We start from the raw sequence: 230,686 nt of genomic DNA on the forward strand, positions 1-230,686 counted from the left end.
AGGTAACAACAAGTGTCGTGTCGCCTCCTGTTATTTCCCCCGTTTTAAGCGAAAGGTTGAAAGCCGCAAAGCCGTCATTGTTGTCGTCGCAGACTTCCAGCGCGGTAGGCGTGACTGCATCGGGAGAACTAACAACACCTAATTGTAACGTTGTAAGAGAGAAACAATTGGTGGTATTATCCTTAACGTTTACATAAATTGTTTGAGGATTATTTCCGTCACTTGTATATAATAATGGTAACGCAGTAAGCGGATCAGCAGCAATAGCTTCCGCTGCTGTATAATAATAAGTAACTGTAACGTTTGTAGCGTTTCCGGAAATATCATCACTTTGAGTTGAAAGATCGAATTCTCCTACGTTTTGATCTGATGGAATACTACAAACAAAATAAGTTTCTACCGGAGCGATCGTAGGTAAAGGGTTAACTACCAAATTAAATGAACTTACAGAAAAACATTCTGTTGCAGTATCAGTTACTCTAATCCAAATTGTTTCTTGTGGACCAGCTGAGTAAGCGTTAGCTGGAGCAATTGGTGAATCACCTGCAATTGCAAGTGCTTCTGTAGTATAAAAACTTATATCTAAACCTGTCTGATCAGCAACTATTTCATCATATTTCGTAGTTAAATCAAATATTTCGGTTTGATCTCCCGGAGTATTTTCATCGCATAACACATAATCAGGAATATCAGAAAGAATTTCTGGTTTTGGATCTACAACAAGAGTAAGCGTTCCTAAAGTGTAACAATCAGTATTTGGATCATCTGAAGCATTTTGAACTCTAACATATATAATTTGAGTATTTGCAACGGTATTTTGAAAAGGAACCGAAGTAATTTCATTATCAGAATTTTCTGCGTCTGCCTGAGTCAAATAATAAGTAACTGCATAAGTTGCATTGCCTCCTGTGATTTCATCATTTTTTTCAGAAAGAATAAATTCTGCAAAACCATCGAAGTTGTCATCACAAACATGGAAATCTGAAGGAGTTACAGTTGCCGGAGGATCAGAAATTGTAATTTGAAAGCTATTTTCTGCGGAACAATTTGAATTAGGCGCTTGAACAAAAATATACATTAAGATACTTTCGTCAATAACATCATTTGCAAAATAAGGTGTTCCGGTACCATTTGGACCAGAGAAATAATTTCCAGAATTTAACGCAGGTAATACATAACTACCACATTCCGATACATCATCTGGACTATCAGGAACTGGGATTACGCTAGTAATAGTAAAAGGTTTAACTCTCACACAACTATTTGGATCAATAATCGTCATATATATTGTTTGAGTCTGACCAACAATATTATATGCTTGCGGAGTCGTTATAGGTGAAACTTGATTTTGTGCATCAATTGCATTTGAGTAATAACTGATATAAAACTCACTTGCATCTGGAAGACCTGCTAAAACAGTAGCAGTGTTTTGAGTTAAGTCAAATGGAGCATTGTTACAATTTAACAAGTTTTCTGGTTCAAGTGAACGATCTTCGAATACTTCGATTGTTACAGCTTTTGTTGTTACGACTGAAGTATTAGCACAAGTTTGGTAAACTGCTTGAGCTGTATAGGTAGTGGTTTGCGTAGGCGCAACCGTTATATTTGTATTGTTACTGATTACTGCACCATTTTCATCTAACCATGAAAAATTCACAATTGATGTTCCGCTTGGAGTAAATCTCCAAGCTTCATTAGTTGCAGTCCACGCGCCAGTATTTCTTCCTGGAGGAACCGATGCTAGCGTTCCTGCTGCATTTTGAATACCAATAAGTCCACGACCACTTTCCCATCCCATACAAGGAGTTCGTTTTTGCACGTAAACGTCAATGATATTTGAAATTTCATACATAACTATTTGGCTGGTGGTTCTGTATTGTGGGTCAGTACATGCACCTCCATAAGCAGGTACTTCGTTAAAAGATACCACAAATGCTCGACAAGGATAAGACCCTAAAACCTGATAGTTTATAACAGTATTCGGACCAGGATTGTTTGTCGTTTCCATATCTGTAAAAATACCGTAAATAGCGTTCCTTATATTAAACCCGGTATTTGGAACAGTTCCATTCAAAATATAAGGGCAATTCGCACCATACACAGTTGTATAAGGCAATCCAAAAGTAATCACTCCATTATCTCCCACCCTTACAAAGTCATAAGATTGTCCATAAAAACAAAAATCAAATGGCAAATCAAAACTTGCTGTATAATCATCGTCAGATGTAATTGGCATTTGAATACCACCTGTAAATGGAAACGGAGGACAATATGGGATTGAAGCTACCGTATATTGAGTTGTAGCTCCAATTTCTTGATAAGATGCGCTTAAGTCTCTTGTGTCACCAACATTACAAATTGCGGCAACATCAGATAAGTTAACATCCCCAGCTAAAACCGAAGCACATCCTGTTCTATTTACTGTAAAAGTAACTGTTCCAGAAATCTCGCTTGAACAACCCGCTGGATTACTATTGACTAAAACTAACGTATAAACTGTGGTTACTGCTACTGTTGGCGGTGTAAAAGTTGCTGTTCCATTAGCTCCAATAACAACGGTAAAAAATGAACCATCACTAGACTTGAAGATCACAGTTGCTCCAGGCGTTCCTGTAAAAGATAAGATTGAAGTTGTATTTGGACAGATACTCGCGTTTCCTGTAAAGGCTGCTGTTGCACGAGCGATTACTGTAATTGTCGCACTTCCGGTTGCAGCTTGACTACAATTTGGGTTTGAACTATCAGATATATTAACTAAATTATATACAAATGTTCCAGGCGCTGTAGTATTTACTGGTACGGTAACACTGCTACTTCCAGGTAAACTTGCTACTGTTTGTGTAGCTCCGCCATTAATATTATAAGAAAACGTGTATGGTGGTGTACCATTTGCACCAACAAATGTTACGACTGGGCTATTTCCTGCGTCAACACACATTTTTGCCGTTCCAGAAATTGTAGCTGTTGGAGCAGGATTAACCGAAATGGTTGACGAAGCAGTCAATGAACAAGATGAATTTCCTATAAAAGAAATATCATCGATTGCAAAGTCGCCTCCTCCATTTTCAATAATTTGAATATTTGCAAGCGTGTTAGCCACTGAATTCCATGTGTATGTGTATTGTGTCCAACCACATGCTGTGGCTGTTGGGCTTGCAACACCTTGTAAAACTCCATTTATAAATACACTTACAACGGATGGTGATGCTGCGCTAACTGATTGTAACCAATAGCTAAAAGTATAATTTTGCGCCGCACCAACGGCAATATGTTGTTCCCAAATTGTGTTATTTGTAGCACTTGTCAAACTTCCGTTAACTACTAATTGTGAACCAGTTCCTGTTGTATGATCAACGCAGTTGGTAAAACCTGTAAACCATGTATTTGGATTTGTAACAACACCATAGTCTCCGGTCGCCAAAGAGCCACTCGTTGGATTTGCATATGTATAATTCGAAATGAAGCCTAAATTACCTAAAGAAAAATCTCCATTAAAAACTAAATTTGTCGCGGGAACCGTTGAAGTTGCCGTATAAACAGTTTGTTGTGTTGGACTAACAGATTGAACTGCTCCAACATTACTCGTATTTAACGACGGATCAACTGGAACCGAAGACCAGTTGTAAGTTGAAGCTCCAGAAGCAGTCAAAAGAGTACTTGAGCCTAAACAAACATTTCCTGTTACAGGAGAAATCGCAATATTTGGAATTTCTGAAATTACAATTCCTGTTCTGGTCGCCACATCACCATTGCTATCTGTCACCGAAACATCATAAGTCCCTGGCGCCAAAGAAGTAAAAACTCCTGTCGTGTTGGTTTGAGTTGCAGAACCTGCTATTGAGTAAGAAACATAAGGTGTTATGCCTCCCTCTCCATAAACAATCACTGATCCGTTATTTGCAGACGGACAAGAGCTATTTACGGCAGAGTAATCAGCAGAAAGTACTGCCAATATACCCCTTCCTGCAGAACCTACAGGCTTTTTAGAATTATTCTTAACTGCTACATTTTGGGCACTTAACGTACTTAAAAATAGCAAGTTTAATAATAAGAGTAAAATTTTAGATCTCATTTAGGTATAATTTTAGGAGCGAAATTTACATAAATTTAAGAAACAATTATCTTAAAATTTCGATTTTTTTAATTTTAACAGCTATAGAAAATGTTTGCTTTTAATTAATTATCTTTGCTGTCTTAAAATACTTATTATAATTACATATAATTTTCGATGATAAATAACGAGGAATTTCTAGACGAAATTGGAGATAATCATATCGCGACAAATGCACAAAACCCTGTTAGAAGTGATGCTTTTGATATTAGTGATGACCAAAAAATTGAATTGATAAAAAAAGATGTTGAGAGCATCCTCCTTACTTTGGGAATGGACTTGACAGACGACAGCATGAAAGGCACGCCAAATCGCGTGGCTAAGATGTTTGTTAAAGAATTATTTGGAGGTTTAAATCCAGAGAAAAAGCCAAAAGCTTCTACTTTTGAAAACAATTACAAGTATGGAGAAATGTTGGTGGAGAAAAACATCACCTTATACTCTACTTGCGAACATCACTTACTTCCTATTATTGGTAGAGCTCACGTAGCTTATATTTCAAACGGAACTGTGGTTGGTCTTTCAAAAATGAATAGAATTGTAGAATATTTTGCAAAACGCCCGCAAGTTCAGGAACGTTTGACCATGCAGATTGTTCAAGAATTGCAGAAAGTTTTGAATACTGAGGATGTGGCTTGCGTTATTGATGCAAAACATCTTTGCGTAAATTCAAGAGGAATTAAAGATATCGAGAGCAGTACCGTTACTTCTGAATTTGGAGGTAAATTTAAAGAGGAAGCTACTCGTCGTGAATTCCTGGATTATATTAAATTTGATACGAAGTTTTAAATTGGTTAAATCGTAAATTTGTTTATTCGTTAATTTGAAAAACTGTGTCATCAGTACTCGTTATTGAATTAAGATAGAACCAAGTAACGATTTTCTAAAATAAACAATTAAAAGCCGAGTACCTATGTATGTATTTTCTTTTGAAAAATTAGAAGTCTGGCAAAATTCAAGATCGCTCCTTGCTGACATTTATAAATTAGCGAATACTTTTCCGAATTGCGAAATATATGGTATTTCTTCTCAAATTAAAAGAAGCACTGCTTCAATAGCTACTAATATTGCCGAAGGAACAGCTCGAAATACAAACAAAGACAAAGCGCATTTTTTAACAATTTCCTATTCTTCTGCTATGGAAACTTTAAATCACTTGATAATTTGCAATGATTTAAAATATATTTCGGATGAAGAATACAATTTATGCAGAGAAAAGCTTGAAAAAATTTTCAACCAAATTAATAGCTTAAAAAAATATTACTTAGAAAAAGGCTAATTTTAGTTGAATCGTAAATTCGGTTAATTATTTTATTTTGAATAAATCGGATAAACAATTTACAAATCAACGAATAAACAGTCCAACGATTAAACAATTTATGAAAAATCAATCTCTAAAAATATACAATTCCCTTTCGGGAGAAAAAGAAATTTTCAAGCCTTTGCACGAAGGAAATGTGGGAATGTATGTTTGCGGGCCAACGGTTTACAGCAATGTGCATCTTGGAAATGTGAGAACTTTTATGTCTTTTGACGTGGTTTTCAGGTATTTGCAACACATTGGCTACAAAGTTCGTTATGTTCGAAATATTACCGATGTGGGCCATGTGGTAGATGATGAAGATGAAGGCGAGGATAAAATTGCCAAGAAAGCGCGTGTCGAAAAATTGGAACCCATGGAAATAGTGCAACGTTATACTGTTGATTTTCACGAAATCTTAAAGGAATTTAATTTTTTACCGCCAAGTATTGAACCGACCGCAACTGGGCATATTATTGAGCAGATTGAAATAATAAAGAAAATTGTTGAAAACGGAATTGGATATGAATCTAACGGTTCTATTTATTTTGACGTAAGAAAGTTCAACGAAACACATAATTACGGAAAATTAAGCGGTCGAAATATCGAAGATATGATTGCCAATACTCGTGAATTGGACGGACAATCTGACAAGAGAAATCCGCAGGATTTTGCTTTATGGAAACGTGCGGAGCCAGAACATATCATGCGTTGGCCTTCCCCGTGGAGCGATGGTTTTCCGGGTTGGCACTTAGAATGTACTGCGATGAGCACCAAATATCTTGGCAATCATTTTGACATTCACGGTGGCGGAATGGATTTGAAATTTCCGCATCACGAATGCGAAATTGCACAAAACGAAGCTTGCACTGGCGAATCTCCGGTAAATTATTGGATGCACGCTAACATGCTTACATTGAACGGAAAGAAAATGGCAAAATCTACCGGAAACAATATTCTTCCGAGAGAAATTTATACTGGCGGAAGTCCGTTTTTAAGCAAAGCGTATTCGCCGTCTGTTGCTCGATTTTTTATGCTTCAGGCGCACTACAGAAGTAATTTAGATTTTACCGATGATGCAATCGCTGCTGCAGAAAAAGGTTTTGTACGTTTGATGGAAGCTTATGATACGATTTCAGAAATTACGCCTTCGAGCAGTTCTTCGATTGACCTTCACGCTTGGATTTCATTGTGCTATGATGCAATGAACGACGATTTTAATACACCGATTTTGATTGCACAGCTTTTTGAAGCCGTTCGTTATATCAATTTATTGAAAGAAAATAAAGAAACGATTACCACGGAAGATTTGGCTTTACTGACCAAAACAATGGAGTCTTTCTTGTTTGATGTTTTAGGTTTGACAAGCGAAAAATCCGTTGGAAATACTGAAAAATTAGACAGCGTTGTCAATATGTTAATCGGGATGCGAAACGAAGCGAGAGCCAATAAAGATTTTGCTCTTTCGGATAAAATTCGTGACCAATTAACCACCCTTGGAATCAATTTAAAAGATGGAAAAGACGGAACCACGTTTTCTATAAATTAAGACAAAATGATGAAGCTAATCAGTTTCATCATTTTTGTTTAAAGCAATTTTTGCCTTGAATTTAAAAAAAATCCTTATATCGCCTTTTGTATTGCTGATTCGGTTTTACCAAGTTGGCATTTCCCCTTTTCTACCTTCGGCTTGCCGATATGAACCCACTTGTTCTCAATACACATTGGAAGCTTTGCAAAAACACGGTTTATTTAAGGGAGGATTTTTAGGAGCAAAACGCATCTTGAGTTGTAATCCTTGGGGCGGAAAAGGTTATGATCCAGTTCCAGAAAAAGGGTGCAAACACAAACATTAACTCGTTTTTTTGAATACGATTAAATTCAAATCTTTATTTTTACGCATAATTAAGAAATAAAAAATATGACTACAGCTCTAAACATTGTTTGGAATCCATCAGAAGGTATTGATTTAGGTTTTTTTGTAATTCGTTTTTACAGCCTAATGTTCGTTGTTGCCTTTGTTTTAGGATGGTATTTGATGAAAAAAATCTTCGAACGCGAAAATGAAACAATTGAAAAATTAGATACCTTATTTATCTATACTTTTTTCGCCACGTTAATTGGAGCGAGATTGGGTCATGTTATTTTTTATCAATCTGAATTGTTTAGAGAAGATTTTTGGGCTGTTTTTCTACCAATCAGAACGAAACCAGAATTTGAATTCACCGGATTTTCTGGATTAGCGAGCCACGGCGCTGCCATTGCAATCATCATTATGATGTATTTTTACAGCAAAAAAGTGATTCACAGACCTTTGCTTTGGATTTTAGATCGAATCGTAATTCCGGTGGCGAGCGGTGCTATTTTCGTGAGATTAGGAAACTTTTTTAATTCGGAAATTGTAGGTCATGAAACAAATTCTGCTTTTGGAATCAAATTTTTGAGAGATAGCATCAAGCCAAACGTCGCACTGGCTGAAACAAAGGCAAATAATATAAATGTTGCTTATAATGAAATTGCTACAAATCCACAATATGAAGCAATTTTACAGCAAGTTCCAGCGAAACATCCAGCACAATTGTATGAAGCAATCGGATACGTAATTGTATTTGCTGTTGTATTTTATTTGTATTGGAAAACTGAAGCAAGAGAAAAATCTGGATACCTACTAGGAGTATTTTTAGTATTGCTTTGGACAGTACGATTTATAGTCGAATATGTAAAAGAATCGCAAGGCGGCATTGAAAAAGAACTCGGCGATTACTTAGGAATTCACCTTTCAACCGGACAATGGCTAAGTATTCCTTTCATAATCATCGGATTGTTTTTAATGTTCAATGCTAAAAAGAAAGTGAATTCACTTTAAGATATATTTTCCACTTATTAGAAAGAGAGCGTCATGCTCTCTTTTTTTATGCTTATTGCTCTAATTAATAAGAGTTGCCAAAACAATACAGCTTGTCATTTAAATGATTACGGAATCTCTTTATATCAAGCCAAAAGGAGCTCTTTTAAAGGATTAATTTACGCATAAATGCAATTGATCCTCTTCTTACGTGATTAAGTCTAAACAAGTAGAAAATCTACTGAAAATTTAAAAAAAGAATAAGCAATAATCGTTGATTCCAAAGAGAAAGATTCACAAGCGAATTAGATAATCCAACTTAGTGTAAACAAAAAAAAGACCCAATCACTTGGGTCTTTTTTATATAGAATAATAAAATATTAAACTGTTTCTTCTTTTGCATTGTTGTGCAAGTCTTCAATTCTTTTGTGCTCAGCATCTGAGATAGAATCCACAAGAACCGGAGTTGCGATGAACAATGAAGAGTAAGTACCAACAACGATACCGATCAACATTGCGAAGATAAATCCTCTGATTGATTCTCCGCCGAAGATAAACATGATCAATAATACCATTACCATTGTCAAAGAAGTATTGATTGTTCTTGACATTGTTGTATTAATCGATCTGTTTACAATTTCATTGAAACTTCCTTTAGTTTTACCGGCAAGATACTCACGGATTCTATCAAATACAATTACAGTATCATTCATAGAGTAACCGATAACCGTTAAGATTGCCGCGATGAAGTGTTGATCCATTTCCATGTGGAAAGGCATGAATTTGTAACATAATGAGTAGATACCCAAAACGAAGATAACATCATGCGCTACCGCCGCGATTGCACCTAAACTATATTGCCATTTTCTGAAACTTACCATCAAATAAAGGAATACAACTGCCATTGCTCCAAGAACTGCCCAGATTGAGTTTGTCTTGATGTCTTTTGCAACTGCAGGACCAACTTTTGAAGTAGAAACAACTCCGATAGTTTTTCCATCATAAGCATTTACAAATTTTTCGTAAGTCAAATCACCGCTGTAGTATTTTTTCAAACTATTGAAAAGAATTTTATTCGCTTCAACGTCCGCTTCAGAACTTGGATCTTCAATTTTATATTTTGTAACAATTTTCAACTGCTCTTTGTCTCCAAGAACCTTTGCTTGCACCCCGCTTCCAAAAGCAGCAGCGTCAGAAAGCTCGTCAGCAACTTGCGAAGCTTCAACTGGTTTTTCAAAACGTACTTGGTACGTTCTTCCTCCAACGAAATCGACACCTTCATCAAGACCATTGATAAACAATGAAGCAATACTGATGATTACTACACAGCTAGAGAAAATATATGTAATTTTCTTTTTACCTAAGAAATCGTAGTGGAAGTTTGTGAACCAGTTTTTAGACATTGAAGTAACAAACGTCAAGTTGTTTTTTCTTGCAATACTCCACTCTAGTAAAATTCTAGTGATGAAGATTGAAGTAAACAATGAGGTAAAAATACCGATCAACAAAGTTGTTGCAAAACCTTTAATTGGTCCTGTACCAAAAATGAAAAGAACGGCTCCAGTCAAAACGTGCGTTACGTTCGCATCCGTAATAGATGACATTGCACCTCTCCAGCTGAATGAAACTTTTACAGCTTCTTCAAGCGTTTTTCCTAATCGTAATTCTTCTTTTGCTCTTTCATAAATAATGATATTGGCATCGACCGCAGTACCCATTGTTAAAACGATACCAGCAATACCAGGCAATGTTAAGATCGCTCCAATACTTGCAAGAATACCAAACAGGAAAAGTAAGTTAACAATCAGAGCGATATTTGCATACCAACCTGATTTACCATAATAAACGATCATCCAAAGAGATACCAATAACAATCCAACTAAAGCTGAATTAATACCATTATCAATAGCTTCTTGACCCAACGATGGACCAACAGCATCAAACTGAACGATGTCAGCAGAAGCAGGCAATTTACCAGCTCTTAAGATGTTCGCTAAATCTTTTGTTTCAGAGATATCAAAGTTTCCTGTAATTTGAGAAATACCACCAGTGATTGCACCGCTTGTAACTCCAGGAGCTGAGTAAACTACATTATCAAGAACAATTGCAATTGAGCTTTGCTCAGCGTACGCTTTTCCTGTTAATGCTTCCCAGTCTTTTGCACCTCTACTGTTCATTACCATCTCAACAGATGGTTTACCCATTTGGTCAAATTTATCACTTGCATCAGTTACAACGCCGCCACTCATTGCTGGTTGGTTTTGTCTGTTTCCTTTTAAAGCGTATAATTCAAGAACTTCAACTTTTTTAGAATTTGGAGTTTTTGCAGGATCAACAATTTGTTTTTCTAAAACATTAATTGTAGTTGGCTTGCTCCAAACAAATTTTGCGTAACGTTGTTCACCACCAAGTAAAGATTTTACTTCAGGTTTTCTGAAATATCCCGCAACAGTTGCAGTATCTTTTGATGAAAAATATCCAAGGATTGGACCACGACCATAAGCAACCATTTTGTCAATTAACGGACTGTTTCCAGCAGCAGTTGCAGTTGAATCTGCAGATGCGTCAGTTAACAATTTTCCAAGTGTATCATTTACTGCTTTTGCAGTTTCAGCAGGCTTTACAGCAACTTCTGTTTTTTTCAAAACTTCGTTTGCTTGCATTAAGAAATTACCCATCTCAGAAGATTTGTAAGTTTCCCAAAACTCTAACTGAGCAGTACTTTGTAATAATTTTTTGATACGATCCACATCTTTAGCACCTGGAAGCTCCACTAAGATTCTTCCTGATTCACCTAATTTTTGGATGTTTGGTTGAACTACACCAAATTTATCAATACGCTCTGTCAATACTCTAAAAGCACTATCAACAGATTCGCTTACTTTTCTTTTAACGATCGTTTTAACTTGAGCATCTGTCATGTTAAACGTCACCTCTTCAAGGTTTCTGTGTGCAAAAATTTCAGCAAGTTTTACAGTACCTTTTGACTCTTGATCAAACGCAGCAAAAAATGCATCAATCGGATCTTGATTTCCAGCTCTCATATCATCAGCTTCTGCTAATGCTTTGTTGAAAATTGGATTTTTTGAATCATTTGACAATGTTTTCAAAACGTCTTTTACAGAGATTTGTAAAATTACGTTGATACCACCTTCAAGATCCAGACCTTTATTGATCTGTTTGTCTGCAACTTCTTTGTAAGTAAACTTTGTAAATCCAAGATTGTAAACAATCTCTTTTTCTTTTGAAGTTAGGTAGTCTAATTCTTTCTGTTCATCTCCGTTAGCAAAAGCTTTTGCATCACTCTTAACGCCATCGGCTACGAACGTGAAAGAAAGTTGGTAAATACTTACCAATGCAAATAAAATTGCAAAAAATTTAACGAGTCCTCTATTCTGCATTATTACTAAAAATTAATTAAATTTCTTATTATGGTGTTTTAAATAAATAAAACGAGCTAAATCAAGTAGTTACCTTAATCAGATACTACAACTTGAGTTATCCCCTTTTTTTAAAACGAGCAAATATATAATTAACCAAAAGATTAACCAATTATTTTGCTAATTATATCATAAAAAAAAGACTGCACGAAGCAGTCTTTTAATTTATAAGTTAAAAATTATGCCAAAACCGACTTTAAATCGGCATTCATATTTCTAACTGCATCTGCACTTTTTGAAAGCAATGCTTTTTCATTTTCATCTAAATTGATTGTAAGAATTTCTTCAATTCCATTTTTTCCGATGATACAAGGAACACCTAAACAAATATCGTTCTGCCCATATTCCCCTTCTAAAAATACCGAACAAGCAATCATTTTTTTTTGGTCGTTCAAGATGCTATCCACCAAATAAGCCACAGAAGCTCCCGGCGCATACCAAGCTGAAGTTCCTAATAATCCAGTTAAAGTTGCACCACCAACCATTGTATCAGCAGCCACTTTTTCTAATTCTTCCTTAGAAAGAAATTCAGATACCGGAATACCGTTATAAGAAGCCAATCTTGTCAACGGAATCATTGTCGTGTCTCCATGACCTCCGATTACCATTGCAGAAACGTCATTTGATGGTTTATCCAATGCTTTTGACAAATAATATCTAAAACGGGAACTATCCAAAGCGCCACCCATTCCGATAATTCTGTTTTTTGGAAGCCCAGTCGCTTTTAAAGTCAAATAAGTCATCGTATCCATTGGATTTGAAACAACCACGATAATCGCTTCTGGAGAAAATTTCAAGATATTTTCTGCAACTGATTTCACAATTCCAGCATTGATTCCGATTAATTCTTCTCTTGTCATCCCCGGTTTTCTAGGAATTCCAGAAGTAATCACCACAACGTCGCTGTTTGCAGTTTTAGAATAATCATTGGTAACACCTGTAATTTGTGTATTAAAACCTGTGTTTGTAGCACATTGCATCAAATCCATAGCTTTACCTTCAGCAAAACCTTCTTTGATATCTAATAAAACCACTTCGCTTGCAATTCCTCTGTATGAAATAACGTCTGCACAACTCGCGCCCACGTTACCGGCACCCACTACTGTAACTTTCATATTTATTTGTTTAATCGTTTGTTTGTTTTTTGGTTGAGTTCGGTTAATCGTTAAATGAATAATCGTTTAACTGTTGCATCAAATCAACAATTAAACGATTAATCAATAAACCTTTATGCATCAATCTTAGCGTAAACTGCGTTCTTCTCAATGAATTCACGACGAGGCGGTACCTCATCACCCATCAGCATTGAGAAAACTCTATCCGCTTCTGCAAGACTATCGATTGTAACTTGACGCAAAGTCCTGAAACCTGGATTTAAAGTAGTTTCCCACAATTGCTCCGCGTTCATTTCTCCAAGACCTTTATAACGCTGAATGTTGAAACCTGTTCCAAAACCAGAACTGATTTCATCACGCTGTGCATCTGTCCAAGCATATTCTTTTTTGTTTCCTTTTTTTACCAAATATAATGGCGGAGTTGCGATATAAACGTGACCGTTTTCAATCAACTCTTTCATAAATCTGAAGAAGAAGGTTAATATTAAGGTAGAAATATGAGAACCATCGACATCGGCATCACACATAATCACCACTTTATGGTATCTTAATTTTTCTAAGTTCAGGGCTTTTGAATCTTCCGCAGTTCCAATTGTTACACCAAGAGCCGTGAAGATATTTCTAATCTCCTCGTTCTCAAAAACCTTGTGGTGCATCGCTTTTTCTACGTTCAAAATCTTACCACGCAAAGGCAAAATCGCTTGAAACATTCTATCACGACCTTGTTTTGCAGTTCCACCCGCAGAATCTCCCTCAACAAGGAACACTTCACATTTTGCAGGGTCTTGCTCAGAGCAGTCAGATAATTTTCCTGGCAATCCGCCACCGCCCATAACGGTTTTTCTTTGCACCATTTCACGCGCTTTTTTCGCAGCGTGACGCGCTTGAGCCGCCAAGATTACTTTTTGAACGATAATTCTAGCATCATTCGGGTTTTCTTCCAAATAAGCTTCCACCATGTCACCAACAGCTTGACTTACCGGAGAAACAACTTCTCTGTTTCCAAGTTTTGTTTTTGTCTGGCCTTCGAATTGCGGTTCTGCCACTTTTACAGAAATAATAGCCGTTAAACCTTCACGGAAATCATCTCCTGTAATCTCGAATTTCAATTTTTCAAGCATTCCAGAAGCATCTGCATATTTCTTCAAAGAACGAGTCAGACCAGTTCTAAAACCTTGCAAGTGCGTTCCACCTTCGTGGGTATTAATATTATTTACGTAAGAAAAAATATTTTCAGAATAACTTGTATTGTAAATCAAAGCAACCTCAACAGGAATTTCTCCTTTTTCACTTTCCATGCTGATAACGTGCGAAATAATCGGCTCGCGGTTACCATCAAGGAAACGAATGTATTCTTTCAAACCTTCTGTCGAATGAAAAACTTCGCTTACAAATTCGCCCTTATCGTCTTTTTCTCTTTTATCTGTAAAAGTAATCGTGATTCCTTTGTTCAAATAAGAAAGCTCACGCATACGCGCTGACAAAGTATCGTATGAGAACTCTGTAGTCTGCGTAAAAATAGTGTCATCTGGATAAAAAGTCTGTCTTGTACCACGTTTTTCAGTCTCGCCAACTTGCTTAACCGGATACATCGCTTTTCCTTTTTCATACTCTTGCTCATAGATTTTTCCATCACGAAAAACCGTAGATTTCATGTGGTTTGACAATGCGTTTACCACAGAAACTCCCACCCCGTGAAGACCTCCTGAAACTTTGTATGAATCTTTATCGAATTTACCTCCGGCACCAATTTTGGTCATTACAACCTCAAGTGCAGAAACGCCTTCTTTTTTATGTAAATCAACTGGAATACCACGTCCGTTATCTTCAACAGTGATTGAATTATCTTCATTAATGGCAACTGAAATAGTGTCGCAATGGCCACCCATCGCCTCATCGATAGAGTTATCGACAACTTCATAAACTAAGTGGTGCAAACCTCTCACACCCACATCTCCAATATACATCGACGGACGCATTCTCACGTGCTCCATCCCTTCTAATGCTTGAATACTATCGGCTGAATAATTGTTCTTCTTGATTTCTTCGCTCATATAAATTTGTCTAAAAAAGGTAATTTTATGTTTAACGAACAAATATATAAAAACGGGAGCGATTTTCCTCTTAAAAAGCCATCTTTAGCACTTAAGTTATCAACATTTTGTTAGTTATAAGTTATGAATTATGAGTTATAAATTACACGATTTCCATACTGGTCATTGCGATGAATATCTTTCCCCGAAACATCGAGAAAGCGGCATTTAAAAAAAAGTTTATTGCTATTTTCAGAAGCGAATCATTCCGCATTCTTGAAATCGATTTTCCCGCTGGTTGGCATTATCTTTAATTTTTTAAAGAAAAAAATGAAAGGATAATTGCCACCATCGGGGCTATTTGAGAAGCTTTCTCGCATTTTTGGACACATTCACACCTCGACGCAATCGGAACGTATAATAATGCCACCCAGTCGGGGTTCATTTGCGACAATCCTTTTTTTCTACACTAATTTTAACCCTACGGGTTTGACAATTAAAATTGTTGATAATTTATTTCTATCAAAAAGAACACAAAAACTTAAAGAGGTGAAACTATAACAAATCCAATTTGACAGCAATACAAAACCTAAAAGGTGAAATTATTATAGAACTTAATTTGCAAAAAAATAAAATCCCAGCGGGATGATATTTTATTCACAACAATTTTCACACAATCATTCAAAAGTTTAAAAAAGTGCCTGTAGTTTCTCAAATAGCCCCGATGGTGCGATTGTTTGAACTCTTGCTTTTGCGCTAGAAAAAGCAAAGTGAGTCGCTCCAGCGGGAAAATGGATTACTGATAAATAACCGGTTTTTCGCTTCAAAAAAACAAAAAATTGTTCTTGCTTGACTTTTTTTAAACACAAAAAGCGTCACTTTTCAGCGACGCTTTTTAACAAACAAACTAAACTTCCTAATTTGAAATTTATGCGATAACATTTGGCTTTGCAATTGCAGTGTCCGCTTGCACGTGCGCTGCGTTTGCACGACCGCTTGGGTCTTGGTTTTCTTGCCATTTTGGAATCCATTTTCTCACCGTTTGCGCCGCGCTCACTTGCGGGAAATGTTTGTGAAAAATGTCTCTGTAAAAGTAAGCTTCCTTCGTTGTCGGCGTGTTGTATGTAAATCTTTCACCAGCGTGTTCTAGTTGGTAATCTGTGATTTGCGACGAGCAATAGTCAATCAATTGGTCAATCCAGTTGTAACCTACTCCGTCAGAAAATTGTTCTTTTTGTCTCCACAAAACTTCTTGTGGCAAATATGGGTCTTCTGGTGTGTCGAACGCTTTTCTCAAGATATATTTTTCTACGCCGTCGAATGTTTTTGGCTGTTTTTCTTCTGGCTTGATTTTGATTGATAAATCCAAAAATGCTTTGTCTAAAAACGGAACGCGAGCTTCTAAACCGTGCGCCATTGTTGACTTGTCAGCACGAAGTAAATCGGCCGTAAATAATTTTTGGACTCTTTCAATCGTTTCTTTTTGGAAATCTTCTGTCGATGGCGCGTTTCTGAAATACAGATAGCCTCCAAAGATTTCGTCGGCTCCTTCTCCAGACAGCACGACTTTCACGCCCATGTCTGTGATGGCTTTTGACAAGAAATACATTGGCGTGCTTGCTCTCACTGAAGTCACGTCATAGGTTTCTAAATGCCAAATCAATTTATCTAAAATGGCAATTCCTTGCTCGATTGTAAAGTGGATTTCGTGGTGTTCTGTCCCTAAAAATTCTGCCACTTTTCTTGCCGCTTTTGCATCTGGAGCTTCTGCATCTAATCCAATTGAAAAAGAGTGCAATGTTTTTCCTTTTTCTTTCAGCAAGCGCGCTGCAATTGATGATGTTAAAGAAGAATCTAAACCTCCAGAAAGCAATACGCCGATTGGCACATCGCTCATTAATCTTTTGCGTGTTGCTTCTGTCAAAGATTCACGGATTGCCGTCAAATCTAAAGCTTCGGTTGCTTTTGTGTAATCTTCATATTCTGGCTTGTAATATTTCACAAAACCAGTTTTTGGTGTATAATAATGTCCTGGAGGGAAAGTTGCGAATGTTTTGCATTGGTCTGCAATAGGTTTCATTTCTGAAGAGAAATAAACACGACCTCTTTCGTCAAGTCCATAATATAACGGTTTTACTCCGATTGCGTCTCTTCCAGCGATGAAATCGTCTCCGTCAATTACTACGAAAGCGAAATCTCCGTCAAGCATATTTAAAAAGTCATAACCAAATTCTTCATACAAATGCACAATTACTTCTGAGTCAGATTTTGTACGGAAAGTGTGCGATTTCAAAACAGTTTCTCTCAATTCTTGGTGGTTGTAGATTTCTCCGTTGTGAACCATGTAGGCAGTTTTTGTTCCTTTTATCGGTTGTTTACCAGAATGCAAATCGATAATCGACAAACGTTCGTGGCTCAAGATGTGGCCGTTTTCAGTAACATGCAAATCGCTTTCGTCTGGTCCACGATGTGACATTCTTTTAGAAAGTTGCTTTACTAATTCCTCATCTTTTCCTTTTCCTATAATTGCTAAAATTCCGCACATAACTTTATATTTTTAATCTTGATTATTTAATTGGTTATTTTGTTGAAGCAAATTTGGGTTATTTGTTTCATTTAATAAAGCTTAATTTGAATTTTAGTTATAATTTAAAACTTAAAAAAGTGTTTTGAGTGCTTTATGAAAGAATTTCTGCTTTAAACTGTAATGTTTGGTTTGAATTTATAAAAAAGAACCGCAGATTCAAAGATTAAAATATAATCTGCGAATCTGCGGTAAAAAATTAGTTTCTGAAACCTTACTCCACGCTTTCTATCAAATATTTTGTTCCGTTGATTTCGAAGGTGTAATCCACTTGCTGACCCAGAAGTTTGCTTCCTAATGGTGATTGTGGCGAAAGCGCAATAATGTTTTTGTCATCGATTTTTATTTTTGGCAACGCCGAAGACATAAATAATAAAATTCCGTTGGCTTTTATCAAGCTTCCGACGGCTATTATTTTGTTTTGTTTTGAGGCATCGATTTTGTCTAAAATATCTTTTTGTTCCAAATATTCTTTAATCTTATGATTCAGTTTTTCTTGTTCCAAATGCATCATGGACAAAGCGGTTTCGTGTTTGTCTCCTGCGGAACCTTTGGCGTCGTTTTTGGCGTCTTCGGTTAAATTTGAAATCATATCGTGAAAGACATCGATTTTATCTTGAACCAATTGCTTGTAATAGTGAAGTACTTTTTCTTTGAGAGTCATTTTTAGATTTTTTGTAAACAAAACCGCAGATTCTCAGATTTTAATTCATCCGTGAATCTGCGGTAAAAGTATAAATTATTTGGGTTTAGAAATCAAATTTATAGCTAGCTCCTAACAAAACTTGAATTCCTTGAACTGGATAATTCAACCATTTTTGGTAGTCTTGGCTCGCCAAATTATTTCCTTTTAAGAACATCGTCCATCTTTCGTTGTATTTGTAACCAACGTGTGCGTTTAAGTCGAAATAGCTATCTAAAGTTGTAACCTCTTTTTCTTCTCTCAATAATGATTTATATTCAAAAACGTCTTTTCTTTCTCCAACGAAAAATACGCTTGTTCCTGCATACCATTTATCTGTGATGTTGAAATCAAGATTTGCATTGACCTGCAATCCTGGTAAATTCCAAGCTTCTTCTTCAACGTCTGTCGTGTAACTGCTGAACGTTCCGCTAACTCCAAAAGATACATTTTTAGAAAAATCTGCTTTTAATTCTCCAAAGAAACTGATTGTTTTTACGTTGTCATAAACCACGTCGAAAGAATTTCCGAAAGCATAACCTTCTTTGTTCACATTTTCATTATTGTAAGGATTATTCAAAAACATCGCTTTTTGGTCTTCATTTTTATAAGAACCTCTGATGTTGAAACCAACATTGTTTGCGATTTTCCCTTTCATACCCACATAAATATCATATTTCTGGTCAGTTGGATTGATTCCGAACGTTGGAGTTGGCGATATAAAGAAATTTTCTTGTACCAAATCTCTATACGTATTTTGTTTCAAGCCTCCTTCAGCTCCAGCATACGCAATCATTACATCTCCCACGATTCTGTACGTTGCAGTGATTTGTGGATAGATAAAAAACTTGTTATCGCTGTTTTCATTATCCATGCTATAAAAAAGTCCAGCGCCCAAATTTACTGTCAAATCATCTTGTTGATATGTAAAACTTGGCTGAACACCAACATTTGTAAAACCATAACTTAATCCTTCACCTCCTTGATAATCTTTTTCAAAAGAACCTCCTAAATAATCCACGATAAAAGTCGCGTTAACTTTCTGTCCCGAAACTTCAAATCCAACTGTTGGTTTTACATAAAATCTGTTTTCTGAGGAACCAAAAGCATCTGAAAAGTGATTGAATTTTAACGTAGCATCTTTAAAAATACTTTCTTTTGCAGCAAATCTTCCTCCTACGTAAATATTCTGATACGTTTGTTGTGGGTCAATACTATTGATTAAATTAATTCTGTCGTTTGGATCAGCTAAATCTGTAGCAAAATCGTTTCTTAAACCATACCAATTGTAAATTTGGTGTTGATAACCGGCGTCAACGTTCCAAGAAAACTCTTTTTGTTGGTTTCCGTAAGTCAAATCTAAAGTGGTATTGTAAAATTTATCGTCAAGCAAAATATCGTCGATTCCTCCTTGTGAAGATAGATGACGAAGCATTCCGCCGATATATTCGTTTTTATTCAAGTTCTCGGTAACGAACAATTCTGCGTTTAAAGTTCCGTAGTTTCCAACGCCCAAAGTCGCATAATTACTGAACAATTTTTCTTGTTTTGATTTATCAACAGCCGCCGCTCTACCTTTTGAAGGCGTGAAAGTCGAAGCTACCGGAAATGAAAAGATATTGTACTTAATTTCTTCTTTTTTCGTATTGTCATCGTCTTCTAAAGCTGGCGTTTCCTTTACTTTAAAAGCATCAGAAATTGTTGGCGTATAAGGTTTTACAACGTTCACAACTTCCGTACCGATATTTTCGTCTTTTTTCTGTGCAAAAGTGGTTTGAAGTCCTGCAAAAACGAACAGTACCGCAATTTTATATTGAATTTTATTTGTCATAATACAAGTATTGAAATTTAGAATAAGATGAAATTAGTTTTGAATTGATGAGTTGCGTTTTGCCTCTTCTCCTTTAATAATATCCAATTCTTTTTGTGCCTCTTCGATAACATCTGGGTAATCTTTAAAATTTTTCAGAACGCTTTCCAAGATATAATTCGCTTGGAAACTGTCTTTTAATCCGTAGAAATTCTTGGCCATTACCACCAATCCTTTCGCTCCGAAATATTTATATCCAGAATAATCTTTTGCTAATTTTTGAACAGCCGTGTTTGAAGCCTCAAATTTTCCGTCTTTGTTTTTGAAATAAGCGTCATAATACAAAGCTTCTGCCGCCAATTCTCCTTTGGCAATCGTCAATAATTTTGCATAAGCTGTTTTTGCTTTCGCTTCGTCATTGATTTTTATAGCAGAACGAGCGACGATAACTTGCGCATCACTTTTCACAGCATTATCCGTTTTTGGATTATTCAATACTTTTTCTGCATAAACCACTGAATTATCATAATCTTTTTGGTCGTAATATGATTTCATCAAATTTGACTGTGCGAACGTAATATTCTGCGGATAATCAGCTTCTGTCTCCAACCTTTTCAATACCGGAACCGCTTTTGCATAATCTGCTTTTTTCAAGTGAATTTGCGATAAACGCGCCAATGATTGCTCCGTAAATTCATTTCTTGGTTTTGAAATTACAAATTCATAATTCGGGATGGCGTTGTCTGGCAAATTGTCTGTGAAGTAAGATTGTGCCAAATAAAAATTCGCTTTCAAAGAATTCACACCATTTGGAAACTTCGCCACATAACCGCTCAACGCAGAAATTGCTGGTTTCACGTTTCCTTGCAAATATTGTTTTTCTGCAGCTTCATAGGTATCATTATCCAATTCAGCATCAGAAACTTCCACGAAATCTAAAGTTCTAACCCAAGTTGCGTATTCGTCCACTTTTCCATTATCCAAATAAATCAATCTGGCTGTTGAAACGGCTTCTAAAGCTTCTGGCGTATTTGGAAATTCTGAAACTACTTTTTTCAATTTGGCCAAAGCCAACTCATCTTTTTCAGCGTTGTAATACACCAAACCTTGACGAAGAATTGCTTTTGAAGCGTATGAACTTCCTTTATATTCGGCGATTAATTTATCATAAGTTTGAACCGCCAATTCTGTTTTTTTCTCTGAAACGTACGTATTTCCAAGCTCATACAAAGCATCATCACGCAATTGCGATTTTGGGAAATTCTTCACGAAGTTGTTCAAGTCGTCAATTTTCTTGTCATTTCTAGACACAAATCCATAGCTGATTGCTTTTTGGTACCCTGCATAATCTGCGTCAATTCCTTTGATTTCAATCGCTTTATTGTAAGCATCCATCGCCGGCCAATATTTTGCAGACACATAATAACTGTCTCCCAAACGAAGATAAGCGTCATTCAAACGAACTTTATCGTCTTTTGAGCTCGTAATGTAAGTTTGGAAATTTGTTGCCGCCTGGTCGTATTCTTTCAGCTTGAAATACGTATAACCAATATTATAATTGATATTTTTAAATTCTGGCGTAGTTGCAGCTTCAGCATTTCCTGAAAATTGTTTGTAAGTCAACAAAGCTTCGTTGAAATTATCCAAAACATATTCTGTTTCTGCTTTCCAGAAGGTCGCGCGTGCCGTGAATTTGGCATTGCTTCTTTCTCCCAAAGATTTTTTGAACATCGCCAAGGCTTCTTGATAACTTCCGTCAGTGTACAATTCTAAACCTCTATAAAAAGTCACTTTTTGATACGCTTCTCTATTTGAAGTTTTATTTTTTTCTAATAAAACCAACGCTTCTTTGTAGTTTTTTGAAGTGATATACGAATTAATAAGCAAAGTTTCTACTTCTGCTCTACTCGGATTATTTGGATATTTTTCAATAAATCCATTCAAAACTGCCGGAATACTTTGGTATGAATTTCCGATTTCATAACTCAATTTCGCATAATTCAAATAAGCATCTTCTTGGATTTTAGCATCAAATTCCATTTCAGAAGCATTTTTGAACGCGTTTAAAGCTTGTTGTTTTTTATCAGATTTCAAATAACTTTCTCCTAAATGGTAATATGCATTTTGTGCTACAGAGTCTTTTCCGTCGATGATTTTATTGAATTGCGCGATGGCATTTTCAAAATCGCCTTGCTTGTAATATGCATAACCCAATTGGTAAAAATCGGTGTTGCTCCACTTTCCTTTTTTTCCTTTGTATTCATTTAAATACGGAATCGCTTTGTCATATTGCTTCAAATTAAAGTAGCTTTCGCCGATAATTTTATTCAATTCTGATTTTTCCAAAGCATTTGATTTGGCCATTGCCGCTTTTCCAAGTTCGATAGCTTTGTCAAATTTTCCAAGCTTGAAATTCATATCCGCTTGAAAATAAGACATTTTGTCCTGGTATTTTTCTTCGCCCGAAACTTCATCGAATAACTTCGTAGCTTTTGTATAATCGTCTGATTCATAAGCCATAAATCCTAAATAATATTTGGCTTGAGAACCATATTCTTTAGAATTAACCACTTGGTTGAAATAATTTGACGCCTCTTTTTTATTTCCAGAAGTAAAAAACGTGTATCCTTTTTGGAAATTATATTTGTCGCGGTCGTCTTGACTTAGCGTACTTTCGTCCACTTTATCAAACCATTTCATCGACTGCGGATATTTTCCTTGCTCAAAATAGTAATGCGCCACTTCAATGTACGCTTGGTTTTGCTTGGTGCTCGTTGGATAATTTTCCACAAAACTTTCCATCAATTGATCGGCATTGGCTTGGTTTAAACGAATGGCACAATTGGCGATGTAGTAAGCACAATCTGCTTCAACATCAGAGTTTTTATTTTCGTTTTCGGCTTTCACTTTCTCGAAAATAATCTGTGCTGCTTGATATTGCTTGTCTTTGTAAAGCGAAACGGCCTTATTGTATTCCCTTAAATCGTTTGTGTAAATTGCTGACTGCTGTGCAAAAACCGGAGCGGTTGTGGCAAATGAGAACAGCAGAAATAATCTTGAAACTTTATGCATTTTGAGATTGGTTTTGTTTAAAATTCAAATATATCAAATTCTTGAGTTTATAACGGTAGCGGGTTTCGGTTTATTGTAAACAAAATTTTTAACAATTTTTGGTTGATGGTTTGGAGTTTGGGGTTTAGTGGATTAGCGATTTAAAATTGCACTAAAATTTAAAGTTTAGGTGGATTATCTTATTAAATTACCATATAAGGCATTTAAGGGATTGTGTTTTGGTTGAATATTGTCATTCCGACGAAGGAGGAATCTTAGCAAAGTGAGCAAATAAAGGAGATCCCTCCTTCGTCGGAATGACAAGTTTGTAGAAGATAATTGTGGATGCCGACGTCGACACTGTTTATCGACAACGATTGGGACAGCGTTTACAAAAATTCAAATGGTTTTTCTGATAGCCCCGATTGGCGACAGTAGCTTTTTCTCCCGATTTTTCTTCGGGGAAAAACTACTGCAGAAAGCGGGAAAATGGATGGCTGAAAATGCCTGAACTTTCGCTTCTGAAAATTTTCAACCAATGAATTGCAATTAAATTTTGATACCGAACGTTAACTTATTACTTTTACGTCATAAACAAAATTACTATGTCGCAACCTGTGCTTTTTTTAAGAAACGTGAACATTTACCAAGAAAAAACGGCTGTTTTGTCGAACGTGAATATTGAGGTGAATCACGGCGAATTTATTTATATTATTGGAAAAACGGGTTCTGGGAAAAGTAGTTTTATGAAAACGTTGTATGCCGATTTGCCTTTAACTGAAGGTCAAGGAAGCATTGCAGAATATGATTTGGCGGCGTTGAAAGAGAAAAATATTCCGTATTTGAGACGAAAAATTGGAATTGTTTTTCAGGATTTTAAATTGCTTCCGGACAGAAATATTAACGAAAATATGGTTTTTGTCTTGAGAGCGACCGGCTGGACAGACAAGACTGAAATGCAGGCAAAAATTGAGGAAGTGCTTGAAAAAGTGGGCATGAAACATTTTTCGAATAAGATGCCTCACCAACTTTCGGGCGGTGAACAACAGCGTATTGCGATTGCGAGAGCGCTTTTAAACGACCCCGAAATTATTCTTGCCGATGAACCGACGGGAAATCTTGACCCGCAAACGAGCGTGGAAGTGATGGAAGTTTTGCGAAAAATTAACGCAAACGGAAAGACAATTATCATGGCGACGCACGATTATGCGCTATTGATGAAATATCCGGCAAAGACGTTGAAATGCGACAGCGGTTCTGTTTTTGAGGTAGTTCAGAGAACGGTTTAATGATTTCGGTACTGATTCCGATATATAATTATGATGTATTTCCGCTGGTTTCAATTTTATTTGAACAGCTTGAAAAACAGAATATTGATTTTGAAATTATTTGTCTGGATGACGGTTCTACCAAATTTCAAGCGGAAAACAATCCCATTAATACTTTAAAAAATTGCTCTTATTCTATTTTAGAGCAAAATATTGGCCGAAGTTCCATCAGGAATTTACTGGCTCAAAAAGCACATTTTGAAAATCTGCTTTTTCTGGATGCAGATGTGATTCCGGTTCACGAAAATTTTATTTCAAAATATATTCCCTATCTAAATGCTGAGGAAAAAGTGGTTTATGGTGGCATTCAATATCAGGAAGAAAAGCCTGAGAAAAGCCATATTTTACGCTGGTTTTATGGAAATTCCCGTGAAGCGCTTTCGGTTGAAAAACGCAACGATAATGTGTATTTGTCTTTTTTGACTTTGAACTTTTTAATCAGCAAATCGGTTTTTAGAAATGTTAGTTTTAATGAAGAAATTCCGAATTTGCGACATGAAGACACCTTGTTTTCTTATGATTTGAAAAAGGCAAATATAAAAGTGATTCACATTGAAAACCCAACAATTCATAATGGTTTGGAAAGCAGTAAAGTGTTTTTAAGAAAATCAGAAGAAGCGTTGCAAGGTTTGGATTATCTGATTAAAAACAAGCTGATTTCTGCCGATTATGTTCGCCTTTCTGGTAAATTTGATACTTTGAAAAAATATTATTTGAACGGTTTATTTTTACTTTTTTATAAAACCTTCAGAAATTCATTTTTGAGGAATTTACTCGGAAAAAAGCCGTCAATGTTGGTTTTTGACTTATATCGTTTGGGCTATTTTTGTAATTTAAAAGAATAAATTATGCCTTTATTTTCGGTAATCATTCCATTGTATAACAAAGAAAATTTCATTGAAGCGACTTTAAAAAGTGCTTTGAATCAGACTTTTACTGATTTTGAAATTATCATTATCAATGATGGTTCTACAGATAAAAGCGAAGAGAAAGTTTTGCAATTCAACGACGAACGAATTCAACTTTTCACTACGAAAAATCAAGGTGTTTCGCAAGCGCGGAATTTTGGGATTGAAAAAGCTTCGGGAAAAATGATTGCTTTTTTAGATGCGGATGATTTTTGGTATCCTACATTTTTAGAAAATATGGCATCGCTGTTTGCAAAATTTCCTGAGGAAAAAGTTTTTTCTTCAGCGATTGAAATTGAAACCAAAAATAAAATTTTTAAGGCAACCTACTCTATCTCAAATCATCAAGAAATTATAAAAATTAATTTCTTTGAAGGAAGCCAAGACCAAGGCGCGATTTTTACGTCAAGTGCCATTTTCGAAAAATCAGTTTTTGACGCCGTTGGAAATTTTGATAGGAGTTTGAAAACCGATGAAGATACTGATTTGTGGATTCGAATTGGATTACAATATCCTATAATTTTTAGTTGGAAAATTGGTGCAAAATATAATTTCGACAAAAGAGGCTTATCAAAATCTGAAACTGATTATTCTAAAAAAACTGATTTCTGCAATTATTTAGAACAGGAAAAATCAAATAGCAAACTGCGAAAATTTTTGGCAATTCACAGATTTTCTATGGCCTTAAAAAGTAAAATTTTAGGGCAAAAAAACGAATTTGAACGATTTTATCGATTAATTAATCTAAAAGATTTAAGTGCAAAACAACGATTTTTGATACAGCTTCCTGCTTTTATATTGCGTTTTATTTTTAACACAAAGTCTATTTTAGAAGTTTTTAATATTCGATTAAGTGCTTTTAAAAACTAAAAATTCGTCATATTCCCTGATGTAATCTTCTTCTTTGTAAACATCTGAAGCCACCACCAAACATACGGAACCCGAAGAAAAATTCTCTAATTCACGCCAAATTCCAGATTTGATTAAAAGTCCTTGATTTGGCTTATTCAGCGTAATTTTTATCTCTTTTTGCCCATCTTTTATCACAACATCAAAACTGCCACTCAGTGCGATCAAAAATTGCTGCAAATTTTTATGAGCGTGTCCTCCTCTCTCCGCACCGCTCGGCACGTCGTAAAGGTAATAGACTCGTTTCATCTCAAACGGAATCACGTCTTTTTCAATGACAGAAAGATTGCCACGAGGTTCAGCAATCTTTGGGATTTCGATAATCTGGATGTTTTTTTCGTTACTCATACAAGTTTTCTGATTTGCTTTTTAAAAGTGCTTTATAATCTTGAATACCTTTTAAACCAACTTTTGTTTTGTGCCTAATTTCTGTGAAAGATATAAACTTTTTCCGCAAAAGAAAGAAGACGAGTTTAAAAAGAAAAAAATAAGAAAATTTTTGAAACCGTTTGTACAAATTCGCGCCCCTTGCATACAGCCATCGATCTGAATTTAGCTCATCGCTCGACGAATATTTTTTATGCTTTACAATATATTTTGGAACAAATAAAACCTTCAAATTGTTATGAATAACTCGTCGCAAAAAAAACAACGATTCTGAATCTTCAAATTTTGCACCGAGGCCGAAATACTCATTAAAAACAACATTTTTCTTTTTAATTTCATCGCTTTTAAGAGCAATTTCAATTGATAAAACCCAAAAAACTTGCTTTTTGTTCATCAATAAATTTTCGTTTTTATAATTGCTGTACGGCTTATTTTCAGTTGTTTTTGTTTGAAAACAAATTACAGAAGCTTCCTTATTTTGATGGAAAGAATCAATTATTTTTTGGTCAAAATCGGGAAAGTAAATTACATCATCGTCAGCTATTAAAAGTATCTTTCCTGTTGCATTTTTCAAGGCAATATTTCGACTTGATGACAAACCTTTTTTGAAAGAATTAATAACTTTTACATTGGAAAATTCTGATACTAAATTTTTTTTTTCAGAAGTCTGATTGACAATCAGAATATTAAAATCAGAAAATGACGCAAATGGAAACATCGGAATTAAAAAATCCAGATTGCTTCTGTTCATGGTTGAAACCAAAATTTCTAAATCTGTTTTTTTAAATTCGTCTGCCAATTTGTTTATATATTTACACAAATATAAAAATTTCTATCCCGTTAATGAAAATACTTTTGGTAGGCGAATTCAGCAGGCTCCATAATTCCTTGAAAGAAGGACTTTTGGTCTTGGGACATGATGTTTTTATTGTGGGAACAGGTGATTTTTTTAAAAAATATCCGGTTGATTTTTCAACTCATCCCAAGTATTTTTCTGATTTTTGGTTCTTGAGAAAATGCAACAGTTTGTTTTATAGAATCTTTAAAATTGACCTCCAGAAAACCGAAAAAGGAATCCGTTTTTATTTTTTATTGAAAAAATTAAAAGATTTTGACCATATTCAGTTAGTTAATTCTGATGCTATTGAAACCCATCCAAAATTTGGGATTTTACTTTTGAAAAAACTCTTTGACCAAAACAAAACGGCAACAAAAAGCCTTTTAGTTTGTGGTGATGAAACTCCAGTTGTAGATTATTTACTAAAAAAAGAGTTTGAATATTCAATTTTGACTCCTTACTTTGAAGATAATTCTTTAAAGCATAAATTTGATTATACTTTAAAATATGTTCATAAAAATTACCAAAAACAATTTGAATTTGTACTAAAGAATAGCAATTCTCTGATAGTTTCCGACATTGATTACAAACTTCCGATGGAGCGAATGGGATTCACTCCCGTGTTCATTCCAAATCCTATAAACTCTACAAAAATTGAATTTTCTCCGATAGAAATTTCTGAAAAAGTGGTGATTTTTTTAGGCATCAATCGAGTTAATTATGCCAAAAAAGGAATTCGATATTTTGAAGAAGCTTTAGAGATAATCAAGCAAAAATATCCAAAAAAAGTAGAAATTATTATTTCGGAAGATGTTCCTTATTTTAAATATATTAAGTCGTATGACAAAGCGCATATTGTTTTGGATATGGTTTATGCGTTTGACCAAGGTTACAATGCTTTAGAAGCGATGGCAAAAGGAAAAGTCGTATTCACCGGAGCTTCAATTGAATTTGAGGAACACTATAATTTGACTGAAAAAGTGGCTTTAAATGCTGTTCCAAATTCTGAAGAAATCGCTTTAGAAATAGAAAAATTGGTTTTAAATCCTATAAAAATTATCGACATTGGAAAGCGCGCCAGAAAATTTATTGAAAGTAAACACGATTATATTTTTATTTCAAAAAAATATTTAAACGTTTGGAAAAACGAACGTAATTTTTGACAAAAAGCAAGACTAAAATTATCATCAAAAATTCAAAAGGAAACGCATATTTTGAATTAGTTCCGTAAGTAACGAGACCTTGCAACAATGAAGTTGCAAAAACTATGGCAACTATAATAATTTCCATTGTCACTTTTCTGTCTCTCAAAAATTTGAAAATATAAAATGGAGTCAATAACAGGAATGAAAATTTAAAAAACAAGAGGATTATATGTTGGACAAACCAAATTCCGTCCATTGCTTTATTAAAAAATGTCACCCTAAATGGCGTAAATTCTTTTTTTCCGAAAACTAACCAAAAATCAAACCATGATCGTGTGAAAACTTGTTGTAAATAATCTTCTGGATTTTTCATGATTGTAGCTTTGCCATATTTTCCTAATTCATTAGATAAATCGGCAAAGTTCCAACACTTGAAATCAAAATCACCGCTTCCATACGACCTCCAAATAGTCATCGCTACATCTTCATTTTTCTTTATAGACAGTTCTCGGTGTTTTACATATGACTTATTAATCCAATTATACTCTTTTGGGCCTTTTTCAGCAAAATAAACACAATTCTGAGCAATATTTAAGCCATAATAAGTTGTTGAAACAAAATATCCTGTATTCAATTTATTGACATAAGACCAACCAAAATAGCTTATTAATGGCAAGACTAGAATTATCAATTTTTGACTTATAAAATTTGAAAACCGGAAATTTTTTAACACAGAAAAGCCATAAATTATAAACGGAATGTAAGCAAAAAAGGGTTTTACGATGACCAAATATCCCATCAAAAAACTCATTAACAATTCTAGTTTCAATGACTTTTTTTCGAAGTAGGCATTGCTTAAAAAATAAAAAATGACACTGATTAAAAACAAGGCTATAGTTTCTATCAAAAAAGAACTTTCGTAAAGAAAAACGGTTAAAAAGCTTTGTAAAAATAAGGTAATCCAAAAACTATTTTTTTTATTAAAATTCAAATTCAGCAACGTCTTATACCAAAAAATGGTGGTTATAACACCAATTCCAAATTGTAAAATAACAGTTATTCTTGTTGACTGAAAAGTAAGAACATATAGCAAGGGATAACCTGGGCTTCTTTCGCCACCGTAACCTGTAAGATCTAATTTGCTCATCCTATCTCCAAGTTCGACGAAACCTCCACTATCTGGAAAAATATTTGAATGCAGATAAAAACCAAACATCAAAACGCGATACACCAATCCGATGAGTAATAATAACTTAATTTCTCTGCTATTTGTAAACCAGAATACTTTTGAGTTAAGAATTTTATCTAACATTTTCTATCTTTTGTAAGCTATTAAAGCCGGAATTTTCAATGATAACCTTATTCAATATTTTAGAACATTTTTCAGCTCCTTTTTCATTCAAATGGTCGGTGTCATAAAAATCATCGTTTTGAAAATTCTTATTTTGAAAAAGATTCAAATAGATGCAATTTTTCTGCTCGGATGCTATTCTCTTACAGTCAGTATAAATTTTCCTCAACTTATTTTGATTCACAAGCCTCGCATAATGCGTTGTAACTGGCATTGTAACCAGCAAAACCTTTACGTTTTGTTTTGAACACAATTTAATAATTCTATTTAAGCGATCTAAATTTACTTGAAAATCTGATAACCCATCTTCGTTTTTTGCAACTACATCCACCGCGGTTTCATAATTATTGAACTGCGGATTTGTGCCAATTTTCATCGCCCAACCTTTAGAATTTCCTTCCACTAAAGTTTTTTCTTTTGAATAACTTTTCATCAAGTCGATATTCATTTCTAAATTTCTTGTCAAAGTAAGACTATAACTTTTTGGGTCAAATCTTGATATCAAAGGAACATTTATGTCCATATATTGCTCATAATAATATTTACGATAAATATCTTCTGAAGAATTATCAACTTGGCTCAATGAAAAATAATCGACAGTTAATATAATGTATTTTAAATTCTTAAAACTTTTCAAGTGCTTTTCAATTAGTAATTCATCAAAATATAACGACTGACTTATATTCGAAAAATTATATGTCTTCGCATTGAAATAGTCTGGATTGATTCCATAAAATGCGTGGGAATTTCCAAGCACAAGAATTTTTGAATCATAATTATTTTGAATTTCCGTAGCTTTTTGAGTGTAATTATTTGGAACAAATCGATAAAAAATTTCAATACAAATCCACACCACTAAAAGCGGAATTAAGAATATAAAAATCTTTTTTAGAAACGTTTTTATCAAAATTGGAAATAAATAAATTGTTGATCTTCACCAGAAAAATAAAATATCATAAAAAGTAACACATAATAAAACGCGATTCGAAATGGCTTTGGCCAATTTAAACCAAATTTTTCTAAACCATGATTTGAATTCCTTCCAAACCATTCAATCACCATCAAAATAAAGATGACTAAAAAAACTTTTTTAGGAAAATATTCGGGAAAAGTAAATAGTGAACTGGAAAATATTCCTGAAATATAATTAAAGGCGTGGCTTAAATTTTCTGCTCTAAAAAATATCCAAGCAAATGTCACCAAACCAAAAGTCAGCAAAATATTTAAAAAATCTCTAAAACTTGGCAAAATTTTGACGTCAGAAAGTGTGTCTAAATTATTTCGATTTTTTTGCAATAACAACAGCGGAAGAAAATAAATGGCGTGGAGAAATCCCCAAACGATGAATGTCCAATTTGCGCCGTGCCAAAAGCCACTTAGCAAAAAAATAACGAAAACATTTCGAACTTGCTTTAATTTTGAAACCCGCGAACCGCCCATTGGAATGTAAACATAATCTCTAAACCAAGACGATAATGAAATGTGCCATCTTCGCCAAAATTCGGCAATATCCCTTGAAAAATATGGAAAGGAGAAGTTTTTAAGCAAATCAAAACCCAATATTCTCGCCGTTCCCAATGCAATATCAGAATATCCTGAAAAATCGCAATAAATTTGAAAAGTAAAGAAAATAGCTCCAAAAAATAATGTGCTTCCAGAAAATTCATCTGATTGATTGAATATAATATTGGCATATTTTGCGCAATTATCAGCAACAACCACCTTTTTAAATAATCCCCAAAGAATTTGTCGCAGCCCATCCATCGCTGTTTCGTAATTAAAAAATCTAGACTTTTTAATTTGAGGTAATAAATGCGTCGCCCTTTCAATGGGGCCAGCGACTAACAAAGGAAAAAAGCTCACAAATAATCCATAATCTATGAAACTTTTTTCGGGCTTTATACGCTCTTTATAAACATCGATTATATAGGAAAGTCCATGAAATGTATAAAAGGAAATACCGACGGGCAAGATAATTTGCAAAGACCAAATGTGTGGCTTTAATCCAAAATTTGATAGCAATTCTGCAAATGAACCAATAAAGAAATTGTAATATTTAAAGAATCCGAGGAAGCCCAAATTCAAAATTATGCTCAACCAAAGCCAATATTTTTTAGTAGCCTTTTGCGATGAATTATAAATTTTATGCGCTGAAAAATAATCTAAAACAGTGGAAAACAAGAGAAGCGATAAAAATCTATAATCCCAAAAAGAATAAAAAAGGTAACTTGAAATTAGTAAAAATGCATTCTGTGCCTTTAATTTTTTTCCAAGGAAAACCCAATAGATTAAAAAAACTACTGGAAAAAAAAGAAAGAATTCTACTGAATTAAATAGCATCTTTTAAATATATCTTCGTCAATTGAAATGGAAAATTGACAAATTCCTTAAACTTAATTTTCGTATTTCCTTTTTCAATCCAAGTTGTAAGTGGCAATTCTGCAACGTAATTTTCTAAATTTCCTTTAGCGTTTTTTAAACGTAAGAGCATTTCTACATCAAAAAGCCAGCGCGTTTGGAATTTATCCTCAAAAAGAAAATGTGCTACTTCAGATTTAATTATTTTGGCGCCACATTGCGTATCATAAACAGGCGTTTTCAAAATAAAGTTGCTGATTATCGTTGCAAAAATTCGACCTAAATAATGTCGCTTTGAGGAACGCACGACGCTATTTCCCAGCAGTTTGATTCGGGTTCCCATTGTAATATCTAAGTTTGGGTTTGCTTTCGAAAACGCTAACAACCGAATCATTTCTGAAATTGGTGTTGACAAATCGGCATCCAGATAACCCAAATATTGATACTCAAATTGTTTAGAAAACAAGATTCCGGCTCTGATTGCTTCCGCTTTTCCTTGGTTTATTTTTAAATCTAATGTTTTTACATTTGAAAAATTAATGGCAAAATCGTCTAAAATAATCCGCGTTTGATCTGAACTTCCATCGTTTACCAACAAAAAATCGATTTCAGGAAATGTTTCAAATGCCCGCAAAAATTCGCCCAGTGGCATTCTTTTTTCTTCATTGAAAAACGGAACTATAAAAAGCGATTCGTTCATTTTTTTATCCAATTTTTTATAATCGGTTTCTGTCAAAAATAATCTTTTTAAATTAAAACAAACTTCTCCTAAAATAAATACTTAGCACCAGCAAATAAATTCCGTAAGTAAAAGCGTGGGCAATTACAATTCCTTCGATTTGAAAAATATTTACAAAATAAATGCTGGAAAAATATAATGTCGTAAGCGAAAAAATCTCTGTAATAACAAATGCTTTGGTCATTTTTTTGGCGAAGAATTGATACCCTAAAATTATAGAAGACGCTTTAAAAACATCTCCAACCAACTGCCAAAAAAACAAGTTGGAAACGGGCAACATATCTTCTGTAAAAAGAATTTTGACAATAATATTTCTGAAAATATAAACAAAACTTAGGCACAAAATAAAAACAGGAAGAATGGTTTTATAATAGCTCCAAAACACTTTTTTTGTTTCTAAATTATTTTGCGCCAGAACCAATTTTGGAAGAAAATAAACGCTTAATAATGTGGATATAAACAGTAAGTAATTCGATGAAATTCGTTCCATCGCAGACCAATATCCAGCTTGATCGATTCCCAAATTTTCGATGATATAATTTCTAATTGCCAAATAAACCAAAGGCCCGATGAAGCCATAAACCAACGCCATAATTGAATAGGACGAGAGGTTTTTTATGATTGAAAAATTAAAAGACGATAAGCTGATATTCTTCGTTAACGAAAATTCTTTAGAACTATAAAAAAGCGAAAGAAAGAACAATAATGCCGGAGTTATTGCAATTGAAATCAACGCTCCTGCGACATTATATCTGTAAATCAGAAAGATAGAAACTAAAAGTCCGATTAAATTTCCAAAGATATTTATAAAAATCACCGCTTTAAATTTCCCGAAACCATTGATAACACTAATCAAAAAAAGGTTAATCACATAAAACGGTAACGTTAAGGCCAAAATTTTAAATACAAAACCATACGAAAAATCAGAACCAAAAACTTCATCATTCCAGTTTGTTGCAAAAAGAAAAAGTATTAAGCCAAAAATTATTGAAGCGCCAATCAAACTGAAAAAAATTGTAGAAATCACTTTCTTTAATTCCGATTCATTTTCTTGATTTTCAGCACTATATTTTACAATTCCGTTTTGAAAACCTAACGTGGAAATCGTTTCCATAGAAGTAAAGAAATTACGCATATTTCCGACAAGAGCCATTCCGGGCGCGCCTAAAAAAACTGCAATAATTTTTGAAGAAATTAGTCCCGTAATTATTTTTAAAACAACGCTGACACTGTTCAAAGAAGTAACTTTAAACAACGAGCTTTTAAATATTTCTCTGTTGAAATTCAATCAATATTTATTTAAAATTTCTATTACACAATCAACTTCATCCTTTGTCATCACTGGACTTATAGGCAAACTTAAAACTTCATTATGGATCTTTTCCGTGATGGGAAATGACAAATTTTCTAAGAAAGAAAGTGCCTTTTGTTTGTGTGGCGGAATCGGATAATGAATCAATGTTTGAATGTTATTTGCCAATAAAAATTCTTGCAATTCATCTCGATTTTTTGTTCTGATTACAAAAACGTGAAACACATGATTTTCGGAATTATCATAAAAAGGCAACGTAATCTTATCGTTTTTAATTTCAGAAATATAACGTTTTGCAATCTCTTTTCGAAAACGATTTTCGTTGTCTAAATTTGGTAATTTTATATTCAAGAATCCGGCTTGTAATTCATCCAAACGAGAATTTACGCCGATAAAATCGTTTACATATTTTTTTTCAGATCCATAATTCCGTAACGAAAACAGCATTTTTACCAATTCGTCATCATTGGTTGTAATTGCTCCAGCATCGCCTAACGCACCCAAATTTTTCCCAGGGTAAAAGCTAAAACCTGAAGCATTTCCCAAATTTCCGGCTTTTTTATTTTCTAAAATCGCTCCGTGAGATTGCGCCGAATCTTCGATTACCAAAAGATTATTTTTTACTGCGATTTCATTTATCGAATTCATATCAGACAATTGTCCATAAAGATGAACTGCCAAAATCGCTTTTGTCTTTGGCGTAATTTTTTCTTGAATTTCTCTTGGATCTAAGTTATAAGTTTCCAAAATTGGCTCCACCAAAACCGGAACTAAATCAGCTTCTAAAATCGCCAAAATACTCGCGATGTAAGTATTTGCTGGAACAATAATTTCATCGCCCTTTTTGATTTTGCCAAGTTGAATGTAGGCTTTAAAAATCAAAACCAAAGCGTCGAGCCCATTCCCCACTCCAATGCAATATTTTGTACCACAATAATTCGCAAAATTAGTTTCAAAAGCTTTCACTTCATCGCCTAAAATGTACCAGCCTTTTTGCATAAACGCTTTCAGTTTCTCTTCGAAAGCTACTTCATATTGCTGGTTTATTTTCTGTAAATCGAGGAATTTTATCATATCAAGATATTTTCAAGTTTAATAAAATTCTTAGTTTCCACCTCATAAAAATCTTGAATTATCGTTCTCGCGCCAAAGCTTTCCTTCCAAAAAGAAAGTCCGTTATTTAATTTTTTTCCTTGATTTTCATTTGAAATTCCGAAGTCAAAAAACGTTTTTTCTTTGAAGATTTCGGTAATCAAATAATGATGCAAAAAGTCTAAACTTCCTATTCCATTTTTGTCTTCATTTGCCGAAATATATTGTGAATGCACTACATTTTTACTTTCAAAAATAGTCGTTCCGGCCACAATTTTATCTTCCTTGTAAACATTAAATTGACGTATATTTTTTGGAAATTTTGAATGCAAGAATTTTATTTCTTCCAAACTATGAACAGGTTTTGCATTGTGCTTTCTTTCTAAACTCGGGATTAAAATCTCGTTCCAAAAATCTTCAAAATCTGTTTTTTCAATAACTTTTAAATCTGATTTTATGCCTTTTACAACGCCTTCCATTCTTCCTTTTGAAATATGAAATCCTTTTTGCAAATCAATCACCGAAAGACTGTCTCGTCTAACCAATTTAGCTTCCGATAAAAACAGCGAATAAAGTAATTCGTCTGCAGGAAAATCAGCATAAATTGATGGAACGCATTTAATTGTGAGCTTGGAAATTTGATTTTTTTCTAAAAAAGAAAGTGTCGTTTTTAAAGCAGAAATCACTGAAAATTGTTTTAATTTATTGGTGTAAATCAATCCGCCATAAGTCAGACCTTGATGCGAAAAAATCTCGTTTCCAACCACATTTGCAGGCAAAACCGCCACCCAATTTTCTCCGTCTAAAACAATCAATGAATAATCCTCAAAACGATCTTTATGATATTCCATAAAATCTCGGTGGAATAAAAAAGTAGCGTTTTTGGCATTGCCGATAAAAGCATTCCATTTTGAATAATCTTCTGGTTGGTATTTTCTGACGGTATAGTTTTTCACATCTGGGTTTTCTACTTGGGAAAAGTACTAATTTTTTGGCTAACATTTCAAATTACAAATAGGCTTATTTCAATACGTTAACATATTCTTTGACAGCGATGTACTATCTTTAAGGCTCAAAACTCGAAAAAATTAAGTGTGAATATAAAATTACGATTCAAAAATCTCGTATTTTTTCTGCTGTTTTCCTGCGTAACTTTTGCACAGGATGTGAGTTTGTATGAGCAATTTAACGGTCGTTTTGATTTTATCTTTATCGGAAACACGATGAATAATTCAGAGAATAATCTGAATACTTTGTGCAATATCACAGGCACTTCTTCGTCTGCGAATTTGAATCTTTTGCCAAATGATGAAATTCAGAAAGCCTATCTTTATTGGGCAGGTTCTGGAACTGGCGATTTTGAGGTAAAACTCAACGGAACATCCGTAAATTCTCAAAGAAATTTTCCACTTTTTCAGAATGGTTTTGATTATTTTTGCGCGTTTGCAGACGTCACAGATCAGATTTTAGCTTCCGGAAACGGAAATTACACGCTTTCAGATTTAGATGTCACTCCGTTTTTAGATGCGACACATTATTGCAGTAATCGCACGAATTTTGCCGGCTGGGCAATTGTAATTGTATATAAAAACAACAATCTTCCGTTGAATCAGCTCAATGTTTATGATGGTTTGCAAGGCGTTTCTCAGACCCAACAAAATCTTACTTTAAATTTAAATAGCTTAAATGTAATTGATAATATTGGCGCAAAAATTGGTTTTGTAGCTTGGGAAGGCGATAAAAATTTGGCCGTAAACGAAACGCTTCGGTTTAACGGAAATATCTTGAGCAATCCTTTAAATCCGGCGAATAATGCGTTTAACGGAACCAATAGTTTTACAGGTTCGACGACTTTGTACAATATGGATTTGGATGTTTATGATATCCAAAATTACCTGCAAATTGGAGTTCCAACAGCGGAAATAAAACTGACTTCGGGACAAGATTTTGTGATGATCAGTACCGTGGTGACCAAGTTGAACAGTCAGCTTCCGGATGCGACAATTGTTATCGATAACGTAAATTTAGAATGTAATTCGAGAGAAATTTTGGTCGATTACACGGTTTATAATTTGAATAGTACAAATCCGCTTCCGGCCGGAACTCCGATTGCGATTTATGCCGACGGATATTTGATCGAAACGACCGAAACCAATGCAATTTTACCTTTGGAAGGAAGTTTAAGCGATTCAATTTTATTGACGATTCCTGATGCAATTCTCGATAATTTTACGCTGGAATTTGTTGTGGATGACATTGGAAATGGAACCGGAATTGTAACCGAAATCAACGAAAATAACAATAGTTTTTCTGTGGAAGTTTCGCTTTTATTTTCTCCCGAATTTAATCCTTTGGAAAACTTACTTTCTTGTAATTTAGGATTGAAAAAAGGAACTTTTGACTTTTCGGCTTACGAAGAAATCGTGAAGGTAGATCCAAATTGTGTGGTGCAGTTTTTTGGGACAAATTCAGATGCAAATTCAAACACAAATCCAATTTTAAATCCGCATAATTATACGACAACCACAACTCCGAAGGAAATTTTTGTTCGAATTCAAGACGAAAATTGCTACAGCATTACTTCCTTTTTATTGGAGACAAAAAACTGTCCGCCAAAACCTTACAACGCTGTGACTCCGAATAATGACGGTTTGAATGACTATTTATTTTTTGAAGGATTGCGTGATATTTTCACCAATTTCAAGTTGTATATTTACAGCCGTTGGGGAAGATTGGTTTGGGAAGGCGACAATAATTCTGAAAATTGGTTTGGGCAATCGTCAAAAGGCGTTGAAGTGCAAATTGGCGATGTTCCAGACGGAACTTATTTCTATATTTTAAATCTAAATGATCCAGATTATCCTAATCCTTTGACGGGATTTGTGTATTTGACCCGATAATTATTTTGGTTCCAACGCCGGAAGATACCACTTAAATTTCACGGCCATCAATCGAATCGTGATCATTACGCTCGAAACAATCAGGTAAAGCACGTTGTTGTCCAAATTCCATCGCTTTAAAATGAAGAACAAAATACCGCCGATAATACAAATCGTGGCATAAATTTCTTTTCTGAAAACCACCGGAATTTCGTTGCACAAAATATCTCTGGTTACGCCTCCAAAACAAGCGGTCATTGTTCCTAAAGCGATGCAAATTACCGGATGAAGATTTGTGTCAAGCCCGCGTTCTAAACCGATTAACGTGAAAACTCCGAGTCCGATTGTATCAAATAAAAATAAGGAAGTTCGTAATCTGTCTAATTTTTTTCGAAAAATAATTGCCAAGAAATAGCCCAAGATAATCAAGTAAACGTAATTCAAATCACGCATCCAGCCAACCGGAGTTCGTCCTATTAAAATATCGCGCAACGTTCCGCCACCAACTGCTGTTACAAAAGCAATGATAAAAACGCCAAACGGATCGAGTTTTTTGTTCATCGCCGTTAAAGCGCCAGAAACCGCGAACGCACACGTTCCGATTATATCTAAAAGGTAAAAGATTTTCAATTTGCAATTATTAATTTCGGGCTACAAAAGTACTCCGTAATTACATATTTTGAGTATAAAAATTGTAATCTTTTAAGATCGTTCGCAAAAAATCTTCGTCGTTCCCAGATTGGTTTTTGATTCCGGTCACTTCTTCCACTTTCGCTCGCAATTTATAGATGACTTGATAATCCTTATTTCGGCTTGCGGCGTGAAAAGTTTCCTTTATAATTCGGGCGTCATTATCGCTTAATTTTATAACCAAAGGATACGTTGGAACATAGCTTTCGCCGATTTCTTCCAAAATAGTATGATTGATATTGATGTTATTTTTCAAAGAAATTACAGAAGTTCCCGCAGTCATATCGCCCAAACGCTGTGATTTTTTGCTGGTTACGATCGAAACCAATCCCACGATTCCAAAACTGAAATTCACGTCGATAATTCTAAAAACCCAGCGCATCAGATAATCTCCAAACGAAGCTTGATAACCGTCAATTTTTACAACTTTCATCTTTAAAAGACGTTTTCCGATGGTTTGTCCTTCAAAAAAACTTTCTAGCAAAAGCGAATAAAACATCACCGGGAAATAAAAGAAAATTTGAATCGACGCCGCAGACCAGCGATCCATCGTGGAGATTAATTTATTTATCCCTAAAAAATAAAAAAAGATGTAATAAATCACGATGATGTAAGCGATCTTGACCAAATTATCGAGGAAAAACGCAAGTATTCTTTCTCCTACAGAAGCGGCTTCAAAATTTATATTGACATTTTGCGTCGTATTGATTGATAATTGTGTCATATTTTATATTTTAGCAACAAATGAGAGAAGTTGCATTCATAAAGCAAAATAAAGAAAAATGGCTTGACTTTGAACAAGCAATTTTTGGTAAAGCTAAAAAAAATCCTGATGAAATGGCCAGTTTATATGTTCATTTGGTCAATGATTTGTCATACGCACAAACTTATTACCCTAGAAGTAAGACAGTTGTCTATTTAAATTATTTAGCTTCACAGATTTATCAGAAAATTTACAAGACAAAAAGAACGGAAACAAATCAATTTGTTCAATTTTTTGCGATCGATGTTCCGCTGTTGCTTTTTCAATACAGAAGATATCTTTTGTACTCTTTTTTGCTGTTTTTTATATTTATTGCAATCGGAACTATTTCTGCAAGATATGACGCTGATTTTGTTCGACTGATTTTAGGCGATCAATATGTGAACATGACTTTAGAAAATATCAAAGACGGAAATCCGGTGGCTGTTTATAAAAGCGGTGGCAATTGGGGTTCTGCTTTTGGGATTACTTTGAATAATTTATTTGTAGGCCTAAGATGTTTCCTTTACGGACTTTTTGCCGGTGTTGGAACACTTTGGATTTACATACAAAACTGCATTATGCTGGGCGCTTTTCAATATTTTTTCTATGAACAAGGCGTTTTTTGGGAAAGTGTTCGAGGCATTTGGATTCACGGTTCGATGGAAATTTTTGCAATTGTAATTGAAGCTGCAGCCGGATTAATTTTGGGAGCTTCCATATTATTTCCAAAAACATATTCGCGAATGGCGTCTTTAAAAATTGGTTTTAAAGCCGGTTTTAAAATTTTTATCGCCACAATGCCTTTCACAATTGCCGCTGGTTTATTAGAAGGTTTTGTCACAAGATATGCTTTGGAAATGCCAAATTGGTTGAACGTGTTTATTATTTTGTCCACCTTATTTATGATTTCATTTTACTTTTTAATATTTCCGTTTATTGTCCACAAAAAAATGAAATTAGCGCAATGATAGCATTATTTAAAAAACGCAGATTTAACGATTATCTAAACGATACTTTTGATTTTTTCAAGAAAGATGGCAAACATTTTTTTGGAGCTTATTTTACCATAAACGGAGTTTTCCTGCTTCTTTTGACGGTTTTCATTTACTTTATTTCAAAAGTTTATTTCGAAGTTATTTTTTCAGAAATTAATAATAACGGAAACTCAAGTTACAATTATGCCGAGACTTTTCTATCAGAAAATTTTGCGCTCATCATTTTTGGAGGTTTCTTTTTTGTCTTGTTAACCTTACTTTTCACGCTGATAAACTTTGCATTTCCCGTTATTTATTTATCCGAATACGAGAAAAATAATGGCGCAAATTTTTCTTCCAAAGAGATTTTTAAAAGATTAAAAGCAAAAGCCGGACGTTTATTTTTGTTTTTTATACTTTCTTTATTCATAATCGCGCCAATTTTGATGATTATTTTTGCAATATTGATTTTGCTCTGTTTCATCATCATCGGAATTCCGTTGTTGATGATCGCGATTCCGTTACTTTTCAGTTTGATGAGCTTGACACTTTATCATTATTTAAACAACGAAGACGGATTTTTCAGCTCAATCGGCAAAGCTTTTGGTTATATTTTCAATCAATTTTGGCCAATAGTTGGTTCCACAATGATTATGTATATGATAATTCAAGTGACTTTGACGATACTTTCTATGATTCCTTATGTGATTGCGATGGTTATAATTTTCACGTCGGCAAATACGTCTGGCTCCTCTGATACCGAAGCTTTATCAAGCCTTGGCATCACAATGACAATACTTTTTGTGTTCACAACCATCTTAAATTATGTTTTCAACAATCTCTTGATGATTAACCAAGGAATGATGTATTACAGCCGAAGAGAACACATTGAAAACAAATCTTCTTTTTACGAAATAGATAGCATCGGAAACCATTTTGAATAAATTTTTATACATACTTTTTCTTTTTTTAAGTCTAAATTCTTTTGGGCAAGACACGTTGACTTATGTGCCGCCAATTATTGACACGACTGCCGTTGCTCAAAAATTTATGGAAAAAGACCTTTTAATTGATAGTTCAGATGTCAAGGCAAAAACGCTTCCAAAAGATTTTAAGGAAAAATATGCTGACTCTGATTTTCAATACGAGAAAAAAGTAAAAGAGAAAAATTCTTGGGACAGATTTGTAGAATGGCTTGGCTTTTGGCTCGGCAAAATCTTCAGTTTTAGTTCTGACGGATCGTCAGTTTCGTTTGTGGAAATTGTATTAAAAGTTTTGGCCGTAGGCGTAATTTTATTCGTAATTTATCTGATCGTAAAAGCAATTATGAACGGTGAAGGTCGCTGGGTTTTCGGAAAATCTTCGGATAAAAAAATAATCAATTATGATGAAATTGAGAAAAACTTACATCTGGTTGATTTCGAAAAATTAATCAAGGAAGCCACAAAATCTGGAGAAAATCGATTGCTGATTCGTTACTATTATTTATGGCTTTTGAAAAAATTAGCCGAAAAAGAAATTATCGATTGGGATGTTGAAAAAACCAATTCAGATTATCTTTATGAAATCAAAAGCGATAAATTAAGAGGAGAATTTTCTTATCTTTCTTATTTATACAATTACATTTGGTATGGAGAATTTATTTTGGAAGAAGAAACGCTCGCAAGATCAGTGAAATCATTTGAAAAAACCATAAAAAGCTTATAATGAACAGAACTATAAAAATATATATTGTTTTTCTGGTACTGCTTTTGGTAGGCATAATTTATGTCGATGCAACGCGCCCAAAACCAATCAACTGGACGCCAACCTTTGATATCAATGACAAAATTCCGTTTGGACTTTATGTTTTCAATCAAGAAAGCAAGGAAATTTTTAAGAACCAAAAAGTAAATCGAATTCGCGAAACCGCTTATGAATATTTTGAGCCAAAATACAATTATGATTCTTTGGTCAACACGTATGACGTTAAAGGAACCGTACTTTCGGTTTCAAAAGAGTATTTGATTGACGACGAATCGACTCAGGAAATCTTATATTTTGCTGACCACGGAAACAAAGTTTTCATCAGTTCTTCGAGCTTTCCGCAGAAATTAATGGACAGCTTGAAGTTTGAATATTCGTCTAAATTCTTGAATTCTGATACGATTTCCACCTGGCTTGCAAATCCGAAATTAAATCCGAAAAAATACAATATTGCCATTGGCGCCAGCAATTCTTATTTCAATAAAATTGACACGCTGACCACGACCGTTCTTGGCTATCAAGGTTATAAAAAAGACAAACAGGTCAATTTCATAAAAATTCCATACGGAAGCGGGGAAATTTTTCTTCACACGCAACCCAATGTTTTCACGAATTATCATCTTTTAAAAAATAAAAATGCCGATTATGCGACAAGTTTATTGGGTTACACCGACGGAGATATTTTCTGGCTTTTAAAAAATCAATCGGGTGAAGTGATTTCAAATTCGCAAATGCGTTATATTTTGAGCCAGCCTGCGTTAAAAGCCGCGTGGTATATTTTACTTTTTGGACTGGTTATTTTTGCGATTTTTAATGCGAAACGAAAGCAACGAATTGTTCCTATTATAAAACCGCTTGAAAATACAACTGTCGATTTCACCAAAACCATCGGGAATTTATATTTTCAAGAGGGAAATCACGATAATATTATTGAAAAGAAAATCATTTATTTCTTAGAAAAAGTCAGAAATGAGTATCTTTTGGACACCAATGTTTTGGACGAAAATTTCGAGAAAAAATTACAGCAAAAAACGGGCAAGAAAATCGAAGATATTCATCGTGCGATTTATTTGATCAACCAATATAAAAAGAGTTATCATCAAAGCATTGAAGCTGATCTGATAGCTTTAAATACGGCAATCGAGAAGATTTTTGCCAAAGAAAACGACACTAAAGAATCTTAATCCAATTTAATAAAATGGAAGAAAATATAGAAAATAGCCCAAACGAAATTACTTCTGAAAACGTAAATTTTACCGCAAGAATTGACTTGAGTCCGTTGCAAGAAAGCATCGAAAAAATCAGGGCAGAAATCGGAAGCGTAATCGTTGGCCAGCACAAAATGATTGATCAGCTTTTAGTTGCAATTCTTTCAAACGGCCACGTTTTATTGGAAGGAGTTCCTGGAGTTGCCAAAACAATCACGGCAAAATTATTGGCAAAAACGTTGAATATCAATTTCAGCAGAATCCAATTTACGCCAGATTTAATGCCTTCAGATATTTTAGGAACTTCAGTTTATGACTTGAAAAAGTCGGAATTTGAGTTTAAAAAAGGTCCGATTTTCTCGAATTTGGTTTTGATTGACGAGATAAATCGCGCGCCAGCAAAAACGCAAGCCGCTTTGTTTGAAGTTATGGAAGAGCGCCAAATCACGATGGACGGAACGCGTTATGTTTTAGATGCGCCATTTTTGGTCATTGCCACGCAAAACCCAATTGAGCAAGAAGGAACGTATCGTTTGCCAGAAGCGCAATTAGACCGTTTCTTGTTCAAAATTAATATCGATTATCCAAAGTTAGCCGAAGAAATTTTGATTATCCAAAAAGAGCATTCGTTGCAAAACCACGGAAAATTAGACAATATCAAAACGGTTTTAACTTCCGAAGAAATCCAGAAATACCAGGCGTTGGTGAAGCAAATTATTGTGGAACCGCAACTTTTAGAATACATCGCTAAATTGGTCGTGAACACAAGAGAAAATGCGTTTTTATATCTTGGAGCTTCACCTCGTGCGTCGATTGCCATTTTAAATGCCGCAAAAGGTTACGCCGCAATTCGCGGACGCGATTTTGTGACTCCAGAAGATATTAAAGAAGCAGCAATTCCGGTTTTACAACATAGAGTTATTGTAACTCCAGAGCGCGAAATGGAAGGAATTACGAGCGTTGAGATCATTAAACAGGTTATTGAAGCAATCGAAATCCCAAGGTAATTTGAAATTTTTTAGAAGCTTATATATCAACAATTTCTTTTTTTTCATGCTGATTAGCGTGGGAATTCTCTATTGTATTGCCTTTATTTTTCCGGCTTTATTGGGCGCTGCGGGTTATTTGCTGCTGATTCTGATTGCTTTTGTGCTGATGGATATTTTGATTTTATTTTTGGCCAAAAACGGAATCGAAGGAACACGAATTGCTCCAGAAAAATTGTCGAATGGAGATGAAAATGCCATCGGAATCAATATCAAAAATTATTACACCTTTCCTATTGGCGTAAAAATTATTGATGAAATTCCGGAACAGTTTCAACTAAGAAATTTTGAAATCAAGAGACAAATCAAAGCTTCTTCTCAAGACGATATTCAATATTATCTTCGTCCGACAGAACGTGGCGAATATACTTTTGGGAATTTAAATATTTACGTGATTTCTCCTTTAAAATTGATTTCAAGAAGATTTACGTTCAATAACAACCAAATGGTTCCCACCTATCCATCTTATATTCAACTACGAAAATATGATTTGATGGCTTTTTCGAACAATTTATTTCAATATGGTGTAAAGAAAATCAGAAGAATCGGCCACACAATGGAATTTGAACAAATCAAGGAATATGTGCAAGGCGACGACATTCGAACCTTAAATTGGAAAGCTACGGCAAAGAAAAATTCGCTGATGGTAAATCAGTTTCAAGACGAAAAATCACAGTCGATTTATATGGCGATTGACAAAGGTCGTGTCATGAAAATGCCTTTCAACGGTTTGAGTTTATTGGATTATGCGATAAATGCAACGTTAGTTTTGTCAAATGTAATTCTTAAAAAACAAGACAAAGCAGGGATGTTTGCGTTCTCTAAAAAAGTAGAAAATCGTGTGGTTGCTGAAAAACGCTCGTCACAGATGCAACAGATTTTAGAAAGTTTGTACAATATTAAAACCGACTTTTTTGAAAGCGATTACAGCCGATTGTATGCTGACGTAAAGAAAAATATCAACCAAAGAAGCTTAATAATTTTATATACAAATTTCGAAACTTTAGATAGTTTACACAGACAACTTCCTTATTTAAAAGGAATTGCGAAAAGTCATTTATTGGTTGTGGTTTTCTTCCAAAACACAGAATTAAACGAAATCATCAATTCAAAAGCAGTCACGATTCAAGAGGTTTATGACAAAGTAATCGCCGAAAAATTTGCCTTCGAAAAAAGATTAATTGTCAACGAATTAAAGAAATACGGAATTTATTCTGTCTTGACACAGCCTGAAAATCTGACTTTAGACACGATTAATAAATATTTGGAGATTAAAGCGAGAGGAATTCTTTAAGAAAAACTTGTAATTCCAAAAAACGAGTTATCAGTCATTTGTAAAACAACCTGAAAATGAGAAACTTGATTATTTTAATTCTGGGCTTTTTACTGTTAAGCGTTGGGAAATCGGAAGAAAATCTTGAGCTAAGAATTTTTAATAACAGTAAATTCAGAATTGAGAAACTAAAAATTTCTTTTGCCGGTCAAGAATCTACATTTAAAAACATCGCACCCAAAAGTTATTCCGAAGTAAAAAAAGTGAAAGGTCTTTGGAAAGATAATTGCTATGACTTAACAGTATTCAAAAAAAAGCTTTTGGCTGAAAATTTTTGGTCTCATCAAATTTGCATTCCAGTTGACCACATTGGAAATAACGTAATAGAAAAAGGAAAGTATACTATAATTTTGAAAATCAGGCAAATTAATGCAAAACAATTTGAAGTCGAATCTGAATATATTAAAGAAAAGAAAAACGAGTGGTAACAGCGGTTACATGCAATTGCACGTTTGCGGTAAACGAATCGAAATTTTTTCATAACTTCTTTTTCTGGTCACAAACAAAATTATTAGTTCCAAATTCCGCAACTGACGTTTAACCCCGAAACGGAATCTCCATCAGCAACGTTACTATTGCAGAGATTCCTCCTTCGTCGGAATGACAAAATTGAGAGGAAACCTATTTGTTACTGACATTTAAAACCAAACGTCTCTACCCACCTTTCACAGAAACTAAAATCTTAGTACCTTAGCGACTTAGAAACTCAGATACTAAAATTTTGAAACAAATCACTTCTGTCCAAAATCCTTTTATAAAATCGCTGGTTTTACTTCAGGAAAAATCGAAAGCCAGAAAACAAACCGGAACTTTTTTAATCGAAGGCCAACGTGAAATTGAGCTGGCGCAAAAAGGCGGTTATGAAATCGAAACCATTTTATTTTTGCCAGAAATTAGTTCAGAAAACGAAGCCAAAAAACTTTCACGTTCAGCAGAATTTATCGAAATCAGCAAAGAAGTCTATCAAAAATTAGCGTATCGCGATACAACCGAAGGAATTCTTGCCATTGCAAAATCTAAAAACCTTTCTTTAGCAGAATTGAATTTGGGTGAAAACCCATTAATTCTCGTGGCAGAAGCTCCAGAAAAACCAGGAAACATTGGTGCGATTTTGAGAACCGCTGACGCTGCAAACTTAGACGCGGTGATTATAGCCAACCCAAAAAGTGATTTATACAGCCCAAATATCGTCCGTTCCAGCGTTGGCTGCTTGTTTACAAATAATATCGCAACCGGAACTACGGAGGAAATTATTGCGTTTTTAAAATCTAAAAACATCAGCATTTATTGTGCGACTTTGCAGAATTCTACGGGTTATCACACACAAGATTACACTACGCCAACAGCGTTGGTCGTTGGAACAGAAGCCACCGGTTTGACCCATGAATGGCGTGATAATGCTACTCAAAATATCATTATTCCGATGCAAGGTGCGATTGATTCCATGAATGTTTCGGTTGCCGCCGCGATTTTGATTTTTGAAGCAAAACGCCAACGAGGATTTTAATTTTTTACCGCAGATTCGCAGATTTTCTTTTAATCTGTGGTTATACTTTTTTATTATGAGAAACAAACTTTTACTATTGGCATTATTATTTACACTAAATAATTTTGCCCAAATCACTTCTCCACAAATCGACGAAGTTGTCGAAAGAACACTGAAAACTTTCGACGTTCCTGGAATTGCCGTTGCCGTTGTGAAAGATGGAAAAATAATTCATTCCAAAGGTTATGGCGTGAAATCAATTATTACGAATGAAAAAGTAAACGAAAATACTTTGTTCGGAATTGCTTCAAACAGCAAGGCTTTTACAAGCGCTTCATTGGCGATATTGGTTGATGAAGGCAAAATAAATTGGGACGATAAAGTCATCAAATATCTGCCAAATTTTAAAATGTATAACGATTATGTGACCAACGAATTCACAATCAGAGATTTATTGACACATCGAAGCGGACTTGGTCTTGGCGCCGGAGATTTAATGCTTTGGCCCGACGGCTCTGACTTTCAGCCAAAAGATATTATTGAAAACATTCAATATTTAAAACCAGTTTCTGGTTTTAGAACGAAATATGATTATGACAATTTATTGTACATTATTGCGGGCGAAGTTGTGCACAAAGTAAGCGGTCAGACTTGGAACGAATTTGTAGAAACCCGATTTTTCACGCCTTTAAATATGAAGAATTCAGCGACTGCGTGGGTTCGGTTAAAGGATACTTCAAATGTAATTGTGTCGCACGTTCCAATCGATGGAAAATTACAGGCAATATCTCGCTACAAAAACACCACTTTTGCCGCCGCCGCCGGAATTTATTCTAGCGTAAACGACATGAGTAATTGGGCAATTATGCAATTGAACAAAGGAAAATTTGGCGAGAAAATATTGATTTCAGAAAAACAGCACGCAGAAATGTGGACGCCTCAAACTTTGATGCCAAATAAAACCATCGCGCCTTACAATTCGTTGTTTAAATCCTATGGTTTAGGTTGGCAGATTACCGACGTGAAAGGAAAATTGCAAGTTTCGCACACTGGCGGTTTGGAGGGAATTGTAACGCAAGTGACTTTAATTCCAGAGTTAAATTTGGGAATTATCGTTTTCACGAACCAACAATCTGGCGCGGCTTTTAGTGCGATTACAAACACGATTAAAGACAGTTATTTGGAAATCGCTCCGATTGATTGGGTTGCTGATTTTAGCCAGAAAGCAAAAGCTTCCGAAGAAAAAGCCGATAAAGTAACTGAAGAAGTTTGGGCAACCGTAACCAAAAATAAAAAGCAAAAAGTTGATTTCAAGAAATATGTTGGAACGTATAAAGACAATTGGCTTGGCGAAGTCGTGATTTCTGAGAAGAAAGGAAAATTGTATTTTGCTTCAAAACGTTCGCCTCAATTATCGGGAGAAATATTTTTTCACAAAGACAATAGTTTCGTGGTAAAATGGAACAATCGTTATTTCCATGCTGATGCGCATATTTTGTTTGAAAATGACAACTCAGAATTTAAAATGAAACCAATTTCTCCGGCAACCGATTTCAGTTATGATTTTCAAGATTTGCATTTTTCGAAAGTGAAATAACAGCTGAAAAATAGTATAATCTGTAACAAAAAACCGCCCAGTTTGGAGCGGTTTTTGCTTTTTAAGAATTTAACATAAATATTGCACAATCCAAAACTTTATTTTACTTTAGGCAGTAACAAACAAACACGCAAACGCCATGGTCGAGATCGATATTGAACAGGAAAACAAAGCAATCGCAAGGGAATACAAAGAACTTTTGCGCATTAGTTATCAAACGCTTACGGAAGACGACAAAAAGTTGATCCGAAAGGCTTTTGACGTGGCCGTCGATGCTCACAAAGACCAGCGCAGAAAATCGGGCGAAGCTTATATTTTTCATCCCATTGCTGTGGCGAAAATTGTGGCTTCAGAAATTGGTTTGGGCGCCACTTCCATCGCGGCGGCTTTAATGCACGATGTCGTGGAAGACACTGATATTACGGTAGAAGACATTGAAAAAATGTTTAATCCAAAGATTGCAAAGATTGTGGAAGGCTTGACCAAAATCGCACAAGTTAAGACCGATAATGAGATTTCGATGCAGGCGGAAAATTTCCGTAAAATGTTATTGACTTTGAACGACGATGTTCGTGTAATTTTGATCAAAATTGCCGACCGTTTGCACAATATGCAGACGATGGAATCGATGGTGGATTACAAACAGGCCAAAATTGCTTCGGAAACACTTTATATTTATGCACCACTCGCCCACCGTTTGGGACTTTACAATATAAAAAACCAGCTTGAAGATTTAGGTTTAAAATATACAGAACCGCATGTTTACAACGATATTGTCAGCAAAATTAAGGAAACAAAAGAACAGCAAGACGAATATATCAAATCGATTTCTGATGTCTTAAAAGGCTCTTTAGATGCTGAAGGCGTTGAATATACGATCAAAGGAAGACCAAAATCTATATTTTCTATCCGTAAAAAAATGCTGGCGCAAGGTGTGACTTTTGATGAAGTGTATGACAAATTTGCCCTGAGAATTATTTATAAAGCAGAACCGAGCGAGGAAAAATTCTTTGCTTGGAAAATATATTCGATCGTGACAGATCATTATCGTCCGAGCCCGAGTCGTTTGCGTGACTGGATTTCTTCGCCCAAATCAACTGGTTATGAAGCACTTCACATCACGGTTATGGGACCAAAAGGGCGCTGGGTAGAAATCCAAGTTCGAAGTGAGCGAATGGACGAAATTGCAGAAAAAGGTTACGCCGCACATTACAAATACAAACAAGGTGGCAACGAAGAACACGGTTTGGACACTTGGCTGAATCTTTTGAAGGAAGCTTTGGAAAATGCTTCGACGAATGCCGTGGATTTTGTGGAAGATTTCAAACTGAATTTATATTCGAAGGAAATTTATGTTTTTACGCCAAAAGGAGAAATCAAATCACTTCCGAAAGGCGCAACTTCGCTGGATTTTGCGTTCAGCATTCACTCAGAAATTGGAATCAAAACTAGAGGAACGCGTGTTAACGGAAAATTGGTTCCGTTGAATCACGTTTTGAATAGTGGCGATCAGATTGAAATTATTACGTCTCCAAATCAAAAACCGACTTCACATTGGTTGGATTATGTAACGACTTCAAGAGCCAAAACGAAGATTAAAAACGTATTAAACGAAAATACGAAGAAAACTGCCGAAGACGGAAAAGAGCTTCTGACCAGAAAATTGCGTCATTTAAAAATTACTTTAAACGAAGCTTCTGTAAATGAATTGGTTAACTTTTTTAAATTAAAAACCAGTTTGGATTTGTTTTACCGTGTTGGAATTGGCGCCATCGATAATCAGCAATTGAAAGATTATGCGGCGCAGAAAAGCAACACGTTCATGAACTTTTTCAAGAACAAAATTAAACGTACCCACACTTCTTCGCCAGAAATTATCAATAAGCCAGAAATCAGCAACAATTATGACATGTTGGTTTTTGGGAAAGAACAAGATAAGTTAGATTATAAATTGGCGACCTGCTGCAACCCGATTCCTGGTGATGATGTATTTGGTTTTGTGACGATTAACGAAGGAATTAAAGTGCATAAAAGAGATTGTCCGAATGCGATCAGCTTGCAATCGAATTATGCCTACCGAATTATTCAAGCGAAATGGATTGACTCCACGCAGCAAGAATTTAAAGCAATTTTGAACATCACCGGAATGGACACGCTTGGTTTGACGAATGAATTGACCAAAGTGATTTCGAACAATATGAATGTGAATATCCAGAGTATTTCGTTGAGTGGCGATGCCGGAATTTTCAATGGTCAAGTTGTGGTTGTGGTTCAGAATAATACGATTTTGAAAAAATTGATTGAGAATATTAAAAAGATTGACGGGATTGATAAGGTTACTAGAATAAATAAGAATTAGGCTTTAATTTTAATTTCTAAATGTTACCAAAATTTGGTAACTTTATAAAAAATTTAATCATGGGAAGGAATACGTCGATATCGTTAGGAAATCATTTTGAAGATTTTATTGAAGAAAGTGTTTCCAAAGGAAGGTTTAGTAATGCAAGTGAAGTTGTTCGTGCTGGGCTTCGTCTCTTAGAAGAAGAAGAAAACAAAATCATATCTTTAAGAAAAGCCATTAAAGAAGGAATTGATAGTGGAATTGAGATCGACTTTGAACCAAAAAAGTTCTTGGAATCTCTAAAGGTTAGAAATTCATAAATGCCTAAATATTATTTTACAAGAAGAGCAGTCAGCGATTTATCTGAAATTTGGGACTACACGACAAAGGAATGGTCTGCAAATCAAGCTGAAAAATATTATAAACTTATTATGGCTTCGTGCGAAGATTTAGCCAACAACCCAAAGCTTGGAAAATCTTATGAAATTGTTACTACAAATTTGCTTGGATACAAATGTGGTGAGCATATTATTTTCTACCGAGAAATTTTAAAAAATGAAATTGAAATTATAAGAATTCTTCACGGAATGATGGATTTGAAAAGTAAATTTTGAATGCTATATAATCAGAAACAACCATTATAACTGATGGAAAAATCAATCAAGGACAACAGTAAAATAAATGATTTATTGAAAACTGTTTATTCAAAAAAAGAGTACAGAATTCAACAGGAAGAACATTTTCAAACTTTGGAAAGTTTTAAAGAGTATCGTTCGTCATTATCATATTTAGTTTCAGATTTAAAACTCGTTAGGCGTAATTTTAGTAATGATGACATTTATTCTTTAACTTCGACCGGAAATGAAATTATAGACGAAGGCGGTTGGCTAAAGCACTTAGAAAACAAAAAAACAAGTAAAGAAAATAAAATATTGAAAGATGGTAAGGAAGAACAACTATTACAGCTTGAAATTAATTTAAAAACCTTTGAAGCGAAATTTGAAAAAAGAATAATTGTAATGGGATTAATATTTACAATTTTAAATTTCATTGTGTCAGTTTTAGCAGCAAAACTATTTTAAATGCAAAAATTTACATTCGAAAGAACGGTCGATCTTACTAATGCCAACAAACTAGAATTTTCAATAATAATGAATTTGATAGTAAGTTACAAAAATCTACATCCACAAGTTCGCTCACTAGCCCCGATTGTAGCGGAAATCCTTTCTTGGGAAAATCTATTTTTTCCCGGAAGTAAAGAGCGACTGGAGGAAGCTCCTTTCCTTGCGTTGGAAAAAAAGATTTTCCCAAGAAAGATTGAAGCGGAAAGCAGGAATAGCTTCTAAAAAAAAATAACATTGTTTGTTTAAAATTCAATAAACGAGAAACTTGGTACTTGAATAAAATAAATTATCTTTGCAGGATATGACACTAATTTCCGTAGATAACAATAAGAATCAAGAGATTGTAAAAAATGTTTTTACAAAATATCTTGAAAACAAAGGACATCGCAAAACTCCTGAACGCTATGCTATACTTCAGGAAATTTATGATAATGAGGAGCATTTTGACATAGAATCTCTTTATATCAAGATGAAAAATAAGAATTATCGCGTTAGTAGAGCCACGCTTTACAACACGATCGAATTGTTATTGGATTGCGCTTTGGTTCGAAAACACCAGTTTGGGCAAAACCAGGCACATTATGAAAAATCGTATTTTGATAAGCAGCACGACCACATTATCATGACTGATTCTGGTGAAGTTATTGAATTTTGCGATCCCCGAATTCAAAGTATCAAAAAGACGATTGAAGAGATTTTTGATATTGAAATTCACAATCATTCGCTTTACCTTTACGGAAACAAAAAGACTACACCTAAAGAATAAATAAACAACAAACAACTAAAATAATGACCGTAGATTTACTACTCGGATTGCAGTGGGGCGACGAAGGCAAAGGAAAAATTGTTGACGTTCTCACTTCAAAGTACGATATTATTGCTCGTTTTCAAGGCGGACCAAATGCTGGACACACGCTAGAATTTGACGGAATCAAACACGTTTTGAGAACGATTCCTTCTGGGATTTTTCACAAAAAATCAATTAATATTATTGGAAACGGTGTCGTGATTGACCCAGTGGTTTTCCAAAAAGAATTAGAAGGTTTAGCGAAATTTGATATCGACATCCAGTCAAGATTGATCATTTCTAGAAAAGCGCACCTTATTTTGCCAACACACCGACTTTTAGATGCGGCTTCTGAAGCTTCAAAAGGTAAGGCAAAAATTGGTTCTACTTTGAAAGGAATCGGGCCAACTTATATGGACAAAACAGGAAGAAACGGTCTTCGTGTGGGTGACATTGAATTAGAAGATTTTAAAGATAGATACAGAGCTTTGGCAGATAAGCACGAAGCGATGATTGCGTTTTATAACGTTGATTTGGAATATGATTTGCAAGAATTGGAACAAGAGTTTTTTGAATCTATCGAGGTTTTAAAAACGTTGCAATTCATTGACAGCGAAGAATATTTGAACAAAGCGATGAAAGAAGGAAAATCAATTTTGGCTGAAGGAGCGCAAGGTTCTTTGCTTGATATTGATTTTGGAACGTATCCTTTCGTAACTTCCTCAAACACAACTGCTGCGGGCGCTTGTACTGGTTTGGGAATTGCTCCAAATAAAGTAAAAGAAGTTTTCGGAATTTTCAAAGCTTACACAACGAGAGTTGGTAGCGGACCATTCCCTACGGAGCTTTTTGACAAAGACGGAGAAACAATGGCAAAAGTTGGTAACGAATTCGGTTCTGTAACTGGCCGTGCAAGACGTTGCGGTTGGCTGGATTTAGTTGCGTTGAAATATGCGATTCAAGTGAACGGCGTTACAGCTTTGTATATGATGAAAGGCGACGTTCTTTCTGGTTTTGAGACTTTGAAAGTTTGTATGGCTTACGATTACAAAGGGGAAGAAATCGACCATTTGCCATACAATATCGAGCCTGAAAATGTTTCTCCTATTTATGTAGAAAAAAAAGGTTGGAAAGCAGATTTGACCGGAATGACTTCGTATGACGAACTTCCTTCAGAATTGAAAGAATATGTTGAATTTATCGAAAAGTTTGTTGAAGTTCCGATCAAGGTAATTTCAGTTGGTCCAGATAGGACTCAAACTATTATGAAATAATTGAAAACGCCTTGACAAAATCAAGGCGTTTTTTTTAAACACATATTTGACGGATTTTTTTGCCACAGATTAAAAGATTAAAAAGGATTTTCATTCAAAATAATTAATCCGTGTAAATCTGTGAAATCTGTGTTGAAATTATTCACACAAATAATTCTTAATTAAAAATCAGATTTGGAGATTTTAATTAAATTTGACCCAAAATATTTTCCATTGAAGAAGCACTTTTTATTTCTTGCCGGCCTTTTTATCTTATTGAGTTTCAATACGCTTTTAGCGCAAGCACCACCAAAAAAAATTGTGGTCGAAAACTCTGATTTTGTCGATATCCAGCAAACAGAAGTTCCTGGCGCTGTTGTATATCGTGGCAATGTTCGTTTGATTCACGATGGTGTTCGAATGAGTTGCAATGCCGCCTATCTTTTCAACAAAGAAAACTATGTAAAAGCTTTTGGTGACGTAAAAATGAATCAAGGCGATACCGTTTTTATGGACAGTAAATACGCTGAATACCAAGGAAATACAAAATTCGCTTTTGCAACAGGAAACGTAATTATGCGTGATCCAAAGATGACTTTGACAACTGACACGATCAACTTTGACAGAAAAATTCAGCAAGCATATTACACGACTTACGGAACAATCAAGGATCAAGAAAATACGTTAAGAAGTAAATCTGGAAGATATTATTTGGATCAAAAGAAATTCCAGTTTTTAACTGCGGTAACAATTACGAATCCAAAATATGTGATCAAATCAAACCATTTGGATTACTATTCGAATTCAGGTCACTCTTATCTATTTGGTCCTTCGACAATTACAAGTAAAGAAAATTTTATTTATACGGAGAAAGGATTTTATGATACCAAAAAGAATTTCGCACATTTCGTAAAAAATTCTTATATAAAATACAACAACCGACTGATTGAAGGCGACAGCTTATATTATGACAGAAATCGAGAATTTGCTTCTGCCACAAATAATGTGCGAGTTACCGATTCGATCAACAAAGGAATCGCGCGCGGTCATTATGGCGAAGTTTACAGAAATCAAGATTCGTTGGTGATGACAAAACGCGCTTACGCCGCCACGCTCGTTGAAAACGACACGTTATACATTCACGGAAAAAAATTAATGATCACCGGAAAGCCTGAAAGCAGAGTTATTCGTGCGTTTAACAATGTCCGTTTTTACAAAATCGACATGAGTGGAAAATGTGATTCGTTGCATTCAAGCGAAAAAAATGGCTTGACACAATTGATCGGAAAACCAGTGGTTTGGAACGGCGAGAATCAATTGACCGGAAAATTAATCCACTTGATTTCAAATACACAAACAGAAAAATTAGATTCTTTAAAAGTTCTCACCGATGCTTTTATTGTGTCAAAAGACTCGCTCGGAAAAGGTTATAATCAGGTCAAGGGCGTCAATTTATACGGAAAGTTTCGGGATAATAAATTGTATGAAGTCGATCTGGTCAAAAACACCGAAAAAATTTATTACGCGTATGACAAAGGCGAATTGGCTGCAATTGACAAAGGAATCAGCAGTAAAATCCATTTGGAGTTAGAAGACAATAAAATTACAACGGTAACTTCGATGATTAATCCGCAAAGCGAAAGTTATCCCGAAAAAGATTTACCCGAAAACGCCCGGAAACTCAAGAATTTTATTTGGCGTGGCGACGAAATTATAAAAACTAAAGACGATATTTTTCCTCCGGAAGAACAAGCAATTCATGAGAAAATATTGAAACAAAGCAGAGCTGAAAAGGCCAAAGCCGATGTTCCGATGGAAGTTCGAAAGGAAACTTTGGATTATGATAAGAATAATCCTGAACCTAAAAAAGTTCCTTAATTAGGTTGCAGATTTTAGATTTCAGTCTTTACGAACAAACGATTACACATTCAATGATTAAAGATTTCCATAAATACCAAGCGCAAACTTCCCCTTACCCACTTGGGATGGAAGTTTCTCACGCAATTGGTTCATACATTTACGATACAAATAACAAAAAATACCTTGATTTTGTAGCCGGTGTTTCTGCTTGCACTTTGGGTCACCAAAACAAAAGAGTCAACGATGCGATAAAAAATCAGCTGGATAAATATTCTCATGTAATGGTTTATGGAGAATATGCGCAAAGTCCCGCGGTTGAATTTTGCAAATTATTAGCTTCACTCTTACCTAAACCTTTGGATAAAACCTATTTGGTAAACTCAGGAACGGAAGCAACAGAAGGGGCTTTAAAATTAGCCCGAAGAGTTACCGGAAGAAGCCAATTGATTTCATGCAATAACGCGTATCACGGAAACACGATGGGTTCGATGAGCGTGATGGGTTTTGAAGAAAGAAAAAGAATTTTTCGTCCGTTGATACCAGATGTAGATTTTATTACGTTTAATAACGAAGAAGATTTACAGAAAATAACGACCAAAACAGCCGGAATCATTTTAGAAAGCATTCAAGGTGGCGCAGGATTTATCCAACCCGAAAATGGTTTCTTGAAAAAAGTTAGAGAAAGATGTACAGAAGTTGGTGCTTTATTAATCATCGATGAAATTCAGCCAGGTTTTGGAAGAACTGGAAAATTATTCGGTTTTGAAAACTATGATGTCGTTCCTGACGTAATTATATTAGGAAAAGGAATGGGTGGCGGAATGCCTGTGGGCGCATTCACAGCTTCGTCAGAAATGATGGATTTATTGAGCGACAATCCAAAGTTGGGCCACATCACGACTTTTGGCGGACATCCTGTCATAGCGGCCGCGTGTTTGGCAACTTTACAGGAAATCACTGAAACTGACCTGATACCGAAGACATTAGAGAAAGAAAAACTGTTTCGTTCGCTTTTGGTACATCCTTTGATACAAGAAGTACGAGGACGAGGATTGATGCTTGCCGCAATGACTGACGATGCCGAAATTACCAACCAAGTAATTTTAAAATGCCAAGATAAAGGACTGATTTTATTCTGGTTATTATTTGAAGGAAAAGCGATAAGAATAACACCCCCGCTGAACATTTCTGAAGACGAAATCAGAGAAGGTTGCGCAATTATTTTGGAAGTGATGGATGAAGTGAAAGCTTCCTTAAATAAATAGGATTTTCCGAAGAAATGCACTAACTTAATAGAAACGTAACTGTTAATTAAATTGTTCACAACAATTTCAGCCTTGCCTCTCACAAACAATTACGTTCCCTAATTTTATTAAGGATAATTTTAAAACTACAGCCTATGCATTTGAGTCACGATGAAGAAGATTACAATTTATCCTTGTCCAAGTTCGAATCTATGTTGAAAACCAATAAAGTTCTCTTCTTTGATTCAGAAGAATTTGAAGAAATTATTCTTCATTATTTGGATATGGGTAAAGCGTCACTGGCAAAGAAAGCCTTAAAATTAGCGCTTGAACAACACCCCAAATCTACGGGCTTAAAACTAGTACAAGTAGAAATGCTGGTGTATGACGACAAGCTTGAAATCGCTGAAAAGCTATTGAATGAGCTCTACGCAATTGAGCCACAGAATGAAGAAATTTTTATCCAAAAAGCTAATATTTATTCTAAAAGAGACGACCACGAAAAAGCCGTTGAACTATTAAAAGAAGCATTAAAACTTACTGATGATTACGCCGATGTTTATAATTTGATTGGTATGGAATACCTTTTCATGGACAGTTTAGAATTGGCGAAAGACAATTTCATCAAGTGTTTAGAAGAAGATATCGAAGACCAAGCCGCATTATATAACGTAGTATATTGCTTTGAATTTTTAGACCAAAACAAGGAGGCCGTAGCGTTTTTAGAGAAATACATCGACAAAAATCCATACAGTGAAATTGCTTGGCATCAAAGCGGAAGGTTATATTATGGCCTTGAGGATTATGAAAATGCCTTGAGATGTTTCGACTATGCTTCGATGATTGACGACGAATTTATGGGTGCTTTTATGGAGAAAGCCAAGTCGTTAGAGCGTTTGAAACGTTATGAAGAAGCCATTGAAAGCTACAACAGAACGATTGAATTAGACGATCCGACATCGTATGCGTTACTTCGAATTGGAAAATGTTATGAAAAATTAGGAAACAAGCCACAAGCTTTGAAATTTTTCCATAAAACAGTTCACGAAGATCCTTTATTGGACAAAGGTTGGATTGCAATTACCGATTTCTACGTAAGACAAAAAAACTATCAAAAAGCATTGTTCTACGTAAACAAGGCCATCGGAATTGATAACGAAAACAGGTTATATTGGAAGCGTTATGCAACAATCAACCGCGCTTTAGATTTCTTGGAAGAAGCCGAAATCGGCTACAGAAAAGCAGTTGAATATGGCGATTATGAATTAGATACTTGGTTATTTTGGGTTGACATTTTGCAATATTTAGGCGAATTTGACGGAGCAATCCACACGCTTTTGCAAGCAACAGAATATTTTCCGGAAGAATTTCAATTGGAATATCGTTTGGCCGGATTGTATTTTATGCAAGACGATGTCACAAAAGGAACTTTCCACTTGAGCAACGGACTGCGATTGAGTTTTGAAAATCATATTTTGATTGAAAGCTTATTTTCAACCGTTTGGGAAATGCCCGAAGTTCAGGAAACTATTTCAAAACACGAGAAATAATTTTTAAATAAATTTAAAAAGCCTGATGGATTTAAACCTGTCAGGCTTTTTTTTGAACTATTCTTTACAATGCCAAAAACAAAAAATCGCTTCGGACTTCTCGGAAAAAATATTGGATATTCTTTTTCTGTAGGTTATTTTGCTGAAAAGTTTAAATCCTTGAATTTGGAAGATTATGAATATGTAAACTTTGATATTCAGTCGATTGAAGAATTTCCGGAAATCATAAAGAACAATCCGAACTTGAAAGGAATGAATGTGACGATTCCTTACAAGGAAGCTGTGATTCCATATTTGGATAAAATTTCCAAAAAAGCGCAACGAATTGGAGCCGTGAATACCATCAAATTTACCAAAAAAGGAAAATTAAAAGGCTACAATTCAGATTTCTACGGATTTAAAAAATCGCTGAAACCTTTACTAGAACCACACCACAAAAAAGCGCTGATTCTAGGAACTGGCGGTGCTTCAAAAGGTGTTGCTTTTGCATTGGAAGAACTTGGAATCACGTACACTTTTGTTTCTAGAGAAGCGACTGATGAAAGCATCGGATATAAATTGGTCAATGCGACAACTTTTGACAACCACCAAATTGTCATCAATTGCACGCCACTCGGCACTTCGCCAAATGTGGACGCCTTCCCACCGATTCCTTATGAATATTTTACGCCAAAACATATTGCACACGATTTGATTTACAATCCAGAGGAAACTATTTTTTTGAGGAAAGCTAAGAAACAGGGCGCTAAGACGAAAAATGGTTTGGAAATGTTGAGATATCAAGCGGAGAAAAGCTGGAGGATTTGGAATAAGATTATTTAACGTAGTCGCCGAAACTTGGGAACGCAAAGATTTTTTAAGACAAGATTTATTCTAAAGTATCGTTGTTACAAATATTGTACATATATTTGTACAAATTAATTCATTATGGTTGTTACAAATATTTCAGATTTTAGAAAAGACATCAAATCTTATTTTGACAGAGTTGCAAAAAATTTTGAAACCTTAATCATAAATAGAGGAAAAGATTCAGGAATTGTAGTGATGTCGCTTGACGAATACAATTCTTTGATGGCGACAAATTATGAGCTTTCAAACAAGACCAACGAAAATCGATTGGATTCTGCGATTGAAAAACTAAAAAAGGGAGATGCCTTTTCAAAAGATTTAATCGGAGAGTAGATGAAATATGTATTCGTGGATGAATCTTGGGAGGATTATTTGTATTGGCAAAAAATCGACAAGAAAAAAGTCAAGAAAATCAATGATTTGCTGAAAGATATCTCAAGAACTCCGTTTGAAGGTTTAGGAAAACCTGAGCCTTTGAAACACAAATATGCGGGTTTCTGGTCTCGAAGAATTGATGATGAACATCGATTAATTTATCGATTCGTGGAAGATGAGATTCAGATTTTGAAATGCCGACATCATTACGATTAGTCTGAATAAAACGCTTTTTGTCATTCCGACGAAGGAGGAATCTCGATGAAGTGAGCAAATGATGGAGATTCCTCCTTCGTCGGAATGACAAGTTTGTGCAATAATGTGTTTTTTTCTCGACAATGTAACTCGACAATCTTGGGCAAAATGGATAACTCAATAGCCCTGATTGCAGAGGAAATCCTTTTGTGGTGTCCCGAAGCTTCGGGATTCTTCACCACAAAAGATTGGAACGGAAAGCAGGAATATGAATTCCTGAAAAAGAAACGACCAATCGCTCCAAAAAAAGAATATAGTTCTTAAAATCACTTAAATAATGGTTTTTCTTTGAATTTTCATTCGGCTTTAGTATCTTTCCAAACGAAAGTAATACGAACCTTAAACATTTCAAGATGTTAGAAGAAAAGAATGATAACCTGCTGAACGCAGATGGAAATCAAGAAAATGAGGGACAAAATGTGTCTCAAAATGAAAATTCTCAAGCAGAAACTGTGAGCGAAAATACTGTGGGAACGCCTGTTGTGGCTGAGACTGAAGTGGCTCCGGAAGAAGCAAATGCTGTGGAAATTTCTCCGGAAGAACTGGAAGAAACCGTGGCGGTGAGTGAAAACCAACAAGCTTTGGACGCAATTGCTGATTCAAATGCGGAAGAAAGTGAAGATGAAACTTTAAAGGATAGACACGATATCCCGAAGTTGGATTACGACACTTTAGATATGGAAGCTTTGGTTTCTGAGTTGGAAAATCTGGTTTCTGTTGAAAAAGTGATGTCAGTTAAAGACCACGTTGAGGAAATCAAAACGGCTTTTCTTTCAAAATACAATCATTTTATAGAGGAAAAAAGAGAGGAATTCTTAGCCGAAAATCCAGAAACTACAGAAGAATTTCACTATCATTTGCCTCTAAAAGCAAAATTCGATACTTTATTTAATCAATATAGAGATAAAAAAAATACGCATTTCAAGAGCCTTCAAAATAATTTGAAATCAAATCTTGACGTTCGTTTGGCGATTGTGGAAGAGCTGAAAGAGCTTATCAATCCTCAAGAAAATATAAAAGACACGCTGAAACATTTTAACGAATTGCGTGAAAGATGGAAAAATGCGGGAGCGATTCCGAGAGATAAATACAATCACGTTTGGAACAATTATCATTTCCACGTTGAGAATTTTTATGATTATTTGCATCTTGACCGCGAGGCGCGCGATTTAGATTTTAAGCACAATTTAGACTTGAAATTGAAAATTATTGCTCGTGTGGAAGTTTTGGCAGAAGAAGCGGACGTAAACAAAGCTTTCCGTGAATTGCAAGATTTACATAAAATCTGGAAAGAAGATATCGGACCGGTTTCGAGAGAACACCGTGAAGAAATTTGGAATACTTTCAGCGCTTTGACCAAGAAAATCCACGATAAACGTGAGTTGATTTTTGAAAAACAAAGAGGAACTGAAACTGAAAACTTAGCGAAAAAGAAAGAAATTATCGCTCAAATTCAGGCTTTGGCGACTGAAAAAGTTGAAGCGCATTCTTCTTGGCAAGGCCAAATTGAAAAAGTGGAAGCGTTGAGAAATGAATTTTTCGCAACTGGAAAAGTTCCGGCTGATGTGAATGAAGATACTTGGTCTGCGTTTAAAAATGCGGTTCGTGATTTTAATTCTTTGAAAAATTCATTTTACAAGGATATTAAAAAAGACCAACAAGACAATTTGAACAAAAAATTGGCTTTGGTGGAAAGAGCAAAAGCATTAAAAGACAGCGAAGATTTTGCAACTACAACTCCGGTTATGAAGCAAATTCAGGAGGAATGGAAGCAAGTGGGTCATGTGCCAAGAAAATATTCAGACAGCATTTGGAAAGATTTCAAAGAAGCTTGCAACCATTATTTTGATAAACTTCACGCACAAAGAAATGAAGTGAATTCTGAGGAAATGGAGGCTTTTGAAAACAAAAAAAATTATCTTGAAACCATCAAAGAATTTACTTTAGTTGGTGAACATAAAGCTGATTTGGACGCTATAAAAGCACACATTGAAACTTGGAAAGGCTTCGGAAAAGTGCCTCACGCAAGACGTCACATCGAAGGAAAATTCAATAAAATCTTGGATGCCTTGTTCGACAAATTGAGCTTGAGCAAAAAAGATTCTGAAATGGCGCGATTCAACAGCAGAATTGACCAACTTTCAGGTTCTGATGATACAAGAAAATTAGAAAACGAAAAGATTTTCTTGATTCGCAAGATTGAAGAAGTGCAACAGGAAATTTTCCAATTAGAAAATAATATCCAATTTTTTGCCAATGCTAAGAAAGACAATCCAATGGTTTTAGAAGTGAAGAAAAACATCGAAAAACATAAAGAAAGTCTTCAAACTTGGAAAGACAAATTGAAACAGATTCGTAATTTAAAAACCGAATAAGTTTTAAAATTTTACAAATCAAGCCTCGCAATCGCGGGGCTTTTTTCTTTTAAAATCCGTTTTATTTGATATTCAGTTTTTAAAACGTTTTAGAAAACCTATCTTTGCCAAAATGAAGTGGATTAAAAACATAGCGCTGATTTCGGTTTTGATGACCGTTTTTCTTGTTTTCGGAAAGAAAGACAAGAAGGCATTCACGCTTAATTTTACTTCAAAAAAATCCATCGAACAAATTGATTTTTTAAAAGCTTCGGCTTTCGTAAATCAAGAAGTTAATCAAAATTCTGTTGCGAGTCCTCGTTCCGATTTGCCGATTTATGTCAAATGGTTTGAATCTTTTTACAACATAAGCTTTTCTGAATTTAGCGTCTTTAAAGCCACTGCAACTTTCTTGAGACAAGACATCAATCGATGCGAAAATGTCTCCATCTTACTCTTTCCCTTTCATCTTTTCTGGTAGTTTTTTTAATGTAATTCAGAAGTTTAGACTGATATATTTTATCCGTCGCAATGATTATTTTAAAAAATTTAATACCAAATTATGGATAACGCCTCTCTATTTATAGGGCTTGCACTTACATTAGTCTGCGCACTGCCACTATTTTACATCGCCAACAAGCAAGCAAAAAACAGAAAAAAAGTAAAAGAAATTTTCAATAGTTTCAGTCAAGGGAAATATAATTTTTCGACTAAAGAAACGCATTACAAAAAGATTTATGCCATCGATAAAGAGAAAAAAGCCTTTCTTTTTGTGGACTTAGACAAAGAAAACGACAGAGCCAATTTTGTGGATTTAAACGAAGTTTCATCATGCAAAGTGGAAGAAATTTCCGCTGGAGGAAGCTCCAGAATCGTGATGATTTTTAAAGCTGGCGCAAAAGAAATTAAGGAAATTGTGTTATATGATTTAGCAACCGACAGACTTGGAAATGCTTACTGGTTAGAAAATGAGCAGTTCGCCAGAAAGTGGCAAACTGTGATTGAAGATAGTATCTAAATTATTACCCCCGTTACTTATTAATTCATTTAAAGAGGCTCATTTGAGCCTCTTTTTATTTTACAACTTCTTGGCTTCGTTCCAAAAAACGTCCATTTCGGCAAGCGTCATGTCAGATAATTGTTTGCCTAATTCACCCGCTTTGCTTTCTAAATATTGGAATCTTTTGATGAATTTTTTGTTTGTTCTTTCCAGAGCATCTTCTGGATTTACGTTTAAAAATCTGGCATAATTTATCATTGAAAACAAAACATCGCCAAATTCAGCTTCGATTTTATTTTGGTCACCGTTTTTAATTTCGTCTTGGAATTCTTGAATCTCCTCCTCTACTTTATCCCAAACCTGGTGCGGTTCTTCCCAATCAAATCCCACGCCTTTTACTTTATCCTGAATTCGCGACGCTTTCACCAACGCCGGAAGACTTTTTGGAACACCTTCCAACACCGATTTTTTTCCTTCTTTTAACTTCAGCTTTTCCCAATTCTGTTTTACTTCTTCTTCATTTTCAACAACCACATCGCCATAAATATGCGGATGACGGTGAATCAATTTTTCACAGATTTCATTGCAAACATCAGCAATATCAAAGTCATTGGTTTCACTTCCAATTTTCGAATAGAAGACAATATGAAGCAAAACATCGCCCAATTCTTTTTTGATTTCTTGCAAATCATTATCCAAAATTGCATCGCCCAATTCATAGGTTTCTTCAATCGTCAAATGGCGCAACGTCTGCAAAGTCTGTTTTTTATCCCAAGGACATTTTTCGCGCAAATCGTCCATAATATCTAATAATCTGCCAAAAGCGTCTAGTTTTTGCTGTCTTGAATTCATAAGAAAAGTGTTTTTGTAAAAGTAAAAAATGATTTTGGAAAAGACCGCAGATTCACAGATTATAGTTTTTAACTTGAATTTGGATGTTAATTATGTGATCGCTTCATTTCCTCGCAAAGACTTTCGACAATATATTCACGTCATCATTCCCAAGTTTCCAAAAATTCAAGAACCTTTCTCAAATAGCCCCGATTGGCGGCAGTAGCTTTTTCTTCGGGATTTTCCCGAGAGAAAAACTACTGCAGAAAGCGGGAATTGCCTTTCCTGAAAATGCCCGAAATTTTCGCTTCTACTAAAAATTATGCGTTAATTTTTTAATGGTTTTTATCGATTTCTCAATTATCAAACTTTTATTTATCAATTTCTTAAATCAAACGTTTTCGATGTCGCTAAATTCTTTAATTTACTCTCATTTCCTTATATTTGCAATCCTTACAAGTAAAAAATAAACAAACAAATTTTTCGAAAATGTCAGATAAAGCAAAGATTTTTTATACGATTACGGACGAAGCGCCGATGTTAGCCACCCACTCTTTTTTACCTATTGTACAATCTTTTACAGCGCCTGCGGGAATTTCTGTAGAAACGAAAGATATTTCCTTGGCAGGGAGAATCATTTCGAACTTGGCAGATTATTTGACGCCAGAGCAAAGAATTTCTGATGATTTATTGCAATTGGGGACGTTGGCGACGACTCCAGAAGCGAACATCATCAAATTGCCGAACATTTCTGCTTCGGTTCCTCAGTTGAAAGAAGTGATTAAAGAATTGCAATCGCTTGGTTACAAACTTCCTGAGTTTGTGGAGAACCCGCAAACTGATGAAGAAAAAGCGGCGAAAGCTAAATATGCAAAAGTTTTGGGATCGGCTGTAAATCCGGTTTTGCGTGAAGGAAACTCGGACAGAAGAGCTCCAAAAGCGGTTAAAAACTACGCAAAAAAACACCCACATTCAATGGGCGCTTGGAGTTCAGATTCTAAGACTCACGTGGCTTCAATGAGTGAAGGTGATTTCTACGGAAGTGAAAAATCAGTGACTGTAAAAGATGCTGACACTTTTAAAATCGAGTTCGTTGGCAACGACGGAACTTCAAAAGTATTAAAAGACAATTCTCCGTTGAAAGCTGGAGAAATTATAGATAGCGCTGTTTTGAGCGTAAAAGCTTTGAAATCATTTATTTCTAAAGAAATTGAAGACGCAAAAGCAAAAGGTGTTTTGTTCTCAGTTCACTTGAAAGCAACGATGATGAAGGTTTCTGACCCGATTATATTTGGTTCAATCGTGGACGTTTTCTTCGCTCCTGTTTTTGAAAAATATGCAACACTTTTCGCTGAATTGGGTGTAAACACCAAAAATGGTTTTGGCGATGTTTACGCAAAAATCGCTGGACACGAAAAACAAGCGGAAGTTGAAGCTGCAATTAATGAAGTTTATGCAAATTCGCCAGCTTTGGCAATGGTAAATTCTGATAAAGGAATCACAAATCTTCACGTTCCATCTGATGTAATTGTGGATGCTTCAATGCCTGCGATGATCAGAACTTCTGGTCAAATGTGGAACGCAGCAGGAAAAGGTCAAGATACAAAAGCCATTATTCCAGACCGTTCTTATGCTGGAGTTTATGTGGCTACAATCGATTTCTGCAAGAAAAATGGTGCGTTTGATCCGACAACAATGGGAAGCGTTCCAAACGTTGGTTTAATGGCGCAAGCAGCTGAAGAATATGGTTCTCACGACAAGACTTTCCAGATGGATGCTGACGGAACTGTAAAAGTCTTAAATTCTAAAGGTAAAGTTCTTACGGAGCAAAAAGTAGAAAAAGGCGATATTTTCAGAATGTGCCAAGTGAAAGACGCTCCAATTCAAGACTGGGTAAAACTGGCTGTAAACAGGGCAAGATTATCTGAAACTCCGGCCGTTTTTTGGTTGGATGAAAACAGAGCGCACGACAGACAATTAATTGAAAAAGTGAATCTTTACTTGAAAGACCACAATACAACTGGATTAGATATCAGAATCTTAAATCCTGTTGCCGCTACAAATTTCTCTCTAGAAAGAATCAAAGACGGAAAAGACACGATTTCTGTAACCGGAAATGTTTTGCGTGATTATTTGACTGATTTATTTCCAATTTTAGAACTTGGAACTTCGGCAAAAATGCTTTCTATCGTTCCGTTAATGAATGGTGGTGGATTGTTTGAAACTGGAGCCGGTGGTTCTGCGCCAAAACACGTGGAGCAATTCATTGAAGAAGGCTATTTGCGTTGGGATTCTCTTGGAGAGTTCTTGGCTTTGGGCGTTTCTTTGGAGCATTTAGGGCAATCTTTGAACAATTCAAAAGCGTTGGTTTTATCAGAAACTTTAGACCAAGCGACAGAAAAATTCTTGGAAAACGACAAATCTCCTGCTAGAAAAGTCGGTCAGATTGACAACAGAGGTTCACACTTTTACATCGCTTTATATTGGGCTCAGGCTTTGGCTGCACAAGATAAAGATGCAGAATTGAAAGCGACTTTTACTGAAATAGCAAAAGATTTGACAGACAACGAAGCTAAAATCAACGAAGAATTAATTGCTTCTCAAGGAAAACACCAAGAAATTGGAGGTTACTACAAACCAGATTATAAATTGACTGACAAAGCAATGCGACCAAGCGAAACTTTAAACAGAGCTTTGGCAAAATTGGTTTAATACAAAAATAGCTTCAAAAGCTAAATATCAGATATTTTTAAGCCATGAATTTCGCAAATTTACACGAATCGATTTGTGTAAATTTGTGTAATTCGTGGCTAATTTATTTATATTTACAATCAATCTTTGTAGTTCATAATTTCAAATTCGTAATTAAAATATGTCCTCACACCACATCGTTCGCGACGACCAAGAACCCGCATTAATCATTGCCAACGGCGCCGCTTGCAGTAATGAATTATTGGGACAATTATTAGAATGGTCGCCGTTTGTGATTGTTTTGGATTCCGCAATTGAAAGAGTGATGGAATTGGGAATTAAAGTCGATGTACTTTTGGGTGATTTTGACCGAGGTTTTGACCCAGAATATTACAGAAATTTTCAATATCCCTTGGAAATTGTGCATACGCCCGATCAAGACAAAACCGATTTAGAAAAAGCCTTTGATTATTTAATCGAAAAAGGTCACAAAGCAGTAAACGTAGTTTGGGCCACCGGAAGAAGAGCCGACCACACGATTACAAATATGACCAATATCGTGCGCTTCCAAAATAATCTGAAAATCGTAATCTTAGATGATTATTCCAAGATTTTCCAGCTTCCGAAGAAATATGAAAAATGGTATCCAAAAGGTTTCCCTATTTCTATAATTCCTGTTGGAACGGTTGACGGAATAACTTCCACCAATTTAGATTATCCTTTAAACAATGAAACCTTAACCATTGGTTACCGAACCGGAAGCAGTAATCACGTGGCAAAAGACGGCATTGTTTTGATTGAACACAAAGATGGTGATTTGCTGATGATGGAATGTTTTGATTAATTTTTTTTCGTAAATTCGTATAAATTAAATGCCTGATTATGGACACTCTAGAACTTAAAAACATTCTTATTTCTAAAATCTCCGAAATTGATGATATTCAATATTTGGAAGCAATTATGACTATTTTAGAAAGTAAAACTTCTTCAAAAAATTATTCTGAAAATTATAACGAAGAGCTTTTAAAAGCGGAAGAAGACATCACTGCCGGAAGATTATACACTCAAAGCCAAGCAAAAGATAAAATTGAAGAATGGAAAAAGAAATAATCTGGACGGAAACTGCATTAAATCAACTACGAGAAATTTACTTCTATCTGCTTGAAACTTCGAAAAGTGAATCAATAGCAAGTCGCGTTACAGATACTTTATTCGATTCTACAGAAATCCTTAAACACAGTTGGGAAATCTACGAAAGAGACGAAATGAAAATTCCAAAAAGCAATGAATACAGAGCTTATTAAATTTTCAGTTATCGAATTTCTTATAAAATTGAAGACTTGAGCATTATCATTTTAAGAGTAAGACACACCAGTCGCAATCTTAAGCCTTTATAATTAATCCACAAAAACAGATTCACTATATTTGCCGTGAAATGCAACCCATGAAATCCGAAAAAAATAAAGAAAAGTCAGGCCTCCATCCCAGAAATCCACACCGGTTTCGTTATGATTTTGCGCAATTGACCGAAAGTTACCCAGAACTGAATACTTTTATTTTTACCAATCAACACAACATTGAAACGGTAGATTTCAGCAATCCCGAAGCGGTAAAAGCTTTGAACAAAGCCATTTTAATTTCAGAATACGGAATCAAAAACTGGGATATTCCACAAAATTATCTTTGCCCGCCAATTCCCGGCCGTGCAGATTACATCCATTACATCGCAGATTTATTAGCTTCTACAAACGGAGAAATTCCGCGTGGCGAAGAAGTTCTTGGCCTCGATATCGGCGTTGGCGCGAATTGTATTTATCCGATAATTGGAAACAGCACTTTCGGTTGGCATTTCGTCGGAACTGATATCGACGCAAATGCCTTAGAAAACTGCGTTAAAATCATCGAAGATAATCCAAAATTAAACGGAGCCATAAGTTTACAGCAACAGCTCAACGCCCGATTTATTTTCAAAGACATTATCCAACCAGAAGATAAATTTGCATTCACGCTCTGCAATCCGCCGTTCCACAGCTCTCAGGAAGAAGCGACAAAAGGAACTTTGCGAAAAATTAACGCCCTCGAAAATACTAAAACAAAAGAAGTCGTGTTGAATTTTGGAGGCCAAAATGCAGAACTTTGGACAGAAGGCGGTGAATTAGCATTCATCAACCAAATGATTTACGAAAGTGCCAAATACCCAATGCAATGCCTTTGGTTCACCACTTTAGTCTCAAAAAACTCCCATTTATCAAGCATTTACAAGACGTTAGACAAAGTAAAAGCATCCTCAATAAAAACCATCGAAATGGCGCAAGGCCAAAAAATCAGCCGAATCGTCGCGTGGTCATTCCTCTCTGAAACCCAACGAAAAAACTGGAAATTTCAGTAGAGTTGCAAAGTCATTGCGAGGAACGGGCGCCATCACATCACTATTCTCTGAAAAAAGAGTTTTTGAAGCGAATCAACAGTAATTTATCTCCAATCCATTTTCCCGCTGCAGGAACTCGCTTTAAACCTGCTTCGCTGGCAGGTTTAAGAGCTCAAACAATTCCAGCATCGGGGCTATTTTTCAAACTTTAAGGCATCTTTTAAACTTCTGGACCAATCTTTGTCGATTCAGACTAGCAAAACTTTGCGCCTTTGTAACTTTGCAACTTAGCAACTTCCTCTTACCTTTACGAAAAACAAAAAATGCAAAACCCAACCATAAAAATAAAATCCACAGAATTACTTTCAGACAACCATTACATCTTAAACAAAGTAATTTTAGACTACACAAAAAACGACGGAACAACAGAAACCCAAACCCGCGAAGTGTACGACAGAGGAAACGGAGCCACAATTTTACTTTACAATAAAGACAAAAAAACGGTAATCTTAATCCGCCAATTCCGACTTCCAACTTACTTAAACGGCAATAAAACCGGCATGATAATCGAAGCCTGCGCCGGACTTTTAGAAGAAGAAAATCCAGAAGAATGCATCAAACGCGAAACCGAAGAAGAAACCGGCTACACATTAACCGAAGTCAGAAAAGTTTTTGAATCGTATATGTCGCCAGGTTCTGTAACTGAAATTATCCACTTTTTCGTGGGCGAATATTCAAAAGAAATGAAAACCAGCGACGGCGGTGGTTTAGATTCTGAACACGAAAACATAGATGTTTTGGAACTTCCATTTGAAAAAGCGTTAGAAATGATTTCAACTGGTGAAATAAAAGATGCAAAAACAATTATGCTTTTGCAATATGCGAAGATTAATAATTTGCTTTAGGCAAACCGAAATATCCTAACAGGTTTCCAAAACCTGTTAGGTATTAATTCTCCAGCTTAATACACTTTATATAGTTACCAGTGATTAAAAAAATGAGAAAATCGAATTTATATCAACTTACCAATAAAGAATTTGGGAAGGAAGCTCTTATGGATAAAATAGAAGAAAATAAATTTCGCATATTAGAATTTGGGAAGTTTAAGCCCATTCTTAATGGCGGAAATTTAGTTCATAATGCTATTGCAGAAATTTTCCAAAAGTATGTTCCAGAACAAATTAAATCAGTAAAAGAGGTTGTTATCTGGAGAAAATCTACAAACGAAACTTGGACAACTTATTCCGAAATAGAAGTAAAAAATCATCTCGACTTGGAAAATTATGAAAACGCTGAATTTGATGGCTTTCGGATATATCAACTTTATTACGATGTAATTTGCATTTCTTCAACACTTAAGGATAAGCTAATTTCAGAATATATAGATATAGATGAATTGGATTTCAAAAATGATTGGCCTAGGTACGCTTAAAAAAAACTATTGCTGAGAGGAATTTGGCAAGTTCGAGAGTTTATTAAATTCTATTTATATCTTCCAGCAATTCTATCTCTAACAATAAATAATCTTTCCCGAACATCGCAACTTCGCAATGCGCTATAACAATTAAAACCCGATAGGGTAAAAAATCCGCGTCATCCGCGTTCTAATTAAATTCAATCCTTTCAACACAATCCACACAATTCCCCTTTATAAAAAGTTAACACAATTCCATACTAAAAACATATTATTTATCTTTGTAATTCAACGCTATACCTATGAAATTTCAAGTAGTTTCTGATTACAAACCCACCGGCGACCAACCGCAAGCCATCGACAAATTAAGTTCAGGAATCCAAAACGGAGATAAGTTCCAAACACTTTTGGGCGTGACCGGTTCTGGAAAAACTTTTACGATGGCAAATGTCATTCAAGAAGTACAAAAACCGACACTTGTTTTGGCGCATAACAAAACGTTGGCGGCGCAATTGTATTCGGAATTCAAGCAATTTTTCCCAAATAATGCGGTGGAATATTTTGTTTCCTACTATGATTATTACCAGCCCGAAGCCTTCATTCCGGTTACAGGAACTTACATTGAGAAAGATTTATCTATCAATGAAGAGTTGGAAAAAATGCGTTTGAGCACGACTTCTTCCCTACTTTCTGGGCGTCGTGACATTATTGTTGTTTCTTCGGTTTCGTGTTTGTATGGTATCGGAAATCCAGTGGAATTTCAGAAAAATGTTGTGACTGTTGCTAAAAATCAAGTGATTTCTAGAACAAAATTGCTTCATAAATTAGTGCAAAGTTTGTACGCTAGAACCGAAGCAGAATTTACGCCGGGAACTTTCAGAATTAAAGGTGATACCGTGGAAGTTTTTCCAAGTTATGGCGACGAGCCGTTTAGAATTCACTTTTTTGGAGATGAAATTGAAGAAATCGAAGCTTTTGACGCAAAGAATTCTAAAGTCTTAGAAAAATATACAGACTTAAATATTTATCCCGCGAATATGTTCGTGACTTCGCCTGAAGTATTGAACGGAGCGATTTGGGAAATTCAGCAAGATTTGGTGAAACAAGTCGAATATTTCAAGCAGATTGGAAAACATCTGGAAGCAAAACGGTTGGAAGAACGAACCAATTTTGATTTGGAGATGATTAGAGAATTGGGCTATTGTTCTGGAATCGAAAATTATTCAAGGTATCTCGATAAACGGCTTCCAGGAACGCGTCCGTTCTGTCTTTTAGATTATTTTCCAAAAGATTATTTGATGGTTATTGACGAAAGTCACGTGACCGTTTCACAGGTTCATGCCATGTATGGTGGCGACCGTTCCCGTAAGGAAAACTTGGTAGAATATGGATTCAGACTTCCTGCAGCGATGGACAATCGTCCGTTGAAATTTGAGGAATTTGAAGGAATGCAGAATCAAGTGGTATATGTTTCGGCGACTCCGGCAGACTATGAATTGGAAAAATCGGAAGGTATTTTTGTGGAACAAATTATTCGTCCGACTGGTTTGTTAGACCCGATTATTGAAGTGCGTCCGAGTTTGAACCAGATTGATGATTTGATTGAAGAAATCCAATTGCGCGTGGAAGTCGACGAACGTGTTTTGGTAACGACTTTGACCAAAAGAATGGCGGAAGAATTGACAAAATATTTAACCAAAGTTTCGATTCGTTGTCGTTATATTCACTCTGAAGTGGATACTTTGGAACGTGTTGAAATTATGCAAGACTTGCGAAAAGGATTGTTCGACGTTTTGATTGGAGTCAATCTTTTGAGAGAAGGCTTGGATTTGCCAGAAGTTTCTCTGGTTGCGATTTTAGATGCTGACAAAGAAGGATTCTTGAGAAATAATCGTTCGCTGACGCAAACTGTTGGTCGTGCGGCGCGAAACGTGAACGGAAAAGCGATCATGTATGCCGATAAAATCACAACAAGTATGCAAAAAACGATTGACCAAACCAATTATCGTCGTGAAAAACAAATCAACTACAACACAAAACACGGCCTTGCTCCTGTTGCTTTGAAAAAGAAAATCGACAGCACTTTGGCGAGAAATTCGGTTTCAACTCAGTATTTTGAAAATCAAGCTTTAAAAGCCGCTGAGCCGGAAAGTTTATATTTGACCAAAGGTGAAATTGAAAAGAAAATCAGGGATGCGCGAAAAGCGATGGAAAAAGCGGCAAAAGATTTAGATTTTATGCAAGCTGCGAAATATCGTGATGAGATTAAGGCGTTGCAGGAAAAAATTTAAAAGAAGCCTAAAAGTTTGAAAATAGCCCCGATGCTGCAATTGTCTGAGCTCTTAAACCTGCCAGCGAAGCAGGTTTAAAGCGAGTTGCTGCAGCGGGAATTTCATTTAAAAAAAGCCTAAAGTTTGGCTCATAAAAAAAACTAATTCAACTGCTCCTTAAAAATATTTATCAAAATTTCTCCGTCAATCATTCGTGTTGGAGATTGTTCCATTGCTTTTAAAATTCTTTTGATCGCAAATGGATTCAGTCCCATATTCACGCCCAATTGTTTGATGGCAATTTCTTCTTTTTCGTGCAAAACGCCGTCGCAATGCATCAATAAAGCTAATCTGTAAAATTGCTGGATGCGCTGTGATTCTGATTTCAATGGGATTGGCTTCAATTCTTCGTGGAAAAGATTTTTGAAATCTTCCTTTTTAATTTGGAGTTCGTTGGCAACAATGCTTAAAAACTGGTATTCTCTATCGTGAAGCTTTCCGTCGATGACCGCAAAAGCAATCATTTCGGCGAGAAGGCTCAATTTTTCTTCGTAAGTGTTCATCAAAATTGTAATTTTAGCTAAAATATTGTTTTTTGTCTAATTTAAAAAATCATTTCCTTGAGATATTTATTGCTATTCTTTTTCTTCGGAATTTTCACAAACTCATTCGCCCAAGAAAGTACAGCTTCCGCACAAGTTTCGACTTTTGAGCTGGAAGCACCTCAGTTGAAAACAAACAAGAAAATCTGGGTTTACCTTCCGAAGAATTACAAAACTTCTGAGAAAAAATATCCCGTGATTTATATGCACGATGCGCAGAATTTATTTGATGCAAAAACTTCTTTTGCTGGTGAATGGAATGTGGATGAAACTTTAGACAGCTTAAAAATGCAAGCTATCGTAATTGGAATTGAGCATGGAAATGAAAAGCGACTGGACGAATTGACACCGTTTCCGAATGAAAAATATGGCGGCGGAAAAGCTGATGATTACTTGGGTTTTATTGTAAACACTTTAAAACCTTACGTAGATAAAAATTATAGAACGAAGCCAAATGCAAACAATACACTAATTTTTGGAAGTTCACTCGGCGGTTTGGTTTCGTATTATGCAGTTTTGAAATATCCTGAAGTTTTTGGAAAAGCAGCCGTTTTTTCTCCAGCGTTTTGGTTTTCGGATGAAATTTATAAAATGACTGAAAATTCAAAGAGAATCAAAGCGAAGATTTATTTTTTATATGGAGATTCTGAAAGTGAAGATATGGTGAAAGATGCAGGAAAAATGAAACATTTGCTGGATGACAATCGTTGTTATTGCTTGAAATTAGACAAAATTGTGGAAGTGAAAGGTGGTGAACATAATGAAAAATTGTGGCGGGAAGGTTTTGCAAAGGCGGTTTTATGGTTATTGTAACTGCTTTTCACTATTTCAACCCTTTCAGAGTTTAAAACTCTGAAAGGGTTATTATTTGCTATAAAATAAAATCTATCTTTGCAATAAATTAAGATTATGACAAACAACGATATATTTAAAAAACTTCGCGTGGCATTGCAGTTGCGTGATGACCAAATTGCAGAGATTCTTTTGTTAGTAGATTTCAGAATTTCTACGACTGAATTGGGTGCCTTTTTCAGAAAAGAAGACCATCCAAATTATATGGAATGTGGCGACCAAGTGTTGCGTAATTTCTTGAACGGATTGATTATTCACTTGCGCGGCACAAAAGAAGATCCCAAAAATGCAATGGATGTGATTAAGGCTAACGCAAAACAATTGCTTACAAAAGCACCGTCAAAAGGAACTTCTCCAAAAGATAATGCTAAAAAACCTGTTGCGAAAGCGCCTGCAAAGAATTTTAAGGCAAAACGTCCGGAGCCGAAAGTAAGCGTGGTGGAAAAAGTAAAATTCAACAACGGAAAGAATAAAAAAGCATAAACTTGACTGATTTTCTAAATATAAATTATTTAAAATCGGGAACAGAAAGACAACAAAAAGCTTTTGAAGTTTTAAATGAAAATTTGATTCTTCAGAAGCTTTCTGAATTTATGCCGGTTTTGGTTGGGACGATTCCGATAAATATTGCTATTGATTCAAGTGATTTGGATATTGCTTGTTATTGGAAAGACAAAAATCATTTTATTGAAATTGTCAAAAAGAATTTTTCTGGAGAAAAAGACTTTCAGATTTATGAAAAGGAAATTTCTGGAAACGTAGCTGTTGTAGCAAATTTCTTCGTGGATGATTTTGAAATTGAAATCTTTGGGCAAAATATTCCGGTTGAAGAACAGTTCGGATTTCGACACATGATTATCGAAGCGAAAATTTTGGAAGAAAAAGGAGAAGATTTCCGCCAGAAAATTATTGAACTGAAAAAATCGGGCATTAAAACCGAACCTGCTTTTGCGCAATTATTGAATTTAAAAGACGATCCGTACGAAGCTATTTTAAACTTTAAGAAAATTTAGAATCCATAAACTTTTAAGATTTTTTATATTTGGGAATAATCTATAATTTTCCAAAATGAAAAAAATCGCCTTACTCCTATTATTGATTTCGCCTTTGGTCAGTTTTTCGCAAGATAAATATGTCACCAAAACTGACATTCCATATTACGAAGCAAAATCAAAAGACGCCTATCAAAACGAAAGATGCGTTTTAGACATTTATTATCCTGAAAACAAAAAAGACTTTGCCACGATTGTCTGGTTTCACGGCGGAGGAATTACTGGCGGCAACAAAGAACTTCCTGAAGCGTTGAAAAATAAAGGATATGCAATTATTGGTGTAAATTATCGACTTAGTCCAAAAGTTAAAGCTCCAAAATATATTGAAGACAGTGCTGCGGCCGTTGCTTGGGTTTTTAATAATATCTCAAAATATGGTGGCGATCCGGATAAGATTTTTGTTTCCGGACATTCCGCTGGAGGTTATTTGGCGGCGATGATCGGCTTGGATAAAAAATGGTTAAAAATGTATAATATCGATGCCAATAAAATTGCAGGATTGATTCCGTTTAGTGCGCAGACAATCACACATTTTACAATTCGTGGCGAAAAAGGAATTCCTGAGAAACAACCAACTATTGATGAATACGCGCCTTTATTTCACGTCAGAAGCGACGCTCCTCCATTATTGTTGATTACAGGCGATAGAGAATTAGAAATGCTTGGCCGATACGAAGAAAACGCTTATTTGATGCGAATGATGAAAGTCGTTGGACACAAAGACACCAAACTGTTAGAACTCGATGGATATGACCACGGAATGGCATATCCGGCATTTCCGTTACTAATTAAGGAAGTTCAAAGAATTTTAGATTTGAAAAAAGCATAAAACAAAAAAATCCCGAGCGGCAAACTCGGGATTTTTACTATATATAACTTTTGAAATCTAATTAAGACAAAGCGGCTTGAACTTGGTCAGCAGCTTCTTGGAATTGAACAGCTGATAAAATCGGCATTCCAGAATTGTCAATCAATTCTTTAGCAATTTCAGCGTTAGTTCCTTGCAAACGAACGATGATTGGCACTTTAATAGCGTCTCCCATGTTTTTGTAAGCATCAACAACACCTTGAGCAACACGGTCACAACGAACGATTCCTCCAAAAATGTTAATCAAAATAGCTTTTACGTTTGGATCTTTCAAGATAATTCTGAAAGCCAATTCCACACGTTTTGCATCTGCAGTTCCACCAACGTCCAAGAAGTTAGCCGGCTCAAAACCTGCATACTTAATCAAGTCCATCGTTGCCATTGCAAGACCAGCACCGTTAACCATACAACCCACAGTTCCGTCAAGATCCACATAATTCAAACCTGCAGCTTTCGCTTCAACTTCAATTGGATTCTCTTCACGAACGTCTCTGTATTCAGCCAATTTTGCGTGTCTGTATAAAGCGTTGTCATCTAAGTTTACTTTTGCATCAACAGCAATAATCTTGTTGTCAGATGTTTTTAAAACTGGATTGATTTCAAACATAGAAGCGTCAGAACCGATATAAGCTTTGTATAAAGCATCAACGAACTGCACCATTTCTTTGAAAGCATTTCCAGAAAGACCTAAATTGAAAGCAATTCTTCTAGCTTGAAAACCTTGCAAACCAACATTTGGGTCAATTTCTTCAGTAAAAATCAAATGAGGAGTGTGTTCAGCAACTTCTTCAATATCCATTCCACCTTCAGTAGAATACATAATCATATTGCGACCTTTTCCTCTATTCAAAAGAACTGACATATAAAATTCTGAAGTTTCACTTTCCCCTGGATAGTAAACATCTTCAGCAACTAAAACCTTGTGAACTTTTTTACCTTCAGCAGAAGTTTGAGGCGTAATCAATTGCATTCCAATGATTTGCTCAGCCAATTCTTCCACTTGTTGTAAATTTTTAGCAAGCTTAACACCGCCACCTTTTCCTCTTCCACCTGCGTGAACTTGAGCTTTGATAACGTGCCATCCAGTTCCCGTTTCAGCCGTCAATTGCTTTGCAGCAGCAACCGCCTCTTGTGGATTATTGGCAACATATCCACGTTGAACTTTCACGCCATAACTGGCTAATATCTCTTTTCCTTGGTATTCGTGTATATCCATATTAAAGTTTTTTGACTTTTTTAAAGTGCCACAAAAATAGCAAAAATCATTCTAAACAACGAAAGATTTTTCTTTTTTATTTGAAGCTATTCCAGCTTTTCACTACAAGCTTTTTTAAAAACTCCTTTTTTTGCAATAAAGTAAAAGGAGCTTCCTCCGGTCGCTCTTTTCCTTTAGCAAAAAATAGTCGTTTTTTAAAAAAGGCTTTCCGTTTTAATCTGGGCTAGTGATGCAGTTTGTCGATATCCGTTGTGGATAATTAATTTAAAATGTCCCTAACAATAAGATAACATCATTCAAAAGCAACCTTTTAAAAAATTACGAATCTTATTCAAAACAAATAAAACACAAACACTTATGAAAAATCTAAAATTACTTTCCCTACTTTTTATTGCATTCGTTTTTGGAAACTGCAATAATGACGACGATAAGAACGCCGTTACCACATTAGCTGGCAAATGGAAACTCATCGAAACCAGCGGTACCATCGCAGGAACAACAGACACATTCACGCCGGGAACCATCACTTGGAATTTTAATGAGTCAGACAGCACTTTTACAGTCGTGAACAACAATACAGAAGAAATGGCTCAAGATGTTTTCGATTCCGGAACTTATCCATTTGCTCTGATTGCAAGTTCGGTAGCCAATTCAACATGTGTCCAAACCATCGAATTAGACGAAATCGATTACGGCTGTTTATCAATTACGCCAACAACTTTACAAATAAACCAAGGATATGCGGACGGTATGATAATCAAATTCACTCGTTAAATTAATTCGTAATTTAAGAAATTTAAGTTTTATTTATAACGTATTGTTTATTTTTGTTATTTAAGGTTGATTATTTTGCACAACGTTTTTCGTATCTTTATTTTTGCTAAAAAGAAATAAGAGTTATGCAAACCAAAGATTTACTGCATCTGGCAGAAGAATTCGGAAGTCCGCTTTATGTTTATGACGCCGAAAAAATTCAATCGCAATACAAAAGACTAACAAATGCTTTTTCAAAAGTAGAAAGCTTACGCATAAATTATGCCGTCAAGGCGTTGTCAAATATTTCAGTACTAAAACTTTTAAAAGAAGTTGGTTCTGGTTTAGACACCGTTTCTATCCAGGAAGTAGAATTGGGATTATTGGCAGGATTTCCTCCAGAAAAAATCATCTACACGCCAAACGGAGTTTCGTTTGAAGAAATTGAGGAAGTAGCACATTTGGGAGTTCAGATTAATATTGACAATTTGTCTATTTTAGAGCATTTCGGGGCAAAATATCCTCAGATTCCGGTTTGTATAAGAATCAATCCGCATGTTATGGCTGGCGGAAATGCGAATATTTCTGTCGGACATATTGATAGTAAATTCGGGATTTCAGTTCATCAAATGCCACACATTTTGAGAATCGTTGAAAACACTGGAATGCACATCAACGGAATTCACATGCACACGGGTTCTGATATTTTGGACATTGAAGTATTTTTATATGCGGCGGAAATTTTATTCGACGCAGCGAAAAATTTTAAAGATTTAGATTTCTTAGATTTTGGAAGCGGTTTCAAAGTGCCGTACAAAAAAGACGATATCGAAACAGACATTGAAGAACTTGGAAAAAAATTATCTAAAAGATTTAATGCATTCACAAAAGAATATGGTCGTGATTTGACTTTGGCTTTTGAACCAGGAAAATTTTTGGTAAGCGAAGCTGGATTTTTCTTGGCAAAAGTGAATGTGGTGAAACAAACAACTTCCACGGTTTTTGCAGGAATCGATAGCGGATTTAATCATTTGATTCGTCCGATGCTTTATGGTTCTTCACATCACATTGAAAACATTTCGAACCCAAAAGGAAAGGAACGTTTTTACTCCGTCGTTGGATACATTTGCGAAACGGACACTTTTGCAAACAACAGACGAATTGCTGAAATTAAAGAAGGCGACGTTTTATGTTTTAGAAATGCCGGAGCCTATTGTTTTTCGATGGCTTCAAATTACAACTCAAGATACAAACCTGCGGAGGTTTTGTGGTTTGAAGGAAAAGGTCATTTGATTAGAGAAAGGGAAACTTTTGAAGATTTGGTTAAGAACCAAATCATCTTAAATTTTGAACCAGTTGCGAATTAAGTTTCGAACTTAAAAATACAAAAATCCGAAATGAGAGTTTCGGATTTTTTTGTTTTATGTGAGAAAAACAACTAAAAAAAAGCCTTATTTTTTTTCCTACAAATAAATTTTTATTAAATTGATAACCAGTATTTTGATATTAAAATCAAAAAGCATTGCTTTAATATAAATTTTTACTTTAACTGCACAACTTTTTTAGACAAAATGAATCGGCAACGGTTGTCCCCGAACCTTTCCAAATATTAAAATGGTTTCTCAAATAGCCCTGATGATGGAATTGTTTGAGCTCTTAAACCTGCCAGCGAAGCAGGTTTAAAGCGAGTTCCATCAGCAGGAATTTCGACTGCAAAAACGCACCGACGATTCGCTTCTAACAACATTTAAAATCTAAAATAACAGTTTGATAATGTTACAGAAGTTGCAGATTTGTTATCTTTGGCGCTCACAACACAATTGATTTATCTCATTATGGATAGAAGGAAATTTTTTAGAAATGGTTCACTTTTTACGCTTGGAACCGCGATAATTAATCCGTTTGACCTTTCGGCATCGACTTTTGACACCGAAATTATTGGCAAAAACAAGACTGCAAAAAATATTATTTTTATGGTGAGCGACGGGATGAGCACGGGGACGCTGAATATGGCCGACCTTTTCTTGAACCGAAAATATGGCAAAGGCTCGAACTGGCTGCAACTTTATAAAGACAACAAAGTGAAGCGCGCGCTGATGGACACGGCTTCGGCGAGTTCTATTGTGACTGATTCTGCGGCGGGAAGTTCGTCTTGGGGCGGTGGCGTTCGCGTAAATAATGGTTCGCTAAACGTTGGTCCGGATGGAAAACCGAATCTTCCGATTTTACAGAAATTTAAAAAGGCCGGAAAAATGGCGGGTTGCGTGACTACGGTTGCGATTACACACGCCACGCCTGCGGGATTCTGCGTGAACAGCGCGAAAAGAAGCGCTCAAGATGATATTGCAGAAATGTATCTGGAACTTGGTTTTGACGTGATGATGGGCGGTGGAAATAACTTTTTTGACCCAAAAGTGAGAAAAGACAAAAAGGATGTTTATGCCGGATATTATGCAAAAGGTTATCAGATTGCAAAAACAAAACAAGAGCTTTTTGCTTTGAAAAACGACAAACCGATTCTTGGAGTTTTTGACGAAGATGCTGTTCCTTATAGTATTGACAGAATAAATTCGCCAGAATTGAGTGCAAAAATACCGACTTTGGCAGAAATGGCTCAGAAAGCAATTGACCGAATGAAAGACCATAAAAAAGGTTTTGTGTTGCAGATTGAGTCTGGAAAAGTGGATTGGGCAGCGCACGCGAATGATATTGCTGGTTTGATTCACGAGCAGATTGCTTTTGACGAAGCAGTGAAAGTGGCGATGGATTTTGCTGAAAAAGACGGAAATACGTTGGTAATCATCACAACTGACCACGGAAATGCAAATCCGGGCGTGATTTATGGTAAAAATGCGAATGACAATTTTGATAACATTCAGAAATATACCAATACAAATGAGGTGATTTTAAACGGTTTCAACAACACAACAACAGCTTCGCAAATTCGTGAAAAGTTTGAAGCAGCGAATGGCAAAGCGGTTTCTGATGAAGAAGCAAAAGAGATTTTGTCTTATTACAACGGACTTCACAAACAGGAAGATGGTTTGTACAACTATAAAAAACTTCCGTTTAAGGCGTTGGCAGATATTCAGCAAAAGTATAATTCTGTGGGCTGGATTAGCATGGATCACTCCGCAGATTATGTGGAATTAGCCATGTATGGACCTGGAAGCGAACTTTTAAAACCTTTTGTAAAAAACACAGATTTGCACTACTTGATGCTTCAGGCAGCAGAAGTTGAGAATAAATTCTAAAAAAAAAATACATTTTTTATCAAGCGCGGAGATTTAACAATTCTTCGCGCTTTTTGTTTTAAATCTAAAAAAAAATATAATTTTACAGCTTTTAACAAATCATATTCTATTTATGTTCCACGAGAATTTACTCTTAATTATTTCATTATTATTCGCCGTTTCGATGCTGGTCATGCTTGGACAAAAGCTTAAGATATCCTACCCTATCTTTTTGGTTATCGGAGGATTACTCATCAGCTTAATTCCGGGCATTCCGTTAATTCAAATGGATCCAGATATGATTCTTACGTTGTTTTTACCGCCGCTTTTATATGAAGCTGCTTGGTACACGTCGTGGCGCCAGTTTTGGAAATGGAAACGTCCGATAATTCTCTTGGCTTTTGGTTTGGTCTTTTTTACCTCCACAATTATTGCTTATTTAACAAGTTCGATGATTCCGGGATTTACATTGGCTTTGGGATTTCTGTTGGGTGGAATTATTTCGCCACCGGATGCCGTGGCTGCAACTTCAGTATTAAAAGGAGTTAAGATCCCGAAACGATTGGTGACGATCTTAGAAGGAGAAAGCTTGATCAATGACGCGGCGAGTTTAATCGTTTTTAGAGTGGCGTTGGTTGCAGTGATTTCGGGACAATTTTCTTTAGGAAAAACGGTTGGAGACTTTTTTATCGTAGGCTCAATGGGAATTGTAATTGGATTGGCAATCGCTCATATTCTGTATGTAATCCACCGATTTTTTCCAACAACTTCAAATATCGACACCGCACTGACATTGATGTCACCTTATGTAATGTTTATCGTGGCCGAACATTTTCACTTTTCTGGAGTTATGGCAGTAGTTTCTGGAGGTCTTTTTCTTTCGTATCGCTCGCACGAACTGCTTAGTTTTTCTTCAAGAATACAGACCACGAACGTTTGGTCAACCATCATTTTCATTTTAAACGGAATTGTTTTTATCCTAATCGGCCTTGAACTTCCCACGATTATCGATGGACTTGACGATTCTTCACTTAAAAAAGGAATTCAATATGGACTGATTATCAGCGTGATTACAATCGCCATTCGCTTTATTTGGGTATTTCCGATTGCGCACATTCCAAGGTTTTTGAGCAAAAAAATTCGAGAAACTGAACCTTCTCCTGGCTGGAAAGGACCTTTGATTACCAGTTGGGCAGGAATGCGTGGCGTGGTTTCATTAGCCGCCGCACTTTCGATTCCGTTGACAATTGACGGAGCGCCATTTCCGCACAGAAACTTGATTTTATTGGTAACATTTATCGTTATTCTTGTGACTTTAGTTATTCAAGGACTGAGTTTGCCGTTGATTATCAAGCTAATTAAAATTGAAGAAATTGATGATTTAATTCCTGAAGAAGAGCAAACGGCAACCATAAAACTTCGCCTGATGAGAGCATCTTTGCACCACATCGACACCAATTTTAAAAGTGAACTTGAAGAAAATGAATTGGTTTTAAACCTAAGAAAAAGATTAGCCAACTCTGTTGCTTTAACTTCAGAACGCCTTGAATCTTTAGAGTGCCAAACGATGGAATTTCAGGAAGTTCACACTTATAAAAAAGTATATCTCGATTTAATAAATGTTCAGAGGACAGAACTAAATAAAATTAGAAAGGAAAAGATTTTTGAGCTTGAAGTGATCCAAAAACAGCAAATGGAACTTGATTTTGACGAAAGCAAACTATCACAAAACGAACATTAATTATGCATTCAGGAAGACAATATTCACTAAAAGAGTTTTTGATTTGGACCCGACGCGACATTTATAAATTGGCAGCGATTGGCTCAATTCCCACATTGGCCTTTTATTTCTTAGACTGGAAATTCATAGCAATTCCGTGGGTTCCGATTGCCTTAATTGGTACCGCAGCTGCTTTTATTGTTGGTTTTAAAAATACCCAGACATACAATCGCCTTTGGGAAGCGAGACAGATTTATGGCGGAATTGTGAATACCAGCAGAACTTTAGGAATAATGACCAAAGATTTCATCGAAGCTGATAAAAAAATCCATCTCGAAATCATAAATCGCCATTGCGCTTGGCTTACGGCAATGCGTTTTCAACTTCGCGAACCGCGTTCGTGGGAAAATTTAGGCAAAAGTTACTACATAGAATACAGTCAGTTTTACGCTATTGACGAACGCAACAGTAAATTGGAGGAAGAGTTGAAACAATATCTTTCTGATGAAGAATTGATTTATATTTTATCCAAGAAAAACAGAGCTACTCAACTCATTTCCCTTCAATCAAAAATGTTAAAACAACTTGCCGATGAAGGAAAAATAGAAAATTTTAGGTATATTGAGATTTCAAAACGTCTAGCCGATTTATACGATCACCAAGGAAAATGCGAACGAATTAAGAATTTTCCGTATCCAAGACAATTTGCGAGCATCAACTTATTTTTCATCTGGCTGTTTGTTTTGATGTTGCCTTTTGGGATGCTGAACGAGTTCCAGAAGATTGGAAAAAACTATTTTTGGCTCACAATTCCGTTTACGATCGTGGTTGGCTGGGTTTTTACTTCGATGGAAAAAGTGGGCGAAAGTACCGAAAATCCCTTTGAAGGAAACCCGAATGACGTTCCGATTACAGCAATGAGCCGAACAATTGAAATCGATTTAAAAGATATGTTTGACGAAGCTGATTTACCGAAACCCTTAACACCAATCAATAATATTTTAATGTAAGATTTATGGAAATTCAAAATGTATTTAAAAACAACGAAAAGTGGATTACTGACAGGTTAGAGAAAAATTCAGATTATTTTTCTGAACTATCAAAAGGCCAAAATCCAGATATTTTATACATCGGATGTTCAGACAGTCGCGTAACCGCTGAAGATTTAATGGGAGTTGCGCCAGGTGAAGTTTTTGTTCACAGAAACATTGCTAACATGGTCATAAGCATCGATTTAAATGCGATGTCTGTTTTAAATTATGCGGTGGAACATTTAAAAGTAAACCATGTTGTTGTATGTGGCCACTACTTTTGCGGAGGCGTAAAAGCGGCGATGCAATCTGAAGATATGGGCGTATTAAATCCGTGGTTGCGTAATATTCGCGACGTTTATAGATTGCACAAAACAGAGCTGAACGCTATCGAAGACGAAACCGAAAAATACAATCGTTTGGTTGAATTGAACGTTCAAGAACAATGCGTCAATTTAATTAAAACTGCCGAAGTTCAAAAGGCAATTACCGAAAGAGGCCTTCAAGTTCACGGCTGGGTTTTTGACATTCATTCTGGCAGATTGATTGATTTGAAAATTGATTTCGATAAAGTTTTAGAGAACATTAGAGAGATCTATAATTTAGGTCACTAAGCTTTTTTACCACAAAAATTTACCGCAGATTCGCAGATTATTTTTTAAAATCTATGAATCTGCGGTTTTTATTTATAAGCTACTTACAAGTTTCTTCGCTTCTTCAAACTCAGAAATCATTCCGTCAACGATATCTTTTACTGATTTAATATCGTGGATCAATCCGGAAACTTGGCCAATTTCAAGTTCGCCTTCAATTAAATCGCCTTCAAACATTCCTCTTTTTGCGCGCGCTCTTCCTAACAAAATTTTTAAGTCGTCAACAGTCGGTGCTTTTGTGTATAAATCTTGAACGTCTTGATAAAATTTATTCTTGATTAAACGAACCGGAGCCAGCTCTTTTAAGGTAACTTGGGTTCCTCCTTCCTCCAATTCTACGATGGTTTTCTTGAATTCATCGTGAGCTGAACTTTCAAAAGATGCTGCGAAGCGACTTCCTACTTGCACTCCGTCAGCGCCTAAAATCATGGTGGCTAGCATTGCTTTTCCAGTGGCAATTCCTCCCGCGGCAATTAATGGAATCGTAATTTTTTCTTTCACCATCGGAATTAGTGTGAGCGTTGTCGATTCTTCTCTACCGTTATGTCCGCCCGCTTCAAAACCTTCGGCAACCACGGCATCTACGCCCGCTTCTTGCGCCTTCAAAGCAAATTTCGAACTGCTGACAACGTGAACAACCGTAATTCCTTTTTCCTTTAAAAAATTGGTCCACGTTTTTGGATTTCCTGCGGATGTAAAAACAACTTTAACGCCTTCTTCAACAATGATATTCATTATTTCTTCCACATTTGGATACAACATCGGAACGTTTACTCCAAAAGGTTTTTCGGTCGCCTTTTTACATTTTTGGATGTGCTCGCGCAACACATCTGGATACATCGAACCGGCACCAATCAAGCCAAGTCCGCCAGCATTGCTGACTGCACTTGCTAATTTGTAACCGCTGTTCCAGATCATGCCGCCTTGAACAATTGGATATTTTATAGTAAAGAGTTGTGTGATTTTGTTCATTGAGTTTTGTTTTTTGCAATTGTTCAAACTTACAAAAAAGAGATGCAATTACTAAAATATTTTCTTTCAAAGACAAAAACAACCGACTAACTTATTAGATTGCATGAAGTAAATGTGGTCTGAACAATCTAACTTGTTAGACACCTTGAATCACATTCAGTTTAAGGTATTCAACAGGTTAGATTGCTTAAACTAATGTTGATTTGCCCTGTCCAACAACTTAGATAGGGCAAATGATGAGTGATTCAACCAATCTAACCTATTAGACAGGTTTGCTTTTTTATGAAAACTGTGTTTTTTTATTTTTTTAGGTTGTTTGTTACGCAATGGTTCAGGTGTTAACAAAAATGCGAATAATTTCTCAAATAGCCCCGATGGTGGCTTTGTTTGAGCTCTTTCACGGCTGAACAAAGCTGTTAAAAGCGAGTGCCGCTAGCGGGAATTGCCTTTCCTGAAAAAGCCGAAAGATTCGCTTCTAAAAAAAAATTAATTCTTGATTAGTTTTCCGGTTTGTGTATTATTGCTCGAAATAATCTTGTAAAGGTAAATTCCCGAAGCAAGATTTGAAACTGAAAAAGTTGCGTTATTTGCCGGAAGAACGGCCTTTAAAACCGGCTGTCCCAAATTATTGTAAAGGAGAATTTCAGCATTTTCAACCGAATTTGGCAATCGCAAACTCACGATATTATTGGCCGGATTGGGATACAAAAGCATTTTTTCGGCAGAAAAACTTGGCGTTTTTAACGACAAAGCAGAACTGAAATCTGGAATTCCGTAGCCCATTTGAATCGTGGGATTTGAATATAAATGCGCCGATTGCTTAATTAATTGGATGATTTCGGCATTGGTTTTATTAGGAAGCGCTTGCCAAAAACTAGCAACCATTCCCGCAATAATGGGGCCTGAAAAGGAAGTTCCACTTGCGGTTCCAATGTTTCCCGACGTATCTGAAATCACGGCATTTTGGCCTTGAGCCACAACATCTGGCTTGACACGGCCGTCGAACGAAGGTCCGATTGAGCTGAAAGTCGCATAATTTTCTGATGCGTTCACGGCGCCAACTGTCAAAACATTAATCGCATCAGCGGGTGCCGAAATATGCGGATTTGAAGATCCCCCAGAATTTCCGGCAGAAACCACGCAGATCATGCCTTTTGAAAACGCGATGTCGGCGCCACGAGAAATAAAAGCGGTGGTTCCATTCATATCAGCATATTCGTAGCTGTAATTTGGATTATTGTAAGTGAAATATCCCAGCGAAGTGTTGATCACATCGACGCCCAAACTATCTGCCATCTCGGCGGCTTCGACCCAATATGATTCTTCAACGGGATTTTCGCTGGCTACATCTTCGGTAATAAAAAGGTAATATGCAGCGTCTGGAGCGGTTCCAACCAACTGATTTTCAACATAACCGCCCATCGTGGAAAGCACCAAAGTTCCGTGATTTCCGCCTGTGTAAAAATTTGCATTTCGGTTTACGAAGTCATAACCTCCAAGGATTTTATTGTTGTCAAATAGTCTTTGGAATGGCGAAGCAGTGCTTACGCCCGGAAAACCAGCGTCTAAAACCGCGATGATTTTTCCGTTTCCGGTGTAATCTTGTTGGTGTAAAAGATGCCCGTTTAACATCTGAATTTGATTTGAAGAATTGCCGTAATTGAAATTTACTTGGGTTTCTAGATTTTTATTTACTTCAGAAATTGCTGTTGAAGAAGCGTTTCTGGAATTTAAATTTGAATTTGCAAATTGAATATGATCGACAAAAGTTAAGCTTTCTAGATTTTGAATATTGGTAATTGAACCTCGAACGTGAAGCGCATTTAACCATTTAGATTTTGCCATAACCGTTATTCCCGTTGCGTTTGTAACCGAAGTAATGTAAGTTTGGGAAACGGGAACATCAGTCACATTTAACGAGATATTTTGCGCACTTCTTCTATCTAACGAACGTTGCGAAAGCATTTCCAACGGATTCGCCAGATAAAAAGCGGCATCTGGTTTGTCAGTAAAATAAACCCACGCGTCTTCTTGAGCCGAAGCGATGAAACTTGATAATATAAGGAGTAAAAAGGTAATTTTTTTCATAGAATTTTAAAATTGAAATTGGGGCTACAAATTTTATAATTTCTTTAGTTATAAATAATTGGTTTCCAAATTTACGAAAAAACAAGGCATTTGTTTTTACAGAATTAAAGTAAATGAATGAGTTGCTAAATTTAGTAAATTTGCAAACTAGAAACCTGCGTCATTATAATGAAAAAAATCACGACCTACTCTATTCAGCATCACCAAAAGGTGTTCAATTTGTCGAGTAATAAAAAGGATTTTTTCTTTATAGAGCTAGGAAAAAACAGTCTTTTCAATACAGAACCGCGTCGTTCTGAAACGTATTCCATTAGCTTTTTAAAGGAAGGCGACGTGATTTCGCAGGCCGGTTTGGTGACCAAAAGAATCCAAGCTCCGGCAATTATTGCACTTGGACCCAGCATTGTCCGAACCATAAAAGAAACAGAAAATAGTCCGAAAATCGATATTATTTTCTTTACTGATGATTATCTTTTAGCCAACAGAACGAACGTTTTTTATTTGATGGAATTTGATTTTTTTGAAAACGATGAATTGCACAGCCTTAGTTTAGACGAAAATCAGGCCAAGAAAATCAGTCAAGTTTTCGACTTAATCAAGCAAACTATTGAAGAGAAAAACTTTCACGAGCAAGAAATTATTAGAAGCTTAATTTTTATTTTGATCCACGAATTGAATTCTTACTTGCAAACGACTACTTCTAATTATCATTTGGAAAAACTTCCTGCGATTGTGGTCAATTTTAAAAGTCTTTTGAAGAAAGAATATCAAAATCATCACACGGTAAACTTTTACGCTGATAAATTAAATATCACGCCAAAACATCTCTCAGAAATTTTAAAAAAGCAAACCGGAAAAACCGCCGGAGAATGGATTTCTGAATCTGTAATTCTGGAAGCCAAAGTTTTGCTTCAAAACCACAAATATTCTGTAGCTCAAATCAGTGAATCTTTAAATTTTTCTGACCAATCTGTCTTCGGAAAATTCTTTAAATCACACACTGGGCAAACTCCTTTAGAATATAAGAAATCGATTAAGTAGAAAAATCGACGAAAAATACCGTGAAACCGACTTTTTTAACACGCGAAAGCAAAGGAACTTTGCAGTGTTAAAATTCCTCTATGAAAACTTCAGGCCTTTTGGTTTACTCTGTTAATTTCAAAAATACGAATCAGCGTAACAACTGTTATTTCAAGTTATTTGAAAGAAAATCACAGCAAAAATTCTCTTCTTTTTTCATTCATTAGTTTATAACAATTTATCCCTGTCAACAATCAAATTATTTTATGACCAAATCATAGAATAGAATTTCCTATTTCTGAATTCAACGAAAACCAAAATTTTACAGTAAAAACATCTGAATTATAAAATGAATCTATTTCATCAAAATAACAAGCTCTTTCTATTCCTTTTTCTTGGAACAAATCTTTTTTGGAATGTTGATTTTGCCCAAGAAAAAAATCCTGAAACTAAAGTTTTAAGTATCAAAGAAGCTATTTCAATTGCCAAAGAAAATAATGATTGGATTGCAATGGCAAAGTTGCAAAAAGAAGCTTCCGAATCAGATCTTAAGGAAATTAAAAGTCACGTATTACCTCATGTGGTTGCTGGCGCAAGCGGAAAAAAATTGTCAAACGTGACGCTTTATGAACACGGACTTCATGATTCTGAATCGCTTCCGCCACCGCCATCTACTTATCAGGCGAACTTTGGCGTTGAAGCATCTTTCAATTTATACTCGGGCGGAAAGCACGAAGCTCAAATCGAGGAATCTGAAATAAAAACAAAGCTTTCAGACATAAAAATCCAGCAACAATCGGGTTCAATTTCCTTGCAAGTAATTCAGAATTATCTTGAGATTCTTCGCCTTTCAAAATTAGATAGCATTTATAAAGAGCAAATCAGCCGTGAAGAACTTCGTCTGAAAAACATAAACTCGTTATACAAAAACGGAAAAGTGACCCGAAGTGATGTTTTGAGAGCTGAAATTGGTCTTTCGAACGAACAATTTGCCCGAAAAGAAAACCAAAGCAACATCCAGATTTTCAATAATCGACTGAATGTTTTACTGAAACTTCCGGAGGAAACGAAGCTGATTTTAAGCGACACGGCAATTGTAAAAGAAACGCCTGAATGGATAAACATTGAAGAACCTTCTGAAAAAACGGCTTATAATTTTCTTTCTGCAAAGCAAAATGTTGAGTTCCAGGAAGCAAAGGTTAAAGGAGTGAAAAGCAATTATTATCCGTCGATTTCCTTGATTTCTGCGTATGAATACAATTACCCAAATTACTTGAAATACCCAAATGTTGACCAAGCCTACTCCATCGGTTTTGTTGGCTTTAAGATGGAATATTCGATTTCTTCTTTGTACCAAAACAATCATAAAGTTCGCGCTGAAAAAGAACGTTTGGAAGAATTAAAAGTCAATGAAAATGCGGTTAGAGACAATTTAAAATTGGAGATTTCTTCCTTAAAAATCAAACTTGAAGACACTAAAGAAAAAATGGAAATCGCCCAAAATAACATCGAACAATCGAAAGTAAATTTAAAGATTGTAAACACAAAATATTTTAACCAGTTGGCATTGCTTACTGATTTATTGGAAGCTGACAATCTTTATTTACAGTCAAAATACAAGTTGATCGAAGCACAAACTTCGCTCTTAAATTATTATTATCAAATTCTTTACACCACCGGAAAAATCTAAAAATGAAGACAAAAGGCAAAACTTTCAATATAATTTTTAATGTTGCAGTCACAATTATCATCGTTGCAACGCTCTTCTTTTTCCTTCGCTATTTGGTTCGATCAGGAAATTATGAGGAAACAAATGACGCTCAAGTGGAAGCCTACATCAACCCAATTTCGGCGCGAGTTGGCGGTTATATTCAGAAAATAAATTTTGAAGAACATCAATTTGTCAATGCTGGCGACACGTTGGTAAAGATCGATAACCGAGAATATTTGACAAAAGTGATGGAAGCTGAAGCCGCATTGGAAGATTCAAAAGCAAAATTGCAGATTTTAGATGCTGAAATTATGACTGCGAAAACCGGAACTTCGGTCAATAATGATATGATTTCTGTGGCCAAAGCCAAATATATTGAAAAACAGCAAGACTTGAAACGTTACAAAAATCTGTTGAAAGAAGAAGCGGCAACGTTGCAGGAATTTGAACAAATGCAGTCAAAATATGACGTGGCTTCGAGCGAATTTAATGCTTCAAAGAACAATTTGAAAACTACAAATTCAAAAATTATTGAGCTTGAAGCAAAACACGGATTGCTGAAAGCGGAAATTAAACAGAAAGAAGCACAGTTGGAATTCGCGAAAATTAATTTGGAATATACCATAATTCTCGCTCCGTATTCTGGAAGATTGGGAAGAAAAACAATTCAGGAAGGCCAGCAAATTCAAGCCGGACAAAGTTTGGTGCCCATAATTAATGAAGACCAAAAATGGGTCACGGCAAATTTCAAAGAAACACAAATCGAAAATATGAAAGTCGGTCAAGATGTGGAAATAAAAATTGACGGTTTTGAAGATAAAATTTACTCTGGAAAAATCGAAGCGATTGCTGGCTCGACAGGTTCTAAATTCTCGCTTCTTCCTGCTGATAATTCCACCGGAAATTTTGTAAAAATCACACAGCGAATTCCTGTAAAAATTAAATTTATTGATAAAAATATAACTGAAATTAAGGCAGGAATGAACGTAATCGTTTCGGTAAAAAATAAATAATGGACAAAAATATTTATTTCAAAAACTGGATCCACAACTGGAATTGGGGAATGCGAACCGCGCTTTTCTTGATTCTGATGTTCACGATTATTCAGTTTTCGCTATTTTCTTTGACGCAAAATTATGTGGTTTCTTACTTTGGAGCGCAACCTGAAGACGTGACTTTTTCGATTCAAGTGACATACATTTCGTTGCTATTCACGCTTCCGCTACAGATTCGGTTTTTGAATTATTTCAATACCAAGAAATATTTGATTACGGTTTTATTGATCGGAATTATTCTGAATTTGCTGTCGATGAAAACCACTGAAATCGAAATTTTTATTCTCCTTCGATTTCTGCAAGGAATGATTATTAGTTTCATCGCCGGAGGAATGTTGACTTTTATTTTTTCGAGATTGCACGAAGAGAAAAAAATGGCTGTTGGTTATTCCGTTTTCTATGGAACTTTGCTCGGAAGTAGCGTTGTTGCTGGAGCTCCATCTGCTTGGATCATTGACAATACCGACTGGAAAATGATTTATTATGTGGTGATTTTGTTCCAAATTATTTCGATTTTGATTGTTTTTTTAATTTTCAAATCAGAGCGCGAACAAAAAAAATATCCGTTGTACCAAATCGATTGGAAAGCCTATTTGATTTTGGGTTCCGGAATGTTTGCCGTGGCATATTGCTTGGTTTACGGTCCAAAACATTATTGGTTTGACGATAAATCGATAGTTTATAGCTTTTTTTTAGCCATAATTTTGATTTCGCTTTTTGTTTTGCGACAGCTAAATAGCAAGCGTCCGATCATTCATTTTAGCATTTTTAAGTCTAAAAGATTCGTCATAGGATTGTTTTTTCTCGCACTTTTTTATGGCCTGAAAGACACGATAAATTTGGTTTACAACTATGTCAGCGTCATCAATCAATGGTCAAATTATGATTATATTGAACTCGCGGCGGTGAATATTTCAGGAATGGCTTTGACGATGTATATCGCTTCTCAATTGGTTGCCAAAAAGAAATTTCCTATTCATTATTTTCTAATTTTAGGCTTCATATTGATGTTGGCTTTCAATTTTTGGATGTATAAAATCATTTCGCCCGGATTGGATTTCTCAGATTTGATGATTCCGATATTTTTGCAAGGCGCTTCTTCGGGAATGTTGTTTGTTCCAATTGCCACGTTTATTTTATCATCAGTTCCCGTTCACACCGGAATTTCAGGAAGTTTAGTCGGCGGAACCGTTCGTTTTTTCACCACTTTAAATTCTTTTGCCGGATATTATACTTTGCAATTATTTTACAATCAGCATTACAAAGAGCAGTTTTTAAAATATCTTACTCCGTATGATTTGAATTATGCAGAAAGAAATTCAAGTTCAGTTCAATCATTTATTTCGAAAGGTTTTACGCCACAAGAATCGGTTTCGTTGGCAAATTCAAGCATTTTAAAATCGATTACAATACAAACGCAATTATTGACAAATCAGACTATTTTTTTAGGCGTAAGTTATGCTTTAATCGGAATTATTTTGGTTGTTTTAAGTCATTTCATTTATAGAAAATTAAGTTTAATTCAAAGAAATAGTAAATCATCTGTAAAAAATATCACAATTCAAGGTATTAAAATTCAATAACTTAAAAATTATTTTTATTTTTTTTCGAAATAAATTAGGTTCTTATGTTTTTTATGCCCTAAATTTGCACTCAAGTTCTTTAAAAGATTATTCTTATCCAGAAAGACCGAGGGAATTGACCCGATGACGTCTTAGCAACCTGATTACTTTGGTAATTAAGGTGCTACATTCAACCTTGCATTGCAAGGATAGATAAGCTAGAAAATGTACATAATACTTCAAAATATTATATGCTCTTCTGACTTGTCGGAAGGGCATTTTTTATTTCTGCTCCTTTCGATATCTGGTTTCGAATATTTTTTGGAAAACAAAAAATTATTTAAAAACATCTTAAAAGTTATCAAAATGAAAGAGCAAACTCAAATTTTAAATTACATTCCAGTAGACGAATTAACCGGTTCAATTTCGGTGCCGATTTACCAAACTTCGACATTTGTCCAAGACGAACCTGGCGTTCACAAAGGTTTTGACTACGCAAGAAGCAATAATCCGACAAGAAAAGTTTTGGAAGATTTAGCTGCAAAATTAGAAAACGGAACTAACGGATATGCTTTTTCAAGCGGTTTGGCAGCAATCGATGCAGTGGTAAAATTACTTTCTGCCGGAGACGAAATTATTGCGGTGGATGATATTTATGGTGGTGCTTTCCGCCTATTCACGCACGTTTATGAGAAATTCGGAATCAAAGTAAATTATGTTGATGCGACTGATGCTAAAAATGTAGCGAATGCAATTACAGATAAAACTGCTTTAATTTGGATTGAATCGCCAACAAACCCGACTTTAAAAATTTCTGACCTTCGCGCTATCGGAAAAATTGCAAAAGAGAACAAAGTTTTGTTCTGCGTTGACAATACTTTTGCCTCGCCAATTGCACAAAAACCAATTGAATTTGGAGCTGACTTAATCGTTCACAGCGCTACAAAATATATTTCGGGGCATAGCGATTTGATTGCCGGTTTGGTAATTACCGCGAACGAAGAATTGGGCGCTAAAATTAAATTTATCCAAAATGCTTCTGGTGCAATCCTTGGGCCATTTGACAGCTGGTTGGTCATCCGAGGAATCGAAACTTTAAACTTAAGAATCAAACAGCACGCTGAAAATGCACAGAAAATTGCTGAATTTTTGACTACAGAAAAGCTAATCAAAAACGTTTATTATCCAGGTTTGAAAACGCACCACAACCACGAAATTGCAAAAAGCCAACAGAAATATTTTGGTGGCGTTGTCACTTTTGATTTGGTTATTGATGACAAAGCATTGGCTTCAAGAATTGTTTCTGGAACAAAATTATTCAAGTTGGCCGAAAGTTTAGGCGGCGTAAAAAGCTTGTGTTGCTTGCCTTGCGAGATGACCCACAAATCAATTCCGGCAGAAATTAGATATAAATCTGGAGTTACTGACAGCTTGATTCGTCTGTCTGTTGGCTTGGAAGATGCCGATGATTTGATTGCTGATTTGAAAGAAGCAATTGCGAATGCGGTTCAAGAAAATGTGACCGTTGCTTCATCTTTGAACTAAATCTTAATTTAATTAAACACAGATTTCACAGATTTTATTTTATACCAAATCTTGAGACAAATTGATTCTACATAATATTTTTATTTTTCAATCTGTAAAAATTCGTGAAGTCTGTGTTCCAAAAAAAAATAAAAAATGTCAAGAAAAAAATTAAATATAGGATTGTTCGGGTTTGGATGCGTGGGCTTTGGACTGTATGAAGTGTTGCAAAAAACGCCTGGTTTGAAAGCCAATATCAAGAATATTTGTGTAAAAGACAAAGATAAAAAGCGTGAAATCGGAGCTGAAAATTTTACATTCAACAAGGAAGATATTTTCAATGATGCCGAAATTAATGTAATTGTTGAGCTGATTGATGATGCCGATGCGGCTTATGAAATCGTAACTCGTGCTTTGAAAAGCGGCAAAGCGGTGGTTTCGGCCAACAAAAAAATGATTGCAGAGCATTTTGAAGAATTGCTGGCTTTGCAACGTGAATATAAAGTTCCGTTGTTGTATGAAGCGGCGTGTTGCGCGAGTATGCCGATTATCAGGAACTTGGAAGAATATTATGACAATGATCTTTTGGAATCAATCCAAGGAATCGTGAATGGTTCGACAAATTATATCTTAACGAAGACTTTTAAGGATAATTTATCGTATGAAGACGCCTTGAAAGAGGCTCAGGAAAAAGGATTTGCAGAAAGCAATCCGATTTTGGACACTGGCGGTTTTGATGCTAAATATAAATTGCTGATTTTGCTGGCACATTCCTTCGGATATATTGCAAAACCTGATGATTTATTCAATATCGGAATCAATAATATTGGCGGATTAGAGTTGAAATATGCTCGCGAAAAAGGACTGAAAATTAAATTGGTAGCCCAAGCTTTTAAAAATCTGGACGGAAGTATTTCAGCTTTTGTACTTCCTAAATTTGTGGATTCAGAAGATAGATTATTCAATGTTGATGACGTGTTTAATGGCGTAATCACGAAAACAAGTTTTGCCGATGAGCAGTTTTTTGTAGGCAAAGGTGCTGGTGCTCATCCTACTGCTTCAGCGGTTTTGAGTGACATTTCTGCATTGAGTTATGACTACCAATATGAATACAAAAAAATTGCCCAGCAGGAAGATTTAAGCTTATCGGATGATGTGAATTTGAAAGTGTTTTTGAGACATTCTGTGGAAGATGCCGTTGCTTTGAAAAAACAATTTTTAAATATCGATGAATCGTATTTAAATCAAGAATCAGGTTATATTACCGGAATTATTTCGTTGGAGAATTTGAGAAATATCCACCTTGATGAAAGTTTTGATACCTCTTTTGTTTTGTTGGAAGTCGTGAAAGACGTTTTGATTGCTGACGAGAATTTGCAATTAGCTAATCTTGAATTAGCTTAAAAAAAGAAAGTTTTGTTTTGTTTTGTTTGTTAAATAAAAACCCGGCAGATTTTGGTCTGTCGGGTTTTGTTATATATTTTCTCGCAAAGTCGCAAAGACGCAAAGTTTTTGTTTTAAGCAATAACTCCTGAACCAATCAGCTCTTCGCCTTGGTGCCACGAAACGAATTGTCCTTCTGTGATTGCGGATTGCGGTTCTTCGAAGGCAACATACATTCCGTTTTCAAATTGGTGTAATTTTGCTTTTTGCAACGGTTGGCGGTAACGGATTCTTGCCATTACATCCATAGTTTCTCCAGCTTCTAATTTCAAATCGGGACGAATCCAATGCACTTCTGATTTTTCTATGAAAAGTGCTTTTTTGAATAATCCTGGATGTTGATCGCCTTGACCGGTGTAAATTATATTGCTCTCAACGTCAGTTTCGATGATGTAAAGTGGTTCTAAAGTGCCGCCAACATTCAATCCTTTTCGTTGTCCTTTTGTAAAATAATGAGCACCTTGGTGTTTCCCAACTACTTTTCCCATTTCTGGAACGTAAGGAATTGGCGCTGCTTTGAATGCTAATTCTTCTTCTAAAGATTCGAATTCTTTTTCTTCTTTATCGTAGATATCTGTTTTGGAATCAATTTCAAAAATCAATCCTGCTTTTGGCTGTAATTTTTGCTGTAAAAATTCTGGAAGACGCACTTTTCCGATGAAACATAATCCTTGTGAATCTTTCTTTTCTGCTGTTACTAATTCCATTTGAGCGGCGATTTCACGAACTTCTGGTTTTGTCAATTCTCCAATTGGGAATAAAGATTTTGCCAATTGTTCTTGCGAAAGTTGGCAAAGGAAATACGATTGGTCTTTGTTTCCATCAACTCCTGCCAATAATTGATATGTAGGATTTCCGTCAACATCAATTTCTCCTTTTCTACAATAATGTCCAGTTGCCACGTAATCAGCTCCGAGACTTAAGGCGATTTTCATAAAAACATCAAACTTGATTTCGCGGTTGCACAAAACATCTGGATTTGGCGTTCTTCCCTTTTCATATTCGCGGAACATATAATCCACGATTTTTTCTTGGTATTGTTCGCTTAAATCAACCGTTTGAAATGGAATTCCGAGTTTTTCTGCGACTAAAAGCGCATCATTGCTGTCTTCTAACCACGGACATTCATTGGAAATTGTAACCGAATCATCGTGCCAGTTTTTCATAAAAAGCCCGATCACTTCATAGCCTTGCTCCTTTAAAAGATAAGCAGCAACACTTGAATCAACACCTCCGGAAAGTCCAACAACGACACGTTTCATTTTATTTATTTTGCGATTCTGGGAATCAGTTTGAAGATGCAAAAGTACGCCAAATTAAAGATATTTGAAATATTTTGCATTTGATTAATTGATAAGAGTATTTGGGAAGTTTATATATTAAAATGCAAGTTTATTTTTTTGCACCATATAAGGCAAATAAAGTCGTTTAGAAAACTAATCTTTTTGTTTTGATTGGTTTCTCGGGCTTTATTCTTGTTCCCTTTTTTACCATTTAAGGCATATAAGGTCATTTGAGAAAACTATCCTTTTGGCTGGTTTTGCTTTTGTTTTCTTGCGCCTTTATTTTTGCTGTCTATTTTGAATTTTTCTTTTTTGGCTTTGTTTGGGTCTTCTTCTTTGGTCAGTTTTCCGTTTTGGAAATATTTCCATTTGCCTGATTTTTTGCCGTCTTTAAATTGTCCTTTGATTGTTTTTCCGGCGCCATCATTATAAATAACTGGTCCGTCAAATTGGTCATTTTTGTATGTAGCGTCTTCAAAAACGTCTCCTTTTTCAGAATATTTTTTATACGGTCCGTTTTTGATTCCGTTTACATAGGTAGTTTCTTCGGCGATTTTTCCGTTTTTGTAGAATACTTTTTTTACACCGTTTAATTTTCCTTTGGAGTAATTTTCGGTAGACATAATTTCTTTTGACTCGAAGTGGTAGTATTTCCATTCGCCTTCGGCAAGCTTGTTTACTTCTTTTCCCTCACTGACTTTGTTGCCTTTTTGATCAAGAAAAGTCGTGTAAGCTGAACCGTCTTTTGCAGAAAAATCTCTGGTTGCGATCACTTTTAATTCTTTTGTATCGTCGAAGAACTTGAATGTTCCAGTTTCTTTTCCGTGGTCGAAAGTTCCTTCATAACGTGGGCGTTTTGAGGCTTCGTATGTTCCTTTCCAGAGTCCGTGGGGTTGTCCTTTTTCGTCAATTTTGTTGGTTTCTTGGGCGAATGTTTGGAAGGCTAAAAATGTTAGTAATGTGAATAAGATTGATTTCATATTTTATTTATACAATGTTTTATTGGAACACAGATTTGAGAAATTTTAATAATTTTTGAAATCTATGTTTTAATGATTATGCAATGACTGTACCGATTTTTTCTATTTATCATGAAAGGCATATAAGGGCTTATAAGTTTTTTTTTTGGATGCTTTATTTTATTTCTATTAACTAAAATTGTCGCATTTTATTGCGGCTTTATTCTGAAGTTTAAAAGGAAGCGGAAAGATTCTCAGATAGCCCCGTCCCGAAACTTCGGGAGGAGAGGAAATCCTTTTTTTTAAGCAAATGCCTCTCGACTGCGCTCGAGGTGACAAAAAAAGATTGGAACGGAAAGCGGGAATTGCCTTTACTGAAAATGCCCAACGATTCGCTTCTTACAAAAAAAGCACCCGTTTTAATGAGTGCTTTTTGATTTATCTTTTTCTGTTTGCTTTCTTTTCTTCAAGTGTGGCTTTCTTTTCTTTTTGCTGTTCTTGTGCTTGCTCCATCATATCTGCTATTTTTTGCTGAAACTTGCTTTTTGGCTTTTCTTTCGTTTTGTTTTCTTGAATTCTAGCGTGAATCTTCTCGTCGTTGATGATGTAATTTTTGATTACCAACATAATTCCGATGGTGATTGTGTTTGATACAAAATAGTATAATGACAGTCCTGACGCGTTATTGTTGAAGAAAATCATCATCATCAATGGCGAAATATAAATCATCATTTTCATGATTTTGCTCATATCTGGCATTCCTTCTTGTTGTGGCGCTGACATTTGCTGGTCGCCCGTCGTCATTTTCATATAGAAGAAAATTGCGATTGCGGCTAAAATTGGGAATAAACTCACGTGGTTTCCATAGAAAGACGAAATTACGGGAATGTGCTGTTTCCAAGAAAGCACGGCGTCAAATGATGACAAATCTTCTGCCCAAAGGAAGTTTTTCTGTCTCAATTCAATTGCCGAAGGAAAAAACTGGAACAATGCATAGAAAACTGGAATTTGCATCACCGCCGGAAGACAACCTGCCATTGGATTTACGCCAGCTTTGCTGTAAAGTTTCATTGTTTCTTGTTGTTTTTTCATCGGATCTTTCTTGAATTTTTCGTTCAATTCATTGATCTCTGGACGAAGCACTTTCATTTTTGCTTGAGACAAATATGATTTGTAAGTCACCGGCGACATTGCCAAACGAACTAAAATCGTGAAGACGATAATCGCGATTCCGTGTGCCATGAATTGGCTTAAGAATCCGTAAACCGGAATAAAAATCCAACGGTTGATCCATCCGAAAATTCCCCAACCTAATGGAATTACTTCGTCAAGATTTTTTTCGTATTTGTCTAAGATTTTGTAATCAGCTGGTCCGTAATACCAGTTCATATTATAGTTTACTTCGCCACCTTTGAAAGCTAATGGCAAAGTCGCTTTGTATGCTTTTGTGAAAATCGTGTCTTTTTCAACATCGTGAACCAAGTTTTCAGTCTTTAATTCTGCTGTTGTAAATGGCGTGTCTGTCAACAAAATTGACGTAAAAAAGTGCTGTTTGAAAGCTACATACGTTACTTCTTTTGCTACTTCTGTTTTTGAAGATTGACCTAAATCATTGTCTTTTCCACCTTCATATTCGTACACCAAATCAGAATAACGGTTTTCGTAAGAAACACTTTTTTCGTTTCTGTAGGTTTTCATATTCCACTCCATCGGAAGCGGTTTTGAAGTCTGCAACACTTTGCTTAAACCTTGCGTTCTTACTGAGAAATCAAGCATGTATTCGCCTGGTTTCAAAACATAACGGTATTCTAAAAATTGTTCTGGACCTGCTTTTAAACGCATTGTCAAAACTTGATTGTCACCTTCTTTTGAAACGTTTGGCTCAAAATATAAATCTTTGGTATTCAACACAAGATTTCCTTGCGTTTTCAACTCGATATTTAAGTTGGCATTGTTCTCTTTAATTATCTTAACCAATTGGCCAGAACCTTTTTTGAATGCTTCGAAATTTTTCATTTCAGCGTCTACGATATAACCTCCTTTATTTGAAAAAGTAAGTTTTACAAGGTCATTTTCAATTGTGTTTGTAACTGCTTTTGCAGATGGAAGCGTTGCAGCATAAGCAAAACTACCCAATGTTGCTTTCAGTTTTTCCGTCTGAAGCGAATCATTTTTGATAGTGTCAGTGATTGCAGGTTTTGCAGCAACCACGTCTTGGTTTACCTGTTTTTCAGATTGTTCTTTCTTGTCTTTGCCTTGAATTTCTCCGGCTGGCTTGTTGACGTACATTATGCCTAGCAAGATTAAAAAAATCAGTACAAAGCCAATAATCGAATTACGGTCAAACTTTTTTTCTTCCATTTTATTCTAAAATAATTAATAATTACGCACTAACGCGTTACCAAATGCTTGAAGAATTTCTCCAAACTATTTATTCTTGTAATCTACCGCAGCTTTTACGAAATTCACAAAAAGTGGATGCGGATTCGCTACAGTACTTTTATATTCTGGATGATATTGAACACCAATGAAAAACGGATGCTTCTCAATTTCAATGATTTCTACCAATTTCGTATCCGGATTTACTCCTGATGCTGATAATCCAGCTTTTTCTAATGCCTCTAAATATTCTCCGTTGAACTCATAACGGTGACGGTGACGCTCTTCAATTTGGCTTTTGCCATAAATTTTTGAAGCCAACGAGCTTTCTTTCATATCACATTTCCAAGCTCCAAGACGCATTGTGCCGCCTTTGTCAGTAATGGTTTTCTGTTCTTCCATCAAGTTAATAACCGGATGAGCCGTTCCAGAATTCATTTCTGTGGAGTTGGCATCTTTGTGACCCAAAACATTTCTTGAATATTCAATAACCGCCATTTGCATTCCAAGACAAATTCCGAAAAACGGAATATTATTTTCTCTTGCGTAACGAACAGTTTCGATTTTTCCTTCAATTCCTCTTTCTCCAAAACCTGGAGCGACTAAAATTCCATCTAAATCTTTCAATTTTTCGGTCGCATTTTTCTCGTCTAAATATTCTGAGTGAATGCTTACCACGTTAACTTTAGTTTCATTTGTCGCGCCTGCATGGATGAATGCTTCTAAAATTGATTTATAGGAATCTTGCAATTCTACGTATTTCCCAACCAAACCGATGTTTACGATATGCTTCGGATTTTTATGTTTTTGCAAAAATTCGTTCCAGTTTTTTAAATCTGGAGTTGCTTTTTCTGGCAAATCTAATTTTTTCAATGCTACTTTGTCAAGACCTTCTTCCAACATTAAATTTGGAACGTCATAAATCGTTGAAGCATCGATGGACTGAATAACCGCTTCTCTTTTCACATTGCAGAACAATGCTAATTTTTGGCGCAATTCGTCTGATAATTCGTGTTCTGTTCTGCAAACCAAGATATCAGCTTTGATACCGCTTTCCATCAATGTTTTCACAGAATGCTGTGTCGGTTTTGTTTTTAATTCTCCGGCTGCCGCCAAAAATGGAACCAAAGTCAGATGAATTACAATTCCGTTATTTTCACCTAATTCCCAAACTAATTGGCGAACAGACTCAATATAAGGAAGCGATTCGATATCTCCGACAGTTCCTCCAATTTCAGTAATCACGATGTCAAAATCACCAGATTTTCCAAGCAATTGCATTCTTTCCTTAATCTCATTCGTGATATGCGGAACGACTTGAACGGTTTTTCCTAAAAACTCCCCTCTTCTTTCCTTCTCAATAACAGAAAGATAGACTCTTCCGGTAGTTACGTTATTGGCTTGGGAAGTTGGAACATTCAAGAAACGTTCGTAGTGACCTAAATCCAAATCGGTTTCAGCTCCATCATCTGTCACAAAACATTCTCCGTGTTCATAAGGATTTAATGTTCCCGGATCCACGTTAATGTAAGGGTCAAATTTCTGGATTGTCGTTCGATATCCTCTGGCTTGCAATAATTTTGCTAGCGAAGCCGCGATAATTCCTTTCCCTAAGGAAGAAGTCACACCGCCTGTAACAAAAATATATTTCGTCTGATTCATTATGTTGTTGTTTGTAGTTGTGTTGCGTAAAAAACGTGGCAAAAGTACGAATTAATTAGTCAATTAGCGAATTAGATAATTAGATAATTGGCGAATGTGAAAATTAGCGGATTTGATAATTATCGAATTAGTGAAATACACAGCCAAATCATTCGTAAACAAGACATTTTTGCACTCAAAATTGGCGTTTTTAATTATCTAATTGACAAATTATCTCATTAAAGAGGTTTTGGATATTGTTTCTTGATATTTCTTATCAATTCTTCCAAACCGTTTAGTTTTAGTTCGTAAACCAATTGCATTTGCTGGCCCAATTCTCCTTTTGGAAAACCTTTATTGCTGTACCAAACCACGTAATATTCGGGCAAATCAATTAAATGCCAGCCTTCATATTTTCCGAAGGGCATTTTTGTGTGGGCTAATTTAATAAGCTGTTTTTTATCTTGGTCCAAATTATGGAAGAATTAAATTATAAAAGGAAAATAGAAAAAACAGAATGCTTCCAAAAATATCCAGAAACAAAATGGTTTTAAATCTTTGCAAATTTACTTTTATATTTATGAAGATTCGCAAGAATAATTGAATTAGGAAGAATAAAAAAATCTTTAAGCAATACGGATTGAACGCAATCGCTTCTTGGAAATTGAATCTGAGAATTTGAGAAAATGCTCTGGTCAATCCTCGGCTTTTGCAATAAATCAAAGGCATTCCTTCGCAGGAAGATGGAATTCCGATGGAAAAATACGGCGCTAAAAAACAATAAAAAAAGATAAACGCGATTAATAAAATAAAAATCACGTTTATCTTTTTATAAGAATCGATCTCGTAAGAAGGATTTATTTTCACTGAAATTTAGTTTGCCGGAGCCGTTGTATCAACTGCTGTAGCTTCTGCTTCGATTTCTTGAATATCTCTGTCAATTGAATCTCCAGCTCTTCCAGTTTCTACTTCAATAGAATCCATCGCTTCTTTAATTTCATCCATATTTGACATAGCTGCCGCACCAAAAGTACCGATGACAACTAACATCCAAATAATCACGAATACTGTTGCAACGATTCCTAAAATCAAACCAGATTTTGGCATCGTGGTTGGAGCATTTGCTTTCTTAGCTTGAGACAAACCAATTGCTCCAAAGATAATCGCAAGAACTCCAAAAAGAATTGCAATTAATCCAAAACAAGGAATAAATGCAGCGATAACAGCAATGATTCCCAGCACTAATGCTGCAATTCCCATTCCCTGACCTGCATTTGATGGTGGTGTATAGTTTTCCATTTTTGTTTTTATTTTCGTTAAAAGTCTTACAAAAATAGAAAAATACGTACACTTACAACGTTTTCGAAACTAAAGTTATTAACAATTATTTAAGATTTATTTCCAAGTAAAAGTAATAACTTTTTCAATATCCGGATTCAAACTTAAATGAACCGGACAAGTATTTGCTGTCCTTTCTAAAATTGTTTTTGTCTTTTCATCAACGGCAATTGCCATTTCAAAAGCGACTTCAATTTTTGAAATTTTTCTAGGTTCGGCTTGCATATGTTTGGTTACAGAAGCTGTCGAACCCGTTAAATCGACGTTCAAATCTCTGGCTTTAATTCCCATAACGGTCATCATGCAACTCGCCAAACCGTTTGCAACAGTGTCCGTTGGAGAAAATGCTTCGCCTTTGCCGTTATTGTCAACCGGCGCATCAGATATAATTTCTGAGCCTGACTGAAGATGAATTGAAGACGTTCTTAAATCTCCTAAATAAGTTACTTTTGATGTCATTATCTTGCTTCTTTTACGGATAAATCTTCGTCATAATAAAGAATGTAAACTCCTCTATTTGAATAACCTCCCGCTGGATTTTTTGTATAATTAAATTTATTTTCAACTTGCTCTGTCGCGTTGTCAAAAATAGTTTCCTCAAAACTTTTTTCTTGAGACAAACGAAGCATCGCGTCAAATGTCACGTCAAAGCCTCTTGTCGCATATTGATTTGGGAAAATATTATTTTTCTTTTTGTACACTTTTGAAAATATCGCCGCTTCGGGAGTTTCATTTTCACGAGTTACAGACGCATAAAGCAAGTTCAATTTAGCCAAACTGCTGATAGCAATTTCATCAGATTCAAGTTTATCATTTGGTTCTAGAATCACCAATTGAACTTGGTAAGTGGTTTTCGCCGCAACTAAAGCCGTGATTATATTTTTAATCATAAACGTGTTTTCCGTCTCCATAATCACATAATTCATTCGGTCTTTGACAAGCAAACCTTTCATGCTTTCAACCGTGTAATCCGCCATTTTTACATTTGGATGATTGCTTGAAATATACTTTTTGATCGAACCTTTTTTTGGATCTACAATTGCAATTAGGTTCGCACTTTTTTGGTTCAAATAATCAAACATTGCACCTTTCAAGTTATCAGTTGTTGGCATAGTTTGATATAAATTACTATAAACCATACTGTTATCTTTTGACAAAGGCGAAATCACCGGAATATTATTTTTACTCAAAAGCTGTGCAGTTTTTTCTGCGTGTGTTTGATAAAACGGACCAACAACGACGTCTGCTTTCAACAAATTTGCATCCACGAAAGAACTTGAAATTGCGGAAGAAGTTTTGTTTTCTTGCGAATCAAAAATCTTTACATCAATGTTTAATCCCAACGTTTTCGCAGAATCAATCGCTACCAAAGCTCCTGAATAAAAATCAAGCGTCATGTTCAAGAAGTTGTCTTTTTTCAATCGAGATTGGATCGTTGCTGTCGTGTCATTAGTGACTTTTGAAACATTGAACGGCAAAAGCAAAACCAATTCTTTTCTATCTTTCTTAGAAATAGATTTCGTCAAATCGGTAAAATTTTTGTCGTTTGCAGCAGTAATGGAAACCGTTTTTGGAACCTTTAAAGTCATTCCTTCTCTCACGCCGGCTTCCAATTCTGGATTTAGCGCAACCAAACCATTTTGGCTCAAGCCAAATTGCCTTGAAAGACTGTATAAAGTTTCTTTAGGTTTCACCTGATACGAAGTATATTCGCCATTTGGCGTTTCTTGTTTCGGAGATTCTTTTGCAGTTTCTTGCCTTTGAACAACTTCCGCTTTTGAAACATCAGCTTTGATAACTAACTTTTGTCCAATTTTTAAGCTGTCTGTTTTGATCGAAGGATTTGTTTTTTCTAATTCTTCAATTGAAATTCCGTATCGTTTTGAAATTGAATATTTTGTGTCTTTTGGAACCACTTCATAAACTACTTCTGAAGTCTTTGATTCTACTTTTTCTTCTTTTTTAGCTTCTTTCTTTGCTTCCCTTTCAGCCTTTTTTTCCTCTTTTTCCACTTTTCTTTCTTCCTTTTTTGTCAATTCTTTCGGAGCTTCTTCTCGTACAGTTTTAGAACCCGGAATTTTTAAAGTTTGTCCGATTTTTAAACCAGCTTCTTTAATTTCAGGATTTGCTTTTTCTAAATCAGCAAGTGTTATTCCGTATTGTTTTGACAAACCATAAGGCGTTTCTTTTGGTTGTACAACGTGTGTTTTTGCTTCCTTAGAAACTGAAACTTGCGATGGTTTTGTTTCCTTATTTGGAACTTTTACGGCTTTATTTTTAGAAGGAATTAATAAAACAGTTTCCTCTTTCACTCCATTTCTGGCATCTGGATTTAAAGTATAAATATCTAAAGGAGTAACATTATATTTCTGTGCAATTTGTGTAATAGTTTCACCTTTTGCTACGGTATGTTTGACATTTTCTTGGGCTTGACCCGAAAAAGAAATTAGAAATACGGATAAAAATACGATAAAAAACTGCTTCATTTTGTGTTTGTTTTTAAAGGCTATTAGATTTGTTTTAAGCTATTAAGTCGTTACTAATTTACAAAAAGCAACGACTTAATTATTATTTATTGATTATAAAAATTTATTCCCACTCAATAGTTGCAGGCGGTTTTGAGCTGATGTCATACACGACTCTGTTCACGCCTTTCACTTTATTGATAATTTCGTTTGAAATCGTCATCAAGAATTCATAAGGAAGGTGAACCCAGTCCGCCGTCATTCCGTCTGTTGATTCCACGGCTCTTAAAGCAACCACTTTTTCGTAAGTTCTTTCGTCGCCCATAACTCCAACGCTGTTTACCGGAAGTAAAATCGCTCCTGCTTGCCAAACTTTGTCATATAATCCGTGAGATTTCAAACCTTCGATGAAAATATAATCTACTTCTTGAAGAATTCTTACTTTTTCTGGAGTAATGTCTCCCAAAATTCTAATTGACAATCCTGGTCCCGGAAACGGATGTCTTCCTAATAATGCTGCCGAAATTCCCAAGGTTGCTCCCACTCTTCTTACTTCGTCTTTGAAAAGCATACGAAGCGGTTCAACAACTTTCAACTTCATAAAATCTGGCAATCCGCCCACATTATGATGCGATTTGATTGTTGCAGAAGGCCCTTTTACCGAAACAGATTCAATTACGTCTGGATAAATTGTTCCTTGTGCCAAGAATTTTACACCTTCTAAAAGGTGAGATTCAGCATCAAAAACTTCAATGAACACGCGACCGATTGTTTTTCTTTTTGTCTCTGGGTCTTCAATTCCTGCAAGCTCTCCCAAAAAGCGTGCCGAAGCATCAACACCTTTTACGTTTAAGCCCATTCCTTTATATTGTTCCAAAACACTTTCGAATTCATTCTTGCGAAGCAATCCGTTGTTTACAAAAATACAGTACAGGTTTTTCCCGATAGCTTTGTGCAATAAAACCGCCGCAACAGTAGAATCTACACCGCCAGAAAGACCAAGAACGACTTTATCATCCCCAATTTTTTCTTGCATTTCTGCTACGATTTCTTCCACAAAAGCATTTGGAGTAAAATTTTGAGGAACTTGAGCAATTTTTACCAAGAAATTCTCCAAAATCTGTTTTCCATCTGTTGAATGATATACTTCTGGGTGAAATTGAATGGCATAAGTATCTTCGCCGTCAATTCTGTAAGCAGCGTTTTCCACATCTTTTGTGCTTGCCAAACGAACTCCGTTTGAAGGCATCGTTTTAATCGTATCACTGTGGCTCATCCAAACTTGGCTGTTCAAATGCACGCCGTCAAAAAATGCTTCTTCTCCTTTAATAAAAGAAAGATTGGCTCTACCATATTCGCGGATGTTTGACGGAGCGACTTCTCCTCCAGCAAAATGTGCTAAATATTGCGCGCCATAACAAACGGCTAACATCGGCAGTTTTCCTCTAATTTGAGATAAGTCAGGATGTGGCGCATCTTCAGCACGAACTGAAAAAGGGCTACCAGATAAAATTACAGCTTTATAGCTTGATAAATCACTCGGAAAATGATTGTAAGGGAAAATTTCGCAGAAGATATTTAGCTCGCGAACCCTTCTCGCAATTAGTTGTGTGTATTGCGATCCGAAATCTAAAATAAGTACGTTGTGTTGCATGCGCAAAAATACTATTAGTATTTGAATTTAAAAATTGGTTTAGAAAAAAAAGCAGAAAGTTTTTTGTAGTATTGTATTTCAAATTTACTTTGCAATTTATCAAAAGTTGTAAAGCCAGTCATTTCAGCGGTTTTGACGCTAATTTTGCTTGAATCGAATTTTTATTATGCTAGAAAATATTAAAAAAAACTTTCCTAAAAACATTTTAAAATGGACAATAATTTGTCTGCTTGTGGGAATATTTTCTGGTGTTTCTTCTGCAATTTTCCTTTTGTCTTTAGAATTTGTAACCAAAATTCGAGAAAATAATTTTGGGATTATCGCTTTGTTGCCAATTGGCGGCTTACTCATCGGGTTGCTTTATCATTATTATGGAAAGGAAGTTGTGAAAGGAAATAATTTGATTTTGGAAGAATATGAAAATCCGAAGAAAATTATTCCTTTAAAAATGGCGCCCTTGGTTTTAATCGGCACATTATTGACGCATTTATTTGGAGGTTCTGCCGGTCGTGAAGGAACTGCGGTTCAAATGGGAACAGCAATTTCTGACCAATTTACCAAGATTTTTAAACTTGACGCTTCCGAAAGAAAAACAATTTTAATCATCGGAATCAGTGCTGGTTTCGCTTCTATTTTTGGAACTCCCTTGACAGGAGCCATTTTCGCCGTAGAAGTTTTGTATTTCAGCAAAATCAATTTGAAAAGCATCATTCCATCTTTTGCGGTAGCTTATATTTCTTATTTCACAGTCGAATTTCTTCAAATAAAACATACACATTACCACATTCCCTTTGTCCCAGAAATTGATTTCAGGAATTTTATTTGGATAATTCTTTGTGGGATTTTATTTGGTTTTGCGGCTTTGGCATTTTCTCGAACCACCCATTTTTGGGGAAAAATATTTTCATACATTTTGTTTCCGCCACTGCGTCCTTTTATTGGAGGCCTAATTTTAGCTGTAATTATATTTAGTTTCGATGTCAAAAAATATATCGGACTTGGAATTCCAACAATTGTAGAGTCATTTGAAAATCAGAGTGGTAATATAGATTTCTTGCTAAAAATTCTATTCACAGGATTTACACTTGGCGCGGGTTTTAAAGGTGGTGAAGTCACTCCTTTATTTTTTGTGGGAGCCACTTTGGGCAGTGCCTTATCTGCATTCGTTCCTTTACCTATCGCACTTTTGGCCGGGATGGGATTTGTGGCTGTATTTTCTGGCGCAACGCACACGCCAATCGCTTGCACGATCATGGGAATTGAGCTTTTTGGTATCAACTGTGGCATTTATATAGGAATTGCTTGCGTTGTAGCTTATTTCTGTTCAGGTACTACGGGAATTTACCATTCACAAATTGTAAAAGGCCCAAAGTTTATGCTCTATGAAAAAATACGTAGAAAAAACTTAAAAAATCTATAAATGACATGCTTCCTTTCTATAATATTATCAATTATTAGGTAAAAAAATGTAATTTCGCAACCTATGAAAGAAGAAGAAATTAAAGGAATATTGGAATTATTGGCGTCACCAAAAAAGATTGCCATCATTCCACACAGAAGTCCGGATGGAGATGCAATGGGCTCAACATTAGGATTATATCATTTTTTAAAAAAATTGAATCACGAAGCAACTGTTATTGCTCCAAATGAATTTCCTGAGTTTTTGGCTTGGCTTCCGGGTTCAGAAAATGTCTTGATTTTCGAGAAAGACAAAGAAAATGTTGCGAAAGTACTTCAAAGTGCTGACTTGATTTTCACTTTAGATTTTAATGCTTTGCACAGAACCGGCGAAATGGAAAACGTTTTGAACAAATTAAAAACGCCTTTCATTATGATTGATCATCACCAGAAACCTGATGATTATGCGACTTTTATGTACTCAAACACAAAATTTGGTTCTACTTGCGAGATGATTTATAATTTCATTTCTTATTTAGGAAAAAAAGAACTGCTTGACGAAACCATCGCCAGCTGTCTTTATACTGGAATTGTGACGGATTCTGGGTCTTTCCGTTTTCCAACCACCACAAGCGAAACCCACAGAGTTGCAGCTGCTTTATTAGATTTAGGAGCAAGAAATGGCGACATCCACAATTCACTGTTTGACAACAATTCATACCACAGATTGCAATTATTAGGAAGAGCGCTTCAGAATCTGAAAGTTTTTCCAGACTATAAAACGTCTTACATTCGATTGACACAACAAGAATTAGACGAGTTCAAATATGTAAAAGGTGACACCGAAGGCATTGTAAATTATGGCCTTACGATAAAAGGCATCATTTTTGCCGCTATCTTTATTGAAAACAAAGAAGAGGGAATCGTGAAGATATCTTTTCGTTCGCAAGGAGATTTTGACGTAAACCAATTTGCCCGTCAATATTTCAACGGAGGCGGACATATCAATGCTGCGGGCGGAAAATCAACCAAATCATTAGACGAAACGATCAAAGATTTCGAATCTATTTTATCACAACAAAATTTTAATGTGTAACCTATGAAATTTACTCAAATATTGGCTTGCATTTTTGCCGGAGCTCTTTTGCTTTCGAGCTGTAACAATCAGCAGGCCAGAAAACCTGTTTCGTATTCGTCCGGAACTTTTATGAAAGAATCTGTGGCTCGAAATAAGAAATTAATTGCCGGAGAGGAATCTAAAATTGAGTCAATTATGAAAAGCGATACTGCTTCAGATTATATCGCTTCGCCAAAAGGATATTGGTACAAATACGAAACAAAAAGCGCTTCAAAAGACACTTTGCTTCCAAAAAAAGGTGATGTTGCTTACTTCGATTACGAAATTAAAGATCTTGACGGAAATGTAATTTACACGGAATTCGAGCTAAAACCACAAGTATATCTAGTTGACAAACAAAATATTATGATGGGAATGCGCGACGGAATCAAGTTGATGAAAAAAGGCGAGAAAGTGACTTTCTTGTTTCCATCTCACATGGGTTACGGCTACCACGGCGATGATAGAAGAATTGGTCACAATCAACCGTTGATGACCACAATTTCGTTAAGAGATATCAAACCGGAAGCGGAAGCTAGATCAACTCAAAATGCTACAACTGCTCCAAAAGCTATTGTGACGCCTGCAACTACTGAAGAACCAAAACAATAATAAATTAAAATGAAGAAATTAACTAGCCTATTTTTAGGACTTACGGCTTTTTTTATGTCTTGCGACAGCAAAACAAATAATCTTAAAGACGGAATGTATGCTGAAATTGAAACTTCAAAAGGAACGATTTTAGTAGAATTAGAATACAAAAAAACACCAATCACAGTTGCTAACTTTGTGTCTTTGGCCGAAGGAAAAAATACGATGGTGGATGAAAGATACAAAGGAAAACCTTTTTATGACGGATTAAAATTTCATAGAGTTTTGGCTAATTTCATGATTCAAGGTGGTGATCCTGAAGGAACTGGAATGGGCGGGCCTGGATATAAATTCAAAGACGAAATTGTTGCCGATTTACCACTTGACAAAGAAGGAATTTTGGCAATGGCAAACGGTGGCCCTGGTACAAACGGAAGCCAGTTTTTCATCACACACACCGCAACGCCTTGGTTAACAGGAATTCATACTGTTTTTGGACATGTTCTTGAAAACGGAATGGAAGTTGTAAATGCGATTCAACAAGACGATGTAATCAAGAAAATTACAATCATCAGGAAAGGTGAAGATGCAAAGAAATTTGATGCTCCAAAAATTTTCAAAGATAATTTTGCGAATGAAGTAGCAAATCAAAAGAAAATTGAGGAAGAAAAGTTGAAAATGAGAGCTCAATTTGCTAAAGTCATCAAAGCAAAAGAAGCTTTTTTTACAGCTGAAAAAGCAACTTCAACAAAAACACAATCTGGTTTACAATTTAAAATAATCAAAAAAGGAAATGGTAAAAAACCAGTTCCGGGAGCGCAAGTTTTCTTGAATTATGCTGGATATTTTGAAAACGGAGATTTATTTGATTCTAACATTGAAAGCGTTGCGACGACTTATGGAACTGTGGATCCAAACCGTGCCGCGCAAAAAGGATACCAGCCAATTCCATTTACTGCGGGCGCAAAAGAAGGCATGATTCCAGGATTTATTGAAGGAATTGAGCAGTTGTCTTATGGCGATAAAGCCGTGATTTTCATCCCTTCTTATTTGGGTTATGGCGAAAGAGGCGCTGGCGGCGTAATTCCTCCAAATGCCAATATTATTTTTGAACTTGAACTACTTGCTAACTAAAAAAATCGATTTAAGATGAAAACAAAGTTAATCTGTCTTTTATTTCTGGCGTTCTCTGTTGGAGGCTTTGCCCAAAAAACGAAAGCAAAAACGACTCCAAAAAAAGCGACAACTACTGCAAAAGCAGAAAATCCAGATGGAATTTTTGCAGTGATGGAAACCAATAAAGGTAGAATCACAATTGAATTGGAATATCAAAAAGCACCAATTACAGTTGCCAATTTTATCTCTTTGGCCGAAGGAACAAACAACGCAGTTAGCGAAAAATACAAGGGAAAGAAATTTTATACTGGATTAAAATTTCATAGAGTTATCGCAAATTTCATGATTCAAGGTGGTGACCCACTTGGAACTGGAGCTGGAGATCCTGGCTACAAATTTAAGGATGAATTTCACCCAGATTTAAAACATAATTCTGGCGGAATTTTGTCTATGGCTAATTCTGGACCGGCAACAAACGGTTCGCAATTTTTCATTACGCATAAAGAAACGCCTTGGTTAGATAACAAACACACCGTTTTTGGAAAAGTTACATCTGGTATGGATGTCGTAAATGCAATTGCCCAAAACGATGTAATCATGGAAGTTAAAATCGTTAGAAAAGGTTCTGATGCCAAGAAATTTGACGCAGCAAAAGTTTTCAACGAATATTTTGCAGACAAAGATGCTTACGCCAAAAAAGAGGCAGATGCTTTAGAAGCTAAGAAAAAAGAGACCGAAGCGAAAATTACGCCGATCAAAACTGCAAAAGTTGCTGAATTAACGAAAGTGAGAAAAACGGCTACTAAAACAGCTTCTGGTTTAGAATACACAGTTACTAAAAAAGGAACTGGGGTAAAACCAACAAACGGAACTAACGTTTATGTTCATTATTCTGGATACCTTGAAGACGGTTCACTTTTTGACAGTAGCGTTGAAGAAGTTAACAAAATTTACGGAAAATTTGATGCGAACCGCGCTGCTCAAAACGGCTACCAACCGCTTGCGTCAACTGTGGGAAGCCACCGTTTTGTACCAGGTTTTACTGAAGGATTAGACCAATTATCAATTGGTGATAAAGCTACGCTTTTCATTCCGTCTGCTCTTGGATATGGTGAAAGAGGTGCTGGTGGCGTGATTCCGCCAAATGCAAATATTATTTTTGAAGTGGAACTTTTAGATGCGCTTCCTGCTAAAAACTAATTAGATTACAACATGCAGTATTTAGATTGCAGACAAAAAAAGAAGGGATTTTCGAAATGAAAATCCCTTCTTTTTTATTAACCTGATTACTAAAATCTGCAAACTGAAATCTGATAACTATTTACTGAACGCTAAAAATTACTTCTTAAATTTCCAGTCAAATTCATCTTTATCATTGATGATTGCTCCTACTTCCACTTTTACAACATCATTAAATTCTGTTTGTAAAATCATCCAATTTGATTCATTGAAATAGTTTTCTAAAGTGTCAAATTCTTCTTTTTCCCACTTTGCAAAATCTTTCGTATTCAATTCTTTTTGAACTTCCACTACATTTCTGCCTATTACTTTTTTCTCGAACAAACTCAAATCTTGGCTTGATCCAACGATGTATCCCAACTTAAAATTTTCTTCTTTATAAAACGTCAAGCGTAATTTTTGCTCGTTATATTGGTAAACAGTATTATCGTCTTCGTCTTTAAAACTTTTATTTGGCTTGCCATAAAGCGCTTCCACATCTTTTTGAAACATTCCGAATATTAATTTATCTATTCCTGTTTTTGAATTGATTTTCATAATTGTAAAGTGTATTTTTTTGCAAAGATATGGACATTTTTTTGCTTAAAAAATAAAATAAATCACCTGAAAATCAATCAGTTAATTTAGCTTTTATTTAACATAAATCCGAAAACCAATCTTCATTTCATAGCGTAATTATTTTAAACCTAGTATTTTAACCAATTTTAATTACCAATTTTATGAAAAAAACTACTTTAACGAAAATTCTTTCTTTGGGATTTTTATTGCTTTTGCTGACGACGGCAAACGCACAAGTCGTGACGAGCAATCTAGACGACGGTTCTGCGGGAACTTTAAGAACTCAGATTGCAAACGCCGCGAGCGGAGCAACACTGACTGTCGCTGTTACCGTAACGAATATTACATTGACTTCTGGTCAAATTGCGATCAATAAATCGTTAACGATCACCGGAAACGGCACACTTTTAACGACAATAAACGGAAACGCAAACGGAAGAATTTTTGATGTAACTACAGGAACTTTTACGCTCAATGGAATCACGTTGACAAACGGTTTGGCCGACAACGGTGGTGCAATTCAAATCGCAAATGCCAATGTTGTTTTAAATAACGTTTTGGTTTCAAATAGCGTTGCAAATGGCGCTTCCGGAAGCGGTGGCGGAATTTACGCTAATACAGGCGCTACATTTTCTTCGACAAATTCAACAATTTCTGGAAACCGAGCTAACCGTGCCGGCGGAGGAATTGAAAGTGTGGCCGGAACTACGGTTACATTGAACAACACAAATTTAATTTCCAATAACGCAGGTGTTGCTCCCGCGACTGCTGCGCCAGGAAATGGTGGTGGTTTTCACATCACTGGTAACGGAACGGCCGTTATCACTGGCGGAACTGTAAACATGAATGTCGCTGCCGCGGAAGGTGGCGGTCTTTGGAACGGTTCAGGAACGATGTCAGTTACAGGAACAACTATTAACGGAAACACTGCTTCTGGCGTTGCTGCCGACAATGGCGGTGGCGGAATTTATGCTCTTAACGGAGGAACTTTGACAGTGATGAACGCTACAATTACCAACAATATCGCTAACGGAACTTCAGGAAGCGGTGGCGGAATTTTAAACGATGTTGGTTCGACGGTCACTATTTCTAGTTCTACAATAACTGGAAATACAGCAAACAGAGCTGGTGGCGGTATCGAGGTAAATTCTGGCGCAACATCAATTGTCACTTTAAATAACGTCAATCTTAACGGGAATTCAACAGCTTCAAATCCTGGAAATGGAGGCGGTTTGCACGTTACAGGCCCTGGAGTTGTGAATATAAATGGCGGAACTGTGAATACAAATATCGCTTCCGCGGAAGGTGGCGGTCTTTGGAATGGATCAGGAACAATGACAATCAACGGAACTACGATTAACGGAAATACCTCTTCTGGCGCTGGCGCAGATCAAGGCGGTGGCGGAATTTACAACTTAAACGCAGGAACTTTAGTCATTCAAAATGCTGTAATTTCTAACAATATTGCAAACGGAACTTTGGGAAGCGGAGGCGGAATTTTAAATGACGTAGGTTCTCAGCTTTCCGTAACAAATACTGCAATCACAGGAAATACAGCTGTCAGAGCCGGTGGTGGTATTGAAGATAATTCTGGAACAAGCACCATTCTTCTTAATAACGTAAATTTAAATAGCAATAGCGTAACCGGACCTCCAGGAAATGGTGGCGGTTTACATATTACTGGAGCGGGAAGTGTTACTATTACTGGAGGAACTGTAAATAATAATACTGCAACTCTTGAAGGTGGTGGCTTATGGAACGGTTCAGGTACGATGAATGTAACGGGTACAACTTTAAACGCAAATACAGTTTCTGGTCCAGCAGCTGATGACGGCGGTGGGGCTATTTTCAATACTGCTGGAACGGTAAACGTAACCAATGCGACAATCACAAACAATTTGGCAACCGGAACTTCTGGAAGCGGTGGCGGAATTTTTAGCCTTGCCGGAACTGTTACGGTAAATGCTTCAACTTTAGACTCAAATGCAGCAAATAGAGCTGGAGGAGCGATTGAAGTTGTGGCCGGAAATTTAAATTTGAACAATGTTATCATGACTGGCAATGACGTTGATGGCGGTGCCGGAACTCCAAATCCTGGTAACGGCGGTGCTTTGCATATTTCTGGAGTTACAACAACTGTAATCATGGGCGGAAGAGTTTCAGGAAATGATGCGCGTCGCGAAGGCGGAGGTCTTTGGAATCAAACCGGAAGCACAATGACGGTAACGAATCTTACTGTTGATTCAAACACAGCAAGCGGTCCGGATGTACTTCACGGCGGTGGCGGAATTTTTAATAACGGAGGAACTTTGGTCGTAAATAATTCTACAATTTCAAATAATATTTCTGACGGAGCTCTTGGAAATGGTGGTGGCGTTCATGTAAAAACTGGAAATGCGACATTTTTATTGACCACAATTTCTGGAAATACTTCTGCAAATAACGGCGGCGGCGTTTACAATAATGATACTTTTTCAATAAATGCTTCAACTGTTGCAAATAATACCGCAACGGCAAACGGAGGCGGAATTGCAAATAACAGCGCAACAACTGCCACTTTAAAAAATTCGATTGTTGCTTTAAATATTGCCGTTACCGGAAGAGATCTTTCGAACGCCACAGGAAGTTTTGTGTCAAACGGTTATAATTTAATTGGCCAAGATAACACGAATGTTTTTACAACTTCCACAGGAGATATCGAAGGAACAACGGCTTTGCCAATAAATCCTTTGGTTGGACCTTTGGCAAATAACGGTGGAACAACATTTACGCACCAACTTTTAGCGAACAGTCCGGCATACAACACCGGAAGTCCAGCAGATACTTTTAATGACCAAATTGGAAATGCAATTTTTGGCGGTATTAGAGATATCGGATCTTTTGAATCACAATCAACTCTTGGAACGGATGATTTTGCTTTTGCAAATAACAAAAGAAGCGTTTTATACCCTAATCCGGCGAATCGTGGAATTGTTCAAATTGACATTGCACCAAGTTTTGGAAATTCAGTTCAAGGAACGATTTATGAAATAAGCTCTGGAAAACTTTTAATGAAATTTGATGCTTCTGAAGCTACAAATACAATTAACCTAAATAATTTAGCAACCGGAATTTACGCCGTACAGCTTTCTTCTGGAAACCAAATTGAAACCCACAAACTTGTGGTAGGAAATTAAATGGTTGAAATCTTCCCAAGTGAAAACCTTCGCATTAATTTGCGGAGGTTTTTTACTTTTTAGAAATCTTATTTTCCAATTCCCGACGAAGCCTTTCTTCCCATTCGTGTTTTAAAATACTCAAAATAATGCTGTCTCTTCGATAACCAGACGGACTCAAACTTTCTTGTCGCAAAACGCCTTCAACCGTGCAGCCGATTCTTTTCATCGCAGCAACACTTTTTTCGTTTTTATTATCTGCCCTAAATTCCACCCGAACGATTCCCATTTTTTGAAAGGCAAAATCGAGCAATAAAAATTTACAGTTTTTGTTTAATCCGGTTCCTTGAAATTCTTTTCCATACCAAGTATAGCCGATGTGAAGCGATTCGTTAGCAAGGTCAATCTGATGGAATCTGGTGCAACCCGCATACTTTTTCTTGACTTTGTCATATACAATAAACGGATATTGTTTTTCATCTTTTCTTCCGTCTAAAGCCATTTCAATGTAGCGTTTCAAACTATCTTCGCCCGCTGCGTGTACAAAAGAATACGTCCAAATTTCTGGCTCATTTAAAGAAAATTCTAAAAGATTTTTAAAATCCGAAGTCTTCAATGGCCTAAGCAAAACCATTTCATTTTCTAAAATTATATCTTTTTTAAAGTCGAAAGCATCGCTCATATTTTTGGTATTTGAAGCAATGAAGATATAAAATAGTTATGTTCTAAAGTTATATAATTAAAAAGTTATGTCAGATTTTTTGTAAAAATTACTTTCCGAAGTTATACTGAAAAATCAAATTTCCGCTATAAATAGTTTCAACCGAATTAAAATTTACATTCGGATTAAATCCCATTGCAAAATGATCTGTGATGTAAAAAAGGGCTTTCACCTTTATCGGAATACCAATTGATGATTCGTCTTTTTCTTGAAAATCGGTTTCATAATTTTTATAATTTTCATGAAAATATCCAATTCCGGCGTGCGCTTCTATTTTAAAAACTCTGGTAATTGAAAATTCACGGCCATATAAAACATCGGCTGTAAAGAAATTTCTATTTGCATCGCCAATCAAATTCAAGTCACTTCCTGATGTCAATGACAACGAAAAAAGGTTTTGATTGTAAGCCAAAGTTCCGTCAGCGTTGAAGTTCATTCCTCCAGATAATTTGGAACCATCAACGATTCCAATTCCAGCCGACACTGATTTAAAATAAAATCCAGAATTTTCCTGAGCAAAAAAATTTGAGCAAAAAAGTATTACGAAAACTAAAGTAAGGGGAATTTTTTTCATAATTTCAAGTTTAAGTTAATAGTAAGTTTCAAATACACTTACAATCTAATAACGTATAAAATTGAATTTTCTTACATTAAGCTTAATTGTTTTGTGAAAAATAAACTTTAGTTATCTTGATAATTACTAATTTAATATTAACTCAAAAGATATTTTTTAACAAACAACTCTTTAGTCCGTTCATTTCCCGCCTGAAACCCTTTTTTGAATTCAGAAATTAATTGCGAAACATAGACATCATCAAATCCCAAATCATAAAGATGGTTTTTCAAAACAAGAATCATCACATCTTTTTCCTCTATTTTATACGATTCTTCAAATCCCAATTGGTAGAGCGCTTTTTCCATTTCAGAAACCTCCGCTGTTTTCTTGCATTTACTTTCCTCCTTTTTCATAATCCCCAATTATGATTAAGCAGACAAAATTAAACACCAAGCGCTCACTTTATTTTACAAAGTATCAACAATCATTTACATAGTATGCCATAGGTTTTTGCTGACTTTTTCATCAACTCCCGCATTATTTTTTTATATATTTAACTCAACAATATATTTACCGAAGAGAAGAAATTTAAAAAAACCAAATTGAACAAATATGAATTTTCTTAAAAACATGTTTATAAATAAGAAGAAAACAAATGCCAATTTTTGGAATTGGTTTCAGATAAAATCCTCCTATTTTCATAAAATCGTCAAAGAAAATAATAATGTAGATGAGCATTTTTTCAGAAAATTATCTCCCAAATTAAACGAGTTGAAAGAAGGCTACTTTTTTTTTAACCGGAATGTTAGATGAAAATACAGCCGAAAGCTTATAAAATCATCCAAAAATACAGTGAAAAAAATGTAGAAATTGATTACTCCATTTTTAAAGATAAATACTGGAAATCATTTGACCGATATAGAAATCGAGGTAAAAATGAAGACGAATAACAATGAAAATTAATAATCAAAAGCTCTTTTTTTCAATTATAGTATTGCTTGCAATTGCAGGGATTTCTGCTTTTTCATTAGTTAAAAATAATGACGAAAATCGCTTTGTAACTTATATTGTAAATCCTAAAAAACAAGATTTAAAGTTGTATTGGAAAAATAAAAATCAGCAAAACTTTGGAAGCATTCTGAATTTGAAAAATTGGGTTGAATCAAAAAATAAAAAATTAATTTTCGCCATGAACGGTGGAATGTATCAAAAAGACGGTTCTCCACAAGGATTGTATATTCAAAATCATAAAACTCTGGCAGAATTAGACACCAAAAATGCTAGTGGAAATTTTTATTTAAAACCAAATGGAGTGTTTTTTATTTCTGATCAAAATAATCCTGAAATCTGCACTACAGAAAATTTTAAGCCATCAAAAAGTTTAAAATATGCCACACAATCTGGGCCGATGTTGATAATTGACGGAAAAATTCATGCTGATTTTAAAGAAGGTTCTTCGAATTTGAATATCAGAAACGGCGTTGGGATTCTTCCGGATAATTCGATCGTTTTTGCGATGTCAAAAGAGCAGATTAATTTTTATGATTTTGCCAATTACTTCAAATCACTAGGTTGCAAAAATGCCTTGTATCTTGACGGATTGGTTTCACGAACTTATCTCCCAGAGAAAAAATGGACGCAAACAGACGGCAATTTTGGAGTAATTATCGGAGTGTCATCCCAGTAATTTATAATTTTATTTAATTGAAAGTTTATGAAATATGTTTATTATTTACTCATAATCGCTTGTTTTATTTCTTGTAAAAAAGAAAATCTGGAAGCTGTTTCTTCTCCTAAAATTGAAAATATTTCGGTTCAAGAAAATCTCAAAAATCTTTATCCCGAAATTGGCTACACGCCGGATATTTCGTTCTCGGCGCAGCAAAATTTCATCAATAATCAGAAGCTTTTTTGATGGAACTGGCCTTCATTGTTTTATAGCTGGTACCAAAATAAAAATGGCCAATTTTCAAGAAAAAAATATAGAAAACTTAAAAGAAAATGATGAAATTTTAAGCTTCGATGAAAAAACCAAAACTTTTCAAAAAACCAAAATTAAAAAATTAGCGCAACAAATTCACAGCAATTTATATGAGATTCAATTTGAGAAAAGCAAGGTGATTGTGACCGATGATTATCCATTTTATTTTGAAGGAAAATATTATGCTATTCTTAAAAACTCAAAATATGTTGCTACTTCAAAACTTGAAATTGGCAATTATGTTAACACTTTTGACCAAAATAAAATCGGTAAGGAAAAGGTAATTTCGATTAAAAAATTAGACCTAAAAGAAATGACTTACACAATTATTGAACTTGAAGAAAACGAGTTGTTTTTAGCAAATAATTTATTGGTCAAAACCGAAAAATTAGCTGTAACAGAAGCTGCTATAAAATAAAAAACTCCCGAAAATTTCAGGAGTTTTGCTTTTTGTAAGATTTTAAATTTTAATATTCAAAAGTTCCAAATTCGCTATTTATCGTTAACTTTTTAGTTTCAGAAGCTTCCACTCTACCCACGATTTGTGCGTCAACATTGAAAGATTTTGAAATTGCAATAATGTCTTCGGCCAATTCTTGAGGAACATAAATTTCCATTCGGTGACCGCAATTGAAAACTTGATACATTTCTTTCCAATCTGTTTTTGATTGTTCTTGAATCAATTTAAAAAGTGGCGGAATCGGGAAAAGATTGTCTTTAATCACATGAACATTGTCAACAAAATGTAGCACTTTTGTTTGTGCTCCACCACTGCAATGCACCATTCCATGGATTTCTTTTGGGGAATATTTATCTAAAACTTTCTTGATAATTGGAGCGTAAGTTCTGGTTGGCGAAAGCACTAATTTTCCAGCATCGATTGGAGAATTCTCTACTGAATCTGTCAATTTCACATTTCCAGAATACACCAAATCAGCCGGAACCGAAGCGTCAAAACTCTCTGGATATTTTTGTGCCAAATAATTGCTGAAAACATCATGGCGAGCAGATGTCAAACCATTGCTTCCCATTCCACCATTGTATGATTTTTCATAAGAAGCTTGACCAAAAGAAGCCAAACCAACAATGACATCGCCAGCTTGAATATTGGCGTTATCAACAACTTTGTCTCTTTTAATTCTAGCCGTAACCGTTGAATCTACGATGATTGTTCGAACCAAATCGCCCACATCAGCCGTTTCTCCGCCAGTTGAATTTATGGTCACGCCAAAAGATTTCAGTTCTTCGATTAGCTCTTCTGTTCCATTGATGATTGCAGAAATAACTTCGGCTGGAATCAAGTTTTTATTTCTTCCGATTGTAGATGAAAGCAAGATGTTGTCTGTTGCTCCAACGCACAATAAATCGTCAATATTCATGATCAAGGCATCTTGAGAAATGCCTTTCCAAACTGACAAATCGCCGGTTTCTTTCCAATATAAATACGCCAAAGACGATTTTGTTCCCGCGCCGTCAGCGTGCATAATCAAGCAATAATCTTCATCATTGGTCAAATAATCGGGTACAATTTTACAGAAAGCTTTTGGAAATAATCCTTTGTCGATGTTTTTAATTGCGTTGTGAACATCTTCTTTTGAGGCGGAAACACCTCGCAAATTATAGCGTTTGCTAGTATCGGAACTCATAAAAATCGGTTGTGTTGTTGTGCCGCAAAGATAGTTAGATTTTTTAGATTGTTGGATTTTTAGATTGTTAGATTGTTAGACTTCTTAGATTTTTAGACTTTGAAACTCTGCTACTTTTAAACTTTACAACTAATTCGCAACAATTTCAATTTCCACTCTTCTATTTCCGGCGCGTTCTTCTTCTGTTTTTTCTGGAATTGTGTAGATCGGTTGCGTTACTCCAAAACCTTTAAAAGTCACTCTTTCATCCGCGATTCCGTTATATTCTAAGAATTTTGCAATGGCTTTCGCCCGTTTTGTGGAAAGGTCTTGTTTGTCATTTGTCATACAGCAAATGTGGCCTTGAACATCAATTTTCAACTGTGGATTTTGCTTCATTACTTCCAGCAATTCATACATTTTTGATCTGGAATCTGGCGTAATCGCAAAAGTATTTAACTGAAAATTTAAGTTTTCTAATTTGATTTTTTCGCCTGGTTTTGCCACCGTAATTTTTTCCATAAAAGCCACATCAAACTTTAATTCTGTGGAAGTTCCGTTTGGATTATTAACTGAAATTGATGATGGATATTTTGGCATTTTCTTTGGCTTTGCCACGACCACTTCTTTCTTGATTCCAAGGATCTCGTCTTCTCTTGGCAAATCTTTCTCCAGCAAATAATAGATCGTAACTTTTCTATTTTCGGCTTTAACTTTTGAGTGTTTGTGCCTTTCTCCGAAGCTTCTAGTTTTAAAATCTTCTCTAATTTTTACTTTATTTTTGACCAAATTAAAAATCTGGTTTACCCGTTTTTGTGCCAAAGTATCATTAAAACCTGAAGTTCCGTCTTCATCAGTGTAGCCGTTTATAGCCACGATTTTCACTTCTTTATTGGAATTTATCCAAGCTTCTAATTTTGTGTTTTCGGTCTTTTTTAAGTCAAATTTATTGCTGTCAAAATACACCGAAAACTCTTCCTGTGCTTGAAGAAACATCGGAAAAAGCAAAAATAGAATATAATAAATCTTGGTTTTCATAAAATAGACTTTAGATTAAAACGAAGTAACGATTTAATTATTACAAAAAAAAGTCTCTCAAAATGTTTAATTATTTTCCAGAATCATAATTTCTACACGTCTATTTTCATTTTTCTCAAATTCATTTTTTTCTGGAATTGGATAAATTGGCGATGAACTTCCAAAACTCGTGTAGCGCAACCTATTTTCACTGATTCCGTTTTCAATTAAAAGACGGTAAATTGCTTTTGCCCGAACGTTTGCAATGTCATCTAAATCAGAATCAGTTTGGCAACAAATATGACCTTGAATTTCAATTTTTAACTTTGAATTGTCTTTCATCACTTGCAAAAGCTCTTGAAAAACTGGTTTTGAATTTGGCACAATCGCTCCCGATTGGTCATAAAAATTGAGATTTTTAAGTTTTAGCTTCTCGCCAATCTTTAGTTTTTTAATATTAGTTGCCATCTGCGTTTCTTCCACTTTTGCCTTTTCGGTAACTATTTTTTTTTCAATTGTTGAATAAAAAATTATCGCTTTACGATTTTTAGCTTGATCTGAAGACTGATTGAAATTTTCTCCGAAGCCTTTAAAATCAGAGCTTTGGGATAATTTCAACCCTTTTTGTGCCAAAATATCTTTGACGTAATCAATTCGCTTCAATGACAAATTATAATTGTATCCTTCAGAGCCAATTGCATCACAATAGCCATAAATTTTGAAAATTGAAGCTTGCGGATTTTCGGAAATCCATTTATCAAGTTTCTCTAAAGAATTTACATTTGGCGTTGAGCTATCGAAGTCAAAATATACCGAAAATTCTTTTTTCTGAGAGTAACTGAAAATTGGCGTAAATAGCAAGATGAACCAAGTAATTTTTTTGATCACGTTTTCTGTTTTTTATACAACGTGATTGTCTTTAAATTATTACAAAAAAATGAGACAGGCAAAGCTGTCTCATTTTAATGGTCAATATGCTTGGAAAGATTAGAATTTTTGGGGAAAAAGAATGATAGAAAAAACTAACATTTATCGTTGATCAAAATTCTACAAGCAAATTAAAATATCTATTTACTGTGGCGTAAATAAATAGTAACGGGCATTAAATATAATGGGGAAATCAATTTTACATCAAGCAGGTTGATTAAAAATACTATTTAAATACTTAAAAATCATGACATTTAAATTTATCGAATAACTGCGTTTTTATAGAACAGTAGCGTTTCTATTCCCAGTCTGGCATTGTGGCGTTTGTGAACAATGTAATTCTAGAATCCAACTCGCCTATGGTGTATTTTTGAATCACTCTCACGCTCATAAAATCGTTAGAGGTATTTGTGAATAGCAGCTCTGATTCGTTTGGCGAATATCGAACGTCAATATCTACAGTTCCTGCAGGCCGTTCCACATTAAACTGAGTCGTTGTCCCGGAAGTAATTGAATGTTCAAAAATTCTGGTATCGAGTTGTCTGTAATCTGGGTTTTCAAAACCTGAAACATCTCTCGTAAAGATCAATTTTTGACCTGTCACGGAGAAATTTAGCCCTCCAATAGCGCCATTTGTTCCTGAAATTACTTGATGCTGAATAGCTCCGTCCATCCCAATGATGTAAATTTCAGCTCCATATCCATTGACGTTGTTAACTTTTAGTGCGACTTTTGTGCCGTCATAACTCCAGTCAATTTCAGAAATTAATTTTCCGTTTGGCGTTTGGAAAACCTGTGTTTGGCCGCTTCCGTCAATATTAATCCGATATAATTTGTCAAAATTTGCAAACAAGATCTGACTTCCGGAGTTATTCCAACAAAAACCTAGATATTCTGGATTAAATCCAGCTATAGGAACTGTACTTGTCACTTTAAAAACGGCCGATCCATCGGGGTTCATCGTATAAATGTGGTTTTGGGAACCATTTGAGCGAATAAATGCAATTTTATTTGATTGCGTATTTTTTCTAGGTCGCCAACTATTTGTTTCTGAACTTGTTAACTGAACTTGATTTCCAGATTCATCACCTGCGTAAATTACATTATTGTCGCTTAACTTTTTAACAAATAAAAATCGAGTAATTGGAAAAAATGTAGTGGTAAATGACCGGACTTGGCTTAAAACAGGGGGATTTATTCCGTCGTTTGAAGCGACTTGCCAGAAATATTTTGTTCCAAATTGCAAATTTTCAAGAGTTAAGGATTTCTCTTCTAGGTCGGAATAAATTACAACTTCATCATTGGCGTCATTTCGAAGTGTAACCTCAAAAGTAAGCGAATCATTGTCAATATCGGTCGCTGTCCATGAAAGATCCACTTGAAGATTTTGGCCTGTTGAATTATCTTCTGGCAGAACTAAAACAGGTGTCTCTGGAGCACGATTATTGGTCGTGGATAATTTAATTTCAAAAACTACGGTTGTGTTTGTGCCTTCTGTTACAGTAACTGACTCAAATTTTGTGATATAATTTTCTTTTTGCGCTTGAAATGAGTATTGTCCAGTGGGAACATTTGGAATGGTAAAATTTCCATTTTCATCTGTAAAAATTGTACTTGATGACGGATTTGAAAAGATTTTTACATTTGCCATGGGCTCAAAACTGTTTTCTGCCACTACTCGACCAGAAACCGATCCATATTGTAATCCTTCTACTTTTTCTTCACTGCAACCAAGTAAGGCAATTAAAAAAAGAAAGCTAAATTTAAGATATATATTTTTCATGATGTGACGTTATTTTTGCGTTGGCAATGATTGGTTCAACATATTTTCCTCGATGATGTATTTTTCATACACTTTTTCCTTTTTCTTAGGAAAGTAATAAGTCAGTCCTAAGCCAAGTCTGTAATAATAATCATTTCTGATGCCGCTTTCGATATAATCAATTTTATCGCTAAAATTTAAATTGTGCTCGCCATAAATTTTTAATCCAAGCTTGTCCGTTATTAAATATTCTAAACCAAGCCCATATTGAACCTTGACATGCTCGTTTTCAAAAAGGCGATTTGCACCAAAACCGCCGCCAGCAAATATGAAAGGACTCAGCTTATCTTTTGGTAAAAACGTAAATTCTGCGTTTAAGTCGAACGTAAAATATCCCACGTCCAATTGATTCTTATTTGCCAAGTTAATTACATTTGTGGAAGCGCTTAAATTAAACGCTGGAGTAAAAAAATATTTTATAGCGCCACGTCCCATTGGTCTTGCGAGTGGATTTGCGTAATCTCCATCAATCAATGCGGCGCCACCCGAGATTTCCATGGCAAAATTTGTCCTTTTATTGGTTAATGTTCTACCATACACTCCAGAACTTGCTGCTTCTTCTTTTTCTGAATCATAGTTTGCGATGAGCGCGTCTACTTCTTCTTTTGGAGCGTCTGGAATCCACACTTTATCTTTAATTCCTTCGATAATTAAAGATTCCACTGCTTTTTCAATTGCTTCTGTAACAGCTAAATGTACTGGTTCATTTGTTGTATATCCGGTTTCAATTTCTAGAAGGCGTTTGAATTTTACATATCTAAAAAAACTTTGATCAATGCCTTGTGATAAGATAGTTTTTGATACATAAACAGATTTTAAAATTTTTCCGGTGGAAGTTGAAATCATCCGAAGGTATATTGTGACTCTGTCTTGTCTGTATTTTACTGAGCCTCCAGCGCCAAAATATCGGGCGCCAAACCCACCGGTGATAATATTAGAATCATAAGAAACAATTCCTCCTTCTAATAAAACACCTGCGTATAACAAGGGAGTTAATTGAGGTTCATTTGGGTTTGAATTTTTAGTATATTCTTGTCTTGTGGAACGAATTAAGTTTCTTTCTTGCAAAAGATTTCCGATGTTCTCGCGTTCAATTGGCACAAACCACTTTGAATCTTCAAGTGCTTTAATTAATATGGATGTGGCTCCTTGAGTAACGGCGGTACTAAATGTACTTCCCACTTCTGATGCTTTATATTGACCTGTTTGATCTCTGAACTTGTAAATTCCAACCACCACTTGGTCTTTTGGTTTTGGAAGATTTCGCAAGAGTGATGTAGCTGGAGTTCCTTCTCCAATAATTGCTTTTTCAATTCCGGTTGGCTGGTTATAATAAGCACCGCAACTTGATAGCAAAAAAGCTAAGAATACTACACTGTAGTTAAAAGATCGCATGTTAATTTGGTATTATGACTTGGGTTTGTTCTCCAGTATTGGTATCTAAAATACTAATGGTCAGACCAGAGCTTGATGGATAAACTTCAATGGAAAGGCTACCAAAAGTGTAACTTCCTTCTGAGATTCCTTCACCAAATTGCTGTGTGAACAGTTGTCTGGAAACCTGGTTTAGCAATTGTGTATTGAGATTTTCTGTGAATTGTTCTAATTCTGATAGCTCTTCCTTTACTGGTGCGTCATCTTTTAACTTATTTTGAGATTCTGCAGAACTTAAAAGCCATTGATAATTAAAGGTGTCGCCTCCAAAATTAGGGTTTCGAGGTTTGTACACCAAGTCTTGCGCATTTGCTGAAAGGGTCAGCAACAATGCGACTGTGGAGAGTTGATATTTCATGATTGTGATTATTGATTAATACTGGGTGATAAATTTGCTTTGCTTTTCTTGATTTTTTAAATACAGAATTGTTTCATAAAGAGATTCTTTTGCCATATAGCGCAAAAATTCTTCATCTGGTCTCGCTAAAAATTCGAAGACCACTGCATTATCAATCGTTATTATTATTTTTGTATTTCTTGCAAAACTTAATTCTTCACTGACAGTAATAATCTTTTTAGCATTGATATTCTTGTCACTATATTCATAAAAATATAGATCATAGAAATCCTTGCCAACTTTGGTCTTTGTATCGTTTGTCACGATACCAGCCGTTTCAATGCCGTCAACAGGAATTATGATTACCTCATCTTTTTTTTTTTCGTCACCACCAATAACCACTCTGTCTTTTCCGATAAGTTGTTTTTCTTCATCATAAAACAAGAGAAGAATTGTGATCTGGTCGTTTTCACCTAAATTAATTTGGGTGGTTGACAAATTTTTGATTTCGGTTGGCTCTAAAGTAAAAAGCCCTTCCTGTGCATTATTAGATTGATTATTCTTGTTTTTTTTAATTACTGATAATTTATATGAAAGGCTTTGTACCACATCAGATAAATTTTCTGCGGTGCCAGTAACCTTAATATTACCCTCAATATTTTCTACGACTATCTTTGCTTTCACTTCTGTATTCGATTTTTGACCAAAAGCAGAAGGCAGGTAAATTAGCGTTAAAGCGATATATTGAAGTATTTTATACATTATTATTGATTTAATATGATTACCGAAGCGCCGTTACCAGACTGTGTGACTGTCATATCCTTTGAAATAGAATTGGTTCCGATGTTTGTAATATTTTGATTTTCACCATTTTGAATCATCTGTTGGTTTACATCGTAATTGGTATAATATGTAAAATCAGAAATTGAATTATTTGTTCCTTGTTGCAGTATTTCTTGTTTTATTGAATTTGCATTTTTCAATAATTCCGCATCATTACTATCACCAAATTGATTGATATTAAGGCTAATATTTTCAGATTTTAAAGTGGCGGTGATATTGTTATAATCTCCAATTTGCTGAATTAAAACACCTGTATTCAAGGAAACTCTACTCGACTGCGATGTTGCAGGTGCCATATTTGAAACTAAATTCAAAGCGTTTGCCTTTGAATCAAACACAGAAGAACTGTATTGATCAAAACCAGGATTTTCTCCTTCCTCCTGCGAAAAAGCAGTCTGAAAAAAGAAAGAGGTTATAACGGCCATTTTTAAAAAAAGTGGTTTCATGATAATTCATTTTTAAAAATTAAAAAATGAGGCAACGTGATGTCGCCCCATTTTTTCTTAACCTGAAATTAGTTTGATTGGTTAACCGTAGACATGTTACTGTTACCCATTTGAGTTACATTACTTACGTGAGTTTGACCATATTGATCAGTTCTAGCTTGGTTCATATCACCTGTTTGGTAGATGTTAGATGCATTTGAGTTCCCATATTGACGAGATCTTGCATAGTTATCATCTCCAGATTGATCGTGAATTGACGTATTGCTGTTTCCTTCTTGTCTTTGTCTAGACTCATTGCTGTCTCCATTTTGTGCAGCATAAGCGTTGTTAGAATTTCCAATTTGAGTTTGAAACGCTTCACTGTTTTCAGTGTCAGGAGAACCGATTCCTTGGTCAATTGTAGCAACGTTGCTATTACCAGTTTGGATTTGTGAAGCATCATTATCTCCACCAGGATTTGAATCATTTTGATACACTAGACCATAGTTTGAGTTACCTGTTTGTGTTTGAACAGAATAATTTCCTGATTCGCCTTGGTAAGCATACGCTTGATTTGAATTTCCAACTTGCGTTTGATAAGCATCATTGTCCATACCAATTTGAGAGATGTAAGCATTATTTGAGCTTCCATCTTGCATTTGATCTGCAAAGTTATCATCACCTAATTGAGAAATAAAAGCGGTGTTTCCTAATGAACCGTTTGGTCCAGAATTTTGATCTTGGTCAGCAAAGTTCCCGTCTCCAGTTTGAACAATTGTTGCAAGGTTATTGTCAAATCGTTGTTTTTGAATTGAGGTATTATCATTTCCAGTTTGTGTAGACGATGCTATGTTCATCTGTGCTTGTCCAGTCCCTTGGTCAACGGTTGCATCGTTATCATCTCCTGTTTGAATAACATCAGAAACGTTTTCATCTCCTGCTTGCTTCACATCGGCAGCATTTCCGCTACCATCTTGTTTCACATAAGAGTCATTTAATTCTCCGCTAAGTGCACTTACAAGACCTGACTGATTTACAACAGAAGTATTTAAACTTCCATCCTGATCAACATCTGACATGTTTGAAGTACCACTTTGTGTCACCGAACTGTTGTTTGTTTGAGCGAACGCTACTCCCGTAGCTAGCATAAATGCTACGCTTAAAATCACTTTTTTCATAATAAAAATATTTAATTGGTTATAATTACAATTTAATACTTGGGGCGAAAAAAGTCTTAAGAGGAAAATTACTATAAATCAATATAGCCAAAACAACATTTTATGTAGCTTTTTGTGTTTTTTGGAGATAGCAAGAGTGGTATTTTGCTTTTTCAAAGGTATTTCTTTTTTTCAATAAAAAAAGTCGACTTCAAAGAAAAATGTTGATTTTCGCTAAATTTTCTACGAATTGTATAAAAAATCGGATGAAGTGCACAAAACTTAATCCTTTACACTATTACGTTTTCGGGGATTTAACGGTCAAGTTACATCTCCTTAATACTATCGAAGATTTCGGCTTTAAACTAATAGGAAAATAACTACCTAAATATAATAAATATTATCAAATTTGACCAAAATCAAAAAAGCCCGCTAAATCAGCAGGCTTTTTCTTTGTTGTGGTAGTTTAGTAGATCTATTATTTAGTAAACAATAATTCTCGGTATTTAGTTAGTGTCCAGATTTCGTCGTCAACTAAAAGCTCTAACTTATCGCAGTGCTCTCTGATGATTTCAAAATATGGTTTCACATTATCACAATAAGCGACAGCCATTTCTTCTGAATTAGAAAGGTTGTTTGCTTTTTTGCGTTCTTCAGTCATTTCTTCCACTTTTGAAGTTATGCCTTCAATGTGTCCAGAAATTTCTCTGATTAATGAAATTTGCTCTTTTGCAATCGTTTCATATTCGCTTCCAAAGATGTCTTTTAAACCTTTTACGTTTTCGATCAAAAGATTTTGGTAACGAATTGCCGTTGGAACAACGTGGTTTCTTGCAATATCTCCAAGAACCCTTCCTTCTATTTGGATTTTCTTAGTGTATTCTTCCAGTTCGATTTCATAACGCGCTTCCACTTCCACGTGGTTCATTACTTTCAATTCAGAAAACAAAGCGATTGCTTTTTCAGAAACTTTTGCTTTCAACGCCTTTGGAGTCGTTTTGTGATTGCTCAAGCCTCTTTTTCCTGCTTCGATTTCCCAAGCTTCGCTATATCCGTCTCCTTCAAAAAGGATGTTTTTTGTCTCCTTAATATATTCTCTCAATACGTTGAAGATCGCATCGTCCTTCTTCATATCTTTTTCTTCGATCAAAGCATCAACAGATTTCTTAAAATCAATCAATTGTTTTGCAACGATTGAATTTAAAGTTGTCATTGCGTTTGCGCAGTTTGCAGTTGAACCCACAGCTCTAAACTCAAATTTGTTTCCGGTGAAAGCAAATGGTGACGTTCTATTTCTATCTGTGTTGTCTAATAAAACGTCTGGAATTTTTCCAACTACGTTCAATTTAAGATCTGTTTTTTCTTCTGGAGAAAGTTTTCCGGCAGAAACACCTTCTAATTCAGCTAAAACTTTTGTCAATTGCTGACCGATAAATACCGAAATAATTGCTGGTGGTGCTTCATTTGCTCCAAGACGGTGGTCGTTACTTGCTGTTGCAATCGCCGCTCTCATTAATTCTTCATAAGTATCAACGGCTTTAATTGTGTTGATGAAGAACGTCAAGAATTGCAAGTTGCTCATTGGCGTTTTTCCAGGTCCAAGTAAGTTTACACCAGTATCAGTCGCTAAAGACCAGTTATTATGTTTTCCAGAACCGTTTACTCCTTTAAATGGTTTTTCATGAAATAACACCTTAAAATCGTGACGTTCAGCCACTTTTTGCATTACATCCATCAATAAAGAGTTGTGATCCACTGCCAAGTTTGTCTCTTCAAAAATTGGAGCCAACTCAAATTGGTTTGGTGCAACTTCATTGTGACGCGTCTTAACCGGAATTCCCAAAAGCATACACTCATATTCTAATTCTCTCATATAAGAAAGAACTCTTGTTGGGATTGAACCAAAATAATGGTCGTCTAATTGTTGTCCTTTTGCAGAAGTATGTCCTAATAATGTTCTTCCCGTCATCAAAATGTCAGGTCTTGAATTAGCCAAAGCCGAATCAATCAAGAAATATTCTTGTTCCCAACCTAAGGTTGCTGTAACTTTCTTTACGTTTTTGTCGAAATAACGACAAACAGAAGACGCAGCGTCATCAACAGCAGAAAGCGCTCTTAATAAAGGCGTTTTATAATCTAAAGCTTCACCTGTGTAAGAGATAAAAACCGTTGGAATACATAATGTTGTTCCGAAGATAAATGCTGGAGATGTTGGATCCCAAGCCGTGTAACCTCTCGCTTCAAAGGTATTTCTAATTCCACCATTTGGGAAAGAAGAAGCATCTGGCTCTTGTTGAACCAATTGACCTCCGCCAAATTTCTCAACAGGATCGCTTCCGTCATAAGACGTTTCAAAAAACGCATCATGCTTTTCAGCAGTTGTTCCTGTTAAAGGCTGAAACCAGTGTGTATAATGTGTAACTCCTTTTGATAATGCCCACTCTTTCATTCCAAGAGCTATATAATCTGCAAGTTTTCTATCAATTTTTTTACCGTGCTGGATGGCATCCTTTACACCTTGATAAGCATCTTGAGTCAAAAACTGACGCATTGCTTTGTCATTAAATACATTACTGCCAAAAATTGCAGATTTTCTCTCCAATTCCTCAAATTTTACAGGCTTTCTACCTGCAGTTTGTGCTAATGCTTGAAAACGAAATGTTGACATATAAAAGATTTTAGAATAAGAATTCAATTATTTTGATGCAAAGATATAAAATATATTATTTCAAAATCATTATACCCCATATTTTTTAGGGGTACATTTTAATAATAATTCATTTAACAAATTTAAACCCTTGCCTATTTGACCAAATTCGCAATTTTATACATTTTTTGATGTTTTTGAACGAATTTTTGTTCCAAATTAATCCTATAACGAAATATTCAAATTGTATAATATGCATCTGTGAGAGGATAACTACTTTTATTTTTATTAAAAAACCAATGATTTGTTAATTGTGTTAAACATAATATAAGACAAAAACACCATCGTTGCTTTATGCGTAATTTTAGATAAAACATTTAATAACCCACAATATTAGTATTATGAGCAATAAAAAATTAATCTTAGGTGTTGCAGCCGGAGTTGCAGCTTTAGCAGTAGTAAGTTTATTAGTAGCCAAAAAGAAAAAATCAAAAAGAGCCCAACTTTCTGAAGCTGCGCAAGATGCAAAAGACAATTTCAAAAGCAAATTGAACGAATTGCAAAGAAAAGCAAAAAGAGAATTCAATAACACTCTTGAAGACGGAGAAAAACTGGCCAACAAAGCTAAAGACAGAGCTAACGAATGGGTTAACAAAGCCACTTCTTAATGTCATTGGGATTTTGAAGTAATAATAAGGAATAGAATGAATTGATAAATTGACAGAAAATGAAAAAGAATAACCAAACCACAAACGCAAATTCGCTGAATTTAAACTCCACAACAAGTGTATTTCCATCAAGGATTAATTCCACATTTTCTGACGAAGATTCTTTGCCAGAAATTTTATTCATAACTTCTTTTCCCCCGAGAGAATGCGGTATCGCCACTTATTCTCAAGATTTGATGAAAGCGTTAAACAATCAATTTGTAAGTTCTTTCAAGTTGACCGTTTGCGCTATCGAAAACAATAATGAAAGACATTTGTACCAAGATGAGGAAGTAAAATATACTTTAAACACGTCTGATGTCAATTCATACGCTTCTGTAACGGATGCTATCAATAATGACGAGAACATTAAAGTGGTTGTGATGCAACACGAATTTGGTCTTTTTGCCGAAAACGTGGAAGCTTTCAATAAATTCATTACCGATATTAAAAAACCAATGTCGGTTGTTTTCCACACGGTTTTACCAAGACCAGACGAAGTTTTTAAGGCAAATGTGCAACATATTTTAGACAGAGCCGATTCATTAATTGTAATGACTGAAAATTCGTCAAACATTTTATTGGAAGATTACCGCGTTGAAAAAGAGAAAATCAGCGTGATTCCACACGGAACACACTTGGTTCCTCACACCGATAAAAATATTCTTAAAGCCAAATATGGTGTAAAAGGACGAAGAATTCTTTCTACTTTCGGATTATTGAGTTCTGGAAAAAGTATCGAAACAACATTGGATGCTTTGCCAAAAATCATCAATAAAAGTCCCGATGTTTTATTCTTGATCATCGGAAAAACGCATCCCGGAGTGGTAGTTAACGAAGGTGAAGTGTACAGAGAATCTTTGGTTAAAAAAATCCAAGAACTCGGACTTGAAAATCACGTTCAGTTCGTCAACAAATATCTTCCTTTAAATGAATTGTTAGAATATCTTCAGATGACAGATATTTATCTTTTCACATCAAAAGATCCAAATCAAGCGGTTAGCGGTACTTTTTCTTATGCGATGAGTTGCGGTTGTGCGATCGTTTCGACTCCAATTCCGCATGCGACAGAAATGGTTGCAGACGGTTGCGGTTTAACTTTTGACTTTGGAGATTCAAAAAAATTGGCTGAAGCTGTAAATCTTCTGATTTATGACATTGGTCTAAGAAAAAGCATCGTGATGAATGGCTTACATAAAATCATTCACACCGCTTGGGAAAATTCTGCCGTGGCGCACGCTGTTTTATTCCAAAAAGTTTCTGGCAATCAAATGGAATTGCATTATAGAAACCCAGAATTAAACTTGGATCACGTTAAAAAAATGACCGATGAATTTGCAATGTTTCAGTTTTCTAAGCTAAATCGTCCCGACCCAAATTCTGGCTACACTTTAGACGACAACGCCAGAGCAATGATTGCGATTTGCCAGGATTATAAATTGACAAGAGATATTGACGATTTAAAATACATAAGCACTTACTTGAATTTCTTGGCTTTTTGTCAACAAGGTGATGGGAAATTCTTAAATTATGTAGACATAAATAGAAACTTTACGCCACAAAATAACGCTGTAAATTTAGAAGATAGTTCTGGAAGAGCGATTTGGGCATTAGGGTATCTGATTTCCCTTGCGCCACTTTTACCTTCTAATTTTGTCAAAAAAGCCGAAGCGGTTTATAAAAAAGCGATGGTTCACACCGATAAAATGCACTCCACAAGAGCGATGGCATTTATAATTAAAGGTGCTTATTATTACAACAGACAAGTGAAAGACCTTGACAATCAAGCACAAATTAAGGTTTTCGCAGATCGTTTGGTTCAAATGTACAAGCACGAAGCCAAAGACGGTTGGAATTGGTTCGAAAGTTATTTGACTTACGGAAATAGCGTTTTACCAGAAGCTTTGCTTTGCGCTTACGCTGTAACAAAAGACGAAGAATACAATAAAATTGCTAAAGAATCTTTTGATTTCTTGCTTGACAACACGTTTACAAAAGACGCCATTAAAGTGATTTCAAATCGTTCTTGGTATGTAAAAGGTCAAGAAAAACAGGAATTTGGAGAACAACCAATTGATGTGGCTTATACTATTCTTGCCTTGAGAAAATTCCACGATATTTATAAAGACGAAGAATATTTGAACAAGATGGAAATCGCTTTCAACTGGTTCTTAGGAAACAATCACTTGAAACAAATCATCTACAATCCTTGTACTGGTGGCTGTTTCGACGGATTAGAAGACACACACGTCAACTTAAATCAAGGAGCAGAATCTACAGTAAGTTACTTGATGGCAAGATTAACCATTGTAAAATACTTTGGAAATGCTAATACCATTTACTTCAGAAAAAAATTAAAGGCAGCCAAATTACTTCTTTTAAAAGCATAATTATTGATTCACCAAAAAAAGCCAGACTTAAATTTCAGTCTGGCTTTTTTATTCAATCAAAGCTTTTAATGCGATTGTGAATGGTTTTAAAATATTCAAAAGCCTTTAAAAGTCGGGTTCCATACCAAGAAAACATTTCGCCGTCCACAAAAATAGTTTTTGCGTGATGCGTAAACCTACCAATTTCAAAAGCGTGTTCGTCTTTAAAAGGAAATGGTTCTGAGGATAGAAAAACAATCTCCGGGTCGCCTTGAATTCTGATTTTTTGGATAATTATTTCAGGATATCTTCCCGGGAATTTTTCTGGATTGTCGTAAATATTTTTGAAATTATTCAGCGTCAACATTTCATTGATAAAATTATCGGAACCTGCCACCATATAAGGGTCTTTCCAGATAAAATAAGCTACTTTTCTTTCAGGCTTGTCATTTATAAAATCAAGAAAATCTTTGTGTGCGAAGTTAATTTTGTCTGTCCATTTTTGAGCTTCGGTTCTGCAATTGAAGAGTTTCCCGAAATCAGAAATCATTTGCAAGCTATCTTCAATCGTAACAACATTTGTAACCCAAACCGGAGCGATTTTGCGAAGTTCTTCTACAATTTCAAGCGTATTTTCTTCTTTGTTGGCGATGATAATATCCGGCTTAAGTAATTTTATTTTTTCGTAATGGACTTTTTTGGTTCCACCGATGACTTTTTTGGTCTGTTTCAAATGATACGGATGAACGCAAAATTTAGTAATTCCGATGATTTTTTCTTCAAGACCTAAATCATAAAGTAATTCCGTTTGCGACGGAACCAAGGAAATGATTCTCTTTGGAGAATTTTCAAAAGTTAAAGTGTTTCCGATTTGGTCTTGGTAAGTTTTCATAGTTTTATTCACGGAGATTCAAATACATCGATAAAAATAGAACACAAATTTCACAAATTTACACAGATTTTCCGTTGAGAATCTGTGTAAATTTGTGAAATCTGTGTTTAANTCTCTTGCTTTTTCTGCAAAATCTTTTTCTGCCGAAGCATAAATAATTCCTCTTGACGAATTAATCAGCAGTCCAACATTTTCTGACATTCCGTATTTACAAACTTCTGAAAGACTTCCGCCTTGCGCGCCAACTCCGGGAACAAGCAAAAAACTATCCGGAATTAATTTTCTAATTTCGGTAAAATATTCGGCTTTTGTAGCACCGACAACATACATTAAGTTTTCGGAATTTTTCCAAGTTTTTGAAGTTTCAATTACTTGTTTGTACAATTCTTTCTCTCCAACGGTTTTTGTTTGGAAATCAAAAGCGCCCTCGTTTGAAGTCAACGCCAAAAGTATCGTGAATTTATTTTTTACGGCTAAAAATGGCTCGACAGAATCTTTTCCCATATAAGGAGCAACGGTTACTGAATCGAAGGCCAAATCTTCAAGGAACGCTTTTGCATACATCGACGACGTATTCCCGATATCGCCACGTTTTGCATCTGCAATCGTGAAAATTTCTGGGTGCTTTTGGTTTAAATACTTTATTGTTTTTTCTAAGGAAATCCAGCCTTTAATTCCGTAAGCTTCGTAAAAAGCGGTGTTTGGTTTGTATGCGACTGCCAAATCGTGTGTGGCGTCGATTATGGCTTTATTGAATTCAAAAATTGGGTCTTCGGTTACTAATAAATGCTGTGGAATTTTATCTAAATCCACGTCTAAGCCGATGCAAAGGAAGGAATTTTTGTTTTTAATTTCTTGTGTGAGTTGTTGTGAGGTCATTGTTGTAGTTGTTTTAACGCAAAGGTTGGAAGTTATTTCGCAAAGTTAGCAAAGTTTTACGTTTTGACGGATTATGAGATTAAGTTTCATTAGCGTTTTTTTCTCGCAAAGACGCAAAGACGCAAAAAACATAACTTGCTCATATCAGTTTGTGCATTTGCGACTTTGCGAATTTTTTTGTAATTCTAAATCACACAATCGTTCGGGTGTTTCCAAAAATGCCGAAAGTTTCTCAGATAGCCCCGATGGTGCGATTGTTTGAGCTCCTGCTTTTGCGCTAGAAAAAGCAAAGCGAGTCGCTCCAGCGGGAAATACAATTACTGAAAATGAAACGACGGTTCGCTTCAAAAAAAAATGCCAAACTATTGTCTGGCATCTTATATTGTAAAAATTTTCTGATTAGAAAACTTCGCTCGCTTCTTTCAATTTCTCCATATTATTGACCAATTGCAATTCGTCAATTAGTTTCTGGATTTTTCCGTTCATTACGCCGTCCATGTCGAAAATATCCATTCCGATTCTGTGGTCAGTTACACGGCCTTGAGAATAATTATAGGTACGGATTTTTGCAGAACGGTCGCCAGAACTTACTTGAGACGTACGTTTTGTAGCGTCTTCGGCTTGTTTTTTCGCCAATTCTTGTTCGTACAAACGAGAACGCAAAACGCCGAACGCCTTGTCTTTATTTTTGTGCTGTGATTTCTGGTCTTGACATTGCGCCACCAAACCTGTTGGGATGTGCGTCAAACGAACAGCAGATTTCGTGGTGTTAACCGACTGACCTCCAGGACCTGAAGAACAGAAAAAGTCAACGCGAACGTCATTCATATCTATCTGAACGTCAAACTCTTCGGCTTCTGGCAAAACCATAACCGTCGCCGCAGAAGTGTGAACACGACCTTGAGTTTCAGTTTGAGGAACACGTTGCACGCGGTGAACGCCCGCCTCAAATTTCAAAGTTCCGTAAACATCTTCGCCGGTAACTTCAAAAATTACCTCTTTAAAACCGCCTGAAGTTCCTTCGTTCATATCGACAACTGAGGTTTTCCAGCCTTTGCTTTCGCAATATTTGGTGTACATTCTGAACAAATCGCCTGCAAAAATACTGGCTTCGTCGCCACCGGTTCCGGCACGAACTTCGACCATTACGTTTTTAGCGTCTTCTGCATCTTTTGGAATCAACATAAACTTGATTTCTTCTTCCAATTCTGGCAATCTGTCTTTGGCTTCGTCCAATTGCATTTTTGCCATTTCGGTCATTTCTGGGTCGCTTCCGTCAGCAATAATTTCGTTTGCTTCCTCGATATTCCCCATTATTGTAACGTATTCGTCACGCTTTTCAGCCAACGCTTTCAAGTCTTTGTATTCTTTATTCAACTGAACATAACGCTTTTGGTCGGCGATAACATCAGGCTGAATAATCAAGTCTGAAATCTCGTCGAAACGCTGTTTTACTATCTGCAATCTATCTAACATCTTTTCTCTCGTTGTTTGGAGTGCAAATTTACGAAAAAGTTTTTGAATTTAGATACGTCTTTTTTGAATTGAAAAATGCTACATTCGTAGTTGCAATAACTTAACTTTTGTTTATGAAAAAATCTCTTACTTATCTGATTCCGTGTGTTTTAATTTCTGTAATTTCTTGCAAGGAAGCGCACGACGGAAAATTGCCTCCGAAGGAAATTACTTCTAAAAAATATGAAGCTGTGGAAAACGCAAATTGGCTGGTTGGTCGCTGGGAAAATAATTCGGCAGAAGGAAATTTTTCTGAATTTTGGGCCAAAATAAATGATTCAACTTTTCACGGAGAAAGCTATTTTGTAATTAAAAATGATACCGTTTTTGGAGAAAAAGTCGAATTGATGCAACGCGGGAAAGATTTTATTTATGAGGCGCGAGTTGCAAAACAAAATGATGAAAAACCTGTTCCGTTTAAATTGACGACGTCTTCTGAAACCGAAATGGTTTGGGAAAATCCGGCTCACGATTATCCGAATAAGATTGTGTATCAAAAAGTTGGAAATGATAGTTTAGTCGCAGAAATTTTTGGAACAAAAGACGGAAAAGTGAAAAGCGAGGTTTTTAAGATGAAAAAAGTTCAGTAGATTTATCCCAAACAAAAAACAAACAAAACAAATGGCACAAGTAAATCCTTATCTTACCTTTAATGGTAATTGCGAAGAAGCGTTTAATTTTTATAAATCGGTTTTTGGTGGCGAATTCGCTCACATCCAGAAATTTAAAGATATGCCTTCGGAAACACCTCTTTCTGAGGAAGTTGGAAATTTAGTAATGCACGTTGCGCTTCCGATTAGTTCCGAAACAATTTTGATGGCGAGTGACGCGAACGAAGCTTTTGGTCAAACAGCAACTTTTGGAACAAATATTTCAATTTCAATTAATACTGACAGTGAAGACGAAGCGAAAACGCTTTTCAACGACCTTTCTGCTGGTGGAAAAGTGACAATGCCTCTGGAAAAAACTTTTTGGGGCGCACTTTTTGGAATGTTTACTGATAAATTCGGGATTCACTGGATGGTCAATTACGATTATGAGCAATAAGTCTTAAAGTCGAAAGAAATAAAAAAAGCCTCGTTTAATTAAAAACGAGGCTTTTTTTTATGGAGTTGAAAGAAAAATTATTTTGCTTCTTCTTCCGTTGCAACTTCTTCTTTCGCTTTTACTGCAGGAGCTTCTTTTGAAACCAAACCTCTTGCTTGAAGCATATTGTACCAATTCAACACTTTTTTAATGTCAGAAACATACACTCTTTCTTCGTCATAATCCGGAAGAATTTCTTTGAAATAAGCCACCAAAGTTGCGTTATCTTCTTTGTGAGAAGGCGCTGGACCATTATTTTCTTTTTCAGCAATCGCTCTCATTACTTCTGCCAAAGGTTTTTCTTTGTCAATTGTATAAATCGAAATTTCTGAAAGCAAGCTAACATTGCTTCTTAATCCAACCGTGATTTTTTTTCCGTCAATCATTGATTCAGCCACAAAACCTGTACGAGTTTGTAGTTTTAAAGCGTATAAACCTGGTTTGCCTGAAATGGCTAATATTTTTTCTAAATTCATTTTAAAGATATTTTATAATTTGAAATTAATTTTGTTCTGATTATCTGCCCTTTTTTGGAGCGACAAACTTCATTTTATAATCTGGTCGGGTTTTTCCTTCCATGATATTCTGAAGTTTTTTCTTTATTAACTGCTTTTTCAATGAAGATATTTTGTCGGTAAATAAAATTCCTTCAATATGGTCGTATTCGTGCTGTATTACTCTGGCAATCAAGCCGTCAAATACTTCTGTTTTTTTGTTAAATTCTTCGTCGAAATACTCAATCGTAATTTGTTCGTTTCTGTAAACATCTTCGCGAACTTCTGGAATGCTCAAACATCCTTCATTAAATCCCCATTCTTCGCCTTCTTCTTTCAGCATTTTTGGGTTGATAAATGTTCTTTTGAAATTTTTTAATTGCTCTTGTTCTGCTTCTTCCAAGTCATCGTCTTCTCCAAATGGAGCCGTATCCACCACAAAAAGTCGCAAGCTTAGGCCAACTTGTGGCGCTGCCAATCCAACGCCATAAGCATTATACATCGTGTCATACATATTAGCAACGGTTTCTTTCAAGTTTGGAAAATCTTGTGGAATCTCCTCGCCTACTTTTCTTAAAACCGGATCGCCATATCCTATAATTGGTAAAATCATTTCTTTTGTATTGAATTATACCGACTTAGCATCTTTTCACTAAATGCGGATCGCAAAAATAGTGAAAAAACATAAACTATAACAACCTTTTCATAACATAGAAAGCGTTAATTCTTTATTTTTTTAATTCAAAAAATCTTCGCCAATTGTTATCTTTGCTATTAACCGCTAAATAATGATTCAGAAAGTCCGCAATTTTACCGATTCAACCAATTTTTCAAATGCTCTAAAAGTAACTTTAGCAGCGGTAACTCCTGCCCTATTTTTTTCTTTTCAAGGAAATTTCTTAATCGGATTTAATATTGCAATCGGAGCTTTTTTGACTTATCCAAGCGATATTCCAAGTAATTTAAAGCACAAAATCAACGGACTTTTAGTCGCTTCGTTAATTGTTGCCGGATGTAATTTATTCGTAAATATACTACATCCATTTCCTTGGATTTTTTATCCTGCAATCTCTGCACTAATTTTCTTTTTCTCAATGATTTCGGTCTATGGCCAAAGAGCAACGCAGGTTTCATTCTCGGCGTTGCTTTCCATCTGCTTGTCTTTTGGGCACATTCAAGAAGATTTTTCAATGATGCTCCAATATTCAGGATTAATGCTTGTCGGCGGATTATTTTATCTTTTGATTTCCTTAATTTTTTCCTACGTGAGACCGCACAGATACGTGGAATTGCAAATCGCGAGCTGTTTAAAACTAACAGCAAAATATATGAAACTTCGCGGTGATTTGTGGAATGTAGATTCAGCAAGGGAAAAAATCATCGAAAAACAGCTGATTCTTCAAGTAGAACTAAACACAATTCACGAAAATTTACGCGAGATTTTAATCCGAAACAGAACAAATTCAAGCGGCACTTCTGACCAAACCAGAAAAATGACGCTGGTTTTTATTTCGCTTTTAGAAATTTTAGAACTCGCACTTTCCACTTCTTTTGACCACAATAAATTGCAACAGAAGTTTGAAAATCATCCGAAGGTTTTAAAAACCTATCAAAATCTGGCTTATAATTTAGCTTCATCATTAAAAGCGATTTTTAAAAGCATTGAAAATCATAAAAAATATGTTCCAAAACATTCGTTATTGAAAGATTTGGAAACTTTAGAAAATGCAATCAACGAATACCAAGCCGAACTTGGAAAAGACCAAGCTTCAGAAGGCGTCTGGATGCTTTCTAACATGCTTCATTACGCCGAGAAACAGATTGAAAAAATCAAGATTATCGAGCGCGCGTTCATGCCAAATTTCAACAGCAATGACTTTAAAATGCGTGACAGAAGTTTGGATAAACTGATGACTTCACAATATTATCCTTGGAGTACATTTCGAGAAAATTTAAGTTTTTCTTCCACTATTTTCAGGCATTCGCTTCGATTGACTTCCACAATAATTCTAGCATTTATCATCGGAAACATTTTTCCTTTTGACAAAGTATACTGGATTTTGCTGACCATCGTCGTGATTATGCGACCGGGTTACGGCCTCACAAAAGAGCGTTCGTTCCACAGAATTATCGGTACCGTCGCCGGCGGACTCATCGCTTTTGCGTTATTATTAGTCATCACAGACCCCGTGATTAAAGCGACAATGGCAATTTCTTGCATGATTTTAGGATTCACATTCACGTCCATAAATTACAAAGTCGGAGCCACTTTTGTCACCATTTACGTGGTTTTCGTGTACGGAATCATGACGCCAAATATCAACGACGTTATCCAGTATCGCATTCTAGACACCATTGTCGGCGCAGGCTTGGCTTTTTTAGCCAACTACTTTTTTTGGCCTTCATGGGAATTTATGAGTCAGCCCATTTACATCAAAAAATCTATCGAAGCCAACCGAGATTACCTGAGCGAGATTTCGATTTTTTACAATAATAAAGGAGAAACCACGCCGTCATATCGCCTCGCCAGAAAAAACGCCTTCATCGAAATCGGCAATTTAATGGCTTCTTTTCAACGAATGTCACAAGAGCCAAAATCCAAACAAAAGCAAATTCAGCAGGTTTACAAACTTGCCGTTTTGAACCACACGTTGCTGTCATCGCTCGCGTCGCTGGGAACTTACGTCCAAACCCACAAGACTTACAAAGCTTCAGAAGCGTTCAATGTTGTGGTTCAAACCGTCATTAAAAACTTGAATTTCGCCATTACTTTTGCCAATTTAGAAGTTTCTGAACAAATGGCAAATTCTGAAAACAATGAAGATTTGGCCATGCGTTTCACCGAATTAAAAAACATCCGCGCCAAAGAATTGAAGGAAGCACATTTAAGTGACGATGACGAATTTCAGCTCAAAATGCAGGAAGCGCAGTTGGTCATCGAACAATTAGTTTGGCTCACAAATCTCTCTGAAAGCATCGTAAAAGCTTCAAAACAATTGAGCCAAACGAAGTAGTTTATTGAACCAAACTTCCGCTTCGTTTAAATCATATTCCTGCTGGTTTGCACTATCTTTCATTCAGCAAAAAAGCTGTATAAAAGGATAGTCGCAACCATCAGGGTTAGAATTCAAACTTTCAGGCTTCTTTTAAACTTTTTAATGATTGCGCAGAACATATTTGCGTTTAAAATATAATCTTAAAACCAATCTTGTTATTCCGAGGAACGAGGAATCTCCATATTTTGCTTACATTGTAAAGATTTCTGCTTCTTCGGAATAACAAAAAAACTATAGAAAATAAATTATGGAAATAGATTCCTATTTAAAATCAGACGAATCAATTATCAAAATCTTACATCCGACAAAATCTATTCCTTTACGACTTGAAGATTGGATTAGGATGCCTTTTTTTATTATTTTTTGCATTGCACTTTTTATAATTCTAAAGCCAGACGCAACTGCAAGCTTGCAATCAAAGCAATTAAATACTTACTTTATAATTCCATTGTTAATTCTTTTTGGATTATCTATGTCAATTGGAAAACTGATTCATAGAAGATTCCAAACAATAAATTCAATTTATTATATTACAAATCAGAGAATTGTTTTCTTTGACAAACCTTCAAAATCGATTGCAAAAAGTTTCTATTTTAATCAGTTCATTGAAATTGACTACCGAGAAAATGCTTATGGATTTGGCTATATAATTTTAGGCAAACAAGAGCCTTTTGCAAATCGTGGAGGAAGAATATTTGGAATTAATCCATTAGAACACAAAAATGTGATGAATAATATTGTAGATGTAAAGCAAGAATATGATTTAATTAAAAATCTAGCAAAGAACTCTTCTTCATTAAACTTGAAAATTTAATCAAACGATTAAACATCTCAAATAATACAAACAAAAAAACCCAAACTCTAAAAAGAATTTGGGTTTTATATATTTAAAAATCTGTGAAAATCTGTGTTTTAAAGCTTCGCTAATTTCAAAACAGCCGCAGAATGATTTCTAACTTCTTCTAAAAGCGCCTCATTTTCATTCAAAGAAACCCCGTAAGACGGAATCATTTTCTTTAATTTTTCTTGCCAAACCGACGCTTTTTCGTGTTCAGAAAAACATCTTTTAATCAAATCAAGCATAATGGAAACCGCAGTTGAAGCTCCAGGAGAAGCGCCCAATAAAACTGCAAGGGAACCGTCTGCAGCAGTCACAACTTCAGTCCCAAATTCAAGAACGCCACCACCGTGTTCGCCTTTTTTAATTACTTGAACTCTTTGTCCGGCATGCTCTAAAACCCAATCTTCCATCTTCGCATCCGGAAGATATTCTCTCAAAGCCTGCAATCTATCTTCTGGCGATTGGCGAACTTGGTCAATCAAATATTTTGTCAAAGGCAAATTTTGAAAACCCGCAGAAAGCATCGGAATCATATTGTTCAGTTTTATCGAAAGAGGCAAATCAAGATAAGAACCATTTTTCAAAAACTTGGTAGAAAATCCAGCATAAGGTCCAAATAACAAGGCTTTTTTACCGTCAATCATTCGTGAATCAATATGCGGAACCGACATTGGTGGCGCACCAACAGAAGCTTTTCCATACACTTTTGCGTTGTGTTTTTCAATAACCTCTTCATTAATACATTTTAACCATTGACCGCTCACCGGAAAACCGCCAAAACCATTTCCTTCAGGAATTCCTGCTTTTTCTAACAACGGAAGCGAACCTCCGCCTGCACCAATAAAAACAAAATTAGTTCGCACTTTTCTGATATCGCCGTTTGATAAATCTTTCGATTTAATTCTCCATCTTCCGTCTTCTTGTTTTTTCAACTTCTTAACGTCGTGGTGAAAATACATATCCACACCTTCCAATGTTTTTAAATAGTCAAAAATATTTCTGGTCAATTCGCCAAAATTTACGTCGGTTCCAATCTTCATTGACGTCGCCGCAAACGCCTGGCTTGCTCTTCTTCCTTCCATTACTAGAGGCATCCAAGATTTAATTTGCTCGGTATCTTCAGAATATTCCATTCCTTTGAAAAGGTTGAATTGTTGCAAAGCTTCGAATCTCTTTTTCAAGAAATCGACGTTTTCTTCGCCCCAAACAAAACTCATGTGCGGAATGCTTTTGATAAAATTCTCAGGATGCGAGATTAGATTTTTTTCCACCAAATAAGCCCAAAACTGCTTTGAAACCTCAAAAGATTCTGCAATTTTTACTGCTTTTTTAGTTTCAATTTCGCCATTTTCAAGTTGTGGCGTATAGTTTAATTCACAAAAAGCAGAGTGTCCCGTTCCTGCGTTGTTCCAAGCATCAGAACTTTCTGCAGCAGCGACATCTAGTCTTTCGTAAATTTCAATTTTTATTTTTGGATTCAGTTCTTTAAGCAGTAAGCCTAAAGTTGCGCTCATTATTCCTGCGCCAATTAAAACCACATCGGTTTCTGTTCGGAAAGTCGTAGTTGCCATCACAAAATTTTTGTCGTGCAAAGATACTTTGAAAGAAAGAAATAATTACTTATTTATATCAATTTTAAATAACTTTTCACACTTTTAACGAAATCTAAAAAAAACGTACTATTTTTTTTTAGATAAATAGTCTTGTAGCATTATCGTTGCAGAAATTTCATCAATCAATGCTTTATTTTGTCTTTGTTTCTTTTTCAGCCCACTGTCAATCATAGTTTGGAACGCCATTTTTGAAGTAAAACGTTCGTCAACCCTTTCAATTGGCAGGTCAGGAAAAGATTTTTTAAATTTTTCAACAAATGCTTCAATAATTTCAGTGCTTTCTGAAGGCGTGTAATCCATTTGTTTTGGCTCACCGATTAAAACTCGTTCTACCTTTTCTTTGGAAAAATAATCTTTCAAAAAAATGATTGCAGTTTCTGACGGAATTGTTGTTAAACCAGACGCAATGATTTGCATTTCATCCGTAATTGCAATCCCTGTGCGTTTTTTTCCGTAATCTATGGCTAGAACTCTTGGCATTATTTTAATTTTTTATTTTCTGAAATTATTTCTTGTAGTCTTTTAAATTCACCATTCATTCCAAAACAGTCATAAATAAATATTCCTTTAGAAAAACTTACTTGTTTACAATCAAAGCAAATCTTAACTATTTCGGTTTCCTTTTTATTTTTACTAAGAACAAAAATGTCTCGATAAAGTGGCAAACAAGAAGTTACAGTAACTTCGTCACATGTCTTTTCTGTAAAAATTTTTGTTCTTAACTCATCGGAATATTTTGAATTAACAACTTTTTTTACAACTCTATCAGAATTCAAAGCTTCATAAAAATCAACTTTATCTTCGTCGTTACTTGGATTTTCCCACTCTAAGAAAACTTGAAGTAATTCTGTTTGCCTTGATACTGTATCTTCTTTTTTCAGTTTGTAATAATCCTCTTCAGAAATATCAATCTGGTAATGCACAACTTCATCAAAATCAAAAAACGGTTTTCCTTCCGTGATTCTATTATTCAGTTCTTCTTGTGTTTCATATTCCGGAAGTTCTTGCTCAGCTTTCTTATTGCAAGAAATTAGCAAAAAAAGAATCATCAATCGAAATAGGATTTTCATAGAAATAAATTTTTCCAAATTTACACTTTTAATTTTCCTAATCTTAAAAGCATTTGGAAAGTGACTTCTTTTTCGCTGGTTTCCCACGATGTTTTTAAATCTTCTCTTATTAAATCTAAAGGATTTTGATTGTTGTGCGCTTTATAATGTTCAACAGCCGACCAAGTTTCAAGATATCCAATTAATTGTTCATATGACCAAGTAAATTTATTTTCGAAATTCAAGGTTTCTAATTCTTCAAAAGGAAACGGAATGGTCTGGTAATTTTCATCCAAATATTTTCTTTCGGCGTCCCAAAACGGACCTACAATATTATAATAGAAATCTTCGACAATTTTATCGGTATTTGGGTTGGTTTTAAAAAGTCCGTAGCCGATTATGGCGAAGATTCCGTTTGGTTTTAAGATGCGATAAATTTCTGGGTAAAAAATATCAAAGTCGAACCAATGAACGGCTTGAGCGACGGTAATTAAATCGAATTGCTTGTCTTCGAAATCTGTTTTTTCTGCCGGAAGTTTTTTATAGATTACATTTAAGATTTGCTTTGCGTGAAGCAATTGGTTTTCGCTGATGTCTGTGGCATAAACGGTTTCAAAATAGTCAGAAAGTTGTTGCGCTACCTGTCCGTTTCCGGTGGCGACATCTAAGGCGTTTTCTCGTTTTTCTGTGAATGAAACGATGTGTTCAATTAATTCTGGCGGATAAGTTGGTCGGAATTTTGAATATTCTGAAGCTTGGTTTGAGAAATTGTCTTTCATAATTTTTGTGTTGTTTTATAAAGGTAAGGAAAAGTTTTTTTTTCAGCCAACCCTTTCAGGGTTTTAACCCTGAAAGGGTTTTGAGTTGCTTGACATTTTTAAGACAACGTTTACCGACAATATTGGTCCAGAAGTTTACAAAAAAGCGAATAGTTTCTCAAATAGCCCCGATTGGCGGCAGTAGCTTTTTCTTTCCGATTTTTTATCGGAAGAAAAACTACTGCAGAAAGCGGGAACATGGATTACAGATAAATTACTACCGATTCGCTCCTGAACAAACTTGGCCTTGCTTTTGGCTTTTGGCTTTTGGCTATTGCCTAAAAAAGTTATCTTTGTGCAAAATCGAAATTTATGAATGCTTTGCAAACAATTATAGAGCAGGCTTGGGAAAACCGAGCGTTGCTTCAGGAGGAAAAAACTACAAGTGCAATTCGTGAGGTTATTGAACTATTGGATTCAGGGAAACTTCGTGTTGCTGAACCAGTCGCTGATGGCTGGCAAGTGAACGAATGGGTAAAAAAGGCGGTAGTTATGTATTTTCCGATTCAAAAAATGGAAACTTTAGAGGCCGGAATTTTTGAATATCACGATAAAATGCCTTTAAAAAGAGGTTATGCCGAAAAAGGGATTCGTGTGGTTCCGAATGCTGTGGCACGCCACGGAGCTTACATTTCTAGCGGTGTGATTTTGATGCCGAGCTATGTAAACATTGGTGCTTATGTGGATGAAGGCACGATGGTTGACACTTGGGCGACTGTTGGAAGCTGTGCTCAAATTGGTAAAAATGTGCATTTGAGTGGCGGTGTTGGAATTGGTGGTGTGTTGGAACCTTTGCAAGCGGCGCCGGTGATTATTGAAGACGGTGCTTTTATTGGCTCAAGATGTATCGTTGTGGAAGGTGTTCGCGTGGAAAAAGAAGCGGTTCTTGGTGCAAATGTTTGCTTGACAGCTTCAACAAAAATCATTGATGTTACTGGAGATGAGCCTATTGAAATGAAAGGAATTGTTCCGGCGCGTTCGGTTGTGATTCCTGGAAGTTATACAAAAAAATTCGCAGCGGGAGAATTTCAGGTTCCGTGTGCGTTGATTATTGGAAAGAGAAAACCTTCGACTGACTTGAAAACTTCTCTGAACAATGCGTTGAGAGAGTATGATGTCGCGGTTTAAGATTTTAGATTTCAGACTATACTTTGTCTTTAAACTTTCGAGCTTTTGACTTTTAGACTTTCAAACTTTAGACTTAATGAAGATACTTGTGATTCAGCAGAAAATGATTGGCGATGTTTTGGCCAGTTCGATTTTGTGCAATAATTTGAAGGTGATTCATCCAGAAGCGCAGGTGGATTATCTGATTTATCCGTTCACGAAACCTGTGGTGGAAAATAATCCGAATATTGATAATCTGATTCTTTTTAAGGACGAATTTCGAAAGAGCAAAAAAGCGTTGTTGAAGTTCTTAACTTCTATTCGAAAAGCAAAATATGACGTTGTGATTGATGCTTATGGAAAGCTGGAAAGCAACTTGGTCGTGGGAATGTCTGGCGCTAAAAAGAAAATTGGTTGGCATAAATCATACACTAATTTTTTATATACAAATACTTTCAAAGAATTTTCAAAACCGTTGACTTCAGCGGGTTTGGCGATTGAAAACAGGATTCTTTTATTGAGTCCCTTTTCTTCGGAAAAAGTGCTTGATAATAAGCCAAAAATATTTTTGACGGAAGCTGAAATTGAAAACGGAAAAGCGATTTTAGAACAAAATAAAATTGATTTTTCGAAGAAAATTTACATGATTGGCGTTCTTGGAAGCGGAAATAGTAAAACTTATCCTTTTCCTTTTATGGCGAAGATTTTAGATTTTATTGTTGCCAAAACCGATGCCACGCTACTATTTAATTATATGCCGTCGCAATTGAAAGAAGCGCAAGAAATCTTCAATTTATGTACAGCGGAAACTCAGAAAAATATAAAAATTGATATAATTCCCGGAAGTATTCGGGAATTTTTATCGATTACCTATCATTGCGATGCTTTGATTGGTAACGAAGGTGGCGCTGTAAATATGGCAAAAGCGTTGAATAAACCAACTTTCACGATATTTTCAACTTGGATAATTAAGGAAGCTTGGAATGCTTTTGAGGATGAAAAACAAAATGTTTCGGTTCACTTAAAAGATTTTAAACCTGAATTATACGGAGAAAAAACAGCTAAAGAAATGAAGGAAAAAGCGATGGAATTGTATGATGCTTTTACTCCGGATTTGGTGATTCCTAGCTTGGGAGAATATTTGAAAATTAATTGATTGCAGGATAATTTCATCCCAACGGGATTTTTAAAAAATCGGTTTTTTTTGCTACAATAATGTCATTCCTACGGAATTTATTAAAATCTTAAATTCTTTTTTTCTTATAATAATGTCATTCCTACGGAATTGGCATATTAATTAGAATTGATTCCTGTCAAAGTTTTCACCACTTTATTTTTTCTGGTGTTTTCTCTAATTGAAGCGTTTTTCTTCCACATTTCCTCATTTACATAACCTCTGGCGTGATCTAAATGCACGCAAATTGCGCTATATCGAATTTGTTTTGACTTTAATCCTTTATTAAAAAGTCGTTCGCCAAGTTCTCTATCTTCACCTCCATATTGCATTTCTTGGTTGAAACCGTTTACATATAACAATTCTGATTTCCAAGTAGATGCGTTGTGTCCGTTCCAAGATGCTTTTGTAGGTGTAATAAAATTCAAAAACTTGGCTAAAAACCCGGAAGCGGTTAATTTTAGTTTATTTTTTGAAGGCAATCCCATTCCGACTAGCCATTTTATGTCAAAACATTTTTGGCTAATAATGTCATTTTTTGAAATTGCTTGTGAAATGTTCATCGGCAATTTAAAGTATCCGCCTGAAAGAAAATATCCTGATTCTCTGAAATGCAAATGTGTTTCCACAAAATCTTTTCTTGGAATACAATCTCCGTCAGTAAAAATAAGGTAGTCTGATTTTGAAGCAATAATCGCTTTATTTAAAATTTGTGTTTTCTGAAATCCGTTGTCTTCTTGCCAAACATGTTGCAATGGCATACTGATTTCAGCGCGCATTTTATCTAAAAGTTCTTTGGTTTTTGGTCCAGAACCGTCATCAGCAATAATAATTTCGAAATCGAGTTCGGTTTGCACGCTGAATCCCCAAATGACTTTTTCAAGCCATTCTTCAGAATTATAAGTACTCATTATTACAGACGCTTTCATCAAATTTTAATTTTTAGAGAACTTCAAAATCTTTTTAATTCTTCTTTTTCGTTGTAGTTTTCGGTGAAAATCATTTTTATAACTGAGCAGTTTATCATAAACTTCAGAATAATTTTTACCGCTTAATTTTGCATATTCATCACTCATAATTGCAATCATTTCGGCTTTGTATGTCAATCTTTTTAAATTATTCATTCGTTGCTCAAAATTCATAGCATTGTGAAAATTCATTCGATTTAAATCAACCAAATAAAAGTCATACTTTGTATCTGAAACCTTTTTTATCAGCGTATTCCCTGGAGAATGGTCTAAAAATTCAATTCCTTTTTGATGAAGCTCAAATGAAAATTGAGTGAATTGTCGCAAAATATTTTCATGGTCTGGATAATCTGGAATTGTAACTAACTCTCTGAAAGTCAAATCTGGGTGAAGATGCTCGCTTATGTAGAAACTTTTTCCGAGTCCTAAAAATGTAGAAAATTCTGAATAAGCAATTGGATGAGGAGTTCCGATATTATTTTCTAGAAGTTTTACAGCATATTCAAACGATCGTTGGGCCTTTGATTTTCTAAAAAAACGGTAAACCACCTTATTAATTAACGTTGGAATCTTAAAAGACTTGACATTAATTGAGTTAGAAAAAACCTTTATAATGTTTCGTTTGCCATCTCCAAAAATGGTTCCACTTTTGTCGAAATTTTCAATGATTTCAGCAATATCCTTTTTTTTGGAAATATATTTGGGGTGAATGGCTAACTTCATTTAGTGTTTTTCTAAATTTTAATTTTAGCAACAAAAATAATCAATGCTTTTCATACTTTTACAATTAAATTATGAAAATGAAGAAAACAGTTTTTTTAGAGACGCACAATATAAAAAACCCAACGACAGGATTTGGCGTTTTTAACTATTGTTTGATTAAGGGTATCAGTAATCTCGACACGTCAAATCTTGAAATTACTGTAAGTGCAAAAGATACTCAAAAGTTAGAAAAAGAATTTAAAAGAAAATTTAAGTACAAAAAAATATTCGGCTTTAATCGCTACAAGGCATTTCGAATTAGAAAAAAATATGATTTGTGGCATTCTGTGAATCAAAACACACGAATCGAACCAAGAAAATCTAGAAAATATTTGCTGACAATTCACGATGTTAATTTTGCAGAAAATGCTGAAAACAATGGAAATAAGCAATACACGTTATTCGTTGAAAAATTACAAAAGGCAGACGCGATTACTTATATTTCTGAATTTGCAAAAAAGCAGACACACACTTATTTTGACGTTCCAAATGTTCCAGAATATGTGATTTATAACGGAAATCCGATTACTGAAATTGAGGACACCAGTGATTTTATATCAGAAGTTAATGTTGAAAAACCGTTTTTATATTCGATTGGAGATTTTCTAGAAAAGAAAAATTTTAATTCAATTGTTGCCATGATGCAATTTATACCAGAATATAATTTGATAATTTCTGGAAATAATAATAAAGAGTATGGCGAAAAAGTAAAACAGACAATCGTTGACTTAAACTTGCAGGACCGCGTTTTTTTAACGGGAAAGGTCAGCGAAAAAGGAAAACAATTTTATTTAAAAAATTGCAGTGCTTTTGTATTTCCGTCTCTTGGCGAGGGATTTGGGCTTCCGCCAATTGAAGCGATGAAGTTTGGAAACGCAATATTTTTAGCAGACAGAACTTCGTTGAAAGAAGTTGGAGGCAAACATTGCTTTTATTGGGACGAATTTGATCCCAAATATATGGCGTCAGTCTTCCATCAAGGAATGAAACAATATTCTGAAAATAAGGCTTTTTATATCGCCCAATATAAAGAGCGAGGCGACAGTTTTAGTTGGAAAAACGCTACAAAACAGTATTTAGAAGTGTATAATTCCTTATTATCATCATCATAGCAATTTAAATCATTAATTTATCTTTAAATTTGCAGCAAAAAAAAATTGAAATTTTTCGATGAAAATATTGAATGTAACTACAATTCCTGAATGGCGAGGAGGCGATAATCAGATGTATACAATTTTCAAGTTACTTCAGGACAAAAAGGATTTACCTCAATTTATTCTTTGTCCCGAAAATTCAGTGCTATCACAAAAATGCAAAAATGATGGTATTCCTTGCTATACTTATGATAGGACAAGTTTTAAATTGATTCACGCCACAAAAAAAATCATTGAAATTTGTAAAAAAGAAAACATCGACATCATTCACGTTCACGATTCATCTGCTTTAAATGCAGCGCTTTTATCGTTATTATTTCTTCCAAAATCGATTCAGATATTATTGAGTCGAAAAAGAAATAATCCGATTAAGGAAAAATTCTTGAACAAGTTTAAATATTCTCATCCTCGAATCGTCAAAATTGTTTCGGTATCAAAAGCCGTTGAAGCTATTTTTAAAAATATAATTTCTGATAAAGAAAGGCTTGTAACTATCTATGACGCAGTCGATGTGAGTGAATTTGCTTCAAAAACAAATCAAAATTTGCTTCATAAAGAATATAATTTTGATCAAGATGTGAAAATTGTCGGAAATATTGCTGGCTTAACTGACCAAAAAGATATTTACACATTTATTGATACTGCTAAAAAAGTCCTTGAAAATAAACCATCTGATTTAAAGATAAAATTTTTGGTTATTGGAGATGGAGAGTTAAAAAACGAATTATTACAATATATAAAATCTCAAAACGTTGAAGATTCAGTCTTCTTCACCGGATTTAGAAACAATGTATCTGATCTATTGCCAGAACTTGATGTGTTATTGATGACCTCAATTTCTGAAGGATTGCCGTTAACTATTTATGAAGCATTTGCTTCAAAAGTTCCCGTTGTTAGTACAAAAGCAGGCGGTATTGCGGAAGTTGTTATTGAAAATGAAACTGGTTTTGTGACTGAATTAAAAGATTCTAAATCATTATCAGAAAAGGTATTAAAGTTGCTTGTTAACGATGAATTATCGAAAAAAATAACTTCAAATGCTTTTGAAATCGTTAAAAAAAATCATGACGTTAGTGTGATGAAAGAGAATTATTATGAATTTTATAAAACCCTTATTAGATGAAAATATGTTTGATCAGCTTTGACTATTGGGGTTTTGACCAACATATTATTGATGCGCTTCAAAAACAAGGAATTGAGGCAAGTCATATCAATTTGAATGATTTCACATATTCTTATCCAAATCTTATTAGTCGAGTGAGCAACGGCCTCTCAAAAGTCATATTAGATAAAAATATAAAGATTATTAAAAAGCAAAAATTTGTTTTAGATAAACTTGAAAAACTTGGGCATCAAGACATTATTTTGACCATCAGACCCGATCTTTTGGACAGAAAAACGCACGAAATAATCAAGACAAAAACAGATCGTTACATCGCGTATCTTTATGACAGCACAAAACGTTTTCCTGTAAAACATTTGTCAAAAGGTATTTTCGACGAGATATTTTCGTTTGATAGAGAAGAATCAAATGCTTATAATTTTAAGCGAATTAGCAACTATATCTACCTTCCAAAGAAGGAACTCGACTTGCAGGAAGAATATAAACATTCTGTTTTTATGGTAATTTCAAATGACGATCGTTTGAAAACATTAGATGCAGTTTCAAAAAAACTTGATGCTTTAAATATTGATTACAAATTTATTGTAAAATCAAATAAAGGATTGGGCCGAGTAAATCCAAAGATTGAGCGCACCAAAAAAGATATTGGTTCTGAAGAAATGAAAAACCTTATCGAAAATTCAAAGATTATGATGGACGTTTCAAGGTCGACAAATATTGGGCTTAGTTTTCGATTTTTTGAATCGTTGGCTTATCAAAAAAAATTAATTACGACCAATCAAGCCGTAAAACGATATGCTTTTTTTGATCCAAATAACATTTTGATAATTGATCCAAAAAATCCGGAAATACCAAAATCATTTTTTGAAACACCTTACAAACCTTTAGATGAGGATATATACTATAAATATACTATCGAAAATTGGGTAAAAACAGTCTTTGGACTGGAATAAAAATTAATAAAATGCAAAAGAAAAAATTACTTTTTCTGTGTCCGAATATTTTTGGCTTATATGATGTTTTTAAAACCGGTTTAGAAAATTATTCAGGTTGCGAAGTCACCACAATCCTTTATCGACGCTATAAATACAAGAACAAAAAAGAGCAAATTCAAAATTTTCTTTCAAAGGCTTTTTCTGGAAAAAAACTAAAAAATCAATGGGAAGAAGAGATGTATTTGGACTTGTTGAAAGAGTACAAACATTTTGATTACGCACTCACGATATGCCCAGAAATGCTCAGCGCACCGGTGTTAAGCCATGTCCAGCAAATTGCTGATAAATCGGTGGTTTATTATTGGGATGGTTTTGACCATTTTCCAAATTACAGGCAAACACTTCCTTATTTTGATAGCCTTTTCAGCTTTGACCCAGAGGACGCCAAGAAATATAAGCTTAATTTTATCACCAATTTTTATTTTGCCGAAAATAGAAATACCAAAGCGACACTTGATTTTTTCTTCCTAAGTTCTTTCGATTCAAGATATCCTGTATTAGAAAAAATCGTTTCATTATTGGAAAAACAGCAAATGAAAGTAAGTGTTTTGCAATATGTCAATGACAAAAAATTAAAATTGATTCCAAAAAAGCATCTACAATCTTTTGAATTTATCACGAAACCAATTTCGTTTAAAGAAACCACTGAATTGATGGACAAGGCCAGAATTGTGCTGGATATCCAAAAAGACATTCAAAAAGGATTAACTTTCAGGGTTTTTGAAGCAATGGGCTTGGGCAAAAAATTAATCACTACAAATCCAGAGATTGTGAATTATGATTTTTACAATCCAAACAATATCTTTATCTGGACAGACGAAACCAAAACCATTCCTGAAAGTTTTTTGAACACGCCTTACGTGGAAATTTCCGAAGAAATTTACAAAAAATACAGTCAAGAAAGCTGGGTTAAAAAAATTCTAGATTTATAATTATGAATGAAGAAATACACAAAGCCTTTGAGGTAATAAAAAACGGAGGCATCATCCTCTACCCGACCGAAACAGTTTGGGGAATTGGCTGTGACGCTACAAATCCAGAAGCCGTAGCAAAGATTTATGCCTTGAAACAACGCGAAGAATCAAAGTCGATGATTGTTTTAATGAATGCCGAAAAGATGATGTACAACGTTTTTAAAGACATTCCTGAAGTGGCGTGGCAAATTTTAGATTTGTCCGAAAAACCAACGACTTTAATTCTGGACAATCCAAGAAATATTGCTCCAAATTTAATTGCTCCAGATAAAACCCTCGGAATCAGAATCATAAAAGAGCCGTTCGCTTTCAAATTACTGGAACGAATGAAAAAACCGCTCGTCTCTACTTCTGCCAATATTTCTGGAAAACCCACTCCGATGAATTTTAAAGAAATCAGCCAAGAGATTATAAAAGGTGTCGACTATGTCGTAAATTTGCCGAATGAAAAAATGACCGGAAAACCTTCTGCAATTATCAAGTTAACGAATGATAGCCAGGTGAAGATTATCCGGAAATAGTTTTCAGTATTCAGTTTGCAGTTTGCAGTCTTTGACCTTCAAACTTTAAACTTTAAACTAAAATAATGAACTACAAAGAAGCACTACAAAATAAAATTTTTCAAGTAATCTCGGAAGCTTCCGCATCGCTTAACGTTGAAAGTTATGTGATTGGCGGATTTGTTCGGGATTTGCTTTTGAAAAGAGATTTCAAAAAAGATATCGACGTTGTTGCCGTTGGAAGTGGCATTGAATTGGCATTAAAAGTGTCAGAAATGCTTCCGAAGAAACCAAAAGTTCAAGTTTTCAAAACTTATGGAACAGCGATGTTGCGTTTTGAAGATACTGAAATTGAGTTCGTTGGCGCCAGAAAAGAGTCGTATCATTTTGAAAGTCGAAATCCTGTTGTGGAAAATGGAACGCTTGAAGATGACCAAAACCGTCGTGACTTTACCATAAATGCTTTGGCTTTATCGCTAAACGCACCGAATTTCGGAGAATTGGTTGACCCTTTTAATGGGTTGGAAGCATTGGAAAACAAAACCATCAAAACGCCATTAGATCCAGATATTACCTTTTCTGATGACCCGCTTCGAATGATGCGCGGAATTCGTTTTGCTTCGCAATTGAATTTTGAAATTGAAGAAGAATCTTTAAAAGCCATTGAGAGAAATAAAGAGCGAATCAAGATAATTTCTGGCGAAAGAATCGTGGACGAATTGAACAAAATTCTGATGACTGAAAAACCTTCTGTCGGATTTTTATTGTTGCACAAAACGGGACTTTTGCATATAATTCTTCCCGAATTGACAGATTTACAAGGAGTCGATGAATCGGAAGGACAGACGCACAAAGATAATTTTTACCACACTTTGGAAGTTGTGGACAACATTGCTCCAAACACCGATGATGTTTGGCTTCGCTGGTCGGCATTGCTTCACGACATTGGAAAAGCACCTACGAAACGCCATCACAAAAAGAACGGTTGGTCATTTCACGGACATGAATTTGTGGGCGGAAAAATGGTCAAAAAATTGTTTGAAAGATTACATATGCCATTAAACCACAAGATGAAATACGTTTCAAAAATGGTGATGATGAGCTCGCGACCAATTGTTTTGTCGCAAGATACTGTCACAGATTCTGCAGTTCGAAGGTTGGTTTTTGATGCGGGTGAAGACATCGAAGATTTGATGACTTTGTGCGAAGCCGATATCACGACAAAAAACCCAAATAAGTTTAAAAAGTACCATAATAATTTTAAGATTGTGCGCCAAAAAATCGTGGAAGTTGAAGAACGCGACCATGTTAGACAATTTCAACCGCCGATTTCTGGAGAAGAAATTATGGAAACTTTCAACTTAAAACCAGGACGCGAAATCGGTGTTTTGAAAGAAGCGATAAAAGAAGCGATTTTAGAAGGTGAAATACCAAACGAATACCAGCCAGCGTACGATTTTATGTTGAAAAGAGCGGCCAAATTAGGTTTGAAGAAAGTTTAACTTGCGTTTGCAATAGCTTGATTTAAAATTTCTTAATTTTATAAAAATTTCGATTATGAATACTTCTGAACTAAAATTAGATTTGATAAAATATATTTCTAATATTGAAGACATACAAATATTAGAACGATTGAAACAATTTCTTGAAGTTAACAAAATTTCTGAAAATGTTAGAGTTTTTACGCCAGAGCAACAAGCGAGGGTTAATCGCGCTTTGGAACAGTATAAAAATGGCGAATGTATTTCTAACGAAGAAGCTGAAAAAGAAATTCAACAATGGTTAGAAGATTAATTTGGTCTATCGAAGCTCGCAATTCGAGAAAAAGCATTTTTGAATATTGGAATAATAGAAATAAATCAAAAGTTTACAGCAGAAAGCTCAATTTACTCTTTACAGAAAATCTAGCAATTGTATTGAAGCTTCCTGAATTTGGAATTTCGACTACAACCACTGATATTAAATTTATTATTGTTAGTCATTTTGAGATAGTTTATAAAATTACCGAGACAGAAATTGTTGTTATCGACGTTTGGGATACACGTCAAAACCCAGAAAATTTTCTTAAAACCTAACAAATATCATTTCTCGCAAGCAAATTTTACTTCAAATTTGCATCTTGAAAATAACAAACATGAAAAAATATTTCCCCTCAATTACAAAAACCGCTTTAATTTTAGTCTATTTAGTTATCGTTGCCGGTGCCGTTGTTAGAATGTCAGGTTCAGGAATGGGTTGTCCAGACTGGCCGAAATGCTTTGGATATTATATACCGCCGACTGATATTTCTGAATTAACTTGGACTCCTAATCGAGATTTTGAAAAAGGCCAAGTTATTATTCGTGGCGAAAAACTTTTGGTCGCACAAGATAATTTTAATTCTGGCAAAACTTTTGACGAAAGTCATTGGCAAACTTACACGAAACACGATTATGCGAGCTTTAACCCCACGCACACTTGGGTAGAGTATATTAATCGTTTGTTTGGTGCTTTGGCTGGTTTGGCGTGTTTTGCGATGGCCATTGCTTCTTTTTCGTATTGGAAACAAAACAAAAAAATCACATTGCCTTCTTGGCTGGTGGTTTTTATGATGGGATTTCAGGCTTGGCTTGGCGCAACGGTGGTTTATTCGGTTTTAAATCCGGTTAAGATTACCGTTCACATGGTGATGGCTTTGGTGATTGTCTGTGTGATTTTATACATTTTGCATTTGGCAAAGCCAAAAATAAACACTTCCTTAAAATTCGATAAAGTATTTGATAGCGTGATGATTATCTCGTTAATTTTGACTTTGACCCAAATCATTTTAGGAACCCAAGTCCGTCAATACGTAGATGAACAAGTGAAAATTGTGGGTTATGACGGAATGGCAAAAATCTTGGAAGACCCAATTATCGGGTTTTATTTCCACAGAACTTTTTCTTTTGTGGTTTTGGCCATCAACGTGATTTTGATTACGAGAAACCGAAAATTACAACTAGGTTTCAAGAAAATCAATTGGGTTTTATGGCTTTTGGCAATTGAAATTTTATCCGGAATATCAATGTATTGGTACGATTTTCCTTTTGGTAGCCAAACGATTCACTTGGTTATCGCATCACTTTTATTCGGAACGCAATTTTATTTGATTTTAGAAAGCAAGCAGGCCGAAAAACGAATCGTGTAACTAATATCGAAAATGCTGTAACACAAAGCTCTTTTAATTTTGGTAATTTTACAATACTATTAATTACAAAAAATAATTGTTATGCCGAATTCAACTGAAATTAAAGGAAACTGGAACGAGTTTAAAGGAAAATTAAAGCAAAAATTTGCTGAATTAACTGACGACGATTTGCTATACGAAGAAGGAAAAGAAGATGAACTTTGGGGAAAAATCCAGCAAAAAACTGGAAAAACCGAAAAAGAAATCAAATCTCTTTTTGAGTAAATGAAAATATATCTGAATCCATCTTTATTGAACCTTTCAACCGAAAATACTACTTTAAATGAGTACTACCTGTTGAAAAACTAAACTAAAATGCATTCATTTTTAGAACTGTTTCATAAGTCTTATCAATTTTGATAACTTTTGAAACAGTTTTTTTTTATCCAATCCAAGTCTTGAAATCGTTTACTCTTTCTCGGCTCACGATGACTTCGTCTTCTTTATACGTTGGCAAAATTACTTTCAAACGAGAATTGCTGTACACCACAATATCACGAATCCCTTTCATCGGAATAATGAATTTTCTGCTCACGCGGAAGAAATCTTTTGGGTCTAATTCCACTTCCAATTGTTCCAAAGTTCCGTCTAAAAGATAATCACGATTGTCTAAAGTGTGAAGATACGTTCCTTTGTTTTCGCTATAAAAACACTCGACCTCAGCAATATTTATCATCTTTAAATGCTGTCCGGTTTTAATTGTAAAACGCTTTTTATAGGTTTTAACTTCTGGATTAACGAGCATTTTTTTGATAGTTTCAAAATCTAAAGACAATGGTTCCGCTTTTGGCTGACGCGCTTTAAATTTGTTTACGGCAACTTCCAAATCATCTTCATCAATCGGTTTCAAAAGATAATCGATACTGTTCAATTTAAAAGCTCGCAACGCATATTCGTCATACGCAGTCGTGAAAATTATCGCACTTTTGATATCAACAGCATCAAAAATTTCAAAAGATAATCCGTCAGAAAGTTGGATGTCTAAAAATATCAAATCTGGATGCGAATTATTTTGGAACCAATTAATCGCCTCTTCCACTGAATGCAAAAGCATGGTGATTTGAAAACCTAATTTTTCAACTTTACGCTGTAATAATCGTGCAGATGGTTTTTCGTCTTCGATGATGATGATGGTCATTTTTTGATTTTTGATTTAAGATTCTTGATTTATGATTCCATGGCGCGTTTAGATTTCTGATTAAAGTCTATTGAGTTTAGGCTTACAAACTCCTAAATCAAAAATCTTAAATTACTTACTCCCACTTATTAGCTTTCTCTTTTTCCATAATTTCTCTAATTTTCTTTTCTTCCCAATCATTTCCGAGGAAAAACCCTGGTCCGAAAACACTCAAGGCGTGAAATGCCACCCCAATTCCCCAGAAAAAAGCAGTTGAAAAAGTGCCGAAAGTAAGGAATTTTTCTCCAGGTTCAAGGCTGAAATATTGTAAAAAAATTAAAAATAAATTTACTAAAACATACACCATAAAGTGTTTGTAAAATCCTGAAATTGCTTTCACGCGTTTCTTTGCTCTTTCAAATTTTTGCTTTTGGATTTCAGTTAAATTTTCCATAATTGATTGATTTATTGTTGATTGAACTTGTTTTGCTTTTGTCTTTCTTCTTCTATAAATTGCTTCAGTTTTTGCTCTTCCCAACGTTTTGGAAAAAATGGATTCACTTGAAAAGCTTCCATTCCGTGTGCTAAAAGTCCTGTTCCCCAACCCAACATTGAAAACCAAAACCATTGAAATTCTGGCTCATACGCTAAGTTTACAAAAATTAAAATTGGAATCACGATGCAATAACACATCAAATTAAAGTAAAAGGCACGAATGTTTTTAGCTTTCTTTTTTGCCTGTTCATACTTTTTTTTCTCTGTAGTAAAATCTTCCATAGTCGTCATAATTAGTTCCATTTATCAGATTTATCTTTGTCCAATAACTCTTGAATTTTCTTTTCTTCCCAATTGCTTCCAAGGAACGGCATGTAATTGAAAACCGACATTCCGTGAATAACTACACCAATTCCCCAGCCAATTGCTGGATAAAAAAACCACAAATACTTTGGATACGTTACCAAATTTAAAATCGCCAATCCCGAAATTATGATGACATACATCGTCAAATTTCCATAAAATCCTTTCAAATCTTCCACCCTTTTCTGAGCTTTCAGATAAATATTTTGTTCGTCGTTATAACTTGTTTCCATAATTGAAATTTGTTTTGTTAACATCGGAATTTCTACTCTAAAATGTTCCTCTGTTTGTTCTATTCTTACTTTTTTATTCGTGATAATTGAATATCTGTCCACAATATTTTGAAGTCCTACACCTCTTCTGTCCTGCAAAACTTCCTTCTTTTGATAATCATTTTCGATGACCAAATAATCGCCTTTTTCATAAATTCTAATGTGTAAAGGCTTGCTTTCACTGGCTATGTTATGTTTTACCGTGTTTTCTAAAAGCAATTGTAATGATAACGGAACCACCTTTGCTTCTGGATTTTGCGTTTCTGCGACTTCATAAAAAACGCTGTTTTCAAAACGCATTTTCAGCAAATTCATATACGTTTTGGCAAACGATAATTCTTCTTCAACGCTCACCAAATCTTTGTCTTTTTGTTCCAAAACATAACGATAAACCTTTGATAACGAAGACGTAAATCGTTGCGCATTATCAGGATTTTCTTCAATTAAAGACGAAAGAACGTTTAAACTATTGAACAAAAAATGCGGGTCGATTTGGTTCTTTAAGCTTTCAAATTTAGCCGAAGCCGTTCCTGCAATAATTTTCTGTTCTTTGACTTTATTTTCCTGAGATTTCTTGTAGAAATAAATTAGGTGGAAAAACATCGAAACGACCATTGCAATTGCCGTGGAAATCACATAATTCTTTGGTTCTTCTTCACTGATAAATTTGGCTAATGAAATTCCTTCTAAAACTATTTTGATAAAAAATCGCAGAAAAAAGATTCCGACTACTGTCAAAAAAATGCTTCCGAAAACACCGATTGCGATTCTAAATTTTTTGCTTTTATCCCAAACCACTTCGTGATTCAGATAGTCAAAAAACATTCCGTTGATAAGTGTCAGCGTCACGCCATACAGGCAATAATACCCAATTTCTCTGAAAAAATCTTCATTAAAATATATGGTTCTCCCAAAAACAATTTCTAAAAAAATGAAAAAAGAAGCGATAGCAAGGCTAATGATAATGCCTCGAGAAAACGATTTTAAAAAATATTGGATGACTTTTTGCATTTTTTGTTCTTGCTAAATTTTTATTGAAAACTGGCTTCTGAAAACCGCTTACTTATTACATTCTTTCTGCGCTTCCACTGCTCTTTCCAATCCCCATTTTGGGTGGAAAACGGTTTCGGGTTTAAAAGTAGCAAAAAGTTCAATTGATTTATTGATTTGCTCGCACATCGGTTTTGTATCGCCACCAAAATATCTGGCTCCGCCGATTTCAAATTCTGCTTTTCCAAAAACCGCTCTAGGATTTTTTGGGTCTAAGGCAATTGCTCTATTGTAAATTTCAACTGTTTTCGCAGACAGTTTCATTCCGTTTGTCATCGGATCCGCCACAATCCACGCCGTGTTTATCATCGCTTGAGCTACTAAAAGTTCTGAATTATCAGCACGTTTTGCTGTTTCAGTATCTAAAGCAGTTTGTGCTTTCAATAATAATCCTGTGATTTGATTTTTGTCTTTTGTCTGGAAAGCGTCGATGGTATTTATTAATGCCACATAATAATTTGGAAGCCAATTGTCTTTTTCTGCCGAAGCAATTCTTTCAAACATGGACGAAGCTTCTGTGTTTTTTCCTTCGTCCCAAAGTTTGAAGGCTTTTTGCATTCCGGTTTCATATTGGCTTTGCGCCGAAACTAATGTCGAAAGAAATAATACGAATGTTACGATAATTTTTGTCATAATTTCTGATTTTTAGGTTGGTTGATTTTTACTGTTGGTTTTTGATGATGATTGAAATTCAATTTGTTTCTGATTTCTTTGGCAAATTTCCGTCATAAATACTTTGTATAAAAAAGCGTTTGACTGAACTGTTGATTTTATAGGATGAATTGCTTTTTTAAGGTGCTAAGGTTGAAAGTTGCTAAGGCGCTGAGGCAGAACTTAGAAACTTAGCGCCTTAGAAACTTCTTTACAAATTATTCAACTGATTGTTCTTTTTATTATCGCTAATCGTCCAAAAGAAGCCTACAAAAAAGAATCTGTCCGCCGGTTGTGTAACCGCTTGTCTTTGAAATTGTCCGCTGGCATCTGGATTGTTTGCGTATTCATAGCCAAAAATATTATCGGTTCCCAAGACATTTGAAACAGAAACATACAGGATTTTTTGCTGTGAAATCAAATACGCCCAATTAAAACTCAAATTGTTGTACGATTTTGTTTTTCCGTTCATAAAAGCCGTTTCGTTCGGATTATTATAAGGTCGTCCCGAATTAAAACTGTGCGTAAAACCAACTTGCGAGCGCCAATCATTTATCCAATATTTAGTCACAATTGACAGCGAATGGTTTGCGACAAAGCTTGGCGTCACTTGTTTTGGGTAATTTTTGTAATCTCTTTCGGTATCAATATAAGAATACGAAATCCAATATTCCAGGTTTTTTATTGAAGAGTTGTCTCTCCAGTAAAAATCCAAACCTTTGGCAAAACCGCTTCCATTATTGTTGAATTTCGAATCAAATTGCGAAACCGGCGTGTCATATTTCACCAAATTTTGGTAATCTTTAAAATAAGCTTCGGCGATGAACGTTCTTCCGCTTTTATTGAGTTGGTAATTTAAGATGTAGTGCGTGGCTTTTTCACTCTGAAATTGGTCAGAATATTTTAAGTATTCTTGTTTTGGCGATTGTACAAAATCTCCGTAGGCCAACGAAAACTGGCTGTTTTTAGAGATTTTATAACCTAAAGAAACTCTCGGAGAAACATTTGCTTCTTCAAACAAATCAGTATAAGAACCTCGAATTCCTGCTTTTAAAGCCAAGTTTTTCGAAAAGAAAACATCAGCTTCGGAGTAAATTCCGGCAATGTTATTTGTGTATCCTGAAGAAAAAGTGGTTCCTAAGTTTTCGGTAAAATCTTCATCAAATTTGGTCAAAAAATAATCGGCTCCAGCGCTGATTTGAAATCTTTCAGAAACCTTCTTTTTTACTTTCAATTTCAAATGTGTGGCGTGCTCTGAGTTTTTTATATTGTCCAAATCCAACCCAATTTTATTTTGGGAATAACCATAACTCAAGCCTGTTGTCAACTGATAATTGCTTCCAAAATAACCTTTATAGGAGGAATTTACGTAGAGATTATTGTTTTTCACATCGACTCTAAATTTTTCAGTTTGATTGATATTTTTTTGATTTAAGTCAAAATTTGAAGCATCGAAAGCGATGTATGTTTTCAAAATTCCGTTGTTAAATTTATATCTGTAAACCGTTTCCCCAGAAACTGATTCATACGGTTTATTCCAATCCACAGCTTGCGGAACAAGAACCTGATACGGCGCCAAATTCATATAAGAAGCATTAAAACTAACCGAACTTTTCTCCCATTTTTTAGTTTTGCTCAAGCCTAAACCAACACTCATTAAGGAAATATCCGTTCTATTTTCAGTTGGTTCTTCGATGGTACTCAAAAGCAAAACGCTTGACAAAGCCTCGCCATATTCAGCCGAATAACCGCCTGTTGAAAACGCAATTCCGCTGAAAAGAAATGGCGAAAAACGTCCGCGAGTAGGCAAATTATTAGCAGTCGCGCCATAAGGTTGCGCCACGCGAAGCCCGTCAACATAGGTCTGCGCTTCGTCTGCTTCACCACCGCGCACAAAAAGTCGGCCGTCTTCGCCCACGGTTTGCGTTCCTGGCAAAGTCAAAAGCGCTCCAACAATATTTCCGGTCGCACCAGCGGTTGTCACAATATCCAGCGGTTTTAAAACCGAAACTCGCGCCTTGTCGCCAGATTCCATCATTCCAGCGGTGATGGTAACGGCGTCTAAAGTATTGACAGATTCCTTTAATTTTATTGTTTGATTTTTAAAATCTTCTACTGTAATTTCTTGCTTAAAATTTTCAAAAGTAAGCGAAGTGATGACCAAAATTTGTCTTCCAGAAGTTGAAGTTTCAAAGCTGAAGTTTCCGTTTTCATCAGAAGAATCTCCGTCATAAGTTCCTTCGATAAAAACATTGGCATCAGAAATTTCTTTTCCTTTTTCATCAGTAATTTTTCCTGAAATCGTCTTTTGGGAAAAACAGAATTGGAAAAAAATTAGGAATAAAAGAGTAAAAATTGGTTTCATAAGTTGCTATTTTGATGAAGCAAATTTGCGATGATTAAATCAAGGAAAATAAATATGTTTACTGAACTGTATTTTTTTTAGGATGAATTGCAATTATTACATAAATGTACTAATTTGGCTAAAATTAACTTATTTTGTAATGAAAAAACTTACCACAATTTTGTTGTTATTCGTCACACTTCTTTCTTATTCTCAAATTAATTTTGAAAACGGATATATTATCGGAAACGACGGAATCAAAAAAGAGGTTTTAATAAGAAATGTAGGTTGGAAAAATAATCCTTCTGAAATTGAATTTAAAATTTCGGAAGAAAGTAAGTCGGAAAAATTGGATATTGCATCAATAAAAGAATTTAGCGTAAATGACAGTTATAAATTCAAGAGATTTACCACAAATATTGACTATTCGAGCAGGAATGCGAACGACTTAAGCGAAAGTGCAAATCCTGAATGGAAAAAACAAACCGTTTTGTTGAAACTTTTAGTGGAAGGAGAATTGAATCTTTATCAATATGAAAACGGAAATTTGGTGAGATATTTAATAAGTTCTGGCAATCATGAAACCGCAGAACAGCTGATTTATCGTCAATATAACAACGTATCGACTCAAATTAAAACAGATTACAGCTTTAGAAATCAACTTTATACATCTATGAAATCTGCGAATTTTAAATCAGATGATTTTCGGAAAATTGACTATAAAAAAGCTGATTTGACCGCAATATTTTTAAAATATAATCAAGCGAAAACTGAGACTTTTACAGATCATACAATAAAGCAGAACAAAAGCACTTTACATTTAAAAGCAGTGGCTGGCGTCAACATGACTTCGGTTGAATTCAGTAACGGTTCTAATAACTCCCATTTTGAATTTGACACAAAAGCGGCTTTAAAAGTTGGCCTCGAATTGGAAGCAATTTTGCCTTTCAACAATAAAAAATGGTCGTTATTTCTTCAACCAAATTTTCAACAGTATAAAGCCGAGGGAAAAACAAAAACTGTTACTACAAAAATTGATTATAAATTCATCGAAATCCCGATTGGTGCGCGACACTATTTTTTCTTGAGCGACAAGTCAAAATTGTCATTAGATGCTGGATATTCACTTTCATTTGCGATGGATTCTTACATGAAATATGGAACTTTGGAAACACCCTTAAAAAAATCAAGCAACTATTTTGTTGGGATGGGATTCGATTATGAATCTTACGGAATTGAAGCCCGATATGGTTTTGAACGCGGATTGACCAAAAATAGTTTTTATATGGGCGACCATAAAAGCATTGGAATTGCCTTAAAATACACATTCTTGTAAAAAATTATAAATAAGGAAATCATAATTTCTTTTACATCGGCTCAAAATAATGTAACTTTAAAATAAAATTTATTTTTGTTTTAAACGAGCGAGCTATGAAAATTCCAGCACAATATCTTCCGGTGATGCCTTATTTGATTCTAAACAAGGCGAACGATTTCCTTGATTTTGCAAAAGCCGTTTTCAACGCAAAAGAGCAATTACTGGTTCCAAGGGGCGATAAATCGATCATGCACGGCGAAATAAAAATTGGTGATGCTGTAATTATGATCGCGCAATCGACAGAACATTGGCACCAAAAAACGGCTGGAATGTTTATTTATGTCGAAAATGTAGACGATACTTATAACTTTGCAATTCAAAAAGGTTCTAAAAGTTTGCAAAAACCAGTGCAACAAGATTATGGATACGCAGCCGGTTTCGAAGATCCATTTGGGAATCAGTGGTGGATTAATCAGGCTTTAGCGTAAGAATTTCACAAGACCCAAAACCCTAAACCAAACAATGCTCAACATCAATAAAATCCATCATATTGCGATAATCTGTTCTGATTATGAAGTTTCAAAACATTTCTATACTAAAATTCTCGGTTTTGAAATCGTGGCAGAAACATTTAGAGAAGCTAGAGATTCTTATAAACTAGACCTCGCCGTAAACGGAATTTATGCAATCGAATTATTTTCGTTCCCAAATCCGCCGAAACGGACTTCACGCCCGGAAGCCAGCGGATTAAGACATCTCGCTTTTGAAGTCAATGATATCAAAGCAACGGAACGTTATTTAAAAGATAACGACTTAAATCCAGAACCCATTCGAATTGATGAATTTACAGGTAAGAAATTTACTTTTATTGCTGATCCAAATGATTTACCGATTGAATTTTATGAAGCTTAACAAAGAGTATTGAAACTTTAGAGAGGATTTCTTCGTAGTTAAATTTATGCAGCATCTTAAATCTCTTTATATTCTTTCACTTTCTCTAATTTCTAGTCTTTCGTTTGCACAAAAGATAGAAAATACGGCTTCATTCAGAGATGTGAAAAGCGACAATTATTTTAGGTTTCACTATGACAATGATTATTTTACTGCAACCGATCGATTTTATACCCAAGGTTATACTTTTGAATTGACTTCTCCTCGATTGGCAAAAAATCCGGTGAATTTTATCTTCTTGAAAAGTAAAAACAGTGCTGACAAATTCGGACTTTCTTTAGAACATATCGGTTTCGCTCCTACAACCATTAAATCGGATGAAATTTTATATGGAGATCGTCCTTTCGCCGCAGCAATTTTTTTGAAGAGTTTTAAAATCGCAACTGACACAATAAACAAAACCCGAATTGAATCGTCTTTAAGTATCGGAATTATTGGTCCGGGCGCATTTGGATATGAAATGCAGAAAGGAATTCACGAGTGGATTGGCGACGAAATTCCGATGGGCTGGCAACACCAAATCAAAAATGATATGGTTTTAAATTACAATCTCACGCATGAAAAAGAATTGGCTCGGTTCAAAGATTATTTTGCCTTAAATTCTCACCTGACGGCAAGACTTGGAAGTTTAAACACCAATGCTTCCGTGGGATTTTCGGCAACTTTAGGTTTGATAAATTCTCCGTTTACATCGACTTACGACAAAAATAAATTCCAAATTTATATGTATTCACAACCTCTGGCAAATTTCATTGGTTATGATGCTTCGTTGCAAGGAGGCTTATTTAATCAATCGAGTCCTTATACAATTCCTGATTCTGACATCGAAAGAATTACGTTGCAGAACAACTTTGGAATCGTGATGCAATGGAGAAGTTTGTATTTAGAATATTCGAGAGTGTTATTGACCAGAGAATTTGAAACCAGCAAATCCCACAAATGGGGCGGATTTAGAATTGGTTTTAAGCTTTGAGCGAATGCAAAATAGACAGCAGATCGCAGATTTTAAATTTAAAATATTTTGTTTTTAAGTAAACAAAAAAAATCTGCGAATCAACAGTAAAAACTCCTCTATATAAAATTCCGAGAATGCAAAATCTAAAATTCGGAATTTATATTTTACCTTTGCCCTTTCAAAAAAACAAAAAAGATGATTTATAAATTCAGGGCGATTCTTGATGCCGAAGAAGATGTTTTCAGAGATATCGCGATAGATGAGAATGATACTTTAGAAGATTTGCACAATGCGATTGTCAATGCTTTTGGTTTCGACGGAATGGAAGTGGCTTCATTTTATACCAGCGACGAAACTTGGAACCAAGAAGAAGAAATCCCGATGTTTGACACCGGAGACATTCCTGGCGAGCAACGAACTATGGCTGATTATATTCTGAATTCTATTTTGGATGACGAAAATACTAAGATTATATATGTTTATGATTTCATCAATATGTGGACATTTTTAGTAGAATTGGCTGCGATTGAAGAACACGAACCGGGACAAACGTATCCGCAGGTTTTGTTTTCAATAGGAGAACTTCCGGCAGAAGCACCAGATAAAGATTTCAGCGATACGGCAGGAAACGATTTTGATTTCGATGAAGATGACTACGACGAAGACGATTTAGACATGCTTGACGGAGGCGATAATTTTGAAGATTACGGCTTCGAGGAAAACTGGAATTAAAGGAAAATGTTCTGAGGGAAAAAGATGCTGAGGCGCTAAGTTTTTTAGCTTACACTTAGAATATTTCCAGAATTAAAACTTATCAACATAAAATTTTTGAACCAAGAAAGAAACCTATTTTTGTTTTTTTCTTGGTTCTTTTATCTCATAAAACTAACAAACTATGATTAATTTATTCAACACCCACATCGAAACTCTTAGCGTTCACAGAGTTGGGAATAAAAGCCGTAACGAGGCCTTCTTTTTATCAGATTCAAAATACAGCTTGAATGATGAAATTATGCCACTTTTAAAGGAATTTTTCTTTAAATCTTTTCGTGAAAAAGAAGAGAATTATTATCAATTTGCGCACGATGTAGATTTAGATTATAATGAAATGTACAAGTTTGCTTCTGAGGTTTTCGCAAATCCTGATAAAGCGCACGAGATTTCAAAAAACATCACAAAACATTTGTTTGAGCAGTCAAATCATCCGCATATTAAAAACGGAGAAGTTTATGTGACGTATTTGACGAACTTAAGCATCGATAACAATGTTGTTGACGCAATTGGAGTTTTTAAAAGTGAATTACAGTCTGATTTCTTGCAATTTGAAGAAAAAGACAGCAACCTTGAAATGATTTTGCAACAAGGAATCAACCTGAATAAATTAGACAAAGGTTGTTTGATTTTTAACTACAAAAAAGAAGAAGGTTACAAGATTTTGACTGTTGACAGCAACCGTTATGACGCAAGATATTGGTTGGAACATTTCCTTTCTGTGGATGCTTTTCAAGACGAAAACTTTATCACAAAGAAATATTTGAAATTCTGCCAAGACTTTGCAAAAGACGTGGTTCTTCCGGCAGAAGACAAAAAAGAAGAAGTTATGTTCATGAATCGTGCAGTAAATCATTTTGCTAAAAACGATGAATTTGTAGAGCAAAATTTCTTAAACGAAGTCATTGACAATCCAGATTTGATGTCTGAATTTAAGAATTATAAAGTGGACAAAGGCGAAAAATATAGCATTGAAGACGTCACTACTTTCCCAATTGCAAATGCGGCGGTTTCTGATGCCAGAAAGAAAATTAAAAACGTAATTAATTTAGATACAAATATCCAAATCAAACTCGATTTCATCAATCCAGAAAGTGCTGAAAAGTACGTGGAAAAAGGCTGGGATGAAGAAAAACAGATGTACTATTACTTGGTTTACTTCAATAAAGAACAAAAATCATAAAAGTTTAAAAGTTTAAAAATCAATCCTCAATTGCAATTGTAATTGAGGATTTTTTATTTTTAGTAACTTTATCGGTAACAAAAAACTTATTAATTCGTCATACTATAAACCAAACCTCAACAACCTTGGAAACAATACTTAAAATTGAAAATCTTTATAAAAATTATGGCGCTGTTAAAGCCGTAAAAAATGTTTCTCTTGAAATTAAAAAAGGAAACGTTTACGGAATTTTAGGTCCGAATGGTAGTGGAAAATCTACAACTTTGGGAATCGTCTTAAATGTAGTCAACAAAACTTCTGGTGATTACAGCTGGTTTGGCGGTTCGATGGAAACGCATGAAGCTTTAAAAAAAGTAGGCGCGATTATCGAAAGGCCAAATTTCTATCCGTATATGACTGCGGAACAAAACCTGAAATTAGTCTGCAAAATCAAAGGAACCAATTATTCTAAAATTGAAGAAAAGCTGAAAATCGTTGGCCTTTATGAACGAAAAGACAGCAAATTCAGAACCTTTTCTTTGGGAATGAAACAACGATTGGCGATCGCTTCTGCACTTTTGAATGATCCAGAAATCTTGATTTTAGACGAACCTACAAATGGTTTAGACCCACAAGGAATTCGCCAAATTCGTGATATTATTAATTTGATTACTTCTGAAGGAACTACGATTTTACTGGCTTCGCATCTTTTAGACGAGGTAGAAAAAGTATGTTCGCACGTTTTGATTTTAAGAAAAGGAGAAATTTTATATTCGGGAGAAGTTGGCGGGATGAATTCGCAAGACGGATTTTTTGAATTGATTTCAGATGATTTGTCTGAATTGAAAATAGCTTTGGAACAAAATCCATCGATTGAAAAAATTACGGAAGAAAACGGAAAACTTACCGCTTTTGCAAACACAAATCTAGAAGCTTCTGAATTAAATCGATATTTGGCTTCTAAAAATATTTACCTGAAACATCTTGTAAAACGCAAACACAGTCTTGAAGAGCAATTTTTAGAATTGACCAAAAACCAATAGCACCAAAACCAATTTTTCATTCCAATTTCTTTGGATAATTTCAACCAAAATGAAACGTTTACTTTCTATAGAATTACAAAAACTGTGGCAAAACAGAGCAAGTCGCATCTTGATTTTGACCTATTTTATACTTTTGTCATCCATCGCATTAATTTCTTCGATCAACTTTAAATTTATTGGCGTTGATTTTCGTTTGGCCGATATGGGAATTTACAATTTTCCGTTTATTTGGCATTTTAATACTTACATGGCTGCGATGCTTAAATTTTTCTTGGCCATAATCATCGTTTCAATGATGGCAAACGAATACAGCAACGGAACTTTAAAACAAAACTTAATCGACGGACTGAACAAGAAAGAATTCATTATGTCGAAGTTTTTGACAGTCGTTTTATTCGCTTTAATTTCAACAGTTTACATTTTCATACTGACTTTAATCTTGGGTTACAGCTTTTCATCATACAATGAAACTGAAATCGTTTTTATGGATTTGGAGTATATTTTTGCTTACTTTTTAAAATTAACAGCCTTCTTTTCTTTCTGTTTATTCTTAGGAATTTTGGTAAAACGTTCCGCTTTTGCTTTAGGATTTCTATTCGTGTGGTTTATTTTCGAATGTATTTTAATTTATATGGTTAGAATCCCAAAGATGATTTATGACTTATTACCGCTTGAAGCGATGTATCGATTAATCAGTCAGCCATTTACAAGATTCAAATTATACCAAAATATTGAAAGTCAGGTTTCTGGCGCAACTGAAATCAGAGATTATGAAGTTCATTTATCCACAATTATAACGGTATCTGTTTGGATCGTTATTTTTATGTTAATGTCATATAAAATTCTGAAAAAACGAGATTTATAGTATCTTTGCCGATGCTATGAAGATGATAAAGACTCCCCTATTTATTTTTTTACTATTGTGCTTTTCGACAGCTTTAAAAGCACAATATATCCAAGTTAACGACAGTTACACCGCACAGCAACTTGTTGAAGATGTTTTAATTAACAGTAGTTGTGCTTCGGTTTCTAATATTTCTGTAAACGGATTTAATTTTGGTGATGGAAAAAGTTATGGAAGATTTTCTGGTGACGCAACTACTTTTCCGTTTCAAGATGGAATCATTTTAAGCACTGGAAAAGCGATTTCTGCAAAAGGTCCAAATTCAAATACTTTGAGCGAAGGTCCCACAAGTTGGCTTGGCGATTCAGACCTTGAAAACGCATTGTCAATAGGGAATTCTTCAGTAAACGCTACGATTTTAGAATTTGACTTTTTGCCATTGGGCGATAAAATCAGTTTTGACTATATTTTTTCTTCAGAACAATACCTTTCAAATCCAAGCTCTAACCAATGTAATTACACGGATGGATTTGTATTTTTATTAAAAGAAGCGAACACTTCAAATGCTTATCAAAATTTGGCGGTTGTACCGGGAACAAATATTCCGATAAAATCAAATACCGTTCGCGGTCCCGGAACCATTTGTCCGCCCGCGAATGCACAGTATTTTGATGCTTTTAATGAGTACCAACATCCCACGAATTTTAATGGACAAACAAAGGTTTTAACAGCGCAATCTGCTGTCGTTCCTGGAACTTTGTACCACATAAAATTGGTTGTTGCTGACCAAGGAAATAATTTATACGACTCGGCTATATTTTTAGGCGCGGGCAGTTTTAGAATCGAAAAAGATTTGGGTCCAGATCGTCTTTTTGCTACCGCAAATCCTCTTTGCCCAGATGAAATTACGGTTTTAGACGCAACTACAACAAATGCAATAGGTTACACTTGGTACAAAGACAACGTATTGCAACCAGAAACAACACCCACATTTACGGTAACGGAGCAAGGCATTTATTCTGTCGAGATTTCGCTCAGTGGCAGTTGTACTTCAAGTGGCGAAATATCTATCGAATATGCTTTAAGTCCAAATCAAATTAACACACAACTTGTTCAATGTGATGAAGATAACGACGGATTGGCTTTTTTCAATTTAAATCAAGCAACTAGCGCTCTGACAGAAAATGACGACGATCTTACGGCAACTTACTTTTTAACAGAAGGAGCCGCAGAAATCGGAACTACTCCAATTACCAATTCGTCTAATTTTGAAAACACACAGGCTGTTGTGTATGCGAGAATAGAAAATAGATTTGGCTGTTTTATCGTTTCAGAATTGACTTTGGCGGTTTCAAATAATGCGATTGCAGATCCCGATAATTTACAAACTTGTGATGTTGACGCAAATCCCTCAGACGGAATTTCTACTTTTAATTTAGAAGAAACAGAGGCTGAAATTTTAGCCAATCTTCCGGGCGGAAATGTGGTTTATTACACTTCATCTTCAGACGCACTTTTAGGGTTAAACCCAATTACAAATCCAACGAACTTTCAAAATACAATTGCATTCCAACAAACGATTTATGCCAAATTAAGTAGCGGAATTGATTGTTATGGAATTGCAGAATTTGATGTTATCGTAAACTCCTTTCAAGGAAGTTTTGATGATGTGGAAAGAAATATTTGTTTAGGAAATTCAATCCAATTAAATGCTGGTTCTGGTTTTTCAAGCTATTCTTGGAGTACAAATCCTGTTCAAAGTTCGCAAATTATTACGATTTCAAATGCAGGAACTTACATCGTGACGGTTTCAAATACTTTTGGCTGTACGACCACCAAAAAATTTATTGTGACCGCTTCAAGTATTGCAGAAGTTGCTTCAGTTTCAATAAATGATTTTAACGGTGGCAATAATTCTGCAACGATAAATCTTTCCGAAAACAGCATCGGAAACTACGGATATTCACTTGACGGAGTCAATTATCAAGTTAGTCCGACTTTCTCAAATTTAGCACCTGGAGAATATACCGCTTACATCAATGAAGAAAATTGCGGTCAGATTTCTTATGATTTTTATGTGATGGATTATCCAAAATTCTTCACTCCAAACCAAGACGGAATGAACGATATTTGGAGGATTCCCTTTTTGCAATTTCAACCGAGAGCAAAGGTTGCGATTTTCGACCGATATGGAAAATTAGTACATTTTTTCACTGGAAATCAACCGGGATGGGATGGAACTTTCAATGGAAAAAATCTGTTCGCGACAGACTATTGGTTTGTAATAACTTTAGAAAACGGCAGAGAAATTAAAGGACACTTCTCACTTCTGAGATAATTGCATATCTTTGAATTTCAATTCTTAGGTTATGAAATTCAATTGGTTATTTTTGTTCTTATTTCTTTCTATAAAATCGTTTTCTCAGGGAGAAGCATCCAATTGGTTTTTTGGCAGTCGCGCCGGAATTAAATTCAATGCTGACAACACAATAACGGTTTTATCGACGAATCCAAACCCCATCGGAATCAACACAAACGAAGGTTGTAGCTCATTTTCTGACTCTAACGGAAATTTACTTTTATATACTGACGGAAGAACAGTTTGGGATAAAAATCACCTAATTATGCCTAACGGCAATTATGAATTTGGAACCGGACTTTTAGGCGATCCTTCAAGCACACAATCCGGAATTATCATTCCAAATCCGGCAAATCCAAATATCTATTATGTATTTACTGTTGACGAGCCGCATCAATCAAATGCAGCCGTTTATCCAGCACAATTCTCTGGAACTTATAGCGAATCAAACGGTTCTACACAGACAATTCCTGATGCTGATGATGGTTACAATAATGGCTTAAATTATTCAATAGTTGATGTTTCGGTTATTGGTTCCAATGGAAGTGTTGGCGATGTAACAATACGAAATACGCACTTGGTTACTTATGATCCAAATCCAACGGGACAAGAAATTAAATATAAAAGTTCTGAAAAAATTACAGCTGTAAAAGCACAAAACGGACTTGGTTACTGGGTTATCACACATTTTACAGATAAGTTTTATGCTTTTAAAATTGATGAAAATGGCGTGAATCCAACTCCGGTAATTTCTCAAAATATTCCAATGGTTCCAATTTCCGGCTACCGAAGAAATGCTATCGGACAATTAAAAGCATCTCCCGACGGAAAAAAAATTGCAATCGCACACAACCAAATCGGAACGCAAACTGGTGGATCATCAAGCAATGGAACCGTTTATTTGTATGATTTCAACAACCAAACCGGCGTTGTCAGCAATCCTGTTTTGGTCATGCAAAATCAAAATCCGTATGGAGTTGAATTTTCTGCAGAAGTAAAAAAATTATATGTTTCAACCAATAATTCTGTAGTTCAGTTTAACTTAGAAAGTAGCGATATCAGTGCTTCTTCGGTTGTTGTATCCGGGAAATCTAATGGTTCTTTGCAGTTGGGACCAAACAAAAAAATATACAAAGCAAATATCAACTCGAACAACGATGCGACTTTAGACGCAATCAACAATCCCGAATTAGATGGCGCCGCTTGCGGTTATCAAGAGCAAGCAGTTTCATTGGGAACCGGAATTTCAAGATTTGGGCTTCCTCCTTTTATTACATCGGTATTCAGCTCAACAATTACCGCCCGAAATCTATGTCTGGGAGATGCGACTATTTTTGAAGTTGACACAAACGGAACAATTGACAGCATTGTTTGGGATTTTGGCGATGGAAGTCCTACAACAAATTCCGTTGCTCCAAATCACATTTATAGCGCAACCGGAAATTATAACGTAACCGTTACTATCGTTGTTGAAGGAACACCAATTACCAATTCAAAAAGTATAATTATTAGTGCGTTGCCCGACGCTTTTCCCGCAACTTTGGTACAATGCAGTCCAACGTCGGCAGAAACGAATATTCCCTTTAATCTTTTGCAAGCAAATAGCGTTTTAACAGGCGGAAATCTCTCAATGAATGTCACCTATTTCTTGTCACAACCAAACGCCGTTGATGGAATTAATCAACTGACAGCCAACTATTCAAACATTTCAAACCCGCAACAAATTACGGCAAAAATCACTGATCCTGTAACCGGATGTTACTCTTTGACGACGTTAGATTTAAACGTAAATCCAGCAAATAATCCCGAAATTATTCTTAGAAAATGCGATGATTCTGTCGAGGATGGAATTACTCAATTTCAGCTTTCAGACGCACAAATCTCTGGATTTCCTGCAACAGCATCAATCAGTTATTACACAACATTAAACAATGCATTTCTAGAAACAAATGCGATCAGCAGTTTGTTCACAAATACGATCGCAGACACGCAAACCGTTTACGCAAGAGTTGAAGAAAATAACGAATGTGAAGGCATTTTTCCTATAAAATTGATCGTTGACAAATTACCGCAAATCGAACTTCAAGACACCAAGTATGTCTGCACCAATCTTCCAACCCAATTCACAACTTTAACCGCTGGATTATTACAAGGAAACATTTCGAATTTTGACTTTGAATGGTCAACTGGCGCAACGACTCCTACGATTTTAGTAAATCAACCTGGAAATTATACCGTAAAAGTCATCAACCAATTTGGCTGTGAAAAAACGCGAACAATTACCGTTTTGCCTTCGAATAATGCTACAATTGAAAACGTGCAAATCATTGATTTGACCCAAAATAATACCGTAACCGTTTTGTTGAATTCGCAGAGCATCGGCGATTATTTATATTCGCTTGATTTACCAAACGGACCTTTTCAGGAATCGAATCATTTTGAAAGTGTAACGGCTGGTTTCCACACGGTTTATGTGTATGACACGCGCGGTTGTGGCACGAGCAAAGAAAATATTTCGGTACTGGAAATTCCAAAATTCTTTACGCCAAATCAAGACGGCTCAAATGACACTTGGAATATTATTGGAATGAACGCCTCATTTTACGCAAATTCTAAAATCTATATTTTTGATAGATTCGGGAAACTTTTAGCCGATGTTGACCCAAAATCTCCAGGCTGGAACGGCGTTTACAACGGCCACAATTTGCCTTCTACTGATTATTGGTATTTGGTCACTCTTGAAAACGGAAGAACCGTCAGAGGCCATTTCAGCTTGATTCGCTAAGATTTTTACTTGAAACAGGAAACAAAATTACCTTTTGGAATCGTCGTCCGGCTTTTCGGTTGTATCTTTTTAATGCCGAACCCCGGCATTTAAAAAGGATGCCACCTGCAATCCGGGTTATGGAGAAAGGTGGGTTCTTTTTTGCCAACTTTTGGACCAATTGAAATCGAAATTGATTGTCGATATTCTTTGTCTTCACGCTTTGTAACCACAAACTGAATAACTAGCCCTGATTGAAACGGAAAGCCTTTTTCTAAAAACAGCTATTTTTTGCTGATGAAGAAGAGCGACCAGAGGAAGCTCCTTTTTCTTCTTGCAAAAAAAGGTGTTTTAGAAAAAGCTTGCAGGGAAAAGCAGGAATAGCTTCAAATAAAAAAAGCCACTCTTTTCAGAATGGCTTTGTTTATAGTTGAAAATATCTTAGAATTTAAAACGTTTTCTTTCAGTTTCAGTCAAATAAATCTTTCTTATACGGATTGATTTTGGTGTAACTTCAACATATTCATCTTTTTGAATGTACTCTAAAGCTTCTTCAAGAGAGAAAATGATTGGCGGGATGATTCTCGCTTTTTCATCGTTTCCAGAAGAACGAACGTTAGATTGTTTTTTCTCTTTCGTTACGTTTACAGACATATCATCTGCACGAGAGTTTTCTCCAATTACTTGACCTTCATAGATTTCTGAATTTGGCTCAATAAAGAATTTACCACGATCTTGCAATTTATCGATAGAATATGGAATCGCTTTTCCTTTTTCCATAGAGATCAAAGAACCTTTGTTACGTCCAGCGATTTCGCCTTTGTAAGGTTCGTATCCGATGAAACGGTGTGCCATGATAGCTTCACCAGCAGTTGCAGTCAAAAGTTGATTTCTCAATCCGATGATTCCACGTGATGGAATGTTGAATTTAACAATCATACGGTCACCTTTAGTTTCCATAGAAAGCATTTCACCTTTACGCATTGTAACGAATTCAACTGCTCTACCTGAAAGAGATTCTGGTAAATCAATTGTCAATTCTTCAATTGGCTCACATTTTTGACCATCAATTTCTTTGATAATTACTTGTGGCTGACCAATTTGCAATTCATATCCTTCTCTTCTCATTGTTTCAATAAGAACAGATAAGTGAAGTACACCACGACCAAAAACCATAAATTTATCAGCAGAATCAGTTTCACCTAACTTCATCGCTAAGTTTTTCTCTAATTCTTTTGTCAAACGTTCTCTAATGTGACGTGAAGTTACAAATTTACCTTCTTTACCAAAGAAAGGTGAATCGTTGATTGTGAACAACATACTCATTGTTGGCTCATCAATTGCGATTGTTTGCAAACCTTCTGGGTTTTCGAAATCAGCGATAGTATCTCCAATTTCAAAACCTTCAACACCAATGATTGCACAGATATCTCCAGCAATTACTTGCGGTACTTTTTTACGTCCAAGTCCTTCAAATGTGTGAAGTTCTTTGATACGTGATTTTACTACAGTACCGTCTCTTTTTACCAAAGAGATTGGCATTCCTTCGTTAAGAACTCCTCTTTCAAGACGACCGATTGCGATACGACCTGTAAAAGCTGAGAAATCTAAAGATGTAATCAACATTTGTGGCGTTCCTTCACCAACATTTGGAGCTGGAACATTTTTGATTACCATATCTAATAATGGCTCGATATTTTCAGTTTGGTTTCTCCAATCATCTGACATCCAGTTGTTTTTTGCAGAACCGTAAACAGTTGGAAAATCCAATTGCTCTTCAGTTGCTCCAAGTTCAAACATCAAGTCAAAAACTTTTTCATGAACTTCTTCTGGCGTACAGTTTTCTTTATCTACTTTATTGATTACAACGCAAGGTTTCAAACCAAGATCCAACGCTTTTTGTAAAACGAAACGAGTCTGTGGCATTGGTCCTTCAAAAGCATCTACCAAAAGGCAAACACCATCGGCCATGTTCAATACACGTTCTACTTCTCCACCGAAATCCGCGTGACCAGGAGTATCGATAATGTTGATTTTTGTTCCTTTATAAACTACAGATACGTTTTTTGAAGTAATTGTAATACCTCTTTCACGCTCTAAATCGTTGTTGTCAAGAATTAAGTCTCCCGTGTTTTCGTTGTCACGGAAAAGTTGACAATGGTACATAATTTTATCAACCAAAGTAGTTTTACCGTGATCGACGTGGGCAATAATTGCAATGTTTCTGATAGATTCCATTCGATTTTTTTAGAAGCTGCAAATGTACACTTTATTTTGATATAAAAAATGTTTTTTCTGAAGGACTTAACTTATTCATAATAAGCAGTTAACTTATTGAATAGATATTGGCTGTAATGAACTATTTTTAACGTAAATAATCTGAACAAAACAGACTTTTATTTATATTTACGGAAGAAGAATTTCCCCTTTTAAAATGCTCAGAACTTCAAATAAAATAATTGCAATCTACTTGACCATCGGAATCTTATGGATTTTGATCAGTGATCGGTCGTTTGAATATTTTGGAATTGGGGACGATTCTCTTGTTTTTCAAACACTTAAAGGAATTGGATTTATTTTAGTATCAGGGTTTATCTTTTGGCTGATGTTGAAAAAATACGAAGATAAAAACGAAAAATACCTGAACCGACTTAAAAATATTACCGAAGATTTAAGGCATTCTAACGATCGTTACACGGTTGTGACAAAAGCAACGAACAATATTATCTGGGATTTTGATTTCAAGAAAGAGCAAGTGCTTTGGAGTGAAGCTTTAACGAGACTGATGGGTTATCAACAACGCGTGAACCACAGCAACTGGTGGACAGAAAAAATTCATCCGGAGGATCGCGAGCGTGTAACAACGAAATTCGATGCGTTTATCGAAAGCGCAGAAAAAGAAAATTGGTCTGACGAATATCGAATTATTACAGAATCTGGCGAGACAAAATATATGTTTGACCGCGGTTACCTTTTATTCAACAAAAAAGGGAAACCAATACGCATGATTGGCTCGATGGAAGATATTTCTGACCGAAAAGAATATGAAAATCATCTGGAAGAACTGAATTCCCAAATTAATAAACGGGTTCAAGAGCTTGCGATTTCAAATGCTGAATTAGAGCAATTTGCTTACGTTGCATCACACGATTTACAGGAACCGCTGAGAATGGTGACGCGTTTTTTATCAGAAATTGAACGAAAATACAATGACCAGCTCGACGAAAAAGGAAAAGAATATATTCATTATGCCGTTGATGGCGCCCAAAGAATGCGAATCTTAATTCTGGATCTGCTCGAATATTCTAAAATTGGAAAATTTGACCAAAGGAAGGAAAACATTGATATGAATCTTCTTTTGGAAGAAATTACGCTTTATAATGAGTTGGCCTTGAAAGAAAATAACGCGACACTAATTTGGAAAAATTTACCAACGATAAATTGTCGCAGAACACCAATTCAGCTCGTTTTGCAGAATTTGATCGGAAATTCTATCAAATACCACAAATTAGAAAAACCTACAACGATTGAAATTTCATATACCGATTTAGGAACCAAATGGCAATTTTGCGTTAGCGACGATGGGATTGGTATAAATCCTATATTTTTTGACAAGATTTTTGTCATTTTTCAACGACTGCATCCAAAGCAAGAATACTCTGGAACCGGTATCGGACTTGCTATTTGTAGGAAAATTATAGAAACTCAAGGAGGAAAAATCTGGGTGAATTCAGAAGAAGGAAAAGGAAGCCAATTTTATTTTACAGTTAGCAAATAGTTTTGCTATATTTGTTAAACCCAAATCATTTTGCCCAATGAAATCAATTCATATATTATTAATTGAAGACAATGAAGGCGACATCCTACTAACCGAAGAAGCGCTCTTGATCAGCAAAATCAAGAATGTGGTTTCTGTTGTACGTGATGGATGGGAAGCTATGCTTTTCCTGGAGAAAAAAGAAAAATATACCACTGCTGAAACTCCAGACCTGATATTACTTGACGTGAATATTCCAAAGCTGAATGGCCACGAAGTTTTATTAAGGATAAAATCAAATCCCCAAATTCAACATATCCCCGTAATTATGCTTACAACCTCCTCTTCTGAACAAGATGTGCTAAAAAGCTACCAGAACCACGTGAATTGCTTCATCACAAAACCGGTTGAAACCACTAAATTTCTAGAGGTCATCACCAGCATTGAAGATTTCTGGATATCAATTGTTCAATTGCCAAAAAAACCATAACAATGACTTTTCATAAAGAAGGCATTCATTTTTTAATTATCGAAGATAATCAAGGCGATATGGTCTTGATACGCGATTACATTAAAGAAGAATTCTCAGATCCCGTGTTTTATGAAGCATTGACTTTGGAAGAAGCAAAACGACACTTAAATTCTGATCATAAAATTGACATAATCCTTCTAGATTTAATACTTCCTGATGGTCAAGGAGAAGAATTATTGAACGAAATAATTCCGCTTGCTAAATTAATTCCAATTATAATTTTGACTGGATATTCTGACAAAGAGTTCAGCATGAAATCGCTTTCCTACGGCGTTTCAGATTATTTATTGAAAGAAGATTTAAATGCTCCTTTGCTTTTCAAAAGCATTTTATACAACATCGAACACAAAAAAATTCAGGAAAAATTAAGTGAATCTGAAAAAAAATACAAAGATCTTTTTCATTCAAGCCCTTTGCCAAAAGTGGTTTACGATACTGAAACGTTAAGGTTTTTAGACGCAAACGACGCCGCGCTACGCAAATATGGTTATACGCGCGAAGAGTTTTTGGAACGAAAAGTAACCGACGTAATTTATAAATCAGACCAAGAAAAAGTTGTAAATGCAGTAGCAAAGATTAGAAAAGACAATACTTTCAACGAAATTTCTTTACAACATATCAAAAAATCCGGAGAATTAATTGATGTTGATACTCACAGCAATGAAATTATTTTCAACGGAAGAAAAGCTCGTCTCGTTTTAGCCACCGATGTCACCGAAAAATTAAAAGCTGAAAAAGAAAATCTGCTAACTGAACAGCGTTTCAAAGCACTGATTCAAGACGGTTCTGAACTAATTTGTATTTTAAATACCGAAGGATACTTCAAATATATAAGTCCGAATATCCAAACACGATACGGTTTGAATCCTTACGATTATGTTGGAACCAATGCGTTTGAAAAATTGCATTATGACGATTTAGACTTTTTTAAACAGCAATTTTCAGCTTTAAAAGACCATAAAAGAATTACAACAAAACCATTTCGATACATTCGGCTTGACGATAAATGGCGCTGGCTAGAGGCAAGTGTTGTTGACATGACTGATAATCCTGCAGTAAATGGCATCGTTTTAAACGCGAGAGATGTTACTCAAAGAATTGAAAACGAGCTTAAAATAAAAGAAAGCAATCTTCGCTATGAAGCCATTGCGAAAGCGACTAGTGACGCCATTTATGAGTTTGACTCAGCCACAAAAAAGATTTATATTGCTGGATCAAATTACAATAAAATCTTCGGATTTAATTTTAAAGATCAGCAATATCTTGACTTAGACTTCTGGACTACGCGCCTTCATCCCGATGAAATTCAATGGGTTCGAGAGAAAATTGCTTCGATAGAACCTAATTCTTCTGATTCGCACCATGAAATCGAATATCGTTTTAAACGCGAAGACGGAAGTTACGCTTATGTTTTAGACCGCTTTGATTTAATTTGGGAAAACGGTCGCCAAGTGAAGAAAATTGGAGCTTTGCAAGACATTACAACTAGAAAATTTCAAGATACAATTTTGTCTTTTGAAAAGGATATTTACAAGTTGAACGCGGCACCAGAAACCAATCTAGACACGGTTTTACATACCGTAATAAACAATATTGAAACTTTAATTCCAGGAGCAATTTGTTCGATTGTGGAATTGAAAAATCGCAAGATTCATCATATAATCGGAACCTCGCTTCCGCAAAGTTATGTGGAATCTTTGAACAAAATAGATGGAGAAAACAGCATTTTTGCAGAAGAAAATATTTTTATTACAGATATCCAAAACCACCATTTGTGTAGCAATTTTGCCTTAGTTGCTTCAGAACACAATTTAAAATCGTGTTGGTCAATTCCGATCAAAAAAACAGACGGGACGACAATTGCAAGCTTTGTGGTTTATTACAAAATGAAGAAATCGCCAAGTCAAGACGAAGTTTCTCTGCTAGAACGAGTGGCAAATCTTGTAGGCGTTGTGGTCGAAAGCAGACGTGCCAGCGAAGATTTAAAACAAGCGATCGACCGTTATGATATCGTGGCAAAAGCAACGAGCGACACTATTTGGGACTGGAAAATTCAAGAAGATAATTTTGTTTGGAACAAAGGAATTCAGGGTGTTTTTGGGTATAAAAAAGAAGATGTTGGAAATACTTCAAAATGGTGGTTTGACAGAATTCATCCAGAAGACAGCTTGCGTGTTTCTGTAAAACTTTATAATTTCCTAGAGAAAAAAGTTGAAAAATGGCAAGACGAATATCGGTTTAAATGTGCCGACGGAAGCTATAAGTTTGTTTTCGACCGAGGTTTTTTGATCAAAAATAATGACGGAAAACCAATTCGTATGATTGCTTCGATGCAAGATGTTACAAAACAAAAAGAAGAAAATCAACGTCTGAAATTGATGGAAACGGTAATTACGCAAGCAAAAGATGCTGTAATTATTACCGAAAATGATACTTCAGAAAGTCTGATTCCAAAGATTATTTTTGCAAATCAGGCCTTTTCAAAAATGTCAGGATATAAAGCTTCCGAAGTAATTGGAAAATCTCCTTTAATTTTTAGAGGCGAAAATTCAGATGAAAAAGAATTTGAAAAATTGATCAGTTCGGTAAAAAATGAACAGGCTACCAATGTTGAAACCATCAGCTATAAAAAAGATGGCGAAGAATATTGGGTAAGCTTTTCAATGATTCCGATTTTTGACAAAGACGGAAAATTATCACATTGGATTTCAATTCAACGCGATATCACCGACCAGAAAAATCAAGAAAAAGAGAAAGAACAGCTTATTCGAGAATTGACTCAAAACAACAAAGATTTGAAGCAGTTTTCTTATATAACTTCGCACAACTTACGCGCTCCGTTGTCAAATTTAACCGGATTATTGAACCTTATTGAAGATATTCCGGTTGAAAATAGCGACTTGAAATTGATTTTAAACGGCTTTACTAAATCAACACATCTCTTAAATGAGACAATTAATGATTTGGTTAAAGTTGTAATTATCAAAGACAATCCGTCGATTCAAAAGGAAAATGTGCTTTTCAGCGAAGTTTTTGAAAGCGTCTTTAACCAACTGAATTACCTCATCAATTTACACCAGCCAATCATCAAAATAAATTTGGAAAAAGATTCGCTTTCAAACATAAATAAAGCGTACCTTGAAAGTATAATTTTAAATTTGCTGACGAACGCCATTAAGTATCGAGATCACTCAAGAAAACTAAAAATTTCAATTTCTACCAAAGAAAATGAAGACCAAACGATCTTGACTTTCGAAGATAACGGAATTGGGATTGACATTGAAAGAAACAAAGACAAGATTTTTGGGTTATATCAAAGATTCCATAATTATCCTGACAGTAAAGGATTAGGCTTGTATTTGGTAAAATCGCAAGTGGAAACTATGGGGGGCACGATCAATGTTCAAAGCGAAGTGGACAAGGGAACAAAATTTACATTAACATTCAAAAAATAATAAAATGCTACAGAAAATCTTATGTGTAGATGACGATCCAATTACCCTGATGTTATACAAAATGGTAATTGCGAAATCATCTTTTACAGAAGAAATAATTACTGCTAAAAATGGCCAGGAAGCTTTAGATTACTATGACAACTTAAATGTTGCCAATGACTTTTGCTGTCCAGAATTGGTTTTTTTAGACTTAAATATGCCGGTTATGGGAGGCTGGGAATTTTTAGATAATTTCAACCAAAGCGAATACGATCAGTTTAATAAAAAAACCAAAGTGATTGTATTGTCTTCTACTATTGATCCAAATGATATTGAGAAGTCTAAAAAATATCCGATGGTGATTGACTTTATGTCAAAACCAATTACGAAAGAAATGCTCGAAGGCTTAAAAGAAAGATTATAAAGATGAAAAAGCTCCCAAGAAATTGAGAGCTTTTTTATTTCCTATTAAAGCAAAAAAAAGTCCTCAAATGAGGACTTTAATATTTTTAAAATTTCGATTCTAATTAAAGAGCTGAAACAAACTTAGTCAATTTAGATTTTAAATTAGAAGCTTTGTTATCGTGAATGATATTTTTCTTAGCTAATTTATCAATCATTGAAATAACATTTGATAATTTTGCAGAAGCATCTGATTTCTCAGTAGACAAACGTAAAGCTTTGATTGCATTACGAGTAGTTTTATGTTGGTATTTGTTTAATACTCTTCTCTTTTCGTTACTTCTGATTCTCTTTAGAGCTGACTTATGATTTGCCATTGTGTTTTAATTTTAGATGTAATTATTATAAATACTAGTTAAAAAAGAAAAACCTCCCACAATTGTCAGACAATCACTTTGGTTTTAACTAATAAAATAAAAACCGAGACACCAGCTTTTATTTTATAAAACTAATTTACAACTAATTTAGTAGCCCGTAGCGGAATCGAACCGCTCTTACATGGATGAAAACCATGCGTCCTAACCGATAGACGAACGGGCCATTTTCCTTTTTATAGTTAAGGAGAACTGATGCTTTAAAAAAGTAGTAGCCCGTAGCGGAATCGAACCGCTCTTACATGGATGAAAACCATGCGTCCTAACCGATAGACGAACGGGCCTTGCTTCTCTATTGCGGTTGCAAAAATACAACTATTTTTTATTTGTGCAATAGCTACTTTAAAAAAATTTAATTTTTTTTTATTTTTTTTAATATGCCTTAGCAAAAAGCACTCTTCCAGATGAAGGATTCCCAGTAAAGACGCAGGTTCCAGCCTCTTCTACTCTGTCTAAAGCAATACATCTTATTGTCGCTTTTGTCAAGTCTTTTATCTTTTCTTCTGTTGCTGCAGTACCGTCCCAATGAGCCGAAATAAAGCCTCCTTTGTTTTCTAAAACATCTTTAAATTCTTCAAAATCATTCACTTCCGTGATATGCGTATCTCTATAATTTAAAGCTTTATTGAATAAATCTCCTTGGATCTGCTCCAATAAATCATTCACATAATTTACAATTCCGTCTTTTAAAACGACTTCTTTTGTCAAAGTATCTCTTCTGGCAACTTCAAAAGTTCCGTTTTCTAAATCTTTTGGACCAACAGCAATTCTAACCGGAACTCCCTTTAATTCCCATTCTGCAAACTTAAATCCTGGTTTTTGAGTCGTTCTATCATCAAATTTAACCGAGATCTTTAATTTTTTGAACTGCGTAACTAAAGTATGTGCTACTTCTGAAATCGCAGTAAATTCTTCATCGGTTTTGTAAATTGGAACAATCACAATTTGAATCGGAGCTAAATTTGGAGGTAAAACCAATCCGTTATCATCAGAATGCGTCATAACCAAAGCACCCATCAAACGCGTTGAAACTCCCCAAGAAGTTCCCCAAACATATTCTTGTTTTCCTTCTGCATTAGCAAATTTCACGTCGAATGCTTTTGCAAAGTTTTGACCTAAGAAATGCGAAGTTCCTGCCTGAAGCGCTTTTCCGTCTTGCATCAAAGCTTCAATACAATAAGTTTCTTCCGCGCCAGCAAAACGTTCAGTTTCTGTTTTTAATCCTTTTATAACTGGAATTGCCATAAAATTTTGGGCAAAATCAGCATAAACATTCATCATTTGTTCAGATTCTGCAATGGCTTCTGTTCTTGTAGCGTGAGCCGTGTGACCTTCTTGCCATAAAAACTCGGCAGTTCTCAAAAATAAACGCGTTCTCATCTCCCAGCGAACCACGTTTGCCCATTGATTAATTAGCAAAGGTAAATCTCTGTAAGATTGCACCCATCCTTTATATGTTGACCAAATAATTGCTTCACTTGTTGGACGAACAATTAGCTCTTCTTCTAATTTGGCATTTGGGTCAACCATCAATTTTCCAGGTTTATCCGGATCATTTTTTAATCTATAATGAGTTACGATAGCACATTCTTTTGCAAAACCTTCTGCATTTTTCTCTTCGGCCTCAAACATACTTTTGGGCACAAATAGCGGAAAATAAGCATTTTGATGTCCGGTTTCTTTGAACATTCTGTCTAATTCTGCTTGCATCTTTTCCCAGATTGCATAACCGTAAGGCTTGATGACCATACAGCCTCTAACCCCAGAATTTTCGGCTAAATCTGCTTTAACGACCAATTCGTTATACCACTTGGAATAATCTTCTGATCTTTTTGTAAGGTTCTTACTCATATTGAATAATTTGGCACAAATATTGTTTAACTTTATTTAACTAAATAGTTTCAGCAAAACTAACTATTTTTGTATTGTCCAACAATTTAAATTGCTCTAGATATGAAAACTAATTACTTTTCCAGCAAATCAGCCTCCATTTATTCATTGATTGGACTGCTGACCATTGTTATGACGTCTTGTTCGTCATATCAAAATACGACTCATGACTCTGACGGTATTTATAACAATCCTCAAAGAGATAACGGTACTGCTCAAAACAACAACCAAAATTCAGGTTATTTCACATCACTTCAAGATGATCCTGAGTTTTTTACCGATACCGAAAACTATAGCTCAACTTATGGCGACGAAGCGCGCGACACCGTTTATGTAACCGAAACTGGTTATGGTGGCTGGGGAAGCAATCCTGAAGGTGTAACTGTTAATTATTATGACAACGGTTGGGGTTATAATAATTGGTACGGACCAGGTCTCGGCTGGGGCTGGGGAGGTTGGAACAGCTGGTATGGTGGTTGGGGTTATGGTGGCTGGGGTCTTGGTTGGGGCTGGAACAGCCCTTACTACGGTGGCTGGGGTTACGGTGGCTACGGATATGGTTATGGAGGCTGGAATAATTGGTACGGAAACGGCTACTACAATAACTATAACAGAGGAAGAAGCAACTACGCGAACGGAACACGAAGCAATTATGCAAACAGAAATATTGCCGGAAGAAGTAATGCTTCAAGATCTATCAATAATGGACGAAGCAGAGAAAACTACAACGCCGAAAGAAGAAGTTCAAGCACTACCTATTCGACAAGAAATGTAAACCGAGCTTATAACACAACAAGAAATAGCGCAACAAGATCTAATAGTTATAACACAACTAGAAATTCGGCGAACTATAATAACACTGCAACTCGAAGCAATTCTAGTTACAACACGCAAACAAGAAGCAATTCTACTCGCAGTCAATCAGTTGCTCCATCAAGATCATACAGCGCTCCAAGTTATTCTGGAGGAAGATCAGGTGGTGGCGGTTCGTCTGGCGGTTCTGGCGGTGGCGGAGGAAGGTCCGGCGGTGGCGGAGGCGGAAGAAGATAATTTTTGAATCCATAAATAAATGCCTATGTTTTGACTTAAAAGTACGAGCATGGGCATTTTTATTAAATACAAACAAAGTTTTAATTTATGAAAAAATATATTTTATTGGTCATCACAGGCCTTTCGTTACATTCAATGAAAGCCCAAGATATTTCTGATGCAATGCGATATGCTCAAGACAATTTAACCGGAACCGCCCGTTTTAGAGCAATGGGTGGCGCATTCGGAGCGTTAGGTGGTGATTTTTCATCCTTAAATGTAAATCCTGCGGGTGGAGCCGTTTTTACTACAAATCAATTCGCCGTTACAGCAAATACAAATACTTCCAAAAATAATTCCTCTTATTTTGGGACTAAAACAAGTGACAAAGAAAATTCTTTCGATTTAAATCAATTGGGTGCGATTTGGGTTTTTACAAATACAAACGAAGAAAGTAACTGGAAAAAATTAACTATTGGAGTAAATTACGAAAACACAAATAATTTTGACAATCGTATTTATTCTCAAGGTTTTAACCCTAATAATTCTGTTTCGCAATATTTTTTAAGCCACGCCAATGGTTTGCCACTAAACACAATTACTTCAAATAATTTTGGCGCGTTGAATTATTCAAACCAACAAGCTTATTTTGGTTATGAAGGATTTTTGATAAATCCAGTTACTGACACCGGAAGCAATACTCAATATATTTCGAACACGCCTTCTGGAGGAAATTATTACCAAGAAAATTTCACAACCACATCAGGTTACAACGGAAAGATGTCCTTCAACTTCGCGACACAATATAAAGACCGATTTTATTTTGGTCTAAATTTGAACGCGCACTTTACAGATTTGGTGAAGAAATCAAGTTTTTATGAAGATTATCTCGACACGCCAGGAAGTTCAACAAGCACCGGCATTCAGTCTTTGCGATTTAACAACGAGCTTTACACTTACGGAAACGGTTTTTCATTCCAAGTTGGAACAATTGCAAAAGTGACGAACGAACTTCGATTAGGAATTTCTTACGAATCGCCAACTTGGTACCGATTGAACGATGAAACGTATCAAAATCTTTCGGTTTATTGCGCAGATTGTCCAAATGGAACCGATATTCTTGTTGAACCAACAACTTACAATACCGTTTATTCGTCGTACACTTTAAGAACGCCTGGAAAATACACCGGAAGTTTGGCTTATGTCTTCGGAAAACTAGGATTAATCAGCATTGATTACACCATGAAAGATTACAGCAACACAAAATTCAGCAATCCAGATAATGAAAACTTCTTGAGAAACGACAACCTCAGCGCTACAAATAATGATTTGAATTCGCTATTGGATGTTACTTCAGAAATTAGAGTTGGTGCCGAAGCAAGGGCAAAACAATGGAGCTTCCGCGGAGGATATCGTTTTGAACAAAGTCCTTACAAAAACGGAAATACGATCGGTGATTTACACGGAATTTCGGGTGGTTTAGGTTACAATTTCGGAAGAACACGACTTGACGCCGCATATTCTTACTCAAAACGAGACACGCAGCAAGCCTTTTTTTCACAAGGATTGGTTGACACAGCAAATATTGAATCAATAAATAACAATGTTTCATTGACATTATTATTTGATTTGTAACTATTTTAAGTCCGAAAAATTCTAAAAAAGCCATCTGTTTTCAGGTGGTTTTTTTTATGCGCCAAACTTATACTTTGGGATTTTTTTATGATTTTCAGTCATTATCTTTGCGCCAAAGTTCTTTACTTATTTCAATCAAGAAAAACGGTCTTCGGTTTCAATCGAGGTTAATAGGGAATCGTGTGAAATTCACGAACTGTCGCGCAACTGTAAGTAGCCCAAAAAGTTTTTATCAATAAAATCCACTGAAACAGTACAATTTTGGGAAGGAAGATAAAAATGCTACAAGTCAGGAGACCTGCCTTTTTTTATTTGACAATACTTTCGCGGTCTAAAGTTTTTGGTTTAATTTCTATGGAAGAAGTGCGCCTTCACCAAAAAAACTATTCCTTTTTTTCTTCGTAAATATTCTGATTTAAGAACAACTTTTCAAAAACAAACTTGGCTTTTCCCAAGCCACACAACTTTTTACCGTCAATGAATACCAAAACAAACGCAACTATTACAGCCATTGGAGGCTTTGTTCCAGAAACTATTTTAGATAATAAAACCCTCGAAAAAATGGTTGATACTTCCGACCAATGGATTACTTCCAGAACCGGAATCAAAGAAAGAAGGATACTTTCTGACAAATCATTAGCCACTTCAGATATGGCCGCTTTTGCCATAAAAAACCTCATCGAAAACTCAGATATTGAACCGTCAGAAATTGATTGTTTAATTTTAGCCACTTCCACTCCTGATCACATTTTAGCGCCTACTGCAAGCATTGTTTGTGAAAAAGCAGGCTTAAAAAACGCTTGGGGATTTGATTTAAACGCCGCTTGTTCCGGATTTTTATACGCACTTTCTGTTGGGGCAAGTTTGATTGAAAGTGACCGTTACAAAAAAGTTCTGGTAATTGGCGCTGACCAAATGAGTGCGATCGTAAATTATGAAGACAGAAATACGTGCGTTCTTTTTGGCGACGGAGCTGGTGCAGTTTTGCTTGAACCAACTTCTGGTGATTTAGGCGTAATTGACAATATTTTTAAAACCGATGGAAACGGAACGCAATTTCTTTCTGTTCCAGCCGGAGGTTCCCTTTTTCCTGCTACTGAAGAAACTGTGGCTAATAAAAAACATTTTGTTCATCAAGACGGAAGAACGGTTTTTAAAAATGCTATCAACGGAATGAGTTCTGCTTGCAAAGAAATTATGGAACGCAACGAATTGGTTTCAGAAAAAGTAGATTGGATTATTCCGCATCAAGCGAATTTGAGAATTATTCAAGCTGTAAGCGATACCTTAAATTTCCCAATTGAGAAAGTAAAAATCAATATTGAAAAATACGGAAACACAACGGCGGCAACAATTCCGCTTTGTCTCTGGGATTTCAAAGATGATTTTAAAGCCGGACAAAATATGCTAATCACAGCTTTCGGCGCCGGATTTACCTGGGGAAGCACATATTTAAAATGGGGAAATTTAAGACCAAAAAACAACTAACAAAATGACTTTAGAAGAAAAAATAAACGCAGCAGAAACTCACATTTTTAAAGCAATATTCCCAAATACAACCAATCATTATGACACCTTATTTGGTGGAAACGCGATGCAATTAATGGACGAAGTGGCGTTTATCACCGCAACACGTTTCAGTCGTCAAAGAGTTGTTACGGTAAGCAGTGACAGAATTGATTTTAAAAAACCGATTCCGTCCGGAACTTTTGCTGAATTGATTGGAAAAGTAACTCACATAGGAAACACAAGTATGCAAGTTCACGTAGAAATCTATGTCGAGAAAATGTATTCTCTGGAAAGAGAAAAAGCCATCACCGGAAACTTCACGTTTGTGGCAATTGATGAAAACAAAGAACCAGTTTCAATCATAAAATAAGTTATACTGCAGATTCGCATTTTAAATTTAAAATCTGCGAATCTGTGGCAACTTTTACTCCTTCAAATACGATTCTTTTTCCTCTAAAAATTCGAGTTTTTTTCCTTTTGTTCTGAATTTACTTTTGATAGAAATTCTTCCTTTTTCAATATCTGGAGCAAAGGTAAAAAAATGCAAATGCGGACCTGAAGACCAACCAACGTTTCCGCTTAAGGCAATTTTATCGCCGGTTTTTATTGAATCTCCTTTTTTTACCATAGCTGAATTTGTGTCAATGTGCGTATATTCCGCAAATGTTCCGTCTTCGTGGTAAACTACAATGAAATTATTCTTTTCGGCGCATTCTTTTTGCACGCAATTTCCTGAGTTTTTGTCTTGAACATCGACGACAATTCCGTCGCGGGAGGCTAAGATTTCAGTTCCGATGGGCATTATGAAATCTAAGGCAAATTCGTTTTGGTGCGAAATAGTTCCGTTGTAACCCTGCCCTATTAAGTATTCTTCTCCTTTATTATAAGGAAGTTCGTATGGGAAATTGATGTCGTATTTTCTTAAATCGATGTTGCCAAGAAAAAAGGAACTTTGGTATTTGAAAGATACTTTTTTGGTTTTGTCAATGACTGTCAATTCTGTTACCGCAAACTTTTTTGTTTGCGCTGGAACTAGAACAAATGCCTTTTTTAAACTGCTTTTCATATTCACCAATTCGGTTCTGATGACGACGGAAACTGGGCAAAATTCATTATTATCGGCGTAAACAATTGTTTTTCCGTCGACAAATTCTCGATAGACTTGAACGTCTCTTTTTTGTGCGAAGAGGGAAATTTGGAAAAAGAGAAAGAAAATTAAGATTTTGGTTTTCATATTGTAAACGTAAAGATTAGGAAGTAAATATCAAAAATCATGCTGGGAAATTGTGAGAATTTTAAACATTGGATTACTTAAGTTTTAGCCTAATTTTTGTCATTCCGACGAAGGAGTAATCTCCGCGACGTGATTCAGCAACTGATTGTTTGTATCGAAAATGGTACGCGGATTCAAACGGATGACGCGGATTTTTTCGCGGATTCTAATTCATTTTTTAACGAAAACGAAGTTCACGCAATGGTACAAAAGTTTAAAAATGGTACTATCGTTTTTCAATAGCCCCGATTGGCGGCAGTAGCTTTTTTTGATTTTTCTTCAAAAAAACTACTGCAGAAAGCGGGACGAAGTTTAAAAAATGCGTTGGCGATTGTGCTTCGGGAAAAGAAAAAGCTGATTTTAATTGCCAATTATGTTAGAAAGAATACAAATAGAAAGTGAAACTGGCGGGGTTTGGAGAAAAAAGCTTAATTTTGCACTCCAATTTACAATTCTATGAGAACCAAGACGTTAAAGAAAAACAAGATTAATGTAATCACTTTAGGGTGTTCTAAAAATGTTTACGACAGTGAAGTGCTGATGGGACAATTGCGTGCCAGCGGTAAAGATGTTGAGCATGAGGCGCCTGCGGAACGTGAGGGCAATATTATTGTGATTAATACTTGCGGTTTTATTGACAATGCGAAGGAAGAATCTGTAAATATGATTTTGAATTATGTTGATAAAAAAGAGCAAGGAATTGTTGATAAGGTTTTTGTAACTGGATGTTTGTCTGAACGTTACAAGCCAGATTTGATTAAGGAAATTCCGAATGTGGACCAATATTTTGGGACTACCGAATTGCCAGGATTATTGAAAGCGCTTGGTGCTGATTACCGCCACGAGTTGCTTGGAGAGCGTTTGACAACGACTCCGAAAAATTATGCGTATTTGAAAATTGCGGAAGGTTGCGACCGTCCTTGCAGTTTTTGCGCGATTCCGTTGATGCGTGGAAAACACGTTTCGCAACCGATTGAAAAATTGGTAAACGAGGCGAAAGGTTTGGCTAAAAACGGCGTGAAAGAGTTGATTTTAATTGCTCAAGACTTGACTTATTATGGTCTTGATTTGTATAAAAAAAGAAATCTTGCTGAATTATTAGAGAATTTGGCAGCAGTTGAAGGCATCGAATGGATTCGTTTGCATTATGCGTTCCCAACTGGATTTCCGATGGATGTTTTGGATTTGATGAAGCGCGAGCCAAAGATTTGTAATTACTTGGATATTCCGTTGCAACATATTTCTGATTCAATTTTAAAGTCAATGCGAAGAGGAACGACTCAGGCAAAAACTACTAAGTTGATTAACGAATTCAGAGAAAAAGTGCCAGAAATGACGATCAGAACGACCCTGATTGTGGGCTATCCTGGAGAAACTGAGGAAGATTTTCAGATTTTGAAAAACTGGGTTGAAGAAATGCGTTTTGAAAGATTGGGCTGTTTTGCTTACTCTCACGAAGAAAATACGCACGCTTATTTATTGGAAGACGATGTTCCGGCAGAAGTAAAACAACAGCGCGCGAATGAAATTATGGAAATTCAATCTCAGATTTCTTGGGAATTGAACCAAGAGAAAATCGGGAAGACTTTCCGTTGTATTATTGACAGAAAAGAAGGCGGTCACTTCGTTGGAAGAACTGAATTTGATAGTCCAGATGTGGATAACGAAGTTTTAATTGATGCTACAAAAGCGTATTTAAAAACGGGGGAATTTGTAAATGTAAAAATCACAGATGCTGCTGAATTTGATTTGTATGGCGAAGCAGTTATTGAAGAATAAAAATATAAGGAGTTTCTGTTGAAGCTCCTTTTTTAATTAAAATTAGCGCCATTTTCTTTTTGGCTTAAAAATTGTTAAGTTTGTTTTATAAATTTTATGGGCATGACTAAATTATTTTATATCTCAGTTTTATTTTTAATGTTTGGCATCACTGACGGCTATTCGCAATACGGTGGCGCTTATAACAATGGTTACAATAACGGCAGGCGATCAAATATTGACCGCTCCATTGGTAACGATGCGCCAAGAACTAACAAAGAGAAACCTCAAGATTACGCAACGGTTTATACTGATTATCTGACAAAAGAGTTGAAATTGGATGGTTTACAGCAAGCTGTTGTTAAATCTGCAGTAAATGATAACAAAGATGCGCTGGAAGAAATCTACAAAATGGACATAGCTTATGTGGAGAAAAGAGATAAGGCTCAGGCAATTAACGATAAAATTGCATCGAAAATAAAGAAAGTACTTTCTAAAGAACAAATTGAAAAGTTCGACAAATTAAAGGAAGATGCTGAAAAGAAAGCGATGAAAAATTAAAGTACCAAAAGCCCTGATTCTTTCAGGGTTTTTATTTGCTTTCCATACCAAAATAGTTCAAAATCTTCTAATTCAGAATTTTCATAATCTGCTTTTATTTCCTGAAAAGTGTAGGTTTTTGTATTTGATACCGAAATTTTAGACAATATTTCTTGCAACCAAATTCCTTGTTCTTTGCTGGTTTGGACATCAAATTGTTCTTTTTTTGAATGAAAATCTAAAGTCGCCATTTCCCAAGAATTCCCTTTTTTTGATTTTGTAAAAAAAGAAACTGTCGGTTTATTTCCAATCCAAACTACTTTTGCTGACGATTTTGTATTAAAATCTTCTTCTTCGTGAATTGCATTGTAGATGTAATCGCTCGGCACTTTTGTACGTGGTACTTTAAACTCAAACCAATCTTGCAGTGGAAAATCAAAACAGATTCCGTGCATATAATTGAACAACGATTTCTTTAATCCAAAGCTGAATTGATCATGATCAGTTCCGGTTTTATCAATGTGGATGATGTCATTATTTGCGAAAGTTCCGATGTTTTCTGTTTCTTTTAAAACTCCGAATTTCTCTGGATACATTCCAACCGGACTGTGCGCTGTCATTGCAAATTGATGCCAAAAACCAGATTGCAAAATTCCGATTTCAAATAATTGTCGCACCATTTCAAGCGAATCAATCGTTTCTTGTGAAGTTTGCGTAGGAAATCCATACATTAAATAAGCGTGAACCATGATTCCGGCTTCCGTGAAATTCCGGGTAACTCTTGCCACTTGAGCCACGGTCACTCCTTTTTGAATTAATTCTAATAATCGATCAGATGCAACTTCCAAACCTCCAGAAATAGCGATACATCCTGAAGCTTTTAGCAACAAACACAAATCTCTGGTGAAACTTTTTTCAAAACGAATATTCGTCCACCAAGTCACTGTCAATTTTCTGCGCAGAATTTCTAAAGCCAGCGAACGCATCAAAGCTGGTGGCGCCGCTTCATCCACAAAATGGAATCCATTTTGGCCCGTTTGCTCGATTAATTCCTCCATCCTATCGCACAATAATTTGGCGGCGACTGGTTCATAAACTTTTATATAATCTAAGGAAATATCGCAAAAAGTACATTTTCCCCAATAACATCCGTGTGCCATTGTGAGCTTGTTCCAGCGACCATCACTCCACATTCTGTGCATCGGATTTACGATTTCAATAACCGAAATATACTTGTCCAAAAGCAAATCAGAATAATCTGGAGTTCCAACTTCTGACTGTTTATAATCTCTTTTTGTGGAATTATTTTTATAAACTATTTTATCATTTTCAAGGAGAAATGTGCGTTTGAATTCTCCGTAATTTGCATTTTGAACATTAGAAATCAATTCTTCCAAAGGCACTTCTCCATCGTCAAGCGTAATAAAATCAAAGAATTCCATCACACGAATGTCTGCTAACGAGCGTAATTCTGTATTTGGAAAACCACCTCCCATCGCAATTTTACTCTTCGGAAAATGTTTCTTGATAAATTGTGCACTTCTGAAAGCACTGTATAAATTCCCCGGAAAAGGAACTGAAAAACAAACCAATTCTGGTTGTAAATCGCTCATCTTCTCATTCAAATTTGATAATAAAATATTGTCAATATAGGTCGGTTCGCCTTGCAACATTTCATAAAGTTCATCAAAAGAATTTGCAGAACGGCCCATTCTTTCAGCATATCGGCTAAAACCAAAATTTTCATCAACACATTCTATGATCAAATCTGAGATATCTTCCAGGTACAAAGTGGCCAAATGCTTGGCTTTGTCCTGAGTCCCCATAGTTCCAAAAGCCCAATCGAGTTCTTCCAATTGAGAAAATCGAGAAGCTTCTGGCAGGAAATCTTCTTGGCAAATCAAGTGCGAAAGCGTCGGATTTTTTCCTTGTAAAAACAGCATTACCGAATCAATCGTCTTGAAATATTCTTCTTGCAAAGCCAAAATTCGCTTGGCATTTTCTGATTTTTCCAAAGGATTTTTCTCCGCTTCGGCAAACAAATCTATCAAGCCATTTTTTGAAAACAACGACAAAATTACTTCAATTCCCAAATCAGATTGGAACGAAGAAACATTTTTTGTGTTTAAAAAACCTTTGATGTAAGCCGTCGCCGGATATGGCGTGTTCAGCTGTGTAAAAGGTGGCGTGATGAGGAAAACTGATGTCATTGTTTTTAATCAAGTCTGCAAAATTACTTCATATTTTTGACGAAGTTGCGCATTTGCTGATTTTTTTGGATTTGTCAGCTCATTTTAAATGCCTTACTTTGCATTATCGAAATTTAAGCTACTTTTTAAATTATGAAATCAATTATTCTCAGCCTATTTTTATTCTTATCTATTTCGGGATTTGCACAAAAAAAGAAGGAAATTCGGTTTTTATATGCCAAAAATCCTTCTGATATTACCTTTACAATTTCTCCAGACAGCACGCGCGCCTCCTTCTCCATCAAGACATTTGGCGGAATCATGAACATGCCCACAGATTCTGAAACTTCGACTTATTTTGGATTCAGCCACAGAAAAGCAACTACCATTCGTTCCTTGCCTTCTGTAACTCTGGAAGAATATTACGCGAATCCGTCGCAATATATTTTAAGCCAGCGAATTTATTTGATTGTTCCTTTTACCGATAAAATTTTTGCCATTTGGAAATGCAGTGTCCTTGGTGCAAAATAAAAAACTCCTGATTTCTCAGGAGTTTCTGTTTTAAATATGTTTTTAGAATTCTTCTTTCGAATAAAATTCTTCAATCGTTTCTTCTCGAATTTGCTGTTCTTCTTTGTATAGATTTTTTAGATATTTCGCCATTGCAAAAAACATAATGACGATTAAAAAGAAGATTGTTGCCACAAAATAAGCGTTTCCTAATTCAATCGAAATCATTCCGGCACCAATTCCATCGCCCATCGAAGAAATTGAATTGATATCACCCGAAGATTTAATCATAATTCCGTAGGCTAAAAGAAAAATAAATCCGATTGTCGAGAATATAATATGAAAAAGTGCTTTCTTTTTTGATTTTGTAAACGATATGATTAAGCCCAAAAGTGCCATCAATAAAGGAACTACCATAATTACAAAAAATAAAACCTTCGCCATTTTTTCGTCTTTCGTGCTTTTAGAAAGGTCAGATAAATTTCCAGCTTCTTCCTCGCCATTTTCAGTTACAATTGGTTCGCCATCTTCAGAAATCGAATCGGTTTCCGTTTTGGTATCGAACATATCTTTACCCATTTTTTCCTTGATGGTTTTCGCCATTTCACTTTTTTCCATCTTATCTTTCACGTCGTTTCCAATCACATAATCGAATCCGGTAACTGAAACCAGTTCGGTCGTATTACATTTTATGGTCAAAAACGGAAAAAAGAAACAGATGATAATGACTGTATAACTTGGGATTGGGAGTAAGTCAGAGATTATTTTTAATGCTTTCATAGTTTGTTGAAATTTTGCTCAAACTTACTATTAAAATCTTATTCTGTAAATAGTTATGCCTGTTTTTTTTTAACTAAAAACAAAAAAGACTGCCAAATTTCTGACAGTCTTTTCTGTAAAAATCATTTCGATTTCTTTTTAGAACTTTTCTTAGATTTCTTCGGCTTCTTTTTCTTTTTGCCCAAATCAATTTTACCCTTAATTCGTTTTTCAGCTTCATTAACTTCTGAATCAGAAGTATAATTTATCGAATGAAGTTTCGCATTTTTGATTTCTACCAAAGCTTTTTTAAATTCCATTTGAACTTCTAAAAGAATGGCTTTTTTGACCAAAATCTCTGCTTTATTGATTCCTTTTATAGTCAAAGCAAAATCAATCAGTTTTTGTGCTTCTTCAAAATCTTCGTTTAAAATCAAAGTCTGAATATAAAAAGGATAGACTTCTAAAGCGTGAATATTTATAGCCAAAGCTTCCTGAAAATAATTCTTCGCTTCGTCATAATTCAATAATTGCTCTGCTTGAATTCTTCCATAAAGACACAAAACCATCGTGTTTTTAGCATCATAAGAAAAAGCGTAATCTAAGGATTCAATGGTTTCTTCAAGCGAATAAGGATAATTATCCAATGCCTGAAAAACGTATTTATCAATTGTTTTCATTTCGTAAATCTGTTTTTAATTTCTGGCGAATTCCTTTGTAGCTCTTTTCGATTTTATTCTTTTTGAAATCGCTTCCTGAGAAAACTCTTATCGGATTTCCACGCTGAATATTCAGTTGGTTTTCCCATTGTTTCCCAACGTGATTTTTGAGCTGTTGCAAAGTTTCACCTTCTAATTTTTTTAGTAATCGTTCTGTTGCCAGTTTTTTGTTTTGGTGTTGCGAACGGCTGTCCATCGCCACAACTGCAATTCCGGTTGGAATATGCGTTGCCCGAATCGCCGAACTCACTTTGTTCACATGCTGTCCTCCCGCTCCTGAACTTCGCATTGCTTGATATTGAATATCATTTTCTGAAATCTCTGAATTCTTTTGTTTTTCAATTTCAAAGATCCCGATAAACCAATTCTTGCGTTTGTGCATTTTGCGAAATTGGCTTTGACCAATCCATTGAATTGTACCCAACCAAGAATTTGCAAACTCTTCGGCATTTTTTCCTTTGACAGAAAGCGTTGCCGTTTCCACAGTTCCGTTTTCTGAACCCGTTTCTCTTTGCAATACAACTGTTTCCAAGGTTTGTTCTTGCGCTTCTTCCAAAACTTTTTTTAACACTTGGGCGACAACCCAAGTGCATTCTGCAGGTCCGCGACCCGCTGTTATCTGAATTATTTTTTCCATTTTTCTTTTACTTTTAACGATCCATTCTCACGATTTTTGGCGTGAATGTTCCAAGTATTTCTACCAATTCTGTCTGATTCGCCATCACTTTTGTAATGTCTTTGTAAGCCATCGGCGCTTCATCGATATTGCCTCCAATTAAAGTCACATCGTTTGCTTGCAAGACTTTTTTAATTTCGCTTTGCGTAAAAGTACTTTTGCATTTTGCTCTTGAAAATAATCTTCCGGCTCCGTGCGAAGCAGAATTCAAACTTTCGGCGTTTCCTTTGCCTCGAACAATGTAACCTGGCGCGGTCATCGAACCCGGAATGATTCCCAATTGTCCTTCTCCAGCTGGCGTTGCGCCTTTTCTGTGAACGATACATTCCTTGCCATTGACCATTTCTTTCCACGCAAAATTGTGGTGGTTTTCAATGTTCACAACGATTCTTTTTCCGAGTGCTTTGGCGATTCTTCGATGAATATCATCGTGACACGCTTTAGCATATTCTCCTGCCAAATTCATTGCTAACCAATATTCTTGACCGTCGTGCGTGTTCAAATCGAGCCACGCTAAATGCTGTACATTCTTTGGCAACGGACATTGTTTGGTCGCCAAATATGTGTAATGTTTGGCAATGTTTGCTCCCAAACCGCGCGAACCACTATGCGAAAGCACGGCAAAATATTCACCTTTTTCAAGCTTCCACTCGTTCAACGGACTGTCGATTTTCACAACTCCAAACTCCACGAAATGGTTACCTCCACCCGAACTTCCCAATTGCTTATAGGCTTTTGGCAAAAGACTTTTCAGCAACGGAATATCTTGAAACTCACTTTTATAAAATACTTCGTGGTCGGCTTTTGTGGCGTGCGTTTCTTTCATCCCAAATTTGGTATTGTCTTTCAAAATCGCTTGCAACTGGTGGTCTTTTCCTTTCAGAAATGAAGCAGGCAAATCAAAAATCGAAAGGCTCATTCTGCAACCGATGTCAACGCCAACTCCGTAAGGAATCACGGCATTGTCTGTCGCTAAAACCCCGCCGATTGGCAATCCATAACCAGAATGCGCGTCTGGCATCAAAGCTCCGGCTATTGAAATTGGCAATTTCAACGAATCATACAATTGAAATTTGGCTTGCTCGTCGATTTCATTTTCTCCAAAAATCGTGAACGGAACGCGCGTTGTTTTTAATTGGTGCATTCTGACTTGAACCGGCTTGATTAAACCTTCGGCGACTTTTCCCCAAGTTCCGTGGCCTTCAAATTTTTCTGGAGAGAGCAAAACTTCTTTGGCTTCCGTTAGAATTGATTCTTTTTTCTCTCTTTTTCTGTATCTATTTATTTGCCCAAGGGCGATATTTATTGAATTGTTTTTTGGAAAGCCCAATTTGATCAGGTCTTTTCCGGATAATTTATTTCCCATAAATTTTGTTGATTCTTGTTTTTTTGGCGCAGGTTTCCTCTGGTTTTTAAACAGAAATGTTTAAAAATTAAAAATGAAACGTGCAAAGTCTTTTATCCAATTTGGATAAATAAGTGAACTGACTTTCGGGAAATTTTTTGAAGTGTCTAGAATAAAAAAAAGCCCGAAACTAAATGTCTTCGGGCTTTTTCATATATCTAAAAATGTTTTTCTAAGATTGAAATAAACCACGAAGAAGCGTTGCACCAAATCTTGTTGGTGTGAAGCTTTGAACTGATGATGTAAGTACAAACATTTTTCTTCGTTTTAAAGTGTTATTAATTTTTCGTCTGCAAAGATTTAGAATAGTTTTTGAATATTCCAAATTTATTTTTGAAAAAGTCGAAAGTTTTTAAAGTTTAAAGTCATAAAGTCCTTGTTTTACGCATTAAAACGACTTGTCAACTTTCCACTTTATGACTTTTTACTTTATGACTTATTTATAAATTTATGCCTTAATTTTCTTTATTTTTACAGAAAATTTTTAAACTATGCCCACCGACTGTATCAGCTATCAAGAATCTGGTTATTTTTCTTCATTAATCAATGATTATTTAAACCAAAAACCAGACTTACAGTCGCTTTACCATCGATTTCCTACTTTAGAAAACTTTGAAAAACAGCTGGTTGAAAAGGGCGAAAACTTCAATTTTCAAGATAACTTAAACCGAAAAACATTAGTTTCTGTTTTAGAAAAACAATATGCGAATTTGAATGTTTCTGATTTGACAAATGTGAATATCAAGTCGCTTTCAAGTTCAAAAACATTCACAATTACAACCGGACATCAGCTGAATTTATTTACCGGACCATTGTATTTTTTGTATAAAATAGTTTCCGTAATTAATTTGACCAAGCAATTAAAAGGAGAATATCCTGAATATAATTTCGTTCCTGTTTATTGGATGGCGACGGAAGACCACGATTTTGAGGAGATAAATTACTTCAATTTACACGGGAAAAAAGTGCGTTGGAATACTGAAAATGGCGGACCTATCGGGAGACTTTCTACTAAAGGTTTGGATGAAGTTTTTGAAGTTTTTTCTTTGGAATTAGGTTTGGGAAAAAATGCAGAATATCTTAGAAAATTATTTCAAGATGCTTATGTGAAACACTCTAATTTGGCAGAAGCTACTCGTTTTTTAGCCAATGAAATTTTCGGAAAAACCGGTTTGGTAATTATCGATGCTGATGATGCTGATTTGAAAAAAGAATTTATTCCGTTTGCGAAAGAGGAACTTTTAAAACAGACTTCACACCAGAAAGTTTTGGAGACTTCTGAAAAATTAAAAGACTATAATATTCAAGTTAATCCGAGGGAAATCAACCTTTTTTATATTGAAGATAATTTGCGTGAGCGAATCATTTTTCAAGATAATTTTTACTACGTAAATAATACAAAACTGAAGTTTTCGGAAGCTGAAATCTTGCAATTATTGCAAAATAATCCGGAGAAATTTAGTCCGAATGTGATTATGCGACCTTTATATCAGGAAGTTATTTTGCCGAATCTTTGTTACATTGGCGGTGGTGGCGAATTGGCATATTGGTTGGAATTAAAATCTTATTTTGAAGCTTCGAATGTCACCTTCCCGATTTTACTTTTGCGAAATTCAGTGCTTTTGGCGACTGAAAAACAAGCTAAAAAAGCGGACAAATTAGGTTTGTCTTGGAACGATTTGTTTTCAAAACAAGTTGATTTGATGAATGATAAAGTGAAAACTTTTTCGAAATTTTCGATTGATTTTTCTTCGCAGAAGGAATTTTTAAAGAAACAATTTGAGGACTTAAATATTATGGCGAATGCTACTGATAAATCTTTTATTGGTGCGGTTAAAGCGCAAGAAGTAAAACAGATTAAAGGTTTGGAAAATCTTGAAAAGCGTCTTTTAAAAGCAGAAAAGAAAAAACACGAATCGGAATTGGAACGAATTGCTGATTTGCAGAATGAAATGTTTCCGAATAAGAGTCTGCAGGAAAGAACGGTGAATTTTTCGGAGTTTTATTTGGAGAATGGCGAGGTTTTGATTTCTAAATTATTTGAGGAATTAAAGCCTTTGGAGCATGAATTTTCTGTGATTGTTTTGTAGGTTTTTTTACCGCAGATTTTTGGATTTTTTTCTGTTTTTTTTGAACACAGATGACACAAATTAAAAAAATTAAACGGATTTTTTTTGTGAATCTTGTCATCTGACTAAGGAAGAATCTTCGAAGGATTATTCTATTTTGCGAGGAATCCTCGTTCCTTGGAGTAAAAAGATTCTTCGACAAACTGTTTCGACAACGATTGGGTGGCGATAACAAAAAATCACTGCCTTTTCCTGCTAACCCCGATTGGCGGGGAAATCCTGGCGTTGTGAGATTGCTTCGCAAGCTCGCAATGACAGATTGTACCAGAAAGCGGGACCGACTTTTGCTGATAATTCGTGATTTTTCTGTTTCTAATTCTTCTAAAAATTTTCGTTATCTGTTAAAAAACACTACTTTTGCGCCAAATTTAAAAACAAAAAAATGGCAACGAATAGAACATTCACAATGATTAAGCCTGATGCGGTTGAAAACGGACACATCGGTGGGATTTTAAACATGATTACTGAAGGTGGTTTTAAAATTGTTTCTTTGAAATTAACGCAGTTGACTGTGGCTGATGCTCAAAAATTTTATGAAGTACACGCTGCGAGACCTTTCTACGGAGAATTAGTAGAATTTATGTCAAGAGGTCCGATTGTAGCTGCAATCTTGGAAAAAGATAACGCTGTTGAGGATTTTAGAGCTTTAATTGGAGCTACAAATCCTGCGGATGCTGCTGAAGGAACTATCCGTAAAAAATATGCAAAATCTATTGGAGAAAATGCTGTTCACGGTTCTGATAGCGATGAAAATGCTGCTATCGAAGGTGCTTTTCACTTTGCTGGAAGAGAGCAGTTTTAATTAGTTTTCAGTTCTCAGATTGCAGTAAGCAGTCTTTAAAAATATAAAAAATCCCGTTTCGATTGAGACGGGATTTTTGTTTTTATGCTAATAAGAAAAGAAAAATGAGCGGGAATATTAAACCGGCTAATGCTAATTTCCAGCCTCGTTTTTTGAAAGTAAATTTTCCTGCCGGAATCATGATTGCACCGGTGACAGCAATGACAATCAAGGAAAGTCCGAAGACGTCGCCGTAATAAATCCACCAGTTTGAGGTGTTTTTGTGGAGCTTCATTGTTTGGCTGATGAATGGCGTTTTGATGAAAGAAACGACTTCGCCTGCGCCAGTTTTCATGTCGATTTCAACATCATTTTTTTCAAACGAAACTTTTAACTTTCCTTCTTTTATATTGAAACGACGCAGTTTATCGTCTATTTCTATTTCTTCTTTGAGCTTGTCGATGTATTTTTCAGAAATCAATTCTTGAGCTGGAAGTTGCAATTGAATTTGACGCGTTTCAATTGTGTATTTTTCTGGTTTCCAGACTTCTCTGTGGTTCATTAAAATTCCGGAGAAGGCAAATGCGATGATTAATCCGATGTAAAAATAGCCTAAATCGCGGTGAAGGCCTCTGATTTGTTTTTGCTTCATTCTATAAATTGTGGTAGTTTACTATCTAAAAATGATCTCTTTCACGACGTCACGGCGAAATTCTTCGTTAATCATTCTGATTATTTTTTCTTTTCCGTAGCTTAATTCTTCACGCAAAACAGCTGAAGTTAATTCAACATAAAGCGTGTTTTTTCGCAGCGTAACTTCTTTGGTATAACTGTTTACGCCATTTCCCATCAACGAAATCCAAGCTTCTTTCACAGTAATTTGGTCAATACCGGTTTGAAGTTTATTGGCTTCGATAATGTGTTTTAAAACATCGCCTACAGAATTTTCGTTATTTAGTCGTTTCGCCATCGAGTAAGTTTATTGCTGTTGCTTTTTTGTAGTGATATTCGATATTTTGCTGGTTTAAAATAACCATTTTATCGTCTGAAATGGATTTCAATTCTTCTTTCCAAGTTGCATATTCTGTCTTGTAATTTAGATAAATTTTATCGTCTTTCTCAGTGATTTCAACAGCTTCTGCGGTATCATCTGCAAGAAATTTTCCGTTTAATTGTGGTGTAACTTTTTTGCGAAAACCTTTGTAATCTTTTCCGATTTCAAAAAAATCATACATCATATTGATTTTATAGTCTTTTTCAGAACCGTCAGCCATGAGTACTTTTTCAATTTCCCAATAACCATTCAATTTTTGCGTTTCTTCTTTAGAAACTTTTTGTCCGCAAGCCGTTAATACTAAGGTAACAAACAATAATAATGCTGTCTTTTTCATATTCCATTTTAAAAAAATAAAATTACCATTTATTAATAGGATAAAAAAGTTTCTGAATTAAACTATTTGCTATTTTTAAAGTCTTATTGAAAACGTGATGGTTATGAAAAAAATTATATTTCCGATGGTGGTTGTTTTTGCTTTTTTAGCTTGTAGTTCTGACAGCGAAGAACCCGAACAAACTCCAATTCCTACTGAAGATTTATACTTTCCTTCTTTAGATGAAAATGCCGTTTGGGAAACTGAATCTGTCTCTGATTTAGGTTGGAACCAAAGTGCCGTGAATCCGTTGCTTGCTTATTTGGAAGAAAAACATTCAAAAGGTTTCATTATTTTAGTGGATGGAAAAATAGTTTTAGAAAATTATTTCAACGGACATTCGGCTTCCACAAACTGGTATTGGGCAAGTGCAGGAAAGACTTTAACTGCAACAATGGTAGGAATTGCCGAGCAGGAAAATTTCTTAAATATCAACAACAAAGTTTCAGATTATCTCGGAACAGGATGGACAAGCGAACCTTTGACCAAGGAAAATATGATTACAAATAAGCATTTATTGACAATGACTTCTGGACTGGATGACGCTATTAATGACGATTGTGTAACGCCAGAATGTTTGGTTTATAAAGCCGATGCCGGAACGCGCTGGGCTTATCATAATTCGTATGTAAAATTGCAAGATGTTGTGGAAGAAGCGACTTCGCAGACTTATGCTAACTATTTTAATTTGAAGTTGCGAAATAAAATTGGAATGAATGGCGCTTGGATCCAATCAGGAAACAACAGCGTTTATTGGAGTACAGTTCGAAGCATGGCTCGTTTTGGACTTTTGATGCTGAATAAAGGAAAATGGGATGATGAAGTTATTTTAAACCAAAATTACTTTGAAGATGCCACAAATACTTCACAAAATATTAATCTTGGATATGGATATTTGTGGTGGCTAAATGGAAAAGCAAACTATCATTTACCTCAATCACAATTGCAGTTTCCAGGAAGCATTATTCCGGAAGCTCCAAATGATATGTTTATGGCACTAGGCAAAAACGATCAGAAAATTTATGTAATTCCAAGCAAAAAGATGGTGGTGATTCGAATGGGAGAAGCTGCTGATGATGTAAATCTCGCTTTATCAGATTTTGATGAAGTTTTATGGGATAAAATAAATGCATTAATAAATTAACGCATTTATTTTATTTATTCTTTTTAGCCGTAACTCTTTTTGAAGAATTACCTTGCTTTCTTTGCCTGAAAAAATTTCTAACGGCTATGTAAAATGAACACCATCCTAAAAATGCAAACAAATAATAAAGTGGTTGTATTTTACCTTCAAAAAGCCGTGCTATTAAAATCAAAAGCACGAATAAAACATAGAGATGAAGCGGTTTTACATTTTTTATTGAGAATGCCATTTAATTTTATTTGAAAAAAGAATCTACGAATTCTATTTTGTTGAAAACCTGCAAATCCTCAATACCTTCGCCTACTCCGATGTATTTTACCGGAATTTGGAATTGGTCTGAAATTCCGATTACGACACCGCCTTTTGCAGTTCCATCTAATTTTGTTACCGCTAACGAAGTCACTTCTGTTGCTGCTGTAAATTGTTTTGCCTGTTCGAAAGCGTTCTGACCTGTTGATCCGTCAAGAACTAATAAAACATCGTGTGGTGCGTCTTCAACGACTTTTTGCATCACACGTTTTACTTTTGTCAACTCATTCATCAAGTTTACTTTGTTGTGCAAACGTCCTGCTGTGTCAATAATCACGATATCTGCGTTTTGAGAAACGGCAGATTGCAAGGTGTCAAACGCTACAGAAGCTGGATCGCTACCCATTTGCTGTTTCACAATTGGAACGCCAACTCTGTCTGCCCAAATCTGCAATTGGTCGATTGCTGCGGCACGGAAAGTATCGGCAGCACCAAGAACAACTTTATATCCAGCTTTGTTGAATTGATACGCTAGTTTTCCGATGGTTGTGGTTTTTCCAACGCCGTTTACACCAACAACCATTAAAACGTAAGGCTTTTTGTCTTTTGGAATTTCGAATTCTGTGGCTTCGCCCGAATTTGTTTCAGAAAGAAGTCCGGCGATTTCTTCACGGAGAATTTGGTTCAGTTCGTCGGTTCCCAAGTATTTGTCGTTGGCAACGCGTTCTTCGATTCTGGTGATGATTTTTAGCGTTGTGTTTACGCCAACGTCTGAAGAAACTAGGATTTCTTCGAGGTTGTCTAAAACTTCGTCATCAACTTTTGATTTTCCTGCAACGGCTTTGGTCAGCTTTGAGAAAAAGGATGTTTTTGATTTTTCTAAACCTTTGTCCAAGCTTTGTTTAACTTCTGGGCTAAGGTTTTCTTTTTTTTCTGATGAAAATATTTTCTTAAAAAAGCTCATTTTTTATCTGATTGTTAGATGTTTCGATTATTCGATCATTCGATTTCGACAATCTTGGTCCTGAAGTTTAAAGAAGGCGAAAGCGTTTTTAACTAGCCCCGATTGGCGGCAGTAGCTTTTTCTTCGATTTTTCATCGGAGAAAAACTACTGCAGAAAGCGGGAACTACATTTAAAAAATGCCTTGTGTTTGGCTTCTGATAAAACTTATGACAAATATAAAAATAAAAAAGCTACTTCCGAATGAAAGTAGCTTTTCTATATGCTGTTTGATTGAATTATTTCTTTTTCAAGAACTCATCAACTAATTCAGGAGCCATAACGCTTTCAACGAAAGTGTATGCACCAGTTTTTGGAGATTTTACCATTTTGATAGCTTTTGTCAATCTCTTTGAAGCTGTCTGTAACGTTGCAACGGTTTTCTTTGCCATGATTTAAATATTTTTACACGAAATTTTATTTAAAAATCTGCAAATGGTCACCATTTGAGATTTTATAAAAGTCTCTGATTACTTAATTTCTTTGTGAACTGTTACTCTTTTCAAGATTGGATTAAATTTTTTAATCTCTAATCTGTCTGGAGTATTTTTTTTGTTCTTTGTTGTGATGTATCTTGATGTACCTGGTTGACCACTAGTTTTGTGCTCTGTACATTCTAAAATTACCTGGATTCTATTACCTTTCTTTGCCATCTTGCTATATAGTTTTTAGGAAGGATTATTTAATAAATCCGTTAGCTTTAGCTTCTTTCAAAACTGCAGCGATTCCATTTTTGTTGATAGTTTTTATTGTAGATGCAGCTACTCTAAGAGTAATCCATCTGTCTTCTTCAGGAAGATAAAAACGTTTTTTAACTAAGTTTACAGAAAATTTTCTCTTAGTCTTGTTCATCGCGTGGGAAACGTTGTTTCCAACCATCGCTCTTTTACCCGTAAGGTCACAAACTCTTGACATTATGCTTATCTTTTATCGTTATTCAAAATCAGGGTGCAAAGAAACGAAAAATAAACGTTTGTACAAAATAAATATTATACATTTTTTAAAATTTCTTTTTGAAGCATCTCAAAAGCCGTATTTACCGCTCTATCAATGACTTTTTCTCTTGGCTGACCAAAGCTGAATTCTTCGCAAATGACTCCGTTTTTGGTTGCTAAAGCGATAAAAACGGTTCCGACTTCGGCTGGAGAATCTCCTTTTTCGGGTCCGGCGTTTCCTGTAGTAGAAATCGCATAATCTGTTTTCATTAGCTTTTTTGCTCCGAGTGCCATTTCAATTGCCACTTCCCTGCTTACGACAGAATATTTATCGATTAATTCTTGTGGTACTTTTAATATTTCGGTTTTTATTTCTGTGGAATAACTGACGATGCTTCCTTTAAAATAGTTGGAAGAACCCGGAATTGCGGTCAACATTTGAGCAATCTTTCCGCCGGTACAGCTTTCTGCCGTGGAAATTGTCATTTTGTTTTTTGTCAATAATCTGCCTAAAATTACTTCTAAAGTTTCGTTTTCATCATAACCCACAATGATGTCGCCGATGATTTTTGACAGTGAAATTACGTTTTCTTCAATTGCTTCTTTCAGCATATTTTCGTCGGTTCCACGAGCAGAAAGTCGCAATCTGACTCTGCCGGGATTTGGCAAATAAGCGAGTTTTATAAATTCGGGAAGGTTATTTTCCCAAGCTTCAATTCGCTCTGCAACAAGACTTTCGCCTTGACCATACGTTAAAATCGTTTTATGGATTATAAAAGGTCTTTTGTATTCTTTGATGACTTTTGGAACCACTTCGTTCTCAATCAAGTATTTCATCTCATACGGAACTCCGGGGAGCGAAATAAAGACGGTATTTTCTTTCTTCATCCACATTCCGGGTGCGGTTCCCATTTTGTTATTTAAAACGGTTGCTTTTGAAGGAACGAGCGCTTGGTCTTTGTTCATCTGCGTGATTGGACGCTTGTAAAATCCTTCGATTAATTCTGTGACGTGCGCCAAAACTTGCGGATTGACAACTAATTCGTCTTCAAAATAATCGCACAAGGTTTTTTTGGTAATATCGTCTTTTGTTGGACCTAAACCACCTGTAATGATAACCAAATCGACTTGGTTTTGAAGGTGTTTTAAGGTTTCTAAAATATGCTGACGACTGTCACTTATAGAAAGTATTTCGTGAATGTCAATCCCTATTTTATCTAAGGATTTTGCTATAAAAGCAGAATTGGTGTCGATGATTTGACCAATTAAAATTTCATCGCCAATAGTCAAGATTGTTGCTTTCATAAAATTTTTGATTGCAGATTTATGGCTTCAGAATAAATTAAATATTAAAATCTTTGCTGATTTCCTTAACCGCTTTTTCGATTTTATCTGCGATACTTTTGTAAGTTTCTTTAATTTCTTTCTTTTTTCCTTCGCGTTTTGTCCAATCTTCTACTAAAAGAATTTCTTCAAAAGCAACTGTCATTCCAAGCAAATCTAAGGTTGGCTTAATCTTGTGCGCGTAACTGTACGCCAGCTTGTAATCCTTTTCTTTGATGCCTTTTTTGACATTTTTCAAGTCGGCAGGAACTTCGGTCACAAACAAATTGATGATGTCTTGCACGAATTCGCTGTCGTTGTCTGAAATCTCATAGACTTTTGCGAGGTTGTAATGTATAGCCATTATTTTACTTGTATTCTAAATAGTTTGTGTCCTTCTAAAAACCCTTCAAGAATATCATCTGGACTGACTTTTGCCACGCCTTCTGGTGTTCCTGTAAAAATAATATCGCCAATTTTCAACGTAAAATATTGCGAAACATAAGAAATCAATTCGTCAATTTTCCAAAGCATGTGACTCATATCGCCAGTTTGCACTTTATTTCCGTTATTGGTTAACTCAAATGTAAGATTTTCTAACGACTTGAATTGTGATTTTGGCAAAAATTCTCCAATCACCGCAGAACCGTCAAACGCCTTTGCTTTTTCCCAAGGAAGTCCCTGATCTTTCAATTTTGCCTGAACGTCGCGCGCTGTAAAATCAATTCCAAGGCCGATTTCGTCATAATATTTATGAGCAAACTTTGGGTCGATGTGTTTTCCAACTCTATTAATTTTCACCAAAACCTCAACTTCGTGATGAATATCATTGCTGAATTCTGGAATAAAAAACGGAAAGTTTTTTGGCAAAATCGCCGTATCTGGTTTCAAGAAAATTACAGGTTCCGTTGGTTTTTCGTTTTGTAATTCCTCAATATGTTTGGTATAATTTCTACCGATGCAGATTATCTTCATCTTTTTTAGGTTCAGGCTTCATGATTTTGGGTTTTGGGTTACCTTGAACCTTAAACCCAAAACCCTGCACCTTATTTTGTGTTTAACTTCCTTAATTTTATCGCTGTCAAGACCTTTTTTGTATATAAAGGAAAGTCAGCATTTTGAATCCAGCCAAAATATCCTGGTTCTGTTTCAAGTACTTTTTCAACTTTTGCACCTTTGTGTTTTCCGAAGGTAAAAATTTCTTGGTTTTCTTTATCCAAAGCAATAAATCCGGCAAAATCAACGGATTTTTTTCTTGTTGTAAATTGCGAAAGCGATTTCATATCGTGTGGCAAATCTTCGTATCGTTCTAATTGCGCTTTCAAGATTTCGTAGGTTGCCATGGTATCAGCTTCCGCGGAATGTGCGTTTTCAAGACTTTGACCACAATAAAATTTATACGCTGCACTCAAAGTACGTTCTTCTTTTTTATGGAAAATCGTCTGAATATCAACTGAAACTTCGTTTTTCATATCAAAATCAACTCCGGCTCTTAAAAGTTCTTCGGCCAAAAGCGGAATATCAAAACGGTCAGAATTAAATCCGGCCAAGTCAGAATCTTTGATCATTTGGTGAACCGTGGAAGCTAATTCTTTAAAAGTTGGCTCATTCGCCACTTTTTCGTTTGTGATTCCGTGAACCGCTGTAGATTCTGCGGGAATCATAATCGTTGGATTTACCAGCCAGGTTTTGCTTTCTTTGTTTCCGTTTGGAAAAACTTTGAAGATTGATATTTCTACAATTCTGTCTTTACAGATGTCGATTCCTGTGGTTTCAAGATCAAAAAAACAGATTGGTTTTGTTAGTGTAAGTTCCATTTTATGGGTTTTATTTATGGACTGCAAAGATAAACGCTTTTGAGTTTACAACGTTTAAATAACATTATTTTATAAGTCTTTTTTATGAATCAAATTCCATTAGATTAAGCAAAAAAAAACCACCTAACAAAAAAGTTAGATGGTTTATCTTGAGCCGGCGGAGGGACTCGAACCCACGACCTGCTGATTACAAATCAGCTGCTCTAGCCAACTGAGCTACGCTGGCGACTCAATATATTCGTAATGAATGCGTCAATTTAAATAAAAAACCACCTAAATAAAATAGATGGTTTTTTTTTGAGCCGGCGGAGGGACTCGAACCCACGACCTGCTGATTACAAATCAGCTGCTCTAGCCAACTGAGCTACGCTGGCGACTCATTACGGGTGCAAATATAAGTCTGTATTTTGTTATTCCAAAATAAATTCAAACTTTTTTCACCCTTTTTTTTACTACAAAGCGTTGATTTTAGTAACCAATTGATTCGCAGCTTGTTCTAATTCTGTATGAATTTGTTTAAAGTGAGATTTTTTGTTCTCAACGTTCTTAGCGTTTACTTTTGCGATCAAAGAATCGAAAGTAACGATAGCTTCGTCGATCAAAGCCTCTGAAGCTTCAGTTGGTTTTCCTGCTGTAGACATTTCCCAAATGTAAACTGCTTCAATAATATCTCCTAAAACGTAGTTGATGTCTTTCTTTAAATTCTTAACGTTTGCCATTTTTATTTTTATTTTAATTTGCGATTGCAAAATTAAGCATAAACTTTCTATTTGAGGCTATTAAATGTAAATTTCTAACAGAACCGCATTTCCGTTCAAATTGAAATTTTTAAGCGCTGCAGGAATCAAAATCGTATCTCCTTTTTTATACGACCATTTTTCTCCGTTTAGTTCCAAATCAAAATTTCCTTCCATGCACATATATACCGTGAACGAATCATTTGTTTTTTCAACCGAAACTTCTCCGTTCAACGGAAAATAATTCGTGATAAAATAAGGACAGTTTACAACCGGATTGCTTTTGTTTTCGTCCTTTGAATATACTTTTTCTGTATCAGTCGTATTGTAATTAATCGCGTCAAGCGCCAATTCGATGTGCAATTCACGTGATTTTCCTTCCGCATCCACTCTATCCCAATCATAAACTCTATAGGTAATATCAGAAGTCTGCTGGATTTCAGCAATCACAATTCCCGCTCCGATAGCGTGGATTGTGCCAGTTTCCAAAAAGAAAACATCACCCGCTTTTACCGGAACTTCCTTTAAAATCGAAAGCAATGATTTATTCTCCAGATTTTCTACGTATTCTTCCTTGCTTGAGTTTTCTTTGAAACCAACAACGATTCTCGCTCCTTCATCGGCTTGCATTACATACCACATTTCGGTTTTACCAAAAGAGTTGTGGCGTTTTTTTGCCAATTCATCATTTGGATGTACCTGAATGGACAAATCGTCTTTGGCATCGATGAATTTAAAAAGCAATGGAAATTCTGTTCCAAATTTCTGATGAATTTTAGTTCCCAAAACTTCTTCTGGAAATTTAGAAATCAAATCATTCAGCGATTTTCCTTCGTATTTTCCATTTGAGATTACGCTGACATCACCTTTAACCGTAGATAATTCCCAGCTTTCGCCCGTGATATCTGAAGTGATATTTTTATTGAATTCTGTTTTTAATTTTTTACCGCCCCAGATTCTTTCTTTTAAAATCGGGTCAAAAATAATTGGATATAATTCTAAGCTCATTTGTTTATTTTTAGAGGCAAATTACTGCAATTTCCCTTTTAAGTTCTACTATTATTTTGTGTAATCTTTATATCTTTTGAAACTACTCCCCTTTGTAACTCACGAAATTTCTGGGAGTTTCATATAAAATTACTTCTAAATCCATTTCAGCGTCAATCTTTTTTCGGAGTTTGTTCCAAATTACAACGGCAATGTTTTCGGCTGTCGGGTTCAAATCAAAAAACTCTGGAACATCCAAATTCAGGTTTTTATGGTCAAAAGGTTTTTCCACTTCTTCCAAAATAATATCCGCCAAATCTTTGATATCCATCACATAACCCGTGTCAGGATTTATTTTTCCGGTCACGCTCACGGTCAATTCATAATTATGTCCGTGGAAATTCGCGTTGTTGCATTTCCCAAAAACAGAATTGTTCTTTTCATCAGACCAATCTTTTCTGTAAAGGCGATGCGCGGCGTTAAAATGGGCTTTTCTGCTGACAGTAACTTTCATTTGGATTTATTTTGGGTTCAAGGTTTTAGGTTTTGTGTTCAGGTCTTTACTACAATTAAAGTCTGCATTCTGAAAACTGAACACTGCAAACTACTTCTTATGTTCTTCTAAAAAATGATAAAATTCGTCAAAGATAATCTTGAACCAAACCGTGTAAATCGCCGGATTTTGAATCATATCTTCTTTGATGGCGTCAATGTCCATCCACTTCCAGCTTTCCACTTCATCACGATTTATGTTTGGTTCGTCATTATAATAGCCAATCATCACGTGATCTAGTTCGTGTTCAGTCAGGCCGTTGTCAAAAGGCGCTTTGTAAATAAAATGGAAAAGCTCTTTCAATTCGGTAGAAAAACCCATTTCTTCCTGCAATCTGCGGTTTCCAGCTTGAATATTCGTCTCGCCCTCGCGCTGGTGACTGCAACAGGTGTTCGTCCACAGCAACGGCGAATGGTATTTCTCTGAAGCGCGCTGTTGTAACATCACTTCGTTTTTTGAGTTTAAGATAAAAATCGAAAACGCACGATGCAATTGCGCTTTTTCATGCGCCTCCAGTTTTGGCATCAAGCCAATTTGCTCGTCATTTTCATTGACCAATATTACTTTTTCTTCTGTCATAACTTTTTATAGCTTGTCAAAAATACAAAAAAGAAATTGGTTGTAGAAATTTGTGTTTTTTGTAAGGAAATTACTTTAATTGTATATATTTGATTTGAATAAATAAACGAATCACGAATATCTCAATTCGAAATATTTATAAAAAATTTTTTCGAAAAAAATTTTAAAAGTATTCAAAACTTAAATTATAAAATGTAGAGGGATGAAAAAAATTATTAAAAAACCTTTAATCTTTAGTGGAGTTTTTTTATATTTAGATAATGATAAGCTATCGATTGACAATTTTCACAAACATCTTCCATCAGGCTCTTATACTAACAATGGCGATAGTAAAGTTCAAATTTTTGATATCGAATACGAAGAAAGCTATTTAAAAATGAATTTTGGAGAAGGCATTGTTGGACCTAGAAATCCAAACGTCTATAATTTTGACACTAAAGAAGAAGAGCCGAATCCCAGAACAAAAAATCAAGTTGAACCACGTCAAACTTTCGCGGTTGTAGATTTTAGAACTAGCTTTGTTTGGATAAGCAATTCTAAAAAAAGAGTTGCCCTAATAGATTTATTTAAAGATTACTTTAAAACTTCATCAATTGTTGTAAAAGAAATATATGATGAAGGGCAATTTATTGAGATGCTTAAAAGTCTTGATAACATAAAGATATCAGCAGTTCCTAATCTATTTAGTGACTCCGGAATACTGAGCAAAACGTTGTCTGAAGAAATAAATGGTTATGAAGCTAGCGTTGCGACATTGAGTTTAAGTTATAATAACAGATTAACTAACAATTATCTAATTGGAAAAGTAAAGTCGATTTTCGAACAAAAAAATTCTTTAAAAAGTATTGTAATTGCGGGGAAAGACGAAAACAACTTAGGAATGCTTTTTAACACTGAAGGGTTTTCGAGAAAAATTGACATTGAAGCGATAGTCGATGAAGATGAAATGTTTTCTCCCGAGGATGTTTACAGGAAATTAATTTACAAAATAAAAAAAGAAAATGCTTAAAAATATTTTGCTTCTAATTTTCTCTATAATAATTATTTTAACGTTTGCGGTAACTACAAATTTGGATAGGAAAGCATTTGAAGTTATAGCTACTTTTTTATCAATAACAACTGGATTTACTATAACCGCATTGTCAATCATTGCAACTTCACCATTTTCAAAAAATCTATATGAACAAGAAAGTAAAAAAGATAACTCGAAAACTATACTTCACGAACTTGTAGACAAATTTAAAATATCCATGAAAATGTTCATTGTAACAATTTGTTTTATTATATTATTAAATCTTTTCAATGAAAATTACGTCGCTAAATCATTCATAATTTTCGAACATACAATTACTACTATTGATCTGTTAAAATCAATGATTTTATATTTAACAATTGTGTCATTAATTTCATTTATAACTTTATTTGACACTTTTTCAAAGTTTGTAGTTAAGTCTGGAAAATCAATTAAGTAACAATTTTTGTAGCATATTTTTTTAAAAAAATTAACAGACGCCTTTTTGACTTATCAACGCTTGAAACAAAAGCTTGCTATTACATAGTTTTCCTCAAAATTGCATTAACCTCAATGTGCAAACCCTAACCAAACACTCACCCCAATAATCAAAATCACCACCAAAGTTATCCCAACATACAGATAATCTTTCTCCAGTAAAAACGAAAACAGCGATAAAATCACGCGTAACACGGGCGTGAGAAACAACAAAATAATTCCCAAAAAGATTAGCGATTCGCCTTGAAAAGTTGCAATTCCTTCAAAAACAGAAGTTACGACTTGAAAAATACTGCGGTCGTTTTCAATGAATTTTGAATAATTTACGGTTTCGGTTCCGTGATTTGATAAATAGACTATTCCGCCCAAAAAAGCGACGGCAAGCGAAATCCAAACGCCATAACGAAGCAAGTTTCCAATCAATTGCTGAAAATCTCTTTCTCCAAATTTTTCCTTTTCCATACTTAGATTTTTCCTGTAAGTCCGTTATAAATCATGTTGATTGCCAAGAAAAAAATCAAAACAGCAAAGAATATTCTCAGCTTCTTTGGATTGGCTTTTACCAAAACTTTAGCGCCAGTCATGGCTCCAAACAAAACGCCAATGACCACTGGCATGCAGATTCCGGGTTCGATGTAGCCTTTTTGGATATAAATCACAGAACTCGCCATGGCGGTCACGCCCATCATAAAATTGCTGGTTGTCGTGGAAACCTTAAACGGAATTCTCATGATATTGTCCATCGCAATTACCTTAAAAGCGCCAGAACCAATTCCCAAAAGTCCCGACATCATTCCGGCAATTCCCATCATGCTGAAACCGCCAATGACGTTTTTTGTTCCGTAAGAAATAAGTTCTCCGTTTTGAGAAGGATATGTTCCGTTTAATTTTAGGGTTTTGGCCAAATTGCTTGATTCTAAAACGATGTGTTCTTGTTTTTTACGTAGAGAATTTAGGGAAGAAAATATCAAAGTCAGTCCGAATAAAACGGCAATAAAAGATGTTGGGGCGATTGCAGAAAGTAGCGCACCACCAACAGCGCCAATGGTTGTAGCGATTTCCAAGAAAATCCCGAGTCGCATATTGGTAATTCCTTCCTTGACATAAGCCGAAGCCGAACCAGAAGACGTGGCAATCACGGAAACCAGTGCGGTTCCAATCGCCAAGTGAATGTCAACTCCTAAAACTATGGTAAGTAAGGGAATAATGATGATGCCACCGCCAAGGCCTGATAATGAACCAATAAAGCCAGCGAGAAACGCACCCAGAAGCATAATGAGGGTAAAAGTTAAGACTGTCATACAAAAAACTTAGCCACAAATTTACGACTTGAGAAAAGGAATGGGAAGGAAATTAAGATTTTGATAGGATACTTTACAGCATTTGAATTACTTAAACGCAAAAAATAAATAACATTTCTTAAAGCCGTATTTAAAAAAATTTATATTTGCTAAAATTTATAACGTAATTTATTATGCGCCTCTTTACTTTTTTCTCGTTGATAATGCTACCACTGTTGGCAAACTCACAAGACAAACCAAAACGTCCTGTAATAGAGTATTTAAATATGACATCGTTTTCGATGACAAAAAATACTGAAAGCTACTTTACAGATTATCATTCTGACGAAGTCAGAGCTAAAGACGGCCTGGCATTTGATTTAAATACCATTCACGGTGCAAAATTTTTTGGGTACGTGGCACTTTCTGCTGGCTTTTCGATAGATTGGAATATTAATAAAACTTTTTTATCAACACCGCTTATCGTTGATGTTCGAGTTTTCACGAGTAGAACTTCAGAAAACCCTCTGTTTTTTTATTTGCAGACCGGCCCCAATATACGATGGTCGGACTCTTTTGGTTCAAATGGTGGCACGACAAAAGGCGGAGTAGGAATGATTTTTAATTATGATAACCAAGTCTCATATTACTTCGACTTTTTTAAAAAGAGTAAGGTTTTGATGATAGACGACGCAACCCATGACGGCAATTATCACGCGACTGGTTATGGAATTTCTTTAGGGATACAATTTTAAACACAAATAATTAAATATGAAAAAAATGGCACTACTGGCAGCAACCGTTTTACTTTTAGCGGGTTGCTCCAGTGACGATGATTCTTCATCAAACAATTTTACCATTTATGGAAAATGGTACCAAAAAGAATCTGTAATTAACAATACGGTTTTTCCTTATGATGACCACGAAATATGCGGCAAAGACTATCTAGAATTTTATGACGAAAACAAAGTGAAAAGTATTGACGTTTGGGATTGCGAAGAAGATTTGGACTGGCAAGGTACATTTACCAAAAACGGAAACAGTCTGACTATTTCTAATGGTTCCGAGAACATGACTGTGGAAATCACGGAATTGACTTCAGAATCTCTTGCTTTCAAATACAATTCAGACGTTGACGAAAACGGCACAGAAGAACAAGTAATTGAACGATTTACAAGAAATTAGCAAAAGCCTCCTTCGGGAGGTTTTTTTATACTTACTAAAAAACTCCCAAACTCTCCCCTATTTTCAACGCACATTTTTCCCCATCGATTGCGGCCGAAATAATTCCTCCGGCATAACCTGCGCCTTCACCGCAAGGATACAAACCTTTCACCTGAACGTGTTCTAAAGAAAAGTTATCTCTTGGGATTCTCACCGGAGATGAAGTTCGGGATTCTGGTGCGTGAAGAATCGCTTCGTTTGTCATATAACCGCGCATCGATTTGCCGAATTGCGTGAAACCTTCTCGCAGTATTTGGGTTAAAAATCCTGGAAAAACTTGTCCTAATTCTACTGGAGTTGTTCCTGGAACATAAGAAGTTTTCGGGATATCTTGCGACACTTTACTTTGCGTAAAATCAACCATTCTTTGCGCAGGAACGCGTTGGGTTTCTCCCGCCAAATGCCACGCTTTTTGCTCGATGCTTTTTTGGAATTCCATTCCGGCTAAGGCTCCAAATTTTTCAAACGGCTCGAAATCTTCAAGTTTTAATTCGACAACAATTCCAGAATTTGCAGTTTCTTGGTCGCGTTTTGATGGGGACCAACCGTTCGTCACTACTTCGCCCGGACTCGTCGCGCAAGGCGCAATCACGCCACCCGGACACATACAGAATGAATACATCCCGCGTCCGTTGACTTGTTTTACGATGGAATAAGGAGCTGGCGGTAAATGTTCGCCACGGAAATCACAACTGTATTGAATGCTGTCAATCAGCGTTTGCGGATGTTCTGCGCGAACGCCTAAAGCAAAAGGTTTTGCTTCTATAAATATTTTTTTTCTGTCTAATAATTCAAAGATATCACGAGCCGAATGCCCAGTTGCCAAGATGATTTTCTGTGCATTGATGATGTCGCCGTTTTGAGTTTCCACACCTTGCACTTCATTATTTTTCACAATAATATCGGTAACTCTGGTGTCGAACAAAACTTTTCCGCCGAATTCAATTATTTTTTCACGGATGGATTTGATGATTTTCGGAAGTTTATTTGTTCCAATGTGCGGATGCGCTTCAACCAAAATATCGTCTGAAGCTCCAAATGCCACGAATAACTCCAAGATTCTGTCCACGTCGCCACGTTTTTTTGAACGTGTGTAGAGTTTTCCGTCAGAATAGGTTCCGGCACCGCCTTCGCCATAGCAATAATTTGAATCTTCGTTTACGATGTGGTCGCGGTTGATGGCTTTTAAATCGCGTCGTCTTTCTTGAACATCTTTTCCTCTTTCAAGAACGATTGGTTTTAAACCCAATTCAATTAATTGCAAAGCAGCAAATAATCCGGCTGGACCGGCGCCAATGACAATCACTTCTTGTTTAGCTGAAACGTCTTTATAATCTGGAAGATTTCTCTTGATTTCCTGATATTCTTCGTTCCAATACACCGCGATTTTTAGATTGACTTTAACCGATTTTTGTCGGGCGTCGATGGAACGCTTGATGATGGAAATGTGCTTTATTTCTGAAGCTTTTACTTGCATTAATTTTGCGACGAAATCAGTCAATAACTGTTCGTTTGCAGCCACTTCAGGCGCGACTTGTATTTGAAATTCTCTTGGCATGGCGCAAAGGTAGAAAAATTTACTGCTTTTTATAAATTTTAGGAAGTTCGTTGATTGCAATTGGGCAAAAGTGGATTGAAAAGGTAAATGAACTTTATACCGAAATGTGCGACAGGGATTGCAGCGGAAATCCCGGAGCTGAAAAAATTTAAAATTCAAGACAGAAAAGAGCGACCAAAGGAAGCTCCTTTTATGGCTATGAATTTAATTTTTGCAGCGAGGAATTGAAGCGGAAAGCCCGGCCGTTCGCCCTTAAAAAAATCGTAAATTTGTTTTTTAAAATATAAGTAATGTCTAGAAAAATAAAATTGATTTGGGATTTTAGAGGTCCGGCTTCGGCAAAAACGGCAGAGCATCACGAAATTCATTTGAAAGAATTCATTGAAATGGAGAAATTGCCGTTGAATATTACGGGTTTTGAGATTATCAACGATATGCTTGCCATCGCTTATATGGTGGTGACTGACGAAAATATGATTGCGGTTCGCGATGCCTTGAAACCGCACCGTGGCGAAATTTATGAAGGCTAAAAAATTTTCAATCTTTCCCAACCTTTTTTCAAAAATTATACTCTATATAAAAAACAGCGATTGTGATTGACGAAAAAATAATATCTGAGTGTAAGAAAATGCATCGCGCCGCGCAACGGCAGTTGTATGAATTGATGGCGCCAAAGTTGTACCAAACTTGCAAGCGCTACTTGAAAAAGGAGGAAGAAATTGAGGAAGCTTTGGCCGATGCTTTTTATACTATTTTCACAAAACTAGACCAGTTGAAAGAGGTTTTGGCCTTTGAAGCTTGGGCTCGAAAAATTGCTGTGAACCAGTGTTTGCTGACGTTGCGAAAAAATGTGAACTTCAATATTTACATCGACGACATGAAACAGGAACCGAATTTGGAAAGTGCTTCGGAGACATTTTTAGAGGCGGAAGATTTGATGCAGTTGCTAAATCACATTCCAGAAGGTTGCAAAACGGTGTTTAATCTTTTTGCGATTGAGGGTTTTTCTCATAAGGAAATCGCTTCAATGTTGGGGATTTCTGAGGGAACTTCGAAATCGCAATTGAACGTTTCGAGAACGAAGTTGAAGGAATTAGTGAACGGTCTTTATTATCAAAAAGCAAAATAGTGATGGAAAATCAAGATAAAATATACCAACAATTTAAGGATGCCGCCGGAAAAGTGGAATCGAAGGATTTTGCAGGAATGGAGAAAGTCTGGGGGAATATTGAAGGAAAATTAGAAACAAAAGCATTACAAAAAGAGAATACAACTTGGAAGAAAATTGCCATTGCAGCGTCGATTTTATTGGTGGCGACTGTTGGTTATCAATTTTTAAAAGATTCTGACGAAGAAATAATTGTTCCGAAGGAAAACGTGGTTTCGTCTGAACCAAAGGAAATTATGGAAGAATCTGTCGCAGAAGTTGAAAGTAAAAATCCATTGATTAAAGAAAATGCAGAAGAGATAATTGAGGAAGAATTGCGTCCGGCGACAAAAATGGCGGTTCAAGAAGCACCTTCCATGAGCCATGAAGCGGCTCCATCAGCGAATTTCATACCTGCGAAAGACGAAGAAATCAAAACAGAAAGTAATGGCTATTTTGCCAAAAGAAAATTTGATGCCGTTGGCGTTAGACATTATGAAACGGAAGTTGCGGCAGAAAAATCAACGGAAGAAGCTGTTGTGGTTCAAGAAAAAGCAGCGCCGCTCTTGGTGATTGACGGAAAAGCGGTAAAAGCGAAAGACCAAGTTAACTTTAATGAATTTGATGCCCATTCTGTTCAATATCTTGACAATCCGCTATACATCATTAACGGCCTGGAATATACTGAAAAAGAGCTTTTTGGCCCAAATCCAACAAGTCCCTATTATCCATTAAATAAACAGGAAATTACTTCAACCACAGTTTTACAAGGAGAAAGCGCGACGAATTTATATGGTGAAAAAGGAAAAAAAGGTGTGGTAATTATTTCGACCAAAGATAAAAAACCGTTGAAAAATTAGCAGTCGAATTTAATTCGCATTGTTGTTCCGATCTTTTCTTGGCTTTCGATATTTAATTTGCAATTGCATTTTTCAGCTAAATTGACAACGAGCTGCAGGCCGATTCCGGTTCCTTTTTCGTTGTCAGTTCCTTTTCGGGACGAATTATTGTTGTGTAAAATATCGTGAATCATTTCTGGCGACATTCCGATTCCGCTATCTTTTATAATCAATTCATTTTCTGTCGATTCAATCGAGATTTGACCGTTTTGAGGCGTGAATTTTATTGCATTTGAAAGCAAATTTCTGATGATAATTGTGACGACTTCCACATCAGCGATGATATTTTTCAAATAGCTTACATCTACCGAAATAGCGATATTTTTATTTTCGTAAGATGATTTGTAAATGGCAAGAATTGATTTCAGAAGCTGGTCAAAATTAATTACTTCCTCATCTAATTTGATTGAATTGAAATTTAATTTTGCCCAATGAAACGTGTTGTCTAAAAGCTCTAAAACCTGATTTGACTGGTCATTCACCATCCCGATTAAAGAAACAAATTCAGAATTTGAGATGTCAGTATTTTTTGCCATTGAAGAAATGGTCATCAAATTAGCCACCGGACTTCGCAAATCGTGACCTAAAATAGAAAGCATCCGGTCGTTATTTGCGTTGATATTTTTAAGTTCTTCTTGGATTTTTATTTCTTTATCAAGATCGATAAACGCCACAACGTGAATTTTGTTGATTACCGAAGCTTTCACTTCATACCAACGTTTTGTGCCATTTTTGCAAGTAACAAAAGATTTATTTTTGACAAAAACTTTGCCTTTTTGTTGTGCCAAAAGCTCTTCGTTATCCCAATCAGTAATCACCTTATTCATGTAATCTTGCTCTGGATATGCTTTCTCATACCAAGCTTCAATTGTAGGAATTTCCTCTAAAGAATACCCGATTTCCTCTAAGAATTTTTCGTTGAGATAAGTGTTGTAATGGACGTTGTCAATGACTTCTGCGATGATAAACGGATAAGGCAAAAAGTCTGCCACGCCGTGCAATTCAATCCTTGAAACATTTAAATTGCCTACATCTTCAATCATCTTGTTTGATTTGATGTAGGCAATTTAAGGAATTATTTGATTCTATTTAAATTACTTTTCGATTTCTCGCAAGCTATCCATTTTTTTGTGTTCTAAGAAACCTTTGATGTCTTCAAAATGTTCTTTAACGCGCTTGTTTCCGAATTCGAAAACTTTGGTTGCCAAACCGTCCAAGAAATCTCTATCGTGCGAAACCAGGATTAAAGTTCCGTCAAAATCACGAAGCGCATCTTTGATAATGTCTTTGGTTTTCATATCTAAGTGATTCGAAGGCTCATCCAGAATTAATAAATTCACTGGTTCAAGCAATAATTTGATCATCGCTAAACGTGTTTTTTCTCCTCCAGAAAGCACTTTTACTTTTTTAGTCGTATCGTCTCCGTGGAACATAAATGCGCCAAGAATATTCTTGATTTGCGTTCGAACTTCACCAACTGCGATGTTATCAATTGTTTCAAAAATCGTAGCATTTTCATCTAACAACGAAGCTTGATTTTGAGCAAAATATCCAATTTGAGAATTATGACCTACTTCCACAGAACCGCTGTCGATCCCGATTTCCTTCATAATTGCTTTGATCATTGTCGATTTTCCTTCCCCATTTTTCCCGACGAAAGCTACTTTTTGACCTCTTTCAATTACGATATTTGCATCTTTGAAAACCACGTGATCGCCGTACGATTTTGTCAAATCTTTAACCACGACCGGATAATTTCCAGAACGTGCCGCCGGCGGAAATTTCAACTTTAGCGCCGATGTATCCACCTCATCTACTTGAACCAAAACCAGTTTTTCAAGCATTTTCACACGCGATTGAACGGCATCGGTTTTTGAAAAAGTCCCTCTAAAACGATCAATAAATGCTTGATTGTCAGCAATCATTCTTTGTTGTTCGTCGTATGCTTTTTGCTGGTGAACTCTTCTATCTTTTCTTAATTCTAAATAGTGCGAATATTTGGCTTTGTAGTCATAAATTCTTCCCATTGTTACCTCGATCGTGCGATTCGTGATGTTGTCCACAAACGCTCTATCGTGAGAAATTACCACAACCGCTTTGGCAGAATTGATTAAAAAATCCTCTAACCATTGAATCGATTCAATATCCATGTGGTTTGTTGGCTCATCTAAAAGAATCAAATCTGGTTTTTGCAACAAGATTTTAGCCAATTCAATTCGCATTCTCCAACCTCCAGAAAATTCTGAAGTCTGACGCGAAAAATCTTCCCTTTCAAAACCTAAACCGATTAGAATTTTCTCAACTTCTGCTTCGTAATTTACTTCTTCAATTGCATAAAATTTCTCGCTCAAATCAGAAACTCTTTCGATCAATTTCATATAATCATCTGATTCATAATCAGTGCGAACTGTCAATTGCTCGTTTAAATGATCAATTTCAGCTTTCATTTTGAAGATTTCTCCAAAAGCTTTTGATGTTTCTTCCATCACGGTTGAATCATCTTTTGTCAGCAAATGTTGTGGCAAATAAGCGATTACAGCTTCTTTTGGTGCAGAAATATTTCCGGTTGAAGGCTTGCTTTGTCCCGCAATAATCTTCAAAAGCGTCGATTTTCCGGCCCCATTTTTACCCATAAGGGCAATTTTGTCATTTTCGTTTATCGCAAAAGAAACATCGCTGAAAAGTGTTGTTCCGCCAAATTGTACTGAAATATCGTTTACTGTAATCATTGAGATTGATAGATTTTTAGATTTTTAGACTGCCGAAATCATTCACAGTCTTATCAAATTTTGAAGCTGCAAAGATAACTTAATTAAGGAATTAGGCAATTTGAAAAATGCAAACTCAGGGCTTTTCTCTTAAAAATAAAATTATTGGCTTATATTTATAGTAAGATTTACAAATAATGATAAAAGCTACTCCGTTTTACACTAGACTTGCACACGTTTTAATTTCAATAATCTGCCTTTTTTATTTGGCAATTATCGGTCAAACCTTATTGGCTCCGTTGATTTTTGCATTTTTATTTGCTTTGTTGCTTTTGCCATTTGCAAACTTTTTAGAACATAAATTTAAATTCCCAAGATCACTCTCATCGGCGGCAGTTTTGCTGACTTTAGTCTTAGGAATTTCCGCAGTAATTTTTTTGCTCCTGAATCAAATGAGCGAATTGACAAATGATTTGCCAGCTTTTAAGGCACAACTTTTAGAAACTTCGACCCAAATTCAAGATTGGATTTCAGATACTTTTCACGTCGATAATTCTGAACAAATCAATTACATCAACTCAGCAACGAGCGACGCTTTAAGCCAAGGAACTTCCCTTTTAGGACAAACTTTATTGTCAGTTTCTTCACTGATGCTATTTTTGGTTTTCATCTTTTTATATACGTTTTTCATCCTTTTACATCGAAGACTTTTGCTAAATTTCTTGGTTTCGTTGTTTAATGAAAAGCACTCTGCAACGGTTTACGATGTAGTTTCAAACATTCAATATATTGTCAAAAAATACATCGTCGGCTTATTTCTTCAAATGCTGATTGTGTCGACTTTAGCGTGTGTTTCCTTTGAAATCATCGGAATTAAATATGCTTTTTTACTCGGATTAATTACCGGAATTTTCAACATAATTCCTTACATCGGAATTCTAGTGGCTTCCTTATTAACCGTTTTGCTGACCTTTTCAACGATGGGTTCCACGACAGTTTTATTTGTTTTGGCTACGATTTTCGTAATCCATTTGATTGACAGCAATTATGTGATGCCAAAAATTGTCGGTTCAAAAGTGAAGATAAATACATTGACCGCTTTAATAGGATTGGTACTTGGAGAATTAATTTGGGGAATAAAAGGAATGTTTTTGTCTATCCCGATTATTGCAATTTTCAAGGTAGTTTTTGACCGTGTTGACGGATTAAAACCTTGGGGTTATGTTTTGGGCGAAGAAGAACATGTGCCCACACCTGAAGTTGTAGATGTGGAAGAAATTCACGAACCTAAAGAATAATATTCGGATTTTTCAATTCATACCAAACTTCCTCAGTTCCATCTAATTCAAAAGAATTTACAAATTTCATCCCTACTTTTTCAAGAATTTTTCTAGAATTTAAATTGTCGAAATCGGCGTAAGCGTTGATTACCGGAAGCTTCATTTCGTTAAAACCAAAATCCACGAAAGCTTTGGCAGTTTCAAATGCGTAGCCTTTTCCCCAATGCTTTTGGATAAATCGGTAGCCTAAATCATAAAAAGTCTCGTGCCCGTTGACATTTTTTTCTAATTTCAAGCCAGACCAACCGATGAATTCGCCAGTTTCTTTTAGAATTACAGCCCAACGACCGATTCCGTTTTCAAGATATTGCTGGCGAATATTGGCAATCATTTCACGACTTTCTTCAATAGATTTTACAGGATTATTTCCCAAATAAATATGAACTTCAGGATTGGAATCAAGCTCAAACATTCCCGCATCATCCGTCGGAAGCAGTTCTCTAAGTAATAATCTTTCAGTTTCTATTGAAGTTTTCATCGCAATTTATTTATTGAACGCTAATTTTAAAATCGGTAATCACTGGATCTGCTTTGCCATATTTTGACTCGTCGATAAACAATTCTACCGCCAAACTTGAAGCTGAACCTAAAACGATATTTGACTGATTGTTGTTTTTCATAATCACATCAATTCCCGCTTCTTCTAATTTTGTTTTCAATGCACTTGCCAAAATCTCGCTTCCAGAAAACACTTTCATTAATCCCATTATAATTTATTTTAGTTTAGTATATTTTTAATTTGTTCTTGGTATTCTAAATTGTAATTTATTCGTTTATGCTCTTGGTTTTTCAAGATATAAAGATGGTCAGTCGGTTTATATAATTTACTCAATCTAACCGAATTTTTAACCGGAATCAATGCGTCATTTTCTCCGTGGAAAATATAAATCGGAGCTTTTACTTTTGAAATATATTGGTCGGTTTCAAATTTATAACGTTTTACAAAATTTGGAACAAAAGGTAATTTTGAGCTAGACAATTCTCCAAAATTATAATAAGCCGATTGCAAAATAAGTCGCTTTGGATTGTTCTTGGAAGCCAAAATTGTTGCCGGTCCAGAACCAATTGAGTAACCAATAACCGAAATTTTATCTTCAGAATATTTTGTTTTTAAGAAATTATAAATCGCATCCATGTCTTTATTGAATTGCGCTTCATTTTCAATTGTTCCGCCACTTTTTCCGTAACCGCGATAATCCATTATGAAGAAATCATAGCCAATGGAATTGTAAAATTCGGCTTGATTTCCCCAAGAATCTAACGCGCCCATATTTCCATGAAGGAAAAAAATCAGTCCTTTTGGATTTTCCACTTTAAAGAATAGTCCATTTAAATTCGTCTTGTCAAACGACGGAATATTGACTTCTTCAAAATCGGCATCAAATTTATACTTGAAATCCTTTGCCAAAATCGTCGGCCTGAAAATCAAACTTTCCTGGCTGAAATATAGAAAAACAATGGCAAGCACATAAATTATTGCGAACAATAAAATGATTCTGGTTAGTATAAATTTGAGAAGTTGCATATTTTATTTCGGACTTTTTCGGCAATCAAAAATTTGAACAATCCGAACTTCGCTTTCACTCTGAACTTTATAGATTATCTTATAATTTCTGACAATTATTCTTCTGTAAGGTTCTCCTAAAAACTCATCAACTTGATATTGAGTTACAAAACGGATACTTTTTATATTGGAAATTATATCGTTTAGCACATTTTTCGCTCCTTGTTTTGACTTAATTTTTAAATAGTCAAAAATCAATTTCAAGTCTTTTTCGGCTTCGACATCAAATACAATCTGAATTGGCTTCATTAC

At 35.4% G+C, this 230,686-nt stretch carries 218 protein-coding genes, 4 tRNA genes, 1 pseudogene and 2 riboswitches (1 of these 225 cut by a window edge); of the genes and pseudogenes, 120 read left to right on the top strand and 103 right to left on the bottom strand.

Going from position 1 to position 230,686, the window contains the following annotated elements; translation table 11 throughout:
* Positions 1-4,072 (bottom strand): annotated as a pseudogene (locus ACFPVY_RS13855) (hypothetical protein); the annotation flags it as partial.
* 156 nt (positions 4,073-4,228) lie between these two features.
* Between ACFPVY_RS13855 and folE the strand changes: the two are divergent.
* The 5 genes from folE to lgt all read left to right on the top strand — a co-directional run bounded on the left by folE (position 4,229) and on the right by lgt (position 8,277).
* Entirely contained in the window at positions 4,229-4,900 is a 672-nt protein-coding gene (gene folE / locus ACFPVY_RS13860; protein WP_379792711.1) for a GTP cyclohydrolase I FolE, read from the top strand.
* A 124-nt stretch (positions 4,901-5,024) separates the two neighbouring features.
* Positions 5,025-5,390, top strand: a complete 366-nt coding sequence (locus ACFPVY_RS13865; RefSeq protein ID WP_379792712.1) for a four helix bundle protein — start codon at positions 5,025-5,027, stop codon at positions 5,388-5,390.
* Between the two features lie 100 nt (positions 5,391-5,490).
* Positions 5,491-6,960, top strand: coding sequence for a cysteine--tRNA ligase (gene cysS / locus ACFPVY_RS13870; RefSeq protein ID WP_379792713.1), 1,470 nt, complete (start codon positions 5,491-5,493; stop codon positions 6,958-6,960).
* A gap of 55 nt (positions 6,961-7,015) precedes the next feature.
* Positions 7,016-7,267, top strand: a complete 252-nt coding sequence (gene yidD, locus ACFPVY_RS13875) for a membrane protein insertion efficiency factor YidD (RefSeq protein ID WP_379792714.1) — start codon at positions 7,016-7,018, stop codon at positions 7,265-7,267.
* A gap of 65 nt (positions 7,268-7,332) precedes the next feature.
* A complete protein-coding gene (lgt, locus tag ACFPVY_RS13880; RefSeq protein ID WP_379792715.1) occupies positions 7,333-8,277 on the top strand; it encodes a prolipoprotein diacylglyceryl transferase in 945 nt (314 codons plus the stop codon).
* 359 nt (positions 8,278-8,636) lie between these two features.
* Here the strand turns inward: lgt and secDF are convergent, their stop codons facing one another.
* The 7 genes from secDF to ACFPVY_RS13915 all read right to left on the bottom strand — a co-directional run bounded on the left by secDF (position 8,637) and on the right by ACFPVY_RS13915 (position 22,992).
* Positions 8,637-11,657: a protein translocase subunit SecDF gene (gene secDF, locus ACFPVY_RS13885; protein WP_379792716.1), complete on the bottom strand. Its 3,021-nt coding sequence runs from the start codon at positions 11,655-11,657 to the stop codon at positions 8,637-8,639.
* A gap of 218 nt (positions 11,658-11,875) precedes the next feature.
* Positions 11,876-12,811: a malate dehydrogenase gene (gene mdh, locus ACFPVY_RS13890; RefSeq protein ID WP_379792717.1), complete on the bottom strand. Its 936-nt coding sequence runs from the start codon at positions 12,809-12,811 to the stop codon at positions 11,876-11,878.
* A gap of 113 nt (positions 12,812-12,924) precedes the next feature.
* Positions 12,925-14,865: a DNA topoisomerase (ATP-hydrolyzing) subunit B gene (gyrB, locus tag ACFPVY_RS13895; protein WP_379792718.1), complete on the bottom strand. Its 1,941-nt coding sequence runs from the start codon at positions 14,863-14,865 to the stop codon at positions 12,925-12,927.
* Positions 14,866-15,772: 907 nt separating this feature from the next.
* Positions 15,773-17,389 (bottom strand): asparagine synthase B, encoded by a 1,617-nt coding sequence (gene asnB / locus ACFPVY_RS13900; RefSeq protein ID WP_379792719.1) that lies wholly within the window; start codon positions 17,387-17,389, stop codon positions 15,773-15,775.
* 253 nt (positions 17,390-17,642) lie between these two features.
* A complete protein-coding gene (locus ACFPVY_RS13905) occupies positions 17,643-18,092 on the bottom strand; it encodes a hypothetical protein (protein WP_379792720.1) in 450 nt (149 codons plus the stop codon).
* 85 nt (positions 18,093-18,177) lie between these two features.
* Positions 18,178-19,941 carry a TonB-dependent receptor gene (locus ACFPVY_RS13910; RefSeq protein WP_379792721.1) on the bottom strand — a complete coding sequence of 588 codons (1,764 nt, stop codon included), beginning with the start codon at positions 19,939-19,941 and terminating at the stop codon, positions 18,178-18,180.
* A gap of 33 nt (positions 19,942-19,974) precedes the next feature.
* Positions 19,975-22,992: a tetratricopeptide repeat protein gene (locus ACFPVY_RS13915; RefSeq protein WP_379792722.1), complete on the bottom strand. Its 3,018-nt coding sequence runs from the start codon at positions 22,990-22,992 to the stop codon at positions 19,975-19,977.
* 584 nt (positions 22,993-23,576) lie between these two features.
* Here ACFPVY_RS13915 and ACFPVY_RS13920 point away from each other — a divergent pair.
* The 3 genes from ACFPVY_RS13920 to ACFPVY_RS13930 are packed head-to-tail and all read left to right on the top strand — an operon-like array spanning position 23,577 to position 26,077.
* Entirely contained in the window at positions 23,577-24,260 is a 684-nt protein-coding gene (locus tag ACFPVY_RS13920; RefSeq protein WP_379792723.1) for a cell division ATP-binding protein FtsE, read from the top strand.
* Entirely contained in the window at positions 24,260-25,144 is an 885-nt protein-coding gene (locus ACFPVY_RS13925; protein ID WP_379792724.1) for a glycosyltransferase family 2 protein, read from the top strand. Before ACFPVY_RS13920 ends, ACFPVY_RS13925 begins: the two co-directional genes overlap by 1 nt.
* Positions 25,145-25,147: 3 nt before the next feature.
* Positions 25,148-26,077 (top strand): glycosyltransferase family 2 protein, encoded by a 930-nt coding sequence (locus ACFPVY_RS13930; RefSeq protein ID WP_379792725.1) that lies wholly within the window; start codon positions 25,148-25,150, stop codon positions 26,075-26,077.
* Here ACFPVY_RS13930 and ACFPVY_RS13935 read toward each other — a convergent pair.
* Both ACFPVY_RS13935 and ACFPVY_RS13940 read right to left on the bottom strand, forming a co-directional pair.
* On the bottom strand, positions 26,057-26,464 hold the full coding sequence (locus tag ACFPVY_RS13935; protein ID WP_379792726.1) for a sugar 3,4-ketoisomerase: 408 nt from the start codon (positions 26,462-26,464) through the stop codon (positions 26,057-26,059). The genes ACFPVY_RS13930 and ACFPVY_RS13935 overlap by 21 nt on opposite strands.
* On the bottom strand, positions 26,457-27,302 hold the full coding sequence (locus ACFPVY_RS13940; protein WP_379792727.1) for a glycosyltransferase: 846 nt from the start codon (positions 27,300-27,302) through the stop codon (positions 26,457-26,459). Before ACFPVY_RS13940 ends, ACFPVY_RS13935 begins: the two co-directional genes overlap by 8 nt.
* Before the next feature lie 44 nt (positions 27,303-27,346).
* On the opposite strand from ACFPVY_RS13940, the gene ACFPVY_RS13945 reads away from it, so the two are divergent.
* On the top strand, positions 27,347-28,504 hold the full coding sequence (locus ACFPVY_RS13945; RefSeq protein ID WP_379792729.1) for a glycosyltransferase family protein: 1,158 nt from the start codon (positions 27,347-27,349) through the stop codon (positions 28,502-28,504).
* Here ACFPVY_RS13945 and ACFPVY_RS13950 read toward each other — a convergent pair.
* From ACFPVY_RS13950 to ACFPVY_RS13980, 7 genes are read right to left on the bottom strand one after another with little or no spacing between them, the layout of a single operon-like run.
* Positions 28,455-29,798 (bottom strand): hypothetical protein, encoded by a 1,344-nt coding sequence (locus ACFPVY_RS13950; RefSeq protein ID WP_379792730.1) that lies wholly within the window; start codon positions 29,796-29,798, stop codon positions 28,455-28,457. The genes ACFPVY_RS13945 and ACFPVY_RS13950 overlap by 50 nt on opposite strands.
* Complete coding sequence (locus ACFPVY_RS13955) at positions 29,788-30,693, bottom strand: D-alanyl-lipoteichoic acid biosynthesis protein DltD (protein ID WP_379792731.1); 906 nt, start codon at positions 30,691-30,693, stop codon at positions 29,788-29,790. The genes ACFPVY_RS13950 and ACFPVY_RS13955 overlap by 11 nt, the downstream gene beginning before the upstream one ends.
* 47 nt (positions 30,694-30,740) lie before the next feature.
* Positions 30,741-32,177: an MBOAT family O-acyltransferase gene (locus tag ACFPVY_RS13960; RefSeq protein WP_379792732.1), complete on the bottom strand. Its 1,437-nt coding sequence runs from the start codon at positions 32,175-32,177 to the stop codon at positions 30,741-30,743.
* A complete protein-coding gene (locus ACFPVY_RS13965; protein WP_379792734.1) occupies positions 32,167-32,931 on the bottom strand; it encodes a glycosyltransferase in 765 nt (254 codons plus the stop codon). Before ACFPVY_RS13965 ends, ACFPVY_RS13960 begins: the two co-directional genes overlap by 11 nt.
* Positions 32,932-32,947: 16 nt before the next feature.
* Complete coding sequence (locus tag ACFPVY_RS13970) at positions 32,948-34,222, bottom strand: O-antigen translocase (RefSeq protein WP_379792735.1); 1,275 nt, start codon at positions 34,220-34,222, stop codon at positions 32,948-32,950.
* Positions 34,223-35,320 carry a DegT/DnrJ/EryC1/StrS family aminotransferase gene (locus ACFPVY_RS13975; RefSeq protein WP_379792736.1) on the bottom strand — a complete coding sequence of 366 codons (1,098 nt, stop codon included), beginning with the start codon at positions 35,318-35,320 and terminating at the stop codon, positions 34,223-34,225. It lies immediately after the preceding gene.
* Entirely contained in the window at positions 35,317-36,294 is a 978-nt protein-coding gene (locus tag ACFPVY_RS13980; RefSeq protein ID WP_379792737.1) for a GNAT family N-acetyltransferase, read from the bottom strand. Before ACFPVY_RS13980 ends, ACFPVY_RS13975 begins: the two co-directional genes overlap by 4 nt.
* Before the next feature lie 138 nt (positions 36,295-36,432).
* Between ACFPVY_RS13980 and ACFPVY_RS13985 the strand changes: the two genes are divergently transcribed.
* Positions 36,433-38,238 (top strand): gliding motility-associated C-terminal domain-containing protein, encoded by a 1,806-nt coding sequence (locus ACFPVY_RS13985; protein WP_379792739.1) that lies wholly within the window; start codon positions 36,433-36,435, stop codon positions 38,236-38,238.
* Here the strand turns inward: ACFPVY_RS13985 and ACFPVY_RS13990 are convergent, their stop codons facing one another.
* Both ACFPVY_RS13990 and ACFPVY_RS13995 read right to left on the bottom strand, forming a co-directional pair.
* On the bottom strand, positions 38,239-38,841 hold the full coding sequence (locus ACFPVY_RS13990) for a trimeric intracellular cation channel family protein (RefSeq protein WP_379793081.1): 603 nt from the start codon (positions 38,839-38,841) through the stop codon (positions 38,239-38,241).
* Positions 38,842-38,887: 46 nt separating this feature from the next.
* Positions 38,888-39,631: an RDD family protein gene (locus ACFPVY_RS13995; RefSeq protein WP_379792740.1), complete on the bottom strand. Its 744-nt coding sequence runs from the start codon at positions 39,629-39,631 to the stop codon at positions 38,888-38,890.
* 20 nt (positions 39,632-39,651) lie between these two features.
* Here ACFPVY_RS13995 and ACFPVY_RS14000 point away from each other — a divergent pair, with 20 nt between their 5' ends.
* The 26 genes from ACFPVY_RS14000 to ACFPVY_RS14125 all read left to right on the top strand — a co-directional run bounded on the left by ACFPVY_RS14000 (position 39,652) and on the right by ACFPVY_RS14125 (position 64,052).
* The gene (locus ACFPVY_RS14000) at positions 39,652-40,620 is read left to right on the top strand and encodes a stage II sporulation protein M (protein ID WP_379792741.1); all 969 of its coding nucleotides are present in this window, start codon (positions 39,652-39,654) and stop codon (positions 40,618-40,620) included.
* A complete protein-coding gene (locus tag ACFPVY_RS14005; protein ID WP_379792742.1) occupies positions 40,617-41,570 on the top strand; it encodes a hypothetical protein in 954 nt (317 codons plus the stop codon). Before ACFPVY_RS14000 ends, ACFPVY_RS14005 begins: the two co-directional genes overlap by 4 nt.
* Positions 41,563-42,333, top strand: a complete 771-nt coding sequence (locus ACFPVY_RS14010; protein WP_379792743.1) for a DUF4129 domain-containing protein — start codon at positions 41,563-41,565, stop codon at positions 42,331-42,333. The genes ACFPVY_RS14005 and ACFPVY_RS14010 overlap by 8 nt, the downstream gene beginning before the upstream one ends.
* Complete coding sequence (locus ACFPVY_RS14015; protein ID WP_379792744.1) at positions 42,333-43,556, top strand: DUF4350 domain-containing protein; 1,224 nt, start codon at positions 42,333-42,335, stop codon at positions 43,554-43,556. The genes ACFPVY_RS14010 and ACFPVY_RS14015 overlap by 1 nt, the downstream gene beginning before the upstream one ends.
* Before the next feature lie 14 nt (positions 43,557-43,570).
* Positions 43,571-44,587: an AAA family ATPase gene (locus ACFPVY_RS14020; RefSeq protein ID WP_379792745.1), complete on the top strand. Its 1,017-nt coding sequence runs from the start codon at positions 43,571-43,573 to the stop codon at positions 44,585-44,587.
* A 46-nt stretch (positions 44,588-44,633) separates the two neighbouring features.
* Positions 44,634-45,920, top strand: coding sequence for a DUF58 domain-containing protein (locus tag ACFPVY_RS14025; RefSeq protein WP_379792746.1), 1,287 nt, complete (start codon positions 44,634-44,636; stop codon positions 45,918-45,920).
* Positions 45,921-45,976: 56 nt separating this feature from the next.
* Positions 45,977-46,387, top strand: coding sequence for a hypothetical protein (locus ACFPVY_RS14030; RefSeq protein ID WP_379792747.1), 411 nt, complete (start codon positions 45,977-45,979; stop codon positions 46,385-46,387).
* Positions 46,388-46,680: 293 nt separating this feature from the next.
* Positions 46,681-47,466: a TrmH family RNA methyltransferase gene (locus tag ACFPVY_RS14035; protein ID WP_379792748.1), complete on the top strand. Its 786-nt coding sequence runs from the start codon at positions 46,681-46,683 to the stop codon at positions 47,464-47,466.
* A 55-nt stretch (positions 47,467-47,521) separates the two neighbouring features.
* Positions 47,522-49,042: a serine hydrolase gene (locus ACFPVY_RS14040; protein WP_379792750.1), complete on the top strand. Its 1,521-nt coding sequence runs from the start codon at positions 47,522-47,524 to the stop codon at positions 49,040-49,042.
* A gap of 139 nt (positions 49,043-49,181) precedes the next feature.
* Entirely contained in the window at positions 49,182-51,401 is a 2,220-nt protein-coding gene (locus ACFPVY_RS14045; RefSeq protein WP_379792751.1) for a RelA/SpoT family protein, read from the top strand.
* Positions 51,402-51,460: 59 nt separating this feature from the next.
* Positions 51,461-51,703, top strand: coding sequence for a type II toxin-antitoxin system ParD family antitoxin (locus ACFPVY_RS14050; RefSeq protein WP_379792752.1), 243 nt, complete (start codon positions 51,461-51,463; stop codon positions 51,701-51,703).
* Positions 51,704-51,997 carry a type II toxin-antitoxin system RelE/ParE family toxin gene (locus ACFPVY_RS14055; RefSeq protein WP_379792753.1) on the top strand — a complete coding sequence of 98 codons (294 nt, stop codon included), beginning with the start codon at positions 51,704-51,706 and terminating at the stop codon, positions 51,995-51,997.
* 33 nt (positions 51,998-52,030) lie between these two features.
* A complete protein-coding gene (locus ACFPVY_RS14060; RefSeq protein ID WP_379792754.1) occupies positions 52,031-52,465 on the top strand; it encodes a hypothetical protein in 435 nt (144 codons plus the stop codon).
* Positions 52,466-52,729 carry a hypothetical protein gene (locus ACFPVY_RS14065; RefSeq protein ID WP_379792755.1) on the top strand — a complete coding sequence of 88 codons (264 nt, stop codon included), beginning with the start codon at positions 52,466-52,468 and terminating at the stop codon, positions 52,727-52,729. It begins immediately after the preceding gene.
* Positions 52,730-52,808: 79 nt separating this feature from the next.
* Positions 52,809-53,273 carry a Fur family transcriptional regulator gene (locus ACFPVY_RS14070; protein WP_379792756.1) on the top strand — a complete coding sequence of 155 codons (465 nt, stop codon included), beginning with the start codon at positions 52,809-52,811 and terminating at the stop codon, positions 53,271-53,273.
* 23 nt (positions 53,274-53,296) lie between these two features.
* Complete coding sequence (locus ACFPVY_RS14075; protein WP_379792757.1) at positions 53,297-54,568, top strand: adenylosuccinate synthase; 1,272 nt, start codon at positions 53,297-53,299, stop codon at positions 54,566-54,568.
* Between the two features lie 213 nt (positions 54,569-54,781).
* Entirely contained in the window at positions 54,782-56,425 is a 1,644-nt protein-coding gene (locus ACFPVY_RS14080) for an OstA-like protein (protein WP_379792758.1), read from the top strand.
* Between the two features lie 53 nt (positions 56,426-56,478).
* Positions 56,479-57,672 (top strand): aspartate aminotransferase family protein, encoded by a 1,194-nt coding sequence (locus tag ACFPVY_RS14085; protein ID WP_379792759.1) that lies wholly within the window; start codon positions 56,479-56,481, stop codon positions 57,670-57,672.
* A gap of 134 nt (positions 57,673-57,806) precedes the next feature.
* Complete coding sequence (locus ACFPVY_RS14090; RefSeq protein ID WP_379792760.1) at positions 57,807-59,201, top strand: tetratricopeptide repeat protein; 1,395 nt, start codon at positions 57,807-57,809, stop codon at positions 59,199-59,201.
* Between the two features lie 69 nt (positions 59,202-59,270).
* Positions 59,271-60,023 (top strand): shikimate dehydrogenase family protein, encoded by a 753-nt coding sequence (locus ACFPVY_RS14095; protein WP_379792761.1) that lies wholly within the window; start codon positions 59,271-59,273, stop codon positions 60,021-60,023.
* Positions 60,024-60,128: 105 nt separating this feature from the next.
* Positions 60,129-60,383 (top strand): type II toxin-antitoxin system Phd/YefM family antitoxin, encoded by a 255-nt coding sequence (locus ACFPVY_RS14100; protein WP_379792762.1) that lies wholly within the window; start codon positions 60,129-60,131, stop codon positions 60,381-60,383.
* A complete protein-coding gene (locus ACFPVY_RS14105) occupies positions 60,384-60,641 on the top strand; it encodes a Txe/YoeB family addiction module toxin (protein ID WP_379792763.1) in 258 nt (85 codons plus the stop codon).
* Between the two features lie 147 nt (positions 60,642-60,788).
* A complete protein-coding gene (locus tag ACFPVY_RS14110; protein WP_379792764.1) occupies positions 60,789-60,944 on the top strand; it encodes a hypothetical protein in 156 nt (51 codons plus the stop codon).
* 89 nt (positions 60,945-61,033) lie between these two features.
* The gene (locus tag ACFPVY_RS14115) at positions 61,034-63,055 is read left to right on the top strand and encodes a DUF349 domain-containing protein (RefSeq protein ID WP_379792765.1); all 2,022 of its coding nucleotides are present in this window, start codon (positions 61,034-61,036) and stop codon (positions 63,053-63,055) included.
* A gap of 112 nt (positions 63,056-63,167) precedes the next feature.
* A complete protein-coding gene (locus ACFPVY_RS14120; RefSeq protein ID WP_379792766.1) occupies positions 63,168-63,515 on the top strand; it encodes a hypothetical protein in 348 nt (115 codons plus the stop codon).
* An 81-nt stretch (positions 63,516-63,596) separates the two neighbouring features.
* Positions 63,597-64,052, top strand: coding sequence for a hypothetical protein (locus tag ACFPVY_RS14125; protein WP_379792767.1), 456 nt, complete (start codon positions 63,597-63,599; stop codon positions 64,050-64,052).
* A gap of 60 nt (positions 64,053-64,112) precedes the next feature.
* On the opposite strand, the gene mazG is transcribed toward ACFPVY_RS14125, so the two are convergent.
* Positions 64,113-64,886 carry a nucleoside triphosphate pyrophosphohydrolase gene (mazG, locus tag ACFPVY_RS14130; protein ID WP_379792768.1) on the bottom strand — a complete coding sequence of 258 codons (774 nt, stop codon included), beginning with the start codon at positions 64,884-64,886 and terminating at the stop codon, positions 64,113-64,115.
* Between the two features lie 468 nt (positions 64,887-65,354).
* Between mazG and ACFPVY_RS14135 the strand changes: the two genes are divergently transcribed.
* The 8 genes from ACFPVY_RS14135 to uvrB all read left to right on the top strand — a co-directional run bounded on the left by ACFPVY_RS14135 (position 65,355) and on the right by uvrB (position 73,629).
* A complete protein-coding gene (locus tag ACFPVY_RS14135) occupies positions 65,355-67,577 on the top strand; it encodes an NADP-dependent isocitrate dehydrogenase (protein ID WP_379792769.1) in 2,223 nt (740 codons plus the stop codon).
* A 160-nt stretch (positions 67,578-67,737) separates the two neighbouring features.
* The gene (locus ACFPVY_RS14140; RefSeq protein WP_379792770.1) at positions 67,738-68,400 is read left to right on the top strand and encodes a thiamine diphosphokinase; all 663 of its coding nucleotides are present in this window, start codon (positions 67,738-67,740) and stop codon (positions 68,398-68,400) included.
* 38 nt (positions 68,401-68,438) lie between these two features.
* Positions 68,439-68,666: a hypothetical protein gene (locus ACFPVY_RS14145; RefSeq protein ID WP_379792771.1), complete on the top strand. Its 228-nt coding sequence runs from the start codon at positions 68,439-68,441 to the stop codon at positions 68,664-68,666.
* On the top strand, positions 68,651-68,860 hold the full coding sequence (locus ACFPVY_RS14150; RefSeq protein WP_379792772.1) for a type II toxin-antitoxin system RelE/ParE family toxin: 210 nt from the start codon (positions 68,651-68,653) through the stop codon (positions 68,858-68,860). The genes ACFPVY_RS14145 and ACFPVY_RS14150 overlap by 16 nt, the downstream gene beginning before the upstream one ends.
* 140 nt (positions 68,861-69,000) lie before the next feature.
* Complete coding sequence (rlmF, locus tag ACFPVY_RS14155) at positions 69,001-69,945, top strand: 23S rRNA (adenine(1618)-N(6))-methyltransferase RlmF (protein WP_379792773.1); 945 nt, start codon at positions 69,001-69,003, stop codon at positions 69,943-69,945.
* 302 nt (positions 69,946-70,247) lie between these two features.
* Complete coding sequence (gene nudK, locus ACFPVY_RS14160; RefSeq protein WP_379792774.1) at positions 70,248-70,829, top strand: GDP-mannose pyrophosphatase NudK; 582 nt, start codon at positions 70,248-70,250, stop codon at positions 70,827-70,829.
* Positions 70,830-70,921: 92 nt separating this feature from the next.
* Positions 70,922-71,356, top strand: coding sequence for a hypothetical protein (locus ACFPVY_RS14165; RefSeq protein ID WP_379792775.1), 435 nt, complete (start codon positions 70,922-70,924; stop codon positions 71,354-71,356).
* A gap of 284 nt (positions 71,357-71,640) precedes the next feature.
* Positions 71,641-73,629 (top strand): excinuclease ABC subunit UvrB, encoded by a 1,989-nt coding sequence (gene uvrB / locus ACFPVY_RS14170; RefSeq protein ID WP_379792776.1) that lies wholly within the window; start codon positions 71,641-71,643, stop codon positions 73,627-73,629.
* A 140-nt stretch (positions 73,630-73,769) separates the two neighbouring features.
* Here uvrB and ACFPVY_RS14175 read toward each other — a convergent pair whose 3' ends face one another.
* Positions 73,770-74,171, bottom strand: coding sequence for a TerB family tellurite resistance protein (locus ACFPVY_RS14175; protein ID WP_379792777.1), 402 nt, complete (start codon positions 74,169-74,171; stop codon positions 73,770-73,772).
* Between the two features lie 51 nt (positions 74,172-74,222).
* Between ACFPVY_RS14175 and ACFPVY_RS14180 the strand changes: the two genes are divergently transcribed.
* The 4 genes from ACFPVY_RS14180 to ACFPVY_RS14195 all read left to right on the top strand — a co-directional run bounded on the left by ACFPVY_RS14180 (position 74,223) and on the right by ACFPVY_RS14195 (position 76,943).
* On the top strand, positions 74,223-75,023 hold the full coding sequence (locus ACFPVY_RS14180) for an alpha/beta hydrolase (protein WP_379793082.1): 801 nt from the start codon (positions 74,223-74,225) through the stop codon (positions 75,021-75,023).
* 96 nt (positions 75,024-75,119) lie between these two features.
* The gene (locus ACFPVY_RS14185; RefSeq protein ID WP_379792778.1) at positions 75,120-75,545 is read left to right on the top strand and encodes a DUF1456 family protein; all 426 of its coding nucleotides are present in this window, start codon (positions 75,120-75,122) and stop codon (positions 75,543-75,545) included.
* A 2-nt stretch (positions 75,546-75,547) separates the two neighbouring features.
* Positions 75,548-76,075: a DUF4269 domain-containing protein gene (locus ACFPVY_RS14190; protein WP_379792779.1), complete on the top strand. Its 528-nt coding sequence runs from the start codon at positions 75,548-75,550 to the stop codon at positions 76,073-76,075.
* Positions 76,076-76,130: 55 nt separating this feature from the next.
* The gene (locus ACFPVY_RS14195) at positions 76,131-76,943 is read left to right on the top strand and encodes an alpha/beta hydrolase (protein ID WP_379792780.1); all 813 of its coding nucleotides are present in this window, start codon (positions 76,131-76,133) and stop codon (positions 76,941-76,943) included.
* A gap of 61 nt (positions 76,944-77,004) precedes the next feature.
* On the opposite strand, the gene sucC is transcribed toward ACFPVY_RS14195, so the two are convergent.
* Positions 77,005-78,198: an ADP-forming succinate--CoA ligase subunit beta gene (gene sucC, locus ACFPVY_RS14200; RefSeq protein WP_296148718.1), complete on the bottom strand. Its 1,194-nt coding sequence runs from the start codon at positions 78,196-78,198 to the stop codon at positions 77,005-77,007.
* Positions 78,199-78,555: 357 nt separating this feature from the next.
* Between sucC and ACFPVY_RS14205 the strand changes: the two genes are divergently transcribed.
* From ACFPVY_RS14205 to ACFPVY_RS14230, 6 genes are all read left to right on the top strand, one after another.
* Complete coding sequence (locus ACFPVY_RS14205) at positions 78,556-78,972, top strand: hypothetical protein (protein WP_379792781.1); 417 nt, start codon at positions 78,556-78,558, stop codon at positions 78,970-78,972.
* A 125-nt stretch (positions 78,973-79,097) separates the two neighbouring features.
* Positions 79,098-80,318 (top strand): diaminopimelate decarboxylase, encoded by a 1,221-nt coding sequence (lysA, locus tag ACFPVY_RS14210; RefSeq protein WP_379792782.1) that lies wholly within the window; start codon positions 79,098-79,100, stop codon positions 80,316-80,318.
* Between the two features lie 468 nt (positions 80,319-80,786).
* Positions 80,787-82,205: an alkaline phosphatase gene (locus ACFPVY_RS14215; RefSeq protein WP_379792783.1), complete on the top strand. Its 1,419-nt coding sequence runs from the start codon at positions 80,787-80,789 to the stop codon at positions 82,203-82,205.
* 112 nt (positions 82,206-82,317) lie between these two features.
* Positions 82,318-83,925, top strand: a complete 1,608-nt coding sequence (locus ACFPVY_RS14220) for a Na+/H+ antiporter (RefSeq protein WP_379792785.1) — start codon at positions 82,318-82,320, stop codon at positions 83,923-83,925.
* A gap of 2 nt (positions 83,926-83,927) precedes the next feature.
* Positions 83,928-84,914 (top strand): bestrophin family protein, encoded by a 987-nt coding sequence (locus tag ACFPVY_RS14225; protein ID WP_379792787.1) that lies wholly within the window; start codon positions 83,928-83,930, stop codon positions 84,912-84,914.
* Between the two features lie 5 nt (positions 84,915-84,919).
* On the top strand, positions 84,920-85,549 hold the full coding sequence (locus ACFPVY_RS14230) for a carbonic anhydrase (RefSeq protein ID WP_379792789.1): 630 nt from the start codon (positions 84,920-84,922) through the stop codon (positions 85,547-85,549).
* 72 nt (positions 85,550-85,621) lie between these two features.
* Here the strand turns inward: ACFPVY_RS14230 and ACFPVY_RS14235 are convergent, their stop codons facing one another.
* Positions 85,622-86,560 (bottom strand): NAD(P)H-dependent flavin oxidoreductase, encoded by a 939-nt coding sequence (locus ACFPVY_RS14235; RefSeq protein ID WP_379792790.1) that lies wholly within the window; start codon positions 86,558-86,560, stop codon positions 85,622-85,624.
* Between the two features lie 486 nt (positions 86,561-87,046).
* Positions 87,047-88,648, bottom strand: a complete 1,602-nt coding sequence (locus ACFPVY_RS14240) for a S8 family serine peptidase (protein WP_379792791.1) — start codon at positions 88,646-88,648, stop codon at positions 87,047-87,049.
* Positions 88,649-88,816: 168 nt separating this feature from the next.
* On the opposite strand from ACFPVY_RS14240, the gene ACFPVY_RS14245 reads away from it, so the two are divergent.
* The 6 genes from ACFPVY_RS14245 to ACFPVY_RS14270 all read left to right on the top strand — a co-directional run bounded on the left by ACFPVY_RS14245 (position 88,817) and on the right by ACFPVY_RS14270 (position 96,924).
* Positions 88,817-89,689 (top strand): helix-turn-helix domain-containing protein, encoded by an 873-nt coding sequence (locus ACFPVY_RS14245; protein WP_379792792.1) that lies wholly within the window; start codon positions 88,817-88,819, stop codon positions 89,687-89,689.
* A gap of 328 nt (positions 89,690-90,017) precedes the next feature.
* Positions 90,018-91,358: a TolC family protein gene (locus ACFPVY_RS14250; protein WP_379792793.1), complete on the top strand. Its 1,341-nt coding sequence runs from the start codon at positions 90,018-90,020 to the stop codon at positions 91,356-91,358.
* A 2-nt stretch (positions 91,359-91,360) separates the two neighbouring features.
* Positions 91,361-92,392: an HlyD family secretion protein gene (locus tag ACFPVY_RS14255; protein ID WP_379792794.1), complete on the top strand. Its 1,032-nt coding sequence runs from the start codon at positions 91,361-91,363 to the stop codon at positions 92,390-92,392.
* Positions 92,392-94,017, top strand: a complete 1,626-nt coding sequence (locus ACFPVY_RS14260) for an MFS transporter (RefSeq protein WP_379792795.1) — start codon at positions 92,392-92,394, stop codon at positions 94,015-94,017. Before ACFPVY_RS14255 ends, ACFPVY_RS14260 begins: the two co-directional genes overlap by 1 nt.
* Positions 94,018-94,107: 90 nt before the next feature.
* Positions 94,108-94,216: riboswitch (SAM riboswitch) on the top strand.
* Positions 94,217-94,362: 146 nt separating this feature from the next.
* Entirely contained in the window at positions 94,363-95,541 is a 1,179-nt protein-coding gene (locus tag ACFPVY_RS14265) for a trans-sulfuration enzyme family protein (protein WP_379792796.1), read from the top strand.
* Positions 95,542-95,676: 135 nt separating this feature from the next.
* On the top strand, positions 95,677-96,924 hold the full coding sequence (locus ACFPVY_RS14270) for a homoserine dehydrogenase (protein ID WP_379792797.1): 1,248 nt from the start codon (positions 95,677-95,679) through the stop codon (positions 96,922-96,924).
* 113 nt (positions 96,925-97,037) lie between these two features.
* On the opposite strand, the gene mnmA is transcribed toward ACFPVY_RS14270, so the two are convergent.
* The 10 genes from mnmA to guaA all read right to left on the bottom strand — a co-directional run bounded on the left by mnmA (position 97,038) and on the right by guaA (position 108,682).
* On the bottom strand, positions 97,038-98,225 hold the full coding sequence (gene mnmA / locus ACFPVY_RS14275) for a tRNA 2-thiouridine(34) synthase MnmA (RefSeq protein WP_379792798.1): 1,188 nt from the start codon (positions 98,223-98,225) through the stop codon (positions 97,038-97,040).
* 260 nt (positions 98,226-98,485) lie between these two features.
* A complete protein-coding gene (locus ACFPVY_RS14280; protein ID WP_379792799.1) occupies positions 98,486-99,226 on the bottom strand; it encodes a toxin-antitoxin system YwqK family antitoxin in 741 nt (246 codons plus the stop codon).
* A gap of 417 nt (positions 99,227-99,643) precedes the next feature.
* On the bottom strand, positions 99,644-101,566 hold the full coding sequence (yidC, locus tag ACFPVY_RS14285) for a membrane protein insertase YidC (RefSeq protein ID WP_379792800.1): 1,923 nt from the start codon (positions 101,564-101,566) through the stop codon (positions 99,644-99,646).
* Between the two features lie 66 nt (positions 101,567-101,632).
* Entirely contained in the window at positions 101,633-103,246 is a 1,614-nt protein-coding gene (locus ACFPVY_RS14290) for a CTP synthase (protein WP_379792801.1), read from the bottom strand.
* Positions 103,247-103,464: 218 nt separating this feature from the next.
* Entirely contained in the window at positions 103,465-103,698 is a 234-nt protein-coding gene (locus ACFPVY_RS14295; RefSeq protein ID WP_379792802.1) for a DUF3820 family protein, read from the bottom strand.
* A gap of 1 nt (position 103,699) precedes the next feature.
* Entirely contained in the window at positions 103,700-103,954 is a 255-nt protein-coding gene (locus tag ACFPVY_RS14300) for a DUF2752 domain-containing protein (RefSeq protein ID WP_379793083.1), read from the bottom strand.
* A 144-nt stretch (positions 103,955-104,098) separates the two neighbouring features.
* Positions 104,099-104,524, bottom strand: coding sequence for a hypothetical protein (locus tag ACFPVY_RS14305; protein ID WP_379792803.1), 426 nt, complete (start codon positions 104,522-104,524; stop codon positions 104,099-104,101).
* A gap of 96 nt (positions 104,525-104,620) precedes the next feature.
* Positions 104,621-105,022, bottom strand: a complete 402-nt coding sequence (locus ACFPVY_RS14310; protein WP_379792804.1) for an OsmC family protein — start codon at positions 105,020-105,022, stop codon at positions 104,621-104,623.
* Positions 105,022-107,049 (bottom strand): LysM peptidoglycan-binding domain-containing protein, encoded by a 2,028-nt coding sequence (locus ACFPVY_RS14315; RefSeq protein WP_379792806.1) that lies wholly within the window; start codon positions 107,047-107,049, stop codon positions 105,022-105,024. Before ACFPVY_RS14315 ends, ACFPVY_RS14310 begins: the two co-directional genes overlap by 1 nt.
* 103 nt (positions 107,050-107,152) lie before the next feature.
* Positions 107,153-108,682, bottom strand: coding sequence for a glutamine-hydrolyzing GMP synthase (gene guaA / locus ACFPVY_RS14320; protein WP_379792807.1), 1,530 nt, complete (start codon positions 108,680-108,682; stop codon positions 107,153-107,155).
* 166 nt (positions 108,683-108,848) lie between these two features.
* Between guaA and ACFPVY_RS14325 the strand changes: the two genes are divergently transcribed.
* The 5 genes from ACFPVY_RS14325 (at position 108,849) to ACFPVY_RS14345 (ending at position 114,104) form a co-directional block, all read left to right on the top strand.
* Positions 108,849-110,102, top strand: a complete 1,254-nt coding sequence (locus ACFPVY_RS14325; RefSeq protein WP_379792808.1) for a voltage-gated chloride channel family protein — start codon at positions 108,849-108,851, stop codon at positions 110,100-110,102.
* Positions 110,103-110,165: 63 nt separating this feature from the next.
* On the top strand, positions 110,166-111,176 hold the full coding sequence (locus tag ACFPVY_RS14330; protein ID WP_379792809.1) for a DHH family phosphoesterase: 1,011 nt from the start codon (positions 110,166-110,168) through the stop codon (positions 111,174-111,176).
* A gap of 3 nt (positions 111,177-111,179) precedes the next feature.
* A complete protein-coding gene (gene gldI, locus ACFPVY_RS14335) occupies positions 111,180-111,809 on the top strand; it encodes a gliding motility-associated peptidyl-prolyl isomerase GldI (RefSeq protein WP_379792810.1) in 630 nt (209 codons plus the stop codon).
* Between the two features lie 9 nt (positions 111,810-111,818).
* On the top strand, positions 111,819-112,922 hold the full coding sequence (locus ACFPVY_RS14340) for a peptidylprolyl isomerase (RefSeq protein WP_379792811.1): 1,104 nt from the start codon (positions 111,819-111,821) through the stop codon (positions 112,920-112,922).
* Between the two features lie 15 nt (positions 112,923-112,937).
* Positions 112,938-114,104 (top strand): peptidylprolyl isomerase, encoded by a 1,167-nt coding sequence (locus ACFPVY_RS14345; RefSeq protein ID WP_379792812.1) that lies wholly within the window; start codon positions 112,938-112,940, stop codon positions 114,102-114,104.
* 138 nt (positions 114,105-114,242) lie between these two features.
* Here ACFPVY_RS14345 and ACFPVY_RS14350 read toward each other — a convergent pair whose 3' ends face one another.
* Complete coding sequence (locus ACFPVY_RS14350; protein ID WP_379792813.1) at positions 114,243-114,680, bottom strand: hypothetical protein; 438 nt, start codon at positions 114,678-114,680, stop codon at positions 114,243-114,245.
* Between the two features lie 182 nt (positions 114,681-114,862).
* On the opposite strand from ACFPVY_RS14350, the gene ACFPVY_RS14355 reads away from it, so the two are divergent.
* Entirely contained in the window at positions 114,863-117,877 is a 3,015-nt protein-coding gene (locus ACFPVY_RS14355) for a beta strand repeat-containing protein (RefSeq protein ID WP_379792815.1), read from the top strand.
* Positions 117,878-117,929: 52 nt separating this feature from the next.
* Here the strand turns inward: ACFPVY_RS14355 and ACFPVY_RS14360 are convergent, their stop codons facing one another.
* The 3 genes from ACFPVY_RS14360 to ACFPVY_RS14370 form a co-directional block, all read right to left on the bottom strand.
* Positions 117,930-118,538 carry a GNAT family N-acetyltransferase gene (locus ACFPVY_RS14360; protein ID WP_379792816.1) on the bottom strand — a complete coding sequence of 203 codons (609 nt, stop codon included), beginning with the start codon at positions 118,536-118,538 and terminating at the stop codon, positions 117,930-117,932.
* Between the two features lie 88 nt (positions 118,539-118,626).
* The gene (locus ACFPVY_RS14365) at positions 118,627-119,151 is read right to left on the bottom strand and encodes a DUF3575 domain-containing protein (RefSeq protein ID WP_379792817.1); all 525 of its coding nucleotides are present in this window, start codon (positions 119,149-119,151) and stop codon (positions 118,627-118,629) included.
* 137 nt (positions 119,152-119,288) lie between these two features.
* On the bottom strand, positions 119,289-119,546 hold the full coding sequence (locus tag ACFPVY_RS14370) for a hypothetical protein (protein WP_379792818.1): 258 nt from the start codon (positions 119,544-119,546) through the stop codon (positions 119,289-119,291).
* A 396-nt stretch (positions 119,547-119,942) separates the two neighbouring features.
* On the opposite strand from ACFPVY_RS14370, the gene ACFPVY_RS14375 reads away from it, so the two are divergent.
* Genes ACFPVY_RS14375 through ACFPVY_RS14390 form a run of 4 tightly spaced genes read left to right on the top strand, consistent with a single transcriptional unit; the run spans position 119,943 to position 121,532 of the window.
* On the top strand, positions 119,943-120,083 hold the full coding sequence (locus ACFPVY_RS14375; protein WP_379792819.1) for a hypothetical protein: 141 nt from the start codon (positions 119,943-119,945) through the stop codon (positions 120,081-120,083).
* A 2-nt stretch (positions 120,084-120,085) separates the two neighbouring features.
* Complete coding sequence (locus ACFPVY_RS14380) at positions 120,086-120,820, top strand: phosphodiester glycosidase family protein (RefSeq protein WP_379792820.1); 735 nt, start codon at positions 120,086-120,088, stop codon at positions 120,818-120,820.
* A gap of 27 nt (positions 120,821-120,847) precedes the next feature.
* Complete coding sequence (locus ACFPVY_RS14385) at positions 120,848-121,048, top strand: hypothetical protein (RefSeq protein ID WP_379792821.1); 201 nt, start codon at positions 120,848-120,850, stop codon at positions 121,046-121,048.
* A gap of 43 nt (positions 121,049-121,091) precedes the next feature.
* Positions 121,092-121,532, top strand: a complete 441-nt coding sequence (locus ACFPVY_RS14390; RefSeq protein ID WP_379792822.1) for a Hint domain-containing protein — start codon at positions 121,092-121,094, stop codon at positions 121,530-121,532.
* 49 nt (positions 121,533-121,581) lie between these two features.
* Here the strand turns inward: ACFPVY_RS14390 and ACFPVY_RS14395 are convergent, their stop codons facing one another.
* The 10 genes from ACFPVY_RS14395 to ACFPVY_RS14440 form a co-directional block, all read right to left on the bottom strand.
* Positions 121,582-122,760 carry an AIR synthase related protein gene (locus tag ACFPVY_RS14395; protein ID WP_379792823.1) on the bottom strand — a complete coding sequence of 393 codons (1,179 nt, stop codon included), beginning with the start codon at positions 122,758-122,760 and terminating at the stop codon, positions 121,582-121,584.
* A 129-nt stretch (positions 122,761-122,889) separates the two neighbouring features.
* The gene (locus ACFPVY_RS14400; protein WP_379792824.1) at positions 122,890-123,777 is read right to left on the bottom strand and encodes an OmpA family protein; all 888 of its coding nucleotides are present in this window, start codon (positions 123,775-123,777) and stop codon (positions 122,890-122,892) included.
* 66 nt (positions 123,778-123,843) lie between these two features.
* Complete coding sequence (locus tag ACFPVY_RS14405) at positions 123,844-124,644, bottom strand: OmpA family protein (protein WP_379792825.1); 801 nt, start codon at positions 124,642-124,644, stop codon at positions 123,844-123,846.
* 337 nt (positions 124,645-124,981) lie between these two features.
* Positions 124,982-126,466, bottom strand: coding sequence for a carboxypeptidase regulatory-like domain-containing protein (locus ACFPVY_RS14410; protein WP_379792826.1), 1,485 nt, complete (start codon positions 126,464-126,466; stop codon positions 124,982-124,984).
* A gap of 9 nt (positions 126,467-126,475) precedes the next feature.
* Positions 126,476-127,900, bottom strand: a complete 1,425-nt coding sequence (locus ACFPVY_RS14415; protein WP_379792827.1) for a CsgG/HfaB family protein — start codon at positions 127,898-127,900, stop codon at positions 126,476-126,478.
* A gap of 1 nt (position 127,901) precedes the next feature.
* On the bottom strand, positions 127,902-128,297 hold the full coding sequence (locus ACFPVY_RS14420) for a curli production assembly/transport component CsgF (protein ID WP_379792828.1): 396 nt from the start codon (positions 128,295-128,297) through the stop codon (positions 127,902-127,904).
* A 15-nt stretch (positions 128,298-128,312) separates the two neighbouring features.
* A complete protein-coding gene (csgH, locus tag ACFPVY_RS14425) occupies positions 128,313-129,038 on the bottom strand; it encodes a curli-like amyloid fiber formation chaperone CsgH (RefSeq protein WP_379792829.1) in 726 nt (241 codons plus the stop codon).
* 2 nt (positions 129,039-129,040) lie between these two features.
* Positions 129,041-129,565, bottom strand: a complete 525-nt coding sequence (locus ACFPVY_RS14430) for a hypothetical protein (RefSeq protein ID WP_379792830.1) — start codon at positions 129,563-129,565, stop codon at positions 129,041-129,043.
* A gap of 68 nt (positions 129,566-129,633) precedes the next feature.
* Entirely contained in the window at positions 129,634-130,692 is a 1,059-nt protein-coding gene (locus ACFPVY_RS14435) for a hypothetical protein (protein WP_379792831.1), read from the bottom strand.
* A 487-nt stretch (positions 130,693-131,179) separates the two neighbouring features.
* A complete protein-coding gene (locus tag ACFPVY_RS14440; protein ID WP_379792832.1) occupies positions 131,180-133,369 on the bottom strand; it encodes a glutamine synthetase III family protein in 2,190 nt (729 codons plus the stop codon).
* 380 nt (positions 133,370-133,749) lie between these two features.
* Between ACFPVY_RS14440 and ACFPVY_RS14445 the strand changes: the two genes are divergently transcribed.
* Both ACFPVY_RS14445 and ACFPVY_RS14450 read left to right on the top strand, forming a co-directional pair.
* Entirely contained in the window at positions 133,750-134,016 is a 267-nt protein-coding gene (locus ACFPVY_RS14445) for a hypothetical protein (protein ID WP_379792833.1), read from the top strand.
* A gap of 59 nt (positions 134,017-134,075) precedes the next feature.
* On the top strand, positions 134,076-136,445 hold the full coding sequence (locus tag ACFPVY_RS14450; RefSeq protein WP_379792834.1) for a glycosyltransferase: 2,370 nt from the start codon (positions 134,076-134,078) through the stop codon (positions 136,443-136,445).
* A gap of 52 nt (positions 136,446-136,497) precedes the next feature.
* Here the strand turns inward: ACFPVY_RS14450 and ACFPVY_RS14455 are convergent, their stop codons facing one another.
* The 3 genes from ACFPVY_RS14455 to prfA all read right to left on the bottom strand — a co-directional run bounded on the left by ACFPVY_RS14455 (position 136,498) and on the right by prfA (position 139,671).
* Positions 136,498-137,316, bottom strand: coding sequence for an ABC transporter substrate-binding protein (locus ACFPVY_RS14455; RefSeq protein ID WP_379792835.1), 819 nt, complete (start codon positions 137,314-137,316; stop codon positions 136,498-136,500).
* Between the two features lie 18 nt (positions 137,317-137,334).
* Entirely contained in the window at positions 137,335-138,195 is an 861-nt protein-coding gene (gene pyrF, locus ACFPVY_RS14460; protein ID WP_379792836.1) for an orotidine-5'-phosphate decarboxylase, read from the bottom strand.
* A gap of 399 nt (positions 138,196-138,594) precedes the next feature.
* Positions 138,595-139,671 carry a peptide chain release factor 1 gene (prfA, locus tag ACFPVY_RS14465; protein WP_379792837.1) on the bottom strand — a complete coding sequence of 359 codons (1,077 nt, stop codon included), beginning with the start codon at positions 139,669-139,671 and terminating at the stop codon, positions 138,595-138,597.
* A gap of 113 nt (positions 139,672-139,784) precedes the next feature.
* On the opposite strand from prfA, the gene ACFPVY_RS14470 reads away from it, so the two are divergent.
* Positions 139,785-140,300 carry a DUF6265 family protein gene (locus ACFPVY_RS14470; protein WP_379792838.1) on the top strand — a complete coding sequence of 172 codons (516 nt, stop codon included), beginning with the start codon at positions 139,785-139,787 and terminating at the stop codon, positions 140,298-140,300.
* A 31-nt stretch (positions 140,301-140,331) separates the two neighbouring features.
* Positions 140,332-140,757, top strand: coding sequence for a VOC family protein (locus ACFPVY_RS14475; RefSeq protein ID WP_379792839.1), 426 nt, complete (start codon positions 140,332-140,334; stop codon positions 140,755-140,757).
* A 77-nt stretch (positions 140,758-140,834) separates the two neighbouring features.
* Here the strand turns inward: ACFPVY_RS14475 and ACFPVY_RS14480 are convergent, their stop codons facing one another.
* Both ACFPVY_RS14480 and def read right to left on the bottom strand, forming a co-directional pair.
* Positions 140,835-141,272 carry a DUF5606 family protein gene (locus ACFPVY_RS14480; RefSeq protein ID WP_379792840.1) on the bottom strand — a complete coding sequence of 146 codons (438 nt, stop codon included), beginning with the start codon at positions 141,270-141,272 and terminating at the stop codon, positions 140,835-140,837.
* Positions 141,273-141,312: 40 nt separating this feature from the next.
* A complete protein-coding gene (gene def, locus ACFPVY_RS14485) occupies positions 141,313-141,903 on the bottom strand; it encodes a peptide deformylase (RefSeq protein WP_379792841.1) in 591 nt (196 codons plus the stop codon).
* A gap of 175 nt (positions 141,904-142,078) precedes the next feature.
* Here def and ACFPVY_RS14490 point away from each other — a divergent pair, with 175 nt between their 5' ends.
* Together ACFPVY_RS14490 and ACFPVY_RS14495 are read left to right on the top strand one after the other, a co-directional pair.
* Positions 142,079-144,304, top strand: coding sequence for an FUSC family protein (locus ACFPVY_RS14490; protein WP_379792842.1), 2,226 nt, complete (start codon positions 142,079-142,081; stop codon positions 144,302-144,304).
* A gap of 289 nt (positions 144,305-144,593) precedes the next feature.
* Complete coding sequence (locus ACFPVY_RS14495; RefSeq protein WP_379792843.1) at positions 144,594-145,160, top strand: hypothetical protein; 567 nt, start codon at positions 144,594-144,596, stop codon at positions 145,158-145,160.
* 98 nt (positions 145,161-145,258) lie between these two features.
* Here the strand turns inward: ACFPVY_RS14495 and ACFPVY_RS14500 are convergent, their stop codons facing one another.
* From ACFPVY_RS14500 to ACFPVY_RS14515, 4 genes are all read right to left on the bottom strand, one after another.
* On the bottom strand, positions 145,259-146,758 hold the full coding sequence (locus tag ACFPVY_RS14500; RefSeq protein ID WP_379792844.1) for a malate:quinone oxidoreductase: 1,500 nt from the start codon (positions 146,756-146,758) through the stop codon (positions 145,259-145,261).
* Positions 146,759-146,866: 108 nt separating this feature from the next.
* Positions 146,867-147,280 (bottom strand): Holliday junction resolvase RuvX, encoded by a 414-nt coding sequence (ruvX, locus tag ACFPVY_RS14505; protein ID WP_379792845.1) that lies wholly within the window; start codon positions 147,278-147,280, stop codon positions 146,867-146,869.
* Positions 147,280-147,888 (bottom strand): hypothetical protein, encoded by a 609-nt coding sequence (locus ACFPVY_RS14510; protein WP_379792846.1) that lies wholly within the window; start codon positions 147,886-147,888, stop codon positions 147,280-147,282. The genes ruvX and ACFPVY_RS14510 overlap by 1 nt, the downstream gene beginning before the upstream one ends.
* A gap of 2 nt (positions 147,889-147,890) precedes the next feature.
* On the bottom strand, positions 147,891-148,628 hold the full coding sequence (locus tag ACFPVY_RS14515) for a class I SAM-dependent methyltransferase (RefSeq protein ID WP_379792847.1): 738 nt from the start codon (positions 148,626-148,628) through the stop codon (positions 147,891-147,893).
* 351 nt (positions 148,629-148,979) lie between these two features.
* On the opposite strand from ACFPVY_RS14515, the gene ACFPVY_RS14520 reads away from it, so the two are divergent.
* Both ACFPVY_RS14520 and ACFPVY_RS14525 read left to right on the top strand, forming a co-directional pair.
* Positions 148,980-149,795: a 2,3,4,5-tetrahydropyridine-2,6-dicarboxylate N-succinyltransferase gene (locus tag ACFPVY_RS14520; protein ID WP_379792848.1), complete on the top strand. Its 816-nt coding sequence runs from the start codon at positions 148,980-148,982 to the stop codon at positions 149,793-149,795.
* A 76-nt stretch (positions 149,796-149,871) separates the two neighbouring features.
* Entirely contained in the window at positions 149,872-150,930 is a 1,059-nt protein-coding gene (locus ACFPVY_RS14525) for a glycosyltransferase family 9 protein (protein ID WP_379792849.1), read from the top strand.
* Positions 150,931-151,067: 137 nt separating this feature from the next.
* Here ACFPVY_RS14525 and ACFPVY_RS14530 read toward each other — a convergent pair whose 3' ends face one another.
* Both ACFPVY_RS14530 and ACFPVY_RS14535 read right to left on the bottom strand, forming a co-directional pair.
* Entirely contained in the window at positions 151,068-151,877 is an 810-nt protein-coding gene (locus ACFPVY_RS14530) for a glycosyltransferase family 2 protein (protein ID WP_379792850.1), read from the bottom strand.
* A gap of 6 nt (positions 151,878-151,883) precedes the next feature.
* Positions 151,884-152,639: a lipopolysaccharide kinase InaA family protein gene (locus ACFPVY_RS14535; protein WP_379792851.1), complete on the bottom strand. Its 756-nt coding sequence runs from the start codon at positions 152,637-152,639 to the stop codon at positions 151,884-151,886.
* A gap of 77 nt (positions 152,640-152,716) precedes the next feature.
* Here ACFPVY_RS14535 and ACFPVY_RS14540 point away from each other — a divergent pair, with 77 nt between their 5' ends.
* The 10 genes from ACFPVY_RS14540 (at position 152,717) to ACFPVY_RS14585 (ending at position 160,854) form a co-directional block, all read left to right on the top strand.
* Positions 152,717-153,790, top strand: a complete 1,074-nt coding sequence (locus tag ACFPVY_RS14540) for a glycosyltransferase family 4 protein (protein WP_379792852.1) — start codon at positions 152,717-152,719, stop codon at positions 153,788-153,790.
* A 58-nt stretch (positions 153,791-153,848) separates the two neighbouring features.
* On the top strand, positions 153,849-154,955 hold the full coding sequence (locus tag ACFPVY_RS14545; RefSeq protein ID WP_379792853.1) for a glycosyltransferase family 4 protein: 1,107 nt from the start codon (positions 153,849-153,851) through the stop codon (positions 154,953-154,955).
* The gene (locus tag ACFPVY_RS14550; protein ID WP_379792854.1) at positions 154,952-155,908 is read left to right on the top strand and encodes a WaaS/CpsH family glycosyltransferase; all 957 of its coding nucleotides are present in this window, start codon (positions 154,952-154,954) and stop codon (positions 155,906-155,908) included. The genes ACFPVY_RS14545 and ACFPVY_RS14550 overlap by 4 nt, the downstream gene beginning before the upstream one ends.
* An 11-nt stretch (positions 155,909-155,919) precedes the next feature.
* A complete protein-coding gene (locus ACFPVY_RS14555; RefSeq protein ID WP_379792855.1) occupies positions 155,920-156,882 on the top strand; it encodes a WaaS/CpsH family glycosyltransferase in 963 nt (320 codons plus the stop codon).
* Between the two features lie 2 nt (positions 156,883-156,884).
* Entirely contained in the window at positions 156,885-157,445 is a 561-nt protein-coding gene (locus ACFPVY_RS14560) for an L-threonylcarbamoyladenylate synthase (RefSeq protein WP_379792857.1), read from the top strand.
* Between the two features lie 65 nt (positions 157,446-157,510).
* The gene (locus tag ACFPVY_RS14565) at positions 157,511-158,926 is read left to right on the top strand and encodes a CCA tRNA nucleotidyltransferase (protein WP_379792858.1); all 1,416 of its coding nucleotides are present in this window, start codon (positions 157,511-157,513) and stop codon (positions 158,924-158,926) included.
* A 55-nt stretch (positions 158,927-158,981) separates the two neighbouring features.
* On the top strand, positions 158,982-159,218 hold the full coding sequence (locus ACFPVY_RS14570; protein ID WP_379792859.1) for a hypothetical protein: 237 nt from the start codon (positions 158,982-158,984) through the stop codon (positions 159,216-159,218).
* The gene (locus tag ACFPVY_RS14575) at positions 159,203-159,499 is read left to right on the top strand and encodes a type II toxin-antitoxin system RelE/ParE family toxin (protein WP_379792860.1); all 297 of its coding nucleotides are present in this window, start codon (positions 159,203-159,205) and stop codon (positions 159,497-159,499) included. The genes ACFPVY_RS14570 and ACFPVY_RS14575 overlap by 16 nt, the downstream gene beginning before the upstream one ends.
* A gap of 59 nt (positions 159,500-159,558) precedes the next feature.
* Entirely contained in the window at positions 159,559-160,590 is a 1,032-nt protein-coding gene (locus tag ACFPVY_RS14580) for a COX15/CtaA family protein (RefSeq protein WP_379792861.1), read from the top strand.
* 81 nt (positions 160,591-160,671) lie between these two features.
* Entirely contained in the window at positions 160,672-160,854 is a 183-nt protein-coding gene (locus tag ACFPVY_RS14585; RefSeq protein WP_379792862.1) for a CsbD family protein, read from the top strand.
* A gap of 157 nt (positions 160,855-161,011) precedes the next feature.
* On the opposite strand, the gene ACFPVY_RS14590 is transcribed toward ACFPVY_RS14585, so the two are convergent.
* The 6 genes from ACFPVY_RS14590 to ACFPVY_RS14615 all read right to left on the bottom strand — a co-directional run bounded on the left by ACFPVY_RS14590 (position 161,012) and on the right by ACFPVY_RS14615 (position 166,942).
* Positions 161,012-161,767 (bottom strand): LytR/AlgR family response regulator transcription factor, encoded by a 756-nt coding sequence (locus ACFPVY_RS14590; protein WP_379792863.1) that lies wholly within the window; start codon positions 161,765-161,767, stop codon positions 161,012-161,014.
* 115 nt (positions 161,768-161,882) lie between these two features.
* Positions 161,883-162,200, bottom strand: a complete 318-nt coding sequence (locus ACFPVY_RS14595) for a 2TM domain-containing protein (protein ID WP_379792864.1) — start codon at positions 162,198-162,200, stop codon at positions 161,883-161,885.
* A gap of 11 nt (positions 162,201-162,211) precedes the next feature.
* Positions 162,212-162,544: a 2TM domain-containing protein gene (locus ACFPVY_RS14600; RefSeq protein WP_379792865.1), complete on the bottom strand. Its 333-nt coding sequence runs from the start codon at positions 162,542-162,544 to the stop codon at positions 162,212-162,214.
* Entirely contained in the window at positions 162,535-163,887 is a 1,353-nt protein-coding gene (locus ACFPVY_RS14605; protein ID WP_379792866.1) for a 2TM domain-containing protein, read from the bottom strand. Before ACFPVY_RS14605 ends, ACFPVY_RS14600 begins: the two co-directional genes overlap by 10 nt.
* Positions 163,888-163,935: 48 nt before the next feature.
* Positions 163,936-164,559: a hypothetical protein gene (locus ACFPVY_RS14610; RefSeq protein ID WP_379792867.1), complete on the bottom strand. Its 624-nt coding sequence runs from the start codon at positions 164,557-164,559 to the stop codon at positions 163,936-163,938.
* A 229-nt stretch (positions 164,560-164,788) separates the two neighbouring features.
* On the bottom strand, positions 164,789-166,942 hold the full coding sequence (locus tag ACFPVY_RS14615; RefSeq protein WP_379792868.1) for a TonB-dependent receptor: 2,154 nt from the start codon (positions 166,940-166,942) through the stop codon (positions 164,789-164,791).
* A gap of 139 nt (positions 166,943-167,081) precedes the next feature.
* On the opposite strand from ACFPVY_RS14615, the gene ACFPVY_RS14620 reads away from it, so the two are divergent.
* The 10 genes from ACFPVY_RS14620 to ACFPVY_RS14665 all read left to right on the top strand — a co-directional run bounded on the left by ACFPVY_RS14620 (position 167,082) and on the right by ACFPVY_RS14665 (position 179,109).
* Complete coding sequence (locus tag ACFPVY_RS14620) at positions 167,082-168,257, top strand: outer membrane beta-barrel protein (RefSeq protein ID WP_379792869.1); 1,176 nt, start codon at positions 167,082-167,084, stop codon at positions 168,255-168,257.
* Between the two features lie 95 nt (positions 168,258-168,352).
* A complete protein-coding gene (locus ACFPVY_RS14625) occupies positions 168,353-168,727 on the top strand; it encodes a VOC family protein (protein ID WP_379792870.1) in 375 nt (124 codons plus the stop codon).
* Positions 168,728-168,761: 34 nt separating this feature from the next.
* Entirely contained in the window at positions 168,762-169,151 is a 390-nt protein-coding gene (gene gloA2, locus ACFPVY_RS14630; RefSeq protein WP_379792871.1) for an SMU1112c/YaeR family gloxylase I-like metalloprotein, read from the top strand.
* 46 nt (positions 169,152-169,197) lie between these two features.
* The gene (locus tag ACFPVY_RS14635; RefSeq protein ID WP_379792872.1) at positions 169,198-170,163 is read left to right on the top strand and encodes a lipid A deacylase LpxR family protein; all 966 of its coding nucleotides are present in this window, start codon (positions 169,198-169,200) and stop codon (positions 170,161-170,163) included.
* 177 nt (positions 170,164-170,340) lie between these two features.
* Positions 170,341-170,877, top strand: a complete 537-nt coding sequence (locus tag ACFPVY_RS14640) for an IS1096 element passenger TnpR family protein (protein WP_379792873.1) — start codon at positions 170,341-170,343, stop codon at positions 170,875-170,877.
* 163 nt (positions 170,878-171,040) lie between these two features.
* Positions 171,041-172,099 (top strand): nucleoid-associated protein, encoded by a 1,059-nt coding sequence (locus ACFPVY_RS14645; protein ID WP_379792874.1) that lies wholly within the window; start codon positions 171,041-171,043, stop codon positions 172,097-172,099.
* Between the two features lie 125 nt (positions 172,100-172,224).
* A complete protein-coding gene (locus ACFPVY_RS14650; RefSeq protein WP_379792875.1) occupies positions 172,225-173,121 on the top strand; it encodes an ABC transporter ATP-binding protein in 897 nt (298 codons plus the stop codon).
* A 49-nt stretch (positions 173,122-173,170) separates the two neighbouring features.
* Positions 173,171-173,986, top strand: a complete 816-nt coding sequence (locus tag ACFPVY_RS14655) for an ABC transporter permease (RefSeq protein ID WP_379792876.1) — start codon at positions 173,171-173,173, stop codon at positions 173,984-173,986.
* A 22-nt stretch (positions 173,987-174,008) separates the two neighbouring features.
* Positions 174,009-176,303: a T9SS type B sorting domain-containing protein gene (locus ACFPVY_RS14660; RefSeq protein WP_379792877.1), complete on the top strand. Its 2,295-nt coding sequence runs from the start codon at positions 174,009-174,011 to the stop codon at positions 176,301-176,303.
* A 31-nt stretch (positions 176,304-176,334) separates the two neighbouring features.
* The gene (locus ACFPVY_RS14665; RefSeq protein ID WP_379792878.1) at positions 176,335-179,109 is read left to right on the top strand and encodes a T9SS type B sorting domain-containing protein; all 2,775 of its coding nucleotides are present in this window, start codon (positions 176,335-176,337) and stop codon (positions 179,107-179,109) included.
* A gap of 420 nt (positions 179,110-179,529) precedes the next feature.
* On the opposite strand, the gene typA is transcribed toward ACFPVY_RS14665, so the two are convergent.
* Positions 179,530-181,326: a translational GTPase TypA gene (gene typA / locus ACFPVY_RS14670; protein ID WP_379792879.1), complete on the bottom strand. Its 1,797-nt coding sequence runs from the start codon at positions 181,324-181,326 to the stop codon at positions 179,530-179,532.
* Between the two features lie 196 nt (positions 181,327-181,522).
* Here typA and ACFPVY_RS14675 point away from each other — a divergent pair, with 196 nt between their 5' ends.
* The 4 genes from ACFPVY_RS14675 to ACFPVY_RS14690 are packed head-to-tail and all read left to right on the top strand — an operon-like array spanning position 181,523 to position 187,235.
* Positions 181,523-182,866, top strand: a complete 1,344-nt coding sequence (locus tag ACFPVY_RS14675) for a sensor histidine kinase (protein ID WP_379792880.1) — start codon at positions 181,523-181,525, stop codon at positions 182,864-182,866.
* Between the two features lie 37 nt (positions 182,867-182,903).
* Positions 182,904-183,335 (top strand): response regulator, encoded by a 432-nt coding sequence (locus tag ACFPVY_RS14680; RefSeq protein WP_379792881.1) that lies wholly within the window; start codon positions 182,904-182,906, stop codon positions 183,333-183,335.
* Positions 183,336-183,337: 2 nt separating this feature from the next.
* On the top strand, positions 183,338-186,832 hold the full coding sequence (locus tag ACFPVY_RS14685) for a PAS domain S-box protein (RefSeq protein ID WP_379792882.1): 3,495 nt from the start codon (positions 183,338-183,340) through the stop codon (positions 186,830-186,832).
* 4 nt (positions 186,833-186,836) lie between these two features.
* A complete protein-coding gene (locus tag ACFPVY_RS14690; RefSeq protein WP_379792883.1) occupies positions 186,837-187,235 on the top strand; it encodes a response regulator in 399 nt (132 codons plus the stop codon).
* A gap of 103 nt (positions 187,236-187,338) precedes the next feature.
* Here the strand turns inward: ACFPVY_RS14690 and rpsT are convergent, their stop codons facing one another.
* The 4 genes from rpsT to proS all read right to left on the bottom strand — a co-directional run bounded on the left by rpsT (position 187,339) and on the right by proS (position 189,498).
* Complete coding sequence (rpsT, locus tag ACFPVY_RS14695; protein ID WP_379792884.1) at positions 187,339-187,590, bottom strand: 30S ribosomal protein S20; 252 nt, start codon at positions 187,588-187,590, stop codon at positions 187,339-187,341.
* 151 nt (positions 187,591-187,741) lie between these two features.
* Positions 187,742-187,813, bottom strand: a tRNA-Glu gene (locus ACFPVY_RS14700).
* A 46-nt stretch (positions 187,814-187,859) separates the two neighbouring features.
* A tRNA-Glu gene (locus ACFPVY_RS14705) sits at positions 187,860-187,931 on the bottom strand.
* Between the two features lie 88 nt (positions 187,932-188,019).
* Entirely contained in the window at positions 188,020-189,498 is a 1,479-nt protein-coding gene (proS, locus tag ACFPVY_RS14710; protein ID WP_379792885.1) for a proline--tRNA ligase, read from the bottom strand.
* Between the two features lie 102 nt (positions 189,499-189,600).
* Between proS and ACFPVY_RS14715 the strand changes: the two genes are divergently transcribed.
* The 4 genes from ACFPVY_RS14715 to ACFPVY_RS14730 all read left to right on the top strand — a co-directional run bounded on the left by ACFPVY_RS14715 (position 189,601) and on the right by ACFPVY_RS14730 (position 194,080).
* A complete protein-coding gene (locus ACFPVY_RS14715) occupies positions 189,601-190,587 on the top strand; it encodes a hypothetical protein (protein WP_379792886.1) in 987 nt (328 codons plus the stop codon).
* 87 nt (positions 190,588-190,674) lie between these two features.
* Positions 190,675-192,201, top strand: a complete 1,527-nt coding sequence (locus ACFPVY_RS14720; protein ID WP_379792887.1) for an OmpP1/FadL family transporter — start codon at positions 190,675-190,677, stop codon at positions 192,199-192,201.
* A gap of 128 nt (positions 192,202-192,329) precedes the next feature.
* A riboswitch (cobalamin riboswitch) is annotated at positions 192,330-192,521 on the top strand.
* 157 nt (positions 192,522-192,678) lie between these two features.
* Positions 192,679-193,689, top strand: a complete 1,011-nt coding sequence (locus tag ACFPVY_RS14725) for a beta-ketoacyl-ACP synthase III (RefSeq protein WP_379792888.1) — start codon at positions 192,679-192,681, stop codon at positions 193,687-193,689.
* 4 nt (positions 193,690-193,693) lie between these two features.
* Entirely contained in the window at positions 193,694-194,080 is a 387-nt protein-coding gene (locus ACFPVY_RS14730) for an acyl-CoA thioesterase (protein ID WP_379792889.1), read from the top strand.
* Positions 194,081-194,134: 54 nt separating this feature from the next.
* Here ACFPVY_RS14730 and ACFPVY_RS14735 read toward each other — a convergent pair whose 3' ends face one another.
* Positions 194,135-194,944, bottom strand: coding sequence for a M23 family metallopeptidase (locus ACFPVY_RS14735; RefSeq protein ID WP_379792890.1), 810 nt, complete (start codon positions 194,942-194,944; stop codon positions 194,135-194,137).
* A 495-nt stretch (positions 194,945-195,439) separates the two neighbouring features.
* Here ACFPVY_RS14735 and rimO point away from each other — a divergent pair, with 495 nt between their 5' ends.
* Together rimO and ACFPVY_RS14745 are read left to right on the top strand one after the other, a co-directional pair.
* The gene (gene rimO / locus ACFPVY_RS14740; protein WP_379792891.1) at positions 195,440-196,762 is read left to right on the top strand and encodes a 30S ribosomal protein S12 methylthiotransferase RimO; all 1,323 of its coding nucleotides are present in this window, start codon (positions 195,440-195,442) and stop codon (positions 196,760-196,762) included.
* 102 nt (positions 196,763-196,864) lie between these two features.
* Positions 196,865-197,302 carry a hypothetical protein gene (locus tag ACFPVY_RS14745; protein ID WP_379792892.1) on the top strand — a complete coding sequence of 146 codons (438 nt, stop codon included), beginning with the start codon at positions 196,865-196,867 and terminating at the stop codon, positions 197,300-197,302.
* Here the strand turns inward: ACFPVY_RS14745 and ACFPVY_RS14750 are convergent.
* A complete protein-coding gene (locus ACFPVY_RS14750) occupies positions 197,299-199,491 on the bottom strand; it encodes a B12-binding domain-containing radical SAM protein (protein ID WP_379792893.1) in 2,193 nt (730 codons plus the stop codon). The two genes, ACFPVY_RS14745 and ACFPVY_RS14750, sit on opposite strands and share 4 nt — an antisense overlap.
* A 132-nt stretch (positions 199,492-199,623) precedes the next feature.
* On the opposite strand from ACFPVY_RS14750, the gene ACFPVY_RS14755 reads away from it, so the two are divergent.
* Positions 199,624-200,001 carry a hypothetical protein gene (locus ACFPVY_RS14755; RefSeq protein ID WP_379792894.1) on the top strand — a complete coding sequence of 126 codons (378 nt, stop codon included), beginning with the start codon at positions 199,624-199,626 and terminating at the stop codon, positions 199,999-200,001.
* A 42-nt stretch (positions 200,002-200,043) separates the two neighbouring features.
* Here ACFPVY_RS14755 and ACFPVY_RS14760 read toward each other — a convergent pair whose 3' ends face one another.
* The 4 genes from ACFPVY_RS14760 to ACFPVY_RS14775 form a co-directional block, all read right to left on the bottom strand.
* On the bottom strand, positions 200,044-200,760 hold the full coding sequence (locus ACFPVY_RS14760; protein WP_379792895.1) for a hypothetical protein: 717 nt from the start codon (positions 200,758-200,760) through the stop codon (positions 200,044-200,046).
* A gap of 122 nt (positions 200,761-200,882) precedes the next feature.
* Positions 200,883-201,419 (bottom strand): hypothetical protein, encoded by a 537-nt coding sequence (locus ACFPVY_RS14765; RefSeq protein ID WP_379792896.1) that lies wholly within the window; start codon positions 201,417-201,419, stop codon positions 200,883-200,885.
* Positions 201,406-202,095, bottom strand: a complete 690-nt coding sequence (gene prfH, locus ACFPVY_RS14770) for a peptide chain release factor H (RefSeq protein ID WP_379792897.1) — start codon at positions 202,093-202,095, stop codon at positions 201,406-201,408. The genes ACFPVY_RS14765 and prfH overlap by 14 nt, the downstream gene beginning before the upstream one ends.
* Before the next feature lie 13 nt (positions 202,096-202,108).
* Positions 202,109-203,500 carry an RtcB family protein gene (locus ACFPVY_RS14775; RefSeq protein ID WP_379792898.1) on the bottom strand — a complete coding sequence of 464 codons (1,392 nt, stop codon included), beginning with the start codon at positions 203,498-203,500 and terminating at the stop codon, positions 202,109-202,111.
* A gap of 530 nt (positions 203,501-204,030) precedes the next feature.
* Here ACFPVY_RS14775 and bshC point away from each other — a divergent pair.
* Both bshC and ACFPVY_RS14785 read left to right on the top strand, forming a co-directional pair.
* Entirely contained in the window at positions 204,031-205,629 is a 1,599-nt protein-coding gene (gene bshC, locus ACFPVY_RS14780) for a bacillithiol biosynthesis cysteine-adding enzyme BshC (RefSeq protein WP_379792899.1), read from the top strand.
* A gap of 421 nt (positions 205,630-206,050) precedes the next feature.
* A complete protein-coding gene (locus tag ACFPVY_RS14785) occupies positions 206,051-206,470 on the top strand; it encodes a nucleoside-diphosphate kinase (protein ID WP_379792900.1) in 420 nt (139 codons plus the stop codon).
* 82 nt (positions 206,471-206,552) lie between these two features.
* Here the strand turns inward: ACFPVY_RS14785 and ACFPVY_RS14790 are convergent, their stop codons facing one another.
* Genes ACFPVY_RS14790 through ACFPVY_RS14800 form a run of 3 tightly spaced genes read right to left on the bottom strand, consistent with a single transcriptional unit; the run spans position 206,553 to position 207,840 of the window.
* Entirely contained in the window at positions 206,553-207,101 is a 549-nt protein-coding gene (locus ACFPVY_RS14790; protein ID WP_379792901.1) for a PepSY-associated TM helix domain-containing protein, read from the bottom strand.
* Between the two features lie 21 nt (positions 207,102-207,122).
* The gene (locus ACFPVY_RS14795) at positions 207,123-207,419 is read right to left on the bottom strand and encodes a DciA family protein (protein WP_379792902.1); all 297 of its coding nucleotides are present in this window, start codon (positions 207,417-207,419) and stop codon (positions 207,123-207,125) included.
* Positions 207,400-207,840 carry a hypothetical protein gene (locus ACFPVY_RS14800; RefSeq protein ID WP_379792903.1) on the bottom strand — a complete coding sequence of 147 codons (441 nt, stop codon included), beginning with the start codon at positions 207,838-207,840 and terminating at the stop codon, positions 207,400-207,402. Before ACFPVY_RS14800 ends, ACFPVY_RS14795 begins: the two co-directional genes overlap by 20 nt.
* 103 nt (positions 207,841-207,943) lie before the next feature.
* On the opposite strand from ACFPVY_RS14800, the gene ACFPVY_RS14805 reads away from it, so the two are divergent.
* The gene (locus tag ACFPVY_RS14805) at positions 207,944-209,023 is read left to right on the top strand and encodes a serine hydrolase domain-containing protein (RefSeq protein ID WP_379792904.1); all 1,080 of its coding nucleotides are present in this window, start codon (positions 207,944-207,946) and stop codon (positions 209,021-209,023) included.
* Positions 209,024-209,258: 235 nt separating this feature from the next.
* Here the strand turns inward: ACFPVY_RS14805 and ftsY are convergent, their stop codons facing one another.
* From ftsY to idi, 14 genes are all read right to left on the bottom strand, one after another.
* On the bottom strand, positions 209,259-210,236 hold the full coding sequence (gene ftsY / locus ACFPVY_RS14810; protein ID WP_379792905.1) for a signal recognition particle-docking protein FtsY: 978 nt from the start codon (positions 210,234-210,236) through the stop codon (positions 209,259-209,261).
* 276 nt (positions 210,237-210,512) lie between these two features.
* The gene (locus tag ACFPVY_RS14815; RefSeq protein WP_113988621.1) at positions 210,513-210,665 is read right to left on the bottom strand and encodes a DUF4295 domain-containing protein; all 153 of its coding nucleotides are present in this window, start codon (positions 210,663-210,665) and stop codon (positions 210,513-210,515) included.
* 78 nt (positions 210,666-210,743) lie between these two features.
* Positions 210,744-210,926 (bottom strand): 50S ribosomal protein L33, encoded by a 183-nt coding sequence (gene rpmG / locus ACFPVY_RS14820; protein WP_056069900.1) that lies wholly within the window; start codon positions 210,924-210,926, stop codon positions 210,744-210,746.
* A 25-nt stretch (positions 210,927-210,951) separates the two neighbouring features.
* Positions 210,952-211,188 carry a 50S ribosomal protein L28 gene (gene rpmB, locus ACFPVY_RS14825; protein WP_056069897.1) on the bottom strand — a complete coding sequence of 79 codons (237 nt, stop codon included), beginning with the start codon at positions 211,186-211,188 and terminating at the stop codon, positions 210,952-210,954.
* Positions 211,189-211,262: 74 nt separating this feature from the next.
* A complete protein-coding gene (locus ACFPVY_RS14830; RefSeq protein WP_379792906.1) occupies positions 211,263-212,513 on the bottom strand; it encodes a competence/damage-inducible protein A in 1,251 nt (416 codons plus the stop codon).
* Positions 212,514-212,550: 37 nt separating this feature from the next.
* Entirely contained in the window at positions 212,551-212,895 is a 345-nt protein-coding gene (locus ACFPVY_RS14835; protein WP_379792907.1) for an Hpt domain-containing protein, read from the bottom strand.
* Positions 212,895-213,506: a fumarylacetoacetate hydrolase family protein gene (locus ACFPVY_RS14840; protein ID WP_379792908.1), complete on the bottom strand. Its 612-nt coding sequence runs from the start codon at positions 213,504-213,506 to the stop codon at positions 212,895-212,897. The genes ACFPVY_RS14835 and ACFPVY_RS14840 overlap by 1 nt, the downstream gene beginning before the upstream one ends.
* A 71-nt stretch (positions 213,507-213,577) precedes the next feature.
* Positions 213,578-214,348 carry an exonuclease domain-containing protein gene (locus tag ACFPVY_RS14845; protein ID WP_379792909.1) on the bottom strand — a complete coding sequence of 257 codons (771 nt, stop codon included), beginning with the start codon at positions 214,346-214,348 and terminating at the stop codon, positions 213,578-213,580.
* A 152-nt stretch (positions 214,349-214,500) separates the two neighbouring features.
* Positions 214,501-214,574, bottom strand: a tRNA-Thr gene (locus ACFPVY_RS14850).
* Positions 214,575-214,648: 74 nt separating this feature from the next.
* Positions 214,649-214,722 (bottom strand) — tRNA-Thr (locus ACFPVY_RS14855).
* Positions 214,723-214,800: 78 nt separating this feature from the next.
* The gene (locus ACFPVY_RS14860) at positions 214,801-215,067 is read right to left on the bottom strand and encodes a hypothetical protein (protein ID WP_379792910.1); all 267 of its coding nucleotides are present in this window, start codon (positions 215,065-215,067) and stop codon (positions 214,801-214,803) included.
* A 60-nt stretch (positions 215,068-215,127) separates the two neighbouring features.
* Positions 215,128-216,093: a type I phosphomannose isomerase catalytic subunit gene (locus tag ACFPVY_RS14865; protein ID WP_379792911.1), complete on the bottom strand. Its 966-nt coding sequence runs from the start codon at positions 216,091-216,093 to the stop codon at positions 215,128-215,130.
* An 82-nt stretch (positions 216,094-216,175) separates the two neighbouring features.
* Positions 216,176-216,586, bottom strand: coding sequence for a 6-carboxytetrahydropterin synthase (locus tag ACFPVY_RS14870; protein WP_379792912.1), 411 nt, complete (start codon positions 216,584-216,586; stop codon positions 216,176-216,178).
* Between the two features lie 90 nt (positions 216,587-216,676).
* Entirely contained in the window at positions 216,677-217,204 is a 528-nt protein-coding gene (idi, locus tag ACFPVY_RS14875; RefSeq protein ID WP_379792913.1) for an isopentenyl-diphosphate Delta-isomerase, read from the bottom strand.
* A 202-nt stretch (positions 217,205-217,406) separates the two neighbouring features.
* On the opposite strand from idi, the gene ACFPVY_RS14880 reads away from it, so the two are divergent.
* Complete coding sequence (locus tag ACFPVY_RS14880; protein ID WP_379792914.1) at positions 217,407-218,213, top strand: hypothetical protein; 807 nt, start codon at positions 217,407-217,409, stop codon at positions 218,211-218,213.
* Complete coding sequence (locus tag ACFPVY_RS14885) at positions 218,206-218,676, top strand: hypothetical protein (protein WP_379792915.1); 471 nt, start codon at positions 218,206-218,208, stop codon at positions 218,674-218,676. Before ACFPVY_RS14880 ends, ACFPVY_RS14885 begins: the two co-directional genes overlap by 8 nt.
* Positions 218,677-218,786: 110 nt before the next feature.
* On the opposite strand, the gene ACFPVY_RS14890 is transcribed toward ACFPVY_RS14885, so the two are convergent.
* Together ACFPVY_RS14890 and ACFPVY_RS14895 are read right to left on the bottom strand one after the other, a co-directional pair.
* On the bottom strand, positions 218,787-219,176 hold the full coding sequence (locus ACFPVY_RS14890; protein WP_379792916.1) for a DUF1634 domain-containing protein: 390 nt from the start codon (positions 219,174-219,176) through the stop codon (positions 218,787-218,789).
* A 2-nt stretch (positions 219,177-219,178) separates the two neighbouring features.
* Entirely contained in the window at positions 219,179-220,015 is an 837-nt protein-coding gene (locus ACFPVY_RS14895; RefSeq protein ID WP_379792917.1) for a sulfite exporter TauE/SafE family protein, read from the bottom strand.
* 281 nt (positions 220,016-220,296) lie between these two features.
* On the opposite strand from ACFPVY_RS14895, the gene ACFPVY_RS14900 reads away from it, so the two are divergent.
* Both ACFPVY_RS14900 and ACFPVY_RS14905 read left to right on the top strand, forming a co-directional pair.
* Positions 220,297-220,749: a hypothetical protein gene (locus ACFPVY_RS14900; RefSeq protein WP_379792919.1), complete on the top strand. Its 453-nt coding sequence runs from the start codon at positions 220,297-220,299 to the stop codon at positions 220,747-220,749.
* A 25-nt stretch (positions 220,750-220,774) separates the two neighbouring features.
* Positions 220,775-221,179 carry a lipocalin family protein gene (locus ACFPVY_RS14905; protein WP_379792920.1) on the top strand — a complete coding sequence of 135 codons (405 nt, stop codon included), beginning with the start codon at positions 220,775-220,777 and terminating at the stop codon, positions 221,177-221,179.
* A gap of 34 nt (positions 221,180-221,213) precedes the next feature.
* On the opposite strand, the gene ACFPVY_RS14910 is transcribed toward ACFPVY_RS14905, so the two are convergent.
* Positions 221,214-222,776: an NAD(P)/FAD-dependent oxidoreductase gene (locus ACFPVY_RS14910; protein ID WP_379792921.1), complete on the bottom strand. Its 1,563-nt coding sequence runs from the start codon at positions 222,774-222,776 to the stop codon at positions 221,214-221,216.
* Between the two features lie 290 nt (positions 222,777-223,066).
* On the opposite strand from ACFPVY_RS14910, the gene ACFPVY_RS14915 reads away from it, so the two are divergent.
* The 3 genes from ACFPVY_RS14915 to ACFPVY_RS14925 all read left to right on the top strand — a co-directional run bounded on the left by ACFPVY_RS14915 (position 223,067) and on the right by ACFPVY_RS14925 (position 224,783).
* Positions 223,067-223,306 carry a hypothetical protein gene (locus ACFPVY_RS14915; RefSeq protein ID WP_379792922.1) on the top strand — a complete coding sequence of 80 codons (240 nt, stop codon included), beginning with the start codon at positions 223,067-223,069 and terminating at the stop codon, positions 223,304-223,306.
* 98 nt (positions 223,307-223,404) lie between these two features.
* A complete protein-coding gene (locus ACFPVY_RS14920) occupies positions 223,405-223,905 on the top strand; it encodes an RNA polymerase sigma factor (protein ID WP_379793084.1) in 501 nt (166 codons plus the stop codon).
* 2 nt (positions 223,906-223,907) lie between these two features.
* Positions 223,908-224,783 carry a hypothetical protein gene (locus ACFPVY_RS14925; RefSeq protein ID WP_379792923.1) on the top strand — a complete coding sequence of 292 codons (876 nt, stop codon included), beginning with the start codon at positions 223,908-223,910 and terminating at the stop codon, positions 224,781-224,783.
* On the opposite strand, the gene ACFPVY_RS14930 is transcribed toward ACFPVY_RS14925, so the two are convergent.
* Positions 224,780-225,865: a PAS domain-containing sensor histidine kinase gene (locus ACFPVY_RS14930; RefSeq protein WP_379792924.1), complete on the bottom strand. Its 1,086-nt coding sequence runs from the start codon at positions 225,863-225,865 to the stop codon at positions 224,780-224,782. The two genes, ACFPVY_RS14925 and ACFPVY_RS14930, sit on opposite strands and share 4 nt — an antisense overlap.
* Positions 225,866-225,916: 51 nt before the next feature.
* Positions 225,917-227,551, bottom strand: a complete 1,635-nt coding sequence (locus tag ACFPVY_RS14935) for an ABC-F family ATP-binding cassette domain-containing protein (protein WP_379792925.1) — start codon at positions 227,549-227,551, stop codon at positions 225,917-225,919.
* 176 nt (positions 227,552-227,727) lie between these two features.
* On the opposite strand from ACFPVY_RS14935, the gene ACFPVY_RS14940 reads away from it, so the two are divergent.
* Positions 227,728-228,828, top strand: a complete 1,101-nt coding sequence (locus ACFPVY_RS14940) for an AI-2E family transporter (RefSeq protein WP_379792926.1) — start codon at positions 227,728-227,730, stop codon at positions 228,826-228,828.
* Here ACFPVY_RS14940 and ACFPVY_RS14945 read toward each other — a convergent pair.
* The 5 genes in view from ACFPVY_RS14945 to ACFPVY_RS14965 are tightly spaced (at most 11 nt apart) and all read right to left on the bottom strand, a layout consistent with a single transcriptional unit that may run on beyond the window.
* Complete coding sequence (locus ACFPVY_RS14945; RefSeq protein WP_379792927.1) at positions 228,818-229,348, bottom strand: GNAT family N-acetyltransferase; 531 nt, start codon at positions 229,346-229,348, stop codon at positions 228,818-228,820. The genes ACFPVY_RS14940 and ACFPVY_RS14945 overlap by 11 nt on opposite strands.
* Positions 229,349-229,358: 10 nt before the next feature.
* Entirely contained in the window at positions 229,359-229,577 is a 219-nt protein-coding gene (locus tag ACFPVY_RS14950; RefSeq protein WP_379792929.1) for a putative signal transducing protein, read from the bottom strand.
* An 11-nt stretch (positions 229,578-229,588) separates the two neighbouring features.
* Positions 229,589-230,395, bottom strand: a complete 807-nt coding sequence (locus tag ACFPVY_RS14955; protein WP_379792930.1) for an alpha/beta hydrolase — start codon at positions 230,393-230,395, stop codon at positions 229,589-229,591.
* Positions 230,396-230,398: 3 nt separating this feature from the next.
* Complete coding sequence (locus ACFPVY_RS14960; RefSeq protein ID WP_379792931.1) at positions 230,399-230,683, bottom strand: type II toxin-antitoxin system RelE/ParE family toxin; 285 nt, start codon at positions 230,681-230,683, stop codon at positions 230,399-230,401.
* Positions 230,683-230,686: the end of a hypothetical protein gene (locus ACFPVY_RS14965; RefSeq protein ID WP_379792933.1), read on the bottom strand. It continues 242 nt past the right edge of the window; 4 of the gene's 246 nt are visible here — the last part of the coding sequence; its start codon lies off the right edge, out of view — the gene reads right to left on this strand; the stop codon is at positions 230,683-230,685. The genes ACFPVY_RS14960 and ACFPVY_RS14965 overlap by 1 nt, the downstream gene beginning before the upstream one ends.

Source organism: Flavobacterium qiangtangense, assembly GCF_042658345.1.
Taxonomy (GTDB): Bacteria; Bacteroidota; Bacteroidia; order Flavobacteriales; family Flavobacteriaceae; genus Flavobacterium; species Flavobacterium qiangtangense.

Bases quoted from the DNA above. Each gene is read 5' to 3' on its own strand.
- folE (WP_379792711.1), top strand. From the start codon at position 4,229: ATGATAAATAACGAGGAATTTCTAGACGAAATTGGAGATAATCATATC.
- ACFPVY_RS13865 (WP_379792712.1), top strand. From the start codon at position 5,025: ATGTATGTATTTTCTTTTGAAAAATTAGAAGTCTGGCAAAATTCAAGA.
- cysS (WP_379792713.1), top strand. From the start codon at position 5,491: ATGAAAAATCAATCTCTAAAAATATACAATTCCCTTTCGGGAGAAAAA.
- lgt (WP_379792715.1), top strand. From the start codon at position 7,333: ATGACTACAGCTCTAAACATTGTTTGGAATCCATCAGAAGGTATTGAT.
- secDF (WP_379792716.1), bottom strand. From the start codon at position 11,657: ATGCAGAATAGAGGACTCGTTAAATTTTTTGCAATTTTATTTGCATTG.
- mdh (WP_379792717.1), bottom strand. From the start codon at position 12,811: ATGAAAGTTACAGTAGTGGGTGCCGGTAACGTGGGCGCGAGTTGTGCA.
- gyrB (WP_379792718.1), bottom strand. From the start codon at position 14,865: ATGAGCGAAGAAATCAAGAAGAACAATTATTCAGCCGATAGTATTCAA.
- asnB (WP_379792719.1), bottom strand. From the start codon at position 17,389: ATGTGCGGAATTTTAGCAATTATAGGAAAAGGAAAAGATGAGGAATTA.
- ACFPVY_RS13905 (WP_379792720.1), bottom strand. From the start codon at position 18,092: ATGACTCTCAAAGAAAAAGTACTTCACTATTACAAGCAATTGGTTCAA.
- ACFPVY_RS13910 (WP_379792721.1), bottom strand. From the start codon at position 19,941: ATGACAAATAAAATTCAATATAAAATTGCGGTACTGTTCGTTTTTGCA.
- ACFPVY_RS13915 (WP_379792722.1), bottom strand. From the start codon at position 22,992: ATGCATAAAGTTTCAAGATTATTTCTGCTGTTCTCATTTGCCACAACC.
- ACFPVY_RS13920 (WP_379792723.1), top strand. From the start codon at position 23,577: ATGTCGCAACCTGTGCTTTTTTTAAGAAACGTGAACATTTACCAAGAA.
- ACFPVY_RS13925 (WP_379792724.1), top strand. From the start codon at position 24,260: ATGATTTCGGTACTGATTCCGATATATAATTATGATGTATTTCCGCTG.
- ACFPVY_RS13930 (WP_379792725.1), top strand. From the start codon at position 25,148: ATGCCTTTATTTTCGGTAATCATTCCATTGTATAACAAAGAAAATTTC.
- ACFPVY_RS13935 (WP_379792726.1), bottom strand. From the start codon at position 26,464: ATGAGTAACGAAAAAAACATCCAGATTATCGAAATCCCAAAGATTGCT.
- ACFPVY_RS13945 (WP_379792729.1), top strand. From the start codon at position 27,347: ATGAAAATACTTTTGGTAGGCGAATTCAGCAGGCTCCATAATTCCTTG.
- ACFPVY_RS13950 (WP_379792730.1), bottom strand. From the start codon at position 29,798: ATGTTAGATAAAATTCTTAACTCAAAAGTATTCTGGTTTACAAATAGC.
- ACFPVY_RS13960 (WP_379792732.1), bottom strand. From the start codon at position 32,177: ATGCTATTTAATTCAGTAGAATTCTTTCTTTTTTTTCCAGTAGTTTTT.
- ACFPVY_RS13975 (WP_379792736.1), bottom strand. From the start codon at position 35,320: ATGATAAAATTCCTCGATTTACAGAAAATAAACCAGCAATATGAAGTA.
- ACFPVY_RS13995 (WP_379792740.1), bottom strand. From the start codon at position 39,631: ATGACACAATTATCAATCAATACGACGCAAAATGTCAATATAAATTTT.
- ACFPVY_RS14000 (WP_379792741.1), top strand. From the start codon at position 39,652: ATGAGAGAAGTTGCATTCATAAAGCAAAATAAAGAAAAATGGCTTGAC.
- ACFPVY_RS14005 (WP_379792742.1), top strand. From the start codon at position 40,617: ATGATAGCATTATTTAAAAAACGCAGATTTAACGATTATCTAAACGAT.
- ACFPVY_RS14015 (WP_379792744.1), top strand. From the start codon at position 42,333: ATGAACAGAACTATAAAAATATATATTGTTTTTCTGGTACTGCTTTTG.
- ACFPVY_RS14020 (WP_379792745.1), top strand. From the start codon at position 43,571: ATGGAAGAAAATATAGAAAATAGCCCAAACGAAATTACTTCTGAAAAC.
- ACFPVY_RS14025 (WP_379792746.1), top strand. From the start codon at position 44,634: ATGCTGATTAGCGTGGGAATTCTCTATTGTATTGCCTTTATTTTTCCG.
- ACFPVY_RS14030 (WP_379792747.1), top strand. From the start codon at position 45,977: ATGAGAAACTTGATTATTTTAATTCTGGGCTTTTTACTGTTAAGCGTT.
- ACFPVY_RS14040 (WP_379792750.1), top strand. From the start codon at position 47,522: ATGAGAAACAAACTTTTACTATTGGCATTATTATTTACACTAAATAAT.
- ACFPVY_RS14045 (WP_379792751.1), top strand. From the start codon at position 49,182: ATGGTCGAGATCGATATTGAACAGGAAAACAAAGCAATCGCAAGGGAA.
- ACFPVY_RS14050 (WP_379792752.1), top strand. From the start codon at position 51,461: ATGGGAAGGAATACGTCGATATCGTTAGGAAATCATTTTGAAGATTTT.
- ACFPVY_RS14055 (WP_379792753.1), top strand. From the start codon at position 51,704: ATGCCTAAATATTATTTTACAAGAAGAGCAGTCAGCGATTTATCTGAA.
- ACFPVY_RS14060 (WP_379792754.1), top strand. From the start codon at position 52,031: ATGGAAAAATCAATCAAGGACAACAGTAAAATAAATGATTTATTGAAA.
- ACFPVY_RS14065 (WP_379792755.1), top strand. From the start codon at position 52,466: ATGCAAAAATTTACATTCGAAAGAACGGTCGATCTTACTAATGCCAAC.
- ACFPVY_RS14070 (WP_379792756.1), top strand. From the start codon at position 52,809: ATGACACTAATTTCCGTAGATAACAATAAGAATCAAGAGATTGTAAAA.
- ACFPVY_RS14075 (WP_379792757.1), top strand. From the start codon at position 53,297: ATGACCGTAGATTTACTACTCGGATTGCAGTGGGGCGACGAAGGCAAA.
- ACFPVY_RS14085 (WP_379792759.1), top strand. From the start codon at position 56,479: ATGATTAAAGATTTCCATAAATACCAAGCGCAAACTTCCCCTTACCCA.
- ACFPVY_RS14090 (WP_379792760.1), top strand. From the start codon at position 57,807: ATGCATTTGAGTCACGATGAAGAAGATTACAATTTATCCTTGTCCAAG.
- ACFPVY_RS14095 (WP_379792761.1), top strand. From the start codon at position 59,271: ATGCCAAAAACAAAAAATCGCTTCGGACTTCTCGGAAAAAATATTGGA.
- ACFPVY_RS14100 (WP_379792762.1), top strand. From the start codon at position 60,129: ATGGTTGTTACAAATATTTCAGATTTTAGAAAAGACATCAAATCTTAT.
- ACFPVY_RS14105 (WP_379792763.1), top strand. From the start codon at position 60,384: ATGAAATATGTATTCGTGGATGAATCTTGGGAGGATTATTTGTATTGG.
- ACFPVY_RS14110 (WP_379792764.1), top strand. From the start codon at position 60,789: ATGGATAACTCAATAGCCCTGATTGCAGAGGAAATCCTTTTGTGGTGT.
- ACFPVY_RS14115 (WP_379792765.1), top strand. From the start codon at position 61,034: ATGTTAGAAGAAAAGAATGATAACCTGCTGAACGCAGATGGAAATCAA.
- ACFPVY_RS14120 (WP_379792766.1), top strand. From the start codon at position 63,168: ATGAAGTGGATTAAAAACATAGCGCTGATTTCGGTTTTGATGACCGTT.
- ACFPVY_RS14125 (WP_379792767.1), top strand. From the start codon at position 63,597: ATGGATAACGCCTCTCTATTTATAGGGCTTGCACTTACATTAGTCTGC.
- mazG (WP_379792768.1), bottom strand. From the start codon at position 64,886: ATGAATTCAAGACAGCAAAAACTAGACGCTTTTGGCAGATTATTAGAT.
- ACFPVY_RS14135 (WP_379792769.1), top strand. From the start codon at position 65,355: ATGTCAGATAAAGCAAAGATTTTTTATACGATTACGGACGAAGCGCCG.
- ACFPVY_RS14140 (WP_379792770.1), top strand. From the start codon at position 67,738: ATGTCCTCACACCACATCGTTCGCGACGACCAAGAACCCGCATTAATC.
- ACFPVY_RS14145 (WP_379792771.1), top strand. From the start codon at position 68,439: ATGGACACTCTAGAACTTAAAAACATTCTTATTTCTAAAATCTCCGAA.
- ACFPVY_RS14150 (WP_379792772.1), top strand. From the start codon at position 68,651: ATGGAAAAAGAAATAATCTGGACGGAAACTGCATTAAATCAACTACGA.
- rlmF (WP_379792773.1), top strand. From the start codon at position 69,001: ATGAAATCCGAAAAAAATAAAGAAAAGTCAGGCCTCCATCCCAGAAAT.
- nudK (WP_379792774.1), top strand. From the start codon at position 70,248: ATGCAAAACCCAACCATAAAAATAAAATCCACAGAATTACTTTCAGAC.
- ACFPVY_RS14165 (WP_379792775.1), top strand. From the start codon at position 70,922: ATGAGAAAATCGAATTTATATCAACTTACCAATAAAGAATTTGGGAAG.
- uvrB (WP_379792776.1), top strand. From the start codon at position 71,641: ATGAAATTTCAAGTAGTTTCTGATTACAAACCCACCGGCGACCAACCG.
- ACFPVY_RS14175 (WP_379792777.1), bottom strand. From the start codon at position 74,171: ATGAACACTTACGAAGAAAAATTGAGCCTTCTCGCCGAAATGATTGCT.
- ACFPVY_RS14185 (WP_379792778.1), top strand. From the start codon at position 75,120: ATGACAAACAACGATATATTTAAAAAACTTCGCGTGGCATTGCAGTTG.
- ACFPVY_RS14195 (WP_379792780.1), top strand. From the start codon at position 76,131: ATGAAAAAAATCGCCTTACTCCTATTATTGATTTCGCCTTTGGTCAGT.
- sucC (WP_296148718.1), bottom strand. From the start codon at position 78,198: ATGGATATACACGAATACCAAGGAAAAGAGATATTAGCCAGTTATGGC.
- ACFPVY_RS14205 (WP_379792781.1), top strand. From the start codon at position 78,556: ATGAAAAATCTAAAATTACTTTCCCTACTTTTTATTGCATTCGTTTTT.
- lysA (WP_379792782.1), top strand. From the start codon at position 79,098: ATGCAAACCAAAGATTTACTGCATCTGGCAGAAGAATTCGGAAGTCCG.
- ACFPVY_RS14215 (WP_379792783.1), top strand. From the start codon at position 80,787: ATGGATAGAAGGAAATTTTTTAGAAATGGTTCACTTTTTACGCTTGGA.
- ACFPVY_RS14220 (WP_379792785.1), top strand. From the start codon at position 82,318: ATGTTCCACGAGAATTTACTCTTAATTATTTCATTATTATTCGCCGTT.
- ACFPVY_RS14225 (WP_379792787.1), top strand. From the start codon at position 83,928: ATGCATTCAGGAAGACAATATTCACTAAAAGAGTTTTTGATTTGGACC.
- ACFPVY_RS14230 (WP_379792789.1), top strand. From the start codon at position 84,920: ATGGAAATTCAAAATGTATTTAAAAACAACGAAAAGTGGATTACTGAC.
- ACFPVY_RS14235 (WP_379792790.1), bottom strand. From the start codon at position 86,560: ATGAACAAAATCACACAACTCTTTACTATAAAATATCCAATTGTTCAA.
- ACFPVY_RS14240 (WP_379792791.1), bottom strand. From the start codon at position 88,648: ATGAAAAAAATTACCTTTTTACTCCTTATATTATCAAGTTTCATCGCT.
- ACFPVY_RS14245 (WP_379792792.1), top strand. From the start codon at position 88,817: ATGAAAAAAATCACGACCTACTCTATTCAGCATCACCAAAAGGTGTTC.
- ACFPVY_RS14250 (WP_379792793.1), top strand. From the start codon at position 90,018: ATGAATCTATTTCATCAAAATAACAAGCTCTTTCTATTCCTTTTTCTT.
- ACFPVY_RS14255 (WP_379792794.1), top strand. From the start codon at position 91,361: ATGAAGACAAAAGGCAAAACTTTCAATATAATTTTTAATGTTGCAGTC.
- ACFPVY_RS14260 (WP_379792795.1), top strand. From the start codon at position 92,392: ATGGACAAAAATATTTATTTCAAAAACTGGATCCACAACTGGAATTGG.
- ACFPVY_RS14265 (WP_379792796.1), top strand. From the start codon at position 94,363: ATGAAAGAGCAAACTCAAATTTTAAATTACATTCCAGTAGACGAATTA.
- ACFPVY_RS14270 (WP_379792797.1), top strand. From the start codon at position 95,677: ATGTCAAGAAAAAAATTAAATATAGGATTGTTCGGGTTTGGATGCGTG.
- mnmA (WP_379792798.1), bottom strand. From the start codon at position 98,225: ATGAAACGTGTCGTTGTTGGACTTTCCGGAGGTGTTGATTCAAGTGTT.
- ACFPVY_RS14280 (WP_379792799.1), bottom strand. From the start codon at position 99,226: ATGAAATCAATCTTATTCACATTACTAACATTTTTAGCCTTCCAAACA.
- yidC (WP_379792800.1), bottom strand. From the start codon at position 101,566: ATGGAAGAAAAAAAGTTTGACCGTAATTCGATTATTGGCTTTGTACTG.
- ACFPVY_RS14290 (WP_379792801.1), bottom strand. From the start codon at position 103,246: ATGAATCAGACGAAATATATTTTTGTTACAGGCGGTGTGACTTCTTCC.
- ACFPVY_RS14300 (WP_379793083.1), bottom strand. From the start codon at position 103,954: ATGCCTTTGATTTATTGCAAAAGCCGAGGATTGACCAGAGCATTTTCT.
- ACFPVY_RS14305 (WP_379792803.1), bottom strand. From the start codon at position 104,524: ATGGAAAACTATACACCACCATCAAATGCAGGTCAGGGAATGGGAATT.
- ACFPVY_RS14310 (WP_379792804.1), bottom strand. From the start codon at position 105,022: ATGACATCAAAAGTAACTTATTTAGGAGATTTAAGAACGTCTTCAATT.
- ACFPVY_RS14315 (WP_379792806.1), bottom strand. From the start codon at position 107,049: ATGAAGCAGTTTTTTATCGTATTTTTATCCGTATTTCTAATTTCTTTT.
- guaA (WP_379792807.1), bottom strand. From the start codon at position 108,682: ATGCAACACAACGTACTTATTTTAGATTTCGGATCGCAATACACACAA.
- ACFPVY_RS14325 (WP_379792808.1), top strand. From the start codon at position 108,849: ATGCTAGAAAATATTAAAAAAAACTTTCCTAAAAACATTTTAAAATGG.
- ACFPVY_RS14330 (WP_379792809.1), top strand. From the start codon at position 110,166: ATGAAAGAAGAAGAAATTAAAGGAATATTGGAATTATTGGCGTCACCA.
- gldI (WP_379792810.1), top strand. From the start codon at position 111,180: ATGAAATTTACTCAAATATTGGCTTGCATTTTTGCCGGAGCTCTTTTG.
- ACFPVY_RS14340 (WP_379792811.1), top strand. From the start codon at position 111,819: ATGAAGAAATTAACTAGCCTATTTTTAGGACTTACGGCTTTTTTTATG.
- ACFPVY_RS14345 (WP_379792812.1), top strand. From the start codon at position 112,938: ATGAAAACAAAGTTAATCTGTCTTTTATTTCTGGCGTTCTCTGTTGGA.
- ACFPVY_RS14350 (WP_379792813.1), bottom strand. From the start codon at position 114,680: ATGAAAATCAATTCAAAAACAGGAATAGATAAATTAATATTCGGAATG.
- ACFPVY_RS14355 (WP_379792815.1), top strand. From the start codon at position 114,863: ATGAAAAAAACTACTTTAACGAAAATTCTTTCTTTGGGATTTTTATTG.
- ACFPVY_RS14360 (WP_379792816.1), bottom strand. From the start codon at position 118,538: ATGAGCGATGCTTTCGACTTTAAAAAAGATATAATTTTAGAAAATGAA.
- ACFPVY_RS14365 (WP_379792817.1), bottom strand. From the start codon at position 119,151: ATGAAAAAAATTCCCCTTACTTTAGTTTTCGTAATACTTTTTTGCTCA.
- ACFPVY_RS14370 (WP_379792818.1), bottom strand. From the start codon at position 119,546: ATGAAAAAGGAGGAAAGTAAATGCAAGAAAACAGCGGAGGTTTCTGAA.
- ACFPVY_RS14375 (WP_379792819.1), top strand. From the start codon at position 119,943: ATGAAAATACAGCCGAAAGCTTATAAAATCATCCAAAAATACAGTGAA.
- ACFPVY_RS14380 (WP_379792820.1), top strand. From the start codon at position 120,086: ATGAAAATTAATAATCAAAAGCTCTTTTTTTCAATTATAGTATTGCTT.
- ACFPVY_RS14385 (WP_379792821.1), top strand. From the start codon at position 120,848: ATGAAATATGTTTATTATTTACTCATAATCGCTTGTTTTATTTCTTGT.
- ACFPVY_RS14390 (WP_379792822.1), top strand. From the start codon at position 121,092: ATGGCCAATTTTCAAGAAAAAAATATAGAAAACTTAAAAGAAAATGAT.
- ACFPVY_RS14395 (WP_379792823.1), bottom strand. From the start codon at position 122,760: ATGAGTTCCGATACTAGCAAACGCTATAATTTGCGAGGTGTTTCCGCC.
- ACFPVY_RS14400 (WP_379792824.1), bottom strand. From the start codon at position 123,777: ATGAAAACCAAGATTTATTATATTCTATTTTTGCTTTTTCCGATGTTT.
- ACFPVY_RS14410 (WP_379792826.1), bottom strand. From the start codon at position 126,466: ATGAAAAATATATATCTTAAATTTAGCTTTCTTTTTTTAATTGCCTTA.
- ACFPVY_RS14415 (WP_379792827.1), bottom strand. From the start codon at position 127,900: ATGCGATCTTTTAACTACAGTGTAGTATTCTTAGCTTTTTTGCTATCA.
- ACFPVY_RS14420 (WP_379792828.1), bottom strand. From the start codon at position 128,297: ATGAAATATCAACTCTCCACAGTCGCATTGTTGCTGACCCTTTCAGCA.
- csgH (WP_379792829.1), bottom strand. From the start codon at position 129,038: ATGTATAAAATACTTCAATATATCGCTTTAACGCTAATTTACCTGCCT.
- ACFPVY_RS14430 (WP_379792830.1), bottom strand. From the start codon at position 129,565: ATGAAACCACTTTTTTTAAAAATGGCCGTTATAACCTCTTTCTTTTTT.
- ACFPVY_RS14435 (WP_379792831.1), bottom strand. From the start codon at position 130,692: ATGCTAGCTACGGGAGTAGCGTTCGCTCAAACAAACAACAGTTCGGTG.
- ACFPVY_RS14440 (WP_379792832.1), bottom strand. From the start codon at position 133,369: ATGTCAACATTTCGTTTTCAAGCATTAGCACAAACTGCAGGTAGAAAG.
- ACFPVY_RS14445 (WP_379792833.1), top strand. From the start codon at position 133,750: ATGAGCAATAAAAAATTAATCTTAGGTGTTGCAGCCGGAGTTGCAGCT.
- ACFPVY_RS14450 (WP_379792834.1), top strand. From the start codon at position 134,076: ATGAAAAAGAATAACCAAACCACAAACGCAAATTCGCTGAATTTAAAC.
- ACFPVY_RS14455 (WP_379792835.1), bottom strand. From the start codon at position 137,316: ATGAAAACTTACCAAGACCAAATCGGAAACACTTTAACTTTTGAAAAT.
- prfA (WP_379792837.1), bottom strand. From the start codon at position 139,671: ATGTTAGATAGATTGCAGATAGTAAAACAGCGTTTCGACGAGATTTCA.
- ACFPVY_RS14470 (WP_379792838.1), top strand. From the start codon at position 139,785: ATGAAAAAATCTCTTACTTATCTGATTCCGTGTGTTTTAATTTCTGTA.
- ACFPVY_RS14475 (WP_379792839.1), top strand. From the start codon at position 140,332: ATGGCACAAGTAAATCCTTATCTTACCTTTAATGGTAATTGCGAAGAA.
- ACFPVY_RS14480 (WP_379792840.1), bottom strand. From the start codon at position 141,272: ATGAATTTAGAAAAAATATTAGCCATTTCAGGCAAACCAGGTTTATAC.
- def (WP_379792841.1), bottom strand. From the start codon at position 141,903: ATGATTTTACCAATTATAGGATATGGCGATCCGGTTTTAAGAAAAGTA.
- ACFPVY_RS14490 (WP_379792842.1), top strand. From the start codon at position 142,079: ATGATTCAGAAAGTCCGCAATTTTACCGATTCAACCAATTTTTCAAAT.
- ACFPVY_RS14495 (WP_379792843.1), top strand. From the start codon at position 144,594: ATGGAAATAGATTCCTATTTAAAATCAGACGAATCAATTATCAAAATC.
- ACFPVY_RS14500 (WP_379792844.1), bottom strand. From the start codon at position 146,758: ATGGCAACTACGACTTTCCGAACAGAAACCGATGTGGTTTTAATTGGC.
- ruvX (WP_379792845.1), bottom strand. From the start codon at position 147,280: ATGCCAAGAGTTCTAGCCATAGATTACGGAAAAAAACGCACAGGGATT.
- ACFPVY_RS14515 (WP_379792847.1), bottom strand. From the start codon at position 148,628: ATGAAAGACAATTTCTCAAACCAAGCTTCAGAATATTCAAAATTCCGA.
- ACFPVY_RS14520 (WP_379792848.1), top strand. From the start codon at position 148,980: ATGAATGCTTTGCAAACAATTATAGAGCAGGCTTGGGAAAACCGAGCG.
- ACFPVY_RS14525 (WP_379792849.1), top strand. From the start codon at position 149,872: ATGAAGATACTTGTGATTCAGCAGAAAATGATTGGCGATGTTTTGGCC.
- ACFPVY_RS14530 (WP_379792850.1), bottom strand. From the start codon at position 151,877: ATGAAAGCGTCTGTAATAATGAGTACTTATAATTCTGAAGAATGGCTT.
- ACFPVY_RS14535 (WP_379792851.1), bottom strand. From the start codon at position 152,639: ATGAAGTTAGCCATTCACCCCAAATATATTTCCAAAAAAAAGGATATT.
- ACFPVY_RS14540 (WP_379792852.1), top strand. From the start codon at position 152,717: ATGAAGAAAACAGTTTTTTTAGAGACGCACAATATAAAAAACCCAACG.
- ACFPVY_RS14545 (WP_379792853.1), top strand. From the start codon at position 153,849: ATGAAAATATTGAATGTAACTACAATTCCTGAATGGCGAGGAGGCGAT.
- ACFPVY_RS14550 (WP_379792854.1), top strand. From the start codon at position 154,952: ATGAAAATATGTTTGATCAGCTTTGACTATTGGGGTTTTGACCAACAT.
- ACFPVY_RS14555 (WP_379792855.1), top strand. From the start codon at position 155,920: ATGCAAAAGAAAAAATTACTTTTTCTGTGTCCGAATATTTTTGGCTTA.
- ACFPVY_RS14560 (WP_379792857.1), top strand. From the start codon at position 156,885: ATGAATGAAGAAATACACAAAGCCTTTGAGGTAATAAAAAACGGAGGC.
- ACFPVY_RS14565 (WP_379792858.1), top strand. From the start codon at position 157,511: ATGAACTACAAAGAAGCACTACAAAATAAAATTTTTCAAGTAATCTCG.
- ACFPVY_RS14570 (WP_379792859.1), top strand. From the start codon at position 158,982: ATGAATACTTCTGAACTAAAATTAGATTTGATAAAATATATTTCTAAT.
- ACFPVY_RS14575 (WP_379792860.1), top strand. From the start codon at position 159,203: ATGGTTAGAAGATTAATTTGGTCTATCGAAGCTCGCAATTCGAGAAAA.
- ACFPVY_RS14580 (WP_379792861.1), top strand. From the start codon at position 159,559: ATGAAAAAATATTTCCCCTCAATTACAAAAACCGCTTTAATTTTAGTC.
- ACFPVY_RS14585 (WP_379792862.1), top strand. From the start codon at position 160,672: ATGCCGAATTCAACTGAAATTAAAGGAAACTGGAACGAGTTTAAAGGA.
- ACFPVY_RS14590 (WP_379792863.1), bottom strand. From the start codon at position 161,767: ATGACCATCATCATCATCGAAGACGAAAAACCATCTGCACGATTATTA.
- ACFPVY_RS14595 (WP_379792864.1), bottom strand. From the start codon at position 162,200: ATGGAAAATTTAACTGAAATCCAAAAGCAAAAATTTGAAAGAGCAAAG.
- ACFPVY_RS14600 (WP_379792865.1), bottom strand. From the start codon at position 162,544: ATGGAACTAATTATGACGACTATGGAAGATTTTACTACAGAGAAAAAA.
- ACFPVY_RS14605 (WP_379792866.1), bottom strand. From the start codon at position 163,887: ATGCAAAAAGTCATCCAATATTTTTTAAAATCGTTTTCTCGAGGCATT.
- ACFPVY_RS14610 (WP_379792867.1), bottom strand. From the start codon at position 164,559: ATGACAAAAATTATCGTAACATTCGTATTATTTCTTTCGACATTAGTT.
- ACFPVY_RS14615 (WP_379792868.1), bottom strand. From the start codon at position 166,942: ATGAAACCAATTTTTACTCTTTTATTCCTAATTTTTTTCCAATTCTGT.
- ACFPVY_RS14620 (WP_379792869.1), top strand. From the start codon at position 167,082: ATGAAAAAACTTACCACAATTTTGTTGTTATTCGTCACACTTCTTTCT.
- ACFPVY_RS14625 (WP_379792870.1), top strand. From the start codon at position 168,353: ATGAAAATTCCAGCACAATATCTTCCGGTGATGCCTTATTTGATTCTA.
- gloA2 (WP_379792871.1), top strand. From the start codon at position 168,762: ATGCTCAACATCAATAAAATCCATCATATTGCGATAATCTGTTCTGAT.
- ACFPVY_RS14635 (WP_379792872.1), top strand. From the start codon at position 169,198: ATGCAGCATCTTAAATCTCTTTATATTCTTTCACTTTCTCTAATTTCT.
- ACFPVY_RS14640 (WP_379792873.1), top strand. From the start codon at position 170,341: ATGATTTATAAATTCAGGGCGATTCTTGATGCCGAAGAAGATGTTTTC.
- ACFPVY_RS14645 (WP_379792874.1), top strand. From the start codon at position 171,041: ATGATTAATTTATTCAACACCCACATCGAAACTCTTAGCGTTCACAGA.
- ACFPVY_RS14655 (WP_379792876.1), top strand. From the start codon at position 173,171: ATGAAACGTTTACTTTCTATAGAATTACAAAAACTGTGGCAAAACAGA.
- ACFPVY_RS14660 (WP_379792877.1), top strand. From the start codon at position 174,009: ATGATAAAGACTCCCCTATTTATTTTTTTACTATTGTGCTTTTCGACA.
- ACFPVY_RS14665 (WP_379792878.1), top strand. From the start codon at position 176,335: ATGAAATTCAATTGGTTATTTTTGTTCTTATTTCTTTCTATAAAATCG.
- typA (WP_379792879.1), bottom strand. From the start codon at position 181,326: ATGGAATCTATCAGAAACATTGCAATTATTGCCCACGTCGATCACGGT.
- ACFPVY_RS14675 (WP_379792880.1), top strand. From the start codon at position 181,523: ATGCTCAGAACTTCAAATAAAATAATTGCAATCTACTTGACCATCGGA.
- ACFPVY_RS14680 (WP_379792881.1), top strand. From the start codon at position 182,904: ATGAAATCAATTCATATATTATTAATTGAAGACAATGAAGGCGACATC.
- ACFPVY_RS14685 (WP_379792882.1), top strand. From the start codon at position 183,338: ATGACTTTTCATAAAGAAGGCATTCATTTTTTAATTATCGAAGATAAT.
- ACFPVY_RS14690 (WP_379792883.1), top strand. From the start codon at position 186,837: ATGCTACAGAAAATCTTATGTGTAGATGACGATCCAATTACCCTGATG.
- rpsT (WP_379792884.1), bottom strand. From the start codon at position 187,590: ATGGCAAATCATAAGTCAGCTCTAAAGAGAATCAGAAGTAACGAAAAG.
- proS (WP_379792885.1), bottom strand. From the start codon at position 189,498: ATGAGTAAGAACCTTACAAAAAGATCAGAAGATTATTCCAAGTGGTAT.
- ACFPVY_RS14715 (WP_379792886.1), top strand. From the start codon at position 189,601: ATGAAAACTAATTACTTTTCCAGCAAATCAGCCTCCATTTATTCATTG.
- ACFPVY_RS14720 (WP_379792887.1), top strand. From the start codon at position 190,675: ATGAAAAAATATATTTTATTGGTCATCACAGGCCTTTCGTTACATTCA.
- ACFPVY_RS14725 (WP_379792888.1), top strand. From the start codon at position 192,679: ATGAATACCAAAACAAACGCAACTATTACAGCCATTGGAGGCTTTGTT.
- ACFPVY_RS14730 (WP_379792889.1), top strand. From the start codon at position 193,694: ATGACTTTAGAAGAAAAAATAAACGCAGCAGAAACTCACATTTTTAAA.
- ACFPVY_RS14735 (WP_379792890.1), bottom strand. From the start codon at position 194,944: ATGAAAACCAAAATCTTAATTTTCTTTCTCTTTTTCCAAATTTCCCTC.
- rimO (WP_379792891.1), top strand. From the start codon at position 195,440: ATGAGAACCAAGACGTTAAAGAAAAACAAGATTAATGTAATCACTTTA.
- ACFPVY_RS14745 (WP_379792892.1), top strand. From the start codon at position 196,865: ATGACTAAATTATTTTATATCTCAGTTTTATTTTTAATGTTTGGCATC.
- ACFPVY_RS14750 (WP_379792893.1), bottom strand. From the start codon at position 199,491: ATGACATCAGTTTTCCTCATCACGCCACCTTTTACACAGCTGAACACG.
- ACFPVY_RS14755 (WP_379792894.1), top strand. From the start codon at position 199,624: ATGAAATCAATTATTCTCAGCCTATTTTTATTCTTATCTATTTCGGGA.
- ACFPVY_RS14760 (WP_379792895.1), bottom strand. From the start codon at position 200,760: ATGAAAGCATTAAAAATAATCTCTGACTTACTCCCAATCCCAAGTTAT.
- ACFPVY_RS14765 (WP_379792896.1), bottom strand. From the start codon at position 201,419: ATGAAAACAATTGATAAATACGTTTTTCAGGCATTGGATAATTATCCT.
- prfH (WP_379792897.1), bottom strand. From the start codon at position 202,095: ATGGAAAAAATAATTCAGATAACAGCGGGTCGCGGACCTGCAGAATGC.
- ACFPVY_RS14775 (WP_379792898.1), bottom strand. From the start codon at position 203,500: ATGGGAAATAAATTATCCGGAAAAGACCTGATCAAATTGGGCTTTCCA.
- bshC (WP_379792899.1), top strand. From the start codon at position 204,031: ATGCCCACCGACTGTATCAGCTATCAAGAATCTGGTTATTTTTCTTCA.
- ACFPVY_RS14785 (WP_379792900.1), top strand. From the start codon at position 206,051: ATGGCAACGAATAGAACATTCACAATGATTAAGCCTGATGCGGTTGAA.
- ACFPVY_RS14790 (WP_379792901.1), bottom strand. From the start codon at position 207,101: ATGAAGCAAAAACAAATCAGAGGCCTTCACCGCGATTTAGGCTATTTT.
- ACFPVY_RS14795 (WP_379792902.1), bottom strand. From the start codon at position 207,419: ATGGCGAAACGACTAAATAACGAAAATTCTGTAGGCGATGTTTTAAAA.
- ACFPVY_RS14800 (WP_379792903.1), bottom strand. From the start codon at position 207,840: ATGAAAAAGACAGCATTATTATTGTTTGTTACCTTAGTATTAACGGCT.
- ACFPVY_RS14805 (WP_379792904.1), top strand. From the start codon at position 207,944: ATGAAAAAAATTATATTTCCGATGGTGGTTGTTTTTGCTTTTTTAGCT.
- ftsY (WP_379792905.1), bottom strand. From the start codon at position 210,236: ATGAGCTTTTTTAAGAAAATATTTTCATCAGAAAAAAAAGAAAACCTT.
- ACFPVY_RS14815 (WP_113988621.1), bottom strand. From the start codon at position 210,665: ATGGCAAAGAAAACCGTTGCAACGTTACAGACAGCTTCAAAGAGATTG.
- rpmG (WP_056069900.1), bottom strand. From the start codon at position 210,926: ATGGCAAAGAAAGGTAATAGAATCCAGGTAATTTTAGAATGTACAGAG.
- rpmB (WP_056069897.1), bottom strand. From the start codon at position 211,188: ATGTCAAGAGTTTGTGACCTTACGGGTAAAAGAGCGATGGTTGGAAAC.
- ACFPVY_RS14830 (WP_379792906.1), bottom strand. From the start codon at position 212,513: ATGAAAGCAACAATCTTGACTATTGGCGATGAAATTTTAATTGGTCAA.
- ACFPVY_RS14835 (WP_379792907.1), bottom strand. From the start codon at position 212,895: ATGGCTATACATTACAACCTCGCAAAAGTCTATGAGATTTCAGACAAC.
- ACFPVY_RS14840 (WP_379792908.1), bottom strand. From the start codon at position 213,506: ATGAAGATAATCTGCATCGGTAGAAATTATACCAAACATATTGAGGAA.
- ACFPVY_RS14845 (WP_379792909.1), bottom strand. From the start codon at position 214,348: ATGGAACTTACACTAACAAAACCAATCTGTTTTTTTGATCTTGAAACC.
- ACFPVY_RS14860 (WP_379792910.1), bottom strand. From the start codon at position 215,067: ATGGCAAACGTTAAGAATTTAAAGAAAGACATCAACTACGTTTTAGGA.
- ACFPVY_RS14865 (WP_379792911.1), bottom strand. From the start codon at position 216,093: ATGAGCTTAGAATTATATCCAATTATTTTTGACCCGATTTTAAAAGAA.
- ACFPVY_RS14870 (WP_379792912.1), bottom strand. From the start codon at position 216,586: ATGAAAGTTACTGTCAGCAGAAAAGCCCATTTTAACGCCGCGCATCGC.
- idi (WP_379792913.1), bottom strand. From the start codon at position 217,204: ATGACAGAAGAAAAAGTAATATTGGTCAATGAAAATGACGAGCAAATT.
- ACFPVY_RS14880 (WP_379792914.1), top strand. From the start codon at position 217,407: ATGAAAAAAATTATTAAAAAACCTTTAATCTTTAGTGGAGTTTTTTTA.
- ACFPVY_RS14885 (WP_379792915.1), top strand. From the start codon at position 218,206: ATGCTTAAAAATATTTTGCTTCTAATTTTCTCTATAATAATTATTTTA.
- ACFPVY_RS14890 (WP_379792916.1), bottom strand. From the start codon at position 219,176: ATGGAAAAGGAAAAATTTGGAGAAAGAGATTTTCAGCAATTGATTGGA.
- ACFPVY_RS14895 (WP_379792917.1), bottom strand. From the start codon at position 220,015: ATGACAGTCTTAACTTTTACCCTCATTATGCTTCTGGGTGCGTTTCTC.
- ACFPVY_RS14900 (WP_379792919.1), top strand. From the start codon at position 220,297: ATGACAAAAAATACTGAAAGCTACTTTACAGATTATCATTCTGACGAA.
- ACFPVY_RS14905 (WP_379792920.1), top strand. From the start codon at position 220,775: ATGGCACTACTGGCAGCAACCGTTTTACTTTTAGCGGGTTGCTCCAGT.
- ACFPVY_RS14910 (WP_379792921.1), bottom strand. From the start codon at position 222,776: ATGCCAAGAGAATTTCAAATACAAGTCGCGCCTGAAGTGGCTGCAAAC.
- ACFPVY_RS14915 (WP_379792922.1), top strand. From the start codon at position 223,067: ATGTCTAGAAAAATAAAATTGATTTGGGATTTTAGAGGTCCGGCTTCG.
- ACFPVY_RS14920 (WP_379793084.1), top strand. From the start codon at position 223,405: ATGCATCGCGCCGCGCAACGGCAGTTGTATGAATTGATGGCGCCAAAG.
- ACFPVY_RS14925 (WP_379792923.1), top strand. From the start codon at position 223,908: ATGGAAAATCAAGATAAAATATACCAACAATTTAAGGATGCCGCCGGA.
- ACFPVY_RS14930 (WP_379792924.1), bottom strand. From the start codon at position 225,865: ATGATTGAAGATGTAGGCAATTTAAATGTTTCAAGGATTGAATTGCAC.
- ACFPVY_RS14935 (WP_379792925.1), bottom strand. From the start codon at position 227,551: ATGATTACAGTAAACGATATTTCAGTACAATTTGGCGGAACAACACTT.
- ACFPVY_RS14940 (WP_379792926.1), top strand. From the start codon at position 227,728: ATGATAAAAGCTACTCCGTTTTACACTAGACTTGCACACGTTTTAATT.
- ACFPVY_RS14945 (WP_379792927.1), bottom strand. From the start codon at position 229,348: ATGAAAACTTCAATAGAAACTGAAAGATTATTACTTAGAGAACTGCTT.
- ACFPVY_RS14950 (WP_379792929.1), bottom strand. From the start codon at position 229,577: ATGGGATTAATGAAAGTGTTTTCTGGAAGCGAGATTTTGGCAAGTGCA.
- ACFPVY_RS14955 (WP_379792930.1), bottom strand. From the start codon at position 230,395: ATGCAACTTCTCAAATTTATACTAACCAGAATCATTTTATTGTTCGCA.
- ACFPVY_RS14960 (WP_379792931.1), bottom strand. From the start codon at position 230,683: ATGAAGCCAATTCAGATTGTATTTGATGTCGAAGCCGAAAAAGACTTG.